This is a genomic window from Methylomonas sp. LWB, from assembly GCF_001856095.1.
Lineage (GTDB): Bacteria > Pseudomonadota > Gammaproteobacteria > Methylococcales > Methylomonadaceae > Methylomonas > Methylomonas koyamae_A.
The window spans coordinates 1-181,822 of sequence record NZ_MKMC01000002.1; the positions used below are offsets into that span (position 1 = coordinate 1).

The 181,822-nt window shown below is 56.6% G+C and carries 155 protein-coding genes and 1 pseudogene; 89 read left to right on the forward strand and 67 right to left on the reverse strand.

Annotated features, from left to right (window positions below; genetic code table 11):
- Positions 1-206 (forward strand): hypothetical protein (locus tag BJL95_RS24975; protein WP_217631648.1); only part of this gene is annotated, 206 nt, incomplete at its 5' end.
- Positions 207-256: 50 nt separating this feature from the next.
- On the opposite strand, the gene BJL95_RS00015 is transcribed toward BJL95_RS24975, so the two are convergent.
- Positions 257-1,486 (reverse strand): molybdenum ABC transporter ATP-binding protein, encoded by a 1,230-nt coding sequence (locus tag BJL95_RS00015; protein ID WP_082885667.1) that lies wholly within the window; start codon positions 1,484-1,486, stop codon positions 257-259.
- 648 nt (positions 1,487-2,134) lie between these two features.
- Between BJL95_RS00015 and BJL95_RS00020 the strand changes: the two genes are divergently transcribed.
- The 3 genes from BJL95_RS00020 to BJL95_RS00030 are packed head-to-tail and all read left to right on the forward strand — an operon-like array spanning position 2,135 to position 3,767.
- Positions 2,135-2,710, forward strand: coding sequence for a hypothetical protein (locus BJL95_RS00020; protein WP_064031077.1), 576 nt, complete (start codon positions 2,135-2,137; stop codon positions 2,708-2,710).
- Between the two features lie 33 nt (positions 2,711-2,743).
- A complete protein-coding gene (locus BJL95_RS00025; RefSeq protein ID WP_064031031.1) occupies positions 2,744-3,052 on the forward strand; it encodes a thiosulfate sulfurtransferase GlpE in 309 nt (102 codons plus the stop codon).
- Between the two features lie 10 nt (positions 3,053-3,062).
- On the forward strand, positions 3,063-3,767 hold the full coding sequence (locus BJL95_RS00030; RefSeq protein WP_064031032.1) for a dinitrogenase iron-molybdenum cofactor biosynthesis protein: 705 nt from the start codon (positions 3,063-3,065) through the stop codon (positions 3,765-3,767).
- A gap of 69 nt (positions 3,768-3,836) precedes the next feature.
- Here BJL95_RS00030 and BJL95_RS00035 read toward each other — a convergent pair whose 3' ends face one another.
- Positions 3,837-4,484, reverse strand: coding sequence for a DUF2959 domain-containing protein (locus tag BJL95_RS00035; RefSeq protein WP_064031033.1), 648 nt, complete (start codon positions 4,482-4,484; stop codon positions 3,837-3,839).
- Between the two features lie 280 nt (positions 4,485-4,764).
- Between BJL95_RS00035 and BJL95_RS24980 the strand changes: the two genes are divergently transcribed.
- Entirely contained in the window at positions 4,765-4,929 is a 165-nt protein-coding gene (locus tag BJL95_RS24980; protein WP_168031883.1) for a hypothetical protein, read from the forward strand.
- A 112-nt stretch (positions 4,930-5,041) separates the two neighbouring features.
- Here BJL95_RS24980 and BJL95_RS00040 read toward each other — a convergent pair whose 3' ends face one another.
- Positions 5,042-6,367, reverse strand: a complete 1,326-nt coding sequence (locus BJL95_RS00040; protein WP_071154888.1) for a replication-associated recombination protein A — start codon at positions 6,365-6,367, stop codon at positions 5,042-5,044.
- A 134-nt stretch (positions 6,368-6,501) separates the two neighbouring features.
- Here BJL95_RS00040 and accA point away from each other — a divergent pair, with 134 nt between their 5' ends.
- The 13 genes from accA to truD all read left to right on the forward strand — a co-directional run bounded on the left by accA (position 6,502) and on the right by truD (position 18,528).
- Entirely contained in the window at positions 6,502-7,476 is a 975-nt protein-coding gene (accA, locus tag BJL95_RS00045; RefSeq protein ID WP_064031034.1) for an acetyl-CoA carboxylase carboxyl transferase subunit alpha, read from the forward strand.
- 69 nt (positions 7,477-7,545) lie between these two features.
- Entirely contained in the window at positions 7,546-8,865 is a 1,320-nt protein-coding gene (gene tilS / locus BJL95_RS00050; protein WP_071154793.1) for a tRNA lysidine(34) synthetase TilS, read from the forward strand.
- Positions 8,866-8,899: 34 nt separating this feature from the next.
- Positions 8,900-9,088: a hypothetical protein gene (locus tag BJL95_RS00055; protein ID WP_064031036.1), complete on the forward strand. Its 189-nt coding sequence runs from the start codon at positions 8,900-8,902 to the stop codon at positions 9,086-9,088.
- Position 9,089: 1 nt separating this feature from the next.
- On the forward strand, positions 9,090-9,287 hold the full coding sequence (locus BJL95_RS00060) for a hypothetical protein (RefSeq protein ID WP_071154794.1): 198 nt from the start codon (positions 9,090-9,092) through the stop codon (positions 9,285-9,287).
- Positions 9,288-9,358: 71 nt separating this feature from the next.
- Complete coding sequence (locus BJL95_RS00065) at positions 9,359-10,348, forward strand: nodulation protein NodZ (protein WP_082885668.1); 990 nt, start codon at positions 9,359-9,361, stop codon at positions 10,346-10,348.
- Positions 10,349-10,357: 9 nt separating this feature from the next.
- Positions 10,358-11,551: a glycosyltransferase family 92 protein gene (locus BJL95_RS00070; RefSeq protein WP_071154795.1), complete on the forward strand. Its 1,194-nt coding sequence runs from the start codon at positions 10,358-10,360 to the stop codon at positions 11,549-11,551.
- Positions 11,552-12,100: 549 nt separating this feature from the next.
- Positions 12,101-13,750: a CTP synthase gene (locus BJL95_RS00075; RefSeq protein ID WP_071154796.1), complete on the forward strand. Its 1,650-nt coding sequence runs from the start codon at positions 12,101-12,103 to the stop codon at positions 13,748-13,750.
- Positions 13,751-13,752: 2 nt separating this feature from the next.
- Positions 13,753-14,601 carry a 3-deoxy-8-phosphooctulonate synthase gene (gene kdsA, locus BJL95_RS00080; RefSeq protein WP_064031041.1) on the forward strand — a complete coding sequence of 283 codons (849 nt, stop codon included), beginning with the start codon at positions 13,753-13,755 and terminating at the stop codon, positions 14,599-14,601.
- Between the two features lie 32 nt (positions 14,602-14,633).
- The gene (gene eno, locus BJL95_RS00085; RefSeq protein ID WP_139306071.1) at positions 14,634-15,917 is read left to right on the forward strand and encodes a phosphopyruvate hydratase; all 1,284 of its coding nucleotides are present in this window, start codon (positions 14,634-14,636) and stop codon (positions 15,915-15,917) included.
- Between the two features lie 126 nt (positions 15,918-16,043).
- On the forward strand, positions 16,044-16,313 hold the full coding sequence (locus tag BJL95_RS00090; protein WP_064031043.1) for a septum formation initiator family protein: 270 nt from the start codon (positions 16,044-16,046) through the stop codon (positions 16,311-16,313).
- A gap of 3 nt (positions 16,314-16,316) precedes the next feature.
- Complete coding sequence (gene ispD, locus BJL95_RS00095; protein WP_071154797.1) at positions 16,317-17,012, forward strand: 2-C-methyl-D-erythritol 4-phosphate cytidylyltransferase; 696 nt, start codon at positions 16,317-16,319, stop codon at positions 17,010-17,012.
- A complete protein-coding gene (ispF, locus tag BJL95_RS00100; protein WP_071154798.1) occupies positions 17,009-17,482 on the forward strand; it encodes a 2-C-methyl-D-erythritol 2,4-cyclodiphosphate synthase in 474 nt (157 codons plus the stop codon). Before ispD ends, ispF begins: the two co-directional genes overlap by 4 nt.
- Positions 17,479-18,528 (forward strand): tRNA pseudouridine(13) synthase TruD, encoded by a 1,050-nt coding sequence (gene truD / locus BJL95_RS00105; protein WP_071154799.1) that lies wholly within the window; start codon positions 17,479-17,481, stop codon positions 18,526-18,528. Before ispF ends, truD begins: the two co-directional genes overlap by 4 nt.
- Here truD and ccsA read toward each other — a convergent pair.
- Positions 18,525-19,328, reverse strand: coding sequence for an inner membrane protein YpjD (gene ccsA / locus BJL95_RS00110; RefSeq protein WP_071154800.1), 804 nt, complete (start codon positions 19,326-19,328; stop codon positions 18,525-18,527). The two genes, truD and ccsA, sit on opposite strands and share 4 nt — an antisense overlap.
- Positions 19,329-19,446: 118 nt before the next feature.
- Between ccsA and ffh the strand changes: the two genes are divergently transcribed.
- The 9 genes from ffh to BJL95_RS00155 all read left to right on the forward strand — a co-directional run bounded on the left by ffh (position 19,447) and on the right by BJL95_RS00155 (position 25,544).
- Positions 19,447-20,802 (forward strand): signal recognition particle protein, encoded by a 1,356-nt coding sequence (gene ffh / locus BJL95_RS00115; RefSeq protein WP_064031048.1) that lies wholly within the window; start codon positions 19,447-19,449, stop codon positions 20,800-20,802.
- An 86-nt stretch (positions 20,803-20,888) separates the two neighbouring features.
- Positions 20,889-21,140: a 30S ribosomal protein S16 gene (gene rpsP, locus BJL95_RS00120; protein WP_064031049.1), complete on the forward strand. Its 252-nt coding sequence runs from the start codon at positions 20,889-20,891 to the stop codon at positions 21,138-21,140.
- Between the two features lie 6 nt (positions 21,141-21,146).
- On the forward strand, positions 21,147-21,656 hold the full coding sequence (rimM, locus tag BJL95_RS00125) for a ribosome maturation factor RimM (RefSeq protein WP_064031050.1): 510 nt from the start codon (positions 21,147-21,149) through the stop codon (positions 21,654-21,656).
- A 13-nt stretch (positions 21,657-21,669) separates the two neighbouring features.
- On the forward strand, positions 21,670-22,413 hold the full coding sequence (gene trmD / locus BJL95_RS00130) for a tRNA (guanosine(37)-N1)-methyltransferase TrmD (protein ID WP_071154801.1): 744 nt from the start codon (positions 21,670-21,672) through the stop codon (positions 22,411-22,413).
- Between the two features lie 12 nt (positions 22,414-22,425).
- Positions 22,426-22,773, forward strand: coding sequence for a 50S ribosomal protein L19 (gene rplS, locus BJL95_RS00135; protein ID WP_064031052.1), 348 nt, complete (start codon positions 22,426-22,428; stop codon positions 22,771-22,773).
- A 90-nt stretch (positions 22,774-22,863) separates the two neighbouring features.
- Complete coding sequence (locus BJL95_RS00140; RefSeq protein WP_071154802.1) at positions 22,864-23,361, forward strand: methylated-DNA--[protein]-cysteine S-methyltransferase; 498 nt, start codon at positions 22,864-22,866, stop codon at positions 23,359-23,361.
- 8 nt (positions 23,362-23,369) lie between these two features.
- Positions 23,370-24,254 (forward strand): site-specific tyrosine recombinase XerD, encoded by an 885-nt coding sequence (gene xerD / locus BJL95_RS00145; RefSeq protein ID WP_071154803.1) that lies wholly within the window; start codon positions 23,370-23,372, stop codon positions 24,252-24,254.
- Positions 24,255-24,256: 2 nt separating this feature from the next.
- Positions 24,257-25,030, forward strand: coding sequence for an acyl-ACP--UDP-N-acetylglucosamine O-acyltransferase (gene lpxA, locus BJL95_RS00150; protein ID WP_064031055.1), 774 nt, complete (start codon positions 24,257-24,259; stop codon positions 25,028-25,030).
- A 94-nt stretch (positions 25,031-25,124) separates the two neighbouring features.
- The gene (locus tag BJL95_RS00155; protein ID WP_064031056.1) at positions 25,125-25,544 is read left to right on the forward strand and encodes a response regulator transcription factor; all 420 of its coding nucleotides are present in this window, start codon (positions 25,125-25,127) and stop codon (positions 25,542-25,544) included.
- Between the two features lie 48 nt (positions 25,545-25,592).
- On the opposite strand, the gene BJL95_RS00160 is transcribed toward BJL95_RS00155, so the two are convergent.
- The 5 genes from BJL95_RS00160 to msrB all read right to left on the reverse strand — a co-directional run bounded on the left by BJL95_RS00160 (position 25,593) and on the right by msrB (position 32,439).
- Entirely contained in the window at positions 25,593-27,767 is a 2,175-nt protein-coding gene (locus tag BJL95_RS00160) for a TonB-dependent siderophore receptor (protein WP_071154804.1), read from the reverse strand.
- Positions 27,764-30,124: an EAL domain-containing protein gene (locus BJL95_RS00165; RefSeq protein WP_064031058.1), complete on the reverse strand. Its 2,361-nt coding sequence runs from the start codon at positions 30,122-30,124 to the stop codon at positions 27,764-27,766. The genes BJL95_RS00160 and BJL95_RS00165 overlap by 4 nt, the downstream gene beginning before the upstream one ends.
- Positions 30,117-30,614, reverse strand: coding sequence for a YfiR family protein (locus BJL95_RS00170; RefSeq protein ID WP_254786647.1), 498 nt, complete (start codon positions 30,612-30,614; stop codon positions 30,117-30,119). Before BJL95_RS00170 ends, BJL95_RS00165 begins: the two co-directional genes overlap by 8 nt.
- A 131-nt stretch (positions 30,615-30,745) precedes the next feature.
- A complete protein-coding gene (locus tag BJL95_RS00175; protein ID WP_071154806.1) occupies positions 30,746-32,050 on the reverse strand; it encodes a M18 family aminopeptidase in 1,305 nt (434 codons plus the stop codon).
- Positions 32,047-32,439: a peptide-methionine (R)-S-oxide reductase MsrB gene (gene msrB, locus BJL95_RS00180; protein ID WP_064031061.1), complete on the reverse strand. Its 393-nt coding sequence runs from the start codon at positions 32,437-32,439 to the stop codon at positions 32,047-32,049. Before msrB ends, BJL95_RS00175 begins: the two co-directional genes overlap by 4 nt.
- 290 nt (positions 32,440-32,729) lie before the next feature.
- Between msrB and BJL95_RS00185 the strand changes: the two genes are divergently transcribed.
- The 3 genes from BJL95_RS00185 to BJL95_RS00195 all read left to right on the forward strand — a co-directional run bounded on the left by BJL95_RS00185 (position 32,730) and on the right by BJL95_RS00195 (position 34,856).
- Positions 32,730-34,007, forward strand: coding sequence for an NAD(P)/FAD-dependent oxidoreductase (locus tag BJL95_RS00185; protein ID WP_064031062.1), 1,278 nt, complete (start codon positions 32,730-32,732; stop codon positions 34,005-34,007).
- Positions 34,008-34,016: 9 nt separating this feature from the next.
- The gene (locus BJL95_RS00190) at positions 34,017-34,217 is read left to right on the forward strand and encodes a DUF2892 domain-containing protein (protein ID WP_064031063.1); all 201 of its coding nucleotides are present in this window, start codon (positions 34,017-34,019) and stop codon (positions 34,215-34,217) included.
- Positions 34,218-34,388: 171 nt separating this feature from the next.
- Positions 34,389-34,856, forward strand: coding sequence for an Hsp20 family protein (locus BJL95_RS00195; protein WP_071154807.1), 468 nt, complete (start codon positions 34,389-34,391; stop codon positions 34,854-34,856).
- Positions 34,857-34,945: 89 nt separating this feature from the next.
- Here BJL95_RS00195 and BJL95_RS00200 read toward each other — a convergent pair whose 3' ends face one another.
- From BJL95_RS00200 to BJL95_RS00210, 3 genes are read right to left on the reverse strand one after another with little or no spacing between them, the layout of a single operon-like run.
- Positions 34,946-35,569, reverse strand: coding sequence for an inorganic pyrophosphatase (locus BJL95_RS00200; RefSeq protein ID WP_064031065.1), 624 nt, complete (start codon positions 35,567-35,569; stop codon positions 34,946-34,948).
- Positions 35,566-36,537, reverse strand: a complete 972-nt coding sequence (locus BJL95_RS00205; protein ID WP_083385529.1) for a transglutaminase family protein — start codon at positions 36,535-36,537, stop codon at positions 35,566-35,568. Before BJL95_RS00205 ends, BJL95_RS00200 begins: the two co-directional genes overlap by 4 nt.
- Positions 36,538-36,550: 13 nt before the next feature.
- A complete protein-coding gene (locus BJL95_RS00210; RefSeq protein ID WP_064031066.1) occupies positions 36,551-39,091 on the reverse strand; it encodes a circularly permuted type 2 ATP-grasp protein in 2,541 nt (846 codons plus the stop codon).
- A gap of 441 nt (positions 39,092-39,532) precedes the next feature.
- Between BJL95_RS00210 and BJL95_RS00215 the strand changes: the two genes are divergently transcribed.
- Both BJL95_RS00215 and BJL95_RS00220 read left to right on the forward strand, forming a co-directional pair.
- Positions 39,533-40,990: a circularly permuted type 2 ATP-grasp protein gene (locus BJL95_RS00215; protein WP_071154808.1), complete on the forward strand. Its 1,458-nt coding sequence runs from the start codon at positions 39,533-39,535 to the stop codon at positions 40,988-40,990.
- Position 40,991: 1 nt separating this feature from the next.
- Complete coding sequence (locus BJL95_RS00220; protein ID WP_064031068.1) at positions 40,992-41,960, forward strand: alpha-E domain-containing protein; 969 nt, start codon at positions 40,992-40,994, stop codon at positions 41,958-41,960.
- A gap of 150 nt (positions 41,961-42,110) precedes the next feature.
- Here BJL95_RS00220 and BJL95_RS00225 read toward each other — a convergent pair whose 3' ends face one another.
- Entirely contained in the window at positions 42,111-42,863 is a 753-nt protein-coding gene (locus tag BJL95_RS00225; RefSeq protein ID WP_071154809.1) for a peptidase, read from the reverse strand.
- Between the two features lie 429 nt (positions 42,864-43,292).
- Here BJL95_RS00225 and BJL95_RS00235 point away from each other — a divergent pair, with 429 nt between their 5' ends.
- Positions 43,293-45,311 (forward strand): cache domain-containing protein, encoded by a 2,019-nt coding sequence (locus BJL95_RS00235; protein ID WP_071154889.1) that lies wholly within the window; start codon positions 43,293-43,295, stop codon positions 45,309-45,311.
- 323 nt (positions 45,312-45,634) lie between these two features.
- On the opposite strand, the gene eutC is transcribed toward BJL95_RS00235, so the two are convergent.
- The 8 genes from eutC to hslV form a co-directional block, all read right to left on the reverse strand.
- Positions 45,635-46,411: an ethanolamine ammonia-lyase subunit EutC gene (eutC, locus tag BJL95_RS00240; protein WP_071154811.1), complete on the reverse strand. Its 777-nt coding sequence runs from the start codon at positions 46,409-46,411 to the stop codon at positions 45,635-45,637.
- Positions 46,408-47,787 carry an ethanolamine ammonia-lyase subunit EutB gene (locus BJL95_RS00245; RefSeq protein ID WP_071154812.1) on the reverse strand — a complete coding sequence of 460 codons (1,380 nt, stop codon included), beginning with the start codon at positions 47,785-47,787 and terminating at the stop codon, positions 46,408-46,410. The genes eutC and BJL95_RS00245 overlap by 4 nt, the downstream gene beginning before the upstream one ends.
- A 393-nt stretch (positions 47,788-48,180) precedes the next feature.
- Positions 48,181-49,749 (reverse strand): ubiquinone biosynthesis regulatory protein kinase UbiB, encoded by a 1,569-nt coding sequence (ubiB, locus tag BJL95_RS00250; protein ID WP_071154813.1) that lies wholly within the window; start codon positions 49,747-49,749, stop codon positions 48,181-48,183.
- Between the two features lie 11 nt (positions 49,750-49,760).
- Positions 49,761-50,405: an SCP2 domain-containing protein gene (locus tag BJL95_RS00255; protein WP_071154814.1), complete on the reverse strand. Its 645-nt coding sequence runs from the start codon at positions 50,403-50,405 to the stop codon at positions 49,761-49,763.
- A gap of 79 nt (positions 50,406-50,484) precedes the next feature.
- Entirely contained in the window at positions 50,485-51,234 is a 750-nt protein-coding gene (gene ubiE, locus BJL95_RS00260; protein WP_064024253.1) for a bifunctional demethylmenaquinone methyltransferase/2-methoxy-6-polyprenyl-1,4-benzoquinol methylase UbiE, read from the reverse strand.
- 8 nt (positions 51,235-51,242) lie between these two features.
- Positions 51,243-51,632, reverse strand: a complete 390-nt coding sequence (locus BJL95_RS00265; RefSeq protein ID WP_071154815.1) for a gamma-butyrobetaine hydroxylase-like domain-containing protein — start codon at positions 51,630-51,632, stop codon at positions 51,243-51,245.
- 3 nt (positions 51,633-51,635) lie between these two features.
- Positions 51,636-52,955 (reverse strand): ATP-dependent protease ATPase subunit HslU, encoded by a 1,320-nt coding sequence (hslU, locus tag BJL95_RS00270; RefSeq protein WP_071154816.1) that lies wholly within the window; start codon positions 52,953-52,955, stop codon positions 51,636-51,638.
- A complete protein-coding gene (gene hslV, locus BJL95_RS00275) occupies positions 52,952-53,521 on the reverse strand; it encodes an ATP-dependent protease subunit HslV (RefSeq protein WP_071154817.1) in 570 nt (189 codons plus the stop codon). The genes hslU and hslV overlap by 4 nt, the downstream gene beginning before the upstream one ends.
- A 214-nt stretch (positions 53,522-53,735) precedes the next feature.
- Here hslV and BJL95_RS00280 point away from each other — a divergent pair, with 214 nt between their 5' ends.
- Complete coding sequence (locus BJL95_RS00280) at positions 53,736-54,182, forward strand: hypothetical protein (RefSeq protein ID WP_071154818.1); 447 nt, start codon at positions 53,736-53,738, stop codon at positions 54,180-54,182.
- Here BJL95_RS00280 and BJL95_RS00285 read toward each other — a convergent pair.
- The 4 genes from BJL95_RS00285 to BJL95_RS00300 are packed head-to-tail and all read right to left on the reverse strand — an operon-like array spanning position 54,176 to position 56,882.
- A complete protein-coding gene (locus BJL95_RS00285; protein ID WP_071154819.1) occupies positions 54,176-54,640 on the reverse strand; it encodes a nucleoside deaminase in 465 nt (154 codons plus the stop codon). The two genes, BJL95_RS00280 and BJL95_RS00285, sit on opposite strands and share 7 nt — an antisense overlap.
- Complete coding sequence (locus BJL95_RS00290; RefSeq protein ID WP_071154820.1) at positions 54,640-55,704, reverse strand: homoserine O-succinyltransferase; 1,065 nt, start codon at positions 55,702-55,704, stop codon at positions 54,640-54,642. The genes BJL95_RS00285 and BJL95_RS00290 overlap by 1 nt, the downstream gene beginning before the upstream one ends.
- A gap of 13 nt (positions 55,705-55,717) precedes the next feature.
- Positions 55,718-56,566 (reverse strand): hypothetical protein, encoded by an 849-nt coding sequence (locus BJL95_RS00295; protein ID WP_064024237.1) that lies wholly within the window; start codon positions 56,564-56,566, stop codon positions 55,718-55,720.
- A 13-nt stretch (positions 56,567-56,579) separates the two neighbouring features.
- Complete coding sequence (locus BJL95_RS00300; protein ID WP_064024235.1) at positions 56,580-56,882, reverse strand: DUF6763 family protein; 303 nt, start codon at positions 56,880-56,882, stop codon at positions 56,580-56,582.
- Positions 56,883-57,001: 119 nt separating this feature from the next.
- Between BJL95_RS00300 and BJL95_RS00305 the strand changes: the two genes are divergently transcribed.
- The gene (locus BJL95_RS00305) at positions 57,002-57,214 is read left to right on the forward strand and encodes a SlyX family protein (RefSeq protein WP_071154821.1); all 213 of its coding nucleotides are present in this window, start codon (positions 57,002-57,004) and stop codon (positions 57,212-57,214) included.
- A 38-nt stretch (positions 57,215-57,252) separates the two neighbouring features.
- Here the strand turns inward: BJL95_RS00305 and BJL95_RS00310 are convergent, their stop codons facing one another.
- A complete protein-coding gene (locus BJL95_RS00310; protein ID WP_254786654.1) occupies positions 57,253-58,563 on the reverse strand; it encodes a D-alanyl-D-alanine carboxypeptidase family protein in 1,311 nt (436 codons plus the stop codon).
- 274 nt (positions 58,564-58,837) lie between these two features.
- On the opposite strand from BJL95_RS00310, the gene BJL95_RS00315 reads away from it, so the two are divergent.
- Positions 58,838-59,623: a PEP-CTERM/exosortase system-associated acyltransferase gene (locus BJL95_RS00315; RefSeq protein ID WP_071154822.1), complete on the forward strand. Its 786-nt coding sequence runs from the start codon at positions 58,838-58,840 to the stop codon at positions 59,621-59,623.
- 251 nt (positions 59,624-59,874) lie between these two features.
- On the opposite strand, the gene BJL95_RS00325 is transcribed toward BJL95_RS00315, so the two are convergent.
- The 4 genes from BJL95_RS00325 to BJL95_RS00340 all read right to left on the reverse strand — a co-directional run bounded on the left by BJL95_RS00325 (position 59,875) and on the right by BJL95_RS00340 (position 64,852).
- Positions 59,875-61,116, reverse strand: a complete 1,242-nt coding sequence (locus BJL95_RS00325) for a glycerophosphodiester phosphodiesterase (RefSeq protein ID WP_254786648.1) — start codon at positions 61,114-61,116, stop codon at positions 59,875-59,877.
- A gap of 40 nt (positions 61,117-61,156) precedes the next feature.
- A complete protein-coding gene (locus BJL95_RS00330; protein WP_071154824.1) occupies positions 61,157-62,728 on the reverse strand; it encodes an alkaline phosphatase in 1,572 nt (523 codons plus the stop codon).
- A gap of 390 nt (positions 62,729-63,118) precedes the next feature.
- Complete coding sequence (locus tag BJL95_RS00335; RefSeq protein ID WP_071154825.1) at positions 63,119-63,982, reverse strand: pirin family protein; 864 nt, start codon at positions 63,980-63,982, stop codon at positions 63,119-63,121.
- A gap of 270 nt (positions 63,983-64,252) precedes the next feature.
- Complete coding sequence (locus BJL95_RS00340; protein ID WP_064024225.1) at positions 64,253-64,852, reverse strand: FMN-dependent NADH-azoreductase; 600 nt, start codon at positions 64,850-64,852, stop codon at positions 64,253-64,255.
- A 70-nt stretch (positions 64,853-64,922) separates the two neighbouring features.
- On the opposite strand from BJL95_RS00340, the gene BJL95_RS00345 reads away from it, so the two are divergent.
- Positions 64,923-65,858, forward strand: a complete 936-nt coding sequence (locus tag BJL95_RS00345; protein WP_071154826.1) for a LysR family transcriptional regulator — start codon at positions 64,923-64,925, stop codon at positions 65,856-65,858.
- Positions 65,859-66,307: 449 nt separating this feature from the next.
- On the opposite strand, the pseudogene BJL95_RS25575 reads toward BJL95_RS00345, so the two are convergent.
- Positions 66,308-66,430: pseudogene (locus tag BJL95_RS25575) on the reverse strand (IS3 family transposase); the annotation flags it as partial.
- Positions 66,431-66,638: 208 nt separating this feature from the next.
- On the opposite strand from BJL95_RS25575, the gene BJL95_RS00350 reads away from it, so the two are divergent.
- From BJL95_RS00350 to BJL95_RS00360, 3 genes are all read left to right on the forward strand, one after another.
- Positions 66,639-67,502 carry a PEP-CTERM sorting domain-containing protein gene (locus BJL95_RS00350; RefSeq protein ID WP_071154827.1) on the forward strand — a complete coding sequence of 288 codons (864 nt, stop codon included), beginning with the start codon at positions 66,639-66,641 and terminating at the stop codon, positions 67,500-67,502.
- Positions 67,503-67,580: 78 nt separating this feature from the next.
- Positions 67,581-68,402, forward strand: coding sequence for a hypothetical protein (locus tag BJL95_RS00355; protein WP_071154828.1), 822 nt, complete (start codon positions 67,581-67,583; stop codon positions 68,400-68,402).
- Positions 68,383-69,981 carry an FAD-binding oxidoreductase gene (locus BJL95_RS00360; RefSeq protein WP_071154829.1) on the forward strand — a complete coding sequence of 533 codons (1,599 nt, stop codon included), beginning with the start codon at positions 68,383-68,385 and terminating at the stop codon, positions 69,979-69,981. The genes BJL95_RS00355 and BJL95_RS00360 overlap by 20 nt, the downstream gene beginning before the upstream one ends.
- Positions 69,982-70,092: 111 nt before the next feature.
- Here the strand turns inward: BJL95_RS00360 and BJL95_RS00365 are convergent, their stop codons facing one another.
- The 7 genes from BJL95_RS00365 to BJL95_RS00395 form a co-directional block, all read right to left on the reverse strand.
- Positions 70,093-71,220: an SDR family oxidoreductase gene (locus BJL95_RS00365; RefSeq protein ID WP_071154830.1), complete on the reverse strand. Its 1,128-nt coding sequence runs from the start codon at positions 71,218-71,220 to the stop codon at positions 70,093-70,095.
- Positions 71,221-71,263: 43 nt separating this feature from the next.
- Positions 71,264-73,042, reverse strand: a complete 1,779-nt coding sequence (locus tag BJL95_RS00370) for a long-chain fatty acid--CoA ligase (RefSeq protein ID WP_083385530.1) — start codon at positions 73,040-73,042, stop codon at positions 71,264-71,266.
- Positions 73,020-74,129: a hypothetical protein gene (locus tag BJL95_RS00375; protein WP_071154832.1), complete on the reverse strand. Its 1,110-nt coding sequence runs from the start codon at positions 74,127-74,129 to the stop codon at positions 73,020-73,022. Before BJL95_RS00375 ends, BJL95_RS00370 begins: the two co-directional genes overlap by 23 nt.
- A 64-nt stretch (positions 74,130-74,193) precedes the next feature.
- Positions 74,194-75,582: a TIGR03013 family XrtA/PEP-CTERM system glycosyltransferase gene (locus BJL95_RS00380; protein ID WP_064024211.1), complete on the reverse strand. Its 1,389-nt coding sequence runs from the start codon at positions 75,580-75,582 to the stop codon at positions 74,194-74,196.
- Between the two features lie 29 nt (positions 75,583-75,611).
- Complete coding sequence (locus BJL95_RS00385; RefSeq protein WP_064024209.1) at positions 75,612-76,388, reverse strand: S1C family serine protease; 777 nt, start codon at positions 76,386-76,388, stop codon at positions 75,612-75,614.
- Between the two features lie 308 nt (positions 76,389-76,696).
- Positions 76,697-77,467: a UDP-2,3-diacylglucosamine diphosphatase gene (locus BJL95_RS00390; RefSeq protein WP_071154833.1), complete on the reverse strand. Its 771-nt coding sequence runs from the start codon at positions 77,465-77,467 to the stop codon at positions 76,697-76,699.
- Between the two features lie 4 nt (positions 77,468-77,471).
- The gene (locus BJL95_RS00395) at positions 77,472-77,984 is read right to left on the reverse strand and encodes a peptidylprolyl isomerase (protein ID WP_254786649.1); all 513 of its coding nucleotides are present in this window, start codon (positions 77,982-77,984) and stop codon (positions 77,472-77,474) included.
- Between the two features lie 181 nt (positions 77,985-78,165).
- Here BJL95_RS00395 and cysS point away from each other — a divergent pair, with 181 nt between their 5' ends.
- Both cysS and fchA read left to right on the forward strand, forming a co-directional pair.
- Positions 78,166-79,539 (forward strand): cysteine--tRNA ligase, encoded by a 1,374-nt coding sequence (gene cysS, locus BJL95_RS00400; protein ID WP_071154835.1) that lies wholly within the window; start codon positions 78,166-78,168, stop codon positions 79,537-79,539.
- 9 nt (positions 79,540-79,548) lie between these two features.
- Entirely contained in the window at positions 79,549-80,178 is a 630-nt protein-coding gene (gene fchA, locus BJL95_RS00405) for a methenyltetrahydrofolate cyclohydrolase (protein ID WP_071154836.1), read from the forward strand.
- Between the two features lie 240 nt (positions 80,179-80,418).
- On the opposite strand, the gene nifA is transcribed toward fchA, so the two are convergent.
- Both nifA and nifL read right to left on the reverse strand, forming a co-directional pair.
- Positions 80,419-81,945: a nif-specific transcriptional activator NifA gene (gene nifA / locus BJL95_RS00410; protein WP_064024199.1), complete on the reverse strand. Its 1,527-nt coding sequence runs from the start codon at positions 81,943-81,945 to the stop codon at positions 80,419-80,421.
- Positions 81,938-83,572 carry a nitrogen fixation negative regulator NifL gene (nifL, locus tag BJL95_RS00415; RefSeq protein ID WP_083385531.1) on the reverse strand — a complete coding sequence of 545 codons (1,635 nt, stop codon included), beginning with the start codon at positions 83,570-83,572 and terminating at the stop codon, positions 81,938-81,940. The genes nifA and nifL overlap by 8 nt, the downstream gene beginning before the upstream one ends.
- Before the next feature lie 344 nt (positions 83,573-83,916).
- Here nifL and rsxA point away from each other — a divergent pair, with 344 nt between their 5' ends.
- The 11 genes from rsxA to BJL95_RS00465 all read left to right on the forward strand — a co-directional run bounded on the left by rsxA (position 83,917) and on the right by BJL95_RS00465 (position 92,662).
- Entirely contained in the window at positions 83,917-84,498 is a 582-nt protein-coding gene (gene rsxA, locus BJL95_RS00420) for an electron transport complex subunit RsxA (protein ID WP_064024198.1), read from the forward strand.
- 11 nt (positions 84,499-84,509) lie between these two features.
- Complete coding sequence (rsxB, locus tag BJL95_RS00425; protein ID WP_064024196.1) at positions 84,510-85,043, forward strand: electron transport complex subunit RsxB; 534 nt, start codon at positions 84,510-84,512, stop codon at positions 85,041-85,043.
- Between the two features lie 11 nt (positions 85,044-85,054).
- Positions 85,055-86,569 carry an electron transport complex subunit RsxC gene (rsxC, locus tag BJL95_RS00430; protein ID WP_064024193.1) on the forward strand — a complete coding sequence of 505 codons (1,515 nt, stop codon included), beginning with the start codon at positions 85,055-85,057 and terminating at the stop codon, positions 86,567-86,569.
- Positions 86,566-87,627, forward strand: coding sequence for an RnfABCDGE type electron transport complex subunit D (locus BJL95_RS00435; RefSeq protein WP_064024191.1), 1,062 nt, complete (start codon positions 86,566-86,568; stop codon positions 87,625-87,627). Before rsxC ends, BJL95_RS00435 begins: the two co-directional genes overlap by 4 nt.
- 8 nt (positions 87,628-87,635) lie before the next feature.
- The gene (rsxG, locus tag BJL95_RS00440; protein WP_083385532.1) at positions 87,636-88,373 is read left to right on the forward strand and encodes an electron transport complex subunit RsxG; all 738 of its coding nucleotides are present in this window, start codon (positions 87,636-87,638) and stop codon (positions 88,371-88,373) included.
- Between the two features lie 41 nt (positions 88,374-88,414).
- Positions 88,415-89,119 carry an electron transport complex subunit E gene (locus tag BJL95_RS00445; RefSeq protein ID WP_064024189.1) on the forward strand — a complete coding sequence of 235 codons (705 nt, stop codon included), beginning with the start codon at positions 88,415-88,417 and terminating at the stop codon, positions 89,117-89,119.
- A 12-nt stretch (positions 89,120-89,131) separates the two neighbouring features.
- Positions 89,132-89,395, forward strand: coding sequence for an RnfH family protein (locus BJL95_RS00450; protein WP_064024187.1), 264 nt, complete (start codon positions 89,132-89,134; stop codon positions 89,393-89,395).
- Positions 89,396-89,397: 2 nt separating this feature from the next.
- Positions 89,398-89,601 carry a bacterioferritin-associated ferredoxin gene (locus tag BJL95_RS23500; RefSeq protein ID WP_082885286.1) on the forward strand — a complete coding sequence of 68 codons (204 nt, stop codon included), beginning with the start codon at positions 89,398-89,400 and terminating at the stop codon, positions 89,599-89,601.
- 23 nt (positions 89,602-89,624) lie between these two features.
- A complete protein-coding gene (gene bfr / locus BJL95_RS00455) occupies positions 89,625-90,089 on the forward strand; it encodes a bacterioferritin (RefSeq protein WP_064024262.1) in 465 nt (154 codons plus the stop codon).
- Between the two features lie 329 nt (positions 90,090-90,418).
- Positions 90,419-91,720 (forward strand): sigma-54-dependent Fis family transcriptional regulator, encoded by a 1,302-nt coding sequence (locus BJL95_RS00460; protein ID WP_071154837.1) that lies wholly within the window; start codon positions 90,419-90,421, stop codon positions 91,718-91,720.
- Positions 91,721-91,738: 18 nt separating this feature from the next.
- The gene (locus BJL95_RS00465; protein ID WP_071154838.1) at positions 91,739-92,662 is read left to right on the forward strand and encodes an HDOD domain-containing protein; all 924 of its coding nucleotides are present in this window, start codon (positions 91,739-91,741) and stop codon (positions 92,660-92,662) included.
- An 11-nt stretch (positions 92,663-92,673) separates the two neighbouring features.
- Here the strand turns inward: BJL95_RS00465 and BJL95_RS00470 are convergent, their stop codons facing one another.
- The 6 genes from BJL95_RS00470 to BJL95_RS00490 all read right to left on the reverse strand — a co-directional run bounded on the left by BJL95_RS00470 (position 92,674) and on the right by BJL95_RS00490 (position 97,345).
- The gene (locus tag BJL95_RS00470) at positions 92,674-93,462 is read right to left on the reverse strand and encodes an elongation factor-1 alpha (protein WP_071154839.1); all 789 of its coding nucleotides are present in this window, start codon (positions 93,460-93,462) and stop codon (positions 92,674-92,676) included.
- A gap of 76 nt (positions 93,463-93,538) precedes the next feature.
- A complete protein-coding gene (locus tag BJL95_RS00475) occupies positions 93,539-94,189 on the reverse strand; it encodes a cytochrome c (RefSeq protein WP_071154894.1) in 651 nt (216 codons plus the stop codon).
- 2 nt (positions 94,190-94,191) lie between these two features.
- Entirely contained in the window at positions 94,192-95,811 is a 1,620-nt protein-coding gene (locus BJL95_RS00480; RefSeq protein ID WP_071154840.1) for a cbb3-type cytochrome c oxidase subunit I, read from the reverse strand.
- Entirely contained in the window at positions 95,804-96,328 is a 525-nt protein-coding gene (locus tag BJL95_RS00485) for a cytochrome C oxidase subunit II (RefSeq protein WP_071154841.1), read from the reverse strand. Before BJL95_RS00485 ends, BJL95_RS00480 begins: the two co-directional genes overlap by 8 nt.
- 9 nt (positions 96,329-96,337) lie before the next feature.
- Positions 96,338-96,490 (reverse strand): hypothetical protein, encoded by a 153-nt coding sequence (locus tag BJL95_RS24985; RefSeq protein ID WP_168031802.1) that lies wholly within the window; start codon positions 96,488-96,490, stop codon positions 96,338-96,340.
- Between the two features lie 162 nt (positions 96,491-96,652).
- Positions 96,653-97,345, reverse strand: coding sequence for a thiopurine S-methyltransferase (locus tag BJL95_RS00490; RefSeq protein ID WP_071154842.1), 693 nt, complete (start codon positions 97,343-97,345; stop codon positions 96,653-96,655).
- A gap of 342 nt (positions 97,346-97,687) precedes the next feature.
- Here BJL95_RS00490 and BJL95_RS00495 point away from each other — a divergent pair, with 342 nt between their 5' ends.
- From BJL95_RS00495 to BJL95_RS00515, 5 genes are all read left to right on the forward strand, one after another.
- Positions 97,688-98,980, forward strand: a complete 1,293-nt coding sequence (locus tag BJL95_RS00495) for a glutamate-5-semialdehyde dehydrogenase (protein WP_217631649.1) — start codon at positions 97,688-97,690, stop codon at positions 98,978-98,980.
- Complete coding sequence (gene nadD, locus BJL95_RS00500) at positions 98,980-99,621, forward strand: nicotinate-nucleotide adenylyltransferase (RefSeq protein WP_064024171.1); 642 nt, start codon at positions 98,980-98,982, stop codon at positions 99,619-99,621. The genes BJL95_RS00495 and nadD overlap by 1 nt, the downstream gene beginning before the upstream one ends.
- Positions 99,622-99,957: a ribosome silencing factor gene (gene rsfS, locus BJL95_RS00505; RefSeq protein ID WP_064024169.1), complete on the forward strand. Its 336-nt coding sequence runs from the start codon at positions 99,622-99,624 to the stop codon at positions 99,955-99,957.
- Positions 99,958-100,047: 90 nt separating this feature from the next.
- A complete protein-coding gene (locus tag BJL95_RS00510) occupies positions 100,048-100,728 on the forward strand; it encodes a hypothetical protein (protein ID WP_071154844.1) in 681 nt (226 codons plus the stop codon).
- Positions 100,718-101,884 carry a flagella assembly protein FlgT middle domain-containing protein gene (locus BJL95_RS00515; protein WP_071154845.1) on the forward strand — a complete coding sequence of 389 codons (1,167 nt, stop codon included), beginning with the start codon at positions 100,718-100,720 and terminating at the stop codon, positions 101,882-101,884. Before BJL95_RS00510 ends, BJL95_RS00515 begins: the two co-directional genes overlap by 11 nt.
- Here BJL95_RS00515 and BJL95_RS00520 read toward each other — a convergent pair.
- From BJL95_RS00520 to BJL95_RS00530, 3 genes are all read right to left on the reverse strand, one after another.
- Positions 101,881-102,372 carry a glutathione peroxidase gene (locus BJL95_RS00520; protein ID WP_071154846.1) on the reverse strand — a complete coding sequence of 164 codons (492 nt, stop codon included), beginning with the start codon at positions 102,370-102,372 and terminating at the stop codon, positions 101,881-101,883. The genes BJL95_RS00515 and BJL95_RS00520 overlap by 4 nt on opposite strands.
- Before the next feature lie 63 nt (positions 102,373-102,435).
- A complete protein-coding gene (locus tag BJL95_RS00525) occupies positions 102,436-103,086 on the reverse strand; it encodes a hypothetical protein (protein ID WP_071154847.1) in 651 nt (216 codons plus the stop codon).
- A 261-nt stretch (positions 103,087-103,347) separates the two neighbouring features.
- Positions 103,348-105,372, reverse strand: coding sequence for a reprolysin-like metallopeptidase (locus tag BJL95_RS00530; RefSeq protein ID WP_175463622.1), 2,025 nt, complete (start codon positions 105,370-105,372; stop codon positions 103,348-103,350).
- A gap of 246 nt (positions 105,373-105,618) precedes the next feature.
- Here BJL95_RS00530 and BJL95_RS00535 point away from each other — a divergent pair, with 246 nt between their 5' ends.
- Positions 105,619-106,350 (forward strand): DUF5765 domain-containing protein, encoded by a 732-nt coding sequence (locus BJL95_RS00535; protein WP_064024157.1) that lies wholly within the window; start codon positions 105,619-105,621, stop codon positions 106,348-106,350.
- A 46-nt stretch (positions 106,351-106,396) separates the two neighbouring features.
- Here BJL95_RS00535 and BJL95_RS00540 read toward each other — a convergent pair whose 3' ends face one another.
- The 3 genes from BJL95_RS00540 to BJL95_RS00550 all read right to left on the reverse strand — a co-directional run bounded on the left by BJL95_RS00540 (position 106,397) and on the right by BJL95_RS00550 (position 110,679).
- Positions 106,397-106,966: a hypothetical protein gene (locus tag BJL95_RS00540; RefSeq protein WP_071154849.1), complete on the reverse strand. Its 570-nt coding sequence runs from the start codon at positions 106,964-106,966 to the stop codon at positions 106,397-106,399.
- Between the two features lie 65 nt (positions 106,967-107,031).
- Positions 107,032-109,557, reverse strand: a complete 2,526-nt coding sequence (locus BJL95_RS00545; RefSeq protein WP_071154850.1) for an ExeM/NucH family extracellular endonuclease — start codon at positions 109,555-109,557, stop codon at positions 107,032-107,034.
- A 246-nt stretch (positions 109,558-109,803) separates the two neighbouring features.
- A complete protein-coding gene (locus tag BJL95_RS00550) occupies positions 109,804-110,679 on the reverse strand; it encodes a carbohydrate kinase (protein ID WP_071154851.1) in 876 nt (291 codons plus the stop codon).
- 204 nt (positions 110,680-110,883) lie between these two features.
- On the opposite strand from BJL95_RS00550, the gene BJL95_RS00560 reads away from it, so the two are divergent.
- From BJL95_RS00560 to BJL95_RS00575, 4 genes are all read left to right on the forward strand, one after another.
- Positions 110,884-112,311: a circularly permuted type 2 ATP-grasp protein gene (locus BJL95_RS00560; RefSeq protein WP_071154853.1), complete on the forward strand. Its 1,428-nt coding sequence runs from the start codon at positions 110,884-110,886 to the stop codon at positions 112,309-112,311.
- Positions 112,305-113,246: an alpha-E domain-containing protein gene (locus BJL95_RS00565; protein ID WP_071154854.1), complete on the forward strand. Its 942-nt coding sequence runs from the start codon at positions 112,305-112,307 to the stop codon at positions 113,244-113,246. The genes BJL95_RS00560 and BJL95_RS00565 overlap by 7 nt, the downstream gene beginning before the upstream one ends.
- A gap of 62 nt (positions 113,247-113,308) precedes the next feature.
- Complete coding sequence (locus BJL95_RS00570) at positions 113,309-114,565, forward strand: hypothetical protein (protein WP_064024574.1); 1,257 nt, start codon at positions 113,309-113,311, stop codon at positions 114,563-114,565.
- Entirely contained in the window at positions 114,562-117,876 is a 3,315-nt protein-coding gene (locus BJL95_RS00575) for a DUF2126 domain-containing protein (protein ID WP_071154855.1), read from the forward strand. The genes BJL95_RS00570 and BJL95_RS00575 overlap by 4 nt, the downstream gene beginning before the upstream one ends.
- 165 nt (positions 117,877-118,041) lie before the next feature.
- Here BJL95_RS00575 and BJL95_RS00580 read toward each other — a convergent pair whose 3' ends face one another.
- The 9 genes from BJL95_RS00580 to BJL95_RS00620 all read right to left on the reverse strand — a co-directional run bounded on the left by BJL95_RS00580 (position 118,042) and on the right by BJL95_RS00620 (position 129,990).
- Positions 118,042-119,655, reverse strand: coding sequence for a methyl-accepting chemotaxis protein (locus BJL95_RS00580; protein WP_071154856.1), 1,614 nt, complete (start codon positions 119,653-119,655; stop codon positions 118,042-118,044).
- 136 nt (positions 119,656-119,791) lie between these two features.
- Positions 119,792-121,015, reverse strand: coding sequence for a PepSY domain-containing protein (locus BJL95_RS00585; protein WP_071154857.1), 1,224 nt, complete (start codon positions 121,013-121,015; stop codon positions 119,792-119,794).
- Between the two features lie 365 nt (positions 121,016-121,380).
- On the reverse strand, positions 121,381-123,843 hold the full coding sequence (locus BJL95_RS00590) for a TonB-dependent receptor (protein WP_071154858.1): 2,463 nt from the start codon (positions 123,841-123,843) through the stop codon (positions 121,381-121,383).
- Between the two features lie 113 nt (positions 123,844-123,956).
- A complete protein-coding gene (locus tag BJL95_RS00595) occupies positions 123,957-124,376 on the reverse strand; it encodes a type II toxin-antitoxin system VapC family toxin (protein WP_071154859.1) in 420 nt (139 codons plus the stop codon).
- Positions 124,364-124,648 carry a type II toxin-antitoxin system Phd/YefM family antitoxin gene (locus BJL95_RS00600; protein WP_071154895.1) on the reverse strand — a complete coding sequence of 95 codons (285 nt, stop codon included), beginning with the start codon at positions 124,646-124,648 and terminating at the stop codon, positions 124,364-124,366. Before BJL95_RS00600 ends, BJL95_RS00595 begins: the two co-directional genes overlap by 13 nt.
- An 89-nt stretch (positions 124,649-124,737) precedes the next feature.
- Positions 124,738-125,712, reverse strand: a complete 975-nt coding sequence (locus BJL95_RS00605) for a FecR family protein (RefSeq protein WP_071154860.1) — start codon at positions 125,710-125,712, stop codon at positions 124,738-124,740.
- Positions 125,713-125,773: 61 nt separating this feature from the next.
- A complete protein-coding gene (locus tag BJL95_RS00610) occupies positions 125,774-126,388 on the reverse strand; it encodes an RNA polymerase sigma factor (RefSeq protein ID WP_254786650.1) in 615 nt (204 codons plus the stop codon).
- 133 nt (positions 126,389-126,521) lie between these two features.
- Entirely contained in the window at positions 126,522-128,945 is a 2,424-nt protein-coding gene (locus BJL95_RS00615) for a Lon protease family protein (protein WP_071154861.1), read from the reverse strand.
- 58 nt (positions 128,946-129,003) lie between these two features.
- Positions 129,004-129,990 (reverse strand): helix-turn-helix domain-containing protein, encoded by a 987-nt coding sequence (locus tag BJL95_RS00620; protein ID WP_071154862.1) that lies wholly within the window; start codon positions 129,988-129,990, stop codon positions 129,004-129,006.
- A gap of 130 nt (positions 129,991-130,120) precedes the next feature.
- Between BJL95_RS00620 and BJL95_RS00625 the strand changes: the two genes are divergently transcribed.
- Entirely contained in the window at positions 130,121-130,558 is a 438-nt protein-coding gene (locus tag BJL95_RS00625) for a hypothetical protein (RefSeq protein WP_071154863.1), read from the forward strand.
- Here the strand turns inward: BJL95_RS00625 and BJL95_RS00630 are convergent.
- A complete protein-coding gene (locus tag BJL95_RS00630) occupies positions 130,546-131,754 on the reverse strand; it encodes a glycosyltransferase (protein ID WP_071154896.1) in 1,209 nt (402 codons plus the stop codon). The two genes, BJL95_RS00625 and BJL95_RS00630, sit on opposite strands and share 13 nt — an antisense overlap.
- A 201-nt stretch (positions 131,755-131,955) precedes the next feature.
- Between BJL95_RS00630 and BJL95_RS24380 the strand changes: the two genes are divergently transcribed.
- The 4 genes from BJL95_RS24380 to BJL95_RS00650 all read left to right on the forward strand — a co-directional run bounded on the left by BJL95_RS24380 (position 131,956) and on the right by BJL95_RS00650 (position 141,033).
- On the forward strand, positions 131,956-133,803 hold the full coding sequence (locus BJL95_RS24380; protein ID WP_071154864.1) for an autotransporter domain-containing protein: 1,848 nt from the start codon (positions 131,956-131,958) through the stop codon (positions 133,801-133,803).
- 173 nt (positions 133,804-133,976) lie between these two features.
- Positions 133,977-135,812, forward strand: a complete 1,836-nt coding sequence (locus BJL95_RS00640) for a methyl-accepting chemotaxis protein (RefSeq protein WP_071154865.1) — start codon at positions 133,977-133,979, stop codon at positions 135,810-135,812.
- Positions 135,813-135,849: 37 nt separating this feature from the next.
- Complete coding sequence (locus BJL95_RS00645; protein ID WP_071154866.1) at positions 135,850-139,905, forward strand: response regulator; 4,056 nt, start codon at positions 135,850-135,852, stop codon at positions 139,903-139,905.
- A gap of 9 nt (positions 139,906-139,914) precedes the next feature.
- Complete coding sequence (locus tag BJL95_RS00650; RefSeq protein ID WP_071154867.1) at positions 139,915-141,033, forward strand: HD domain-containing phosphohydrolase; 1,119 nt, start codon at positions 139,915-139,917, stop codon at positions 141,031-141,033.
- Between the two features lie 7 nt (positions 141,034-141,040).
- Here BJL95_RS00650 and BJL95_RS00655 read toward each other — a convergent pair whose 3' ends face one another.
- Entirely contained in the window at positions 141,041-141,940 is a 900-nt protein-coding gene (locus BJL95_RS00655; RefSeq protein ID WP_071154868.1) for a LysR substrate-binding domain-containing protein, read from the reverse strand.
- 143 nt (positions 141,941-142,083) lie between these two features.
- On the opposite strand from BJL95_RS00655, the gene ppc reads away from it, so the two are divergent.
- From ppc to BJL95_RS24990, 10 genes are all read left to right on the forward strand, one after another.
- Positions 142,084-144,870: a phosphoenolpyruvate carboxylase gene (ppc, locus tag BJL95_RS00660; protein WP_071154869.1), complete on the forward strand. Its 2,787-nt coding sequence runs from the start codon at positions 142,084-142,086 to the stop codon at positions 144,868-144,870.
- Positions 144,871-144,916: 46 nt separating this feature from the next.
- Complete coding sequence (locus BJL95_RS00665; RefSeq protein ID WP_064024547.1) at positions 144,917-145,363, forward strand: hypothetical protein; 447 nt, start codon at positions 144,917-144,919, stop codon at positions 145,361-145,363.
- Between the two features lie 152 nt (positions 145,364-145,515).
- Entirely contained in the window at positions 145,516-147,561 is a 2,046-nt protein-coding gene (locus tag BJL95_RS00670) for an ABC transporter ATP-binding protein (RefSeq protein ID WP_083385535.1), read from the forward strand.
- Positions 147,545-148,855 carry an HlyD family secretion protein gene (locus BJL95_RS00675; protein WP_071154870.1) on the forward strand — a complete coding sequence of 437 codons (1,311 nt, stop codon included), beginning with the start codon at positions 147,545-147,547 and terminating at the stop codon, positions 148,853-148,855. Before BJL95_RS00670 ends, BJL95_RS00675 begins: the two co-directional genes overlap by 17 nt.
- Complete coding sequence (locus tag BJL95_RS00680; protein ID WP_083385536.1) at positions 148,852-150,642, forward strand: TolC family protein; 1,791 nt, start codon at positions 148,852-148,854, stop codon at positions 150,640-150,642. Before BJL95_RS00675 ends, BJL95_RS00680 begins: the two co-directional genes overlap by 4 nt.
- Before the next feature lie 203 nt (positions 150,643-150,845).
- Positions 150,846-151,679 (forward strand): hypothetical protein, encoded by an 834-nt coding sequence (locus BJL95_RS00685; RefSeq protein ID WP_139306068.1) that lies wholly within the window; start codon positions 150,846-150,848, stop codon positions 151,677-151,679.
- Between the two features lie 81 nt (positions 151,680-151,760).
- Positions 151,761-152,438: a transaldolase family protein gene (locus tag BJL95_RS00690; protein WP_071154872.1), complete on the forward strand. Its 678-nt coding sequence runs from the start codon at positions 151,761-151,763 to the stop codon at positions 152,436-152,438.
- A 12-nt stretch (positions 152,439-152,450) separates the two neighbouring features.
- Complete coding sequence (locus tag BJL95_RS00695; RefSeq protein ID WP_071154873.1) at positions 152,451-154,013, forward strand: permease; 1,563 nt, start codon at positions 152,451-152,453, stop codon at positions 154,011-154,013.
- 566 nt (positions 154,014-154,579) lie between these two features.
- Positions 154,580-155,119 (forward strand): transposase, encoded by a 540-nt coding sequence (locus tag BJL95_RS00700; RefSeq protein ID WP_071154874.1) that lies wholly within the window; start codon positions 154,580-154,582, stop codon positions 155,117-155,119.
- Between the two features lie 316 nt (positions 155,120-155,435).
- Positions 155,436-155,609 carry a hypothetical protein gene (locus BJL95_RS24990; protein WP_168031754.1) on the forward strand — a complete coding sequence of 58 codons (174 nt, stop codon included), beginning with the start codon at positions 155,436-155,438 and terminating at the stop codon, positions 155,607-155,609.
- Here BJL95_RS24990 and BJL95_RS00705 read toward each other — a convergent pair.
- Positions 155,606-156,274: a Crp/Fnr family transcriptional regulator gene (locus BJL95_RS00705; RefSeq protein WP_071154875.1), complete on the reverse strand. Its 669-nt coding sequence runs from the start codon at positions 156,272-156,274 to the stop codon at positions 155,606-155,608. The genes BJL95_RS24990 and BJL95_RS00705 overlap by 4 nt on opposite strands.
- Before the next feature lie 210 nt (positions 156,275-156,484).
- Here BJL95_RS00705 and BJL95_RS00710 point away from each other — a divergent pair, with 210 nt between their 5' ends.
- Positions 156,485-157,285, forward strand: a complete 801-nt coding sequence (locus tag BJL95_RS00710) for a DUF6602 domain-containing protein (RefSeq protein ID WP_071154876.1) — start codon at positions 156,485-156,487, stop codon at positions 157,283-157,285.
- 707 nt (positions 157,286-157,992) lie between these two features.
- On the opposite strand, the gene BJL95_RS00720 is transcribed toward BJL95_RS00710, so the two are convergent.
- Complete coding sequence (locus BJL95_RS00720) at positions 157,993-158,217, reverse strand: hypothetical protein (protein ID WP_071154878.1); 225 nt, start codon at positions 158,215-158,217, stop codon at positions 157,993-157,995.
- A gap of 415 nt (positions 158,218-158,632) precedes the next feature.
- Here BJL95_RS00720 and BJL95_RS00725 point away from each other — a divergent pair, with 415 nt between their 5' ends.
- Positions 158,633-159,076: a helix-turn-helix transcriptional regulator gene (locus BJL95_RS00725; RefSeq protein WP_071154879.1), complete on the forward strand. Its 444-nt coding sequence runs from the start codon at positions 158,633-158,635 to the stop codon at positions 159,074-159,076.
- 81 nt (positions 159,077-159,157) lie between these two features.
- Here BJL95_RS00725 and BJL95_RS00730 read toward each other — a convergent pair whose 3' ends face one another.
- Entirely contained in the window at positions 159,158-160,570 is a 1,413-nt protein-coding gene (locus tag BJL95_RS00730) for a PLP-dependent aminotransferase family protein (RefSeq protein ID WP_071154880.1), read from the reverse strand.
- 161 nt (positions 160,571-160,731) lie between these two features.
- Here BJL95_RS00730 and ilvE point away from each other — a divergent pair, with 161 nt between their 5' ends.
- The 5 genes from ilvE (at position 160,732) to BJL95_RS00755 (ending at position 164,784) form a co-directional block, all read left to right on the forward strand.
- Positions 160,732-161,610 (forward strand): branched-chain-amino-acid transaminase, encoded by an 879-nt coding sequence (gene ilvE, locus BJL95_RS00735; RefSeq protein WP_071154881.1) that lies wholly within the window; start codon positions 160,732-160,734, stop codon positions 161,608-161,610.
- A 757-nt stretch (positions 161,611-162,367) separates the two neighbouring features.
- Positions 162,368-162,778: a MauE/DoxX family redox-associated membrane protein gene (locus BJL95_RS00740; RefSeq protein ID WP_071154882.1), complete on the forward strand. Its 411-nt coding sequence runs from the start codon at positions 162,368-162,370 to the stop codon at positions 162,776-162,778.
- 45 nt (positions 162,779-162,823) lie between these two features.
- Positions 162,824-163,612 (forward strand): transglycosylase domain-containing protein, encoded by a 789-nt coding sequence (locus BJL95_RS00745; RefSeq protein WP_083385538.1) that lies wholly within the window; start codon positions 162,824-162,826, stop codon positions 163,610-163,612.
- Positions 163,613-163,705: 93 nt separating this feature from the next.
- Entirely contained in the window at positions 163,706-164,050 is a 345-nt protein-coding gene (locus BJL95_RS00750; protein WP_071154884.1) for an SPFH domain-containing protein, read from the forward strand.
- A 35-nt stretch (positions 164,051-164,085) separates the two neighbouring features.
- A complete protein-coding gene (locus BJL95_RS00755; protein ID WP_254786651.1) occupies positions 164,086-164,784 on the forward strand; it encodes a sugar kinase in 699 nt (232 codons plus the stop codon).
- Positions 164,785-164,963: 179 nt separating this feature from the next.
- On the opposite strand, the gene BJL95_RS24995 is transcribed toward BJL95_RS00755, so the two are convergent.
- The gene (locus BJL95_RS24995) at positions 164,964-165,131 is read right to left on the reverse strand and encodes a hypothetical protein (protein WP_175463624.1); all 168 of its coding nucleotides are present in this window, start codon (positions 165,129-165,131) and stop codon (positions 164,964-164,966) included.
- 455 nt (positions 165,132-165,586) lie between these two features.
- On the opposite strand from BJL95_RS24995, the gene BJL95_RS00760 reads away from it, so the two are divergent.
- The 4 genes from BJL95_RS00760 to BJL95_RS00775 all read left to right on the forward strand — a co-directional run.
- Positions 165,587-170,890: a non-ribosomal peptide synthetase gene (locus BJL95_RS00760; protein ID WP_071154885.1), complete on the forward strand. Its 5,304-nt coding sequence runs from the start codon at positions 165,587-165,589 to the stop codon at positions 170,888-170,890.
- Between the two features lie 81 nt (positions 170,891-170,971).
- Entirely contained in the window at positions 170,972-172,579 is a 1,608-nt protein-coding gene (locus BJL95_RS00765) for an MBL fold metallo-hydrolase (protein WP_071154886.1), read from the forward strand.
- 38 nt (positions 172,580-172,617) lie between these two features.
- Entirely contained in the window at positions 172,618-180,561 is a 7,944-nt protein-coding gene (locus tag BJL95_RS00770) for a non-ribosomal peptide synthetase (RefSeq protein WP_083385539.1), read from the forward strand.
- Positions 180,561-181,822 (forward strand): condensation domain-containing protein (locus BJL95_RS00775; RefSeq protein WP_254786652.1); only part of this gene is annotated, 1,262 nt, incomplete at its 3' end. The genes BJL95_RS00770 and BJL95_RS00775, both read left to right, overlap by 1 nt.

A 181,822-nucleotide genomic window follows, 5' to 3' on the forward strand; every position in this document is an offset into this window, starting at 1 on the left:
CGTTGGAACCGTTGGTGCCGCCGGTCACGATAGACGATAGTTGGTTTGTCGCCGAGCCGACTGCCTCCGAGACACATCCGGCCGAACCGGATGTCGCGGCCGATGCGGAGCACGGCGCGACGCACGGCGATGCGGCCGCGGGAGAGAGCGAGGACGCTCATGGAGAGCCCGAGCCGCTGCCGGTGGCGCGCGCGGGCGATGAGTGAGCCCGTCGCTTAGTGGATAGACTACAAAGATGTATAGGATTTAGTTGTGCTTAGGCCTGAATGATTCGATCGGTTACTTGCTTGATTTCGACGGCGCTATTTGCGATAGCGTGGTGGAAACCGTGGGCTGTGGGCGCGGTTTCAAGCAAGTGATAGTGATCCGGACCTACGCTAATCACGCGTTGGTATGACTGAGTTTGAAGTTCGCGCAGATAAGCGATCGAATGGGTCTTGATCAAGCAATAAACTGTATCGCCTTCCTGTAGAGCCATATCGCGGGCCGCGCCGTGGGTAATTTCGGCCAGCAACGCGCCGCCGCAATCGATTTGCACAATTAAGCTCTCTCCGCTGGGAATAAGCGCGCAGATGCGGCCCTTGATCTGGTTCTGGATCGAAATGCCGCTTAAGTATCCGCGCGACAGCGCGATGTCGTTGGCGCGGATCGATACCTGGGTCCCGCTGCCCGGAGCCAATTGCGGCCTCAGCGGCAGCGCCAACGGCAAGCCGAAACTGTCTGCCTGGGTGTGGCCGGCGGAATGGTCGTGATGACGTATGGTGACCGGCAGCAAGTTGTCTATCTGACGCATGCCCAGATAGCGAAGCATGCCTTGTCCCTTGGCGATTTCCGGTAATGAGCCGCTACGCGTCACCTTCCCCTGATCCAGCACGATCAATTGGTCGGTCAAGTCGAGGATTTCCCCTAAGGATTGACTGGCGTAGAGTGCGGGCAGGTTGAGTTCGATTTGAGCGCGCTTGAGCAGCGCCAATAGCAGCGGCCGGTAGTCGTGGCCTATCGTCGCAAAGGTGTCGTCCAGCAGCAGCAAGCGCGGCGACTTCACCAGCGACCGGGCCAAGGCCACCCGTTGCCTTTCCCCGGCTGAAAGCAGCGGTAAGGGTTGGTCGAGCAGGCTGCCCAATTCGAGTAACTCGATCAAGAACGGTAGCTTGAAGTTTCTCCGATGCCTCAGCGTGCGCTCGCGGGTGGCGTTCAAGTTTTCGCGGACGGTTTCGGACGGATCGGCGCAATCCAGTTGTAGTACGGCGCCTACCGGACGTTGTTCGCGCGGCATGACGATACCCTTGCGACTGTCGAACAAGATCTTGCCGTCGACCAGAATGTAGCCGCTATGCGGCTGAATGGCGCCTGCGATCAAGCCCAGCAAGGTGCTTTTGCCGGCGCCGGATTTCCCGAGCAGGCCCATGCTGTTGTCATTGATCGCCAGCGATGTGGTCAGGTCGAAATGGCCTCTGCGCAATTTGACGTTCATTTCTAACAACATGGTGGCCTCGCTAGTTTGGTGGGTGATCGTTGCTCTCGAAGAGCCAGGGTTAACCGGCGAACGCTATCGTCAACGCCCCGACTTAAAGATCGCGCTTGTCGGCAGGTTTTCTTTGACAGCTTGGCCGGAACAGGTGTTTCAGTAACAAACGAAGCGGATATTCGGTATATCATATTATATATATCGAAAGACGTGATTGTTCGTGAAACGGTTCGGGACTAACGCTGATCGAGTGCGATAGTGGCGATTTGACTGAAAGTTGTCGCACTTTGCTTGATGGGCATAATCCACGTATTTACAAGCAGTTTTTGGGCCATAGCGCTGGCCGTGGACGAGCGCGGTAGGGCATTAGCGAATTGGGGTAGTGTGTTTGGCGAGGTATTTCGTTAATTATATTTGAGTATATCGATTCGGTAGGGGCGCTGCAAAATAGTGTTAAAGCCTACAACGGCGAACCGAAAAATCGCGTGGAATTTGTAGTGTTTGCGACATTGTTGGCGGTCGCTGTCGGCAAATCGGGGTTTTCCGATAAGCCGGAATGACCCCAATTCGTGAATAGCCCCAGTTGCGATAAGGGTATGCTTGGCTGGCAAGGCTCTTGCTTAATTAAATTGAACCGAATTTTTTATCTATTAGGAGATGTTTCCGATGTTACTCGACAGTTACAACAGCCAAGGCCTATTGACCATTTCTACGGTATTGGGCAAAACCAGCACTGCGGGTCTGACTGCTTGGCGCGGCGACTTAGTGCTGATCGAAGGTGCCATGCGCGAAGGCGCGACCAATCCCAACGACCGTAACCCGCCCAAATTATTGATCCAGCAAGCGGCGATGCTGGCCGATAGCGACAAGATCTTGTTTTTAAACGGTATGGTCTATCAGTTGGAGTCCCTTGCACTATTCGTCGAGAAATATAAAGCCGGTTTGACCGCCGATACCTTGGCTTTGATTTACGTCGAAAACATCGCCGCTCCAATGGTTGTCGAATTGGAAGGTTATACATTCAAATTGTTGCCGTACAGTGAGGGCATGGTCTGGAACGAAACGATGGAATTTCTGTACATCGAGAAAGCGGACCTGAAAGGCCAGTCCGCCGAAGACAAAGTCATCACCGTGTACGAAGCGGCAAAAGGCTTTAAATTTAAAGGCGAGACGTTGAGCTACGAAGCGGCGTTGACTAAAACCATCGAAGTTAAACGCGAAGCAAGCTACGGTCCGGTGTAACGGGTCGGCGAAGCGAAACGGGGGTGAGGACTTATGAAAAACTTTAAGACGCTTACGGTGGCCGAATCCGAAGCCTTGATCGCCGAACAGCAGCCGATGATCTTGGATTGCCGGGACCTTAAGGACTATAAGGCAGGACATATCGACAATGCGATGCACGTACACGAACAGTTGCGCGACACCTTGATCAGAAAAGCCGATAAGTCCAAGCCCATGCTGATTTATTGCTATTACGGCCATGCCAGCGAGCATATGGCGGAAATGTTCGGAGATTTCGGTTTTCAGCAGGTATACAGCATGGCCGGCGGTTACGCCGACTGGAAAGAACAGCACAAACTTTAGGGGTAACGCTATGGAATTATCAAGAGATATCGCGCTCCGCATTGCGTTGGCGTCAAGAGTGTTGCCCGGCGTGGATGTGGCGTCGCTGATTGGAATTCTGCACGAAAAAGTCGGTTCGCCGTTGACCGACGAACGCCTGAAAACCATTACCGTCACCAATTTGAAAACCGGGATTGGCAGCCACGATGGCGAGGAAGATGGCGAGGATATCGACATTGGATTGGCCAACATCAAATTGGCAGTGCGTTATCTATGGGGCGAGGAAGACGGTGACGAGGGCTTGCCGGAAATCCTCCCCTACAAGGAAGGCGACATGCCGGAATCGATCCGGGTCGCGATCGCATCCAACAGCGGGCAGTCGCTGAACGGGCATTTCGGCTCGTGCATCCGGTTTTTGGTGTATCAATTGTCCAAGGACGCCATGCGATTGGTGGATATCCGCTCTACGGTGGAAGCCGATACCGCCGACGATAAAAACCTGTTCCGGGCCGAGTTGATCAAGGACTGCCATGTGTTATTCGTGCAGTCTATCGGTGGACCGGCCGCCGCGAAAGTGATTCGAGCCGATATTTATCCGATCAAGATCCCGGACGTGATCGAAGCTGAAGCACAGTTGCGCGAGTTTCAGAAAGTGTTTGACGCGCCGCCGCCGTGGATGGCCAAGGCATTGGGTAAGAGTGCCGAGGAGCGCAAGCGCTTCGCTCACCAAGATTGAATGAGGGCCGGAGTACACAATTTCGGTGTGCTCCGGTTGTTCGGTCTAACCGGACTTAGTCCGGAGTCTTCAAGACTTTTCCATGGTCGCGATAAAGCTATCCGCTTCGTTGATCGATTTTTCCATTTCAAGGACTAGCGCGGAAACATCCGATTTCACGCTATCGAGCTGGCCTTTTAGCGAAGCGATGGCCTGAGCATTTAAATTGTGCTTTAGAAACAAGACTTGGTCCTTGAAGACTTTCAGTACCGGCTCCAGTTTGGACTCCGCTTTGCGCATTGCTGCCAGCAATTGCCGGTATTGGGTTTTTGTTACCGCCAGCTTTTTGCTACTGGTTTGTCTGAGCGAGGCGTTGGTGTATTCCCTAAGTTCGGCTTCCCATTCAGTAAATAAGGCTTCCGAAACGTCTTCGATATCGGCGATGCGTTTGTGAATTTCATCCGCCTTCCGCACGCTGGCATCATACTCGTCGTTTAGTTTCCCGTAGGTTGATTCCAGGTCGCCACCCTGAAAATTGGTCAATACGGTGAACTGTTCCAGTGCCGATTTGAATTGTTGCTTGGTTTCCTCCTGGGTCTCGCGGGCTTTTTCGACCCGATGTACCATGACTTCCCGCTTAGGAATGCCCAGTTTTTCCAGGCTACCGTAATAGGCTTTCGAGCAAGCGGTAGCGGTCAGTGCAATCAGTACAAGGGCGCAATGTAAGCGACTTTTCATTGGGTCACCAGGAGAGGTTAAGGGGAAAATTGCCGCAGTGTAAAGCCAGTTTCCGGCTAAGGCTAGCCCGGAAATCGGCTTCGACAATACTGGCGGATTGCCAACCAGTCGCGAATTTTTCGACAAAGAGTGCGATATTCCTCCAATAGTCGGTCACTGAGGTTGGCATTTGATCAAGAACTGGCTTTTACTTAGTCCCGACGCCGCCAAGTCGAATAGCGATGACTTTGGTGGGTGGATTTATTAAAGCTGTTTCTTATCAAATGTCGCGGAGGTTGTCATGAACGAATTTAAAAAAGATTTAATGATAGGGGTTATTTCATTTACCGGTATTGTCGGATTTATTTCCGGCGAGTTTATTCTTTCGACTTTAATGTTCGGTGTAGCGGCTTTAATGAGTAATATCGCGGCCGAACCCACTTATCCGGTTAAGCAGTCTGTCTGATTCTCCATTGGCGGAGATTCGCAAACGAAGCATCCATCGTTCGTTTGTTTCCACGGCCTCGCAATCCCCAGGGTTGCGAGGCTTTTTTTTACGCCTTCGAAATTTGATCTCATCAGGTTTTTTTGGCCGGTAAGCCGCGCAGAAAGTTTAGCTTTTCTTTAATTTTACTCTCCAATCCGCGTTCGACCGGAAAGTAATAACGGCGGTTTTGTAAGGCGTCGGGGAAATAATTTTCGCCAGCGGCGAATGCTTGATCTTCGTCGTGTGCGTAGCGATATTCGGCGCCATAGCCTAAATCCCGCATCAGACCGGTCGGTGCGTTTCGTAGATGCATTGGAACTTCCAGCGAGCCGCTTTTTTTGGCATCGATCATTGCCGCCTTGTAGGCCGTGTAGACGGCGTTGCTTTTCGGTGCGCACGCAAGATAGGTTACCGCTTGCGCCAAAGCTAGCTCGCCTTCAGGGCTGCCTAGTCTTTCGTAGGCCTCGGTGGCGTTTAGCGCGAGTTGTAAGCCGCGCGGATCTGCGTTGCCGATGTCTTCGGCGGCCATTCGAATCACGCGCCGGGCAATGTAAAGCGGGTCGCAACCACCGTCCAGCATCCGGGCAAACCAATACAATGCCGCATCAGGATCGGTGCCGCGCACTGATTTGTGCAAAGCGGAGATTTGATCGTAAAAAATATCGCCGCGCTTGTCGAAGCGGTTTGCGTGGCCTTGCAGGACTTCGTCGATCATTCCAGGTTTAACGACTTCTCGTCCATCCACGGTCTCGGCTAGGTCGGCGGCAATTTGCAGAATATTCAAACTTCGTCGGGCGTCACCATCGGCGGCCTTGGCGATCATCGTCAGAGTTTCGCGGTCTATCTCGATCGGCCGCAGGCCCAAGCCGCGCTGTTTATCTCTTAGCGCACACTCCAGCAGTTCGATCAGCGCGTCGGTATCGAGGCTGCGCATTACGTAGACTCGCAAGCGCGACAGCAGCGCGTTGTTCAGCTCGAACGACGGATTCTCGGTGGTGGCGCCGAACAGCACGATTGCGCCACTTTCGATGGGCGCCAGCAACGAGTCCTGCTGACTCTTCGAAAAACGGTGAATTTCGTCGATGAATACGATGGTATTCAAGCCCTGTCGAGCCTTGATTTCTTCAGCCTCGCCCACGGCGGCGCGAATCTCCTTGACACCGGCCATCACCGCCGACAACTCGATGATGTGGCTATGGGTCATGCCACCGATGATCTTGGCCAGCGTGGTTTTGCCGACTCCCGGCGGTCCCCAAAATACCAGCGAATGCAACGCGCCGTTGTCGATAGCTGCCCTTAGCGATTTGCCTTTTGCCAGCAGGTGTTGTTGGCCGATAAATTCATCAAGGCTGCTTGGTCGCATTTTGGCGGCTAGCGGCATATAGGCGTCGCGAGGACCGGAGTATTTGCTATTCATGAATGACATAAGCGTGACGGTGACCATAGGGGAGCGGTCGCACGCTAAGCGAAACCGCGGCCGAAATAGATAGGCAATATCGGCTTTTTTTAATAGAATTGCCGGCCATTTTAGAGATTCCGCTCCCGAAAGCCATGGATTTAAAATTTCTTGATTTTGAACAGCCGATTGCCGAACTGCAAGCCAAGATTGAAGAGCTGCGCAAAGTCGAGCTAGACAACAACTTCGATATTTCCGAGACGCTGAAGCAGTTGGAGCAGAAATGCGAGAGCCTGACCGAGAGTATTTTCAGCGACTTGTCCGACTGGCAGATTTCCCAATTGTCGCGCCATCCGGGACGACCCTACACGCTGGATTATATCTCGTTAATTTTCACCGAATTCCATGAGTTGCATGGCGATCGCGCATTCGCGGACGACCCGGCCATCGTTTGCGGCTTAGCGCGCTTGGAGGGTCGGCCGGTCGTCGTGATCGGTCATCAAAAAGGTCGAGACACTAAGGAAAAAATTTACAGAAACTTCGGAATGCCGCGGCCGGAAGGTTATCGGAAGGCCTTGCGCGTCATGAAAATGGCCGAGCGCTTTCAGTTGCCGGTCATTTGTCTGATCGATACTCCCGGCGCCTATCCTGGCATTGGCGCGGAAGAGCGCGGTCAGAGCGAAGCGATTGCCCGTAACTTGTTCGAAATGTCCAAATTGCGGACACCGATTATCTGTACCGTGATCGGTGAAGGCGGCTCCGGTGGCGCGTTGGCTATTGGGGTGGGCGACCGTTTGCTAATGTTGGAATACAGTACTTACGCGGTAATTTCGCCGGAAGGTTGTGCGTCTATTTTATGGAAAAGCGCCGACAAGGCCCAGTTGGCTGCCGAGGCCATGGGCATAACCTCCGACCGCGTGCGCGAACAAGGCTTTTTGGACGAAGTCATCCGCGAGCCGGTCGGTGGCGGTCACCGCAATTTCGCCAAGATCGCCGCCAATTTGCAGGAAGCCTTGCTCAGGCATTTGGGTGAATTGCAGGCGGAAGCTGGCGACATGGACAAACTGTTGGAGAAACGTTATCAACGTATCATGCGTTTCGGCTCGTTCATTGAAGAGCCGGCCAAATAATTCCTTTGTCCGGAACATCAGCGTAGAAAAGGCCGATTTCTCTCGGCCTTTTTTTTGGAGCGTTGCCTTATGCTGAGCTTTCAGGCAGTGAGTTCCGCGCTGCCGGAGCGGGTTGGGCGTTTGTATGTCGCATACAGTGGTGGCGTGGACTCGCACGTACTATTGCACCTGTGCGCACGGCAACCGGATTGGCAAGCCAAGCTGTGCGGGGTCTACGTCGACCACCGCTTGCAAGCGAAGTCGACGGCCTGGGGCACCCATTGTCGTCGGCAATGCGAAGCGTTGGGTGTCGAGTTCTTGCTGCTGACTGTCGACGCCTCGGCTGCGCCGGGTGAAAGTCCGGAGGCGGCTGCTCGTCGCGCTCGATACGCCGCGCTAGCCGATTTGCTGGACCGCGACGATGTGGTGCTGGCGGCTCAGCACCGCGAGGATCAACTGGAAACGGTGTTGCTGCAACTATTTCGCGGAGCTGGCGTGGCTGGATTGGCGGCGATGCCTCGGATATCGCCGCTGGGCCGAGGGTCTTTGGTCAGGCCGCTGTTGAAAGTGGGCAAGGCCGAGGTATTGGTCTACGCGCGCCAGCAAGGCTTGGTTTGGATAGAGGATCCGAGCAATGCCACGAATGATTTCGACCGGAATTTTCTGCGAAACCAAGTTCTACCGCTACTGAAACAACGCTGGCCTGGGCTGGATAAAACGGTGGCGCGGTCGGCCGAGCTGTGTGGAGAGGCTGCGGAATGCCTGGACGAGTGGGCCGAAGCACAATTGGCCGCCGTATCCGGTTTGGACAGGGGCGAGCTGGCGATCGACCAACTGCCGGTTGCGGCAAGTCGCCGTCGCTTGCTGATTCGGCAATGGTTAGCTCGCAACGGCCTCCGGCCGCCGAGCCGAGCCATAACTGAAGCGATTCTGGCGCAGGTCGTCGATGCGCGTGGCGATGCGAACCCGCAATTATGTTATCAGGGCGCGCTGATTCGAAGATACCGCAAGCGCTTAGTTTGCGTGCCGGCCCATCCGGCTGTTCGCACGCACGGCGAAGTGGTTTGGCCTGACAATGCCCAGCAGATCGAATTGGGCGGCGGTTGTCGCTTGAGCAAGGAAGTTTCCGTTGACGGCATCGCTCAAGCGCTTTGGGATCGGGCTAGTGTCACGGTGAGGTTCCGGCGCGGCGGCGAAAAGTTGAAGTTGCCGGGGAGGGGCGGCCGGCATAGTTTGAAAAAGCTCTATCAGGCAGCCGGCACCCCTCCGTGGGAACGGGAGTGGAGGCCGTTGATATATCTGGATGGCCGCTTGGCGGCGGTGGCTGGCCTTTGGGTGGACGAGTGGGTCGGCGGTTCGAAAAACGAACCTTGCTACCGAGTGTCTTGGCAGTTTCGACAAAGCGTGTGATGATGAATGGATAAACCCTAGTCGGAGAAATGAGATGTTTGCCGAAGTTTTGCAGTCGGCGATCGTCGGCATGATGATCGCCATTCCCACTATCGTAATCTATAAAAAAGTGGGCTTGAATCCGCTTTGGGCTGGACTGGTTTTTATTCCGGTGTTCGGTTTATTAATCGTATTCATCCAGTTGGCCTTCGCGGAATGGCCAAACGCGCGGCGGGGAGGTTGAGATGGCGTTGTTTTTCATTTTGTTGCCCGTCTATATCTTGTTTTGTTTGTGGTTGGGATTTCGAATACTGCGGAAAGCCGGCTTTGATGGACGTTGGGTCATCGCATTATTGGTGCCGGTCTTGAATATCATCATGATTTGGGTGTTCGCATTCAGTCGATGGCCTGGTTTGCGGGAGGATGTCGATCAGGGGTTTTAGGCGGTATTTTGCTCTGATTTTCTTTTTATTCCCGAGATATTGGGTTCTCTAAAATTAGGTTGTGAAATGTTATGAATCTGAGGCATATTTGGTGGAGAATTGCTGCAATTAAAACGCCCGGCCAAGCTTTCGATGCGGTAGCTTCAGAGCTGACGCCATATTTTTATCGGCATTTTCAACGGTTAAATCGAGGCGTTTTTGCAATTGAGATCGTGAATTCCAATTTAGGGTTTTTCGCGGTTCTGAATTGGGCGCTGTTTGTTTTGCATTTCTGTAAGAAGCAGGGTTTAGTACCCTATTTAGAATTTACTACGAAGAATTATTCGGATCCGGTTTTGGGGCGCGATTGGTTTAAGTATTATTTTTCTAATCGAGCAATGTCAGCGGCCGGTTTCGCAGCCGAGTATAGGCCTTGGTTGGTTACCAAGGTTCGACGTATCAGAGATTTACGGATGCCGGGTTGGTGTTTTCACGATTTGAGCTTGGAACAAGCCGGCGAGATTTTCCGTGAATATATTGAGTTCAATCCGGTGATTTCCGCCGAGGTGGAAGCGTTCGTTGCCGAGCATTTTGCAGGTAAGTATGTTTTGGGGGTTCATTTTCGAGGTACCGATAAAGTAGTCGAGGCGCCACAAGTCGCTTGGGCGTATTGTGAACAAACGATTCGAAATTTTTTAGCGGATCACCCCAGCGTCGATGTTCTATTTGTCGCTAGTGATGAAAGTCGTTTTATTCAATATATGCTGGAAAAATTTCCAGATATTGCTGTGGTGAGCCATCAGGACCATTTTCGCAGCGATGGCATTAAGGCAATTCATAGTCTCGATGGGGGCGGCGATAATTATTCGAAAGGATTCGATGCGTTAGTTAATTCTTTGTTGTTGTCGAAATGCGACGCACTAATCCGGTCGTCGTCATTTTTATCAGCTTGGGCGTCGATTTTTAATCCAAAAGTGCCGGTGGTTTTGTTGAACAAGCCTTTGGAAGATGCGTTATGGTTTCCTGAGGTAGAGATAATGAAGCGTTCCTTGGATCATTACTTGCCTGATTTCACTGAATAGGAAGCTTGTATGAGAGTCCTGCTAAGCCTATTGAAGAGGCTGGGAAAAAAAGTCAGTCTGGATGTTGCGTATAATTTCGTTCAGTTAAATTATCCAATTTGGGTTTTTTACTTTAAGAAACTGACGTTGCCGAATTTTGGCGGTCGCCACGAGATTAAAATTTCTGGTAAGCCCGCTATCTACGATGTATTCGTTTCCGGCGATAAAAATTACGTGGTAGCTATTGGTAGATATGACCGCGTTGCCGACTGGAGTAGATTAATATGCGTATTCGACTCAGGTTGCGAAGTTATTGGGCAGGTCGTTGAGGATTTTGCCGATGAAAAGGAGGCTTATCAGGTTTCAATCATTAAATATTTGATTCCCTCTGGTTTTCGGAGTAAGCCCGTGGTTTTGATTACGTTAAAGTTGGACGGTAGTCAAATCGTTAACTCTCTCCAGCTTTCGAATCATTCGGTCGAATTGCCGCGGCATAAGCTAAGTGTGACGACGTTGATGAAGGATGAAGATAGGTTCATCCCTGAGTGGATCGCATATTATCGTATGATAGGCGTAAGTCATTTCTATATATACGATAATCGTAGTTTAAAAAGAAGGCGGATACGTAACTTGTTGGCGCCTCTAATAGCCCAGGGAATTGTGACGTTGATAGATTGGGATTATCCTTACGTGTCCGGTGCTCCCGATAATAGCTGGCGTTTTTGTCAGCGAGGACAGATGCACCATTGTTTATACAAATACGGTAGTTTTTCCGATTGGATGTTGTTTATCGATGTTGATGAGTTTATCTATCCTGTTAATGCCGAGCAAGATTTTTTGAAGTTTTTAGAGAGTCGAGAGCATCCAAATATAGCCGCGTTGCAGTTCAAGATGATCTGGTTTGGAAATTCAGGATTTGAACAGGTTCCTAAGGGTTTAATTATTAATAATTATATTCGACGTTCTCCGGAGGTTTTGTCCTTAGGTCGAGAGAAATGTGCTGTCCGGCCTCAGTTAACGAAGCTAATGTTTATTCATGGGGTTAAGGCGTGTGAGGAAAATTCATGGATGGATGTGGTGTCTCCCGAAATGTTTCGGATTAATCATTATTATGCGACTAGTTCCAAGCGTCAATTTAAGGGGTATTCGGACCATAACGACGTGGAAGATACAGGAATGAGAAAATACGTTGACTCCGTGGAAGAGTATATTGGGAAAATATAGTTGTGCTAAAAATTGATATTTATCTTGTATAAGTACAGTTGGAAATGGTTTTGTTAGAGCCCTTTCGAAGATGTTATGCGTCTAGTAGTAAGCTATGTGCCCTCCAGCTGACAGAGGGATTCCATGTCATAACGTTGGGCGAAACGACGCAACGCTGACGAATCGAAAAATCTTTAGCGACTTTCCGGCGCCGCTTCCGATAGCGTTGGACTTCACGCCTTGTTGCTCGGCAATGGCGGCGATTGTTTGATCGTGGGTAACATTAATAATGGTGTGCGCGATCTTGTTTTTGCCAGTCGTTGCCCGTCTTTTTCTCGAGATCAGGCGCTTCGTGCGACATTTCGTCGCATTCTTGGCGTTTTAACGCTTGCTAACTTGATGTACGGCAGTTGTTGTCGTGAGCTTACTGTGAGGAATGTGCCTGAGCTTTTAGTGGTTGCTGTGGGGGCGCAAGGGCTAGATTTGCCCGGCAGGCATGGGACAAAGCTGTTAAAATTCCGGTTTAGTGTTGACCCCATTGCCAGACGCTAGACAAGGCGCAAATTTTTCATGACAAAATTCATCTTTATCACCGGCGGTGTGGTCTCCTCGCTGGGGAAAGGCATCGCTGCTTCTTCCTTGGCCGCAATTTTGGAAGACCGCGGCCTCAAGGTCACCATCACCAAACTCGATCCCTACATCAACGTCGATCCGGGCACCATGAGTCCGTTCCAGCATGGCGAAGTGTTCGTCACCGAGGACGGCGCGGAAACCGACCTGGACTTAGGCCATTACGAGCGGTTTTTGAAAACCACGATGGCCAAAAAAAACAACTTCACGACGGGGCAGGTATACGAACAAGTGCTTCGCAACGAGCGTAAGGGCGAATATCTCGGCGCGACGGTGCAAGTGATTCCGCATATCACCGATGAAATCAAGCGCCGGGTTTACGCCAGCGCGGAAGGCAAGGACGTGGCGCTGATCGAGGTCGGCGGTACGGTCGGCGACATAGAGTCGCTGCCGTTTCTGGAAACCATCCGCCAAATGGGCGTCGAATTGGGCCGCGACCGCGCGGTGTTCATCCATTTGACCCTAGTGCCCTATATCAAGTCAGCCGGCGAACTGAAAACCAAGCCGACCCAGCACTCGGTTAAGGAACTGCGCACCATCGGTATTCAACCCGATATTCTGATCTGCCGTTCCGAACAAACCATCCCGGCCAGCGAACGCCGCAAAATCGCGCTGTTCACCAACGTCAGCGAGAAGGCGGTCATCACCGCGATCGATGCCGATACCATCTACCGCATTCCGCTGCTGTTGCGCGAGCAGGGGCTGGACGACATCGTCGTCAACCAATTGCGTCTGGACGTGCCGCCAGCCGATTTGAGCGCGTGGGAAAAAGTCGTCGACGGCCTGACCCACCCAACCGACGAGGTGCAAATCGCCATCGTCGGCAAATACGTCGACCATACCGATGCCTACAAATCCTTGAACGAAGCCTTGTTGCACGCCGGCATTCATACCCGCCACAAGGTCGAGATCAAATACATCGATTCCGAAACCATCGAGCAGGAAGGCACCGCTCGGTTGAAGGATGTCGACGCCATTCTGGTGCCGGGCGGTTTCGGCGAGCGCGGCGTCGAAGGCAAGATTTCGACGGTGCGCTTCGCCCGCGAGAACAGAATCCCTTTTCTGGGTATTTGCCTGGGCATGCAATCGGCTGTGATCGAATTCGCCCGCAATGTGGTCGGCCTGGAAGGCGCCCACAGTACCGAATTTCTGCCGAAGAGCCCCCATCCCGTGATCGGCTTGATTACCGAATGGATGGACGAGGCTGGTGAACTGGTCACCCGCGACGAAGACTCCGACATCGGTGGCACCATGCGCCTCGGCGCGCAAAAATGTCGCTTGAAGGACGAATCGCTGGCTTTCGAGGTGTATCGAAAAGACGTGATCACCGAGCGTCACCGCCACCGTTACGAGTTCAACAACCAGTATCTGAAACAACTGGAAGCCGCCGGCATGCGTTTTTCCGGCAAATCCTTGGACGGCCGGCTGGTCGAAATCGTTGAGCTGCCGGAGCATCCCTGGTTCCTGGCTTGCCAGTTCCACCCCGAATTTACATCGACGCCACGCAATGGCCATCCCTTGTTTTCGGGTTTCGTCGAAGCCGCCGCCAAACACAAAAAGCACTTTAACGAGCATAAACAACAAGGTTAAGCATGCAACTCTGCCATTTCGAAGCTGGTCTGGATCAACCGTTTTTCTTGATCGCCGGCACCTGCGTGATCGAAAGCGAACAAATGACGTTGGATACCGCCGGTAAACTTAAGGAAATCACCAGCGAACTCGGCATCCCGTTCATTTACAAATCCTCTTTCGACAAGGCCAACCGCTCGTCGATGTCTAGTTTTCGCGGCTTGGGACTGGAAACCGGCCTGCAAATTCTGGAAAAGGTCAAGCAGCAATTGGACGTACCGGTTTTGACCGATGTCCACGAAGACACGCCGCTGGCGGAAGTCGCTTCCGTGGTGGACGTCATGCAGACACCGGCTTTTCTGTGTCGTCAGACCAATTTCATCCAAAGCGTCGCCGCTCAAGGCAAGCCGGTCAACATCAAGAAAGGCCAATTCATGGCGCCTTGGGACATGGGCAATGTGGTCGCCAAGGCCAAGGCCACCGGCAACCAGCAAATCATGGTCTGCGAGCGCGGTGTATCCTTCGGCTACAACAACCTGGTATCAGACATGCGCTCCTTGGCCGTGATGCGCGACACCCAATGTCCTGTGGTGTTCGACGCTACCCATTCGGTGCAATTGCCGGGCGGGCAGGGCAGTTGCTCGGGCGGCCAGCGCGAACACGTGCCGGTATTGGCGCGGGCGGCTATTGCGGTCGGTATTGCCGGATTATTCATGGAAACTCATCCTAAGCCAGAAGACGCTTTGAGTGACGGACCTAATTCCTGGCCGCTGCATCGAATGCAGGAACTGCTGGAAACTTTGATGACCCTCGATCGCGCGGTAAAAGCGGCGGCCTTGATCGAAAACACCTTGAACCAACAAAACAACTAAACCTATCCATCACTCCCACGGAGCAATTGAAGATCATGAGAATCGTTGATGTAAAAGCTAGAGAAATTCTGGACTCTCGCGGCAACCCCAGCGTCGAGGCCGAAGTTTATTTGGATTCAGGTGTCGTCGGCAGCGCCATGGTGCCTTCCGGGGCCTCCACCGGCGAACGCGAAGCTATCGAATTGCGCGACGGCGATAAATCTCGTTACTTGGGCAAGGGCGTGTTGACTGCGGTTAACAACGTTAACACCGTGCTGAAAGATGCCGTGGTTGGTATGCAAGCCGATAACCAAGCCGCGCTGGATCAAAAAATGATCGATCTCGACGGTACTAATGCAAAAAGCAAACTGGGCGCCAACGCCATTTTGGGCGTATCGATGGCCGCTGCCCGTGCCGCCGCGCAAGAAGCCGGTAAACCGCTGTATCAGTTCATGAACAAATCCGGCGAATTCATTCTGCCGGTACCGATGATGAATATCATCAACGGCGGTTCGCACGCCGACAATAGCGTCGATTTGCAAGAATTCATGATCCTGCCGGTTGGTGCACCAACCTTCCGCGAAGCGATCCGTTACGGTGCCGAAGTATTCCACAACCTGGCAAAAGTCTTGAAAGGCAAAGGCTTGGCGACCACCGTCGGCGACGAAGGCGGTTTCGCACCTAATCTGCGCTCTAACGAAGAAGCCATCGAAGTGATTCTGGAAGCGATCGAAAAAGCCGGTTACAAAGCCGGTCAAGACATCTACCTGGGTATGGACGCGGCAGCTTCCGAGTATTTCGACGACGGCAAGTACGTCTTGTCCGCCGAAAACCGCAGCTTCAACTCAGTGGAAATGGTCGACTTCCTGACGGCTTGGGTCGATAAATATCCGATTATCTCGATCGAAGACGGTCTGGACGAAAACGATTGGGACGGCTGGAAATACCAAACCGAAAAGTTGGGTAACCGCATACAATTGGTCGGCGACGACTTGTTCGTGACCAACCCGGCGATACTGAAAGAAGGTATCGAGAAAGGCATCGCGAACTCCATCCTGATCAAGGTTAACCAAATCGGCACCTTGACCGAAACCTTGGAAGCGATCACTATGGCTGGAGCGGCCGGTTACAGCGCGGTGGTTTCTCACCGCTCCGGCGAGACCGAAGATACCACGATTGCCGACTTGGTGGTTGCTACCGGCACAGGCCAAATCAAAACCGGGTCATTGAGCCGCTCCGACCGCGTCGCCAAATACAACCGTCTGATGAAAATCGAAGACGAGTTGGGCGCGAAAGCTCGCTATGCCGGCCGTGGCGCGTTCAAAATGCTGAAATAAAAAGCGTTGGTTGGGTTGATCCTTTGCGAAAGCGGAGGATTGCCGCAACTTTAAGAGTCGTCGTGTTGGGTTACGCTCCGCGTTGCTTCGCTAACCCAACCTACTCTTTTCTAAAGAGACACCGCCATCAAAACCCTGATCCTTGTCATCATCGCGTTGACGCTGCACTTCCAATACCGGTTGTGGTTCGGCGACGCCAGTTTGTCGCAGATTCGCGAGTACCGCGCGCGGCTGGAGGAATTGACCAAGGATGCCCAAGAGAAAAAAGAGCGTAACGACTCGCTGTACGCCGAAGTGCTGGACCTGCGCAAAGGTCTGGAAACCATCGAAGAACGCGCCCGCTACGAGCTGGGCATGATCAAGGAAAACGAAACCTTCTTTCAAGTGCTTGAGTAGCGCATGAATCAAATTCTCAAATGCTGGGCAGTAGTCCCGGCAGCTGGCGTCGGCAAACGCATGCAAGCCGACCGCCCCAAACAATATCTGCCGCTGGCCGGCAAGACCGTCATCGAACACACTTTGAGTCGCTTGCTGGAATCCGGAGCTTTCGTAAAAGTCGCCGTGGCGATTTCTGTCGAAGACCCGTATTGGCCCGAGCTGGAAATCTCCCAACATCCCGACGTCATCACCGCCCCCGGCGGTAAGGAACGCGCCGATTCGGTGCTATCGGCATTGAAAGCCTTGCAAGGCTTGGCCGCCGAAGACGATTGGGTGTTAGTGCATGATGCGGCACGTCCGTGCCTGACCGCCGGCGACATTCATTTGCAGATCGACAGTCTGAAGGATGACGCCGTCGGCGGTATTCTGGCGCTGAGTTCGCACGATACGCTAAAGTATGTCGATAGCGATACCATCACCGCGACCATCGACCGCAAACACGTCTGGCGGGCGCTGACCCCGCAGATGTTCAAATACGGCATGCTGCGCGACGCCTTGCAGCAAACCGAAGGCAATCCAGCGGTGACAGACGAAGCCAGCGCGCTGGAAATCCTTGGCTTCAAGCCCAGAATCGTCGAAGGCCGCCCAGACAACATCAAAATCACCCGGCCCGAAGATCTGGCGCTGGCGCAATTTTATATGGAGCAACAAACATGATTCGAGTCGGTCAAGGTTACGACGTCCACCGTTTCAACGACGGCGACCACATCATTTTGGGCGGTGTCACCATTCCTTACGAAAAAGGCCTGGAGGCCCATTCCGACGGCGACGTGGTGCTGCACGCCTTGGCCGACGCCATCTTGGGCGCGGCGGCGCTTGGCGACATCGGCAAGCACTTCCCGGATACCGATCCCAATTTCAAAGGTGCCGACAGTCGGGTATTGCTGCGCCACGTGTACAGCATCGTCCAGGAGAAAGGCTACAAACTGGTTAACGCCGACGTCACCATCATCGCCCAGGCGCCGAAAATGCTGCCGCACGTGCCGGCGATGCGCGCCAATATCGCCGCCGACCTGAAAGTGGATGTCGACTTCATCAACGTCAAAGCCACCACCACCGAGAAACTCGGCTTCGAAGGCCGTAAGGAAGGCATTGCGGTGCAGGCTGTGGTGCTGATCGAAAAGTGAGCGAATTTCCGTTACCGGACTGGCCTCGCGCTTTCGGCGGCCCATCCGGCACTGGTGACATTAGAACCATCCCCGAGGATTTCTTTGTCGAAGAAATCCTCGGCTTCCAACCGGAAGGCAGTGGCGAGCACGTGTTTCTATTCGTCGAAAAAATCGGCGAAAACACCGAATATGTCGCCCGGCTGCTGGCCCGCCACGCCAGCGTTAGGCAGCGCGACATCGGTTACGCCGGCCTGAAAGACCGACACGGACGCACCCGGCAATGGTTCAGCGTTTGGTTGCCCGGCAAGGTGGAGCCTGATTGGAGAATGTTGCAGGGAGACCATCTGAAAATACTGGAAGCAGTTCGCCACCCACGCAAGTTAAAGCGAGGTGTGCTACAGGGCAATCGATTCGAGATTTTGATCCGTAACTGGCAAGGCGACCGCGAACGTTTGGATGCCCAGCTCGAGCAAGTCAAGCGCTTGGGATTTCCCAATTATTTCGGCGAACAACGTTTTGGTTTCCAAGGCCGCAATGTCGCGCGAGCGGCTGAAATGTTCGGCGGTGTCAGGGTGAAACCGGAACAGCGCTCGATTTACCTGTCGGCGGCGCGGTCTTATTTATTTAATCTGATTCTGGCCGAACGGGTGGCGACCGGTAGCTGGAGTACCGGCCTGACTGGCGAGGCTTTTATGCTGGCCGGCAGTCACAGCTATTTTGCCGCGGATGAAATCGATTCGGCGCTGGCGGCGCGACTGGCGGCCGGCGACATTCAGTGCAGCGGTGCGTTGTGGGGCAAGGGCGTTAGTGGGGCTCGCGCCGATGCGCTGGAACTAGAGCAACGAATTGTCGCGGCGCAGCCGATACTGGCGCAAGGTTTGATTTCGGCTGGCCTGACGCAGGATAGGCGAGCGCTCGTGGTTAGGCCGACCGATTTGGTGTGGGGCTTCGAGAGTGAAGCGGTTTTGCGCTTAGGTTTCGGTTTGCCGGCCGGCGCTTACGCGACGGCGCTGTTGCGGGAAATTGTCGCGCTTGACGAGTCGTTAGGCGTGGTCGCGACCTAGATTTTCTTCAGGATTAACTCCAACACCAGTTTGCTGCCGAAATAAGCCAGCAACAGCGACGTAAAGCCGATCAATGTCCATTGCACGGCGCTTTGTCCGCGCCAGCCGTAGCGCAAGCGGCCGAATAGCAGTGCGGAAAATATCAGCCAGGCGAGAATCGACAACACGGTTTTGTGCGCCAGATGCTGTGCAAACAAGTCGTCGATAAACAGAAAGCCGGTCAACAACGAAATGGTTAAAAACCCCAGGCCGGTAGCGATCATTTGGAACAAAAGCGCTTCCATGGCCTGCAACGGCGGTAGCGCTAACATAAATTGCTTCGGGTGATGATGGCGCAGTTGCTGTTCTTGAATCGCCAGTAGAATGGCTTGTACCGCGGCGATATTCAAAAGGCCAAAGGCTAAAATCGACGTCAAAATGTGGACGGTCAACTGCCAGTCGTGATGGGCGAGAGGATGAGGTTTACTCGGATAGGCTAGATTAGCCGCCAGAAGTAATGCCGCCACTGGGAATACCAATACGCCGAGTTTTGCCACCGGCTTATCGAGGGCGGCAAACAGTAGTAACCAGACAACGACCAACGCGGTTAGCGACGCGGTGTTGAAAAAACCGAACGAAAAGCCGTTCTGCTCGTGGATGTTTAGGAAGGTATAAGCGCTGTGCAGGCCGGCCGCGGCCCAAGCCAATTTGAGTGGAAGCGAGGACTGTCTTTGCGCGGCAAGGATTTCTCTAGCGATTCCCGCCCCCGCGAGCGCGTAGGTCAGAATCGATAAAATGCCGATGGCTGTGCTGAGGTACATGGCCGGAAGAATCGAAAGGCGTTGCGAAGCGCTTATGTTAAACTAAGCGGCCTGATTGTCGTAATTCGATTGTTACGGCGGATCATCACCAGGACTTCAGAACTATAAAGACGTAGCTATGTTTGACAATTTATCCGATCGCCTGAGCGGTGCGCTCAAAAAAATCAAGGGTCAGGGCCGCTTGACCGAGGCCAATATCCAGGACACCATGCGGGAAGTGCGAATGGCGTTGCTGGAGGCCGATGTCGCTCTGCCGGTCGTCAACGATTTTATCGAGCAGGTGACGGAACGCGCGCTGGGTCAAGAAGTTCAGACCAGTTTGACGCCGGGGCAAGCTCTGATCAAAGTGGTGCAGGGCGAATTGGTGCGAGTGATGGGCTCGGCCAACGAAGAGCTGAATCTGCGGACCAATCCCCCCGCGCTGATTTTGATGGCGGGCTTGCAAGGTGCGGGCAAGACGACGACGGTCGCCAAGCTTGGCCGGCATTTAAAGGAAAAGAAAAAGAAGCGGGTCGGGGTGGTCAGCGTGGACGTCTATCGTCCGGCGGCAATCAAGCAGTTGCAAACCCTGGCCGACGATCTTGGTCTGAAGTTCTTCGACAGCGAATCCACCGAGCAGCCTGTCGATATTGTTAATCGGGCTATCGATGCCGCCAAGCGCCAGTTTTTGGATGTGTTGATCGTCGACACGGCGGGCCGTCTTCACGTCGACGACGAGATGATGGCTGAAATCAAGGCTCTGCATGCCGCGATCAAGCCGATAGAGACACTGTTCGTCGTCGATAGCATGACCGGTCAGGATGCGGCCAATACCGCCAAGGCTTTTCATGATGCGTTACCGTTGACCGGCGTGATTTTGACCAAGGCCGACGGCGATGCCAGAGGCGGGGCGGCGCTGTCGATTCGGCATATTACCGGTAAGCCGATCAAGTTTATCGGTGTCGGCGAAAAATCCGATGCGTTGGAGCCGTTCTATCCGGATCGGCTGGCCTCGCGTATCTTGGGTATGGGTGACGTGTTGTCGCTGATCGAGGACATCGAGCAGAACGTCGACAAGAAAAAAGCCGAGCAGCTCGCCAAGAAGTTGCAGAAGGGCAAAAGTTTTGATCTGGAAGATTTGCGCGAGCAGTTGACGCAAATGCAAAACATGGGCGGTATCGGCGCCATGATGGATAAGTTGCCCGGCATGGGCGCGGTGCCGAAAGAAGTTAAGGAAAAGGTCAACGACAAGGATTTGGTGCATCAAATCGCCGTGATCAATTCGATGACCAAGCAAGAGCGGCGCTTTCCCGATCTGATCAAGGGCAGTCGCAAGCAGCGCATCGCCGACGGTTGCGGTCTGGATTTGAATGCTGTCAATCGTGTGTTGAAGCAGCACAAGATGATGGAGAAAATGATGAAAAAGTTTAGTAAAGGCAACATTGTCAACATGATGCGGGGTCTGAAAAGCAATATGCGCGGCATGAAGATGTGATTTTTCAATTTTTTCTTTTCTTGCGTGGCAAATCGCGTAGAATAGGTAGATTAAATTTTTGACTCATTGTTATCTAGGGTGTGCAGATGGTAAGTATTCGTTTGTCCAGAGGCGGCGCTAAAAACCGTCCTTTCTATCATGTCGTCGTAACCGACAGCAGAAGTAGCCGCGACGGGCGCTACATCGAAAGGGTAGGTTTTTTTAATCCTCTGGCGAGAGGCGGCGAGCAGCGCTTGGTTTTGGATACCGAACGCGTTCAATATTGGACCGCTAACGGCGCTCAGCCTTCGGATCGAGTCGCCAAACTGATCAAGGACGCTAGCAAGGCTGTTGCCTAATCCCGCTTGTCTGCCGAAGAGTATTTGAGCGTCGGCCAAATTTCCGGCGTGTTTGGCATCAAAGGATGGGTAAAAGTTTTTTCTTATACCGATCCGCGAGAAAATATCTTGGCTTACTCGCCTTGGTGTCTTAGGAAGAACGATCAAATTCGCGAGTTTAAGGTCCTAGCCGGAAGACGCCAAGGCGCTGCCGTTGTGGCCGAACTCGAAGATTTGGATGATCGCGATGCGGCGATGGCGTTGATGGGGTCGGAGATCCTGATACGTAGACAACAGTTGCCCGAGCCGGCGGATGGCGAGTATTACTGGACCGACTTAATCGGTCTGAGGGTCGTTAATCAGGCCGCTATGGAGTTGGGGGTGGTCGATCATTTGTTGGAGACCGGCGCTAATGACGTTGTGGTGGTTTCGGATGGGCAACAAGAACGCTTGATCCCGTTTCTGATGGGGCAAACAATCCTCAAGGTCGATACCGAAAAAGGCTGCATTTTGGTCGATTGGGACGCCGATTTTTGACGGCTGTTGCGGTATGCGCTTCGATGTGATCAGCATTTTTCCGCGGATGGTCGCCGACGCTGCCGCATTTGGGGTTACCGGTCGGGCGATAGAACGCGGATTGGTTGATCTTGCTGTTTGGAATCCTCGAGATTTTACTCAAGACCGACATAAAACGGTCGACGACAGGCCTTACGGTGGCGGTCCGGGCATGGTAATGAAATACCAGCCTCTACGTGACGCGGTTGCCTCGGCAAAGCTAGCCGGTTGCGCCGGAGGTGGCACTAAAGTCGTGTATTTGAGCCCGCAGGGGCGAGTGATTTCGCAAAATTTGTTGCATGAGGCCAGTCGATTCGAACAGTTGATATTGGTGGCCGGACGCTATGAAGGTGTCGATGAGCGATTTGTCGTTCAAGAATGCGATGAAGAGTGGTCTATCGGCGACTATGTTATCAGTGGCGGAGAGCTTGCCGCGCTGATTGTTATTGATGCGGTGACCCGCTTGCTTCCCGGCGTATTGGGGGATGATGAGTCGGCAAAGCAAGATTCTCATGTGGATGGCTTGTTGGATTGCCCCCACTATACGAGGCCGGAGCATGGCGAGTTCGGTGATGTGCCGGATGTGTTGCTTGGCGGAAATCATGCGGCGATCAAGCGCTGGCGTTTGAAACAAGCGCTGGGCCGCACGTGGATGCGGCGTCCGGAGCTACTCCGGAGTTTGAACTTGACGGCAGAGCAGGAGGCTTTGTTGAGTGAATTTAGAAATGAAATTGTTTAATAGGGTGTGGTTATGAGTAAAATTATTGAAGAGTTGGAAGCGGCTCAGCTTAAACAAAACGTGCCAGAATTCGGCCCAGGCGACACTGTCGTGGTTCAGGTTCGGGTTGTGGACGGCGAGCGGGAAAGATTGCAGGCTTTCGAAGGTATAGTTATCGCCAAACGAAATCGCGGCATGAATTCAGCGTTCACCGTTAGAAAAATTTCCCACGGTGTCGGCGTCGAGCGAGTGTTCCAAACTCATAGCCCCGCCGTCAGCAGTATCGAAGTCAAACGCCGTGGCGATGTGCGTCGAGCCAAGCTGTATTATCTGCGCGACCTGACCGGTAAAGCCGCTCGTATTAAAGAACGACTGTCTTAATGGTGAGGCGGCGACTCGGCGTTAAGCAGAGTCATCAAAAAAGGCAGCCAATTCGCTGCCTTTTTTTTTGCCGGACATTGGGAGTCAACGATGACGTTACACATTCGTTGGGAGGCTGTCGCGGAGGGCGAAACCTGTGTCATCGCCGTGCCATTTTGCGAAGCTAATTTAATCGTCACGATGACTGGCGATGTCGTCGTCGATGCGTCTTGGCGGACTGAGTCGGTACGCGAGGCGGTTTCTTCGTTGGCAAAGCCTTTCGTAGCGTTTCTAACGGAGCCGGAGTTTGTCGAATTGAATGTGACCATGCTGGCGCGCGGTAGCGCACACCGTAACCGGGTTTGGCGAGCCTTGTTGGATATTCCGTCAGGCAAGACCAAAACGTACGCCGAACTTGCCGCGGAATTGGGTTCCGGGCCGAGAGCGGTTGCCGGCGCCTGCCGAGACAATCCGTATGCCGGTTTGATCCCCTGCCATCGTGTCGTTGCCAAATCCGGTTTGGGTGGATTCATGGGAGAGACTTCCGGTGATTATCTGGCGTTGAAAAGCCGCTTGCTAAACTACGAAGCATCCAGGATGCAGAAGTAACCGAGGCCATGAATTCCGCTCAAGTGGTCGAGGCGTTTTTGAACGCCCTGTGGTTGGAATTAGGTCTTAGCGACAATACGTTGGCGGCTTACGCTAGCGATCTAAAACAGTTTTCAAGGTGGCTCAAGGATAAACATTTGCTTGAGGTCGATCAGACCGACATTAAGGGGTTTTTGGCGGCGCGCCATGCACAAGGTACCGGCAATCGTTCGGCGGCCCGGTTTTTATCGTGTTTGCGGCGTTTTTATGGTTATTGGCTGCGCGAGCAACGGATCGAGCGCGATCCTACCCAACTGATCGATGCGCCGAAACTGGGGCGGCCATTGCCTGATACGCTGAGCGAGCGGGATGTCGAACGATTGATCGAGGCGCCGGAGATAGGCGAATTGTTGGGGTTTCGCGATCGGGCGATGTTGGAAGTTCTTTACGCGACCGGATTGCGCGTATCCGAGCTGGTCGAATTGACGTTCGCCCAGCTCAATTTGAGGCAGGGATGGGTGCGAGTGATGGGCAAGGGCGGCAAGGAACGGCTAGTGCCGGTCGGTGAAGACGCGCTGGACTGGCTAGAGCGCTATTTCGCTGGTCCGCGATTGGCCTTGTTGGCAGGTAGGCAAAGTGATTTTCTGTTCGTCACCAAGCGCGGCGATGGCATGACTCGTCAGGCATTTTGGTATTTGATCAAGCGTTACGCTGCGGTAGCCGGCATCGATAAACCCCTGTCGCCGCATACGTTACGCCATGCGTTTGCTACCCATCTTCTTAATCACGGCGCGGATTTGCGGGCGGTACAAATGCTGCTTGGACACTCCGACTTATCGACTACTCAGATATACACTCACGTCGCTCAGCAAAGGCTGAAAGAATTACACACTCAACACCATCCGCGAGGCTAACCATGACCGCTCTGATTCATCCCACGGCTTTTGTTTCACCCGATGCCAGCTTATCCAAGGACGTTCGGGTTGGGCCGTTCGCGGTGATCGAAGCGGGGGCGGAGATCGGTGCCGGTTGCGAAGTCGGTGCGCACGCCGTGGTGCATGGTTGGGTCAAAATGGGTGCCAGGAATATCGTGCATCCTCAAGCGGTGCTGGGTGGTTTGCCTCAGGATCTCGGGTTTGATCCGGCGACGGCATCGTGGCTGGAAATCGGCGACGACAATGCGTTTCGCGAGGGATTTACCGCGCACAGAGCCACCAAACCGGGCGGAAGCACCAAGATCGGCTCCGGCTGCTATTTCATGAACAACAGTCATGTCGCGCACGATTGTTCGGTAGGCGACAAAACCATTTTCGCCAATAACGTGGCGATCGGCGGGCATGTCGATATCGGCAAGAATGTATTCATGGGTGGCGCCGTCGTGGTGCATCAGTTCTGCCGGGTCGGTGCTTACGCGATTGTTCAAGGTACAACGGGCATTAATATGGACGTGCTGCCTTTTATGCTAATCGGTGGCCGGCCGGCCAAACACTATCGCTTGAATTTGGTAGGCTTGCGCCGGGCGGGCATCGTCGGCGATCGGCTGAAATTATTGTCCGCGGCTTTCCGCTTGCTTCGGCATAAAAAATGCCTTGATGAATTGCAATCCAGCGAAGAGCTGCAATACTTAAAAGACTGGCTGGCTGCGGACTCCAAGCGCGGATTGCATGGATTTGTCGAGTTGGCTGACTGAGTTTTTTCCGTGACGGACACGCAATTTCGTATGGTGGGGGGCCGGCTAGCGGTAATCGAGCGGGCGTGTTCGCAATTTTAAGCATCCTTAGGTTATGAAAATCCACGTAGTCGATAATACCGGACAGATCCCGCCATTGTTGCTGATGTCCGAGGAAGACGTTTCGTTTTATAACGACGAAATACAGGCTTTGAATGCCGCCGAGGCCCAGCAGCCCAGCTTGATTTTACTGAGCTTCTCGTTGCGGGGCGATGAAACTCCGGACTATATCGGCTTGTTGTTGAATGCGAGTCCGGCCAGCAAGATCGTGGTGATCGGCGACGAGATCGGCGAGGACCGCATCTTGAATTGTCTGCTTGCCGGCAGTCGAGGCTACCAAAACAGCGGTCCGTTGAGTGGCTATCTGGCGAAAATGATTCAGGTTGTTGCCGACGGCGAGGCCTGGGTGAGCCGAAGAATGGTCGGTCGTTTGCTGGACGTCATCAGTCAGAATAATCTGGTGCTTAGCGTTTAATTGGTCGAATATTGGCTAGTGGCTGCAATCGGCGTGGCGGCTAGCGGTTTAAAAATGCAGAGCGGCTTCGAAGTAGAAGGTTTGAGCCGAAATCGGTAAGTTGTAGGGATAACTAGCGATGGCCGGTTCCTTGCCCTGACTGTCGAACAGGTTGCGTACCGACGCGGTCAAATCGAGCGATCCCATCAGTTTTTTGGCGTTTAACGTCAAGTCCACGGTTTGGTAGTCTTTTAACACCCGGTTATCTCCGATATCGCTAAGCCGATGCCCGACCCAATTGACTTGGGTCTGAATTTGCCATTTGGGATGAAAGTTCCAGGACAATGCGGTGTAAACATGGTGTTCTGGGACGTTGCTGACTCGCCGTTGGGTGGCTCGGTCGACCGCGTATTGCCAAGCGTAGTTGCCACGCAAATTCCAGTCGTCGTAGAATTTCCAATCCCATTCGAATTCGCTGCCCAACCCATCTTGACCGGGATTGTTGACCTCGGACAGCGTGGCGCCCTGATTGGTTAATTTGCCGCCGATTAAGTCGTTGATTTCGTAGTAATAGACATTCAATGTGGTTCGCAGGCTCTTCCAGGGGCGGTAATCGAAAGCCAACTCGGTGGTTTCTATCGTCTCCGGACTCAACGAGGCATTGCCGACGAACAGCGGATTATTTTTCTGATATTGCTCGACGAAGCTAGGTGCGCGGTAGGCCTGACCGTACAACAATTTGCCGGTTAGATCGTCGTTAATATCCCAAACCAACGCGGCTCTTGGGTTCAAAGTACCGCCGAAATCCGAATATTCGTCGTAACGCAAGCCGGCCGTCAATTGCCAATTCTTGGAAATCTGCCATTCGTCCTGCAACGCGACCGACCAGATCGATCGATGGGTGTCGTTCATGAAGGCGTAGGGCGTGCCGGTGACGTCGGTCAGGTCGCCGTTGACGACTAATTGCTGGCCGTCGATGACGCCGATGCCGTAATTGCGCAGTTCGCTGACATTCAATTCCTCGTAACGGAAGCCGGTGATCAATCGGATCAGGTGGTTTTCGAACCCTTTGTAAATACTGGTCAGTTCGGTGCTCGGGACGGTATTTTTGATACCGGGGACGAAACGCATGCCATTTGGAAACGACACAAAGTTGACTAAGGTGGCGGGGTTGAGATTGCCGTTGGCATCCACGGCTAGGTTACCGTTCCCATCGATAGGTAAAACCGTGCCTGCTGGAAAGTTACGGCTATTTCCGTTCAAATCGGTGTGCAGAAAACTGGTGTGAAATTGCAGTTCCCAATTTTCCAGGTCGTTCTCGGTCGAGTAACGGACGTCACCTAAATAATGGGCGCCGTCCAGCGTGCCGCTATTATCCAACGCGCCGCTGGCGCCGGCCGGGAAGCCAACGGATTGGTTGTAAGCCCAAAAGTTCAAATCCCAGTGTTGGCGCTGTAAATTCAGATGAGCGTTCCAGCGCTCGCCGGCAGTCTGCATAGCGCCGGGTGCCTGAGACGCGTGCGTGTTCAGCGCGTTATCCAATGCGGTTTGAGCATCGGCCGCCACGATGCGATCCGGATTGATCCCGCTGTGGCTATATTGCAGGCTACCGGCAACATCCCATTCGCCGTAATGGCCGCCGTGCTGCGCCCAGGTGCTGGTGCGGTCGGCGTTACCGCCGCGCGCGCCTAGCGTGGTACCGTTGAGGTCGCCGGCTTTTTTCGTGACAATATTGATGACGCCGGCGAAGGCGTCGGCGCCGTACAAGGCCGAGCCCGGCCCGCGAATGACTTCGACACGCTGAATGTTTTCGACCGGTACGATCATCCCCGCCATGTGCGAGCCCTGATAAGGAATCGAAAACCGGGTGCCGTTCAACATCAGCAAGACTTCCGAGTTGGTTTGATTACGCATGCCGCGCATCGTATAGGTGTAATCGTTGGTGACCGGTTGAATACTGACGTGCATGCCGGGCACGGTTTCTAGCACTTCGTGTAGCTCGGTGGCGCCCATCGCGCTGATTTGGTCGGCGGTAATCACAGTCGTGACCGCGGCGGATTGCGATACCGATTTGGCGGTCCCCGAGGCGATGCTGACCGAAATATTGGCCAGCTCGGCCGGTGACAGTTCGAGCAAGTCGGTCATGCTCTGGTCTTGACCCTGGGCTGGTTGACCGAGGCCGCATAGCAACACGGCCGGCACTACGCACCGTTTGCCGAAGACGTTGGGTTTGGGCTGACTCATAGTTCTTCCAAGGGTACCGGTTTAGCAATGCCGTAACCCTGGGCGTAATTGACGCCTAAGGTTTTCAACAACTCGAAAATATCGCGGTTTTCGACGAATTCGGCGATGGTTTTCTTGCTCATCACATGAGCGACTTCATTGATCGATTTGACCATGGTCAAATCGACCCGGTCTTCCAAAATATCCTTGACGAATAGGCCGTCGATTTTCAAAAAGTCCACAGGAAGGTTTTTTAGATATGCAAATGAAGACAGGCCGCTGCCGAAGTCGTCCAGCGAAAACAGGCAACCCTTGGTACGCAAGGAATTAATGAACTGGCGGGCGTAGGACAAATTGCTGATGGCGGCGGTTTCAGTAATTTCAAAGCATATCTTATGCGTCGGAATATGCCATTTTTGAAACTGCTCGTCGATAAAGGTCAGCATCGTTTCGTCGGACATCGACAGGCCGGACAGGTTGACCGAGCACATTTCCAGGCGTTCCAGCAGGTTCGGCGTGGTTGCCAAATGCTCGAACAAACGGGAAATGACCCATCGGTCCAGCGGTGGAGCAATGTTGTAACGCTCGGCGGCCGGCAGGAACGCGCCGGGGGGAATGACTTTGCCCTGTTCGTCGATATAGCGGATCAGCGTTTCGAAATGCAGCCCTTCGTCGTTCGAGGCAATCGGCACGATTAACTGACCGTAAAGTTGGAAACGGTTTTGTTCTATCCCCATCCGGATTTTTTCGACCCATTGCATTTCGCCTTGTCGCAACGTCAATTCTTCGTCGTCGGGGCTGAAGACGTGGACGCGGTTCCGTCCTTTTTCCTTGGCGGCGTAGCAGGCGGCGTCGGCTTCCTTGAGTATGTCGACCGCATTGCCGCTGGTCAGATTGATCGGAGCGATACCGACGCTGACGCCGATATTAAAGCTACGGTTTTCCCAGGCAAACTGAAAGTCGCAAATGATGTTGCGCAGTTTCTCGCAGGTGGAGAAGGCTTGCTCGACCGAACAATGCGACATCAAAATGCCGAACTCGTCGCCGCCCAGTCGCGCCAAAATGTCGGTCTTACGGACCTGGTGGCGCAGGACCTCGCCCAATTGGCGCAGCAGTTCGTCGCCCGCCAAATGACCGCAGGTATCGTTGACGATCTTGAATTGGTCCAAATCCAGGTAGCAGAGTACGTGCTCGCTCTCGTCGATTTCGGCTTGAGACACCAAACTCTGGATGTGAATATCGAATTGGCGCCGGTTGACCAGACCGGTCAGTTCGTCGTGGCTGGCCTGATAGGCGATTTTTTCCGACAGCCGGCGGGTTTCGGTGATGTCCTCGCAGACCAGTAACAAGCGCTGGAAGTTGGACTCGTCGGTGACCAGACGCGCGGTTTCCCTGACCCAAATCACGTTGCCGTTGCGGCAAATTTTGCGGCTTTCCTGGCGATGAATCAGTTCCGGGTGGTGGCGGCAAGTCTCGAAAAACTGTTCGAAACCGGCGGCATCGTCCGGATGCGAGAAGTTGCTGATCGCGCAGCCTTGTAATTCTTCGACGCCCAAGCCCAATTGCTTCGCGCCGAAGCGGTTGACCGATACGATGCGGCCTTGCATGTCCAGATTGAAGACCATGGTCGGATTGTTGTCGTAGAGCGCCTGGTAGTTGTTTTTGACCGCGATTAAGGCTTTGTTTTGGGTTTCTACGGTGTCGAGCATATCGTTGAAGGCATCGACCAGAATGCCCATTTCGTCGCTGCTGTGCTTTTCGGCTCGTAGCGAATAATCGTGATCTTGGCTGACTCTCTGCGCGGTTTTGGCGAGCTGGGCGACCGGCAATGCGACTCGATTCAACAGTGGGACAGTCAGCAAAAAGGTGATGAACAACGCGACGAAGAGAACCGCAATAATCAAGCTGACGAATTTCAGTTCTCGCCAAATCGCCGCACTCAAGTCCGAGGCCAGATACACTGCCCCGATTTCTTCGCTGTCAACCACCATCGCCTGGTATACATACAGCATCAAATTGTCGTAATGGGTATGCAGACCGTAGGCAACGTCCGGGCAGGGTAGGGCCTGATTGTCCAGTGAGGTAAACAGATGACCTTTCTTGACGTAAACGCAAGCGCTACGCAAGTCTGGAAAACTGTTCAACGAAATCAGGTTTTCCTTGGCGACGCCGGCGTCGTCGAACATCACCGCGGCCACGCTGCGGTTGGCGATCAGACTGGCGACGGCCTGCAGATCGTCTTGAGCCTTGCGCTTGACGTCGGCGGCATTGATCGTGACGAGAATGACCAGTGCCAGCAACATCGAAAATAGGGCGGAGGTCACCGCGATTGTCAGCAGCTTCGTTTTAATGGAGAGGGCGGTAAACCATTTATTCACGGCCGCCTCCTTCCACCAATGTGGCGACTTCGATCAGTTTAGCGCTGATCGATAGTCCGCTTTGCTTCAAAGCCTTTAAGTTGATATGCAGGCGCACTTTTTCATCGTCGAGCACGAAACCTATCATGCCGCCGGATTCGGCGAAGAAGGGCTGGCTACTGACTGTCAGCGTTTTACCGAGGTTGCCGACCAGCAAGACGCCGGTCAGATTTACGTCGATGCGTTGTTCGGTCTTTTCGGCGTACAGAATCTGGCAATCCTGCGCCTGTTTTAGGGAATCGAGGTGGCGCAAACGGATAGGTTTGTCGGCGACCGTTTTGGTCTCCAGCGTGTCGAGCAGATTGCCGAACGGGTTGTCGCCAATCAAGCAAATGTTGAACGACGGCCCAGGGTTGTTTGGCCAAGTGATGAATTTGGTGAAATTGTAAAGGTAAGCGGCCTTGATTTTGTATTCCAGATTCGGTTCGTCGGCATGCGCTGTACTTAACACCCAGCCACAGACGAGCGCTGATTTGGCGTAAAACGCTGCACGCTGCAATGCAACATTGCAGTGGGACGAAAAGATCGGAAACAAAATTATTCTCTACCGGGCAAGAGTACACGGCAAGAATAGTAGAAATACTAAGGGTTGCTGAAAAAAACCTCCAGTGCGCCGACCATGTAAGCGTGGTCGGCGACGCCGGCACTTTCCCTGGCGCTGTGCATTGCCCACATCGGCGAGCCGACATCGACGCTACGAATACCCAGTTTGGCCGAGGTGATTGGGCCTATCGTGCTGCCGCAGGGCAGATCGCCGCGATGCGCGTACTTTTGAAAGGGCACGCCGGCCTGTTGGCAGAACTGGGCGAAAATCGCTTCGGATACGCATTCGCTGGCGTAGCGGTGATTGACGTTGATTTTAATCACCGGTCCGTGATTGACCAGGATTTTATGGCCCGGCTCGTAGGCGGCCGGAAAATTGGGCTGGTAGGCGTGCGCCATGTCGGCGCTGACCAGAAAACTTTGCGCCAGCGCGCGCGGATAATTGTCCGACCGATCGCCGCATGCCCCGGCAATTCGAGACAGAACGTCGGCCAGGAAGCTGCCGGCCGCGCCCTTGTTGCTTTCGCTGCCGACTTCTTCGTGGTCGAAAAAGGCGCATACCCGGGTAGCCGCCACGAGTTGTTCCCGGCAATTCAGCAAGGCGGTCAGGCCGGCGTGGCAGGACGCCAAATTGTCGAGTTGGCTGTCGGCGATGAATTGTCGATCCGCACCCCAGAACGCACCTTTTTGGCTGTCGTGGACGTTGAGCTCCCAGCTTAAAATTTGGTCCGCCGTCAAGCCGGAAGCCGATTCCAGTAGACCGTAAAACACGTCGTTTGCCGGGCTATCGCCCGGTATATTGGCCAGCAGCAGCGGCAGCTCCGTTTGTTTATTCAGTTTGAGGCCATCCTCGTTGACGGCGCGGTTCATATGGATGGCCAAGTTCGGCAGGCGCAGCAGCGGCTCGGCAAATCGGACCAGCGTCGTGGCCACGCTACCATCGCCGTCGCGGTAAGCGATGCGCCCGGCCAGACTTAAATCGCGGTCGGCGAAAGTGGCTAAGATCGGTCCGCCGTAAACTTCGACGGCAATGCGTACGAATCGATCGCTGTCGACGACCGGTCGTGGCTTTACCCGCAAACCCGGAGAATCGGTATGGGCGCCAAGGATCTTGAATCCGGCTTCGGCCGGCGCGGCGGCGCCGACGATGAACGCAACGATGGACGAAGCGTCTCGAATCACATAATATCGGCCGCCAAGGCTTAACGGCCAAACTGCGCTTTCCTCCAGTTTTTGGAAACCGTGCGACAGCAGGCGCTGTTCCATGGTGGCAGCCGCGTGCCAGGGGCTGGGACTGGCGTCGATGAAATCCAGTAAATCTTGAGCGAGTTGCGGCGAGGTCATGACTTTTCTAGATCCAACGCAACCGAGTTGATGCAATAACGCTGACCGGTCGGTTGCGGACCGTCCGGGAAAACATGGCCGAGGTGGGCACCGCATGAGCGACAGGTGACTTCGATGCGGCGCATGCCGTGACTGGTATCGAGCGACTGCTCCAGACTTTCGCCGGCGATGGGAGCCCAGAAGCTGGGCCAGCCGCAGCCGGAGTGGAATTTTTGATCGGACGAAAACAAGGGTTCGCCGCAACACACGCAACGATAGACGCCAGCTTCCTCGCAATCGGTATACTTGCCGGTGAACGGCGGTTCGGTACCTTTTTCTCGGCAGACGTGGTATTGCTCGGGGCTGAGTTTTTCGCGCCAGATTTGTTCGCTATCGTCTTGGTCGGCCATATCGTTATTCCGGAAATTTGCTGGGATGTCGCATTGTACCCAGACTTGATCCAAGGCCAAAGTGTGTCGCGCCCACGAATACCCACCGCGAGTGCGCGAATGTAACAATCTTCTATAGTTACGGACAGTTCGGGTGAGGTCCGGATTCGGGGAAGGGTAGATTTTGGTTGCGTATGTTAGAAAATTCTAATATTCTAGGTTTCGCACGGTCGGTGGCTTTTATAACACGATAAAGAATAACGATAGACTCGGCCGCGTATTCGTTTAGACATCAGCGAGAGGAGCATGTCATGGCAAGAATCGTAGTATTAGGCGCGGGCATCGGTGGCGTGCCGATGGCGTATGAAATGAAGGAAATCGTCGGCAAGGCTCACGAAGTGGTCGTGATATCCGACACCCCGACGTTCCACTTCGTCCCTTCGAACCCGTGGATACCGCCGAAATGGCGCAAGCCGGAAGATTTGAAAATCGAATTGGCGCCGGTGATGGCCAAGAAAGGCATCAACTTCGTACAGAAGTCCGCCAGCAAAGTCGATCCGGCCAATAATAAAGTCGATCTGGCGGACGGCACGTCGGTGGAATACGACTTTTTGGTGATCGCCACCGGACCTCGCTTGGCCTTCGACGAAGTGCCCGGTTTGGGCCCGCACGGCGGGCATACCTCGTCGGTTTGCCACGTCGATCACGCCGCATTGGCCTCCGATGATTGGGACCGCTTCATGGACGACCCCGGCCCGATTGTCATCGGCGCGGTCCAGGGCGCATCCTGTTTCGGTCCCGCCTACGAATACCTGATGATTATCGAAACCGAATTGCGCAAACGCAAGATTCGCGACAAAGTACCGATGACCTTCGTGACTTCCGAACCCTACATCGGCCATTTGGGCTTGGGTGGCGTCGGCGATACCAAAGGGTTATTGGAAAGCGCTTTGCGCGATAAGACCATCAAATGGATCACCAACGCCAAGGTCGACAAAATCGAACAGGGCATGATGTATGTCACCGAAGTTGACGACGACGGCAACGAAAAGAAAAAGCACGAGGTGCCGTTCAAGCATTCGATGATGCTGCCGGCTTTCACCGGTGTCGACGCGGTACGCCACTGCGGCGCCGAAGGCCTGACCAACCCTCGCGGCTTTGTCATCGTCGATGAGTATCAACGTAACCCGACCTATAAAAATGTTTACTCGGTCGGCGTTTGCGTGGCCCTGCCGCCGGTTGAAAAAACCCCGGTGCCGACCGGGACCCCGAAAACCGGTTACATGATCGAATCGATGGTCACCGCGACCGCGCACAATATCCGTGACGAATTGGCCGGCAAACAGCCGACCGACAAACCGAGTTTGAGCGCGTTGTGTCTGGCGGACCTAGGCGATAGCGGCGTTGCCTTCTTGGCCGTACCGCAGATTCCACCGCGTAACACCACTTGGTCGGCTCATGGCAAGTGGGTGCATCTGGCGAAGATTGCGTTCGAAAAATACTTTATGCGCAAGGTTAGAAAAGGCATTAGCGAACCCTTCTACGAACGAATGATGTTGAAATTCATGGGTGTGGTGCGTTTGAAATAGGAGGTCCTTATGTCCATCGATCGCTGGGTGATGGCGTTTGCCGGTTCGTTCATCTTGTCGAGCCTGGCCTTGGCGCATTGGCATTCGCCGAATTGGTTATGGTTTACCGCCTTTGTCGGTGCGAACCTGCTGCAAGCCGCATTCACCGGGTTTTGTCCTCTGGCGATTATTTTGAGAAAGCTCGGCGTCAAGCCTGGCCGCGCATTTTAGTCGTTCCCTCTCGGTCGGGCCGCGCCGTCAAGGCGGCCTGGCCTTTTTTTGCTTGGCTGATAGTCAATCGCCTATTTTAGGACTTGAAATTTTGCAAAGCGCTCCTAAATCCAAGTCGGACGAACCGTTAGCCGGTTCGGTAACCGTGATCTTGAAATTTAGGAGGATGGAATGATGCGAGTCGAATACACCCCAATATATCGTCCTAACCTGGCTTCCGGCCAATGGGCCGCCATGCTGGACGGGATTTTGCAAACCGATCGGGCCAACTACGATTACCCACCTTACGACATTGAACTCGTCGAGGATAAACAGTACGCGATCAGTTTAGCGGTAGCTGGTTTCTCCCCGGAACAACTCACTATCGAAACCGAAAACAAGGTGTTGACCGTTAAGGGCGAAAAACCACGGGCGGGCGATAAACGGCATTTTTTGCACCAAGGCATTGTCAGTCGCAATTTTGAGCGACGCTTCAATTTGGCCGAACACATCGAAGTGGCGGGCGCCCATTACCGCGACGGCATCCTGACCGTGCGCTTGACTAAGCGAGTGCCGGAAGCGATGAAGCCGCGCCGCATCGAAATCGATAGCGCCGGTCAAGTTTTAAGCCACGACGCGGCTGAAGTTAGCGTGGTTTGAGTTCCGCGGATCGAAGCGGTTTTTCCTGAATGAAGGTCGCCGGGTCTTACCGGCGGCCTTCGCACGGATAAAACGGCGAGCGGGTTGCACTAGCCGTCGTCTTGGCAGCCGAAATGGTATTGGTAGTCGGCCATCGACCGTTTAATCACTTCGTGCGCTTCCTGTCTACCGTAGACGTGAGTAATTTCGCAAACGCTTTTCTCGCTGGGTAGGTGTTTGTAAGTCAAAAAGTAGTGTTTCAGACGGTTGATGTAGGATTCCGGACAATCGGAAACGTCGCGCCATTGCCGGTAAAACTCGTCGCCCTTCATCACCGCGATGATCTTGTCGTCGGCCTCGCCACCGTCCAACAGTCGGAAACCGCCGATCGGTATCGCTTGCAGCAAGATGTCGCCGTGCGTCACGCTGCGTTCGCTGAGTACGCAAATATCCAACGGGTCGCCGTCGCCCTTGCTGACCGGCCGGCCGGATTGCGCGGCTGCATATTCGGCGATTTTTTCAGCGCAATAGGTGCGCGGGATAAAGCCGTACAGGGTCGGAATCATATTGGAAAATTTCTGAGGCCGGTCGATTTTCAGATAGCCGCTGTGTTTGTCGATCTCATATTTGACGGTATCGGACGGCACGATTTCGATAAATGCGGTGACGATGTCCGGAGCGCTATCGCCGGGAGCGATGCCGTGCCAGGGATGAGCTTTGTGTAGGATATTCATGGAATCGGAGGAGTTGGATTCAAAGGGGTTATTTTAGCCGGGTTATCGGCGGCGGCGCTTGTCGGGTTGCCGCGAATGCCGACTGCGTCAGGTTCGAGATTTTCTACGGAGACGGAGACTGTCAATTCGTGATTCTGGCCGCCGAAAATCACGCCTTTCAGCGGTGCGACGTCGCCGTAGTCGCGGCCCCAGGCCACGGTAATATGGCGGTCGCCGGGCAGTTGATTGTTGGTGGGGTCGAAATCCAGCCAGCCCAGTTCCGGCAGAAACACCGAAAACCACGCGTGCGAGGCGTCGGCGCCGATCAATTTTTCGACGCCCGGCGGCGGTAGGGTTTCGATATAGCCGCTGACATACCGGGCCGCCAAGCCTTGAGAGCGGATGCAACCAATCGCCAGGTGGGCGAAATCTTGACAGACTCCGCGCCGATGCTCCAGCACTTCGCTCAGTGGGGTCGCCAGATTGCTGAAATGCGGATCGAAAGTAAAGTCGCGGAAGATACGCTGCATCAAATCGTGAACCGCTTCGATTAACGGTCGGCCGGGCGTGAAAGACGCGCCGGCATACTCGGCTAGGTCCGCCGAGGGCGGGATATAGGGCGACGTCAGCGAGAATTGGCGGGCCTCCTGCATCGCTTCGCCGGTATCGGCGGACAGTGCCGCCTTGACGCTTTCCCAATCGGCCGATTCGCACCAGTCCAACTGGGCCGGCACCGGGGCGACGACAATATCGCTAATGGCGGTGACCGCGAATTCCCGATGGGGTTCTCGGATTGAAAACCAGGTGACCCTGTTGCCGAAAAAATCGCTGCGCAGTCGGTAATCGCTGGGCTTGGGGCTGATTTCCAGCGTCGAGGCCAGCAGTTGTTGGTGCGGGCACGCGCGAGGCTGCATCCTGACTTCGTTGTAAGACAGGGCTACCATGTCGCGATAACGGTAACGGGTGGTATGGGTAACGCGGTAGCGCATGCGGCCTCCTGCCTCAAGACAGCGATTGCGGCGTGTCGCCGTGACGGAAATAGCCGGCGGTCAGCGTATCCGATAACGCCGCCAGCAACGCATAAATCCGGCTGAGTTGTTGATCCAGGGTCTCCCGCACGCCGGATTTCTCGACGACCAGCCAAGTGTCGATGTCGGTCAGATTCAGTATGCAGTTGGCTTCCAGCATCAAGCGCTGCGCTGGGCCGAGCCGGCCGGTTTCGGTTTCCCTAGGCAACTTGTCGGCATGCTCCTGCAAGCGGGCGATTTGATACGCCAGCGAACGCGGATTGTTGGGGTCCAGCACCAGCAGCTCCAAAAACGACGCCAATTCCGGGTTGCTGCGGTAGTGTTGCCGATAACAGATCAAGTTGTCGCTACACTCCAGCAAGGTCTCGATCAGTCTGGTTTCCGCGCCTTCCGGCAGCGGCTCGGCAAATCCGGTCCGCAACACCGAAATCAATTGCAGACCCCGCTCCAGGCGACGGCCGATGTCCAAAAACAACCAACCGTTGCCTCGCGTCATGCTTTCCATCACCAAACCGCTGAATGCGGACAGCGAGGTGACCAGTTGATCCAGGTGCTCTTGCATCGTCCACAAACCGGTTTTACCGGCGCGTTTGGTGTCGGCGATTTGCTCGCCAATTTCGTCGATAACCCGCCAAGTATCGGACGACCATAAATCCCGCACCGCGTAGCCGGCTTGTTGCAAGCCCCGCACCGAATTGGGCAGGCTGCCGGGTCGGGTATCGTCCTGCATCAAGGCCAGCAGTTCCGGCTCAGGCGCGCGCAGGAGCTTGTCGTCCGCTTTCTTGCCGAAGAAGCCGGGATAACTACCGGTCAGACTGGTGACGCAATGCAGCAGGCGATGCAGGCTGGGCGGATAGTCGGGATGGTCGCTGTCCGGGTTAATCACCAACCGCTTCAACGTCGCCCGCAACAGACGCACGCAGCCTTCGGCGCGTTCCGCATTGCGGCCCACCCAAAAAATATTGTCGGCGGCTCGGCTCGGCAAGGCATTGCGCAATCCGGGAGGTCCGCCGGCGCTGGCCGGGCCGGCGCTGGCCGGCGGGGATTGCGGTTCGGTGGCTATGACCCAAGTATCCTTGCTGATGCTGCCGAGTTGATTGGTAATGTAAACGTCGCCATAGTTGGGCGCGCTACGGGTCAGGCCTCCGGGCATCAATGCATAGCCGCCGGCCCTGGCCACCGCGAAACAACGCAGCAAGGCCTGGCGCGGTTCGAAGCCGTCGCCGACCATCGACGGCACGGTCGAGAAACTTTCGTATTCCTGGGCGACGTAAAAGGCGGGGCGGGCTCGGATACGCTCGCGCCAGACCTCCAGCTGCGACTTGCTGAGCTGGTGGCCGAACACCGCGTGTTCGCCGGGTTGCCGGTAAATCGGTTTGATGACCAGACGTTTCAGATTGGCGAGGACATAGGACAATTCGCCGGCCTGACCGCACCACCAGGTGGCGATCGAATTCAGCTTTAACGGTTGGCCGAGAAAGTGTTGTGCGATACCGGGCAGGAAGGCCAACAGACCGGGGTTTTCCAGAATCCCGCTGCCGAGCGGATTGGCGATCGCGACATTGCCGCGTCTGGCCGCTTCCAAAAGGCCGGGCACGCCCAGGCGCGAATCTTCGCGCAGTTCCAGCGGGTCGCAATAATTGTCGTCTACCCGGCGCAGAATCACGTCGACCCGTTGCAAACCGGTCAGCGATTTTAGCCAGACATAGCCGTCGCGGACGGTCAGGTCGTCACCTTGCACCAGTGGGTAGCCCAGGTAGGACGCCAGGTAGGCGTGTTCGAAAAAAGTTTCGTTGAGCGGGCCGGGGGTCAGTACCACCACCATCGGCGTGTGGGCGGTTTGCGGAGCGATCGCGTTCAGACCGGCCCGTAGCGCCTGAAAGAATCGGGCCAGTCGGTGGACCTGGGCATCTCGAAACAGGCTCGGCAATACCCGCGACATCGCCAAACGGTTTTCCAATGCGTAACCGGCGCCCGACGGCGCTTGGGTGCGGTCGCCCAGTACCCACATCTTGTTGTCGGGGCCGCGCGCCAAATCGGCGGCATACAATACCAATTGTTGCTCGCCCGGCAAGCGCACTTGATCGCAAGCGCGCAGGAAGCCGCCGTGGTTGTATATCAGCTCCAGCGGGAGCAGGTTCTTTTTGATCAGCGTGCGCGGGCCGTACAAGTCGGCCAATACCAGATTCAGCAATTCGGCGCGTTGCAACAGGCCGGCTTCGATATCGAACCACTCGTTGCCGGAAACGACGAAGGGTACCGGGTCGAGCTGCCAAGGTCGGTTCAGGCCGTCTGGATCGCCGTAGACGTTATAGGTGACACCGTTTTCGCGCAATAGCCGTAGCGCTTCGCGATACCGGTGAGCCAGTTCCTCGGGTCCCAACTGTTGCAGAGCCTCCATCAAATGCCGCCAATGCGGCCGGACGCGACCGGATTTGTCGAGCATCTCATCGTAGACGCTGGGGTTCAGACGATAGCCGGGGGATAACGCTTCTTCTAGCAATAACTGGCTCATGGGCTTAGTTTGCCGGTTTAAGTCGTTTGGCGCAATTTGCGGTGGGAAGCCGAGCGATTTTTGCTGGGTCGGGGTGAGCGCGGAGTCAATGGCGGTCCTGAGTTAACGAACGATAAGCTAAGCGACAGCAAATTTCGCGCCTAAGTGTATATCGGGAGACCCGCGGGCGGGCGGGCAACGATGTGGCAGCGAGGGGCGGCATTTTCGTGTGTTTCCGACCGCCAGTATCCGTACCGGTGGTTCGATTGTCCGATTTTTGGGCAGCTGTTGGCAATATGCACAGCTTTGGTGAATACCGCGCTTTTTCCGGGCTTTTTGGCATCAGGCTTGCATTGACGAAATGAAACCCGCGCAAACGGCGCGGGGTGAGTCCGGAATCGGCTTTTGTGCGCCAACTTAGTGCGGTCCGGCACCATAATAGCGATAACCAGGGATGCCCGCATGAAGTCCGAGCAATCGATATGGGCGCAATACCGCGCCAACCAAGCCTACGACGAAATGATGGATGGTCGCGGCCAGCCGCGTCAAACGTGCGCCACTTTGAGTCAGTACTTGCAATCCTTGGGCATGGAAGCCATCAAGGGGCGCCTGTCGGCCGCCGAGGCGGCGATATTGGAGATGGGTATTACCTTCACCGTCTATAGCGACGAAGGCAACATCGACCGGGCTTGGCCGTTCGACATCATTCCGCGCTTAATCGATTTTCAGGAGTGGCGGGGCATTGACGCCGGCTTGCGGCAGCGTTTGCGGGCATTGAACCACTTCATCGACGATGTTTATAACGAGCGGCAGATCATTAAGGACGGCGTGGTGCCGACCGAATTGATTGCGAGTTCCAGCAATTTTCGGCCGGAATGTGTCGGGTTCAAGCCCAAGTTCGGGGTTTGGGCCAATATCTGCGGTAGCGATTTGGTACGCGACGGCGACGGCGTGGTTTACGTACTGGAAGACAATTTGCGGGTGCCGTCCGGCGTGTCTTACATGATCGAGAACCGGGTCATCACCAAGCGAGTGTTTCCCGAGTTACTCGAGAACTTGAACATACTGCCGGTGGACGACTACCCGACCCAGTTGTTCGAAATGCTGACGTCGATTGCGCCGAGACCGGAGGATCAGCCGCAAATCGCGGTATTGACGCCGGGAATTTATAACTCGGCATACTTCGAACATGCATTTTTGGCTCAACAAATGGGCGCCGAGTTGGTCGAAGGCGGCGACCTGGTGGTCAAGGACGACGATTGCGTGTACATGCGCACCGTCAAGGGTTTGGAAAAAGTCGACGTGATCTATCGGCGGATCGACGATATGTTCCTCGACCCGGAGGTGTTTCGGAAGGATTCGGTGCTGGGCGTCAAAGGCTTGCTGAGGGCTTGGAAGGCCGGCAACGTGGCGTTGGCGAACGCGCCCGGCGCCGGCGTCGCCGACGACAAGGTGGTGTATGCCTACGTGCCGGCGATGATCCGCTACTATCTTAACGAAGAGCCGCTGTTGCCCAACGTACCCACCTATCTTTGTAGCGATCCCGAGCAATGCGCCTACGTGCTGGAGCATCTGGCCGAATTGGTCGTCAAGCCGGCCAACGAGTCCGGCGGTTACGGCATGTTGGTCGGGCCGCATGCCACCCAGAAAGACATCAAGCAATTTCATAAACTGGTCCAGGCCAATCCGCGCAACTACATCGCGCAGCCCACGCTGGCGCTTTCGACCTGTCCGACCTTGTGCGGCGATCGGTTGGAGCCTCGCCACATCGATTTGCGGCCGTTCATCCTGCAAGGCGAGCGCGGTTTCGTGACCGCCGGCGGTCTGACCCGCGTCGCGTTAAAAGCCGGTTCGCTGGTCGTTAACTCGTCGCAGGGCGGCGGCAGCAAGGACACTTGGATCATCAACCGGGAGAAATGACATGCTATCTCGCTCCGCCGAACGTCTCTATTGGCTGGCCCGCTATCTGGAACGCACCGAGAACACCGCTCGCTTGATCAGCGCGACGATGCACTTGATCTACGATTTGCCCTACGGCGTTGAAATGGGCTGGCACAATCTGCTGAATATTTGCGGCGTGGAGGCCGGGTTTTACCAGCGCTTCAAAAACCCCAGCGAGCACAATACCACCCGTTTCCTGTTGGCCGATACCGGTAATCCCGGTTCGCTGTTATCGTCGTTGTCGGCGGCGCGGGAAAATATCCGCACCAGTCGCGAACTGATGCCGGACGAAGCTTGGGAATTGGTCAACGAAATGTATCTGTACGCCAACAACCATCTGGACAGTTTGTCGAATCGGCGTGGCCGGGCTCAGTATTTGCAGGAAATCATGGCCGGTTGCCAACGCTTCACCGGCTTTATTTACGGCGCGATGAGCCGAAACGACGCTTACCGTTTTTTATGCATCGGCCGCAATATCGAGCGCGCCGACATGACCAGCCGGATCATGGATTTCGGTTCGGTGCTGTTGGCGGAAAACCGTAGCCACAAGATGCGCGAGTACGAAACCATTCTATGGATCAACGTCTTGAAATCGCTGAGCGCGGTGTTGATGTATCGCAAGCAGGTGCGTCAGCGCATCAAGGGCGAGGACGTGTTGGACTACTTGCTGAAGAACCCGGATTTTCCGCGAGCGGTGCTGCATTGTCTGGACGAGATCGCCCATTGCATCAAGCGTTTGCCCAATGCCACGGCCTTATTCCCGCATTTGGAAGCGCTGGAGAATCGCATCCTGGCTGTCGATCTGCGCCAGACGCCGCCCGGCGAACTGCACGCATTGCTGGACGATCTGCAAACCCGTTTCGACGACTTGCACCGGCGCATCGCGGCCGCCTGGTTTTTCGACGCCGACAACGGCGAAGCGAGCATGGAGTTGGAAAAGGCGGCTTAGCTGCCGTTTTAGCGAAGGCATTGGCGGGCGCTAGAAGTGTTAGCGCCCCGTGGATTGGGTGTCAGGCGAAAGGGTCGGCGCTTGGGGGGGCGCTGAAGCATTGCCGATACGGCGCCGTTCAGCGTTAGGCCGCCGCGTGGGCGGCTCGGTTTAGAAGCAACCCGGCAGCGGTTTGGCGTCATCCTTGCTGAATTGCGGCAAGGTCGCGAAGGCCTCCTTTAGCTTTTCGTGCCACATCCGCCGCAATTGAATCAGGTATTCGTTGTCTTCCTGAAAGCAGTAATACTCGTCCAGCTTCATCGCATCCTTCGTGTAAATCAACAGTTCCACCGGCGCGCCGACGCTGGCGTTGCTGCGCATCGTAGAATCCATCGAAATCAGGCAACAGCGGCCGGCTTCGTGCAGGTCGGTATCGATTTTCAAAAATCGATCCAGCACCGGTTTGCCGTATTTGTTCTCGCCGATTTGCAAATAAGGCGTTTGCCGCGAAGTGGTGATGCAATTGCCCTCCGGGTAAACCAGATAGGCGCCGTGCGGCTCCTGGGCAATCTGGCCGGCCAGAATGAAGGTTGCCGACGGATTGAAGCTGCTTTGGCCGTCGTCGGTGTGGCGGCGCTGTTTTTCCACGCTGATTCGACCCAAATACTCGGCGGCTTCGGACAAGTAATGCACGGTGTTCAAATTGATTTCCGCGTGTTCCTTGACGTCGCGCTTGATTTGGTCGATGACCGACTGCGTGGTGGCCAGATTGCCGGCGCTGAGCATGACGATCTTGCGGTCGGGGTTGGTGTTGAACGCGTGCATCTTGCCGTAAATGCTGACATTGTCGATGCCGGCATTGGTTCTGGAATCCGAAGTTAACACCAGTCCGTCCTTCAACGAGACTGCAATACAGTAAGTCATGCGCGCTGCCTGAAATGAAGTAATCGGTTCAGTGTACTAAAGTCGGCGAGTCAGGCCAAGCCGACCGGCGCAATTGCCGACACGTCGGCGGCGGATAGGGAATTTATCAACAATATTAACCAGATAGCTTGCATGGAATCTGGCGGAGTTGGTGCGGCAGACCGCACCGTGCTGGTGCGACAGCTACCGTCGCCGCGCCGGTCGGCCGGCGCCGGCCGGCGAAATTCGTGGTTTCGATCGCTTGGTACGGTTTTTGTTTCCCGTTTGGCGGCCGCACGGAGATCGGCGGCGTGTAGTGCGGGAAGCGTCGATCCGCGTCGGCGCTTCCCGCAATGCATCGACGATGTCATGCAATCCTTACCGGAAGTCGGCGATTTCGCCGGCGCCGGTCGGGAACGCTGTTTCAACCTACCGCAAACAAGGAGTTTTATGCAGGCACTTTTGGAAAACAGTTCGGATAAATTGTTGTCGGCGATGCCCGACGTCAAGACGTTCGAACGGCAGCTGGCGTCGTTAAACGATTGGTGGGGCAAAATCGCGCTGATCGGCAAAATCAACAGCCACAATGTCGCCGCGACGATATTGGACGACATGAATCAAATCCAGGGCAAATTCGGCGAGCTGCAAAAAAAGCTCACCTACAATCTGCTGCTGGAGAACGTCCAGAAGCTGGTACTGGATAATGCTTCCAAGGCCCAGGTGGCGATCGATTTACTGGTGCGGAATTTGTTCGAACGGACCGCCGACGTCGGATTTCTGGCGACCGACGACGATATTCGCGCCTTTCTAAGTCTGGCCGCGCCAACCGCCGAACAAACCGCGTTCATTGAAGACCGGCTGCGCGAATACGTTAAAAAATACAGCGTTTACGACGAAATTCTGGTGTTGGATACCCAGGGTCGGGTCAAGGCGCATCTCGATAAGCACAATCCGGTGACGGTGTCGTCGGATCCGCTGATTTCGGAAACGTTGACCGGCGGCGCAGCCTATGTCGAAACCTTCCGATATTCGGATTTACAGCCGGATCGCCGCCACTCGTTGATCTATTCCTGTCAAATTACCGAAACCAACCAGCGCGATTCCAAACTGCTGGGGGTGTTGTGCCTGTGCTTTAAGTTCGACGACGAAATGCGCGGGATTTTCGCCGACCTGCTCGGCGCCGGCGACGACGGTATTCTAGCGGTGCTGGGCGACGACGGCCGCGTGATCGCCAGCAGCGACGAATTATTGTTGCCGGTCAATACCTGGTCCAGTGTCGAACGCTCGGTACGCATCGCCCGTTATCACGGCGCCGAGTACATCATCAACACCCGTGCCAGCAACGGTTATCAGGGCTTTCGCGGTTTGGGCTGGTGCGGACAAATGATGACGGCGCTGAATCAGGCGTTTAGCCGCGATCCAATGGCGGCGGCCAATCAGCCGGACATCATGGAGCAGGCCAGCAGTTTTCCGCCGGAACTGCGCGACATCCGCAAGGCGTCGGCCGCCATCAACGATGATCTCGGTTTACTGGTATTGAACGGCCAGATCGCCTCGGCCCGCAAAAACGCCGCCGAATTCATGCCGGTGTTGGAAGCGATCAAACAAATCGGCACCGATATCGCCAGCATTTTTACCGCCTCGGTCAACAGCTTGCAGCAAGCCACCGTGATGTCGTCGCATCTAAACAACGCGGGCTTTTTGGCTTCGTTGGCGGTCGACATCATGGACCGCAATCTGTACGAGCGCGCCAACGATTGCCGTTGGTGGGCATTGACCTCGGCATTTCGTCGTCACCTGGCCGCCGGCAGCCCCGATGCCGGCCAGCGGCGCGAAATCGCCGATATTCTGCAATACATCAACGCCTTGTACACGGTTTACACCAATCTCTATGTTTACGACGCCAACGGTGACATTGTCGCGATGTCCGATCCTAACCAACAGGCCTTGGTCGGCGGCCGGGTTGGCGACGATAGCGGAGCGGTCACGGCCCTGAAATGCCCTGACAGTCAAAGCTATCGGGTCTCGCCTTTTGCTCGTTCGGCGTTGTACGCCCAGAGACCTACCTATATCTACAACGCGGCGATCACCGATTTGGCCGATACGACGCGGGTCGTGGGCGGAATTGGCATTGTTTTCGATAGCGAGCCGCAATTCGCGGCGATGTTGAGCGACGTATTGCCGCGCGACGAGCAGGGTAGTCCGGTGGCGGGTTGTTTCGCGCTGTTCGCAGATCGGCAAAAGCGGGTCATCGCGACGGCTGGCGACTCGGATTTGGGCGCCGGCGAGTTGTTGGATTTGGACGGTGCCTGCTTTCGCTTGCCGGCCGGTCAGCGCGAATCCCGAGTGGTGCAATACCGAGAACGAAATTACCTGCTGGGTAGTGCCGTGTCCAAGGGTTACCGCGAATACAAAGTCGCCGACGGCTACGTCAACGACGTGATCGCCTTCATCTTTATTCCGTTCTGAATCTACCCGAGGCGGCCGATCGCCCATTCGCCGTTTAACTTTGGGTGTTCGGCTGACTAGGGCATGGAAACGCAGTCTTGAATTCTCGGGGGGATAAGGCTTTGTTTTCCGAGTAGCTTGCATTGCCAATTCCGGCCCTTGCTCCATCCAACTTTTGCACATAATGGCTGTTTGGAAGCATTACTAATCCAACAAAGTTTTGCTTACTACGGCGATATTTAAAAATTAGGTAGGTTCTAATTTGCAAGCTTAGAATGCAAATAGCCGGTATTTTTCTAGGTTGCATCGAATTCAAACCAAGCGGATCTGTCGGCTCCATACACTTAAAACCAGTCCAAGCTGTTGGCGTTCTTGCTGGCCGGCAACCAGTCGCTCGGCATGTCGTCTTTCAAGGCCACGCCGGAAAGTCCGCGCCGTAGCGCTTGCGCGCTCAGATAAGCCAGTTTGATCGCGGCGGCTTCGTAAGCCAGGCCCTGCGGCGGGCGGATGTTGGACAGACAGTTGCGGTCGGCGTCGGTATTGCCGAGGCGCGGCGCGTGGGTCAGGTAAATGCCCAAGCTATCGGCGGCGCTTAAACCGGGGCGTTCGCCGACGATGATGACGGCGAGTTTGGCTTGCAGCAGTTCGCCGATTTCGTCGGCGACGGCGACGCGGGCTTCCGGCACTAGACAAATCGGACCCAGGGTCAGGCCGCAAGCGCGGTAAGCGGCCGTCACCGCTTGCAATAAGCCGAAGCCGTGGCGTTCGACCGCAGTCGAAGACAGACCGTTGCTGACGATCAGCGCGATGTCGGAGACGGTCGGGTTCAGCGCCGTCAGTTGGGCGCGGCTATTCTCGGTCAAGCGCCGGCCCAAGTCCGGTCGGCGCAAATATTGAGCGCGATCGGCAATCGGCGTGTTCAGTACCAAAACCGGCCAGCCGGCATTGGCGACCGCATCGGCACAGGCGCGAACCGCCCACGGTCGATGCACCGCGTCCCGAGCCTCGGCGTGAGCGGCGTTGAATTCCAGTTGCGCCGAAGTTGGCAGCGCGCAGCCGGCCCGGCCCAGCGCGATGCGAGCTTGGGTGTAGCGGCGCAGTTCCTGCCAGGGATCGCTCATGCGGTCAGTTCGCCGCGAAATTGGCCGAGTAGCCGGGACGCGTCGCGGCGGTCGGTCAGGCGGTTGTTGTCGAAGATGCCCTGGTTTTTCAGCCAGGCTTCGAATTCCGGCGCGGGCCGCAGGCCCAGCGCTTCGCGCAGATACAGCGCGTCGTGGAACGAGGTGCTTTGGTAGGCTAGCATCACATCGTCGGCGCCGGGTACGCCCATCACGAAATGGCAGCCGGCGACGCCGAGCAAGGTCAGCAAGGTATCCATGTCGTCTTGGTCCGCCTCGGCATGATTGGTGTAGCAAATGTCGCATCCCATCGGCAGGCCGAGCAGTTTGCCGCAGAAATGGTCTTCCAGACCGGCGCGGATAATCTGCTTGCCGTCGTACAGGTATTCCGGGCCGATGAAGCCGACCACCGAATTGACCAGCAGCGGATCGAACTCGCGGGCGACCGCGTAGGCGCGGGCTTCGCAGGTTTGCGCATCGACACCGTGGTGGGCGCCGGCGGACAATGCGCTGCCCTGGCCGGTCTCGAAGTACATCACTTGATGGCCGACGCTGCCGCGCCGTTGCTCGTCGGCCATCGCCTTGGCTTCGCGCAACAGAGCTAAATCCACGCCGAAGCTGCGGTTGGCGGCCTCGGTGCCGGCGATCGATTGAAACACCAGATCGACCGGCGCGCCGCGCCGCATTAGCTCCATTGTGGTGGTGACGTGGGCCAACACGCAGGCCTGGGTCGGGATCGCGTAACGCTGGATGATGCCGTCGAGCATCTCGAGCAAGGCGCGGACATTGTCCAGGCTGTCGGTGGCCGGGTTGATGCCGATCACCGCGTCGCCGCTGCCGTACAGCAAGCCGTCGAGAATGCTGGCGGCGATGCCGCGCGTGTCGTCGGTGGGGTGGTTCGGCTGCAGCCGGGTGGATAGCCGCCCCGGCAGTCCCAAGGTATTACGAAATCGGCTGACCACCCGGCAGCGGCGGGCGACCGCAATCAGATCCTGATTGCGCATGATTTTGCTGACCGCGGCGACCATTTCCGGCGTCAATCCGGGCGCCAGCGCTGTCAAGTCGGTTTGACCGGTCAGCAGCCAATCGCGGAATTCGCCGACCGACAAACCGGCGACCGGCGCAAATGCGCGCTGGTCGTGGCGATCCAGGATCAGGCGTGATACTTCGTCGTATTCCGGGTCGATCAGAGGCTCTTCTAAGAAGCGTTGCAGCGGGACCTCGGCCAGACAACGCTGGGCGGCGGCCCGTTCGATCTCGGAATCGGCGGCCAATCCGGCCAGTTCGTCGGCTGCTCGGCGTGGCGATGCCTTTGCCATCAACACGCGCAGATTCGCAAATTGAAAGAAGCGGCCGTTAACGGCGGTCGAGTAGGGCATTGCGCGAGCGAAAATTGATTGAAGATTGGACCGCGAGCATAAGCCGGTTTTATGACCGATTCGTGACACTGGCGAGCGGATGCTTGCCGCAAACTGGGGTATCTCAAAAAGATCCGTTGTCACATGTTTTGGGCCGTCCATGTTTCGACTTTGCTCAACACGAATAGCCCAAAACACACTCACTTACTCGGTGAATAAAAAATCCAGCTTCCACTTCAGAGGGTGTCGTAAAAGTCGAAACAGAACCCTCTCCTCGCGGGAGAGGGCAGGGTGAGGGGGGATAAAATCAATGCCTTACCTTGATATTTCCCCTCACCCCAACCCCGCAAGGAGAGGGGCTTTTACGACACCCTTCTTCAGTGGGAGTTACGCGGTGTCGGGCGCGGATTGCGGTCAGTAGTTGAGACCGGGCAATTGGAGGATCAGCGCGGCGCTGATCATCGCGGCGGCGGTCAAAATGGCCCAGAGCGAACGGCGGTTGTTGGATTTGAGCTGTTTGCGCAGCAAGACCATTTCGCGCTGGTGGTGCTGGATTTGTTGCTGCATCTGGGCGGTGCTCTGCAATGCGTGCAACACCAGGGCCGGGATTTCCGGCAGTTGCTCGGTGATTTCCGGGAGTTTGCCCAGCAGTTCCTTGAGCTTGGCGGCGGGTCCCATCCGTTCCTTGAACCAATTCTCCAGGAAGGGTTTGGCGGTTTGCCACAGGTCCAGCTCGGGGTAGAGCTGCCGGCCCAGGCCTTCGATGTTCAGCAAGGTTTTTTGCAGCAGCACCAATTGCGGTTGAACCACCATATCGAAGCGGCGGGCGGTCTGGAACAGTCTGAGCAATAACAGGCCGAAGGAAATGTCTTTCAGCGGTTTTTCGAAGATGGGTTCGCAGACGGCGCGGATGGCTGCCTCGAATTCCTCGACCCGAGTCGTGCTCGGCACCCAGCCCGACTCGATGTGCATTTGCGCGACCCGCCGGTAATCGTGGTTGAAAAAGGCCAGGAAATTCTCGGCCAGATAACGCTGATCGGAATCCGACAGGCTGCCGACGATGCCGAAATCGACCGCCAGGTATTTGTCCGGCAGTTGCACGAAAATATTGCCGGGGTGCATGTCGGCGTGGAAGAAGTTGTCGCGGAATACTTGGGTAAAGAATATTTCCACGCCCCGTTCCGCCAGTTTCTTGAAATCGGCTTGGCCTTCGCGCAAGGCGTCGATGTCGCCGACCGGAATACCGTAGATGCGTTCCATCACCAGCACTTTGCGGCGGGTCAGCGGCCAGTGGATTTCCGGAATGTAGAGCAACTCGGAGTTTTTGAAATTGCTGCGGATCGCGCTGGCGTTGGCGGCTTCGCGGACCAGGTCCAGTTCGTCGAGTATGGTTTTCTCGAACTCGGCGACGATTTCGACGGCGCGCAGGCGGCGGGCATCCGGCCAGAAGCGCTCGGCCAGTTTGGCGAATTCGAATAGCAGCGCGACGTCCGAATGAATCTTGCCGGCGATGTCCGGGCGCAACACCTTGACGATGACTTGCTCGCCGCTGTGCAATTGCGCGGTATGCACTTGGGCGACCGAGGCCGAGGCCAGCGGCGTCGGATTGAATTCGGCGAAGGCTTCGCCCAGGGTTTGGCCGAGTTGCTGCTCGATGATTTTCCGGGCCGTTTCGGCCGGAAAGGGCGGCACCTTATCCTGGAGCTTGACCAGCTCCTCGGCGATGTCTTCCGGCAGCAAGTCTTTGCGGGTGGACAGGGTTTGGCCGAATTTGACGTAGATCGGCCCCAGGTCTTCCAGGGTTTTGCGGATGCGGACGCCGCGCGGCAGCGTGGTGCGGCCCAGCCAGTAGTTGGGCGAGCAATAGGCCAGAAAGCGAATCGCCCGGAACAAGCGGGTTTTCAACACGATTTCGTCCAGACCGTGGAACATCATCACCCAATTGATATGAATCAGGCGCATCAAGGTTTTGGGACGAATCACAAGCAGTCCTTTTAACGGGGTTCGGTGGGTGGAGTGAGGGCGGCGGCCAGCCGGTCGAGGCGAGCGGTCAGTCTATCGGCATCCTGCCGGAGTTCGTCTATCCGTTGAAAGACTTGCTCGGCTTCCGGTTTGGCGGGCAGTTCGCGGGTTTCTTCCTGGAGAAATTCCTCCAGATTGAGTTTAAACGTGGTCAGGCCATGCCGCGACCAGGCGCGGCCGCCGCGCACCCAGTCGGCCAGGCGGTGGGCCAGGTCGGCGCCGGCGTAGCGGGCCAACTTGGCTTCCCAGGCGATGTCCAGTTTTTCGAACAAGCGCTGCAGCTTGCGGGCCAGTTGGGTATCGCCGGCCAGTGTGACGTCGCCGCGAAACAGCGAGCGCATCGGCGTGGCGCTCAAGCCCATCAGGCCCAGAGCGGCCAGCGAGCCGCTCAAACTGGCATCGGGTTCGCCGGCGTAACTCTCCAGAATCTGGATGCGCCGGGTGCCGGGACACAGGAACAGTTCGGCGCCGAAGGGCTGAATGCGCAACGCGATGACCTTGCCGGCCATCGGCGCCAGATAGTCTTCGAGGTGGTCGTCCAGCACCAGATACTGGTTCAACGCGGTTTCCAGCGCGGCTACCAGTAGGGGTTTGACTTGCAGAAAATCGTTCGCCATTAGCCATTAGCCGTTCGTCGATCGGAGCTGTTGCGGACAATCGCGCGCTACCATCCGGGGGCGATGGAAGCCGCGGCGCTTAAAACTTGTAGCCCCGGTGCACCGCGACGATACCCTGGGTCATATTGAAATATTCGCAGCGCTCCAGACCGGCGTTTTCCATCATTTGTTTTAGTTCGTCCTGCTTCGGGTGCATCCGGATGGATTCGGCCAGATAGCGGTAGCTTTCCTCGTCCTTGGCGACGACCGCGCCGATTTTGGGCAGCAGATTGAACGAATAAAAGTCGTAAACCTTTTCGGTAATCGGATCGGTCGGATGGGAAAATTCCAGTACGATGACCCGGCCGCCAGGTTTCAAGACTCGGTACATCGAACGCAGCGCGGCGTCCTTGTCGGTGACGTTGCGCAAGCCGAAACCTATCGTCACGCAATCGAAGGTATTGTCGGCGAACGGCAGGCATTCGGCGTTGACCTGGGCGTAACGGATATTGCCGGCCAGACCTTTGTTGACCAGGCGTTCGCGACCGTTGCGCAGCATCTCGGCGTTGATGTCGGCCAATACCACTTGGCCCTTGGCGCCGACCCGTTTCTCGTACAGCATCGTCAAATCGCCGGTGCCGCCGGCCAGATCCAGTATTTTATCGCCTTCGCGCACATTGGCCAGTTGTACCGCGACCCGCTTCCAGATCCGGTGAATGCCGAACGACATCAGATCGTTCATCAGATCGTAGTTGTTGGCGACCGAATCGAACACGCCGCGCACCATCGCGACTTTTTCCGAGACCGGTACTTGTTTGAAGCCGAAATGGGTAGTGTTGTCGTTAGTCATGGTGGCGTTTAATGAGTAATGGGCGAGCGGCGGCTAATGCCGGCGGCTTGGAGTTCTTCTAGATATTGCGACCAGAGCAGCGGAAAGTCCGAACCCAGTTTGTACAACAAGTCCCAACTGTAAATGCCGGTATCGTGGCCGTCGCTGAATACCAGTTTGACCGCGTAATTGCCGACCGGCAGGATGTCGGTGATGGCAACGTCCTCCTTGCCTGTTTGCAGGGTTTCCTGGCCGGGGCCGTGACCGACCGCTTCGGCCGACTGGGTGTAGACGCGCAGGTATTCGGCCGGCATTTCGAAGATGCTGCCGTCGTCGAAATGGATTTCCAGTATACCCGACACCTGGTGCAGCTTGATTTCGGTCGGGACGTGGTGGCGGGGCGGAATTTCGATACGCATGGCTTATAAGATATAGCGGCTGAGGTCTTCGTCGTCGGCCAGTTCCAGCAAATGGGCGTTGACGTAGGCGGCGTCGATGGTCACGGTTTTCTCCAACAGGTCCGGGGCGTTGAAGGACACGTCCTCCAGCAACTTCTCCAAGATCGTGTGCAAGCGGCGGGCGCCGATGTTCTCGGTTTTTTCGTTGACCTGCCAGCCCAGTTCGGCGATGCGGCGGATGCCGTCGGCGGTAAATTGCACGTCCACGCCTTCGGTTTTGAGTAGCGCCTGATATTGCTCGGTCAGCGAGGCGTTGGGCTCGGTCAGGATGCGGACGAAGTCTTCGGCGCTAAGCGCGCTCAGTTCGACCCGGATCGGAAAACGGCCTTGCAACTCTGGAATCAGGTCTGACGGTTTGGTCAAATGAAAGGCTCCGGATGCGATGAACAGCACGTGGTCGGTCTTGATCATGCCGTATTTGGTGCTGACCGTGCTGCCTTCGACCAGCGGCAACAAGTCGCGCTGCACGCCTTCGCGAGAGACTTCGCCGCCGCCGATTTCGCCCCGTTTGCAAATCTTGTCGATCTCGTCCAGAAACACGATGCCGTTTTGCTCGACGGCTTGTAGCGCCGTTTGCTTGATGTCTTCCTCGTTGACCAGTTTGCCGGCTTCTTCTTCCTGTAGCAGTTTCAGCGCGTCCTTGATTTTCAATTTGCGGGTCTTGGTGCGGCCGCTGTTCAGGTTTTGAAACATGCCCTGTAACTGATTGGTCATTTCTTCCATGCCCGGCGGCGCCATGATCTCGACACCCACCGACGGCGCCGCGACATCGACTTGAATTTCCTTGTCGTCGAGATCGCCTTCGCGCAGTTTTTTACGCATTTTCTGGCGGGTGGATTCCTCGGTTTCCGACAGCATGCCGCCCTCGGCGCGCGGCAGCAGAATGTCCAGCACCTTGTCTTCGGCGGCGTCGGCGGCGCGGTTTTGCACTTTTTCCATTGCCGCGACGCGAGTCATTTTGACGGCGGTGTCCACCAGATCGCGGATGATGGATTCCACGTCGCGGCCGACGTAACCGACCTCGGTAAACTTGGTGGCTTCTATTTTAATGAAGGGGGCGTTGGCCAAGCGGGCTAGGCGGCGGGCGATTTCGGTCTTGCCGACGCCAGTGGGGCCTATCATCAGAATGTTCTTCGGAGTGATTTCCTCGCGCATGCCGGCATCTACCTGGCCGCGGCGCCAGCGGTTGCGTAGCGCGATAGCGACCGAGCGCTTGGCGTCGGCCTGGCCGACGATGTGCTTGTCCAGTTCGCTGACGATTTCTCTTGGGGTCATTTGACTCATGGTTGTTCTTGCTCCGCCGGTTTGGCTTCGGCGTCCAATTCTTCGATGCGTAAATTGTGGTTGGTGTAGATACAGATGTCGGCGGCGATGTGCAATGACTTCTCGACAATGTCGCGGGCGCCGAGTTCGGTGTTTTCGTACAAGGCGCGGGCCGCGCTTTGCGCGAACGCGCCGCCGGAGCCGATCGCGATGAAATCGTATTCCGGCTCGATCACGTCACCGGTGCCGGAAATGACCAGGGTGGTCTTGCTGTCGGCGATGATCAGCAGGGCTTCCAACTTGCGCAGCGCCCGATCGGTGCGCCAATCCTTAGCCATTTCGACGGCGGCGCGGGTCAGATTGCCGCGGTGTTTTTCCAGTTTGCCTTCGAAATGTTCGAACAGGGTAAAGGCGTCGGCGGTGGCACCGGCAAAACCGCCTATCACCTTGTCGTGGTAAAGCCGGCGCACCTTGCGGGCGTTGGCCTTCATCACGGTGTTGCCCAGCGTGACCTGGCCGTCGCCGCCGATCACGACTTTGTCGCCGCGCCGCACGGACAATATGGTGGTACCTTCGAAACTCGTCATGTTTTCAATCAACGGAACGGGGAAAGCCGAGGATTTTACATGTTCTGGATTGCGATGGGGAGAAGTTTGCTGGGGCTCGCCGGCCGGCCAAGCGTTGAACTATCGGGCGAAACTGATTAAAGTGAGGCGGCCGGATAGGTGGTGCCGATAACGCTGCCGTAGAGCGGCGGCCGGGACGGCTTTCGATCATTAGAATAACAACAAGGGGATCAACATGAGAGGTTCATCAGGCTGGAAACGCGCGGCCTTGCTGTGCGCGGTGTTCTTTTCGGGCGCGGTAGCGGCGGTAACGCCCGACGAAGAAGAAAAACAGCAATGTAAAAAACCCAAATTTCGGGACTTCGCGCCCGCGCACATGGCGGAAGTAGCGCCGGGCGTGCCGTTGTCGTTTCACGTTTCGCCCAACGCCGACCCGTTTACGATCACCGCCGAGGCGCGTGGCGAGAAAATGAAAGTGGATGTTGTCAATAAAAAGACCTTCTATCTGGTCAATACGACTTTACCGGTGCTGAGCGGCGGGTTTGCCAGGATACACGTCACCGCGAAAGCCGCCGAAAGCAAGACCATCGCTAGCGGTTGCCTGGGTCAGGATGGTTGGCTGCTGAAAATCAAGGGGGCCGAGGCGCCCGCGAAAACGGCGGTGGCGCCGGCCGCTCAATAGCGGATTTTGTCGGTTTTGGCCTGCCAACGGCGGAACGGCAGATCCGGTTCCGCCAGCGGCAGTCGGCGCATTGCGATTCGGCGGTGCTTGGCGGCCTTGCCGATTTCGTCGTAGATAAAGCCGTCGTCGAAACCGGCTTGGGCCGCGTCGTGGCGGTCGCAGGCGTAATACACCGCCTTTAGCCGCGCCCAATAAATCGCGCCCAAGCACATCGGGCAGGGTTCGCAACTGGTGTAGAGCGTGCAGTCGGGCAGCTGAAAGTCGCCGAGCGCCCGACAGGCCAGACGGATCGCCGCGACTTCGGCGTGAGCGCTCGGGTCCAGGTCGGCGGTCACCCGATTGCCGCTGGCGGCGATGACTCGGCCGTCCCGGACGATCAGCGCGCCGAACGGTCCGCCGCCTTGTTCGACATTGGCGGTGGCCAAATCCACCGCTTGCTGTAAAAAGCCGGCGTCCATTAGAGGCCCAACGGGTTGTCCGGGTCGATGCCGGTCATGAACGGCAAACGCCGGTCTTCGTTGGTGATTTGGTAAACCTTGCCCAGCCAATTGTTGAACACCGCCTTGGCGGAGTCGCGCCAAGTAATGTCCAAATGGCCGAGTATCTCCTCCTCGGGCAGGGCTTTTAGCGGTCTGGCGCCGTGCCGGGCGGCCTTGACCTCCGCTTCGTACTCGGACAGTAGGCGTTGCGTCGCCGGATCGAAGTAGTTTTCCGGGAACGGCGGGTAATCGTCGCGCTCGGCTCGGTAAAACCGCAGTACCTCGCGCTTGTATTCCTTCAGCAGGCTGATGTCGTCGTATTCCGGATGGCCTTGGAAGAATACGATACGGAAGCCGTCCGGACTGACCGCCAGATGTACGCCCGCCTGATCGCTGGCCACCAACACTTTCAATCCGTGTTTTGCCATGTCCGCTTGAAAGACTTCGTTGTAGCGCGAGTGCGGTACGTCGAAGCGGGTATTGATTTCGGCCACCAACGGATGGCGGCGGTCGACGACCTTATGCGAGAACACGCCCCAGCGTTTGGCCGGTAAGCGGGTGCGTTCCACGCCGTAGCAATGCTGAATCAGTGCGTGGGTCGCCTGACAAGAACACAATATTGACGTAACATTTTGGTTGGCCCACGCGAAAATTTCAGTCAACGGCCCCCAAAACACTTCGTCTTGCACACGGTCATGGGTGACAGTGGCGCCGCTGATGATCAATGCATCCAGGCCGTCGCGTTTGATTTGCTCGAAGGATTCGTAATAGCGCTCGATATGAGCCAGCGCTTCAGGGCCGCGTTCCAGGCCAGCGATCGTGAATGGATGAACGTGAAATTGGGCAATCTGATTACAAGCGCCGACCAGCCGGAAAAACTGGCGTTCGGTGGCTTCCAGCGCGGCATCGGGCATGATGTTGAGCAGGCCGATATGCAATTCGCGGATGGATTGGCCTAGCGCGCGCGCCGGACTGAGGATTTCTTCGCCTTCGTCGCGCAGACGGCCGAAGGTCGGCAAATCGGTATGGGCAACTAGCGGCATTGTGGTAGAGGCCTCATGCGCTCTGGCGGTCGATGGCCGCGGCGATCAATTCGATGAAATCTTGCTCGCTTTGAATCCGGGCCGTTTCGTCGGCGCTGACCGTGTAGCCGTATTGGGCGGCAATCGCTTCGTAGCGCGGCACGCGGGCCTTGAACAGCTCCGGAAATACCCAAGTGACGAAGTCATCCGGCGGAATTTGGTCGGTCGAGGCGTAACCGCGTTCGCTCATGAATCGCGCCAGCTTGGCATCGACGAATTCGGGGCGGTAGTAGAGCGGTTTCGGATCTTGCTTGGCCCGGTCGATGATGGTTTGCTCCAGCGCTGGCGGAATCTGGATGTAAACGATCAGCGTGTGCTCGGCCAGCGTTTCGAGAACCTCAGGGCAATCGAGTTCGCAGACGCTACCGCCTGCGTCGTTCAAAAAATGTTTGTAGCCGTAAATCGCTTCGGCCTTATGAATGAAATCCGGCACGTCGTTCATCGCCGCGATTTCGGCCTGATGGTGTAGTGCCTGCCGGCGCTTGAATTCGGCCAGCGTCAGGCCGCCCTTGGCCGGATCGCCGATTTTGCCCAGGAAACTCGATACCGGCGCCAGATTATCGACGGTAATATTGTTGCAGATGTAGATCGAGTCCGATTTAAGCAGCTCGCGCAAAAACGGCACGCCCATCGCCTGCTGTTTGATGTTGTCCAGGATGGGTTCTTCCAAGTACTTGGTGCCGATCCGGTAATCCCCGGAATAGTGGAACCATTTGTCCTTGGGCAGTTTGTTGGACAAGGTAGTCTTGCCCGCGCCGGACATGGCCAGCAGCGTGATGCTCTTGGATTCCCAGTCCAAGAATTGTTGGGCGGTCATTTTCATAAAAGGTGATTGCTTAATCCAAAAAATCGCTGATATCCAAATCTTCCGAGTCCGGGCGGGCGTGGCGATCGGGATCGGTATAGCCGAGATCGTCGGCTTCCAGATCGTCGAACGGCGCGCTCCAATCTTCGGGGTCTTCGATATAGTCTATCGTCGAGTTGTACCAACTTTCGTTGTCGTATTCGCCCAGATCGCCATTGGCGTATTGGACTTCGATGTTGTCGTCGTTGCCTTCGATGGCGACGACCTTGAAGGTGAGGTTGCTTTCCAAGTCTTTATACCAACGGCCGATCACCGGGTCTGCGATAGTAGTCATCGTTGCGTCCTCGCTAAGTGGTTGACCCGCCCAATGATAGCGAGTTTGCCGAGACTGTGCGAGCCGAGTCGCCGGCGAATTCGGTTAGAATGGCGATTTACTCTTGGTCGGTACAGGTCATGAACGTGGATAGAATCATCGAATTGGAGATCAAGCAGGCGTATCAGGAAGACCTGATACAGGCATTGAATCAGGTGGTGGCCGGTCAACAAATCCAGATCGGCAAACTGGAAGAAACTTGCAAGTTATTGCACGACAAGATCAAAAGCCTGGGACATGCCATTAACGATGGCGGCGGAGCGCAGGCGGACGAGCGTCCGCCGCATTATTGAACCGGCCGGCATCCGGCCGGGCTTGTGCTTCCCGCCGTTTAGCCGGCCTTGACGCGCCGACGCGGCGTTTCGGCGCTAGCGACCGATTTGGCGGATGGCGGCAATGCCGTGCAATCCAGATTTTTAGAATGCAGTCGCCGGCAGAAATCGCGGCTGTCGTCTTGCGCCAGCCCGGTCCAAACGGTTTTCCAAAACACGCCGCCCTTGAATTTTTGGCGGACGATACGAGCTTGGCCGGCTTTGGCTAGCGGGCCGAGCGCGCTTCTGGCGCGTTTCAGATTGACGTCGGCGTCGATCTTGCGCGCGAAATTGCCCATCGCGACCGACCAGGCGCGCTCGCTGGAATGGCTTTTGACGCTGGCCGCGCGGATTTCCTTAACGGCCTTGCTGCGTTCCGAATGGCCGGGATTGATCCGAATCGGCTCGTAACGGTTGCTGCCGGAGTCGGCGCCCATCTGCTCGGCGCTACCGGCGCAACGATTGGAAGACAACTGGAACGGCGGCGGCGCGCCGCTGCCGTCTTGCAATTGGCTGATGTGGCTGCCGTACAAGCCGCTGGCACTGTTGGTAAAGCCCAGGTCCAGCAGGTTTTCCATTTGTTGAAAGCGTTCGGCACTACTGTGCGCCCCCAACAACACGCCGATCAAGCGATGGCCGTTGCGTTTGGCCGAGGCGATCAGGTTGTACCCTGAGCCGCAAGTAAAACCGGTCTTCAGGCCGTCGGCATCCGGATAGCTTTTCAGAATGCGGTTGGTATTCGGCAGAACCCGGCCTTTGTAGCGAAATTCGGTCGCCGAGAAAAAACGGTAATACTGCGGAAAATCGCGGATCAATGCGGCGGACAACAAGGCTAAATCGCGAGCGCTGCTGATCTGGCCGTCGTCAGGCAGGCCGCTGGCGTTCTGAAACGAACTGTTATACATGCCCAGCCGATGCGCCGTTTGGGTCATCATCGCCGCGAAATTGCTTTCTGTACCGCCCAGATGCTCTGCCAGCACCACCGCCGCGTCGTTGGCCGAGCGGGTCGTTACCGCCATGACGGCCTGCTCGACGGTCAGGTTTTGGCCTTGGCGCAAGCCCAACTTGGAGCTGGGTTGCAGCGAAGCGTGTCGGGATACCGTGACCGTGTCGTTCAGGTGCAGGCGACCGGATTCTATCGCCGAGAACGTCATGTAAATCGTCATGACCTTGGTTAGCGAGGCAGGATACCAGCGATGCGTGGAGTCGGTTTCGTGAACGACTCTGCCCGTATCGGCATCGATGACAATGGCCGCGTAACGGGCGGCGGCCGGCGAACCGTGCAGCAGCAGGCAGGCGATTGAGGCGAGGGCTAGGTTTAGGCGCGGCACGGTACTCAAGTTCTTACTTTGCTCCAAGTAGGTGGTGTAAGGTTTTGACTGGATTATTTAATCAGAATAATCGCTTTCAAAAAAGGCTTATTTTCGAATCGGTGACCAAATATTCTGGAATTTTTTTTGGGCAAGCTTAGCCGGTTTTTTGCTTGAACAAAAGGGCAATTGCGGTTTGTAAATGCTTAAAATTGTTATATTATCTAAGCTCGGGGCTGCTATTTGACAAACAGTCTGGGCAGCAAGGGATCTATAGTCGTCGGGATGGTGTCGCTTGATTGAAGAAAAACGTTATTTTGACAATAGTTTTGATGTGTTTCTGGCTGATACGCCCGAGAGTCTGGAAATCCATTACAACCTCCGGTTTCGGGTGTATTGCGATGAAATGGGCTACGAAGACAAGGAGCGGTTTCCCGATAGATTGGAGAAGGATTATTGGGATGAAAACGCCGTCCATTTTTTGGTCCGCCATCGCGATAGCGGCTGTTGGCTGGGAGCCATGCGGTTGGTCAAGCCGAGAGGCTATCGGTTTCCGCTCGAGGATCGCTGCACCCCCTACCAGCCTCTGTCGGTGAATCAATACCGCAACTCGGTGGAAATTTCCAGGCTGTGCGTGCTGCGGGAAGCGCGGCGCTTAAACTTGCACAGGCGGCCGGCCAAGGTGTTGGCCAACGGCGAAGTCGATCGGCGTGTCAGTTTCCTGCAAGATTATAAAAACTTGAGCCGCAGCGTGATGTGGGGTTTATATCGGGCGGCCGTCGTGTATTGCTGGCAAACCGGAATCAGAGACTGGTACATCCTGGTCACGCCGTCGTTGGCGCATTCGGTCAAGCGCGAAGGCTTTGAAATGACTCAGATCGCCGAACCTTGCGGACTGAACGGCGTGCGTACCGCGTATCGATTGAGCGTGGCGCATATCCTGAAAAACCCGATATGGCAACACGATTACCAGCGCGATTTTCTGCGCTACTCCGAGCTGAACGATGAATTCGCCGCCTATGGCTATTTACGCAGGCCGCTACGCCAGATCGGTTCGGTTTCCTACAGTCAACCTCGCTAATAAGACCTATAACGACCGAAGTCGATAAACCGGCCACGCGTTGCCGGTTTATCGAGATGACTATGCCGCGGCTTCGTGAAATGGGGGCGGTGCTTGGTCCGTTAGGCTTTCGGGCGCGCCGATATGCTCGAACAAACGCCCATGCCAGTCCGCCGGACGCGCAAACCGGGTTTGCGCGTCCGGCGTTTCCGTAAGTATCTTTCCGTGAATATCAATCACCGCCGGCTTGGCGAAACCGTGGTCAAGCCGAATCAATCCTCGCGATGCCGGCCGCGGCGGCATTGACTAAAGGTCGAGTCGGCGTTCGCCGAGGCATCGCGAGCGGCCACGCCGGTGTCCGGGAAGTCGGTGAACAAGCCATCCAAGCCTAAATCGTAGTAGTAGCTCATTTCCTGTTGCGGGTCCGCGAAACCGTAACCGCCGGAGTCGTTGCGGAAGGTCCAGCTATGCACCTGCAAACCCTTGTCGTGCGCCATTTCCAGTACGCCGGTACTGCCGTCCACTCGGCGGTCGTGAAGGTCTATGCTACCGTCGCCGGTACGGTCCACGCCATCGGCCACCGTTTTCACCAGATAAGGTTTCCATGGGCCGATTGCGTCGGCATAGGACTTAACGAAATCCAGGCCGGTTTCGCTTAACAAATCCGCAAAAGTGCGCGGGTCGCCGGCTTTGACGAAATCGTAAGGCTGTTTGTAAGGCGGAACCAGCGACAGCGAACCATCGGCATTGACATCGTCGGCGTCGATCAACTGCACCAAGCGAATGTCGGTTTTCCTGCTCAGATATTGCAGATTGCCGACTTCGAAGGATTGGATGAACACCGGTGCGCAGGCGCTGTCGCCGTAGGCGGCGTGCAATTTGGCCAACAACTTGTTTTCGAAGAAATTCCGGCCGAACAGCGGCCGGCGGTTGGCGGCTTTCAAGTCGGCGTGATAGGTGGAATGCTTGATTTCCGGATAAATGCCGATGGTCCGGCCGGTTTCCCGGCTTTTTTGCTTGGCCAGCGCGATGACTTCTTCCAGTGTCGGAATTTCATACAGGCCGTCGTAGGAGGTGTTGGCCGGCCGCGTTTGCGGTAAACGTTCCCTGGCGCGCAGGGTTTTGATCTCGGCCAACGTAAAGTCGCTGGCAAACCAGTCTTCGTATTCGACACCATCCACCATCCGCTTGGTTTTGCGGCCGGCGAATTCCGGGTGATTGGCCACGTCGGTGGTGCCGCCTATCATCGGCTCGTGGCGGGCGATCATCTGGCCGTCCTTGGTCAACACCAAATCGGGCTCGATGAAATCGACGCCCATCTCGATTGCCAGCGTATAGCCCGCCAATGTGTGCTCCGGCCGGTAACCGGCGGCACCGCGATGGCCGATGACGAGGGGGCTGGTTTGCATGGTGCCGTGATCTCGGTGATAGGAATGGGCGGCGGCGGTGCCGGGCCCAGTCAATATAGCCAGGGAAACGGCCGCCGCCGGCAGGTTGTAAAGCATTTTAAACATGTTGGCTCCTTAATTAAGGAAAGGTGAGCTTCCTAGGAAATTAATCGCGGCGTTCGCCGTCGGCGGGCAGTACTTTGCTGAACACCGTCGCGCCGTTGATGTCTTTCAACGCCACCCGCAGGGCTCGGCTGCGTTGGTCGATATCGACTTGACCGAAGAACTGCAAGCCAGCGTACGGGGACAAGTTGACTTGGCCGGCCGGTGGCGCCTTGCTGAATACCACTTGCGGGCCGAAGGTGCCGTCGGTGCCGTTCGGGCCGAACGAACCGGCGTTCAGCGGGCCGGCGACGAATTCCCAGAACGGCGCGAAATCTTTGCTGGCGGCCTTGCTTGGGTCGTAATAGTGCGCGGCGGCGTAATGCACGTCGGCGGTCAGCCACACTACGTTTTTGACGTGCGCGTGTTTGATAAAGCTCAGCAAGCGGGCGATTTCCAGCTCGCGGCCGGCGGCCGGGCCATTGTTGCCGTTGGCGACCGCTTCCCAGCGCGGCGTGCCGTCCGGCAAGCTACCGTCGCCGATGTTCAAGCCGATCGGCATGTCGGCCGAAATGATTTTCCAGGTGGCGTCGGAGCTGGCCAAGGCTTCTTCCAGACGAGCCAGTTGTTCCTCGCCCAGGAATGCGGTTTCTTCGCTTTCGGAGGTTTGCAGATTGGCGGTGTTTGGACCACGGTAGCTGCGCATGTCTAAGACGAACACCTCCAGCAACTTGCCGTAAGACAATTTCCGGTAAACCCGGTCGGATTCCTCCGCGCCGTGAGGGCGTAGCGGCGCGTATTCGTGGAAGGCTTGGGTGGCGTGGGCGATCAGGGTCGGAATATCCTTGATGGTATAGCGCGCGTCGTTGCTCAGGTCCTTGGCATCCGACCAGTTGTTGACCACTTCGTGGTCGTCCCATTGCCAGATTTGCGGTACTTCGGCGTTAAAGCGGCGCAGATTGGCGTCCAGCAGATTGTATTTGTAACGGCCGCGAAACTCGTCCAGCGTTTCGGCCACTTTGGAGACTTCCGGCGTGACCAGATTGGTCCAGACTTGGCCGTTCTCGGCGATCACGCTGTCCTTGATCGGGCCGTCGGAATACACGCTGTCGCCGCTTTCGATGAAAAACTGCGGATGGACTTGGCGCATTGCTTCGTAGATTTTCATGCCGCCGAAGCTTTCGTTGATGCCCCAGCCCTGGCCGGCGATGTCGCCGCCCCAGACAAAACGGATGTTGTCGCGTTTGCCTATCGTGTGGAAATGCCCAGTCACCGCCGCGCTGGCATTGCGGGCGTTGGTCAAGTCTTCGAACCAGACCTTGACGTAAACGTCTTGGCCGGCCGGCAGATCGACCAAATCCTGGCGGGCGGTGAAATCGGATTCCGGCGTTGCGTAGGGGCCGCGAATCGTCACCGGATTGGTGAAGTCGGCATCGAACGCATATTGCACGAACATGCGCGCCGGACGGTCGGCACGGCTCCACACCACGGTTCTGCCCGGCACCGGATCGCCGAATTGGATGCCTTGCGGCATTTGCGGGGCGTCCACCGCGCAAGCCGGGTTTGTTAAAGCGGCAATGGCCGCAAGCAGCGCCGATTGGCCGGCGATACGGGTAAATCTGCTTAATTTACGCATGCTTAATTCCAGGGCTGGGTAGAGGAGGCCGGGATTATAGGCAGCGCAAAATGACAGGATGATTAAGCGGAGCCGCTTGATTTCTCGAGGGAATCGGCGTGATCGGGTGGTGGGAGGGATTTGGAATGTCGCTTTTATCAGTCGTTCGTCGCGCGGATTTGGGCCGTGGCGAAGTCGTGGCAGACGCATCGAATGCGCCGTTAAGCCCGCCCGGCTGTTGCTGCCGGGCGGAATGAGCTGGCGTGAGGCTTTGCGTTGCAGGACACAGGCGGAATGCACTCGCCGTGTCGTTTCTTTCGCGCGTGCGTTTGGCGCGAAGGTTTGGGCTTACGGCGCGGTCGGTTTACTGAAGACGTCGCGGCCGAGTTCCGGTGGGGACCGGTCCCCGGTTTACAAGCGGCCGTTTTGGTAGTCGTCTATCGCTTGCAGAATTTCGGCCTCGCTGTTCATCACGAACGGGCCGCGCTGAACGATCGGTTCGCGCAGCGGCCGGCCGGCGATCAGTATGGCTTGGCTGTCCTGTTCGGCGATCATCACCACGCCGTCGCTTTCCGACCGATTATTTAACACCGCCAATTGCCGAGCCGCGAGCTTGCGCCCGCCGACCGTCAGCTCGCCCCGGTAAACATAGATAAAGGCATTGCGGTCGGGCGGCAGCGCTTGGCTGAATGCGTCGCCGGCCGGCAAGTGCAGATCCAGAAACAACGGTTCGGTGACCGGCCGTTGTATCGCGCCCGCCACGCCATGACTGTCGCCGGCAATCACGCGGAGCAGGCCGCCGTTCGGTAGCTCGAGTTCCGGTATCGCCGGGCTTTGCACGTCGAGGTAGCTGGGGGGCTGCATTTTGTGCGCGGCCGGCAGATTGATCCACAGTTGAAAGCCTGCCAACAAACCGTCTTTCTGCTCCGGCATTTCCGAATGGATAATCCCGCGTCCGGCGGTCATCCACTGTATCCCGCCGGTTTCCAATAACCCGGCGTGACCGGCATTGTCGCTATGCCGCATGCGGCCGGCCAGCAAATAGGTCAGGGTCTCGAAGCCGCGATGCGGGTGGCTGGGGAAGCCGGCGACATAATCGCCGGGGTTGTTGCTGCCAAAGGCGTCCAGCAATAGAAACGGGTCCAGCCGTTTTTGTAAACTTGGCGGTATCAGCCGCGTCAGTTGGACGCCGGCGCCGTCGGTTGTGTTAAGCCCGGTGACTAATTGTTCGATAGTCCGGGAGTGATTTACGGTGGAAGCGGATGTTGGGCTCATCGGTTGATCTCATTTTAATTGGGCGTGTTTAAGGTCCCTTCGGCGTCGCGCGGGGACCGAGCGGCATCGGCACGGTTCCTGGTCCCAGCGGGGCGTTCCCTTGATCCAAGCGTGGCGTTTCCCTGAGCAGAGCGGGGCGTTCCCCGAGCGGAGCCTAAGCGTTCCCTGAGCGGAGTCGAAGGGAACATGCCGGTCGGTTCAATCATCGACAGGGCAAATCCTCGAGGGGGTGACGGATTTGGAACTCGCCGCAGGATGGGGGGTCGCCGGTCATATTTCCAGCGCGGCAATTTCCAGCTCGGCTTGCCGCAAGGCCAGTTCGGCGACATCGCCGCTTCTTGCCAGACCTTCGGCATGGATGAAAGTCAGATCGGTCATGCCCAAAAAGCCCAGCATCGTTTGCAGGTAGGGCGTCATCGTATCCAAGGGAGTGTCGCTGTGTTGTCCGCCATAAGTTAAGGTTAAATAAACCTTTTTGCCGCGCAACAAGCCTTCCGGGCCGGACTCGGTGTAACGAAACGTCAGGTCGGCGCGGGCAATGGCATCGAACCAGGCTTTGAGCTGGGCGGGAATCCCGAAGTTGTACATCGGAACGCCCAGCACGATACGGTCGGCTTGTTGGATTTCGTCTATCAAGGCGTCGAAACGTTCCGCCAAGGCCTGCTGTTCGGCGTCGCGCTGTTCGGCCGGCGTGAACAACACGCCGAGGGCCGCGCCGTCCAACAGCGGTGGAGCGGATTGCGCCAAGTCGCGTTTAATCAACTCGGAATCAGGGTAGGCGGCTTGTAGCTTTTCAGTCAATAGTGTCGCCAAATGGCTGGAGTGGCTTTGTTCGCCGCGAATGCTGGTGTTGATTTGCAGAAGGTTCATCGTTGGTCTCCCAAATGTCAGTGGATGGGGCTACTATAATTCGGGATAATCAAAACGATAAGACGTGAAAATGGATAACATTATTCCACTAGAGCAACAATATCCCGGCATCGAGCCGAACGATTTGTGGCTATTCGCCAAGGTGGCCGATTGCGGCAGCTTTTCCAGGGCCGCCGAAGCGGCGGGATTGCCCAAGTCGTCGTTGTCTAGGCGCATCGCGTTGCTGGAGCAGCGTCTGGGCGAGCGTTTGTTGCAACGCACGACGCGTAAGTTGACCCTGACCGAGCTAGGCGAACGTTTGCGGGAACATGGTCGGCAAATCGGTGAGGAAACCAACGCGGCGGCGGCCTGGGCGGCGCATCGGCAAGTGACGCCGTCCGGCCGGTTGCGTTTATCCGTTCCCGGCGATTTCGCCAGTTTGGCTTTGGCGCCGCTGTTGGCCGAATTCGGGGAACGCTATCCCGATGTGATGTTGGCCCTGGATCTATCGCCGCGACGGGTGGATTTGGTTGGGGAAGGCTACGACTTGGCGATTCGGGTTGGCGAATTGGCCGACGACGCGATGTTGGCGGCTAAGCGCCTGGACCGGTTCGAATTCGGTTTGTACGCGGCGCCACACTATTTGGCGAGCGCCGGCACGCCGGATCATCCCCGGCAATTGGCGGAGCATACCGCGTTGCATCTGGTAGCGGCCAATCAAGAAATCGCGCCCTGGCGGTTGCGGCGCGGTGAAGAACTTTGGACCGGCCTGCCGCCCGCGGCGGTCACCGCCAATTCGCCGGAGTTATTGGTTAAACTGGCTCGTCTGGGTCGCGGTATTGTCGCGGCGCCAAAAGTCTACGGTGAATTGAGTTTGCATACTGGTGAACTGGTGCGTTTGCTAGCGGACTGGCAGCTTCCCGGTGTCGATGTCTGGGCGGTATTCCCCGGCCGAAAGTTAATGCCGACCAAGACTCGAGTGTTCTTGGATTTTTTGGCGGAGCGCTTTGGTAAGCAGGCAAGCTAACGAACATGAAGTGATTTGTTATCCTGGATAATGAGAAAGATGGGCGTGGCGGTTTTGGTGGCGGTCGACCTCGTTTCAACACAGGTGTATCCGAATTTTGCCCAATGACTTTCATGGTGAAGTGGGCGGCTGTCCGTTTGGCTGGTTCGAGAAGTCAGCCAGGAATGAAAAGCGCCAGTCGCTTAGTCCACATAATGCCGATGGTGTAAGCGTTTTTGTGTAAACGGCTATTAGTAGGTAGGAAACTGCCATTCCCTAAAGGAGAAAAAATGACCGCATCAAAAACCCGGAGACTGCGTACAAAATCTCGTTGGCTGGGCGTCATTCGCGCACTCTCAGCTCCAACGCCTTGATCCGATCCGAATAGCTACTAGTGGCTTCATTTGCGCGTCATTCGTTTTTCGGGTTTGCCTCAGCCAGCGGCGTAACGTTTCAGCCGTACGGCGAAACTTCGCTGAAATCGACTGAATCGCCGCCCATTTCGACGGATATTCGCCTTGATGTACTCGCACCATGCGAATCGCTCGCTGTCGGATTTCTGACGAATAATGGTTTGACGTTTTCTCTTTCATTGCTCCATTCACGAAAAGGCGGGAACCTCCCAGAAATCCGGGGCGCTTCAGCTTTTTTGAGAATGTTGTCAGTTTTTTTTACAGGTCGAATGGGATGGTGTTGGCCTTCGAATAAAAATATCAATGGTTTCAGTGTGTTGAGATTTTGGCACGCTGAGTGCTTTAACAGATTCGAGTTTCTCTTTATATCTTAACTTTGGAGGTAAGCATGAACACTAAACTCACTTCAGCAATTTTTGTGGGTGCTTTGTCCGTATTTGGCGCTAGTGCGGCTAGTGCAGTCACGGTGCAGAATATTAATTGGGATCCGAATGCCGTCAACGGCAATCCTGGTCAGCCAGCTGATGATTTCGTTGGCAAAACCACCTACACTCAGTGGTTTCAAACCGCTTCGGCAGAAAACACGTTTTCGCCAAGGCTTACCATCGATCTGGTTAACCTCGGAGCTCTGGCCGGAAGCAGCTTGACGGGTACTGGCATATTCGCCGAGTTCAACGGTATTAACTCAGTTGTTGGCGATCCTAGCCCAGATACTAATCCAGCTGACTTCGCTACCAATGTTCAGTTAACCTATGGTTTTGGTGGCATTGTAGTGAATAGCGTTGATTTAACCAATCCTGCGGTTCCGGTTTTCAACCTTGATTTGAGCAGCGCTTGGGTTAACATCTATTCCGATGCCGCTTTGAATTACGGTAATACATTGCCAGAGACAGTAGATGCGGTTGATACTACTTATTCGGAACCGTTCCTTAAGCTGAAAATCGATACATTGACGCTGAATACTATCGTGGCAGGCAGCAATTTGTTTGGGTCAGTCGATGCTTACTTCTCTGTTATCGGTGGTGCGGCGGCAAGTTATTTCGACACTGACAATCAAACCAATACCAATGGTGGGGTTTCGGATTTGTTTTACACCTCCAGCTCTCAGTTTAAAAATGGGGACAACTTTACTACCGGTACAGCCGAGTTGACTGGTGACACTCGTACAGTTCCAGAGCCATCGTCCTTAGCGTTGTTGGGTTTGGGGATGATGGGTTTTAGCAAATTTTCTCGCCGCAAATTCGCAGCTTGATTTTCTAGATTTTACGTTCATTTGGACTAGAATGCCCTCCTTGCGAGGGCATTTTGCTTTTTATGGTTTTTCATAACGATGAAGCGTATCCATTTATTTGAAATAGAAGACCAAAGCTGGTGTCCGGGATCTATTCGGGACAGCGTTACCGACTTTCTTCAATACATTGTCCGAATATTCAATTTATATGATCCCATTGTATCGCTGTTGTGGGAAGCCATTACAAGAGAAGGTAGACCTAGTCGAGTGATTGATCTTTGCGCGGGTGGAGTAACATGGCTCGCTATTATTGATAAGATGAAGTTCGCGAATGGCGGGCTAGATATGAGCGTTACGTTAACGGACTTATACCCTAACGTGGAGGCCTTCAGAAGTGCAAAGGCTCGCTATCCGAACGATTTTGAGGTTTGTGCTGACTCGATAGACGCCGCTAACGTTTCTGTTGATCTACAAGGTTTTCGCACATTGTTTTCGAGCTTTCATCATTTTACGCCGGATTTGGCTCGTTCAATTCTGCAGAACGCTGTTGACCGTCGTGAGGGAATCGCTGTTTTTGAGAGTACTCAGAGACATATATTGTTGATTGTATATATGTTGTTCACCCCTCTTTTGGTTTGGGTATTGACACCTTGGATTAGGCCTTTTCGCTGGTCAAGACTGATTTTTACCTATCTGATTCCTGTTGTTCCCTTTGTGGTCTTGTTTGATGGAGTAGTCTCGTGCCTTAGGACCTACTCAGTTGCTGAACTTCAAGAAATTGTGGCTACTTTGAATGCGCCTGAATATCGTTGGAAGATCGGTTTGAAGCGTGTTGGATTTTTACCGGTTGGTGTGACCTACCTAATAGGCTATCCTTCTGATAACCACACAGGAGAAGCCGATGAAAAATTCGAACCTTGAAAATGCTATTGCGGACTGGAAACGTCATCCCGAGTTGGCCGAAGATTCTGTCATTTTTCCTCAGTCGCTGATAACTTCGACTTTGGCTATTGACCGTCGGATCTTTGGAACGCTTATTCCTAAGTCTAGGGCGGCAGTAGAGGCGGCTGTCCTCATCGCCAATAAACATCAAATTCCTCTATATCCTATAAGTACTGGTCATAATTGGGGTTACGGCTCCGCGAGCCCTGCTCAGGACGGATGCGTTCTTGTTGATTTGTCAAAGATGAAGTCGTTGGAGTTTGATTCGGAGACTGGTTTACTGACAGTTGAGCCAGGAGTCACTCAGCGCCAACTAGATATGTATCTCAAAGAAAAGAAATATATGTATTTGGTTCCCGTGCATGGAGCTGGCCCCGATTGCAGTTTGGTTGGCAACGCTTTGGAGCGCGGTTACGGTATAACGCCTTATGCTGATCATTTTGGCGCGGTGATGAGTTTGGAAGCTGTTCTGCCGAACGGTGAAATTTATCGTTCCATGATGGAGGGATTGGGAGGAGATGAGATAGATAAGGCTTTCAAGTATGGGATGGGGCCTTACTGTGACGGTTTGTTCTCTCAAGGCAATTTTGGAATTGTGACGAAAATGACGATAGCCTTGGCGCCTAAGCCAGAACGAGTCGAGGCTTTCTTCTTTGGCGTAAAAAAGTCTGACGATTTGGAGTTGGCCGTAGAAAAAGTGCGGCAGGTTCTTAGAGAAGTCGGTGCGGTGACGGGATCGATAAATTTGATGAACAAACATCGTATGTTATCGATGTCGGAGCCATATCCGAAAGATCGAGTCGGTGATGACGGAATGATTCCGGACGATATTTTGAAAAAGCTGATGAAGCGCAACCAGATCATGGAATGGACGGGAGTTGGTGCGATCTACGGTAACAAAAAAGTCGTGAAAGCGGTTAAGGGCGAAATCCGCAGAATATTACGGCCAGTAGCTAAGCGCCTTGTGTTCTTTACGCCGGAAAAGGTCAGATTGTTATATGGTGTAGCACGAGCGCTGCCAGTGATTCGTGAAATGCATCTTGTAAAGATTTTGGACTCTCTAAACAAGAGTATGCAGATATTCGCCGGAGAGCCCAGTGAAATAGCCTTGCCACTTGCGTATTGGCGATCAGGGACGATACCAACTGACGGTGCACCTATGAATCCGGATGCTGACGGTTGTGGGCTAATATGGTACTCCCCACTTCTTCCAATGAAGCCTAAATTGACCAGGGCTTTTATTGAAATGGTTACAAAAATTTGTATTAAATATCAGATGGAGCCATTAATTACGCTAACGAGTATTTCCGATCGCTGTTGGGATAGCACGATACCAATTTTGTTTGATAGGCAAAATTCAGAAGAGGTTGCTCGTGCTCATGCGTGTTATCACGAGTTGTTGGATACCGGTATAGCATCAGGATTTATACCTTATAGGCTGGGCATTCAGTCTATGTCTTTGCCAAGCGAAAAAAATGCAGTACCTTCTTTCTTGCAAGTTGTAAAGAAAGCAGTGGATCCGAGTAATATTATGGCTCCGGGTCGTTACGGATTGTGATTCTTGGCTCATTCAGCAATGTAGTCGTTAGCAAAATCAAAAGGTTTAATAAATCATAATCCTTCGAAAGACAGGTTGTATATACTTGAGCATTGCGCAAAAAACCACTTGTTATTTAAATCGCTGGCGAGTCCAATATCGTGTAATTACTGTTTGAAAATATGTGTGGGTTAAAGGTGGCTGGATCGGTAGAGTCTGCACTGATAATTGGTTGTCAAAGCTGGTCCGAGCCTCTAAATATGCTAAAAAAAAAGGAAATGACTTTGTTTTTCGGCGGGTGCTCTTCGGGATAAAATGTTTAGTAGCTTTGGTTAATATATTGAAAGCCCATAGTGGAATAGATATAACTTTCGGTATATCTGAAACATGCTCCTTTGATATGCATTGTAATATTTTTATTATATCGACTAATTTTAATGCTTGATCGGGTCCGGAGCAAAGATGAAATATTTTTCCAACGAAATCTAGTCTTTGCGAGCTGGTTTTTATACATTTTGCAACATAATCAACGGGTATTATATCCAGCTTTGCGTTGCCGAGGTGCGGTAATAGTCCAAATGTAAGGCGCCCTGACAGAAAGTCACAAATATAATAAAAAATTTGGAAGTGAATAATCTTACCTGTTTCGGAGTGTCCGACAACCATACTCGGACGGTGTACAGTTACAGGTAAATTGAGTTCGAGCATCTTTTCTCTTAAGTAATCTTCTGCTTCAGCCTTGGATTGCTCGTATGTGTTATGAAATGCTCTCGTTTCGGTAATCCATGTTTCCGGTATTAAGCCGGGCATCTTGCCTGCTACCCCAATAGTGCTGACATATTCTACCTTCTGCAATACTCCCGCCGCTTGGCAGGCGTGAGCCAGTTCGACAATGTTTTTGACGGCGCTCAATGCGTGTTTGCGAGCCGTGTCCAGCGGCAGATTCATCCGTACCACGCCGGCGCTATGGATAATGTGCGTGCATGAATTAACGATTTCTCCATAGGCTTGCTCGGATAGGGCAAAGCGCGGCTCATCGGTGTCCCCTTGTAGTAGGCTAATCCGTCGGCGCGCGTCGTCGGCTCGAGTGGTATCCAGTTCCCAGAATTCAATCAGTTCCTCTAGTCGTTGCCGGAGGTGCTCGGGTGATTTCGCGCGGATTAACAACCAAATTCGGTTTTGCGGTTCTTCCAGCAATAGCGGTACCAGCATGCTGCCGATAGCGCCGGTCGCGCCGGTGACGAAGTAATTGGATTTCATCGTTATTCCTTGGGTGCGATTGGACGATCTGCAAAAGGACTTGTCAGGCCGGTAACTTCAGCAGCACGATATTAGGTTCAATCAACAGGGGTTGCTGGTGAATAGTTGAATCGCCATTGTCTAATGCGTCGTAAAGCTGGTTTATCCACGCTCCGTAATCTTGTTGAATATTCCTCCGCAACAGCTTTAAATTACGCGTCAGTTCATTTCTTTCGACCGACAGTGACGAAAAGCTTAACACAGCACCGACCGGGCGCTTGTAATTGGGTAATTCCGTTGCGGTTTCGGCGAGCGTCTTCGCTAATTTTCTGGCGAAATCGAGCATTTCGCCGGCGTCTTCTGGTCGTTTGGCTCCCACTGTTACCAAGGTTGTCAAAAATTTGCGGTTTGCGCCGAATACAACCGCGTGCTCGATCTTACTATGGCTTTTTAACAAGTCTTCGATTTCGACGGGGGCGATTTTGCGGCCGGTGGAGGTCTTAAACACGTCGGATTTTCGCCCGGTCAGGCGAATGTAGCCGTGTTCGTCGATCTCGGCATAATCCCCGCTCGCCAAATAACCGTCCGTGGTTAATCTGCGGTCTTCTTGTTGTTCCGCTACATAGCCACCAAAAACTCCGCTGCCTTTAACGAGTAATTCACCGTCTTCCGCAAGTATTACCCTATTAGGGCTTAGTGGTTTCCCGACAGTGCCGAATCGGTAGTCGTTGCCGCGGTTTGCGGCAATCGGAACAACGTTTTCGCTGAGACCGTAGGACTCCAGAATCAACAGCCCTGTTGCGTAGAAGCGTTTTAGCAGCCAAATTGGTATCGGAGCGGAACCGCTAATCAAATATCGAATGTTGCATCCGAACAATGATGTAAACGACTTGAATAGGTGGCGATTGATAAAACGAAATAGGCATCCGACCGGCGAATCGTTTTCCCCCGCAGACAGACAATAGCAGAGGAGGTGATAGATAGGTTTTGGTTGTCTATTTAATTTGTTCTCGACTTCTTGATAGAGCTTTTCGTAAAAACGCGGGACAGCAATAAAGACATGCGGGTTGATTTGAGGTAGATATTCAATGATTTTTTGCGGCTGAGTTACGAAAAATATTTCCGAACCTCCAGCAAGCGCACATAGGTTTACAATGCGTTGAAAAAGATTCGATAACGGCAACCAACAGACCAAATGGCAGGGGGCTTGGCCAATTTCCGGGAAGGTGTCCAATATGGCTTGAATAGCGGTGACGATCTGTTCGTGTCTGTACGCTATTCCCTTGGGGGTACCGGTGGTGCCGGAGGTGAATATGATCGTTGCAATGTCGTTGGGGAATATCGCCGTTGATAAAACCGTGTGGTCGAGTTTTTCGTCGAGGTGGTCGTGAATGGTCACCGAGTGAAGCTTGCTCTTACCGGATTCGCTGGCATCTTCAAGTGAAATAACGGTGGATATTTGATTAAAGACGCTGTCGCCAAATTTTTCCAAACGTCCAACTCGATCGATAATCATGGCATCGATTTTGACCAGAGTGGAGATGGTTTCGAGATGTTCCGCGGTTTCTTCGGGATCTATCCCGACAATGACACCGCCGAGCATCAGAATAGCGTGATGTGCCAACTCCCATTGGCTTGAGCTTGCCGCCAAAACAACGACGGTCTGCCCTTTTTCGATACCGAGAGTTTTTAGCTGCCAAGCTAGATCGACTGCCTGTAAATAGAATTGGCTGATGTTGGTGGGTGACCATTGGCCGTGAATATCGAGCGACCAATGAGCGTTAGCGTTCGGAGTTTGTCTGGCTCTTGTGGCTAACAATTCAGGGAGCGTCGCTCTTTGCATTTTGCAATCTCCTTGTTGCTATCATGGGTGGATCGTAAGCACCCAGTGGGTGGTTTACGGTCAATTCCTTTTCCGATAGGTCAAGCCATTTCAGGCTTCTTGTCACCTCATGGCCTAAAAATACTTTCTTTTTGAGCATAAAGTCGATTATAGGCACGAGTATGCGCCATTGGTTTACATTGGCCTTGCCCTCGCGTATTAATGCGGAAAACTCCGGCAGATACGGGTTGTACCCAAAATGCTTTAAGTCTGAATACATTAATAGCCAATTGATTGGGTAATTGCTGAATATCGGGCTGGCGTGCTTTCCGGATTTTACCAAACCCAGTTGCACGACTTTTTGCATGATCTGTTCCTGGTTGTAAGGCCAGGCGTGATAGGGTGCTAAGTATCTGGGAAATACAGTTCCGGAAGGATAGTTCTGGGGATTGAAAAATCGGGAAAGCTCTAGTTCGTCAAATTCGGTGCTGGTTTTCAGTGCCGGTGGCGTCCAATCGACTTTGGCAATCAAATCCCTGGAGAACTCGTAAAGCATTCGTTCAGGTTCGGGTTGGCCGGGCGAATATCCGGCCAGTATCAGCGGAATATTTTTTTCGAGGGCCAACTTAATGGCATCGCCCTCGAATAGCGGGGCGTAGACGTACGACACGGTGTATACCGCGCCGCGCGGTTCCTGGTTTTTCAGCAAATGTCGGAAGAGCTTTTGGTAAAACTGCTCGGAAGGCCGGTAAACCACATGGTCGATGTCCAGCTTATTCAGCGTGCGGCGGATATTGTCCCAGGCTAACGGCGGAATATTGATGTCGGTGGTGAAGGCCAGAACCTTAAGGCCGTATTCGACTTTTAACTTATAAAGTAAATAAATGCTGTCCTTACCGCCGCTAAGCGGCACCAAGCAATCGTATTCCGCTTGATTCTTACACTCGCGCAGGGCTTTTTCCAGATCGGCTTCGCGTTCGGCACGCTGTCTATCTAAAATTTGGCTGTCTTCCGGTTTATAGTTTTCGCACAGATTGCAAATCCCATTTTTGCCGAGTATGACTCTGGGTACCGCATCGGATATTAAACATTTAACGCAGTTTGCCATAATAGTTCCAGGGACAGGTTCTTAATTTCGCGCTAACAGGCGAGGGGTGTTGCGCTCGGTAAAACTATCTGGCTCCCTTACCCCATAAGATGACCTCGACGGTGCTCATCATGATGGTCAAATCTAAAAACAGACTGTAGTTTTTTACATAATATAAGTCATATTGCAATTTCTGCAGGGTGTCGTACTCGCTGGCGCCGTACGGGTAGCATAGCTGCGCCCAGCCGGTGATACCGGGTTTTACCCGGTGCCTTTCCTTGTAATAGGGGATGCGTTCTTCGAAACCTTGCACAAATTCGGGGCGTTCGGGTCTTGGGCCAACGAAGCTCATGTCGCCTTTCAACACGTTCAGCAGCTGCGGAAGCTCGTCTATCCGATATTTGCGGATAAACTTGCCGACCTTGGTGACCCTGTCGTCTGTTTGCGCGGCCCATTGCGCGCCGTTTTTTTCGGCATCCACTCGCATGCTGCGGAATTTGATGACGTTAAATACCTCGCTACGATAGCCTACCCGCCGCTGCCTATAAAATACCGGCGCGCCAAAGCCGCTTTCGACGTAGATCGCCATCATGGTCAGCACCATGATCCACCAACTGACGGATAGCAATAACAAGCTGGCAATCACGTCGAACGTGCGTTTGACGATAGGGCGGGTGCCGTCGTTAACGAAACCGTCGGAGAACACCAGCCAACTCGGGCTTAACGTTTCCAGATATATCAAGCGCTGTTCGCGCTCGTAAAAGGTTTGCAAATCCATGATTTGAACGCCAGACATCTTGACGTCCAGCAGCTCGTCGACAGGGAGCTTTTTGCGCCTATCGTCCACCGCGATGACAATTTCGTCGACCTCGGCGGCTTCGACAATGTCGTTCAAGCGCAATTTCTCGTTGAGTGCGATGGCGTGCGGTACGTTGATGGGTTCGTCTTCGAGTGTTACATAACCGACAATTTCGAAGCCGCGATAAATGTAACTGGAATTGATGACGCTCAATTCCCCGGCTCGCTGGCCGCAACCGATGACCAGTACCCGGCGCTTGAGTTTTTCCAAGTTCACGAAACGATAAAACAGGTGGCGGGTCAGAAGTAGCCCGGCATAGGAGAGAATCAGCGCGGAAATCAAAACGCTACGTGCCAACATCAGGTCTGGAATCACGTAGTAGATAAATGCCAACATGAAAACCGCAATGGCGAACGCAAAACTAATACGCTGTAGGATATTGTATTCTTCCTTATCGAGCGTTTTCCGGTATAGCCCCAACGCCGAGCACGCGGCGGTAAATACCATTGAGTACATCAAGGCGGCGGCTCCCAGTTCGTTGGAGGTATACCAGGAGGCCGTATAGAGAAAACGGACTGTCGCGCCACAATACATCGCCAGAAAAAAGACCAGCCATTCCAGGATTAACAGCCATAAATAAGCCGTTGAAATATAGTGTCGAAAGATTCGAATCATATTGGGTGCGAATTACGGTCCGGGAAGAATTATTGGAGAGACGTTTGGCCGGCCAGTGCTCGGATGTATTCGGCCGGAATGGCATAAGTGATGCCACTGGGGTTGGTGATGGCGTTTTCCTTGCTGCCTTGCACGAACACCTTGTTGATGATGCCGACGACCTTGCCCGAGTCCGGATCGTAAAGCGGGCTGCCGCTGTTGCCCGGATAGGCGGTCGCGTCGAGTTGGAACACGTTGTACGGGGTCTGCAGTTTTCTCAGCATGTTCACATTCAATTGATTGGTGGCGATGGCTGGGATTGCATTGGGCGAAATCGCTGAAACCATGGTGTGATGGGTGACAGGGTATAAGCCCAATACCATGCCGATCGGATAGCCGGTAAAAGCGAATTGCTCGCCTTCTTTAACCTTTCGCGAATCGCCGATTTCCAGCGGCGGCAGTTTGCCGCCTTCGAGCGTCAGCATCGCCAAGTCATGCTCTCCGTCCACGCCGGCAATATTCGCGATCAACATGTGTTCTTTTTGGTCCTGCAGATAGAACACCGCGAAACGCTCCAACCGGGCGCCGTCCAACTTTTTCTCGAGCACATGGGCATTGGTGACGATCCGGTCGCCGTTACCGACCGCAAAGCCGGTCGCCAAAAACAGCGCCCTGGGATTACGGGTAGGCATGTAAGTTCCGACAGCAACCACGCCGGGTTTGATAAGGGCGATGGTATCCGGAAGTTTGTTGTCGTTGGCAAGCAAGTTGCCACTGGCGGCAAGCGTTAAAGCACTACCCAGAAAATATGCCGCTAAGTTAATCATGCAGAACTGTCGAGGGGGGTCATACGAAGCCATGCCTAAAGTTTAGCCTATCTTGTCGTCAATACTAACACCCTGCCGAGAGTAGCGGCGCAAATTCGTTGGTGGTTCGATCCAAGCAGAGTTTTGGCTTGGAAACGGTTCGGTCGGGATGGCTGGATGAATTTGGAGACGCGGAGTCGCTACGGTTGGTTTTTTCCCGAAACAGCGGAACTTGACCGGCATTGGCCGGTCTACTTGGGCGGAGATAGTGCAGCCGGTAGCGCCGCGATCGGGAAACAGTGAGATCCCGTTCCGCGTTACCGGTTTTTTTATGGGTATAGCCTTTCCTGCTGAAACGAGGAGCCGTTCCAGCACAGTGCGCTGGCGCCGTCCATCGTCCAGTCAGCCAGCACGAAACGCTTGGCATGGCGGCCTTCCAGCAGGAATTCGTGCAGGTTCGGGCGATGGGTGTGGCCGTGTATTAGAATGTCGCAGCCATGTTGGCGCATCGTTTCGGCGACGGTTTGTTGATTGACATCCATGATTTCATCGGTTTTGCCGCGCTTATGATAAAAGCTGCGTAGGCGGTACCAGCGCGCGGCCAACAGGCGAAGTATCAACGGTTTGCTCAGTACATTGTTGCGCCACCGAGGATTACGGGATTTTTTCCGAAACGCTTGGTAAGCCTCGTCGTCGGTGCAGAGCAAATCGCCGTGCGTCAATAAAACTCGGGTGCCGTTCAAGTCGATAACGCTGTAATCGTCCAGCAATGCGATGCCGGTTTCCCGACAAAACTGTTCGCCCAGCAAAAAATCCCGATTGCCTTGCAATAAAAAAATCCGGATTCCAGCTTCGGTCAGCGCTCTTAATGCTTTTTTGATACTTCGATTCGGCGGAGTTTTGTCGTCGTCGCCTATCCATGCGTCGAAGAGATCGCCGAGTATATAGACGGCTTGGGCGCGCGAGGCTCGGTACTGCAAGAAATCGAGAAAGCGCCGGGTTAGTCCCGGCTTTTCCCATGCCAGATGCAGGTCGGAGATGAACAGAATATCCTGGTGTAGAGACGCCTGCTTCGGCGTCTCTAGCGAGGATTGCGGCATGGCGTTATTCGACGACTTCGGCTTTCTCAATGACGATGTCGGTTTTGGGGACGTCTTGATGCATGCCGCGGTTGGCGGTGGGTTGCTTGGCCATCGCATCGACGACATCCATGCCTTCGACGACTTCGCCGAATACCGCATAGCCCCAGCCGCTAGGCGTTTGGTTGGTATGGTCTAAAAAGGCGTTGTCTTTATAATTGATAAAAAATTGCGCGGTGGCCGAATGAGGATCGTTGGTACGGGCCATCGCGATGGTGCCGCGCTTGTTTTTTAGGCCGTTGTTCGCTTCGTTTTGGATGGTGGCCTTGGTGGCTTTTTGATTGAACGACGTGTCGAAACCACCGCCTTGAGCCATGAACCCCGGAATGACACGATGGAAGATCGTGCCGTTATAAAAGCCGTCGTTCACGTAGGCAATGAAGTTGGCCGTCGATGCAGGCGCTTTGACGGCGTCGAGTTGGATGACGATGGCGCCTAGCGTGGTGGTCAATTTGACTTTGGATTGGGAGTCCGACATTTTGTTTTCCGTTGCAAATGAAAGGGTTGAAAATAAAAACAGCATCAGGTAAGCGAACCGGTTACGCATGAAATATCCTCGTTAGCGCTGTAAGCGGCGAATTCTATGTGTTTTTATCTTGAAAGAGAAGCCGGAATCTTGGTAGATTGCGGAGTCTTTGCGCCGTAATCGATCAACGCCGATGCTGAAAATTTACAACACCCTGACTCGCAGCAAGCAAGAATTCATTCCCCGGGAACCCGGCAAGGTCGGCATGTACGTTTGCGGCATGACTGTTTACGACTATTGCCATATAGGCCACGCTCGGGTGATGGTGGTTTTCGATACCGTGGCCCGCTATCTGCGGGACGCCGGTTACCAGCTGACGTATGTGCGGAACGTCACCGATATCGACGATAAAATCATTCAGCGCGCCAACGAAAACGGCGAAGCCTTTACCGAATTGACCGAGCGTTTTATCGCCGCAATGCACGAGGACGAAAGGGCGCTGGCGGTATTGCCGCCGGACATCGAGCCGCGCGCTACTCAATCGATTGCCGACATCATCCGGATGATAGAAACGCTGATCGACAAGGGCTACGCCTACGTCGGCGGCAATGGCGACGTGTTTTACGCGGTCAGCCGTTTCGACGGTTACGGCAAGCTGTCCGGCAAGAACATCGAAGATTTGAATGCCGGCGAACGGGTCGGCGTCGATACGGCCAAACGCGATCCGCTGGATTTCGTGTTGTGGAAAATGGCCAAACTCGGCGAACCGGCCTGGGAGTCGCCTTGGGGCATGGGGCGTCCCGGCTGGCATATCGAATGCTCGGCGATGTCCACCTGCTGCCTCGGCAATCACTTCGACATTCACGGCGGCGGCATGGATTTACAGTTTCCGCATCACGAAAACGAGATAGCCCAGTCCGAGGGCGCCACCGGTCAGCCCTTCGTCAATTATTGGATGCATAACGGTTTCGTTCGGATTAACGAAGAGAAAATGTCCAAATCATTGGGCAATTTTTTTACGGTGCGAGAGGTGCTGAAACAATATCGGCCGGAAGTGATTCGGTTTTTCATACTGTCCAGCCACTACCGCAGTCCGCTAAATTACGCCGACGAGCAGCTCGACGAAGCCGGTACCGCGTTGACCCGTTTATATACGGCGCTGCGCGGCGTCGAAATCGCCGACATCGACATCGACGTCGATTATCGGCTGCGTTTCGAGCAAGCGATGGACGATGACTTCAATACGCCGGTGGCCCTGGCGGTACTTTTCGATTTGGCTCGCGAATTGAACAAAACCGAACACAAAGCCCAACTGGCGGCGACGTTAAAGCGTTTGGCCGGAATTTTGGGATTGCTGCAAGACGATCCGGACGATTTTCTGAAAGGCGGTAGCGGCGCGGACGGTTTATCCGAGGCCGACATTGAAAGTTTGATTGCCGATCGTAAAGTCGCCAAAACCAATAAAGATTGGGCGCGAGCCGACGCGATCCGGGATCGCCTAAAAAGCTCGGGCGTCATTCTGGAAGATGTGGCTGGGGGAAATACCATTTGGCGCAGGGAAAACTGAGAGACAACAATGACCGAAATCAAAGACCAATCTATTCAGCGGTTTCTCGACGAACTGGCCAGCAAACAGGCGACACCGGGTGGAGGTAGCGCGGGGGCGTTGCTGGGAGCGCAAGGCGCTGCGTTGGTTTCGATGGTTTGCAATCTGACGATAGGCAAACCTAAATACGCCGAGGTCGATGCCGAGCTGAGAGTGTTGTTGGTCGGGGCGGAAGCGTTGCGGGAAACATTGACCGGGATGATTCAGGCCGACGTCGAGGTGTTCGATCGCTTGATGGCCTGTTATGGCCTACCCAAGGCCAGTGACGAGGAAAAAGCTTATCGAACCGAGCAAATTCAGGCGGTGTTGAAAGATGCGACCGATGTGCCCTTGGCTTGTGCTAGGGCTTGCGCGCAAGCAATCGAGCTAAGCCGGGTTGCGGCCGAAAAAGGCGGGCAGGCGGTCATCAGCGACGCCGGCGTCGCGGTGATGGCGGCCTATGCCGGTTTGAAGAGCGCGGCGCTGAACGTCCGGATTAATGCCGGAGCCTTGAAAGATAGGGCGTTCGCCGACAGCCGGCTGGCGGAGTTGCAAGCCTTGTTGACGACAGGCGAGCAGGAGGCCGATGCCATTTACCGAATCGTGCAAGACAAACTTTAACTCGCCAATCGCCCAAATCAGCCGCTCGGCTATCGGGGCGTTCGCTTCGAGCTGTCTAGGTTACAACAGGCCCAAAGCCGATAAGTTAAGTGCTTACAGTCTATCTAGGCCGGGCTGAGCGGAGCCGAACTAAGCTGCTGGCTGAGCGGAGCCGAAGCCAGCCGTTTGCTTCGGCTCTGCTTAGCGAACGGCTTAACCTAACGGCAACGGCATTTGCAGCAGGCTTAGGCGAGGATTGGCTCAAAGCTGTTTGACGTTAATATTCAAGGTTTGAATCCGATAGGCGATCTGCCTCGGCGTCATATCCAACAAGCGCGCCGCCTTGGCCTGCACCCAGCCGCTTTGTTCCAGCGCCGCGATTACTCTTTCTCGCTCGTCCATGTTTTCGTCGTGCAGATCGATTTGCTTGATCTGTTGCGGCGTCCGGCCGATGCCAATTTCGCTTTCCAGCCCGGTCGCGGCAATTACGTCGCGATCGATGACGCCGTCCTGGCTCATAATCGCGGCGCGTTCCAGGCGGTTTTCCAATTCGCGGACATTGCCGGGCCAGTCGTGTTTCATCAAAATGCGGATCGCGCTTTCCTTGACTTCCAGCGGCCGGCCGCCTTGTTGCTTGGAAATCCGGTTCAGTAAAAAGCTGGCCAGTTCCGGAATGTCTTCGATGCGCTCGCGCAGCGGCGGCATATTGATAGGCATCACGTTCAGCCGGTAATACAAGTCTTCGCGGAAGTTGCCGTCGGCCACCTCCTGCTCCAGATTGCGGTTGGTCGCGGCGATGATGCGGACGTTGACTTTCAGGGTGCGGACGCCGCCGACCCGCTCGAATTCGCCCTCTTGCAATACCCGCAATAGTTTGGCTTGGAACGAAGCCGAGATTTCGCCGATCTCGTCGAGAAATAAGGTGCCGCCGTCGGCCAGTTCGAAGCGGCCCTTGCGTTGACCGATCGCGCCGCTGAACGCGCCTTTTTCGTGACCAAACAACTCGGACTCGAGCAAGGTGTCCGGTAGTGCCGCACAGTTCAGTTTCAGAAACGGGCCGTTGGCGCAGGCCGAGTTGAAATGGATGGAACTGGCGACTACTTCCTTACCGGTGCCGGATTCGCCGCGAATTAAAACGGTGGTATGCCATTTTGCGACCTGACGAATGATGTCGAACACCTTCAGCATCGGTTCGGAATGGCCGATGATGTTTTCGAAGCGATAGTTTTTGACCAGAGTCTGTTTGAGGTAGTCGCGCTCGCTGGCCAGTTCGTTTTGTTTGCGTTCCATGACCCGCAGCATGTTGACGCTGTGGGCGATCAGGTTGGCAACCATTTCCATGAAGCGGGCTCGTTCGCCGAGGAAGCCGGCGTCGCATGGCTGAGCCGCCAGGATGCCGACTACTTCTCCTTGTTCGACGGCCAGCGGCGAGCCGATGAAGGGTAGGTCGGGGTTGTATACGCCGAGCCGGCTTAAAAAGCGCGGTTCGTCGGCGATGCGCTCCACGACGATGGTGCTGCCTTCGTCCAAAATCGCACCGACCAAGCCTTCGCCGGGTTGGTAGCGGACCGAACGGTCGATGTCTTCGCCGTAGATTTCGCAGATGCTCATGCTGTCGTCTTCAATGTCGCGTAGCGTGATCATCCCGAAATGCAGGCCGGTACGTTTGTGCAGTATCTCCAATATCCCCTTCAGTTTGGTTCTCAGATCGTGGGTGCTATTGAGAAGTTGGCTGACCAAATACAGGGTGTCCAGTTCCGATTCGACCAGTAGTAATCTTTCACTCATGGATGCTCACCATGGCTGAGTTTTTTTGACAGGGAAAACTGAGTTTGAAACTGCAGCCGTTTTGATAGTCCGGATCGATTTCGATCATGCCGTTGTGCTGGTTGACAATTTCCTTCGCCATTACCAGCCCCATGCCGGCCTGTACGCTGCCCATCGTCGGCGAAGTGGTGAAAAACGGTTCGAACACTTTGCTGCGTTGATTCGCCGGGATGCCGGGGCCGGTATCGTCGATAGCCACGTGTACCCAGGCGCGGTCGCTGGCGGTGCTGATCTTGATCAGCCGTTCGCGACTGCCGGCGCGGTTCATGGCATTGACCGCATTGTCGATCAGTTGTTTGAACAGCATGCGCAGTTTGTTCTCCGACCCGAGGATAGAAGGCAAAACCGGATTGGGCAACCAATCGACGACGATGCCGTTGGCCAGAAACTTGGTGCTGTAGAGCAGCATTACCTCGTGCAGCAGTTGATTCAGATTGACGGGTACGACCGCCGATTCCGGGATCTCGGGCACGCAGCGTTGCAAAGTCGCCAGGGTTTCCTCGCCCATGGCTTGTACCTGACTGAGTAGGTCGCGCAACGGCTGGTTGTGCGAATCGTTGCGCTGACTCATGATCTGGATCGCCGCGTGAATTTGATTGAGCGGCTGGCGGATTTGGTGCATCGCGCCCAACAGGGTTTCGCGGATGCTGCGTATGTGTTCTTCCTCGGTCAACAAATTGCGCAAAGTCTGAATCTGCAGTTTTTCCTGCTGGCGACGCTGTAGTGTGATGTCGTTGACGCTCAACAATAGATAGTCTTTAAATTGCTTGGCGAAGAAAGTGTCGGCGCAGACGTCGTTTTCGGTAAACCAGTTGCCGGAGCAGGAAAACCAGCGGGTGCCGCGGATGCCGGTGCCGTCGTAACGGATTTCCCGGTTGGTGAAGCCTTGGCGAGTCGTGGCGGCGTTCCACAGATCGCCCATGTCCTGCTCCAACGCGTCGAGGAAAAACAATGCCGGTTCCGGTTTATCCAGTTCGCTGATCAGCATCTTGTACATTTGGTTGTCCAGGACCACCCGCTTGTCGCTGTCCAATACCGCCATCGCCACCGGCGATGCGTTCAGCACCGATTCGATCAATTGCTTTTGGTTACTGACCTGTTGTTCGACGTGGTGAGCCTGGGTGACGTCCCGGTGCATGCCGATGTAATGACTGATGGCGCCGCGTTCGTCGAACATCGGCGCGATCGTCAGGTCCGCCAAATAGCGGTCTCCCAGTTTACGCCGGTTGACCAACTGGCCGTGCCAAACTTGCTTGCGGGAAATGGTGTGCCATAGGTCGTAATAAATTTGCCGGGGCGTGGACTTGTCGGAGAGCTTGGATTCGTTTTGGCCCAGAATTTCGGCGGCGTGGTAGCCGGTCACTTGGGTGAAGGCGTCGTTGATATACAGGATATTGGCTTTTTTATCGGTGATCGATATGGCGACCGGGGCTTGTTCGACCGCTTTCACGAACAGCGAGAAAGGTAGGGTTTGGTTTCGCTTGTCGCCGCGCTTGGCCGAGGTGGTATCGGCCTGGCCGGGCGCCAACAGATTGGCCGTGTCGATCTCGATTTCGCCCAGCATGAAGTCACGGGTGGATTTGGTCATGGCAAACTGCTCTCTAGGTATATTCCGGATGAATGATTGTTGCCCGCCGAGCAAACGACAGAACCGCGGGCGGCAAGGGCGACCGGCTCCGGGCCGGTATTTCCTTAAAAGCATATGCAATTTGGACGCCAAAGTTGGTAAGGCTAGTCTGCTGTTGCTTATTCCCGGCTAATTGTAAGGTTTACGACATTTATTTGCCCGCTTGTTTTGAATCTGTGTTTTTTGGCACAGAGCTTACAGGAAACCTGAGCCCTGATTTCGCGGGATTCGGCGGGTATTCGCCGAGATAGTCGCTTGGCACGGATGATGCTGAATAGTTAACACTACACAAGGTTCTTAAAACGATGAGCGAATACTTATTGCTGATATTGGGCACGGCGCTGGTAAACAACGTGGTGCTGGTCAAGTTCCTCGGATTATGCCCGTTCATGGGGGTTTCCAACAAACTTGATACCGCATTGGGCATGGGCTTGGCGACCACCTTCGTACTGACGCTGGCCTCGGCCGCGAGTTGGGTGTTGGAGCACCGCTTGCTGTTGCCGTTCGACATCGGCTTTTTAAGAGTGTTGGGTTTTATTTTAGTGATCGCCGCCGTCGTGCAGTTCACCGAGATGGTCATTCATAAGACTAGTCCGGTGATGTATCAGGTGTTGGGTATTTTCCTGCCGCTGATCACTACCAATTGCGCGGTCTTGGGCGTGGCCTTGCTGAACATCCAAGAACAATACAACTTCGTCCAAAGCCTGTTGTTCGGCTTTGGTTCGGCATTGGGTTTTACCCTGGTGATGGTGCTCTTTGCCGGTCTCCGTGAACGCTTGGCGTTGATGGCTGTACCGGCACTTTTTTCAGGCACCCCCATTGCGTTTATCACCGCCGGCATTATGTCGCTGGCATTCATGGGATTTGCGGGTCTATACAGCAAATAAGAGGCGCAGCCATGTACGTTTTATCCGCGATAGTGATTTTGACCGCTCTGGGCCTGTTTCTGGGCATCAGTCTGGGCATTGCCGCTAAATATCTGAAAGTGGAATCCGATCCGCTGGTCGAGCGAGTGGAAGAATTAATGCCGGGTTCGCAGTGCGGCCAATGCGGCTTTCCAGGATGTCGGCCGGCGGCCGAGGCCGTGGTATCCGGCGCCGCGCCGGTAACCTTATGTCCGCCGGGCGGCACGGCCTTGGTCGAGCAACTGGCCAAACTGCTGGGTGTCGATGTCGACTTGAGCCAGACTCAGGATCAAGAACCGATGGTCGCTAGGGTCAGCGAAGAGACGTGCACCGGTTGCACTCGCTGCTTTAAGGTCTGCCCCACCGATGCGATCGTCGGCGCACCAAAACAAATCCATGCGGTCGTTGCGGATGCCTGCATAGGCTGTAAAAAATGTGTGGAAGTTTGCCCGACCGAGTGCCTGCAAATGCATCCCGTCGAAGTCACCTTGCGGAACTGGCGCTGGCCCAAGCCTTTGGCGGCGTAAGGAAAAAGTTTATGTTTGGATGGTTTGAAAATCCTAGATTACGCGGCGGCGTGCATGCCGAAGAGCATAAGAGCGAAACGGCGGAGTTGAGTATCGCCAGTGGCTTTCCGATTCCGAAAAAGCTCTACATTCCGGTGCAGCAGCACGTCGGCAAGCCTGCCGAGCCGGTCGTCAAGGTTGGCGAAAGAATTCTAAAGGGTCAACTACTGGCCTATAGTCAAGGCACCATTTCGGCGCCGGTTCATGCACCAACATCGGGCGTTGTCGCCGACGTCAAAGATTTTCCGGCGCCGCATCCCTCCGCGTTGCCGATTCGAACCGTTGTCATCGAAAGCGACGGACAGGACGAATGGGCGCCGCTGGAAGTGCCCGACGATCCGTTTGAACTTGATGCGGAAACGATTTGCGCGATGGTCGGCTCCGCCGGTGTGGTTGGCTTGGGCGGTGCGGTGTTTCCGTCCGCCGTTAAACTCAGTCTGGGCCGAAAAAGCAAAATTCATACATTGTTGATCAATGCTGGCGAATGCGAGCCCTACCTGACCTGCGACGATAGGTTGATGCAGGAAAAAGCCGACGAAATTGTCGCCGGTATCCGCCTGATGCTGCGCGGCATGGGTGCGCCCAAAGCGATGGTCGGTATCGAGGACAATAAGCCGGCCGCGTATCAGGCCATGCGCGATGCTTGCCGGGATTATCCGAATATCGTGGTATCTCAAGTCCCGACCCGCTACCCGATGGGCTGGGACCGGCAGATGCTGCGTTATCTGACCGGTCAGGAAATTCCGGCCGATGGCCGAGCCGCCGATATTGGCGTCGTGGTTCACAACGTGGCGACCGCCCACGCCGTTTACAAAGCGATTTGTCTGGGTCAGCCGTTAATTTCCAGGGTGGTTACCGTGTCCGGTGCCGCCGTTGCCCAACCTCGCAACGTCGAAGTGCCGATCGGCACCTTGATGTCGGAAGTGCTGGCATTCTGCGATTGGGATAAAACCAAAATGGCCCGCTTGGTGATGGGCGGACCGATGATGGGCGATGCGCTGCCTATCGCCGACGTACCGGTCGTCAAGGCGTGCAATGGTATTTTGGCTCTAACGGCCGCCGAAATCGAAGAACCCGAAGTGCAACCGTGCATTCGCTGCTCGAGTTGCGTCACGGCTTGCCCGGTGGGTTTGCTGCCGTTGGAAATGGCTAGCCGGATCAAGGTTAACCAACTCGATGCCGCGGTCGATCTGGGCTTGAAGGATTGCATCAGTTGCGGCAGCTGTTCCTATGTTTGTCCTTCGAATATCCCGCTCGTGCATTACTTCAAATTCGCGTCCGGCGAACTGGTCAAGCGCCAGCAGGCTGATCACAAGTCGGAACAAACCAAACGTCTGATCGACGAACGCAATCAGCGAATGGAGCGCATCCGTCTGGAAGCCGAAGCCGAGGCGCAACGTGCTCAGGAAGCCCGCGCCGCCCGTTTGGCCGCTCAACAAGCGCAGCAGGCACAACAAGCCCAGGCGAAAGCGGAGGAAACCGTATGAGTGTAAAACCGGTTAGTGGTCCTCACGTACTGGCTACCCGCCGTTCCGATCAGATCATGCGTCTGGTGATTCTGGCGATGGCACCGTCCGTAGGTTTCGGCGTGTTGCTATTCGGTTGGCCGGCCTTGTATTTGCTGGTTGTCACGGTCTTCTCGGCGCTGGCCTTCGAAGCGTTCTGCCTGAAATTGAAAGGCGTTGCGGCCGGACCCTATTTGCGCGACGGCTCCGCGATCGTCTCTGGCCTGCTGGTGGCGATGACCCTGCCGCCGTGGGCGCCCTGGTGGATAGGCGTCGTCGGTGCCGGTATCGCCATTGTGTTGGGTAAGCATGTCTATGGCGGTCTGGGACAAAATTTATTTAATCCGGCGATGCTGGCCAGGGTGGCTTTGCTGATTTCATTTCCGATCGAAATGACGACGTGGGCGAACGTATCGCCGCTGTTCACCGGGCCTGGCGTGTTCGACAGCTTCGCAATCACATTTTCGGGCTTGAGCAACGCCGATGCGGTAACCGGTGCGACGACGCTGGGTCTGGTCAAGACCGAATTTTCACAAGGCCACGTATTACCCGGCATATTGAACGACTATTCCGGCTTCTTGGCGATGTTGGGTTGGGAGCGCGGCAGTCTCGGCGAAACTTCGACGCTGTTGATTCTCGGCGGCGGCCTGTGGCTGATGCGGCAGGGCGTGATCCAGTGGCATATCCCGGTTTCGTTGTTGGCGACGATTTTCCTGCTGTCCTCCGGCTTTCATTTGTGGGACGCCAAACATTACTTGAGTCCGTGGGTGCATTTGAATTCCGGTGCGGTCATGCTGGTGGCCTTCTTTATCGCTACCGATTACGTGACCTCACCGAATACGCCGCAAGGACAGGTGATCTTCGGTGCCGGCTGCGGCTTGTTGATATTCGTAATTCGTTCCTGGGGTGGTTATCCCGAGGGTACCGGTTTTGCCATTTTACTGATGAACGCCGTGACTCCATTGATCGATCATTACATTCGGCCGCGTATTTACGGACGTTACCGTAGCGGTAAACCGCTAGACATTTCCAATTCCTGAGATTGCCGATGAGTTCCGATCCCGTGCAAAAACAAGCGGCTGGCGGCGAAGCGCTGGCGGCGGCGATTTCCGCCGGCAAAACGCTGAAACGTAAGCTGGCGGTCTGGCTGGAGCCCGAGAATTTGCAGGCATTGCGGCCGCAATTGCAATTTCAGGCCGGCGTTTTGGCGGGGTTCGCGTTACTGGCGGCGCTGTTGCTGGGCTTGGCCGATCTGGCCACCCGAGGCGTGATCGCGCTGCGCTTGCAGGAAGACTTGCAGGCCAATTTGGCTCAGGTGGTGCCGGCCGATTTGCACGACAACAATTTATTGGAAGATAGCGTGATGCTGGATTCCGCCGATGCGAATCTGGGCTCGCCGCAAACGCAGGTGTATCTGGCCAAGAAAGCCGGCGCGGTCAACGCGGTGTGTTTCAAGCTGATCGCGCCGGACGGATATGCGGGACCGATCAGTCTGGTCATGGGTGTGGACCGAAACGGCGAAATTCTGGGCGTGCGGGTGATCGCCCACGTCGAAACGCCGGGTCTCGGCGACAAAATCGAAATTACCAAATCCAAGTGGGCCTTGTCTTTCGACGGCAAATCGCTGGATAACCTGACCGTCGAACAATGGGCGGTCAAGAAGGACGGCGGGGTGTTCGATCAATTCAGCGGCGCGACCATCACGCCGCGTAAAGTCGTGCAAGCCATTCGGCGCGGTCTGGAATTCTATCGCGTCCATCAAGCCGAACTGCTGGCCGCCGAATAGCCGCATCCTGGTAAACCACGTTTTCGTTTCGGAGTGTATCCATGAATCTTTCGATATTGTTTTCCGAGCCCTACCGCAAAATCGCCAAAGACGGTCTGTGGGACAACAACGTCGTGTTAACCCAGAATTTGGCCTTGTGTCCGCTGCTGGCGGTGACCGGTACCGCGACCAACGGGCTGGGCATGGGCTTGGCGACGATGGTGGTGATGCTGGCGTCCAATGCCGCCGTGTCGGCCAGCCGGCATTTGATTCCGGCCGAAATTCGGATTCCGATCTTCGTGTTGTTGATCGCGGCGCTGGTGACCTTGGTCGATTTGTTTCTGAACGCCTGGATGCACGAGTTGCATAAGGTGCTCGGTTTGTTTATTCCGCTGATCGTTACCAACTGCGTCATTTTGGGCCGGGCCGAAGCCTTCGCCTCCAAGCAGGAAGTGTTGCCGTCGATGTGGGACGGCTTGATGATGGGCGTTGGCTTCACCGCCGCGATGGTGGTGCTCGGCGCGATGCGGGAAATCAGTTCGGCGGGTACCTTGTTCGCGAATGCGTCGGTATTGCTGGGTGAAAGTTTTCAATTTCTGGAAACCGTGTTGATTCCGGAATACAAAGGTTTTCTGCTGATGGCGCTACCGCCGGGCGGATTCATCATGTTGGGATTCATGGTGGCCTTGAAGCGACTGTTCGATCGCAAGGCCGCCGAAAAACCGGTCCAACCGGCCGCGCCGATCGAAGCAGCCGTCGTCGAATAACCGAGGTCAACGATGAACGTAGGAGTTTGTTACGCTCAAGCGGATCGGCAAATCTGGATGCGTCTGGAAGTGCCGGAAGGTAGTACCATCGCCGAAGCGATAGAATTATCCGGTGTTTTGAGCCAGTACCCGGAAATCGATCTGGAAACGCAAAAGGTCGGGATCTTCGGCAAACTGGCCAAGCTCGATACCGTGGTCAAGGAAGGCGACCGGGTGGAAATCTATCGCAAAATTACCGCCGATCCCAATCAAGTTCAGCGGCGCCGGGTGGCTTAGCCATGTACGTCTGCGTTTGTAAGGCATTTACCGAACGCCAGCTTGATGCGGCAATCGCCAGTGGAGTATCCTCGCGTAAACAATTAACCAATTGTTTCGGGGTTGGCGGCGAATGCGGTAAGTGCAACCGGGAGCTTTCGCAACGATTGCTCGGCAAAGCATCTTCCGGCTGTTCATCCAGCATCCATGCCGCGACCAATCATTAAAACGAATCACCGGGAGAATCGACATGCAAGGCGATAAAAAAGTCATCGAGTTTTTAAACAAAGTGTTGGAAAACGAACTGACCGCGATCAACCAGTATTTTTTGCACGCGCGGATGTTCAAGAATTGGGGTTTGCACAAACTTAACGAAAAGGAATATCACGAATCCATCGACGAAATGAAACATGCCGATCGCTTGATAGAGCGGGTGTTGTTTCTGGAAGGATTGCCCAATCTGCAAAGCTTGGGGCGCTTGATGATAGGTGAGAATCCCAAGGAAATGCTGGAATGCGATCTTAAACTGGAACAACTGGCGTTGCCGTTGTTGAAGGAAGCGATTGCCTATTGCGAGTCGGTGGCCGACTACATTTCGCGCGAATTGTTGGAGCATATTCTGGAAAGCGAGGAAGAACATATCGATTGGCTGGAAACCCAGCTGGATTTGATCGAAAAACTCGGCATTCAAAATTACCTGCAATCGCAGATGTAATCCCTATTTCGCCTCTTCCATCCGACCGCCTCCGCGTGGCTGTTGTATGGAAGGGGCCAAGCTTCGTCTTCTCACGTTATCTTCTTTCGAACGTCCCGTTCGCGTAAAACCGGGTGCCCGTGGTGTTGGCGTTCGTCCGCCGTTTTTTCCGAAGACATTGCGGAGCGCCGATCGCGCCAACGGGATTTTTCCCAGCGCTCAGCAGAATCGTCGGTTTCTCGCTAAAATGACAGCTTGATTCTCTACCGGCCGGACCAACGAACGACACGCATGGCTTGTCCGACGTCCAAGGCCAACGATCGCCAGTTCGGTGCCCACTGAAAGGATTTATGCTGCAAAACGCCTTTACGCTCGAATCATTGCTGGAGACTCACGATCTGCCGTTCGTGATCATCAATGCCGATTTAAGGATCGTCGCGGTGAATCGCGCTTGGGAATTAAGTTTTGGCGTCGATAGGCAGCAGCAGGTTGGTCGGCCCTGTTGCGCCGATAGTGGTCGCTGCCGCCACCGGCAATTGTTTCAGTCCTTGGAAGGTTACGCGGGCGTTCATGGCGGTGTCGGTACCGTTCCGCCCGAGCTGTCGTTCAATGTACGGGGATTTCCGCTGCTGGATGCCGATGGCACGCTGTATTTGGGTGAAACCCTGGCTCCGATCAGCAAGCCGACCGGCGCTTACAGCGGGCCGACGATGATAGGCCAGTCGGCGGCGTTTACCCGCTTCAAATCCACGTTGTTGCAAGCCGCCGTCAGCCAGGCGCCGGTGATGCTGTTGGGTGAAACCGGTACCGGTAAGGAATTGGCGGCCGAATTCGTGCATCGCCAATCGCCGCGCGCCGACGCGGATTTCGTCATTGTCGACTGCACGATACTGGGCGAGGATTTATTCGAAAGCGAATTGTTCGGCCACGAGAAAGGCGCGTTTACCGGCGCCGCCGTCGCCAAAAAAGGCCTGTTCGAACTGGCCAACGGTGGAACCTTGTTTCTCGATGAAATCGGCGATCTGCCGCTGTCGCAGCAACCCAAATTGCTCCGAGCCTTGGAAAGTGGCCAGTTTCGCCGGGTCGGCGGAACGACCATGTTGAAGTCGGACGTGCGTATCGTTTGCGCCACGCACCGTAATTTGGCCGATATGGTTAAAGCGGGCCGGTTTCGCGAGGACTTGTTTTACCGGCTTTCGGTGTTTCCGGTGGACGTGCCGCGCCTGCGCGACCGCAAACAGGATCTGCCGGTGTTGATCGATTTTTTTCTGGAGCAGCTCGGCGGTCGCGACGGCCGTACTTATCGGCTGAACCAGCCGGCTTTAATCAAATTGCTGCAGTACGGATGGCCGGGTAATATCCGCGAATTGCGCAATTGCTTGCAGCTCGCCGCCGGCTTGTCGCAAAACGGCGTGGTCTCGGAGGCTTGCGTGCATTTCATGCAGCCGCTGAACCAAGCGGCTGCGGTCGAAGCGACGGTCGCGGCAACGCCGGAGCGCAGGCCCAGTTTGAACAGTTTGGCGGAATTGGAAGCCGATTTCATCAACAGCCTGATCGTCAAATATCAAGGCAACCGCAAGTTGATCGCCGCCGAAATGAACATCAGCGAGCGCACGCTTTATCGCAAACTAAACCGTTTGAATTTGAATTAGGTCGCGGAGCATATCGTTATGGAAGCCAATCTTATCAACTGGACCTTAACCAGCATCAGCCCGCAACGCAACGGATTCACGCCGCCGCGCGACATGCGGGAGACCGTGGCTCAAATCAAGGCCTTGCCGCCGTTGCCGGGTAGCGCGATGCGTATCTTGAAACTGACTTCGGACCCGCATGCCGACGCCGCCAAGTTGGCGGAAATCATCGAGCTTGATCCTTTGTTGACCGCTCAGATCATACGCTGGGCCAGTTCGGCCCTGTACGGTTACCGGGGCAAGATCACGTCGGTGCATGATGCGATAACCCGGGTGCTGGGTTTCGACTTTGTCATGGATCTGGCCTTGGGCTTAGCCGTATTGGCGCCGTTGAAAGCGCCCAAGGACGGGCCGATCGGCACCCGGATGTTTTGGACGCATGCGCTGGCCAGTACTCAGTTGATGGCCAAATTAGCAGCGGCGATGCCGGAACCGAGTCGGCCGTCGACGCAAGCCTTATTTTTGGCGGCGCTGATGCACAACATTGGTTTTCCTCTGCTGGGCCACCGTTTTCCGGACGAATTCGCCTATTTGAGCGGTTTGATCGCCGCCAATCCCAGCTTGGTGGTGTTTCATCTGGAAAACTTCGCGTTCGGCGTCAATCACGCCGAAATAGGCGCGTGGCTGATGAACGATTGGTCGATGCCTCGATTGGTGACCGACATCGTCTACCACCACCACAACCCTTGTTACCGAGGCGACAATTACATGCTGAATTTGTTGACCTTCGTAAACGACAGCCTGCTTGGCGAGCTCGGGATCGGCGACGCCGCCAATCAGAGCTGTTCGGAGCAGGCTCTCGAGCAATTGGGCTTGACACCGGACGCGTGCCGGGAAGTATTGGACAGGCTGAACGACGATCTCGCCAAGGTAGTCGCCACCGCCGAACAGCTGACCGAATAGCTCGTGCCAAACTAGTCGCGCATGACCGCATTGCGGCGGTCCTTGCGTTTCAACACGCCCCCCAATATCCACATTTGGTACATCGATACTGTCCACATGAACGCGAACGCCACGCCGAGGCCGGCGCCGGCGAGAATCACCAGTAGCGCGAAATGCGGATTAAGCTTGGTCAACCACCAGGATGCGATGTCGATCAGTAAAAACAAATACGGCATCACCACGGCCGGATATTTGTACTTACAAGGCACGCCGGTACTGAAGCTGAAAATAATACCGACGAACATGAAGATAAAACTGATCCCAAACAGGTGGATGTGCGAAATGCGTATCAGCGATTGAAACGTGGCACCTTCATTGGAAGCGGCCAGTTTCTTTAAATTGTCGAATCGGCCGAAGTCCGGCAACGAGCCGGCGGAGGCGTTGTGGCACATCAAGCAGCGGGTCTCGACAATCGGCTTGATGTCCCGATCGTAAGTCGCTTCCTCTGCGCCGTCCCGCACCCATTGGATGATTTTGAAGCGTTCCTGGTCGGGGGCGTTGTACTTCATCGAACCGTTCAGCTTCGATTCCAACACCGAACCGGACCGGTCGCCGTAATAGCTGTAGACAATGTCATCCAACGACAGGCCGAACTTGCCGTCGGCCATGCCGTGAGTGAATAGGATTTGGATCAGCGCCATCAGATAACCGGCGCCGACCGTGGTCAGATAACCGCTGAACAGCAGTTTGATCGAGGTGCCGAAGCTGATCAGATTGATGCCTTTACCGGCGCGGTCGAGAGTAGGTGGATCGCAGTTCATGGCGCAATTCCGAGACTAAACGAAAATACCGTCCGGCGCTTTAGCGCCGAACGGGCGAGGGCGATTTTCGCACTCGCTATTGTTGACTATTCTGGTAGTACAAGCCAAGTGCCTCGATTTCGTGGTCGCTTAAGGTCTCCGCCAGAATCCGCATCCTGGCGTAGATGTCGTTGTGGCGTTCGCCGGATTTAAAGGCGCGCAAACTGGCGGCCAGATAATCCCCGCTTTGGCCGGACAACGCCGGAACGTCCTGCGCTTGCCCCTTGCCGTCGGTGCCGTGGCAAACCTCGCACGGCGGCAATAAACGCTGCTTGTCGCCGTGCTTGACCAAGTTTTCGGCGGTCGGGTAGGCGTTCTTCGCGTTAGCCGACAAAATCGCCGCCGGTCGAGTCGAAAACCAGGCTGCCACATCGGCCGCGTCTTGCGGCGTTAGGCCTTTGGCGATGCCGGTCATCAGCGGATTTTGCCGACTGCCGTCGCGGTAGTCTTGCAGTTGCTTGAATAAATAAGTCGGCAACTGGCCGGCCAGCGACGGATAGGTCGGCACGGCGCTGATGCCTTGCTCGCCGTGGCAGGCGGCGCAGGCTTGCGCCAGTTCCCGGCCTTTTTGCGGATTGCCGGATTCAACCAAGCTCAATTGCTCGGCGGTCCACGCCAGTTTCGACGAGGGTTCGGCGCAAACCAGCGCGGGTGTCAGTACTGCGATCAAGCAGAATAGGTTTTTCATGATCAGACCCCCCATCTGCCGGAACCGAAGGTTTCCATCAGGAAGAATTGCAAAATCGGGTAACCGAATGCAATCAACATGAATACCGCGATGACCGCGTTCCACAATCCGAAACTGTTCAAATAGGCTGGTAAATCCCGGACCGGATGAATCGGTTCGGCGTATTCGACTTCGCCTCGATAGGCTTCCGTGCCGCACTGGGTTTTATACAGGTTGTAGAGCAACATGCCGGAGGACACCAGCAGGATCGTGCCGCCGAAGATCATCGTGACTTCGTAGGGCTCCCAGGACAAGGTCAGCAAGTTGTTGTAATTGACGCTGTCTATCCGCCGCGGCTGGCCTAGCAAACCCAGAATGTGCCAGGGCGTGGTCATGATGATCATGCCGACGAACCAAGTCCATAATTGGGTGATCGCCAACGACGGGCAATGCAACGGTTTACCGGTCAGAACCGGCCAGAAATAATAGGCGATACCGAAATACATGATGATGGTCGTGCCGCCGAAGATCAGATGGAAATGGCCGGATACCCAGGCGGTGTTATGTACCATCGCGTTCATTGCATAGCTGGCGTTGACCAGGCCGCCGAAGCCGCCGAAGATGAGCATCAGCAAGCCCAGAATTAGCGCCAACACCATTGGGTTGTTCCACGGCAGCGCGGCGATCCAGCCGAACAAGCCCTTGCCGCCGTTAAGGCGGCCGGCGATTTCCAGCGAGGCGATCACGGTAAAACCGGTGATGAAGGTCGGCAACGTGACGACGAAGGTGCCGATCGCGTGCAGGATTTTCCAGCCGTGGCCTTGCTCAGGATCCATGTACAAATGGTGGAAGCCTATCGGCAAACTGAAGACGACCAACAGAATGAACGCGGCCCGGGCCATTTCGTCGCTGAACAAATAACCGCCGGCCTGTTTGGGGACCAGGGTATAAAACGCGGTATAGGTCGGAATCAGCCAGAAATAGACGATGGGATGCAAGGTCCAGGCGAACAGCGTACGAGCCAAACCGGCGTCTATCGTATCTATCCAGCCCAAGGCCCACGGGATCAATTGAAATAGGACTTCCACCGCGACGCCGACGCTGGTCCACAGCCACAGAATCGCATTGGCCGTGGTGGCGAACATCGCCAACGGCACCGCTTGGCCGGGATGAGCCTTTTTCCATTGCATGTACATCACGATCATAGACACGCACCAGAACCACGAGCCGACTACCAGCAAGGTCGCGCCGATGTAAAACAACGGGTGGGCCATCAACGGCGGATAAAAGGTAAACAACACCGAGGCCTTGCCCAGCAGCAACGGCAGCGCGGCCAGCACCACGCCGGTCAGGGCAACGCCAAAACCGCTCCAAGCAAAACTTAGGTTCCAGATTGGCAGTTTCAGCGTGCTGGTGGCCACGTAGTAGCCGAAGCCCATGATGAAAAACGTCGTCAGTACAAAGCCCATCAGCACGCCATGGGTACTGACCGAGGCGTAATACACTTCCCGCGACTCCAAAAAGCCGAAGAAACCGCTACGTTCAATGACTTGGTACAGCCCCATCAACGCCGCCAAACCGAAGGCGGCGAACGCGACCCACAGATGGGTCAGCGCCAGTTTTTTCTCGCTTGCGTTATCCATGTTGTTTTCCCCCTTGCTTGGCCAGCGCGTCCCACTCGGCCTTGCCTACCACCTTGATGTTGCTCCACATGTGGGCGTGGCCCATGCCGCAATACTCGTTGCAGAGCAAGGGATAGTCGCCGGTGTGGTGCAGTTCGGTCTTGACCTGGGCGACATAGCCCGGCACGATCATCGTGCTCATATTGGTCATCGGCATGTGGACGCCGTGGATGACGTCCAGGCTGACCCAGCGGAAGGTGATCGGCGTTTCGGCCGGCACCGTGAGAGTTTTTGGGAAAAAGCCGTAGCGGCCGGCCACCATGCGCACCGTGACGCTGCCGTCCGGATTGCGGCTGGCGCCGAGTTTGTCCTCGGCGAATTCCTTGGACAAATGCAGTTTGGCCGAGTCTATGGTTTCGACATTGCTCGGCGCGTGTATGCCGTGCAGCAAGGCCGAGCCGAGAATGGCCGAGACGAACACGCCGGCGATACCCAGCGCGACACCGGCCCAATTTCGTTCCAGTTTATCGATATGCATGGTGCCCCCTCAACCGATATGGCCGCGCGGCAGGAACACCCCGTAATACATCAGCAGCCAGGCGATCAGCATGCCGCCGCTGACGATCAGCATCAGCGCCCAGGTGCCGACCGGCGAGCTTTCCAGGATTTTTTTTCGTTCTTCTTCGCTTAATCGAGTCATACCCATCCTTCCTGTTTAATTATTTTTAGGAATTGAGCAATAAGCGCCGACTCGCGGCCCGTCATTCTTGGCGATGACTATTCCCTGGTTATTGCAAGGGAGATCATACCCTGATCGCGCGCGGACGCAAAACGTCAAGGTGGCGCTCGCGATCCAACCGCTTTAATGCGGGTGGGCGTTGAGGCGATACAGCTTGTAATCGACGAACTCCCCAGCTTCGGTCAGCGTTTCGGCATGGGTGAGCTCGATGTCGAAATGTTCGGCGTAAAGGTGCCGTACTTCGGCGGCGATCTCGGGGGGCGTGGCAACCGTTTCCGTGGTTTCGGCTTCCTCGGCGGTCAACAGAAAAATCTTGTCGGTATCGGGCAGAATGCGCTCCAGATGTGCGACGTAAAGTTTGCGAACCTCTTCCGGCAAGGCAGTCAATGCCGCGCGGTCGTAAACCGCGGCGACGGTGCCGAGATCGGTAGCGGTCAGCGAAAAATAATCGCCACACAATATCGTCAGGCGATCATGCCGCCACGCCACGAATTTGCCGATTTTTCGACGGCTGGGTTTCAAGCTGTTCTCGCGGAAAAACGCCGCGACAGCAACCGGGCTGAGTTCGATGCCAATCACTTCGTGGCCTTGTTCCAACAACCAGATCAGATCCAGGCTCTTGCCGCACAACGGCACGAATACGCGACTGCCCTCGGCCAAGTCCTGTCCGTTCCAAAAGCGACGTAGTAAGGGATTAACCGCGGCTTGATGGAAGTCGTCGCGTTGGTCTCGCCAAAATTGCAACCAAAGCGGATTGTCGCGGGCGGTGGCGGCGGACGAGGAAGGCGTGGCAGGTTGCCGGGCTCGGTTGGACATGGCTGACTCGCTATGCGGTAGGGTTGTGCTTCGAAAAGGTTCTGATCGAACGGGCACAACGCTTCGCGAGAAGAGCGATGCAGGCCGAAAAGGCGCTTGCGGCGGCGGAGCGACTGTGTCAAAAGTGCCCGCTGGGGTCAAGGGTAACACGCGGGCCGGTTGTCGTGCCGGAATTTGTCCGGTTTGGCGCGTGCCCAAGCCGCGCTTCGATCTGAGCGCGGTCATAGTGGTCGAACCGAGGCCGGCGAAATCGGTTTGTGTCGGCCGTGCGACTGCTGGGTTGAGAGGGCTGGACCCGCGCCGGGGCGACCGTTGGCCGCCCCGGCGCGGGTCTGGGTTATAATGGCGGTTTTTTCAAAATCAACGAGTCGTAACATTGTGGACGTAACCCGCTACATGCAGCAATTGGGCAAGCAGGCCAGACAGGCCGGTCGCGAGATCAGCAAGGCCGATACCGGCCGCAAGAATCTGGCCCTGGTGAAAATCGCGGAAGCCTTGGCCGCCAACGCCGACACGTTGATCGCCGAAAACGCCAAGGATTTGCAAGCCGGCCAAGCCAACGGCCTGGATGCCGCTTCGTTGGACAGGCTGGATCTGACGCCGGCCCGTATCGAAAAAATGGTCGAGGGCTTGACCCAAATCGCCGCGTTGCCGGACCCGGTCGGCGAAATCACCAACCTCAGTTACCGGCCGACCGGCATTCAAGTCGGACAAATGCGGGTGCCGCTGGGCGTGATCGGTATCATTTACGAATCCAGACCGAATGTCACCGTCGATGCCGCCGCGCTGTGCCTGAAAGCCGGGAATGCCTGCATTTTGCGCGGCGGCTCCGAAGCCATTCATTCCAATCGGGCCATCGCCGCCTGTATCGCGCAAGGTTTGGCCGAGGCCGGACTGCCGCAACAGGCGGTGCAAGTCGTCGAAACCACCGACCGGGCGGCGGTCGGCGCGCTGGTGACGATGAAGGAATTCGTCGATGTGATCGTGCCGCGCGGCGGTAAAAGTCTGATCGAGCGGATTAGCTCCGAGGCGACCATCCCGGTCATCAAACATCTGGACGGCATTTGCCACGTTTACATCGATGTCAAGGCCGACCTCGACAAGGCGGTGGCGATCGCGTTGAACGCCAAGACCCATCGCTACGGCGTCTGCAACGCAATGGAGACGCTATTGGTTGCCGAAAGCGTTGCCGGTGCGGTATTGCCCATCCTGGCCGAGCAATACGCCGCCAAGGGCGTGGAGTTGCGCGGCTGCCTGAAAACTTGTTCATTGATTCCGGGCGCGGTCAGGGCCAGCGAAGCCGACTGGCAAACCGAATATTTGGCGCCGATTTTATCGATCAAGATCGTCTCCGGCATCGACGAGGCGATAGACCACATCAACACCTATAGCTCGGCGCATACCGAAGCCATCGTCACCGAGGATTTCACGCTGGCCCGGCGTTTCTTGCGCGAGGTCGATTCCAGCTCGGTGATGGTCAACGCCTCGACCCGTTTCGCCGACGGCTTCGAATACGGTCTGGGCGCCGAAATCGGCATCAGCACCGATAAATTGCACGCACGCGGACCGGTTGGTTTGCACGGCTTGACTTCGTTGAAATACATCGTGTTGGGCGACGGGCATATCCGCCAATAATGATCGGCGTTTACGGCGGCACCTTCAACCCGGTTCACTACGGGCATTTGCGGACCGCATTGGAAGTGCGCGAATGCTTCGAATTGGACGACTTGAAAATGATTCCGTGCCGGGTGCCGGCGCATCGCGGCGAGCCGGATGTTTCGGCGGAGCACCGTTTGCGCATGCTCGAATTGGCGGTCGCCGGCACGCCCGGTTTGAGCGTCGATAGACGCGAACTGGACCGGCCGGGACCGTCCTACATGGTGGATACCCTGCAATCGCTGGCGGCGGAGTTGCCGGGGTCAGGCTTGGTGCTGTTCGTCGGTGCCGACGCCTTCACTGGCCTGGAAGGCTGGCATCGTTGGCGGGACCTGTTCGATTACGCCCATATTGTGGTGATGGCCCGGCCAGGTTTTCAACCGTCGGTACTTGGCGATTTTATGCGAGCCCGCCTCGCGGCGCGGCGGGACGAGTTGCGCGACGCCAGGGCGGGCAAGTTGTTTTTTCAAGCGGTGACCTTGCTGGACATTGCCGCGACCCAAATCCGCCGGATCGTCGCCGACGGGACGAATCCTAGATTTTTATTGCCGGACGCCGTTCTGGCCTATATTCAACAACATCAACTTTATCGAGCAAGCTCGACCTCTACGGAAACCTGAATGCAAAGTACCGAATTAGCCCAATTGGTCCAAACCGAACTGGATCTGCGCAAGGCCCTGCATATCGCGACGTTGGACGTGCGCGACAAGACCAGCATCACCGATTTTATGATCGTCGCGACCGCGACCTCGGCGCGGCACGCCAAGTCGCTGTGCGATTACGTTGTCGTGAAAGTTAAGGAAAACGGCATCCAACCGATCGGTACCGAGGGCGAGCAAGGCTCGGATTGGGTTTTGCTGGATCTCGGCGACGTGATTGTGCACGTGATGACCGGCCAGGCGCGCGAGTTCTACCAGTTGGAAAAACTCTGGTCGGTGCCGGCTAAATCCGCCTGAGCCGGGAGCCGGCGCGGCCGATTTAAATTGGCCGTCCTCCTCAAGATTTCGGCCGGTCAGTCGATGACTAGGCTAGCCCGAGGAGGAACCATGAACACCCTGAGACTGCTTCAAATCATCCCGTTGTTATGGCTGGCGGGCTGCGCCGGGCCGGCCGGCAAATCCGCAGGCTTGTCCGAATCCAAAACTCTCAGCGCCAGCGGTATTAGTCGCTTCGACGACAGCGGCGCGCTGAACGTCAAGCAACGCTGGCAGCAAGCCCAGCAGAATGCCAAACTCGACGCCTACCGTGATTTGGCCGCTCAACTTTATCGCGAGCCGCTGCCTAACGGCTCGACGGTCGGCGCCCAGGTGATGCGCGACGAAGCCTATCGGATTTACGTCGATAGCTATTTGCGCGAAGCCCGTCCCGCCGATTACCGTACCGTTCGCGATCATTTGAAAGCCACGTTGGACCTGACCTTGACGCCGCGCTTTTATCGCTGCATGGCGGGCGATGCGGGGCAGGTCGGGCAATGTCAGCAACAGGACCAAAAGCTGGCTTTCAGCCGGTTGGGGTACAGGGAGGCTACCGTGGTTTCCGCGAATCTGGCTTGCGGCAATCGGGATTGTAGCGACCAATACCACGTCAAGGGCTTTTCCAAACAACCCAATGTCGTCGACGATGTCTTGCTTGATGCCGGCATGTACGACAGCGAATGGACAATCAACACCGGCGCGCGTACGCTGTTGAATTATTTCCTGACCAACGGGTTCCTCAATGCGCTGTAACGGCTTTAGCCACGTTTTACTGATTTTGCTGTTGGCCGGTTGCGGCGGCGCCGGTACGCGAGACGATAGTGCCGGCGATTTGGCGGCCTCGCGACAGGTTAGCGCCGAGGGTAGCGCCGCGATTGCCGGTGCGAATCGCGAGGCGGCTCGGCGGGCCGCTATCGACAACGCGGTCGACGCGGCTTCGGCTCGGCTGCGGCGCGGCAATCGCGGCGACCAGTTGATCAGCGATATCAAGGTGGTCGACGAATGGCAGGACGGCGCCGTCTACCACGTGCAAGTGCTGGCAATGTTGGCCGACAGCGAGCGTTGCGCGTCTCCCTATCGCAAGAAGATTGTCGCGACCGGCTTTCCGATTATGAACGCCGACCAGCTCAGCGGTTCCGAGAGCCAGGATTTGTACAGCGGCATTCCTCGCGAGATCAACAATCGACTCATGGAAACAGGCGACTTTATCGGCCGCAACCTGACCAATGCCGCGCTGTACGCCCGACCGGACATCGCGCCGGAGTTGGTGCCGGCCGAGGGCAGCGGCGAATCCATGGTGTTGAACGTGGCCCGCCAGCAAAACGCGCAGTTCGTGCTGTCCGGCGTGATACGCGACTTTCGGATCGAATCCACCGAGTACGTGCGCGGCACCGGCGTGTTGGCCGATCTGAAATCGCTGGTCCGCGATTTTGTCGGTCGGCGCAGCGTCGGCATCGACGTATTCGTTTACGACGGCTTTACCGGGGCGCTGTTGTTTCAGCAGCGCTACACCGACTCCATCGTCGGCGATGTCAGCCTGCCGACCGGCTACACGGTCGGTAGCGACCGCTTCAACGCGACGCCTGCCGGCCATAAGATCGATGAGATCATTACTCAGGCTTCGGAAGACATACACAAAATGTTCGGCTGTTACCCGTTCGCTACACGGGTGGCGCGGGTTGAATCCGGTCGTGTCGTGATTGCCGCCGGGGCGCAAGATAAGGTCAAGGCCGGCGACAAATTGATGGTGTATCCACTGGCCCAGAATCGGGCCGATACCGGCTTGGGTGATCCCAGCGGCATTTTGACCATCGTCGACGTTAGCGCCGCGACCGCCGTCGGTCAAATGGACGCCGGCGCCGCCATTGTCCGGCCCGGCGACTGGGTCAAGAGTTTTCAGTCGCGTTAAACGGTTTCCGCCAATAAGGCTTCGATGTCGCCGCGCAAGGTCTCAGGAGCGGTCAGTGGCGCGTAGCGTTGTTTGACGCAACCATCCCGGCCGATCAGAAATTTGGTGAAATTCCATTTGATCGCTTCCGAACCCAGCACGCCCGGCGCGCTAGCCTTCAGAAATGCGTACAACGGATGTGCGCCGTCGCCGTTGACTTCGATTTTTTCGAATATCGGGAAGTCGATTTGATAATTCATCGCGCAAAATTCGCCGATCGCCTGGCTGTCGCCGGGTTCCTGGGCGCCGAATTGATTACACGGAAAGCCCAACACCGCGAAGCCCCGGTCTCGATATTCGCGGTATAGCGCTTGCAAGCCTTGGTATTGCGGGGTGAAGCCGCAACGGCTCGCGGTATTGACGATCAACAGTACTTGGCCGCGGAAGGCGTCGAGTGCCAACGGCGCGCCGCTCAGGGTGACGGCTGAAAACCGGTAAATAGTGTCCATGGTAGCTTTGTCGATGAATGTGGCTGGCCCGGACCGGCGGGAGCCGGTCCGGGGCGTTGACCCTCAGGCCGGAAAACCGCCGGTTAGGCGTTTGTCCAGTTCGGTTTGCAACAGCGCCGCGTAATGCCGCTTCAACGCGGAGTCGGTCGGTTGCGGCGGCAATTGGGATTGTATATCGGACAGCAATTGCGTCAGTACGTGCCGTTTCAACACCGAGTCCTCGGGCAGCTGCGCTGATTTGGGTATGGGGCGGGCCGGCTGGTGGCCGGCTGCCGACGCCGGTCGCACTGCGGATGCCGTTTCGAGTGCCGCTTTTTGCATTGCGTCGTAGTGTCGGCGCAGCACGGAATCGGTGGGATAAGGTCTCGCCCGTTGCTCGCGCTCGGAGAGGCGCATCGCCAGATAATGGCGGCGCAGCACCGAGTCTTCCGGGATCGCCGTATCGCTTGCGGTATGCGGCAAGGGCACCGAGGAGACGGCGCCGAGGTTGACAGGCGCGGCGCTCGGTTTTGCAGGCTCGGCGCATGTCGGTTCCGCCGCGGGCGGCGCGTTCAGGTGTTGTGGGTTCGCGTCGGCTGGCATTGCCGAACCAGGCGTTGCAATTTGCGCGGTTTCCAGCTGCCGGCGAAGGGCGATCTTGCGTTTGATCGCCCAGACCAACAGACCCAGCAGCAATAGCGAAAAAATGGTTGAGACGACGATAATTTGGATCATGAGCTTTCCCCTGGTTATTGTTGTTATCGATCCGGAATGGACGTCGGGCCTGCAGTGGTTTCAGGCTGAGCTCGGCCCAGCGGCACGGTCCGGTTCAAAGCATCGTTGCGCTTCCGCGTTCCGTTCGTCCTGGTGCCGGCGTTACCTTGGCGGTAGCGCTTTCGGGGCGCGGCGATCGGTCGGCGGCTGGCCGGCCAATCGGGGTGATTTATATCATAAATCCTTGAAAAACTTATGAAGTCTATTTAAGTGGCGTCCGCGTCACTCTATCGACGGTACGCTCACTTGGGTCTGTCGGTATGCGCTGACAAAGGGCGCGGTATAGTTGGTCGTGGCGGTCTGGTCGGACGAATGTATCGACCCGGCCGGATAGCCGCAGGGGCCGCCGGCGCATTGCGTGCTCAGGGACGGCGACGAGAACAGCAGGATTTGCGGGCTGTAATAGCTCATGATCGTGCCGAACAGGTTGTCTATGCCCCAGGCGTAGGAATATTCGAACTTGCCTTGCAAGTTGCTAAACTCCCGGTCGTGGACGTTACCGAGCGTATGGCCGATTTCGTGGGCGAAACTGCCGGTGGTGCAATAGTAATTATCCGATTCCAAGGAATACCCGTCGCCGACCACCGCATAGGCCAAGAACGGATAGGCATCGCCGCCGTTGTAGAACCCCTGGTAGGCGATGCCGCACATCTGGCCCGACGCCAAATGGTAGAAGGGACGGAAAAATACCACCACATCGGCGCCGTAGCGGTTGCGCAGAGCCTCGACATTGGCAAACGCGCCGTTCCCCGCTCCCAAATCGTCCAATGCGGTGTTGTCGAGGTTGGTTTCGGTATAGGCGCTGGCTTCGGTATGCACCAGGCGCAGACTGGCGTGGATGCCCGAGTCCCGGTAAGCCTGGTTGCTGACATCGACCAGATATTGAATGCGCTGCTTGGCGTAATCGGCGCTTTGCCCAACCGTGGTGTAGAGCACCATCACGTCGACGACGTTGGTTTCGGTGGTATTGCCGCCGCCGTTTCCGTTATTACCGTTATTTTCGGTATTGCCTCCACCGGTCTCGTTCAGTCGGGCGGCGTAATCGGCTTCGGCTTTTTCGGCCTTGGTATTGGCCTTTTTATACGCGGCGATCTTTTTGTTGTAGGCGGACAGCGCCGATTTTTCGAATTTCTTGACCGCCTTGAGGTTGGTGTTGGCCTGTTTTTCAGCGGCTTTGGCGGCATTCAGCGCGGATTTGGCGCTGGCGACCGCCGCTTGCAAGGTTGCGTCCTTGGGTGCCGATTTCAGAGTCTGCTTTCGGCTTGCCAGCTCGGCTTTCGCGGTTGCGGTGTTTGCCTTGGCCGCGGTCAAGGCGGTTTGCGCATTGGCGACCAGTTGTTGGTTATCGGTGTAATTGCCGTACAGATTCGTGGCTTCCTGATTCAGCGCGGTGGCGTCGGCCCTTAGCGACTCGGCTTTGGTTCTCAGGCTTTCGGTCGATAGGCTGGCCTTGGCCATTTCGGTTGGCGCCGGCAAACCCGACGGTTCGATATGGTCGCCGTCGAAACCGCCTGCCGTGAGGCCGGAATGCTGCAGGTCGACCAGCACGGCGGCCCCCCCGGCACCTTCGATCAAATATTCACCGTCCGGCGTGTAGAGATTGCCCATCAGTCCGGCCGCGCCGACGGACAGATTCAGCCGGTACCCCAGACCTTCGTCGGCGAGATGGCCGGTCCAGGTCGATGAGCCGTCGGCATGGTCGGTGCGGCGGTCGTGTTCGACTTGGTATTGACCGATCGGCAGATCGAGAAGTGCGCGGTCGCCGGCTTTCAATTGCCGCAACTGGGCCATTGGCAGCTCGACTGGCATGGCCGAGCCGGGTTTCAGGCGGCGGTAACGTTCCGGCAGACCGTCGACCTTGCGGGGTTCGATAGCGATGCCAGCGGATGTCGGGTCTACAAGGCCGTTGTGACGGCGGCCGCTGATCAGAACCGAGCGAATCGCGCCGGGTTCGCCGACCAGCGTGTAGTTGTAATCCTCTAACAATTGTGCCAATGCCGCAGGCCAATCGGCGGCGGCCAGCTTGCGATTCAAACGGTCGGATTCCAGGCCGGCGGCGATCCGGAAGCCGAAGCCGCCGCGATTGGCGATCGATGCCGCCGCCTGGGCCAGGGTTTGATCGCGAACCACGTGATAAATCGGATGCGGTGGTTCGACCAAAGTCGCGCGCGCGCCGTCGGCCAGCGCACTGGTCGCGCCGAGCCAGACAGCCAGAGAGAGGTAGCGTAAGTTCTGGTTGATTTTCATCCGCTGATAACCTTGAATGTGACGGGCTTCGCAATTTCTGATCAAGAATACCACAGCTCGGACTTCCGGAAAACCGATTGACGAAAGATTTAGTCCGTTAGGAAATAATCCGGTTAAAACCATAAAAAGCTGCAATAAATGCCGGGGCCGTGTATCGTTCCCAGGCCGAAGCCCGAAATTACCGGCCGAGGCGAGAGGAGGCCACCGGCGTGGCTGTTTTGTCTGACTTTTTGATACGGATTCACTATGTGTTTTAGCGCCGATATGTCGTTGGGCTTGGGCGTCGCGGGTTTGGCCGCGGCGACCGTGACTGTGCTGGACAAGGACGAAGCGTTTTGGGTCAGGTTGGCCCGCGCTTACGCGATTTTTCATTTTTCGCTGATGGAATTCATTCAGTTTTTCGCCTATCCGGTCGCCGACCAATGCGGCTACGGTACCAATCTGCTGCTTAGCGAATTGTCCTCGGTACATATCAGCCTGCAGGCCTTTGCGATCATGCCGGCCTTGGCGACGTATTCGAGCGACCCGGCGGCCTTGAAGAAGGCCTTCATCGCCGGGGCGAGTTTAAGCGGCTTGTTTCTGGTGTTCGGCCGGCTGCCGAACGAGTGGCAATTGTTCGGTTTGGAGCCCAATTTCATCGGTCGGATGAACTCCTGCCTGTTCATGGGCATTTATCATATCGGTTATGCCATTTCCAGCGCCTTCGGTACCTTGGTGACCCACGGTTCCTTGTTCGCGCTGGCGCTCAGCGGTTTCGTCTGGAAGCACAACTGGCGGATCGCGTCTTACCATTTCGGGATGGCGATGATGACGCTGTTCATGCCGCAATGGTTGTTCGGCGTCAGTACCGGCGAGGCGGCGGCGATGTATTGCTTTTATTCGATTCCGATCACCGCCAGCTTCATGCCGCAATTCAAAAAGTTGTTCGCGGCGCGGCCGGACGACTGGTCCGGTCGGTTCGCCAAGCAGCAATCCTGAATCGAGCCGGGCCGGGCCCGGCTTTTTTCTGGCCGCCGCCCAATTTTCAGGCGCGGCGTCCGCTTCTAACGAGCATCGCCGCCATACCGGATGCAAACAGCAGCGCGCCGGTTGGTAACGGTACCGCGACGATGCTCAGGTTGAAATCGGCGGCAATCGCCACCGGCCCCCGGTTCAAAAAAATCAGGCCTTGATTCGGATCGGCCAAATCGCCGCGTATGCCGACGATGGCGCTACCCGCCGCCAGCGCCCGAAAGTACAGCGTGGCGAGTGTGATATGTGCCGGCGTGTCGTCGGCGCTCAGTCCGGGAAAGGTCGAGCCGGCGGCGGTTAGGCCCACGGCGGCAGAATCGTCGCTAAACACCGGATTCACGCTGACGCCGGTCCATTCCAGACGTTCGTCGTCCAGATCGCCGAGGTTTAGACCGAAGGCCAGCAGCAACTCGTCCGAGTCCGCGTCGCCGAATAGGTCGTGAGCGACCACGTCGGCCGCGAAGGTATCGCCGACAGTGACGGTCGAGCTCTGCGGAATCAGGCTAAGGCTCAAGGCGGCAGCGTCCGCGGTAGGCCACAAGCCGACAGCGGTCAGAATCAAAATACAACTCAGTGTTTTCATGGCATGTTCCGGTAAATGAAAGTAAAAAGCGGCCGGTCGGCGTCATGCCGACCGGCCGTGCCGGCTTAGAGGCCGGTCGCGGCGGTTTGATACCGCTGGTAGTGGCCGTACCAGGTCCGGTAATCCGCGTAGGAAACGCAGCCGTTATTGTCGTAATCCGCTTCGCGGTTGAACGTCTGCCGGCTCGCGCATTGGCCGATTTGCGCCTTGGCCGCGGCGGCATCGGTGCTGTCCACATCGCCGTCGCTGTCCAGGTCGCCGGCCACGAATAATTGCACCAACAAGGGGTCGTGGTCGGACGAGCGATAGGCGTCGGCGGCGTAAAAGTCGGCGATCTGTCCGGCCGATTTGAACTCCTCGTTGTAATCCAGCGCCCTCGGCTCGTCGGCGTTGATGTGCCACTCCGAGACGGCCTTGACTTGCGGCGCTAGAGCGGTATTTGCCAAGGCGTGATCCAGATAGCCGGAAGCGCCGTCGAACACGTAGCTGTAGGCGGCGTGATTGCCGACCAGATTCTCCAGCAGATTGCGATAGCCGGCCGATTTTAGGGCGCTGATCGGATCTTCCTCCGCGTAGCTGTTCAAGTCGCCGACGATCAACGCGTTGGCGGAGCCGGTATGGGTGGGGTCGGTGGCGAGCCACTGGGTCAGCACCTGGGCGGCGGCGGTGCGAGTCAGATTGCAATTGCCTTGGCCATCGCCGGTATCCGGGTCGTTGACATCGTCGCAAGCCGATCCCTTGGATTTCAGGTGGTTGACCGCGACGGTCAGCAACTTGTTGGAAGTTTTGTCGCGGAAAGTCTGGGCGATGGTCGGCCGGTTCTTGGTATCGATAAATGCCGGGTCGAAGGCTGAGCTCAGAATGGCCGCCGGACCGATCGGAGAGGCCTTGGCCGGTTTGTAAATCAGACCCACGGCGATTTCGTCGCTGCCCACCGGCGAGACGCCCGGGTTGATATAGGCATAGGTGCCGGGGCCGGCGGCTTGATTTAGCCCGGCCACCAGGTCGGCGATCGCGCTGTTGGCGGCGTAGCCGTCGTTCTCGATTTCCATCAGGCCGATCACATCGGCGTTTAGGCGAGTCAGGGCCGCGACGATTTTGGCGCGTTGCTTGGCGAATTCGGCCGGGCTGTCGGCGCCGCGCGCGGTTGGGAAGCCGCCGCCGTTGCCGTCGCCGTTGAAATAATTCAAGACATTGAAGCTGGCGACGGTCAAGGATGTGCGTCGGTCCGGCGTGGGCGCCTGGTCGCGCGGGTTGTCCGCATTCAGCGTCAATGTTTGAGTCGGTTGCAAACGGTAGGCGCCGAAGTCGTACGCCAAGATCCCGGTCGCGCCGCTTACGCTGTCGCCGACCCTTAAAGTATTGGCGCCACTCAGACCGGCCGGCTCGGGGTAAATCACGGGATCGGGATTTTGCAGATTGGCGCCGTCGTCAACCAGCAGTTGATTGGCCAGGTTTTGCGCGGCGATGGCCAGGGCCGGCGCGCCGGGCTCGGCGGCTTGGGTCGGCGTTAGCAGACGGCCGCCCGACGAGAGTAGGAATTCGCCGTAGCGAGCCAGATTGTAGTTTTCGGTGACGGTCAGGGTTTGCGGCAGGGTTACCAGCATGCCTTCTCGGCTTTCCTGCCGGTTGTCCGGGCCGAACGGCAACTCGACCGCGACGGCGGCCGGCAGCGCCTGTCCGCTGGCGCAGACTTGCGGCGGCGAGACGTTTTCCAGTCGAGTCATGCCGTAGGTTTCGGCGACGTTGCCGGAAATGCGTACCCGGTCACCGACATGGATCGATGCGGACGCCGCTATGAACAGGCCTTCCGAAGTGGTTGGATCGGCGTCGGTCTCGCCGTCGGCTTGCTGGACGAAGAAGCCGTTCAGTTTGGCGCCGCCGCTGAAATCGGCGGTGACGATGGCCTCTATCGTCTGGCGTGTGCCAACCAACGGACTGTCGATGTCGTTACCTTGGATCGCGCTAATCGCGGTGGCGGGATCGCCGCATTTGTCGGTCGAGTCCGGCGGCGCGGCGGCAAAGCTTTGACCGGCGTTGACGGCGCCGAAGTTGTCGTCGGATGCGCTAGCCCAAAGGAAGTCTTCGTAAACCTGACCGCTACCCTGCAATTGCAGCGAAAATCCCACCGGCGTGGCGCTGGACTCGGACACGCCGATGTCGGTGCCGGCTTGGCCGGCGGCCGGTCCGCCAACCGCGTTGAACGTGCCTTCGTAGCTTAAAAATTGTACGGCGACCTGATTGGCATCGACCAAAGCGATCCCATCCGGCGCGCCGTTTTGAATGCCATCGGTCGGAAAGCCGAAACTCAAGGTTCCGAAGCCGCTGCCCGATTGGTCGGCGATGACGCCGCTTAACGTCGCGGTTCGGTAATTGGCGCCGCCGTTGCCGTTGTAGAGCACCAACGACCAACCGCTAAGGTCGGTACCGGCCGGGCCGGCGATTTCAACGGCTTCGCCGCTGTCGGTGCCGGTGTTATCGTAATGGATTTCGTTGATGAATACCGGCGTGGCGGCTTGAGCGCCGCCGAATAAGCCCAGCGCGGCCAGCGTGGTCAGTGCCGGTTTGAAGAGGGGTCGTCTTCTGAACATGGTCGGAGTATCTCGGAAAAAAAATGTAGACGCGAACGGGCGCTTGGCCCGGCTAGGCCCGACCCGGTCTGAAGCCCGGCCGAGCCGAGCCGCGCGGGTGCTTGAGCCGGCGATCATTTTGGCGTTAAAACGCCGACACTGGGTTAAGGATGCGTGACGGTTTGCTGAAGATTACGTGAAATGTAATACAGGCTTGGGCCAATGTTTGGACCCTCGCCGCGATCGCGGTCTGCCCGCCCGGCGGGATTATTGCCAGCCGGCCAGGATGTGTTGATAGAAAGCGGGGTCCTCGACTGTCGCGCCGTGCCTGCCGACCAGCGCGGACGCGAAATCCTGCGCGCGGCGTAGCGTTAGCGGTAAGGGCCAAGTGGAGGCGATGCCGTGCAGCAGCACGGCGGCGAAGGCGTCGCCGGCGCCGACCGTGTCCGCGACTTCGAGCCGGGCGTTCGGGGTGACGCCGAGTAGTTCGCCGTCGGGCGTCAGAGCTAGCGCGCCTTCTTCGCCGCAGGTGACGAAAATGCCTTGCAAATCGAATTCTCGAACGATCAGGCGCATTTTGTCGGCGATATCCTGAGTGCCGGGGAAGAGTTGGGCCAGCTCGGCGTCGTTCAGTTTCAGCCAATCGGCGCCGGCGATCAAATCGAAAATGCGGCCGGGTTGCCACCACGGCGCGCGCAAATTCACGTCTAAAAACACCGGCCCGCGCCAGGCGCTCGCTAGATCGGTCCACGTATGGCCCGAAACCTCGCCGCGTAGCGCCAAACTGCCATGATAGAGCAGGCCGTCGCCGGTCCCCGGCTGGACAGGCTGGATAAAGTCGTAAGCTTGGCGGTCGAGAATTTGGTAATCGGGTTGGTCGTCGGTTATGCTGACCGCCACGGTGCCGGTCGGCCGAGTCGGGTCGATTTGCAGGTCGGACGGGTCCATATCCCAGCGGGTCATCGCGGCCAGGATGTCGTTGCCCGCCGCGTCGCCGCCGACCCGGCTGATAAAGCGGGGCCGGTCGCCGAAGGCTTGCAGATGCCAAGCGACGTTGAACGGCGCACCGCCCAGTACCCGGCTGCCGTCGGGGAAACAGTCGAACAACACTTCGCCGAATAACGTAATTTGGGCTTTATTCATTGGTTGAATCGCGGATGGTGGTACAAGTCACTTACGATAGTCAAAGCCGGCGAAATTGCCAACGTATTTGCGCCGAGTGGTCGTTTTGGGGCGAGGGCGCGCTGGGTTTGCGCCAATTTGGTGCGTTAGTCGGCCGCGTTGGGCCGTCCGGACCGGTTCGCCATCGTTTGACCGGGTTGGCATGTGGATTGCTGTAAGGAGCCTATGAAGCCACTGAATTATTTCGACGAAATGCGGACACCCGACGGCAGCGTGCGGGCGCTCTATCAACCCTTTGCGGACTGGTTGGACGGCATCGATCAGGCCCAGCTGATGCAAAAGTCCCGAGAGGCGGAGATGTTGTTCCGCCGGGTTGGCATCACCTTCAACGTCTATGGCGACGAGGCCGGCGCCGAGCGGCTGATTCCGTTCGATGTCGTGCCGAGGATTCTGGCGGCCAGCGAATGGCGGCAATTGGCCGACGGCGCGATTCAGCGGGTGAGGGCCTTAAACGCGTTTCTGAACGATCTCTACCACGATCGGGAAATCGTCAAGGCCGGCATCGTGCCCGCCGCCATGCTGGAAAACGAAATGTACCGCCCGGAGATGCAGGGCGTCGCGGCGCCGGGCGGTATCTACGCGCACATCGCCGGCATCGATATTGTGCGGACCGGCGAGAATCAATTCTACGTGCTCGAGGACAACTTGCGGACGCCGTCCGGCGTGTCCTACATGTTGGAGAACCGCAAAATGATGATGCGCTTGTTCCCGGAATTATTCCGCCGCTATGCGGTGGCGCCGGTCGAGCACTATCCGCAAGTGTTGTTGAACAATCTGCGAGCGGTGGCTCAGCCCGGCGTGCAAGATCCGACGGTGGTGTTGCTGACGCCGGGCGCCTACAACAGCGCCTATTTCGAACATGCGTTTCTGGCGCAGCAAATGGGTATCGAACTGGTCGAGGGCCAGGACTTGTTCGTCGAGGACGATCTGGTGTATATGCGCACCACCGACGGTCCCAAGCAGGTCGATGTGATTTACCGTCGTATCGACGACGACTTCATCGATCCTAAAGCCTTCCGGCCGGATTCGCTATTGGGCGTGCCGGGTATCGTCGAAGCCTATCGCAACGGCGGCGTGACGCTGGCCAACGCGATCGGTACCGGCGTTGCCGACGACAAGGCCACGTATACCTATGTGCCGGACATGGTTCGGTTCTATCTGGGCGAGGAACCGATCCTGTCCAACGTGCCGACCTACAAACTGGCGGAAGCAGACGACCGCAAATACGTGTTGGAGCACCTGGACGAACTGGTGGTCAAGGAAGTACAGGGTTCCGGCGGTTACGGCATGTTGGTCGGTCCGACCGCTTCCAAGCAGCAAATTCTGGAGTTTCGTGATCGCATTCTGGCCGATCCGGATAATTACATTGCCCAGCCGACCCTGGCGCTGTCGACCTGCCCGACCTTAGTCGAAGCCGGCGTGGCGCCGCGCCACGTGGATCTACGGCCCTTCGTGCTGTCCGGCAAGACCGTGACCTTGGTACCCGGCGGTTTGTGCCGGGTCGCGATGCGGGAAGGGTCGCTAGTCGTGAATTCCTCGCAGGGTGGTGGGACTAAGGACACTTGGGTGTTGAACGAGGACAAACCATGCTGAGCCGCACCGCCGACCATTTGTACTGGATGGCGCGCTACATCGAGCGCGCCGAGAACATGGCCAGGGTCCTGGATGTCACCTACCGGATGTCGCTGGTCGCCAACAGTCCTTACGACGAAGCCGCGCGCTGGAAACCGCCGGTGCTGATCGCCGACGATATCGAGGTATTCGAACGCGATTACGGGACCTATACCGCCGCCAACGTGATTCGCTACATGGCGCTGGACGAACGCAATCCGTCCAGCATCGTCAGCGCGCTGGGCGCGGCGCGCGAGAACGCCCGCGCCGTGCGGGTCGCGATGTCTTCGGAAATGTGGGAAACCGTCAATGCGTTGTGGATAGAGCTAAGGCAACGCATCCGCGGTGGCTTGCCCGAAGCCGAAATCGGCGAGTTCTGCGATTGGGTCAAGTCCCGTTCGCACTTGTTTCGCGGCGTTACCTTCGGCACGATGTTGCGTGACGACGGTTACAAATTCGTGAGGATCGGTAGTTTCGTCGAACGGGCCGACAACACCGCGCGGCTGCTGGACGCCAAATTTCAACTGTTGTTGCCCGACGCCGATCAAACCACCGAAGTCGATTATTACGAATGGAGCTCCTTGCTGCGGTCGGTATCGGCGTTCGAGGCTTACCAGAAAGTGTTTCGCGATACGCTGGAGCCCTGGAAAGTCGCTGAATTGCTGGTGTTGCGCGACGACATGCCGCGTTCGCTACACGCCTGCTACGACGAACTGGCGCCGATCCTGGAACAGTTGTGCGGCCGGCGCGGTCGAGAATGTCTGCGCTTGGCCGGCGAAAACCACGCACGCCTGCATTTCGGCCGGATGAGCGACATCGTTCGCACCGGTTTGCACGCGTTTCTACAAGATTTCATCGTCCGCAACAATGCGTTGGGCGTCGAGATACAGCGTACCTTTCTGAACGGTCCGTCCTGAAAAACGCCCCTAGAGGCAAGACCGGTTCGGTTAATGGATAGTTACACTCACGAGGAAATTGGATGATCAATTCACTGATCCACCCCAGGCACGGCGACAAAGCCAATTCCGCCTGGTTCGACGAATTTCTGGTCAAACTGTTGGAAAACCGCGACCGCACCGGCCTGACCGAGATGATCCGCGAGATCGACGCGATGATGATTACCGTCGAGCCGGGTTGTTCGGCCGCCTATGTCAGCGAACTGGCGCTGATGACGCCGTACCATTATTTGGTGACCTTGGAAACCGAATCGCATTGGACCCATATTTTGCGTATCGACATGAATTCGCCGGATCTGCTGGTCCGCGAAGTGCGCGATGCGGGGCGCGGCGATATTTTTCGGGCCTTGAACGAGGTCTACCCGATCGGCGCCCACAAACCCAATTCGCGCTACATGGGCGAAGTGTTTCGGGTCAGCAACCTGCACGAGGTGGTCGAACAGCAAAAGTCGCGGGAGATTCGCTTCTTTAACCAGGACCAGATCCGTAAGCTGGGTTTGCCCGGCAACATGGCCATCGTCAAGCCCTCGCCATACACCCACAATATCGTCGGCTACTGGGAACGGCCGCCCGAAGATCTGCGAGTCTACGCATTAGGTAACAGTATTATTCGCGACGACGTCAATCGCGGCTATCTGGAAGCCAAGGAAATGCAGGCCGAGCTGGGTCTGGAGCGGCTGATTCAGCCCATCGACCATCTGGCGACTCGGGTGTACAGCCAGAATCGCGAAGTGGCAATCCTGGAGTATCTGACCTTGTCTAGTTACTTCTATTGGGGTTCTTACGATATCGCCAACCAGAACTCGTCGACCAACGTCACCAAAAGCATTCACTACGCCGAGGAGAGTTTCAGTCCGGCCAAGGTGTTTACCGCCGCCAATCAACCCTATTTCGTCAATCATTTGGTCGGTCTGCCTTCGCCGACCGAAAATTTCGTCCGCAATTACGGGCCGCGCCTACATCACGTGGCGCTCGGCGTCGCCGACGGCGATACCGGCGGCCGGGCCAACATCGACTACGTGGTCGATGCGATTCGCGCCAAGGGCAAGGACTTTTTGCTCGACGTGATCGGCTCGCGCGAGGAAGGCTTGAAGCAGATTTTTTCCAGCGCCTCGGAACACTCGTCTCTGATTGTCGAATACGTGCAGCGCTTCGGCGATTTCGACGGCTTTTTCACCAAACAAAACGTCGCCGAGCTGACCCATGCCGCCGGCGTCGAGGAAAATCTGCGGCTGCTGCAAGCGGAAAGCGAAGCCGCCAACCCAGTGGTCACTCCATGAGCATCAAAGTCGCGATCAATCACAAGACCTGTTACCGCTACGACCAATCGATACAGCTCAGTCCGCACGTACTGCGGCTGCGGCCGGCCGCGCATTCGCGGACGCCGATCAGCGCCTATTCGCTGACCATCAAGCCGGACAAGCACTTCATTAACTGGCAACAAGACCCGTTCGGCAACTACCTGGCCAGACTGGTGTTCCCGGAAAAAACTCGCGAATTCTCGATCGAAGTCGATCTAATCGCCGAAATGACGGTGATCAATCCGTTCGACTTTTTCCTGGAGGAATACGCCGAAAAATACCCGTTCGGCTATCCCGAACAATTGGCCAAGGAATTGGCGCCGTATCTGGAAGTCAAGGACGACGGTCCGTTGTTGGGCAAATTTCTGAAAACCTTGGATCGGCGCGAACGCGGCGTCGTCGATTTTCTGGTCGATATCAATCAAGCCGTGCACAAGGCTGTGACGTATTCGATCCGGATGGAACCCGGCGTGCAGACCTGCGAGGAAACCCTGGAGCGTAAAGTAGGTTCTTGTCGGGATTCGGGCTGGCTGTTGGTGCAGGTGTTGCGGCATATGGGATTGGCGGCGCGCTTTGTGTCCGGTTATCTGGTGCAGTTGACCGCCGACGTCAAGGCGCTGGACGGACCGTCCGGCACCGAGGAAGACTTCACCGATCTACATGCCTGGACCGAGGTTTACATTCCCGGCGCCGGCTGGATCGGTCTGGATCCGACTTCCGGCCTATTCGCCGGCGAGGGCCATATTCCGCTGGCCTGTACCGCCGACTATGTCAGCGCGGCGCCGGTCAGCGGCGGCTTCATCGGCAAGGCGGAAACGTCGTTCGAGTTTTCCAACCGGGTCAGCCGTATCTACGAAGACCCGCGCGTGACCAAACCCTATACCGACCGGCAATGGGAGGAGATCGATCTGCTCGGTGAAAAGGTCGATGCCGAATTGAGTCTCGGCGACGTCCGCTTGACGATGGGCGGCGAACCGACCTTCGTGTCCATCGACAACATGGACGCGCCGGAATGGAACACCGCCGCCGACGGTCCCGAGAAGCGCAAGCTGGCCGGCAAACTGCTCCGGCGTTTGCGCGAGGTATTCGCACCGGGGGGCATGTTATATTTCGGGCAGGGCAAATGGTATCCGGGCGAACCGTTGCCGCGCTGGCAAATGGCCTGCTTCTGGCGTAAGGACGGTGTGCCGGTATGGAAAAATCCGGCACTGTTCGCCGATGAAACCAAGGACTACGGTTACGGCCGCGAGCAGGCCGACGCTTTTATCCGCGAATTGGCAAAACGCTTGGGGCTGCGCGGCGATTGCATCCTGCCGGGTTACGAAGATCCGTTGTACTACCTGCTGCACGAAGGATTGTTGCCGGAGAATATCGATTTCAGCCATGCCGATTTGAAGGACGATCTGGAACGCCAGCGCCTGGTCAAGGTGTTGAGCGCCGATCTCGGCGCGCCGGCCGGTTACGCGTTGCCGTTGTACTGGGATTACCGCGCCGGTGTATGGTGCAGCAGTCCCTGGCGGTTCAGACGCGGCGACATGTTTCTGGTGCCGGGCGATTCGGCGATGGGGCTGCGTTTGCCGTTGAATAGTCTGCCTTGGGTGGCGGCGGCCGATCGCGATCCGTTGATCGAACGCAGCTTGTACGACGCGGTGCCGCCGCTCGGCGACATCGATTCCGAAGTCAGCCGCCGCTATAGCAAGACGGTCAAACAAGATCCGCTGCACCCGAACGAAATGGCGTCGGCCGACGACCGCGCGCCGCACGCCGGCGGCTGGACGCCGCACACCGCATTAACGGTCGAAGCTCGCGAGGGCCGGCTCTATGTGTTCCTGCCGCCGACCCAGGAGCTCGAGCATTATCTGGATATCGTTGCCTCGGTCGAAGCCGCCGCCGCCGCGCTGAAAATGCCGGTCGTTATCGAGGGCTACCAACCGCCGCACGATTTGCGCTTGTTGCGCTTGCCGGTAACCCCCGATCCGGGTGTCATCGAGGTCAATATTCATCCGGCCGCCAATTGGAAGGAACTGGTGTTCAACACCACTTCGCTTTACGAACAAGCTCGGCTGACCCGGCTCGGCACTGAAAAATTCATGTTGGACGGCCGTCACACCGGCACCGGTGGCGGTAATCACGTCACGTTGGGCGGGATCACGCCGGTGGACAGCCCGATGTTGCGCCGGCCGGATTTGCTGCGCAGCTTGATTACCTATTGGCAACATCATCCAGCGCTGTCCTATTTGTTCTCCGGCTTGTTCCTCGGCCCGACCAGCCAGGCCCCGCGGGTTGACGAGGCCCGCAACGATAGTTTGTATGAGTTGGAGATCGCCTTCCAGCAAATGCCGGATGGCGAGGTGATGGCCCCGTGGCTGGTCGATCGCCTGCTGCGCAATTTGCTGGTCGATATGACCGGCAATACCCACCGCAGCGAGTTTTGCATCGATAAGCTCTACGCGCCGGGCGCCGACGCCGGCCGCTTGGGTCTGCTGGAGCTGCGCGCCTTCGAAATGCCGCCGCATGCCCGGATGAGCTTGATGCAGATGCTGCTGCTGAGAACGCTGGTGGCCTGGTTTTGGCGTCAGCCCTATAAAAAGCCGCTGGTGCGCTGGGGCACCCAATTGCACGACCGCTTTATGTTGCCGCATTTCGTGGCGGCCGACATTCAGGATGTGGTGCGCGATTTGCAGAGCGCCGGCTATGAGTTCAAGGCCGAATGGTTTGCGCCGTTTTTGGAGTTTCGTTTCCCGCGCATCGGCACGCTACGCGTCGGCGACTTGCATCTGGAATTGCATCAAGCCATCGAACCCTGGCACGTGCTGGGCGAGGAAATCACCAGTACCGGCACGGCCCGCTACGTCGATTCGTCGGTCGAGCGCTTGCAAGTCACGCTGAGCGGCACGATGGGCGATCGCTACGCATTGACTTGCAACGGTCGCTTGGTGCCGCTACGCGCCACCGGCAAGCAAAGCGAGATGGTGGCGGGTATCCGCTATCGCGCCTGGAATCCGCCGTCGGCGCTGCATCCGACGATAGGGGTGCAAGCGCCGCTGGTGTTCGACTTGATCGATACCTGGAACGGCCGGTCTATCGGCGGTTGCACCTATCACGTTAGCCATCCGGGTGGGCGCAGTTACGAGACCTTGCCGGTCAACGCCTACGAAGCCGAGGGGCGCCGGGTCAGCCGTTTCTGGCAACACGGCCATACGCCCAGCGTCGCGCCTTTCGACGTGCCGGCGGAGGATATCAACAAAGACTTTCCGTTTACGTTGGATTTGCGCTGGCAAGCCAGATAATCGGTTTTCTCATGCCCGCGCCGACTGGCCGCGGGTTAAGGAAATCCGGTGGCTGGATCGGCCGACCGGCGCGCTTCGGGGTCGTGACGCGATTGCCGTCTTGAATCGGGCGCGAAATGGCGCTGTTGAGTTTCGAGCTTCGCGCAATCCCAGCGCTCTGCCCGGCTAAATCTTGAAACGTTGCGCGGTCTGGCGCATCGCGGTAGCAATGCCGGCCAGATTACGCGACAGCTTGGCGGTTTGTTCGGCCACATCGCTGTTTTCGTCGCTCATTCGGGCGATCTGCTCGACATGCACCGCGATTTGCTGGCTGGCTTCGCCCTGCTCGCGGATCGCCCTGGAAATCGCATTGGCTTCGGCTTCGCTATCTTGGGTGCGTTCGGTGATCAATTTCACCGAATTTCCCGCGCCGTCGGCGACGGCGACGCCGGTTTCCACTAACGCGACCGCTTCGGTCATTCGGGCCCCGGCATCCTTGACGCCGGCTTGAATGGCAGTGATTTTGACGCCGATGTCGCGAGTTGCCACCGCGGTACGCTCGGCCAGCTTACGAACTTCGTCGGCCACCACCGCGAAACCGCGGCCTTGTTCGCCGGCTCGCGCCGCCTCGATCGCGGCATTCAACGCCAGCAAATTGGTTTGTTCGGCGACGTCGCGGATGACTCGAATAATTCCGGAAATTTCCTCGGAGGCGGCGCCCAGATGCTGGACCGACATCGAAGTCTGTTCGATGCGCGTGGCGATTTCCCGCATCTGCCGGATCGAATCGGCAATGACAGCGCCGCCGCTACGGGCGGCATCGCCGGACTGGTGGGCCAGGTCGAAAGCGCGAGCGGCGTTCTCCGCCACTTGATTGATGCTAACCGTCAACTCCTCGACCGTCGCGGCCATGCTGGCGGCGGCTTCCGACTGGCGTTCCGAGCTTTGCGAGGCCAGATCGGCTGTCGTCAGCAGCCGTTCGGCATTACTGGCGTTGTCGGCGATACCGTTCAGCAGATCGCGTAGCGCCGCTTGTATCGCGGCGGCGACCCGATTCACCGCGTCGGCGGTTTCGCCGATTTCGTCGTGCTTGTCGACGTTGGCTCGCAACGAAAAATCCAGGCGCTCGGCGATTGCCGTCGTCGTCGTATCGATATGTCTGAGCCGAGGCACGATGGCTTTGAACAACCAGGCGTTCAAGCCGATGGCGGTTAGCAACACGGCCAACGTGACGGCGACGGTCAGCGTTTGGCTGGACTCGGTCAGCGTATTGGCGTCTTGCTCGGCCTTGTCGGCATTGGCTAGACTGGCTTCGACCAAGACGTCTATCGTCGGCAGCAACTCGCGAAACGCGGAGCGGCCGGCGCCGCGAAAATAACTCAGCGCCGACTCGTATTCGCCTGCTTTGATCAAGGTTTCGAATTGCTGGTGGCTTTGCAGATAGGCTTGCAATTTATCCCGGTAGAGCCGGTGGCGGGCGATTTCGTCGGCGCCGGTCAGCAGCGGTAGCAAGGCTTGTTCGTGACTTTGCAAGTCGGCCGAATTTTTGTTCATCCGGTTTAGCGTTTCGGCAATCTCGTCGGCGGAGCGGGTCAGCAGCAGCTGGGTTTCCCGGTTGCGGTAGTCGATCAGCGCCGACTTCATCGCCTCGGTGTGGCGGATCTGCGGCAACAAAACATGGTGAGTATGTTCCAGCGTGTCGGCAATACGATTCAGCCCGACCATGCCGATACCGCCGACTACGGCGGTTAATAGGAATACCGCGACGAACGCGAAGATGAGTTTTTGCGAGATGCGCATGCCGTCTGTCCTTGGCTGAACGGAAAAAATGAGAGCTTGGCCCGTTTGGCTGGACCGGAGATCATAAGTTTAGCCAAGTTTGACGGCGGCGAAGCAATGAGGACGTCGAGGAGGGCGCTTACCGTTGTGTCGGGAATCAACTCGGGTGGCGTTTAGGCCGTCGCTTTTGCCGCCAGCGGATGAAGCCGGTGACAAACAGCGTTGGACACGCCAAGCCGGTGAGAAACACCAATATCCGCCCGGTCATCCCGAAGGCCTGACCGGAATGCAGCGGCCATTGCCAGTGGGTGAAGATTTCCCCGGCCGTAGCGGTCGGCAGGCTGGGGTCGTCCAGATCCAGAATCTTACCGCTGTAACGGTCAATCACCGTGCAGCGGCGTTCCAATAGGCTACCGGGCGCATCGACGCCGTCCTGGCAAACCGTGTAAGTCTGGTTTGGATTCGGCGCGCCGTAAATCCAGTGCGGCCGGCCTGTTGGGTATTGTTTCAATGCGATCGCCACCGCTTCGTCCATGCCGATGGCCGGCGCATCCGGCTTGGGCGCCGCGGATTGAAACCAATAGCGGTAGGTTACCGGCGAGAACAATTCCAGCACTGGCACTACATTGTGCGGCAGGACTAGGTACGCGCCGGAGAACAGCACCGGCACCATCACCAGCAAGGTGTAAAAGCCGCTGGTTTTGTGCAGGTCGTAATTGAAACGCACCCTGCCGGCTCCGGGTTTAAACGTCAGTGCTTGCCGCCAATGCCCGGTCAGTGGCCACCAGACGATCAGGCCGGTCAGCGTCGAGATGATCAGCAATGCCGCCGAGATACCGACAATCGCCGTACTGATGTCCTCGGACGGAATCAGCAGCGCGTAATGCAATTCGAACACGCAGTCAATGAAGGTGGCCGGCAGCCAATCGCCCGAACGGGTCAGCAACATTTTTCCGGTGACTTGCGCCGTATACGGGTTGACGCCGACAATCCAACGTTCGCTTTCGCTGTCCGAAGTTGGAAATTGGTAACGCAGTTTGAATGCCGCGTTTTCATTGCGAGGGTAGACCGAAAATACGTGTTTCGCGTTCGGAGGCATCACGGTTTTACCTGCAGAGAAGATGTTCGCCAGCGGCTGGTATTCGCCATCCTCGGGCCGTTCGACCGTCAGTAAATCGGGATGCAGCCATTCGTCGATCTCTGCATAGAACACGAGGAAACTGCCGGTGATGCCGTAAATCGACAGCAATAATCCCAAGGTCAAGCCCAGCCACAAATGCACGTCCAGCCAGCGTTTGCGGCGGGCTTTCAGGCGGGACAAGGGCCGGTTTTGCGGGCTCGTCGGAATGTTCGAGGGCGATTGCTGGGAGGTGGCGTTCATGGGGATAGCAAAACGGTCATGTAAATGGTGCGAAAAATATGCGAATTAAAACAGCCGCCTTATGAAAAATCTGATTGAGTCCATCTGCTTAGTCCCTCGCATATGGAAACCGGAAAAAATAATTGGCACCGATTCCCGAATATGACGTTTAGGCCCCGAAAATTCCCAGTCTATTTTTGCTGGGAGAGCGTAGGGGGCGACAGGAACCCCAACCCAACGACATCAAAATAATCCTCCAGCTATCGGCAACAGAACATCAGCGATGCCGGCAATTGAGAGTCCAAAAATGTTGGGGTTCGTGCCTCACCCCATCAACCTTCGGTTTAACGCCCAGCTCAACCTGCGTGACGGTTCGGCAGCGCCGCTTAATACTCCAACTTGATCGAGCCCATCACCGTCATTGGTTCAGCCGGCAAGTTGCTGCGCCGCGAGCGCATCGCGAAGTAATCGGCGTCGTTGACGTTGTTAATGTTGACCCGCGTGGTCAGAGTCGTGTCGCCCAGTTTGCGACGGTAGGCGGCCATCAGGTCCAGCCGAGCATAGGCGTGGTCGTAATAGCTGTTCGCGGCATCGCCGTAGCGGCGGCCGGCGGTGTACACACCGCCGCCTAGGCTGAAGCCGTTTAGCCAGCCCTCGCTGAAATCGTACTTCAACCACAGATTGCCTTGATGCACCGGTGCGAACGGCAAGCGATTGCCAACGTTGGCCGGCGTGGTGACGTCGCTGGTAATGGTGGCGTCGGTGTACGCATAGCTGCCTATCATGCTCAAACCAGCGTATATTTGGCCTTGCATGTCCACTTCCACGCCCTTGCTTTTACCTTTTACCGGTACCGATTTGAAGATATTGTCGCTGGTCGGGTCCTGAAAAAACTGTGTGCGTTCCAGGTCGAAATACGCCATGCTGGCGGTGAACTTGCCGTCGTAAAACTGGGTTTTCAGGCCGCCTTCGAATTGGGTGGCGGTGAAGGGTTGGTACAGCGTATTGCCGCCGTCGGCGTAATCGGCGGCTGGCCCGAATGATTCGGAAAAACTGCCGAACAGCGACAACCAGTCCACCGGCTGGTAGACGATGCCGACTCGCGGACTAGCGAGATCGTCGGTACGGGTTGCCTGCTTGTAAGGATCGTCGTTCCAACTCAGATATTGGTAGCGGTCGATCCAGTTGTAGCGGAATCCGCCGGTAACGTGCAGTTTGTTCCATAGCGTCAATTGATCTTGCAGGTAAAACGCCTTGGATGTGTATTCGGTCGCGATATTGTAGGCGTAGGGTGCGTTTTCAAATTGGCCGATCTGCGCCGCGGTGATCGTCGGCACATTGGGATCAAAGATGTTGATCGTACCGATGCGAATGTCGGTGACTTGGTAGTTCATCCGGTTGTTGTAATATTCGCCGCCCACCAATGTTTTGTGTTTGATGCCAAATGTCTCGAACTCAAAGGTGCCGTTGACCCAGGCCGTCAGTGATTCGGACTTTTCCGGTCCGAACCAAGCGTTGCGGCGGACGTTGCCAAAGGTGCTGCCTGGCGTCTCATCGACCCGGCTTAGATAGATGCTTCGCCAGTATTTGTCGTATTGCGAAGAAACCGCGCCGGCATTTAGCTTGACCCGGTCGCTGAAGCGATGGTCGAGACGAAAGTCGATCAAATTGTTGTGGGTGTTGTTTTTCATGCCGGGACTGCCGCCGTAGGTTCGCGAAATCGGCACTTGCGCTAGGCGGTTGCCGATCGCCGGAATGCCGAAATCGTAGGCGTTGTTGTCTTCCAGATGCTCGTAGGATAAGGACAGTTTGGTGTCCGGGGTGACATCCCAACTCAGGCTGGGTGCGAAAAAGATCCGGTCATTGCCCATGTTGTCGCGGAAAGAACCGGCATCCAGATACGAAAAATCCATCCGGTAATTCAAGCCGTGTTCCTTGCTGAGCGGCCCGGTTGCGCTGGCTTCGGTGCGGTAAAAATCGTAGGAACCGAAGCGCTGTTCCAGCGAATAATACGGCGTCGCGCTGGGTTGCTTGATCGTAGTGCTGATCATGCCGCCGGGATCGCTGAAGCCGTACAACATTGCCGACGCGCCTTTCAAGACTTCCACCCGTTCGACGTTGGCAAGATCGAATTTGGTGAATGGAATGCGGATGCCGTTGCGGTAATTGGCCATCGTTTGCAAGAAGCCGCGCATCACGTAGTTTTCGAAATCGCCGCCGAACGGATGGTAGGACTGTACGCCGCTGACGTTTTTCAACGCGTCCTGCAGCCGGTAGGCTTGCTGGTCTTGCATCACGGTACGGGTAATCACTTGAATCGATGCCGGCGTTTCCATGATCGGCGTGTCGGTTTTAGTGGCTGTCGTGCTGTTACCGACCGTGTAACTTTTATCGTAAGGATCGCTTGTATTGCCGGGCGCCAATCCCAGCACCGTTACCGCCGGCATTGTTGTTGCCGATTGTGGTTCCAGGGTAGTGGTTTTTTGCAATGTCACGGTATTGCCGTCGTTGAATCGATAAGAGATCCCCGACCCGGACAGCAAGTGTTTCAATGCGCCTTCCAGCGAATATTGCCCGCTAACGCCCAGCGATTGAATGCCCCTGACCAGCTCCGAGTTGTAAACAAACTGCACGCCGGACTGTTCCGCCAGGGCGCTGAGTGCGGAGTACAAAGGCTGTGCGGCGATGTTGTAGTTACGACTTTCGCTAGTGGCGCTGGGACTTTCGGCCTGAGCCGTCGGCAGCGTTGCAGCGCTTATCAAGCCCAGACAAAGCGGCAATGCGCCGATTGCGGAAGAGCCTTTCGCTTGGGTTTTTCCAGTCCGGCTTGGGTTTCGGGTTTTTCTCATGATGTGTCCTCAGTATAGATGGGTTCTAGCTGAGAACGATTGGCGGCTGGCTGAGCCGTACTAATGACTGTGTGACAAATTGTCGCAGCTCTATTAAGAGGATTTAGCTTGGACTAGAACCAATTCTGAACAGTCAGATTTTGAAAGCAGGCAAAATCCGAAGTATTGCGGGAAACCAAAATTAGATTATTCACTGCGGCAATCGCGGCAATCTCGCCATCCGCATAAGCACAGGTCTGCCCGGTATTTTTCAAGCGCGCTCTTTCCTGGGCAAACCATTCGGCGGCCGCTTGTTCAAAAGGCAGAATGATCAAGCCGCTGTTCAGCAGCATGGCTAAATAGGACAGCAGTAGCGTTTTGCGTTTGGATGCAGGAAGCAGATAACAGCCGTAGTTGAGCTCGTGCCAGACAATGGCGGCGGTCGCATATTCGCCGTCGTGTTTTGCCAGCTTGTCCATGAGGCCGGCATCCGGTTCTTGCCGTACCGGTTCCGAGAGAATGTTGCTATCCAGCAGGTAAATTATTCGTCCCATGAAAAATCTCGGCCACTGTCCTTGCCGCGTAAATCACCCAGTTCGGCATTGCTCAAGCCGATGTCTAGCTGCCCATCGAGTTGCTCGCGCCAGTCCATAATGGCCTGGTACAGTTTTTTTTCCGGCTGGATCAGTTGTCGATAGCCGGCTTGCGACAGGATAACGGCAACGGGCTTTCCGTAGCGGGTCAATTGAATCGGCTCATTGACCTCGAGTTGAGCGAGCAGTTGCGACAAATTATTTTTGGCATCGGCGATGGTACTGGTTTTCATAAGGCCGTCCGCAGTTATAGCTAAGATGTTGGCCATCATAGGCTTGTTGTTAGCAATTGACAACGACTCAGCCAGCTGAATTTCCCAGCTTAGGACTGCAAAAACACCAACGGCCCGGCGTCGATAACCTTGATAGGCAAGGTCTGTTGCAGCGCCTCCAGCCAGGCATCGGTCTGCTTGATATCGACGGCGATATTGACTTCCCGCTCTGCCAATTTGTCGTCCAGCAACCGGATTTGGCTACGCCGGTAGCGGTTGATTTCGGCGATAACCTGCTTCAACGGTACAAAGTTCATCAACAAGCGACCACGCCGCCAGGCGTCGGCGTTGCTTAATTCCGCTGTTTGCGGCGTACCCAGCCTATCGGCGGTAAAAGCCAATTGTTGACCCGCTTGCAGTGTAGCGCTATCGGTTTGCGCGCCGTGCGCGGAAGGCCGGCTGCTGCGCACCTTGCCTTGCAGCAGTGTCACCGCGCCGGCCTTACCGTCGTATCGAACGATAAACCGGGTGCCCAGGGCCTCGGTCGTCGTGGCGCCAGTAGCGACACGGAACGGCCGACCGGCATCGTGCGCGACATCAAATTCGGCTTCGCCGCGCAGCAATACGATGCGGCGTTCGATGCCGTTGATCGAGACATCGATCGCGGTGTCGGTATTCAAATGAACGATGCTGCCGTCGGCCAGTGCGATCGAGCTTTGCTCGCCAATGCGGGTGCGGTAATCGGCCAGCGGGTGTTGCAGATAATCTGGGAAAAAACCGGCCAGCGCCGCCAGCAACAGCGACGCGGCCGCGGCGAGGCTCCAGCCGGGCCGGAACAAGGCGCCGGCCCGTTTCCGGTTGGCCGAGGCCAGTCGCCGGCGACGATCGGCCAGCAGCGGCTCCGGCAGAATTCGCCACAGTTGGGCGATGTCTTGATAGGCTTGCTCGTGCGCCGCATCCGCCCGGCGCCAGGCGGCGAACGCGGCGGCGGTTTCCTCCGAGACCGCGCCGGACGTCAGACGCACGTGCCACTCGACGGCGGTGCGGCGCGCGCGGTCTTCGAGAGTTTCGGGCGTATCGGTCATCGGCGGCTGGGCAAACGGTTTAGGGAAATCACTATAACGAATCGGCGCGGGCTAAACCATATTAGGTGTCCAGGGCTTGGCGGCATTGCAGTAGGGCGCGGGCCAATTGCTTCTCCACCCAGCTCAGGGAAATGCCCAGACGCGCGGCGATTTCGGCGTGGCTCAGCCCTTCGATCCGGCTCAGATACAAGATGTCGGCGCATAAATCGGGCAATTCCGCCAGCGCGGATTCGATTTGCCGCCAGTCGTCCCGCGCTTGCGCGCTGCGCTCTGGCGACGCGGAAACATCGACTTCGGTGGCGCCGCCCAGGTAGTGGTCGAGCAAATCGTGATGGCGTTTCTCGGCGCGCAGATAATCGATCGACAGATTGGCCGCCACCGCGTAAAGCCACGCGCGCACTTCGCCTTCGCTATTCGGCGGCGGCTTCAGCAAGCGTAGTCGCAGGTAGATGTCTTGAATCAGGTCGGCGGCGGTGTCCGGGCAACGCAGGCGTTGTTGCAAAAAGCCAAGAATCCGCGGTCGGTGGTCGATAAAAATTCGATAAATGTCGTGTTCCGAGAATGCCATCCGCGACCAGCCGCCGATCCCAAGTTGCCAAACGTGGCAAATCCCAAAGCTGAATGCGTGCCAGGTTCGTTGGTTTGTACGGTGGACCAACGTTTTCGAGTGGTTCATGACGACGAATCAGCGGCTCGGTGGTTCGAGTCCGGGTAAAAACTGTGTGATATACCGCAGTGTTGGGGCATATGCCGCAACCCCGCCGACGGTCCGAAGGTGGCGAACACTATCGAACCCAGGGCGTTTGGACTCAATCGATACCGGTTCTAGGCTTGCCGCCGTCGCTTGCTTCGCGGCCCGAAAAGGCCTGGACCGAGCGGCTAAACGCTTGGAGTTGGGCGTCGATTCGGCCGTTGAAGCTATCCGCCGGATAGCGGCCTTGGTCGTCGGCGCGGCCGATGTCCGTTCCGGTCAGCAAGGCCAGTGCTTGCTCGACGCCGCCGACCGGGTATATATGAAACAGGCCGGCTTGGGCGGCATGCACCACGTCCCAACGCAGCATCAAATGCGGCACGTTGCCTGCCGGGATGATGACACCCTGCGTGCCGGTCAGGCCGCGGGCGTTGCAAATGTCGAAGAAGCCCTCGATTTTTTCGTTGACGCCACCGATGGGCTGCACCTGGCCCAACTGGTTGATCGAGCCGGTCATCGCCAAGTCCTGGCGTAACGGTACCTGCGCCAGCGACGACAAAATCGCGCACAGCTCGGCCAGCGACGCGCTATCGCCCTCGACATGGCCGTAAGACTGTTCGAACACCAGGCCGGCCGACAGCGAGAACGGCGTATCGCGGGCGTAACGGGCGGCGATGAAGTGCGACAAAATCAGCACGCCCTTGCTGTGTAGCGGGCCGCCGAGTTCGGTTTCGCGTTCGATGTCGACGATCTTGCCGTTGCCCATCCGGGTAGTCGCGGTGATGCGGGACGGCTGGCCGAACGCGAAATCGCCGACTTGCAACACCGACAAACCGTTGATTTGACCGATCACCTCGCCGTCGGTATCGATCATCAACGTGCCGCGTTGGATATTTTCGTAGAGCTTTTCGCGGATCTTGTCGAGCCGGCGGGTCTTGAGGTCGATAGCCTGTTGTACGTCGCTGTTGGCGATGGCGGTATGGCCGTTTTCGCCGGCCCAGTAATCGGCCTCGGTCAGCAAATCCTTGATCGTGCGCAGATGGGTCAGCAACTTGTCGGCGTCGCCGGCCAGCCGGGCGCTGTGTTCTATCACCCGCGCCACCGCTTGCCGGCTCAATGGCCGCAGCTGTTCGCGGCGGGCTATCGTCGCCAGCAAGCGAGCGTATTCCAGCGTGCCGCCGTGCCGGTCCATGCTGCCTTCGAAATCGGCGGCGACCTTGAAATAGTCCTGAAATTCGGGATCGTAATAACCCAGCAGGTAATACAACATCGGATCGCCGAGCAAAATGATCTTGACGTCCAGCGGAATCGGTTGCGGTTCCAGCGAGGTGGTGCTGATCAGGCTCAACGCCCGTTCCAGCGACTCGATGCGTATCTCGCCGGCCTGCAAGGTACGTTTCAGCGCTTCCCAAGCGTAGGGTTGTTGCAGCAGTTTGCGAGCGTCCAGAATCAGATAGCCGCCGTTGGCCTTGTGCAGCGCGCCGGGCTTGATCATTGTGAAATCGGTGATTAGCGAACCCATCTGCGCTTGATGGTCGATGCGGCCGATCAGATTGGCGTAGTTCGGCAAATCCTCGCAAATTACCGGTGCCGAGCGTTTGCGACTGAAATCGACGATCAGATTGACCTGATAGCGCTTGAACGGCTGCGGTTCCTGCGGTATTTCCAGGAAGGACAGGGTTTTTTCGCCGTGCGGCATGAAGTCGCGGACATGCTCTACGATGTCTATTTGCACCGCGGTCAGATAGTCCAGAATCGGCTGCCACTTGGCGTATTTTTCCTTCAGCTCGTCGATCGAGTGATTGACCGCCAGCTCGGCCATCTCCCGATTCAAGGCTTGCAGCTTGCGCTTGGTTTCCTTGCGCCATTGCGGAAACAGTTTGATCGCATCCTGTACCCGTTCCTGCAAGCCCATCACCGTGTCGTGGTAGTGGCGTTGTTTGTCCTTGTCGAGTTTGCCGAATTGTTCCGGCGTCAGCGGCTCGTTGTTGTCGTCGGCCGGCAGAAAGGCGTAACCGGTCGGCGTTTCGGTGAAGATGATGTGCGCCTGATCGGCGTCGTCGCGGATTCGGTTCAACACGTTGAGTTCGCGCTGGCGCGATTCGTTGTCCAGTTCGCCGGCCCGCGAGCGGTATTCGTCGCCGTCGAACGCCGCCGGAATCGCCACGCTCAGTTCGTCGATCAGTTCGGCCATGTCCGACTGAAAGGCTCGACCCTGACCGGGCTCCAGGCCGATCGCCTTGGGTTTGGACGGCTGCGCGAAATTGTGCACGTAACACCAGTCCAGCGGGACCGGCTGGCGATGCGCCTCATGTTCAGCCAGTTCGCGGACGATGGTCAGCTTGCCGGTGCCGTCGGGTGCCAACGCGAAGATGTTGTAGCCGGGCTTGCGTAGCCGGACGCCGAACTTGATCGCTTCCAGGGCTCGCGACTGGCCGACGACGATGTCCAACTCCTCCAGTTCCTCGGTGGTCGCGAACGGCAACTCCTCCAGGCTGCAGGCTTTATAAAGCAGGGTCGGCGCGAGTGCTGGGATGGTCATCGGGTAAAGTCCTTGTCGAAAGATCGCGGGTTAATGGCGTGTGGCGCGCCGGTGAACGTCAGAACGTATCGTCGGCGCCGGCTGGGTAGTCGCGCGGCGGGCAGGCGTAGCGTTGCTTGAAGACCCGGCTGAAGTGAGCCATGTCGTTAAAGCCCCAACGTAGCGCGAGGGCGGTCAGATTGCGGCAGGCGGGCGGACCTGCGCGTAACTCGGCCGCGCAACGCGCCAACCGGCGTTCGCGGACGTAACGCATCAGTGAGGTATTTTCGGCGCCGAAAAGATCGTTCAAATAGCGGGCGGACAGCCCCAGTTCGCGGGCCAAGCGGGCCGCGTTCAGCTCGGGATCGGCCAAGCGCGATTCGATGTGACGTTTGGCGCGGTCCAGCGCGGCGGCGCGGCTGGCCGACAATTCGAAGCGGGCCGGCCGCAGTTCCGCGAAAGCCTTGACCAACAAATCCTGGAGCTGCTCGGCGATCAGCGCGGTTTCGTCGGCCTTCAACGTGGCGGCTTGCGCCAGCGCGGTCCGCGCCAGGGCGCCTGCGACGGCGGCCAGCCCTCGTTCGCCCGGCAGGCGTAGCGCGGTGCAATGTTCGACGCCCGGCAGGCGGGCACGCAACAAGGGGCGCGGAATGGCCACCAGCAGCTTGGCGAAACGGTCCGGGCAGTCGATGCGGTGGGCTTGGGTGGCGTCGTATAAGGTCCAATCGCCGACTTGCGGAAAGGCCTCGCGGCCGTGCTGGCGCAAGCGGTAACGGCCGTCCAGCAGCAGTACCGCGAAATAGGCGTCTTGGCTGGCCGAATCCGGTTCGCCTGGCAAGCTGCGCAAGCCCAACGGGTTGGAGCGGATCGCCGACAGACGCAGATTGGACCAGTGATGTATCGTCATTTCGTTGAACAAGGGCTGGTCGGTGGGCGGCTCGATGTCGACTCTGGCGTATTCGCGGCCGATGACTTCGCGCAACCAGGCCTGCCGGTGGGACGGCGCGATGGTCTCGGTCGAGTAAAAGTCCGCGTGTATGGGCTGGTCGTCAGTGCGTTTGGTCATGGCTGATCTGGGTTGGCGAGCGCAACATACTATTGGCGTAAGTGCCGTTTTGGTCAAGCGTCGGGGCCGATTCGGACAAGCGGGCGAGCGCCGAGCACGTTAGCATACGGTTTTTTCCTAGAGGTCCGCGATGAATTCCTTATCGAATCCGAATCCCCTATTGCTGAAAGGCGCCGGTTGCTGGCTGTTGGTCGCGCTGGTCATGGCCTGGTGTCTGGTCGGTCTGCACTTCGAGTTGGCGCCGCTCCAGGCTATGTTCCCCGGCAAGCCGGCCCGCTTGCTACAGGCTCATCTGGATTTTTTATTGATGAGCGCGTTGCTGCTGGGCTTTTACGGCGCTCGCTTTCCGCTGCCGGCTATTGCCTGTTGGGCCATGGTGATCGGGGCGTTCACCAACTCCAGCCTGTTTTTACTGATGGCGATGTTTCCTGTGCTCGACGACCCGGCCGCGACCGGCGCGGCGGTCGCGGTCTTCAAGTTGTATACCTTTGCCAGCATCGTCACGACCAGCTTCGGTTTCGGCCGGGCGGCTTGGGCGGCGGTCAGACACGCCGCTCAGTCGGCTTGAGGTCGGGTCTCGATCAGGCTCAGACAGCGTTCGGCGATGGCTTGTGCCTGGGCGTCCGGCTCGAATCCGGTATATTTCGCCGCGAAAGCTGAGGCCGCGGCGGCGTGGTTCGGCCGCGCGCTCAGGTCCTTGAGCAGTGCGCGGAAATTGGGCTTGAGGGTTTCGGCCGGTAGCTGGATGCCGGCACCGACTTCGACGATGCGGCGGGCGTTGATGGCTTGCTCGATCTGCATCGGCAGCACCAATTGCGGTTTGCCGGCCAATAGACAGGCCGCGCCGGTAGCGGCGCCGCCGTGGTGGACGGCTAGATCGCAAGTCCCGAGCGCCGCTTCCAGGCGTAGCGGCTGAGCGCAAATATGTAGATTGGCGCCGGCGTGTTGGTCGGCAAAGGCCGCGGACGCGCCGGGAATGTGCAGCAGGCACGACCAGCCGCTGGCGGCTAGCGCTTGCAGTAGAGGGCCCAGGGCAGGGTACTCCGGGCGCAGGTAGCCGAACAGCTTGAGTGCCGAGCCGGTCGGCCAGCGTGGCTCCGAGCCGGCGGTCGCATGCAGCGCCGGGCCCCAATAACGGGCGGAGACGCGTTGCGGATAGGCGTCCAGTTCCGGCCAAGTACACAAAAACGTTTCGGCGGTCTCGAACAAATCCGCCAAGGTCCGCAACGTCGGTGCTTCCAGCCGAGCCGCGACGGCGTTGGCTCCGGCCAGCACGCGCGCTTCGGTGTCGGCCAACTCGCGTGGCGCGGTCGGTAACCAGGGACGTAACGCGGGCAGGGGGTGGCTGGCCGGCGGAATTTGAAAGCCGCCGCCGAACAGCGCCCCGGTCAGCGGCAGACCGCGCGCGGCCAATTGTGCGGTCGGCGCGTGGTCGAACACCAGCAGGTCGGGTTTCAGGTGCCGATACAGGGCGCGCCAAGCGTTTGCTCGGCTGTAGAGCGCGGTCGGGTCGGTGTAGCCGGTGTTTGCCAGTATCCCGGCGTAATTCAGCGCCGCCGGTAGCGGCCGGCCGTCCGGCCAATAGACCGGCGCTTGCAAATAGTCGAAAGCCTTGTCGCCGAGTAGCACGTCGGCGAATTGCAGATTTTTCAGCACAAAAATCACGTCGTGCCCAGCCTGTCGCAACCGTCTCGCCACCGGCAAGAACGCGGCGATATGGCCGTAACCGGCGCCCAATTCCCAACAATACAGAATACGGCTCATCGCCGGCATGCCGTTGGGCTGGAAACACTAGGGGAGGCCGGAGATTGCGCATTCCGCGATTCGTTTCGGGCCGTTCGTCCCGGCGGTTCCGCACGGGACGCGGTTTCCGCCCGCCGCTCCGGATTTCCCGCCGCGCCATTCACAGAACGCTGCCCAGCGGCTATCTTTAACGCTGTCATTTTTTTACCGTGTCATCTCGTGATGTTATTACCCTTGGCAAACCCGGATAGCGGCGCTATCCCAGCCGCCGGTCCGGCGTATCGTAAACCAGCGTACCCGTTCAGTGTTCTCGAGCCGCGCAACGTCGCGTCCAAGCCGCTCATTTTAGCGGCCTTTGCCGCGTTGGTTTCGGCGCCGCCGGCGGTCGAAGCTTACACGCTCGACTTTTCTCCAAGCAGTTACAGCGTCGACGAGGCCGGCGGTGCCGTTGAGGTCACCGTCAATTTGGCATTGGGGCGGAGCGATTACGGTAGTTGTTTCGTCTCCGGCGTGGTTTCCGCCAGCGGTGGTACTGCCACCGCCGGCAGCGACTTCAGCATCTCCGGAGGCGATTTCAGCTTGGATGCGGTCCAGAACGGCTCGGCGACCGTCGTGGTCAACATTAACGACGACAGCGAGGTTGAGAGTAGCGAGACGATCAATCTGACCTTACAGTATCAGCCTGACTGCGACGGTTCGATCAATGTCGGCTCCGGCGCCACGATTTCGATCGCCGATAACGATGTCGCGCCAACGCCAACCCCGGATCCGACCCCAACGCCCGATCCAACTCCGACCCCTGATCCAACGCCGACGCCTGATCCAACCCCAAATCCGACGCCCAATCTGACCAACGACCCGGACTTCTCGCCAAACCAACAAGCCATCTACGACGGCCTGACCTCCGCTTGCGAAAATGCCAGCGGCGCTTTGGCGGCACGTTGCGAGACCATCACCAATAACGATTTGAACCAGGTGATTCCGGATGAAGTGGCGGCTCAAGGCGCCGCCGCGATCGATTTCGGGTTCAAGCAGTTTTCGATTATTCACGGCCGTATCGTCAATTTACGAAATTCGGGGTCGCAAGGTTCGACCTTGCTCGGGTATTCGACGATCAACATCAACGGCGAGACCCTGCCGGTCGGCAAGGCTTTGCTGGCGGCCTTGAGTCCGGCGCGCGGCGGAGCGGCCGGCGACGATCCCGCCGAAGATCCGTTTCGGGACAGTCCGCTGGGCTTTTTCATCAAGGGCCAATTCAACGTCGGTCAGCGTAACGCCAGCTATAAGGAACAGGGTTACAAGGTCGACCGCAAGGCCGTCACGCTAGGCGTCGATTACCGGTTTACCGACGATTTCGTATGGGGCGCCTCGTTCGGCTACGGCGGGGCCAACACCGATTACCAACGCAACAACGGCAAAATGGCCAACGATGCTTACGAGTTTTCATCCTACGGCAGCTACTTTCTCCCCGCCGACTTTTATGTCGATTGGATCATGAGCTATGCATTGCACGCGTTCGAAATGGACAGGCGCTTGAATTTAAGCGACATCGATACCGTCGCGCGCAGTTCGGTCAACGGCGATCAGTACGGCATCAGCCTGGGTCTGGGCAAGGATGTCGCCATCGATAGTTTCGTGCTCAATCCCTACCTACGTTGGGAGTACATCAACACGCAAGTCGATGCCTATCGGGAAGCCGGCGGCGGAGGTCTGGGTTTGACCTACGACCGTCAGGCCATGGAGTCGGTCACCTCGACGATAGGCGCGCAAGCCAGCAAATCGGTCAGTACCCCCTGGGGGGTGTTGACGCCGGGCGCTCGTTTCGAATGGGTGCATCAGTATATGAACGACAGCCGCGCGATTCGAGCCCGCTTCAGTCAGGCGGCGGCCGGTACCGGTTCGTTCAGCGTCGCCACCGAGAACCCGGACCGGGACTATTTCAATTTGGGCGGTTCGCTGGCGATGACCTTGCCGGAAGGGCGAGCCGGCTTCTTACGTTACGAATACCGCGCCGGCCAAGCCTATATTTCCGATCATACCGTCGAGCTCGGGGCCAGGATTCCGTTTTAAGCACCGGATTTTGCAGGTGCTTGGTCGCTTGCTTGGGTAATAGCGTTGACCGGACGCTATATAGCCATGCGAACCCGCCGCCGACCAAATCCGGAACTAGGGTCGATTCGGGTCTATGCTTTCTTCACGAGGCCGTTTTTTGCGTATCGGCCGCTAGCCTTCTGGGAGGGGAAATGGAAAGTTTTGCGAACTTGTCGATTCGGGTGAAAACCGCGATTCCGATTGCGTTGATGTCCTTGGTGTTGGTCGTGGTGGCCGGGCTCGGCTACAACTACCTATCGAAACTGGGCGACCACACCCGGCGCCTGGGCGAGGTCGAATTGCCGGCGCTGGCGGTATTGCTGGAAAGCGACCGCGACATGTATCAGGCGATGCTGGCGGAACGTACCCTACAATCGCCCGGTTTGGACAGCGCGGCGGCCGACAAACTCAAGGCGTTTCACGCCGAGAACCTGCAACAGGCCCGTACTCGCTTCAGCAAGTTTCTGGCCTTGTCCGACCTGCCGAATGCCGGCCAGTACGAAGCCCGCTTCGATTCTTCCTTTCAGGCTTGGGTCAAGCAAAGTCAGGCCAATATCGCCTCGGCTTTAGCCGGTAAGCCGGCCCCCTATCAAAAAGGCGAGGCCGATTTCGAGAAAGCCCGGGCGGTCATCAACGAATTGACCGAGTTGGTCAACGCTCAAGCCGACAGCTTGCGCGCGGCCGCCGGCGCGGACGTGGCGTTCAGCGTGCGGGTGTCGTTGGCGGCGCTGTCGGTGGGATTGGCGCTGGCGTTGGCCTTTGTGTGGGTATTTCCGCGGCATATTGCCGAGTCGCTGCGACCCGCGCTGGACGCGGCGCGGCGCATGGCCGACGGCGATTTGAATTTCGAGCTGAAGACCGAACGTACCGAGGAGACCGGTCAGTTGCTAAAGGCGATGGAAAGCGTCCGGCTCAGCCTGCGGGCCATGGTGGCCGATACCGAACTACTGGTGGGCGCGGTGTCCGACGGGCGACTGGAAGTCAGGGCCGACGCGGACCAGCATCGCGGCGCCTATCGCAATATCGTCGCCGGAATCAATCGGACCCTGGAAGCGATCGTCGAGCCGGTCAGCGCCGCGATCGCGGTCCTGGAAGAGGTCGAACGCGGCAAATTGACCCGAACCCTGGACGGTGACTATCGCGGCCAATTCCTGAACTTTAAAAATACCGTCAACAACACGATCAACCGTCTGGCCGAAACCATCGGTCAGGTGATGCTGGCGGCCGATGCGTTGCGTAACGCCGCCGAGCAGATCGACGCCACTTCGCAAGCCTTGGCCAGCGCCGCCAGTCAGCAGGCCAGCGGGGCCGAACAGACCAGCGCCAGTATCGAGCAAATGGCGGCCAGCATCGAACAGAACGCCGATAATGCCCGGATTACCGACGGCATGGCCGGCGAGGCCGCGCAAGAGGCGGCGACCGGCGGCGCGGCAGTCCGGCAAACCGTGACGGCGATGCAGCAGATCGCCGCCAAGATCGGCATCATCGACGATATTGCCTACCAAACCAACATGCTGGCCTTGAACGCGGCGATCGAGGCGGCCCGGGCCGGCGACCACGGCAAAGGCTTCGCGGTGGTCGCCGCCGAAGTACGCAAGTTGGCGGAGCGCAGTCAGGTCGCGGCTCGGGAAATCGGCAAACTGGCCGAAACCAGTGTCGAAACCGCCGAAAGCGCCGGTAACTTGCTGGACCATATCGTGCCGAGCATCGCCAAAACCTCGGAGTTGATTCGGGAAATCGCCGCCGCCTCGCACGAGCAGTCGATTGGCGTCAGCCAGATCAACGCGGCGATGTCGCAAATGAACCAAGCCACCCAGCAAAACGCGTCGGCCAGCGAGCAGTTGGCCGCCACTGCCGGCGGCATGACTGGACAAACCGACCAATTGTTGGAATTGATGCGGTTTTTCGACATCGGCGAAGCAGCGGGGCCCGCCGCCGAAAAATCCGTGCGTCCGGACGCGCCGCGCGGACGATTCAAACGTTTTTGAATGAGGGTCGCGGCTTTTTGAACGGTTGGGGACGCTGATGACGTCACGATTTTTCAATCGCTTCTCTCTGGGCACGGCGAGTTTGGCCGGATTGGTCGGGGTCGTCGGCTTTGCGGTATTGATGGGATTTAGCCTGTGGCAGGAACGGCTACAGCGCATTGCCCACGCCCGGGTCGAAACCGAAAACATCGCTATGGTCCTGGAAGGGCACGCGCTGGCGACCGTGCAAAAAATCGATTTGATCTTGAACGACGTACTGGGCCATTTGCGGGCCGACGATATGAAGGCGCGCTTGGGCGACCAGACCGAACGCGCGTTGGAACTGCATCGTTTGCTGATGGACAAGGCCGCCAGACTCAACGACGCGGCTATCATCGAAACCGGCGCGATTCAGGTGTTCGATGCCCGAGGTGATTGTCTTTACAGTTCGCTGGACAGCCAGCCGCCGATCAGTATCGCGGATCGTGAATATTTCCAACGCCACCGCGCCGACCCCAGCGTCGGTTTGTCGATCTCGCCGCCGCAGATTTCCAAGACCCTGGGTCTGCGAAAAATCTCGCTGACCCGGCGCATAGACGGTCCGGACGGCCGCTTTGCCGGTGTCGTCAACGTTGTGACGCTGTTGAGTTCCTTCGAAAAGTTTTACGCGACACTGGATTTGGGCGAACACGGCGCGGTCGTGCTGCGCGACGACGCGATGCGCTTGCTGGCGCGTCATCCGATGCTGACCGAGGACGCCGCCCAACCTTTTCCCGACCACCCGGTGCTCGGTTTTGTCGCGCGCGGTAGCGATCGCGGTCATTACGTCGAAATCAGTCCGGCCGACGGGGTCAAACGCCTTTACAGCTTCCGCCGGGTGGGCCATTACCCCTTATTTGTACTGGCGGCCATCGCCGAGCAGGACTATCTGGCCGAATGGTACGAGCACCTGCGCTGGTACGGGGCCGCCGGTCTGCTGATCGCGCTGTTGTCGCTGAAATTAATGCTGACGGCCCGTTACGGTCTGCTGAAGTGGCAGAGCAACGAAAAAAAATACCGCTATATCGTCGAAAACGCGCCGATCGGCGTCTTCCAATGCGACAACCAGGGCAAACACCTGTTCGCCAACCTGACGATGGCTCGGCAGTTCGATTGCGAGTCGGTCGAAGAATTCATGGCTACTTATGGTGGCGCCGACTTTCGCTTCGCCGACTCCACTCAATTATGCAAGGCTTTGGAATCCGACCGGGAAGTCCGCGAATTCGAAACCCGCGCCGTGTTGGCCGGCGGCCATACCAAATGGTTCTCGCTGTCGGCCAGGGCCGACGCCAACGGCGTCGTCAACGGATTCACGCTGGACGTCACCGACCGCAAGCAAACCGAGGAAAAATTGCGGATGTCCGAAGAGCGCTTGCGGCTGACGCTGGAAGCCGCGCAAATCGGCATTTTCGACTGGGATGTGGTCAGCGATCGTTTCGTGGTTTCGCCGATTTACTACAGCATGTTGGGTTACTCGCCCAAGGATGGTCAAGGCGACCGCGAAGAATGGCTGGAGCGGGTGCATCCGGACGACCGGGCGATGGTGGCCGGCAAAATCAACAGCGTGTTGGCCAAGCAAGCCGACGCCTACACCTACGAGGCGCGGATCCGCCACGCCGACGGCGAATACCGTTGGTTGAGCGCCAAGGCTTTCAACGTGGAACGCGGCGCGGACGGCGCGGTCGGACGCGTGCTCGGCATTCGGATGGATGTCACCGACCGGAAACGCAACGAAGAGGAATTGGCGCATTATCGAGATCATCTGGAGCGCTTGGTCGACGAACGCACCGCCGAACTGCTGGAAGCCCGGAAGCTGGCCGATGACGCCAACCGCGCCAAGTCGGATTTTCTGGCGAATATGAGCCACGAAATCCGCACCCCGATGAACGCCATCATCGGTTTGACCCGCTTAGCGTTGGATACCGAGCTTAGTCAACAACAACGCGATTATCTGGGCAAGGTATTGAATGCGTCGCAGGCTCTGCTGGGCATACTCAACGATATTTTGGATTATTCGAAAATCGAAGCGGGCCGGATAGACATCGAGGCGGTCGATTTTTGTTTAGAAGATATTTTGCGCGCCACCGCCGATTTGTTTTCGTTTCGGGCCGAGGAGAAAGGGATCGAATTGTTTATCGACATGGCCCCGGACGTGCCGGAGTGGCTGGTCGGCGATCCGTTGCGGCTGAGCCAGATTGTCGACAATCTGGTCGGTAACGCCATCAAATTTACCGAGCGCGGCGAAGTGCATTTGAAGGTCGAGCAAAAAGAGATCACGGCGGACGCGGTGTGCTTGCGCTTCGCGGTGCGCGATACCGGGATCGGCTTGACGGCGGATCAGGCCAACCGATTGTTCCGGCCGTTCGTGCAGGCCGAGGCCGGCATCACCCGCCGTTTTGGCGGTACCGGCCTGGGCCTGACGATTTGCAAACGCCTGGTCGAGATGATGCGCGGCCGCATCGCATTGTCCAGCGAACCGGGGCGCGGCAGTACGTTCGTGTTTACCGTGTGGCTGGGTTTGCCGGATCCGCAAAAACCGCGAGCCAAGCCCGGCCGCGGCTTGCACGACTTGCGGGCGATGCGGACGCTGGTGGTCGACGATCAGGAAACCTCTTTGCTGATTCTGCGGACCATGCTGCAAAGCTGGGGCTTTCAAGTGACGACCGCCGACTCCGGCGCCGCCGGTTTGCGGTTTTTCGAAGAGGCCGAACGCGACGGTCAACCCTACGATTTGTTGATCCTGGATTGGAAAATGCCGGCGATGAACGGGCTGGAGTTCGCTCGGGCCTTGGCCGAACTGAAGCCGGAGAATCGGCCGCCGATTACGGTAATGGTGACCGGTTTCGGCCGAGAAGAACTGGCCGCCGCCACCGACGGCGCCTTGATCGACGCGATTGTCGGCAAGCCGGTGACGCCGTCTGAAATGTTTGACGTTTTGATGGCGCTGCAACGTCAGGAACACGTTAGGTCGAAACCGACCGCCGACGTGTTCGAAACCAGCCGGGTGTTGTTGGATGGTATACGCGGCGCCCGGATTCTACTGGTCGAGGATAACGAACTCAATCAGCAAGTGGCTAGAGAGTTTTTGACGAAAAGCGGATTGTCGGTGGAGCTGGCTAACAATGGGCAGGAGGCCGTTGATCTGGTGCAGCGCCAGCGTTTCGATGCGGTGTTGATGGATTTGCACATGCCCGTCATGGATGGCCTGGAAGCGACCCGGCGAATTCGGGCCCTGGCGGAGGGCCGGCATTTACCGATCATCGCGATGACGGCGGCGGCGATGGCGCAAGATCGCGAGGCTTGCGCGTTGGCGGGCATGAACGGCCACGTCGCCAAGCCGGTTGAGCCGCGAGAACTCGCCGAAGTGCTGGCGCGCTGGGTCAAGCAGGGCGGAGAGCGGCCGGTGACGATACTTGAGTCGGCCGGGACCGTCGATGCGGCGCCGGCCGCGGTCGATAGCGAAGCCGAAATCGCCGGATTGGCGCGGGCCTTGCCGGGCGTTTCGGTCGGGGTGGCGTTGCGACGCATGGGCGGTGATCCGCTGTTCTATCGGCGCTTGTTGGCACGCTTTGCCGAGCGTCATGGCGATGCCGGCGCGCAAATTCGGCGCTTGGCGGGCGACGGCGATAATGAAGCGCTCTATCAGCTGGCCCACAATCTGAAAGGCGAGGCCGGCAATTTGGGCCTGGACAGCATTGCCGGTCCGGCCGATCGATTAGGGCGCTTGCTGAAATCCGCCGGCGCCCAAAACTGGGCCGAGTTGGCGGCAACCCTGGCGAGCGAATGCGAGGCGATGACGGCGCGCTTGGCCGCGCTGACACTCGATGCCGCCGCTGTCCCAGCGGCGCCGAGCGGCGGTGGGGCGGGGGAGTTTTGGCCGCGCCTGGCCTTGCTCGAGCAGCAGTTGCGGAGTAAAAGTTTGGAGGCCCGCCATCTGGTCGACGAACTAGAAGGAACGCTGGACGATCCCAATTTGGCGGAGCAATTCGCCAAAGTCGTCCAAGCGGTCAAACAATTGCGTTACGACGCCGCGTTGGTCGAATTGGCCACACTCGGCGAAGACCGTAGACCTTAGGAGTAGAACATGAGCGCGCAAAACAAGGCTCAACGGGTTTTGATTGTCGACGATTCGCTGAGCAATATTGAGTTACTGGACCACATCCTGGGGAGGCATTACGCCACCAGCTTCGCGACTAACGGTGCCGAGGCGCTGGAACTGGTCGACCGGTGTCCGCCGCATTTGGTGTTGCTGGACGTGGTGATGCCGGGCATCGACGGCTACGAAGTCTGCCGGCGCTTGCAAGCCGATAACGCCACCCGCGCCATTCCGGTGATTTTCTTAACTAGTCTGGACAGTCCGGTTGACGAGGAATACGGTTTGTCGTTGGGCGCCGCCGATTTCATTCACAAGCCCGTGTCGCCGCCGGTGGTGTTGGCCAGGGTGCGCAATCATCTGGCCCTGGCCGATACCACGCGAGAGCTGCGCCGGCACAACGAAAATCTGGAGCAGTTGGTGGCCGAGCGCACCGAGGAGTTATTGCAGCGCAACCGGCAATTGATCGCGGCCCAAGGCTCGGTGATCTCGGCGTTTTGCGCGCTTGCCGAGGTCCGCGATAACGAAACCGGCAATCACATCCGTCGCACCCAAAATTATGTGCGCGAACTGGGTGAAGCCCTGCGCGGCCACCCGCGGTTCCGAAATTGCTTGAACGACGAAACCATCGAGTTGATGTACAAAACCGCGCCGCTGCACGACATCGGCAAGGTGGCGATTCCCGACGCGGTGTTGCTGAAGCCCGGTAAATTGACCGATGCCGAGTGGGTGATCATGAAACGGCATTGCGAGGCCGGTCGCGACGCGATCGTGTCGGCGGCTCGCGAATTCGGCGACGGCGAGGGGGCATTCCTGGAGTGCGCGGCCGATATTGCCTATTGCCATCACGAGCGTTGGGACGGCAACGGCTATCCGCGCGGTTTGCGCGGGGATAGCATTCCGATTAGCGCCCGGTTGATGTCGGTCGCCGACGTCTACGACGCACTGACTACCAAGCGGGTTTACAAGCCGGCCTTCAGCCATGCCGAATCGGTGAAATTGATCTGGGAGGGGCGCGGCAGTCAGTTCGATCCCGACGTCACCGATGCGATGACGGCGCTGGCAGGCCGCTTCGAGGCGATAGCTGAGCAATACCGCGACGGCGAATAAGACGCCGTCACAACCAGCCGTCCCTGGCGTGGTCGAGGATCGCGGTGACGGCCGGATGTTGCTGTTTGCGGCGTAGCGTAATCGCGTAAAAACGTTCCAGCACCGTTTCGATCCGGCCCAACACCTCGACGCCGTATTGCCGGCAAATCTCGCCGGCCACCGCGCTCGGCGCGACGAACAGGCCGGCGCCGCCGGCGCCGAAAGTCTTCAGCAGCGCGCTGTCTTCGATTTCGGCCTGAATGTTGGGACTGATCCCGTTGGCGTCGAACCATGAGTCCAACGAGCGCCGCAGCGCGGTATTGCCGGTCGGCAGCAAGAACGGCGCGCCGGTCAGCGAGCGCGGAAAGCGATCCCGATAAGTCGCCGCCAAGCCGGGACTGCCGAACACGCTGACATCGCATTCGCCCAGAAAGTGGTTGAAGGCCTTGGCGCCGCTGGCCGGGGTCAGCGGCGTATCCGACAGTACCAAATCGACGCCTTGCACGGCAATCTCGGCCAACAGCCGGTCGGCCTTGTCTTCGTAGCAATGAATCTGGACCGGTTCCGGCGAGCGGAAAACCGGTTCGATCAGCCGGTACACCGCCAACTTGGGCAATGCGTCGGATACGCCGACCGTCAAGCGCCAAGCTCGCCCGGTCGGCAGGCCTTTCAAGGTATTGGTCAGTTCCCGGCCCAGCGTGAATATCTCTTCCGCGTAATGAAACACCACCCGCCCGGTATCGGTTAGCAGCAACTTGCGGCCGCTTTTGAAGAACAACTTGTCGCCGATAGCTTGTTCGAATACCGCCAGTTGGCCGCTGACGGTCGGCTGAGCCAGATGCAGTTTTTCGCAGGCCCGAGTGATGCTGGCTTCGCGGGCCACATGCCAAAAATAAAACAAATGCTGGTAATTGATGCGTTCCTGCATGGCCTTTGCATAGAAATTTTCGATGTATTTATTCTAATCTTTCTATTTAACAATGCCAAAGACTAGCGTTACGCTATCGACAAAGTGGCCGGCCCGCTTTTTGCTGCTCGATGCGGTAACCGCTGACCATGATGGAGACTTAAGTGACTAAACATACCGACGATAAACAACTGCGCCGCTCGATTCGTTTGCTGAGTTCGATGTTGACCAGAGTGTTGAAACACCAAGGCCAACGCGATGTGGAGGAATCCGTCGCGCAATTGCAGCGACGCTTCGCCGCGCTGATGCGCGACAACACGCCGGCCCGGCGCAAGCCCCTGCAGGATGTCGTCGAGCGCTTGGACGCCGACGAAATCGGCCAGGTGGTCAGAGTGTTCAACCAATATTTCAGCCTGTTGAGCATCGCCGAGGAGTCGCATTCGCTAGGCCAGCGCCGCCAGCGCCAGACCGGGCATTTCTGGCCGGGCTCGTTCCACGACACCTTATGTACCTTCAAGGAATCCGGCATCGGTGCCGAGCAAGTCCAAACCTTGTTGGCTGATCTGCTGTACTTGCCGGTGATGACGGCCCATCCGACCGAGGCCAAGCGCCGCACCGTCAAGGGCGCGTTGCGCAATTTGTTTTTGACCCACGAACAGATCGACGGCAGCCGGCAGGGTCCGGGCCGTAAGGCGGCATTGGAGCGCTTGCAGGCGCAGATTCAGTTGCTGTTGCGCACCGATGAAGTGCGCGGCCGCAAGCCCGGCGTCGTCGACGAAATCGATACCGGCCTGTTTTATTTTCCGCTGTCGCTGTTCGAGGCGACCAGCAAGGTTTACCGGAATTTCGAGGAATCGATGGTCGATGTCTACGGCGAGGAAGCGGCCGCCGGCGCGCGGATTCCCAGTTTCTTGAAGTTCGGATCGTGGATAGGCGGCGATCGCGACGGCAATCCCAACGTGACCCCGGAAACCACGGTGTTAGCGCTACGGCTGCAAGCGCAAGCGATTCTGATGGAGTATGCGCGGCGTCTCGATGCGTTGCGCGGCCAGTTGTCGCATTCCTACGGCTTATGCGAATTGACGAGCGAATTCAGCGCGAGTTTGGAGGCCGACCGCACCGCATTGGGGCCGGCGGTCGCCGAATTGGCGCGGCCTTATCTGCAAGAGCCCTACCGACATAAATTGACCATCGTCAAATACCGGATAGAGCAGGGTCTGGAACGCATCGCCCGGCGTTTGCGCGGCGACGTGGAATCGGCCGATTGCCACGCCTATCCCAGCGTCGGCGAATTTCTGCGCGATCTGCGCGTGATCGACCGGTCGCTGCGCAACCACGGTGACGCCAATATCGCCGAACTGGAGTTGCATGACTTGATCCGACTCGCCGATACCTTCGGTTTTCATTTGATGCATCTGGATGTGCGCCAGGAATCGACCCGGCATAGCGAGGCGGTTGCCGATATTGTCGGCGCGGCCTTGGGCGTCGATTACCGGGCGATGAACGAGTCGGAACGTCTGGAACTGCTCGGCGAGGCGATTGCCGCGCCGGGCGGCTTGATGTTCGATCCGGGCGCGTTGCCGTTGGCGACCCGTGAAACCCTGGCCTTGTTCGAGGTGATGGCCAGCAGCCGGCGCGAAATTGGCCCGGACTGCTTTGGCGAATACGTGATTTCGATGACGCACCACGCCAGCCACGTCTTGGAAGTGATGTTGCTGGCCGCCCAGTGCGGTTTGGTTGGTCGGATCCGAGGTCATTGGTATTGCAACATCGGCGTCAGCCCGCTGTTCGAAACCATAGACGACTTGAACCGGATCGAGGAAGTATTGAACGATTTGTTCGATTCGCCGACTTATCTGACCTTGTTGAAGGCCTCCGGCCGCCGTCAGGAAATCATGCTGGGCTATTCCGATTCGTGCAAGGACGGCGGCATCCTGGCTTCGGCGTGGGGCTTGTACCGGGCGCAACGCCGCATCGTCGATATTTGCGATCGGCGCGGCATCCGCTGCCGCTTGTTTCACGGCCGCGGCGGCACGGTTGGCCGCGGCGGCGGTCCGACCCACGAAGCGATTCTGGCGCAACCCGCCGACAGCGTGCGCGGTCAGATCAAGTTTACCGAGCAGGGCGAGGTGTTGTTCTATCGCTATAACAACATGGAAACCGCGATTTACGAACTGACGATGGGTGTGACCGGTTTGTTGAAGGCCAGCGCCAGTCTGGTGCAACCGGTCCCCCCCGATAACCCGGAAAATTTGGCGGTGATGGACGAGTTGGCGAGGATAGGCGAGCAAAGTTATCGCGAATTGACCGAGCGCACACCGGGCTTTTTGGACTATTTTTACGAATCGACGCCGGTCGGCGAAATCGGCCGCTTGAACATCGGCTCGCGGCCGTCGCACCGCAAGAAACAGGACCGCTCCAAAGAGTCGGTGCGGGCCATTGGCTGGGTATTTGCCTGGGCCCAGTCGCGGCAAACCTTCCCGGCTTGGTACGGCGTCGGCCTCAGCGTATCGACCTGGTGCGCCGGTCGAAGCGAGCGGCTGGAGCAATTGCGAACGATGTACCGCGACTGGCCGTTTTTTCGCAATTTGCTCAGCAACGCTCAGATGGCCTTGAGCAAGTCGGACATGGAACTGGCGCGGGAATACGCAGGTTTGTGCGTGGACCCGGAAACCGGCAAACGCGTGTACGGTTTGATCGCCGGCGAGTATCAACGCTGCGTGGAGTGGGTGTTGGATGTGGCGCAAATCGATAGGCTGTTGGCCGACAACCCTAGCTTGGCCGACTCATTGCGCCGCCGTGACGCTTATCTGGGGCCATTGAATTTCTTGCAGGTCTGCCTGCTGCGCAAGGTGCGAGAAGACGATGCCGGCGCCGGCGACAGTCCTTGGCTGAATCCGCTGTTGCGCACGATCAACGCGATCGCCGCCGGCATGCGCAACACCGGCTAATTTCGCGGCGGCTGGCCGGCGCCGCGACAGTCGTTAGGGAGGCAGCATGATTAACGAAATCGTTAGAGGGTCGACCGGCGTCTTGGCGAATGCCTACGCGGCCGCGAAGCGCCGTTATGGCGGCCGGCGTTTGGCCTACTTCGTCGCCGCGCTGGTGATGTTGAGCTTCGGCGATACGCTGTTGCCGCTGATCGGCCACGGCGTGCACGTGGCGATAGAAATCGTCGAGTGGCTGTTGGAGCATTGGTTGGAGGCCGCCTTCGGCTTATCGCCGCGCCAAGCGGAAATCACGGTGTTTTGGCTGGGCATCGTCGCGATCGGTTACGGATCGTGGCGGGTCGCACGGGCCGCGTATCTGGCCGCACTGGCCTGGCGGCGCGATTTGGCGGTGCGTTGGCGGGCAAACTCGGCGGGGCGGGCGTATTGGCCGGCCTTGGCGCGCTCGGCCTTGGTGTTCGGCGCACTCGGCTCAACGCTGTTGATGTTCACTTGACAGTAACGGCGGTGATGTCGCGCCGGCCATCATGAAACGTGGCTGCGGGAGTTGCCCGGCTGGATACGGTCTTGGGATCGGCGCGCGCGTTCGAACGACTTTAATGGGGCCGGCACCTGCCGATTCGTCAATCCATCAGGACTCGTGAAACGATGCGGACCTTACAAGCATTTTTGAGCCGACTGTTGGCGCTGCCGGAAACCGGACCGGTTCCGGACCCGCCGGCGAATTTGACCGAACTCGCCGACCGTTTGGGTCTGCGTCTCGAGCCGGCGGTACTCACGCCGAACGCCGCCGCCGAAACCTCGGCGCCGCAAACCCCGTTGCTGGCCGAACTGGCCGAGCGGGAGGGGTGGTTGGTGTTGTCGGGCTTTCGGGCCGGTTCGGTGCGGGTCGCGCTGATTCACGGCGACGCCGTCGAAGAGCGTTTGATCAAGCCGGCCGAGGTCGCCGGCTTGCTAGGCTTGAGCGGCGACCGTTCGACCGGGTGGTGGCTGATACAAGCCAGGGCGCCCTTGGCCAACGCGGTGAGTCCCGACGGCCACGGCCATCTGCCGCCTTGGCGGCGTTTGGTCGAGTTGCTGCGCGCCGATTTACCCGATCTTTGGCTGGTGCTGGGGCTGGCCTTGGGCTCCGGCTTGCTGGCCCTGGCGTCGCCGGTCGCGGTGCAGGCACTGGTCAACACCGTGGCGATGGGCGGCATGGGCCAACCTCTACTGGTGTTGGCGGTCATCCTGTTTTTCTTTCTGACCTTCGCCGGCGCGGTTCATGTGCTCGAGGCCTATCTGGTCGAAATCGTTCAGCGCCGGGTGTTCGTGCGCCTGGCCAGCGATCTGGCCCACCGCTTGCCGCGAGTGCGGCGCGAAACCGGCGACGCTCACCACGGCGCCGAATTGGTGAACCGTTTTTTCGACGTGCTGACCTTGCAAAAGGCCGGTTCGGCCTTGTTGCTGGACGGCTTGAGCACGCTGGTGCAAACCGGCGTGGGTTTGCTGATGCTGGCGTTTTATCATCCGTTCCTGCTGGCCTTCGATGTGGTATTGCTGCTCCTGATCGGCTTGATCGTGTTTGTATTGGGGCGGGGCGGCGTGAAAACCGCAGTTCAGGAATCCATTACCAAGTACGCGTTGGTGGCTTGGCTGGAAACCGTGGCCGCCAATCAGCAGATTTTCAAATTTTCCGGCGGGCCGCGCTGGGCGGTCCAACGGACCGATGCGTTGTCGTTGAGCTATCTGGACGCCAAGCGCGGTCACTTTCGGGTGTTGCTGCGCCAAATCGTCGGTTCGTTGGCCTTGTACGCCGTCGCCAGCACCGGCTTGTTGGCGCTGGGCGGTTATCTGGTCATCGACGGGCATTTGACCTTGGGGCAATTGGTGGCCGCCGAATTGATCGTGTCTTCGGCATTGATTTCGTTGATCAAGTTCGGCAAGCATTTGGAAGGGTTTTACGATCTGATGGCGGGGACCGATAAAATCGGTCATTTACTGGATTTGCCGTTGGAGCGCGGCGATGGCGAGGCCTTGCCGGCGGCCGGCGCGTTGGCGGTGAACGTGACCCGGCTCGGCTTTGCCTACGGCCAGCGCCGGCCGGTTTTCAACGACTTGAGCTTCGCGATCGGTGCCGGCGAAAAAGTCGCGCTGCTGGCCGGACATGCCGCCGGCAAGACCACCTTGGTCGAACTGCTGTGCGGCTTAAGGCCGGCGGCTAGCGGCCGGATTGAAATCGGCGGCGTCGAATTGGGACGCTTGCGCTTGGAAAATTTGCGCGACCGGGTCGCGCTGGTGGGTCGGTCGGAGTGGGTGGCCGACAGCTTGTTCGAGAACGTGCGGCTGGGCCGGTCGGACATCGACGCCGAGGCGGTCAGGCAGGTCTTGGAGCGCTTGGGTTGGACTCGCTTCGGCTACGACGCGGCGCTCGACGCGCTGGCCACCGAGTTGACGGTGGGCGGCGCGCCACTGTCGGCCGCGCAAGGCCATTTGGTGCTGCTGGCCAGGGCGATGGCGGGCCGGCCCGGCATTTTGATCGTGGACGGCTTGCTCGACGACATGAGCCAGGATTGGCGCGACGCGGTGTTGGCGACCTTGTGCGCCGCCGACGCGCCGTGGACTTTGATCGTGACGACCGGCGTGCCGGCGGTGGCAAGCGGTCTGGCGCGCGTCATCGAGTGGGGAGGAGAGGGCGATGGACGAATGGCATAACCGCTTGTCGGCCCTGGCGGCCGCGCATACGCCGAGGACGGTCGGGCGTTGGGCGCGGGCATGCGTCTGGGTGTTCGTGCTGACGCCGCCGGCCTTGTTGGTGACGCCCTGGCAGCAAAACATCCACGCCAGCGGGCGGGTGTCGGCGTTCGCGCCGCTGGAGCGTCAGCAAACCGTCGAGGCGCCGGTCGGCGGCCGTATCGTGGCCTGGCATGTCAAGGAAGGGGACAAGGTGAAGTCCGGCGAAGTGTTGCTGGATATCGCCGATGTCGATCCGCGATTGTTGGAGCGCCTGGCTGGCCAGCGCGACGCGGCCGCCGCCAAACTGGCCGCCAAGCAAGACGAGTTGAACGCCTACCGGCTGCAGCTCGACAATCTGCAAGCCACCCGGGATTTGCAGGTGGCGACCGCGCAATACCGGCTCGACGTCGCCAAGCAACGCGCCCGCGCCGCCGCCGAGGCGATCGCTTCGGCCCGGGCCACGCTGGACGCCGCCAGTTTGCAGCGCGAGCGTCTGCAACGCTTGCTCGGCGACGGCTTGGTGTCGCAACGCGAGTTCGAACTGGCCGAGCGCGACGGCGTCGTGGCCGGGCGCGGTCTGAACAGCGCCCAAGCCAGTCTGGAAGGCGCGCTGGCCGAGCAGCGTGCCGCCGAAGCCGAGATCGGCCGGATTCGCGCCGACGCCCAGGCCCGCATCGATTCGGCCAGCGCGGCGGCCAACAAGACTCAGAGCGAACTCGAGGACGGCCGCGCCAGCCTGTTAAAGGCCGAAGTCGATGTGTCCCGCCAACAATCGCAATCGATTACCGCGCCGCGCGACGGCAGTGTGTTGCGCCTGCTGGCCAATCCGCACAGCGACTTGGTGCGTCAGGGCGATCCGCTGTTGGTGCTGGTGCCGGACCGCGACGTCAAGGCCGTCGAATTGTGGGTGGACGGCAACGACGCGGCGTTGATCACGCCCGGCCGCCACGCCCGTTTGCAATTCGAAGGCTGGCCGGCCTTGCAATTCGCCGGCTGGCCGGAAGTGGCGGTCGGTACCTTCGGCGGCAGCGTCGCCTTCGTCGACGCCAGCGACGACGGCAAGGGCAAATTCCGAGTTCTGGTGATACCGGACCCGGCCGACCGCGAATGGCCCAGCGAGCGTTTTTTGCGCCAAGGCGTGCGGGTCAAGGGTTGGATATTGTTGAATCGGGTGACGATGGCCTACGAATTGTGGCGCCAGCTCAATGCGTTTCCGCCGCAATTGACCGTCGAGGCGCCGATCAACGATCTGGTCAGGCAGAAGCTGAAATGAGCAAGCGGCGCACTCACCACCTCGGCTTGCCAAACGCCTGCCCGGCGCTAGGCGGCTTAGTCTTGCTGCTCGCGCTGGGCGGCTGCGCCGGCTATTTCGATACCGCCCCGGACCGCCAATTGGCCAAACGCGTCGAGGAGCGGCTGCAAATGGATCAAGGATTGAACTTGCCGGCGCTGTCCGCCGCGCCGCCGCAAACCGTCGAACAGGCTTTGCCGCGCTTCAAGGAACGCTTGATGACCAACTTGCCCAAAGCGCCGCCCAAATCCGTGCAACTCCGACCCGAGCGGCCGGCCGCCGAGCCGGAAGCCAGCCGGCGCCTGTCGATCGCGGCGGTGCGCGGCTTGGCGCTGGAAAACAATCTGGATTTGAAAATTGCTCAAATCGACCCCAAGCTGGCGCAATTGGCTGTCAGCGAGGAACAAGCCAAATTCGACGATTTGATCTTTGCCAAAGCCAAGTACGGCCAGAAGAACACCCCGGCCGAGAATTTGGATGTCGTGACCTTTACGCCCAGCGACGCCGATTCGCCGCTGAAAAACGAAACCGATAAATTGACCGCGATTGCCCAACGCACCGACGGCCTGGAACTGGAGGCCGGCGTGGTGATACCGCTGCGGACCGGCGCCAAGGTCACCATTAGCGCGCCGTTCGACGCCAAGAAGCAATATCGCGGCGTGGCTTCCGACCAATACCGCAATGCGCTGCGCTTTTCGATCAGCCAGCCGTTGCTGCGCGACGCCGGCATCGCCAACAATGTGGCCGGCATCCGCATCGCCCGCTACGAACAACAGGCGGTCGATGTCAAAACCCGCTTGCAGGCGATTCGGGTGCTGGCGGCGGTCGAGCGGGCGTATTGGAGTCTCTACGTCGCCTGGGGCGAGTTGGACGTACGCCGCCAGCAATACGAAAATGCCGCCGGCAATCTGGCGATGGTCAAAAAACGGGTCGGCGAAGGTCTGACCGCCGCGGTCGAAATCAATCGCGCCGAGATCGGCGTCGCCGAGCGGCTGGAAACCTTGATCGTCGCCGAAACCACGCTGAAAACCCGGCAACGCCAGCTTAAGCTGCTGTTGAACGACGCCAATCTCGATTTGGATTCGCCGACGGTCTTGATCCCGGAAACCGAGCCGACCTTGTTGGAATTCGGCTTCGATCGGGAACAGTTGGCGGCGCGGGCCTTGGAGGGGCGGCTGGAGTTGCTGGAACTGGAATTGAAGCTGGCCGCCGACGCCACCAAAATCGATTACCTGGAAAATCAGACCTTGCCGATGTTCATGCTGGATTATCAATATGCCGGCTTGGGGCGCGATACCGGTTCGATCAACGGCGCCTTCGATCAAACCCTGAGCGGACGCTATTCCGACTGGTCGGTCGGCTTGCGGATGGAAATTCCGTTGACCAATGAATTGCGCCGCGCCCGGCTGGACAAGGCGGTGCAGGAGCGTCTGCAACGCTTGACCACCAAGCAATTGCGCGAACTCAGCGTGCGCCGGGAGATTTACGATGCGCTGGACGTGTTGGGCCAGAACTGGCGGCGCATATTGGCCGCGCGGCAAAACGTGCTGTTGGCCGGCCTGAATTACGACGCCGAACTCAAGCAATTTCGGGAAGGCTTGCGGACGATGACCGAAGTGCTGGAAACCTTGACCCGGCTGGGTGAGGCGCAATTGCGCGAGGTCAGGGCGGTCGGCGATTATCAGGTGGCGCTGGTCGATCTGGCTTTCGCGACCGGCACCGTGCTCGGCCATAGCCGGGTCGATTTCGAGCAGGCGGCGGCGCGCTAACGCCGATTGCCGGATCGCCAATCGGGCAAGAAAAGGAAAAAACCGGGTTTACAGCGATCCGCTATCGGTCTATCGTGGCAAGGCGTCTTTTGCCGCTTAGTTTGCAAACTACCTTTCGTTGATTAAGGGTATCGCGGTGCTTGCCGCCGTCGGCCGGGCATTCCGTCGCGGTCGCGATGATCTTTTTTTGGGGAGGAATGACGATGCAACGCAAATCTTTCAAATGGCTGGGATTGGCGGCGATGGCCGGATTCGGCCTGACCAATACGGCTCTGGCCAGTCAAACCGTCTGGGACGTCGGGACCGCCGAACTGCGCTTCGACACCGACGAATTTTTGTTTTCGATCGCCGACGACGGCGCCAACGCCAGCGGGAACGTGCAAGTCACGCCGATCCCCGCCGCCGAACTGGCAATCATGCCGATCGCCAACGGTTTTAAAGTGGATTTCGGCGACCGTATGCAGGTCTACGACGATACCCACGGTTTGACCGACAACGGCGTGGCCGGACTCGGTTCGATCGATCTGAAATTCAATTTCGCGCCGAAGGCCGGCTACCGGATTAGCGGCTACAACGTGGCGTTCACCGGCCGGTATTCGTTTCAGGGCAACGCTTATTCGTCGGCTTATCTCAATCTGTCCGGCGACGTGCGATCGGTCGACGACCTATTCGGGAACCACGGTTTCGGCGTCGGGGGCGCGCCGGCCAGTCAGTTCACCGCGTCGATACTGGCCGTGACCCAGGTCGAGGCTTACGAGCAAATCGTCGGCTACACCACCGAATGGGTGTCGGTATACATTGGCACCGAATACAGCGATCCGAATTGCCAGGAAGACGGTTGCCCGCTTCAAGACGTTTACGAACGGATGCAAGTCGAAACCCCGGTTTACGACTGGTACGACATTCCGGGCTACGCCACGATCGCCATCGACAGTTTGAGCCTGTCCGCCAATCTGGAACCGGTGCCGTTGCCGGCCGCGGCCGGGTTGTTCGCCGCCGGCCTGCCGTTCTTGCTGGTCCGCCGCCGAGGGGTTTGACAGCCGGATCGCGGCCGATTTGCTTTCCCGGCCGGCATTCTCAATAATCGCAAGCTGTTTTGACTGTCACGGATTGCGATTATGTTCGAACTTTACTTAGACAGCGCCGATCTGGGCGCGATTCAAGCGCTTGCCGTCAGCTTGCCGCTGGCTGGTGTCACGACCAATCCGACCATTTTGGCCAGTAGCGGTCAAGGCTTGCAGCAATGGCTGCCGGCCCTGGCCGATATTTTCCGCGGACAGCTTCGGGTACACGTACAAGTCGTGGCGGTGACGACCGAAGCCATGGTCGCGGAAGCGCTCGAACTGGCGGCATTGCCCTACGACATCGTCGTCAAGATACCGGCGCATGCGCCCGGTCTGGCCGCGATCAAGCAAATCAAGCGGCAGCACGACATTCCGGTATTGGCGACCGCGATTTACCACGTGCAGCAAGGCTGGTTGGCGGCGCTGAACGGTGCGGACTATCTGGCGCCGTATTTGAACCGGATCGACAACCTGGGCCAGGACGGCCTCGGCGTGGTGGGCGACTTGCAAGCGCTGATCGACCGTTACCAATTGCCGAGCAAATTGTTGGTGGCCAGCTTCAAAAACGTCCAGCAGGTCTTGCAGGTCTCGAAGCTCGGCGTCGCGTCGGTCACGCTGCCGCCGGACATCGCCCGGGCCATGCTGGCCGCGCCGGCCACCGACCGGGCCGTCGAGAGCTTCTCGCTGGATTGGCGCGGCGTACACGGCGAACGGCTGTCGTTTCAAAGTTAAGCCGGAACTACGATGCCAAGCGATGCGCACACGTCGTTCCGCTGGTGGCGGGCCGGCGATTTGGATGGCTTTTTCGGCCTGTTTGTCGATAACCTGATTCAACTGATCCTGATCGTCGTGCTGTGCGGCAATGTGTTGCAAATGCCGGGCGATCTGGTGTTTGGGCGAATTTTGCCCGGCGTCGCGGTGAGTCTGCTGGTCGGCAATGGCTTTTACGCCTGGCAGGCGCGCCGGCTAGCGCTGGCGACCGGCCAAGCGCAAGTGACCGCGCTGCCCTACGGCGTCAACACCGTGTCCTTGTTCGCTCACGTGTTGTTCGTGATGAAGCCGGTGTTGGAGCAAAGCCACGACGCCGAATTGGCCTGGCGGGTTGGTTTGGCGGCCTGCCTGGGTTCCGGCGTCATCGAGCTGGCCGGCGCCTTTCTGGCCAGCTGGGTTAAGCGCATCACGCCGCGCGCGGCCCTGCTGGCGACGCTGGCCGGCATCGCAATCACCTTCATTGCCATGGATTTTTGCTTTCGGATATTCGCTCAGCCCTTGGTCGGCTTGCTGCCGCTGGCGGTGATTCTGCTGCAGTACATCGGCCGATTGCGCCTACCTTTCGACGTGCCGGCCGGTCTGGTCGCGGTGGTGTTGGGCACCGGGTTGGCTTGGGGCTTGGGGCGGATGGATGCCACCGCGTTGAACGCCGCGTTCGCGCTGAATCCGCAATGGCCGGCGTTGTACCTCGGCGATTTGCTGGAAGCGACCTTTTCGAACTATTTACTGCAATTCCTGCCGGTCATCGTGCCGATGGGCTTGTTCAACCTGATTGGCTCGCTGCAAAATCTGGAAAGCGCCGAGGCGGCCGGCGACCGCTTCGGCGTGCGTAGCTCGCTGGCGATGAACGGCGTCGGCACGATCGCGGCGGCCTGCTGCGGCAGCGTATTTCCGACCACGATCTACATCGGCCATCCCGGCTGGAAAAAGATGGGCGCCGGCGCCGGCTATTCGGTGGCCAACGGCGTCGCCATCACCATGCTGTGTCTGTTGGGCTTGGTCGGCTGGGTGGCGGCGTTGGTGCCGGTCGAGGCCGGCGCGGCGATTTTGCTGTGGATAGGCATTACCATCGCCGCCCAAGCCTTTCAGGCCACGCCGGCCGACCATGCCCCGGCCGTCGTGGTCGGTTTCTTCCCGGCCCTGGCGGGCTGGGGTCTGTTGATGCTGGAAAGCGGCTTGCGTGCCGCCGGCGCCAACGTCGAAACGGTCGGCTTGACCGCGTTGACGCAACAGTTGCCGATCGGCGGCTTGATTGCGCTGGAACGCGGTTTTATTTTCACGTCGATGATTTGGTCGGCGCTGACGGTCTGTTTAATCGAAGCCCGCTACCGCGCCGCCGCTTATTGGGCGCTGGCCGCCGCCGCGATCAGCGCCACCGGCCTGATGCACGGCTACGCGATCGCCGGCGGCGCCATCGTCAACGCCTACGGCCCGGCCACGACCTGGCCCTTCGTCGCAGGCTACGCGGCGATGGCGGCGGCGTTTTGGATGGGCGGCTGGCGGGCGCCCTGCAAAAAATCGGGAGTACAAATCTAGATTTGTACTCCATGACACGACGCTTGCTCTGGTGGACAAAGCCGACTGACCGGGAACTCGCTAGCAGAAAAATACCGGATTTTCCGGCGAGAGCGGCGTTTCCGAGTGCAACTCCAGATGGGGTCGTCGGCTGATAGGTTGCAAAGCTTCTGGGGTTATCGCGCCTGAGATAAGTTTTCGCCATCCGCTTAGTCCATTCTCTTAAGATGCTGGCTCGGGGTCTGGTTGTCCGTTAGCCGGAGTACAAATCTAGATTTGTACTCCAAGCACGACGCTTGCTTTGGCCGATAAAACCGACTGAACTGGGAACTCGCTAGCAGAAAAATAGCGGACTTTTCGGCGAGAGCGGCGTTTCGGAGCGCAAGTCCAGTAGGGTTCGCCGGCTGATAGGTTGCGAAGCTTGGCGTTTATCGCGCCTGCGATAAGTTTTCGCCATCCGCCTAGTCCACACTCTAAATATGCTGGTTCTTGGTCCGGTTGTCCGTCTCCCGTAGTACAAATCTAGATTTGTACTACCGATAAATTTCGTTAGACTCGGAAGAGGACTTTCCGGGGAGTTGAAGCCGATGTTTAAGAAAGGTCGACACGCGCCGGCGCATTTACAACTCGATCGCGCGCAATATTTCGTCACTGGTGCGATTTATCGAAGGCGGCCGCTACTGCGAGACCACGACGTTAAGCAATATTTGTTGGAAACCATGCGGGATTGTCTGGCCGAAAAAGCTTGGCAACTTGAACACTGGGTGATACTCGACAACCACTACCATCTGATGGCGACCAGCGCTCTTGGGAGCGACTTGCCGAAAATCTTCCGCAAACTCCACGTGTTGTCGGCCCGCTATATCCTGGACCGCCAACATTCCGAATTACCGATTTGGTGGAACTATTGGGACTACTGCCCGCGCGACGAACGCGACTACTACGTGCGCTTGAATTATCTGCTGAACAATCCGGTTAAGCACGGTTACGCGAGCCGCTTGGAGGACTACCCGTATTCCAGTTTTGGTCAAACCTTGGCGAGTTTGGGGCGCGAGCGTTTGGCCAGGCAATTTACCGAGCACGCCGGTTATCGTAGCCTGAATTTGCCGGAAGACCGGGACGATTAGCGGGAATACAAATCCTGAGTTGCACATCCAAGCTTTGATGCCCGCTAAAAATGGATGCGGTTTGGCGGTATTAAGTCCTAATCAAGGCTGGAATTCACGACCGTTGGGTTGGCGGCAACGCATTGTCGAAAGAAGACAACAAACTCAAAGCCGGCAACCGGCGCCAGCGACTCATTGGAGTACAAATCTGGATTTGTACGCCGCCTCGGTGACTTAGTCACTGATCGCCATTAACCCCAGCGTTACATTGGCACCGTCCGCCGCCGTCAGCCGGTATCGCGGGCGTTCCGATAACTAAAAACGGTAGGTAATGGCTATGAGAGACTTGATCTTCGGTTTTGCCGAGAGCATTTTGCATATGAATCTGCGCGATCCCCACGACATCCCGTTCGCATTGCCGCTGATGTTGGCGGCGGGCTTGGGTTTTATACTGGGTTTTATCTTCATCCAATTGCTGGGCAACGAACAGCGCCAACAGCGCGACGATTAGTCGCCGCCGGTCAGCAATCCCCGCAACGCGGCGGCGTCGAGGATTTCGATGCTGCCGCGCTGCAAAGTCAACCAACCCAGGCTTTCGAAACGCTTCAAGTGCCGGGATACCACTTCCCGCACCGAGCCCAATTCCAGCGCCAGTTCCTGATGGGTTTTGTGGATCGTGGGGCCGTCGGCCGCCAACAGGGTTTGCGCCAAGCGCTGGTCGATGCTGGCAAAACTCAGCGCCGCCATCCGCTTGATCACGTCGGCCAGCCGCGCCGAGAAATTGCGAAACACGAATTCGCGGAAGAATGCCGACTGCTGCAAGCAGCGGTGAAACACGTGGGCCGGAATCGCGAAGGCGCTAACGTCGGTTTCACTGTAACCCTCGGCCGGGTATTCGTTGTCGCCGAGCAGGCAGGAGGTGGTCAGCACGCAGGAGTCGCCCGGCAACACCCGGTACAGCAACACCTCGCGGCCGTCGGCCGACAAAATCTGCGCCTTGACGCTGCCGGACAGCAGCAACAAATAATGCTCGCAAGTCTTGCCCGGATAAAACACCTGCTGGCCCGCCGGTACCGTCACCAGCGTCGCCGCCGCCATCAATTGTTCCACCACCGCGTCCCGGCAACCGGCGAATTCCGGGAAGTGGTCTTTCCAGGCGTTGGCATGTTTGAGCATGGCGGTCTCCGGCGGGGTTTTTGTGGCTGGATTATAAGGGGATTGGGGAGGATGAGGTGGCGTTTGCGGTAGTCGATGGAGTTTGGCAGTTTGGCTTGATTGAATCGGGGATGGAGATGTTTGTTAGAATAGGCCGGGCGGTGGATCAGCTTGGAATGGGTGATATACAGGACTTTTTAATTACTAGTTGGGCGTCATTAGGAGAGAGCTTTGGTCCTACCCGAATATCTGGCAGACATCGCTCGCGAGATGCGAGTCAAATCCACTTCAATACGACGGGACTTTGCGACCCATCACCTCTCTGCCGGAGAGAACCGAGAAGACCTCGTTAGAGCGTTCCTTACAGAGCACCTTCCCAAGCGTTTTGGGGTTGAGTCGGGCATGGTCATTTCGCACGAAGGGCGATTCTCAAACCAGGCAGACTTGGTTGTCGTCGATGCTCTCAATAATTCACCGCTCTACGGAACATCGCGCAATCAGCTTTGGCCCGTCGAGGCCGTCTATTCGCTTCTAGAGATAAAGACAACCCTGAGCCCAACGGAACTTAAGGATTCGATCGCTAAGGGAAGAAGGTTCAAGACATTGCAGCGTCGCTTCTTTGAGGCAGGCCAGGGCCAGCGGGTCTTTGACTCACTCTTCGTAATTTGGGGGTTTGACTGCCCAACGCCAGAAACCCTCAAGTCGAACGTGGTGGCCGAACTGACCGGCGTCCCGCTGAGCGAGCAACCGGATTTCATTGTTGTCCCTGATCACGTTCTAATTTCCTGCGGTTCCTATCTAGAGCTATCAATGCTCGGGCAGCTAGGAAGTACCTACCGCGCACAGCTCCACCAACAGCGTGGCGGCGATCTGTCAGCTCTGCTACCGCCAGCGCTGGTTATGGATCTTGGGGAGAACGCTTTGCTTGCTTGGTACGTTTGGTTTGACTCTTGGCTTCGTCAAGCCGGTAGTCGCTTAACAACCCCCTCGGCGTATCTCCCTGTCGATCAAACCTTCGGTGTGGCGGTATGACGCCCAACCCTTCCATCGAGCGGACAGGACCATAGCTGTGCCGAACAACGTGAAGCGCATCGATAGAGTAGATAGACGCCCGCTCGTATTAAACGCTTTTTGTTTTAATGGTTTCGCTGCCGCGAAGGCTGGTTTAAATGTCGGGTCTCGGCCCGACAGCCGAGATACTTTTCTTTGCTTGTCCAAAGAAAAGTATCCAAAAGAAACGACACCCCATGCCGCTTATATCCTGCGCTCCTGCGGGTTTGAGCGGGGTTTTTGGAAGGGCTATCCATAGCCCTCCAAAAACGCGCGGCATCCCTGCCGCGCCCCTGTCGGGCGAATCCGCTCGAACCCTCCGATGCTCGGCGCGGCATCAGGGGACAACCCCGTCGCGATTGTAACGTTGCTCAATCAGTCGCGTAGGGTGGGCACGGTGTTTGTGCCCACGCGGATTGAAAGCAAATCTATCTTGTGTTTCGCTAACGCGAAGCTGATTTTAATGTCGGGTTTCGGCCCGACAGCTGTGGAGCTTGGCGTCATGGGATAGTCGCATTGGAGTACAAATCTAGATTTGTACTCCGGCCGCGTGGCTTGGGTGGCTCCGGTTGGGAAGAGCGGGGTTGAATCGCGGCTGGTCGGCCGAGCAAAAAACACTCGGCGTCGAGTATCGTTAGGTCGGCGTCGGGCAAAAAAGACTCGGCGTCGCATGTCGCCGGCGGTCGGCTCTAGATTCCCGATACCGGCGAATGTTTGCGATTTTGGGCCGGCGAATAGGTTAGGAATGTGATGCCGCTGAACAACAGCCAGGCCGAAGGCGGTAACGGAACGCTGGTTGAAAGGGTATTCAGCATCGTCGAATCGCTGGCTGTAAATTGCGCGGTCATGCTATGCGCCGCGTCCGCCGTGCCGGCGATATCGCTGCCGTCCGCCCAAAACGCACTGGCGGTCATATAGCTGGTGATGAAGAAGTCTTGACCGGGCGCCAGCCCGCGTAGGTACGATTAGCGGTAGCGTAATCGTACGCATGTTGTTGAATTTGCCGCGACTGATTTTAATGTCGGGTCTCGGCCCGACAGCCGAGTTTCTTTCGCTACGAAAATCATTCCTGGTTTTCGCCCCGCGGGCCAGCCTATCGGCTGTTCAAATTCGTTCCAGACGAATTTGTGCTTGGCCTCGGCAATTGCTCCTGCATTGCTCTACCTCCTGCATCCATGTAGTCGAAAGAAAAGTATCCAAAAGACAAATCCGCCGGGAGCGGATTTGGACGCCATTCTTCTCCGTTCCACTAGCAATGTTGCCTGTCTCGTTTTTTGTGTACGGCCATCGGTTTGGTGCAGCTAAGGTGGCCGCGGACTTCTTGAAATCGTGGTCTGCCCGCTTGCCGCAACTCATCAGCCGGCACTGGACAGCTTGTGCGAGACTTTGTTGGACTTGTTGGCGTTAGCCGAGATTCTGCCTAACGCTATCCAGTCGTCGCGGTCCCAAGCCGTTACCCTGCTGGAAATCAGACGCCATGTCGAACGGCGACTGGCCGATCCGGCGCTGAATGCAAGCAGCATTGCCCAAGCCGTCGGACCCTCGGCGCACTATATCAATGCCCTGTTCGAACAAGAACAGCAATCTCTGATGCGCTATGTTCTGCAGCGACGCTTGGAGCGTTGCCATCAAGCGATCGCGCAACGGCAAACGGCGGGATTGACGATTTCGCGGATTGCCTTTCGTGGGAGCTTTAACGAGTTGGCGCATTTCAGCCGGGTATTTAAAAAGCAATATGGCGTGTCGCCCAGCGCATTGAAATTAGCGGAGTAGACTTAGAACCAGATTGTTCTGGTGCAAACGTCTGTTCGATGAGGCCTCTTTGAATTGCAGGGGAGGGCAGTAAAACCCAGGTCATTGCCCGCCGACCATCTGTGCCAATCTGACCAAGGCCTGATTGACCCGTTCGTCCCAATCCACCGCGCAATTCAGGCGGATGAAATTGCGGTATTTTTGCGTCGCCGAGAACATTGGACCGGGCGCGATACTGATGCCTCGCTCCAATGCTCGCCGGCTCAGCGCCGTCGCATCGACCGTTTCCGGCAACTCCACCCAGATCACGAAGCCGCCCTCCGGCTGGGTCACGCGGGTGCCGAGCGGAAAATAAGCGCCGATGGCCGCCGTCATTCTGTCCACCGCTTGCCGGTATTGGTTGCGCGCTTGACGCAGATGCCGTTCGTAACCGCCCTTGGCCAGCATTTCCGCGACCGTCAATTGCGCGTGAGTCGGCGTCGCCAGATTGCCGACGTATTTCAGGTACTCGGTTTGCTCCAGGTACGGTCCCGCCACCAGCCAACCCACCCGTAAACCGGGGCACAGCGATTTGGAAAACGACGAGCAATACAACACCCGGCCTTCGCTGTCCCAGCTTTTCGCCATAGCCGGCCGTTGCGGGCCGAAACCCAAGTCGCCGTATATATCGTCTTCGATCAGCGCGATTTTATGGCGGTTGACCAACTCTACCAGCGCGCGTTTGCGTTCGTCGCTCATGCAATAGCCCAAGGGGTTGCTGTAATTGGGCACCGCGATACAAGCCTTGATCGGCCATTGCTCGCAGGCCAGTTGCAGTGCGTCCAGTGCGATGCCGTCGCGGGGATGGGTCGGAATTTCGATCGCGCGTAGCGACAACGATTCGATGACTTGCAACAGTCCGTAAAAGGTCGGCGACTCGACGGCGACGATGTCTCCCGGCTTGGTAACCGCCCGCAAGGCTAGTGTCAGCGCTTCCTGGCAGCCGTTGGTGATCAGGATGTCGTCGGGATCGACCGGGCAGCCCTGTTCCGACATGCGCCTGGCAATTTGCCGGCGTAATTCCGGTTCACCCGGTGGGAACTCGTAATTGGCAATGCGCTGACTGTAACGGCGGGCGACACTGGCCGACATCTGGGCCATTTTTTGTGTCGGTAAAAATGCCGCCGCCGGCACCGCCGCGCCCAATTGCACGATCTTCGGATCGTTGGTGGCCTTGACCAGACGCAATACCCATTCCTGACCCGTCACCAGCGTTGGTTCGCGCGGCGGTGCCGACATCGTTGGTTCATGCAGCGAACTGCGTGGGCGCGGTTTGACGTAATAGCCAGAACGCTGCCTGGCTTCGAGATGGCCCTGATCCTCCAGCAAACGCAAGGCGCTGACCGCCGTCGCGGTGCTGACTTGGTGCTGCCGGCTAAGCTGGCGTACGCTGGGCAGGCGTTCCCCTGGCCGGTACAGATTCTGGACGATGGCGTTATATAAATGTTCGGCGAGGTTTTCGTAACGAAGATTCATGGCGCGAGCAATACAGTTTCGGCGCTTGGCAACCGATACAATTCAATTATGGCTAAAATTGTATCGATATAATTAACAGAGTTTGCATCTGTATCGATTGCCGGATCATAGCCTAAAGTAGCGCCTCCAACCAACTCATTAGAACAGCTCAGGAGGATACGATGGTCAAGCAATCGGTAACTTGGTTGAACGGCCAACTGCTACCCACAGAACAGGCGACCGTTCCGGTCAACGACCACGGTTTGTTATACGGCGACGGCGTGTTCGAAGGCATACGCTTTTACAAGCGCCGTGCCTTCCGTCTGCAACGGCACTTGCAGCGGCTACAGCTGTCGGCGCGGGCGATTGCGCTGGCAATACCACTCTCCACCGAAGAATTGAATGCCGTGATCGAACGACTGATCGAAGCGTTTGCCGACGATGACGGCTATATCCGCCTGATGGTGACGCGCGGCGCCGGACCGCTGGGCTTGAATCCCAATAGCTGTTCACAGCCCAATGTCATCGCCATCGCCGACCAGTTGACGATGATTGCAATCGCTGAACAACAGGCCGGGGCGCGGCTAATCGTGTCCTCGGTACGCCGCTTGCCGGCCGACGGCCTCGATCCGCGCATCAAAAGCCTGAATTATTTGAACCACATTCTGGCCAAAATCGAAGCCAACCATGCCGGTGCCGACGAAGCGATATTACTGAATGCCCAAGGGCGGGTCGCGGAGGGCACCGCCGACAACATCTTCCTCGTCCGCGACGGCCGCTTGCTGACGCCGCCGTGCAGCGAAGGCGCGCTGGAAGGCATCACCCGAGAATTGGTGTTAAAGTTGGCGCAAGACAATGGTATCGAAACCAGGGAGCAGCCATTGGGCGTGTACGACCTCTACGCCGCCGACGAATGTTTCTTGACCGGCACCGGGGCGGAACTGATTCCGGTCGCCAGTATCGATTGCCGATCATTGCCTGGTTGCCCCGGCCCGGTATTCCAACGCTTGCAACAGGCTTTTCGGCGGACCATAGACCAAGAGTGCGGAGTGGTCTTATGAATTTATTGGAAAATTTGCAGTTGCAGGCGCGATACAGCCAGTGGGTCAATCAGCGTCTGTACAGCGCATGCGCATCCTTGCCGGACGCCGAACGCAAATAGGATAGGGGCGTATTTTTTCGTTCCATCCACGGCACCTGGAACCATTTGCTGCTGGGCGATTGCGTCTGGCTGGCCCGTTTGCAAGGCCAACCGGTACCTTACTAACGCTTGGATTTGCAGCTTTACGCCGATTTCGCCGAATTGCGGGTGGCGCAAACCGATTGCGACCAAGCCTTGCTGGATTGATGCTAGGCTTGCAAGCCGACGACTTGCAACGGCGCATCGCCTTGTCTAGCGGGCTGGACAAAGTGCTAAGCGTAGCGATTGTGTTGACCACTTTGTTCAAACACAAAACTTGCCCAAGGCCAGTTGCCGTTTCCCAGAGCCGTTCAAGCCAGTGTCCGCGAAATTGTCCTGTTGGAAGAAGGGGAAGGCTGGACGTTATACGGCAAGACCGGCTGGCAAAATGCGCCGGGTCCGGGAGTCGGTTGGTGGGTCGGATGGAGAAGCAAGACCGCGTTTACACCTTTGCATTGAATATGGATATGCGCAATGCGGCCGACGCCGGCAAGCGTTTAGAACTGGGTAAAAGCGCGCTTAAAGCGTTGGGGGTATTGTGAGAACGACGATGCCTAACCGGACAACGACTGGGATGCCGGTAAATTTGCCGCGACGATTGTCGATGCGCCGTATCTTTTAGCACCTGGAGACTTACCATGATTGAACAATCAACTCTAAAAGACGCCGAACGCGTCGTTCGCGTGCTGATGGCGATCATTCTGCTCACTGCCGGCACCAGCAAGTTTTTCAGCCACGGCGGTTTTTTCGAATACTACGCGGGGTTGTTTCAAGGCGACCTTCGTATTCGGCTTCCCACATGGCTGGTCAAGGCTTACTTGTACGCGATACCGTTCATCGAAATCGGACTCGGCTGCGTACTTCTCTGCAATCGCCATAAAGTGCTTGCCGTTTACGGCTGGTTTGCCTTCATGCTTAGCCTGCTCATCGGTCACTACATCTTGCAAGAATGGTCTTCCGTCAATCAGATGCTCGACTATTTCTTTCTAGGATTGCTTTGCCTGGTATTGCCCAACCATCAATCGTGGCTTAGACGGGACATTGCATGACTGACCGGCGGATCCGGACGCTAGGGTTTGCTCTAGGTGTGCAGTGTGAATTTTAGACGACTGACGCGTGTTGTCGCGGTCCTGCTTTTGCTTTCCGGCACTGTGTTGACTGGCTACTATGCCAACGAAATCCGTGTTGCGCGTAGCGAGACGCCCAAAATTCTAGCCCTAGCCTGGCAAACCCACGGCAAACGGATCAGCTTACGGGATCTGCCGCTCCAACGTTTGCAATGGCTCCTGGCGATAGAGGATCCGGCCTTTTACGAACACCAAGGGGTGGACCTCTACACACCGGGTGCGGGCATGACGACGATCAGCCAGGGTTTGGTCAAGCTGTTATATTTTCCAGACGGATTTCAGAAGGGTATCGCCAAGATTCGCCAAACCTTGATAGCCCGGTACGCATTCGATACGCTGGTGTCGAAAGAAGAACAACTGGCGTTGCTGCTGAATACCGCATACCTGGGGCAAGTGAACGGTGTCGCGATTTATGGTTTTTCCGCCGCCGCCGAAACCTATTTTCACCGGAATTTTGCCGCCCTTTCGGATGGAGAATTCAAGTCGCTGGTAGCCATGCTTGCCGCTCCGGACCGGTTCGTTCCCGGTTCTTCCGCGCTGCTTGAGCGCACCGCACGAATCAACGCATACCTGTCGGGCGCGTACCAACCGGCGAGCGTTCTGGATACAGAGTACGACGGTAAGACTAAAGGCTCGCTCGGAGAAGAGAGCTTTATGGCTATGCTACGGCTCATCACAGGCGCAAAACCGCAGATTCAAGCCAATTCAGCGGTCAGGCACAGCCAACCCGTAATTCCGTCAGGCCCGTCACATTAAGTCAGGCTCGGTGAGTCACATTTGAAATGGTCTAATAATCCCGGACGCTTCTAAAGGCAGAATTCATACTACTTCAAAAGGTGGCCATAAGTAATGACAAAAACGCCGGATTCAGGATCAACGTTTGTCATTAAAACCGTCAATGGCAAGGTTCGAAAAAAAGGTAAAGGCTTGAGCTTTTTATACAATGTCGCCACGGCTTCGATCGCCGCCGTACCGGTCAGTGCTCAGGAAGCTCCCTTCATTTTCAAGCTGTTGACTGCAGACTTTCAATCTGTGACTGTGCAAGGCCAGATGACGTATCGTGTGGCCGAGCCGGAAAGCATGGCCGAGATGCTGAATTACAGCCTGAAAAACGACGGTCTGACTTATGTTTCGGAAGACCCATTGAAACTGTCGGATATCAGTGGCGTCTGCAAGAGGCCGAACGGACGCTGAAAGCATTGGGCCGGTTTCAACTGCTGGAACGGCGTTTGCTGCCCAATTACCAGTTTGGACCAACTGATATCGTGGTCACCATCGGCCAGGATGGACTGGTAGCCAATACCCTGAAATATCTCGAAGGCCAGCCGGTCATTGCCATCAATCCCGATCCTGATCGATGGGATGGGAAACTGCTGCCCTTCGAAATAGGGGAGTTACAATCAGTGGTGACGCGTACCCTTGCCGGCAAGTCGGCTTGCAAAACCATTACCTTTGCCGAGGCTAGGACCAATGATGGTCAACGCATTCTGGCAGTCAATGACCTGTTTGTCGGACCGAAAAGCCACACTTCGGCCCGATACCTGCTGTCGTGGAATGGCCGAGAGGAAACTCAATCATCGTCGGGCATCATTATCTCGACAGGCTTTGGCTCGACTGGCTGGTTTCAGTCGATCTTGGCAGGGGCCTTAGGCGTTTCCGGCAGCGAGTCCCATCCGCTTAAGAAGGGTTTTGCCTGGCATGAACAACGCTTGCAATTTACCGTTCGTGAACCGTTTCCGAGCCTGACTACCGGTACCAGCTTGGTATTCGGCGCCATCACACTCGCCACGCCGCTCAAACTGGAATCGCAGATGCCTGAAAATGGCGTGATCTTCTCGGACGGTATTGAAACCGACTACTTGGCATTCAATTCCGGTACCGTGGTGACGATCAGTTTGGCAGCGACTCAAGGGCAATTGATCGTTTGAATTTGGAATTTGACACATATTTAGGTATTTCAACGCCCCGCCGGTTTCAAATTGAAACCAATCTGACGCCACCAACAAAAGACCAGCTTTGGCAATGATGGATTTTTGAAGTATCAAATGCTCGGAATCGGCCATAGGACTAAGAGAAATAGTCAAATCTGGTGTATGGCTGAATTGAATCAGGCGGCCATCTGCTGGGTTTCTTCAGTTTTCCACGTTTCCATGATGACAGCGATGCCGTCCTGAAAACGGATGCCCTCAATCACCTCTGGCAGGCGTTTAAATCTGCGTATCTTGCGCCAACTTTTTTCGGCGACCAGCGCCAGTCGGAACACCAAACCCAACAAGGTATTGCGGGACAGGCAATTCTTAGTGCAGGTCGTTCGATGGCAAATAAAATCAACAACTTGTTAATGCAAGTTTGGCTTTGAAGGAGGGTGAATGTTTTCTTCTGGGTTTTTGGACATCTTCTAATGGACTGTTCAATTTCTCGGCGCAAGCCCTCCCAACTGCATCATCCGGGCAAAAACGGACAGATTGCAAGGGTGCTTTTGACCTGTTGCTACGCCAACACTATGGTGGGGAAATTATTTCCGTTAGTCGTCTCCATTTCAAATAACCGGTTTCAAGGAACGTTAGGTTTCTATTGTCAACCGACTAAAGCGCTCAAGCGCTACCGGTTTTACGCCACTTAGTAACAAGACAAAAGCAATACGCGATTATGAATTGCATTTGAAATTAGGGGCGGAAATTCAAAGACGAAATTTCATTCAACATTGGGTTGGATAGAACCGGAGGCAAGATGTTAAACGAGCGACATTATTTTGATGGTTCCGCCAATGATGTTTTAAGGGTAGAAGGAGCCACTTCTCTGACGGATGTGTTGCAGCGACGCACAGAATGTCATCCTCACCGGATTGCGTATACATTTTTGGATTATGGCGCATCAGGCCAGCATTCGCTGACCTATGGCGAACTGAACGCAAAATCCAGGCAATTAGCCGCATTGTTGCAGCAGATGGGTTTGCAAGGTGAGCGAGCCTTATTACTCTATCCGCCCGGCCTGGATTACATCGTAGCCTTTTTTGCTTGCCTTTGTGCAGGGGCGATTGCTGTTCCGGCCTATCCGCCGAGTAATAATCGGCATATGCCCAGACTACAGGCCATTCTCGATGACAGCAAAGCCAAAATAATTCTTACCACCCAGCAAGTTGCCAAGAACATTCGTCATTTCCCCGGCGCCACGGGTAATTTGTTAGATAAACATTGGTTGCAAACTGATGTCGTCGAACACAATGTCGATGCAAGCTCATGGCAGGCTCCTATCTTACAAGCGAAGGATTTGGCCTTTCTACAATACACCTCGGGCTCTACCGGCGACGCAAAGGGGGTGATGATTAGCCACGGTAACCTGATGGCTAATCAACAGTTAATCAAACGCCGATTTGGCCACGACGAACGGTCGACTGTGGTCGGTTGGCTCCCGCTTTATCACGACATGGGCCTGATCGGTAATGTCATGCAACCCCTGTATTGTGGCGCCAGTGCAATTTTGATGGCGCCGATGGCGTTTTTGGAAAAACCGCTACGCTGGTTGCAAGCCATTAGCGATTACCGTGCGCATACCAGTGGCGGTCCTAACTTTGCTTACGATTTGTGCGTCCAAAAAATCAATCGCGATGAATTGATGGGGATTAATCTCAGCAGTTGGCAATTGGCATTCAATGGCGCCGAGCCTATCAATCCGCTGACCTTGCAACGATTCAGCGACGCATTTAAGGCATGTGGATTCCAACGGCGTTCATTTTATCCCTGTTATGGCCTGGCCGAAGCAACATTACTGGCGACTGGCGGCGCTAAACAATCCCTTCCAAAGATTCGCGCATTCGATAAAGCCGCCTTAGAGCAAGGCATAGTCCATTCGATTGGTGATCATCAATTGAATGCCAGAAGCCTTGTAGGATGCGGAACCATCGATATTCATGATGGACAAGACTTGCGTATTGTCGATCTTGATAACGCCACTTGTTGCCCGAATGGTCGAATCGGAGAAATTTGGCTGAGCGGTCCCTGTATCGCCCGGGGCTATTGGCAGAATCCTGACGTTAGCGGAAAAACATTTGTTTACGATGCCCATGGCCAACCCTGGTTACGCACGGGTGACTTGGGATTTATCGACGGTGGAGAATTGTTCGTTTCCGGGCGCCTGAAAGATCTGATCATTATTCGTGGCCGTAATTATTATCCGCACGATCTTGAGTACGCTGTCGAAGCTGCAACCGATGCTTTGAATCCTGCATCGACAGCGGCATTTTCGGTTGATGAAGGCGATGGCGAAAGGCTGATTGTGTTAGCCGAATTAAAACGAAATCGAGTCAGACAAGGTGATTATCGAAGCGAGTTCTCGGCTATCCGTGCCCGGTTGACCGAAGAATGCGGTATCCAAGCCGACCAGATTTTGTTTCTAAAACCCGGCGCTATTTTAAAAACCAGTAGCGGAAAACTTCGGCGAAACGCTTGCCGTGAGCTTTTTATCCAGCATGGGTTTGAATTTATCGCCATCGACAACTTACAAGTGACGAGTGAAATATCACAGTCTTTAGTGAGTGTTGATTCGGGGGCAAGCGAACGCCGCTTATTGCGCCAAGCTTTACTCACGATGGATAGCGGCAATGCCGCCGATTTATTGGCAGAACATCTTGCACTGAAAGCCGCAGCGTTATCCGGATTGGCCGCAGGTGCTGTCGAATCAAACCATACGCTATCGCAACTGGGTTTGGATTCGTTGAAAGCCGTGGAAATGAAATATTTCATCGACGACTTGCTGGGCATCGATCTACCCATCACTGACTTACTCGGTAGCTCAACCTTATCTGCTTGTGCTGTAACCGCGCTGAGTCTGGCCAAACTTGCCGCCAACGCGCCTGTTTCTATTGCCAACGCCGACATAGATGGGGCTTTGAACTCCGCGATGTCTTACAACCAGCAGGCATTGTGGACCCAAGCGCAATTAGTATCGGGCAAAGCCTTGCACCACATGCTCATTGCATTGCAAATCAGGGGCGAATTAAACCGCGAAGCGCTGGGTCGCGCACTGATTGAATTACATCAGCGACATTTGCAATTACGTGTTGGGTTTAAGCTGGGCACCGATCAACATCCGGTTTGTCTACTTCTTGATCAACTAGAGCCATGGCTGGAACAGGTTGACTGCCGTGATCACTCGCAGCAAATGAAGAATCTGCAAATTTTCTTCAACAAGCCGTTTGACCTAGAGCATGGACCGCTACTGAGATGCGGGGTATTCAGTTGTGATGATGACTATCCTGTTCTGGCATTTTGTGCGCATCATTTAATCGTCGATTTTCGTTCTCTGCAAGTATTGCTGACGGAGTTACAAACACTCTATTTAGCTCAAAGCGCCGGTCAGACATCTCTATTGCCATCCTCTAAGTCGGTTTACTCGGATTATGTCGCATGGCAACGGAATTATCTGGACAGCGCTGCCGCCGAACAAGACTTGAACTATTGGCGGCGGCAGCTGGCTGGTGAGTTACCCAGGGTGGAGCTGCCAGGTGAACGATTATCTGCCGGTGCTGATTCAACCCAAAGTGCCGCGGAAACGCTACATATTTCGACTGAAACGTTGAATAAACTTAAGTGCTTGGCCGCAATTCATCACACCACGCTGTATACGCTGTTATTGAGTGTCTTTAAGACCCTGCTGTACCGCTATAGTGGTCAAACCGATCTAATCGTCGGCAGCCCAACCTTAGGACGACCCAAGCGCGAATTTGCAGATTTAGTGGGTTATTTTGTCAATCCAGTCGCATTGCGTAGCCGACCTCATGGCGAACAGCCATTCTGCGATTACTTGGCTCATGTCAGTACCACCGTGCTGGAAGCACTCGATCATCAACATTATCCCTATGCGTTGTTGGTGGAAAAAGTATTGCATCGCACCGCCAACGATATAGCACCATTTCGGACCTGGTTCGTATTGCAGTCCGCGGATGACCCATTGGCGGCGGCGCTGGCCTTGGGGCAATCCGGTATTGCCGGCCAGTGGGGCGATGTTGCGGTTGCAACGGTTGCCTTGCCGGAAAGATCGGAAGAGTTCGATTTGGCCTTGCTATGCGCGGAAATTGATCAGGGTTTGAAGGTCGTGTTTAGCTATCGTTGTGACGTCATGAGCCGATTGACAGTGCTGCGTATGCTGGGACATTTTCAATGTCTGCTGAACGGCATATTGGCGGAACCCACCACCCGGTTGAGTCAATTAGCGTTTTTGACTGTGCCGGAAAAACAGCAGCTGGCTGCCTGGAATAGCACAACAACTTGTTACCCAGAGCACCGGAGTATCGTTGATCTATTTGAAGCGGTTGTAGATCGTCAACCCCAGGCAACGGCTTTGATATTTGGCGAGCAGCGAATTTCCTATGCCGAGTTAAATCAGCGAGCCAACCGGTTGGCGCATTATCTGATCGCACAAGGTGCCGGTCCGGAGCGTCGCATCGCGTTAAGCATGCCCCGTGGTTCTGCCCTATTGATCGGCATGTTGGCCATCTTGAAAGCAGGTGCGGTCTATGTACCTGTTGATCCAAGCTATCCCCAAGAACGGCAGACTTATTTGTTTCAGGATGCTGGGGCTGATTGGTTATTAACTGTGATGTCCTTGGCATCGGCTTTGGATTCCGGCCACTTAGTGAAAATCTGCGTCGACGAACCGCATCAGTTCGGCGCATACAGTGCGACTAACCCATCTGTTAAGCGATTTCCGACATCCGCTGCCTACCTGATTTACACCTCCGGTTCGACCGGTCAACCCAAAGGTGTGGTGGTCAGCCATGCCAATCTGTTGCATTCAACATTGGCGAGAAGCACTCACTATCGTGAACCGCTTGATTGTTACCTGCTATTACCGTCGTTTGCATTCGATAGCTCGGTGGCTGGCATTTTCTGGAGTTTAAGCCAGGGAGCTGCCCTTTGTTTACCTAACGACAACTTACTGAAAGAACCGCTTGGATTGGGTGCCTTGATTGAGCAAAACCAGGTCACTCACCTTTTAACCTTGCCTTCGTTATATCAAGTGTTACTGGAGCACGTTCCCAGCGTTGCTTTGCAAAGCCTGCATGCCGCCATTGTCGCAGGCGAAGCTTGCCCAGGCGTCTTGGCTGAACTCCATCACACGCGTTTACCGAACGTCGAGTTATTCAACGAATACGGTCCGACCGAAGCCACAGTATGGTGCAGTGTTTATCGCGTTCAACCGACCGATTGCGATGCGACACTACCGATAGGCACCCCCATTGCCAATATGCGCATCCACATCGTCGATGCCGCTATGCAAGCCGTCGCTGTCGGTGTCGCGGGTGAATTACTGGTTGGCGGCGAGGGTATTAGTCGTGGGTATATCGGCCAACCCGGTTTGACCGCAGAACGCTTTGTACCGGATCCGTTCGCGCACGATGGCGGGCGCTTATACCGAACTGGCGATCGGGTGAGGTATCGCGCGGACGGAAATATTGAATTTTTAGGGCGTTTCGATCAGCAAGTCAAAATCAGAGGCTATCGCATTGAACTCGGTGAAATCGAAGCCTGCTTATTGCGTCATCCAGGCGTGAATGCCGCCGCCGTCATCGTTCGAGAAGACGCACCGGGTATGAAGCGTCTGGTCGCCTATTGGAGCGGTGATGCTTCGGTTCAGGATGGGTTGAAGTCTCTGCTTAAGGATGGACTGCCCGACTACATGCAGCCATCGGCTTGGGTATGGCTTGAGTCCATGCCGTTGAATGCCAATGGCAAGCTGGATCGCAAAGCGCTGCCAATGCCGGAAATTCGGACCGACGATCAAGACACCTTTGTGGCGCCGCGCGACGAGGCAGAGGAAGCGGTAGCGTCTATCTGGCGTGAAGTCCTGGGTATTGATCGTTTGAGCATTCACGATGACTTTTTCGAGCTGGGAGGACACTCATTGGCGGGCGTGCAAGTGATGGCAAAAATACAGGAAATGTTCGCAATCGATCTACCCGTCAACGTGTTGTTCGAGGCAACGACGCTAGCCAAATTCGTTGATCGCATGGCTGAGTGTCAGAGTGAAGAATGATGAAGCATAGCCTGGATTTTGGAGCGAATTGGTTCATTTCCAATGGCTTGATAACGAATTAATGAACAAGAAACGGAAACCATGAACGACAAAACGCTATACCGACTTGCAGATTCCACCGCAGTAGAAGCGCTGGTTGATCACTGGGTTGCCTGGCCGCACACTTTTTCGCCGGTCCCCTACAGCCTGCATATGCTGAATTATCAGAAGAAGAACCTGACCTCGTACCTGCAAAATCCGGAAATTCATCTTAAATCCAGCGCTAATCCAAAACTGCTGGGTGGTCCTTTTGTGAACGTACCGCTCGACAGAGTGGCCGACATTGCGCAAATGTTGGAACGTATGGGCGGTGAGCATGCGGAAAGTCTACAAATGGCCGAAGACCTCATCGCTTTTCAGAATCTGCTGGATCGAGAGGCTATCGGGCAAAGTCTGGAAGTGTATTACCCTCAGCTACCCCAGTCGTTACGCGGTTTCGTCGAACTGCTCTATGACTATAACAACCGCCCGATTGTTCGCTGTATCGAGAGCCTTTTTTATAAAAGCCGGCATTACAAAAAACATTTGCAGTCGTTACGGCTTTTTACCCAAACCCACGACAGAGTCCGTGCGTATTATATGAGTACGCCACGCCTGCCCGATGACGATAGCGTATCTTGGCAGATTCCGTTTGCCGAGTCGGCCGTCGACGAATTATTCAAACTGGATAGTCAGCCTCAATCCCTGGGCTATATCCGGGAGGTTCTGGGCTTGGATGCTGGCGACGAAGATAAACTGATCCGTTTATTAACCGCGCAATCGGCTCGCACTGCCGAACCCTGGCAGGGTCCAGGTGCGCGCGTCCGATACCTTGGTCACGCCGGCGTATTAATCGAAGCCGCTGGTATTGCCGTGCTGATTGATCCCTTCATTGCTGTAAAACCCAGTCAGGGTGGAATAGATCGTTATAGTTTTCAAGATTTGCCGGCGCATATCGATTACGTGCTAATTACTCATGTTCATCATGACCATTATGTCTTCGAAACCCTATTACGGTTACGGCACAAAATTGGTTGCCTAGTTGTACCTAAAAGTTCGGGCATTTTTTATGCCGATATCTCGATGAAACTGTTGGCCAGAGAATTGGGTTTTCAGCAGGTCGTTGAAGTTGATCCGTTAGACAGTATCTCGTTTACCGGTGGTGAGATCGTCGCGGTACCTTTCCTGGGCGAACACAATGATTTGCCTTTTGCGAAAAGCGCGTATTTAGTTCGTGTCGGGAATCGGAAATTATTATTCGCTGCCGATTCGAACTGCCTGGATAAGCACATGTACCAGAATCTATGTGCTGAATATGGATCTATCGACACGGTGTTTTTAGGCATGGAATGCATTGGCGCACCGCTCTCCTGGGTTTACGGCGCTTTATTACCCAAGCTGCCGGATCACAAGCATTGCCAGGCCAGACGCTCCAACGGTAGTAATGCCGAAGGTGCATTGCAATTACTGGATGCCGTCGGCGCCAGTCGCGTCTACATCTACGCCATTGGTCGTGAGCCGTGGCTGCAATATTTCATGGCGCTGGAGCCGGAAGACGACGATGCCTACATTCGCGAAATCAACAAAATGTTAGCGGTTTGTCATGAGCGTGGCTTTAGCGATGCCCGGCGTCTATATGGACGCGACGAAATTTTTCTAGGCCAGGATTAAGTCGGCTCTCTTTTATCAACTTAAGGATTCGACAAGACATGACTATCTCAACCGCTAACCCTGTTTCCGTAACAACTGATCGATCGCGTTTGATTGCCCGCCTCGGGCAGAATACCACGGCTGACTCGATAGCGAAGCGCGCAGCTGGTGAAACGGCGCCTTTATCCTATTCGCAAGAGCGGCTATGGATTATGTCGCAATTGGAGCCGGACAATCCGATTTATAACGTTGCCGGAGCCGTGCGGCTTGATGGCGCTTTACGCGGCGAGCTGTTGGCGCAAGCCTTGAGCGAAGTGGTCCGGCGCCACGAAATTTTGCGCAGTCGTTTTTTGGCGTTGGAAGGGGGGCCGTGCCAGCAAGTCGAAACCGAAGCGCAATTGCCGCTGGAAGATTGGGATTTGTCGGCGTTGGCGGAAAACGAAAAAATGCCGGCTTTCGAGACGCGGGCGCAAGACTTCATTCGCCGCCCGTTCCGGCTAGACCTGCAGCCGCCGCTTCGGGGAGCATGGGTTGACTTGGGCGGTGAGCGGCATATTCTGTTGCTGGTCTTACACCATATGGTGTCCGATCGTTGGTCGGTCGCGGTGTTGATGCAAGAAGTCGCGACCCTTTACCAAGCCTCCGCCGAAGGCCGGCCGTCGCCTTTACCGGAACTGGCGATTCAATACGCCGATTATTGCGTTTGGCAACGCGGCCGCGACGCGCAACGGCAAAGCCAATTGGAATATTGGACGGCCAAGTTGGCCGGCGCGCCGCCGCTGCTGGAATTGCCCTTGGACCGTCCGCGGCCGCCGCAGCCTAGTTACAGCGGCGAAGTTTATCGCTTCGAATTAAGCGAGGATTTGAGCCGGCAAGTCAAGCAATTGGCCGGGCAACACAAGGCCACATTGTTCATGGTCATGGCGGCGGCGTTTTCGGCGCTGTTGCACCGCTATTCCGGCAGCCGGGATTTTTGCATCGGCTATCCGGCGGCCGGCCGCAATCGTAGCCAGGTTGCCAGTTTGATCGGTTTTTTCGTCAATACCTTGGTCTTGCGTTGCCGGGTCGACGACGAAATCTCTTTCGCCGACTGCTTGGCTCAGCTTCGCGAGCAAGCCTTACAGGACCAAAATCACCAAGAATTAGCTTTTGGACAATTATTGGATGCCCTGAATCCGCCCCGCAACCCCAGCCATGCGCCCTTGTTTCAAGTGATGTTGGCGGTGCAGAACGTGCCGGCGGCGGATTTTCGGATGGGGAATTTGAATGTTTCGCCTTTGACGTTAAACAACGGCGCCGCCCAGTTCGATTTGACCTTGTTCGTCGACGAAGGGGAGGGGCGTTTAGCATGCAGTTTCGAGTATGCCAAAGACTTATTCGCCGCCGAAACGATAGAGCGGATGGCCGGGCATTTGCAAACTTTGCTGGCCGGCGCATGCCGGCATCCAGATTCCGTCGTGTCTCGTTTGCCATTGTTGAGCGCCGACGAATACCGGCAATGGACTGGGGATTGGAGCGGCAAGGATGAGGTTTATCCGCAACAACCGCTAATCCACCAATGGTTTGCCGAACAGGCAGCCCGTTATTCAAATCGTCCGGCATTAGTGTTTGCCGATCGAACCCTGAGTTACCGACAGCTCGACGATCAGGCGGAAGCTTGGGCATTAACCTTAAACCGGCAAGGTCTGGGCCGGGGCAACCGAGTCGGTGTCAGTTTGCAGCGATCCGTCGAATTGATCGTGGTTTTACTCGGCGTGCTGAAAAGCGGCGCTGCCTATGTGCCGCTCGATCCGGATTACCCCGACGACAGGTTGGCGTTCATGTTGGCCGATGCAAGCGTCGATCTTTTGGTGACGCACGGCGAACTGGCCGGAAAATTCGCTCGCGATGGTTTGGCGCTGTTGTTGGTGGATCAAGCGCCGAACGATATGGCGAAGCTTGCCGTTGGCGGCGAGAAGCCCGAGCGACACGAACCTGGCCCTCACGACATCGCTTATGTCATTTATACCTCGGGTTCCACGGGTTCACCCAAGGGCGTTGCCGTCAGTCACGGCAATTTGTTGCACTCGACGCTGGTCAGAACCCGCTATTACCAAGAGCCGTTCAGCGGCTTTTTACTGCTATCGTCGTTTGCCTTCGACAGCTCAGTGGCCGGGATCTTCTGGACCTTGACCCAAGGCGCGAGCCTTTGCTTGCCACAAAAAGAAGCATTAACCGATCCCCGTGCGCTGGCAGGATTGATCGAATGCCACGGCATAAGCCACCTGTTGGCTTTGCCGTCGTTTTATGCGGCCATCGCCGATGCCGTCGAACCGGCTAGGCTGCCGAGCCTGAAAGCTGTAATCGTCGCTGGCGAAGCTTGCTCAGGCGAAGTTGCCGCCAAGCATCGCCGATTATTTCCGGATGCCTCGTTTTACAACGAGTACGGGCCGACCGAAAACAGCGTCTGGAGCAGCGTTTACCGGTTGGATGGCGAGCCGTCGGCGATGTTGCCGATAGGCAGGCCTATCGACAATGTGCGGATATACATTCTCGATCGCTGCCTGCAGCCGGTGCCGGCCGGCGTCTCCGGCGAACTTTTCGTTGGCGGCCTGGGAGTAGCACAAGGCTATCTGAACCGTCCCGAGCTGACGGCCGAACGCTTCGTCCCTGATTTCTTCCAAGCCGGCGGCGGACGTTTGTACAAAACCGGCGATTTGGCTCGTTACCGGGCCGACGGCATGATCGAGTTCCTGGGCCGCATCGACCATCAAGTCAAGATTCGAGGTTTCAGAATAGAGCTCGGCGAAATCGAAGCCCGGTTGCTGACCCTGCCCGGAGTCAAAGAGGCCGTGGTGCTGGCTAGGGAAGATCATCCCGGCGATAAACGCTTGGTGGCTTACATCGTCGAAGCGAAAGCAGACTGTTTGCAAGTCGGGGTCCTAAAACACGAACTGAAGCAAGTTTTGCCGGACTACATGATGCCCAGTGCCTTCGTGGTGTTGGACGAGATGCCGCTGTCCGCCAACGGCAAGCTCGACCGCAAACAGCTGCCGGCGCCGGACTGGAACGGGCAAGGGGCGGGCCAATACGAAGCGCCGCAGAGTTCCGTCGAAGTCGCCTTTGCGCAAATCTGGCAAGGTTTGTTGGGCGTCGAGCGTGTTGGCCGCCACGATAATTTCTTCGCCTTGGGCGGAGATTCCATTCTCAGCATCCAGATGGTCAGCCGCGCCCGGCAGGCCGGCATCGTCGTGACGCCCAAACAGCTATTCGAACGGCCGACGATCGCGGAACTGGCAACGGTCGCCGAAACCGCCAGTACAGCGGTCGCCGAGCAAGGCATGGTGACGGGTAACGTGGCCCTGACGCCGATCCAGCACTGGTTTTTCGGACAAGGTTTCGTCGATCCTCATCACTGGAATCAGGCCTTGATACTGAGCGTCAAGCCCGAGCTAACGCCGGCGGTGTTCGAGGCCGCGCTACGCACATTGTTGGTCCAGCACGACGCCCTGCGGATGCGATTCATGGAAGAAGCTGGCCGGTGGCGGCAAACCAATTTGGGCGAAGAGGCTCACAAAATCTTCGAATGCGTCGATTTGTCCACCGTCTTGGACGAACAACGCGGTGATCTGTTACGGGCGAAAGCGGGCGCTTGCCAAGCATCGCTGAATTTAAGCCAAGGGCCGTTGCTGCGCGCGGTTTGGTTCGAGCTAGGCAATGGCGAGCGGCGCGTGGTGATCGTCATTCACCACTTGGTGGTCGACGGCGTATCCTGGCGCATTTTGTTGGAAGACTTGGAAAGCGCCTGTCGTCAAGGATTGGCCGGCCAAAACATACGCCTGCCGGCCAAAACGACGTCTTTTCAATATTGGGCCGAACGACTGAAGCAAGTGACGCACACTGGCGACTTCGAGCTCAATCTCGACTACTGGCTAGACCCGTGCCGTCGGCAAGCGCAAACTTTGCCGGTCGATTACCCTGCTGGTATCAATTTGATCGGGTCGGAAGATGCCGTCACAATTAAGCTAAGTATCGAACAGACCCGAGTTTTACTGCAAGAAGTGCCAAAGGCCTATCGTACCCAGGTCGATGATCTGTTGTTGACTGCTCTGGTACTGGCCTTGTGCGACTGGAGCAACAGTCAGTCGCAAATGGATACTATGGGCAAAGTGATTGGGGCTGATTCCTTGATTAGCTATTGGCTTATCGAGTGTGAAAGTCATGGTCGAGAACACTTGAGGGACGATCTTGATGTGTCGCGTACCGTGGGCTGGTTTACCACCGTCTACCCGGTCTTGTTGAGCGTTAACTCTAGCGACGGCTTAGCGCAGCATCTGAAAAGCATCAAGGAACAACTGCGCAGCATTCCGGGGAACGGCATCGGTTACAGTCTGTTGCGTTACCTATCGGACGACGCCGAAATTAGACAAAACTTAGCCAGCCAGCCACAACCCCAGATTATCTTCAACTATTTGGGACAGCTCGACACTGCGTTGGAAGATGACGGCTTGTTTGCGCTTGGTTCGGACCCAGTCGGTGTCAGCTACGATCTAGCCAGCGAACGCGCTCACGAACTCGATGTTGTGGCCAGTATCCAAGCTGGCCAACTGCAACTGAGTTGGCGTTACAGTCGCGCCCGCTACCGACGTGCTACTTTAAAAACCCTGGCTGGTCACTACCAATTTCATCTTGAAGCTCTGATAGATCATTGCCGGCAAGCCGAAAGTGGTGGTTATACCCCCTCAGACTTCCCATTAGCGGCCCTAACGCAAACTCAATTAGACGCTCTAGATCTAACACCGAGGATGATTGAGGATGTTTATCCTCTATCACCACTACAACACGGCTTGATGTTCCATAGTCTTTATCAACCTGATACCAACGTTTATCGCATCCAGCTGTCTTGCAGATTGACCGGTCCACTCGAAATAAGCGCGTTCAAGCTCGCTTGGCAACAACTCTTACAGCACCACGCAATCCTGCGTACCCGATTTTGGGTGCAAGGATTGGCGCAACCACTGCAAATCGTTGAACACCAAGCGAAGTTATCAATTGTCGTACATGATTGGCGAGAGATGTCCGAATCAGAACAACAACAACGCTGGCAAACTATGCAAGTTGACGATCGCCAGCAAGGCTATGATTTTCATGAAGCTCCGCTGATGCGGCTGAATTTGGCTCGAATCGGTGAGAAGCAACATTATTTGCTATGGAGTTATCACCACATCCTGATTGATGGTTGGAGTATGCCGATGTTGATCCGAGAAGTCTTCACTATTTACCATGAGTTACGGCGAGGTGAAGAATTAAAACTTGTCCCTACCCAAGCCTATCGTAATTACATTGCTTGGCTGCAAAACCAGGACATGGCTGCGGCAGAGCACTACTGGCGGGACCAGCTGGCAGGCTTCGAATCTGTAACGGTTCTCGGTGTAGACATGGGGCGAGGCAGTAAAAGTTTGCTAGGGGAAAACCGTAAACATCAACTAGTACTGACCGCCGACGAAACCCAATGTCTGCAACGTTGCGTCAGACATCAGAAATTGAGCCTCAATACCTTAATGCAAGCCGCCTGGGCTCTGTTGCTGAGTCACTACAGTGGTACTAGCGACGTAGTGTTCGGCATTACCGTTGCCGGGAGACCAGCGGAACTCATTGGCATAGAACAACAAGTCGGATTGTTCATTAACACATTGCCAGTGCGGGTACGTATCGCTCCGCAAACAAGTCTATGCGACTGGTTGCAAGCGATGTTCGAACATAACCAGACGTTACGCCGCTATGAATACGCCCCGTTGGCACAAATCCAAATCTGGTCCGAGCTTGGGCGTGGCCAATCCTTGTTTGATAGCCTGCTGGTCTTTGAAAACTACCCCATCGATCAAACCTTGATGAATATTGAGGGGGAGTTGGTTATCGACGAAGTATCGAGCTTTGACCTGACCAACTACCCGTTGAACCTAACTGTGTCCCCCGGTGAATGTCTGCGTCTGGAGATTAGTTACGACAGCGGTCGTTTTTCGGACAGTATTGTGACCGAAATGCTCGAACACCTGCGACAACTGCTCAAGGTCTGCGTTGATCGACCGCAAGCCAAATTGGGCACTTTGCCGATGTTGAGCGAAGCTAAACAACGACAAATTCTGAAAGACTGTAACGCGACCGAAGTTGAATATCCCAAAGAACTCTGTATTCACCAGTTGTTCGAAGTTCAGGTTGAGAAGATGCCTGACGCCATCGCGTTAACAATAGACGGACTCAGTCTGAGTTATACCGAGTTGAATGCTAGAGCCAATCAGTTGTCGCGCTATCTGGTCGAGCTGGGTGTTGGCCCGGATGTTGTAGTGGCAATTGGGGTTCAACGCTCACTGGATATGTTTATTGCTGTTCTAGCAATTCTTAAGGCAGGGGGGGCATATCTTCCTCTTGATTTGAATTATCCATCAAAACGGTTGGAGTTCATGTTAAAGGATAGCGAGGTGGCAGTAATATTAACCCGGTCGAATCTACTAGAATTTCTAAAACCCGGGGAATTCCATCGTGTCAATTTAGACTTATTGCAAGATAAAATTGACAAACTATCGGAAGAAAATCTGAACGTAACCATATTTGCAAAAGGACTGGTATACGTCCTTTATACATCAGGTACCACAGATAGGCCAAAGGCTGTTATGGTTCAAAACGAGAACTTAGTTAATGCCTATTACTCCTGGCGTGATGCTTATCGATTAGGGGATAAGACACGAAGTCATTTACAAATGGCCAGTTTATCGTTCGATGTTTGTGCCGGAGATTTTGTACGCGCTTTACTATCCGGAGATAGACTGGTTATTTGCCCACGCGATATATTATTGGATGCCCCAAAACTATACAGATTGTTGCGCAATGAACATATTAAAGTAGCTGAATTCGTTCCGGCAGTATTAAGAAACTTAATCAGTTATATGGAACATGAGCGGTTGAATATTAGTTTTATGGACTTATTAATATGTGGATCTGATAGCTGGGGTTCTGAAGAATATAATTATTTTCTTGGTTTTCTCGGTGATCATGCCCGGCTAGTCAATAGTTATGGTCTGACCGAAGTGACTATCGATAGTATTTATTTCGAAGATAAGAAGGCTAATGGCGAGGAGTTATTGGCTATTGGAAGGCCTTTTAATAATACCAAGGCTTTTATTCTAAATAACGCTCAGCAGCCTTTGCCTATCGGGGTTGCGGGTGAGTTATTTCTTGCGGGTAATGGCATTACCCGGGGCTATCTTAAACAGCCGGGGCTAACTGCCGAAAAGTTTATCCCAAATCCGTATGGTCCGGACGGTAGTCGAATGTACAAGACCGGAGATCTGGCGCGCTATCGACCGGACGGCAACATTGAATATCTTGGTCGTATCGACCATCAAGTCAAAATCAGAGGCTTCAGGATAGAACTAGGCGAGATTGAATCGCAACTGGTGGCACATCCTGAAATCAAAGAAGCCGTAGTATTGGCGAAAGAAGACCAAGCCGGAGGTAAGCGTTTAGTGGCATATTTGGTTGAAGAACAACCTGGTACGTTACAACTAGATAACGTGAAAACTAAACTCAAACAAGTCTTGCCGGACTATATGCTACCGAGCGCTTTCGTAGTCCTCGGGCAAATGCCGCTTAGTCCCAACGGTAAGTTGGATAGAAAGAAGCTACCAGATCCCGATTTCGAAGATCACCGTTCTGAACAGTACATCGCCCCTCGCAATGAGATTGAAACCCGTCTGACTGAAATCTGGCAGGAAGTGTTAGGTGTGGAAAGAGTCGGCATCGAAGATGATTTTTTCGAATTGGGTGGGCATTCACTGCTGGCTACCCAGTTGGCGTCGCGGGTGGCTAAGTGTTTTGCGATCGACATGCCCTTGCGTAGCGTGTTCGAGGCCGGCAACGTCGCTACGTTGGCGGAAAAAATCGACGTGTTGCTCTGGGCTACCCGACCGGAAGCCGTAGAAGCTGGCTCTTTTAACGAAACCGATTTCGAGGAGATCGAATTTTGATGGTGTATCAATTACTTGCTTCGCTACGTGACTTAAATATCAAACTATTCGTCGAAGATGGAAATTTAAAGTGTAAGGCGCCGCCGGGCGCCTTGACCAATGAGCTTGCTCAACAAATCAAGGCGCAAAAGGTCGGACTGATTGATGTGCTTAGTGCCGTTAACAAGTCGGCCGTATCTTTCGCTGCACCGGGCGAGCGCAAAACGCCCATCCCCTTATCATTTGCCCAGCAACGCTTATGGTTTTTGGATCAGTTCGAACCGAATAGTCCATTTTATAACATCCCGGTGGCCTTACACCTGAAGGGCCGCGTGGACATCGCCGCTTTGACACAAAGCTTTCAGGAAATTGTTCGGCGTCACGAGGTTTTGCGGACTATATTCGTGATGGGCGAAGGCGGCGAGCCGGTACAGAAGATATTACCGGATCTTAAGCTTGATGTTGATCGTATCGATTTGAGCGCCGAACAAATTGATCAGGCTTCAGTTTGGCAGGCGATGTGTCGCGAAGAAGCAGCCAAACCCTTTGATTTGCAGCGGGGGCCGTTGATTAGGGCTAGCTTATTGATCTTAGTCGACAGCGGTAGCGAGCAAGAAGCCATCCTTATGCTGACGATGCATCACATCGTTTCGGACGGTTGGTCGTCGGCGGTTTTAATTAACGAGTTTGCTGCGTTGTATCGGGCTTTTTCACAAGGCCGGCCGTCACCTCTAGCTGAGTTACCGATTCAATACGCCGACTTCGCCTGTTGGCAACGCCGCTGGCTGAGTGGAGGGGAACTGGATCGGCAACTCAGCTACTGGCGCCAGCGGTTGGCTGATGCAACCGGCGTATTGGAATTGCCGACCGACCGACCCAGGCCAGCGGTGATGACTTATCGAGGGAGCAATATCAGTTTCGAGATTCCATTAGAGTTGGCTAGACAAGCTAGGGCTTTAAGCAAGCAATATAACGTTACTTTATTCATGCTGCTGCTGGCTGTGTTTAAACTGTTGTTGAGCCGATACAGTGGTCAGACCGATCTTTGTGTCGGCATCCCGGTTGCTAACCGCAATCGTCGGGAAATCGAAGACCTGATCGGTTTCTTCGTCAACACTCTGGTGTTGCGTAGCGACTTGTCGGCCAATCCGACCTTTGCCGAGCTGTTGGAACAAATCAGGGCGACGGTATTGGATGCGCAAAACCACCAGGACCTGCCATTTGAAAAATTGGTCGAAGCTTTGCAACCAGTACGGGATCCAAGTCGAAGTCCTTTGTTCCA

Coding starts and splice junctions, on each gene's coding strand:
- trmD (WP_071154801.1), top strand. CDS start 21,670: ATGCGCTTCGATGTGATCAGCATTTTTCCGCGGATGGTCGCCGACGCT.
- BJL95_RS00595 (WP_071154859.1), bottom strand. CDS start 124,376: ATGGGACGAATAATTTACCTGCTGGATAGCAACATTCTCTCGGAACCG.
- ispF (WP_071154798.1), top strand. CDS start 17,009: ATGATTCGAGTCGGTCAAGGTTACGACGTCCACCGTTTCAACGACGGC.
- BJL95_RS00035 (WP_064031033.1), bottom strand. CDS start 4,484: ATGAAAAGTCGCTTACATTGCGCCCTTGTACTGATTGCACTGACCGCT.
- BJL95_RS00615 (WP_071154861.1), bottom strand. CDS start 128,945: ATGACCATCCCAGCACTCGCGCCGACCCTGCTTTATAAAGCCTGCAGC.
- BJL95_RS00175 (WP_071154806.1), bottom strand. CDS start 32,050: ATGACCTCGCCGCAACTCGCTCAAGATTTACTGGATTTCATCGACGCC.
- BJL95_RS00365 (WP_071154830.1), bottom strand. CDS start 71,220: ATGAAATCCAATTACTTCGTCACCGGCGCGACCGGCGCTATCGGCAGC.
- BJL95_RS00245 (WP_071154812.1), bottom strand. CDS start 47,787: ATGCCCTACTCGACCGCCGTTAACGGCCGCTTCTTTCAATTTGCGAAT.
- rsfS (WP_064024169.1), top strand. CDS start 99,622: ATGCAAAGTACCGAATTAGCCCAATTGGTCCAAACCGAACTGGATCTG.
- nifA (WP_064024199.1), bottom strand. CDS start 81,945: ATGAGTGAAAGATTACTACTGGTCGAATCGGAACTGGACACCCTGTAT.
- rsxC (WP_064024193.1), top strand. CDS start 85,055: ATGTTTGGATGGTTTGAAAATCCTAGATTACGCGGCGGCGTGCATGCC.
- BJL95_RS00680 (WP_083385536.1), top strand. CDS start 148,852: ATGAGCAAGCGGCGCACTCACCACCTCGGCTTGCCAAACGCCTGCCCG.
- BJL95_RS00685 (WP_139306068.1), top strand. CDS start 150,846: ATGCAACGCAAATCTTTCAAATGGCTGGGATTGGCGGCGATGGCCGGA.
- BJL95_RS00350 (WP_071154827.1), top strand. CDS start 66,639: ATGAACACTAAACTCACTTCAGCAATTTTTGTGGGTGCTTTGTCCGTA.
- BJL95_RS00300 (WP_064024235.1), bottom strand. CDS start 56,882: ATGACTACTATCGCAGACCCGGTGATCGGCCGTTGGTATAAAGACTTG.
- BJL95_RS00720 (WP_071154878.1), bottom strand. CDS start 158,217: ATGACCGCCAGTGCGTTTTGGGCGGACGGCAGCGATATCGCCGGCACG.
- BJL95_RS00620 (WP_071154862.1), bottom strand. CDS start 129,990: ATGACCAAACGCACTGACGACCAGCCCATACACGCGGACTTTTACTCG.
- BJL95_RS00705 (WP_071154875.1), bottom strand. CDS start 156,274: ATGCTCAAACATGCCAACGCCTGGAAAGACCACTTCCCGGAATTCGCC.
- BJL95_RS00375 (WP_071154832.1), bottom strand. CDS start 74,129: ATGGCAAACTGCGTTAAATGTTTAATATCCGATGCGGTACCCAGAGTC.
- BJL95_RS00700 (WP_071154874.1), top strand. CDS start 154,580: ATGTTTAAGAAAGGTCGACACGCGCCGGCGCATTTACAACTCGATCGC.
- BJL95_RS00370 (WP_083385530.1), bottom strand. CDS start 73,042: ATGCAAAGAGCGACGCTCCCTGAATTGTTAGCCACAAGAGCCAGACAA.
- BJL95_RS00640 (WP_071154865.1), top strand. CDS start 133,977: ATGGAAAGTTTTGCGAACTTGTCGATTCGGGTGAAAACCGCGATTCCG.
- BJL95_RS00030 (WP_064031032.1), top strand. CDS start 3,063: ATGGAATTATCAAGAGATATCGCGCTCCGCATTGCGTTGGCGTCAAGA.
- BJL95_RS00600 (WP_071154895.1), bottom strand. CDS start 124,648: ATGAAAACCAGTACCATCGCCGATGCCAAAAATAATTTGTCGCAACTG.
- BJL95_RS00475 (WP_071154894.1), bottom strand. CDS start 94,189: ATGAAAAACCTATTCTGCTTGATCGCAGTACTGACACCCGCGCTGGTT.
- msrB (WP_064031061.1), bottom strand. CDS start 32,439: ATGGCCGACCAAGACGATAGCGAACAAATCTGGCGCGAAAAACTCAGC.
- ubiE (WP_064024253.1), bottom strand. CDS start 51,234: ATGACTAACGACAACACTACCCATTTCGGCTTCAAACAAGTACCGGTC.
- ffh (WP_064031048.1), top strand. CDS start 19,447: ATGTTTGACAATTTATCCGATCGCCTGAGCGGTGCGCTCAAAAAAATC.
- rpsP (WP_064031049.1), top strand. CDS start 20,889: ATGGTAAGTATTCGTTTGTCCAGAGGCGGCGCTAAAAACCGTCCTTTC.
- BJL95_RS24980 (WP_168031883.1), top strand. CDS start 4,765: ATGAACGAATTTAAAAAAGATTTAATGATAGGGGTTATTTCATTTACC.
- BJL95_RS00360 (WP_071154829.1), top strand. CDS start 68,383: ATGAAAAATTCGAACCTTGAAAATGCTATTGCGGACTGGAAACGTCAT.
- BJL95_RS24380 (WP_071154864.1), top strand. CDS start 131,956: ATGTTATTACCCTTGGCAAACCCGGATAGCGGCGCTATCCCAGCCGCC.
- BJL95_RS00545 (WP_071154850.1), bottom strand. CDS start 109,557: ATGTTCAGAAGACGACCCCTCTTCAAACCGGCACTGACCACGCTGGCC.
- BJL95_RS00490 (WP_071154842.1), bottom strand. CDS start 97,345: ATGTCCAACCGAGCCCGGCAACCTGCCACGCCTTCCTCGTCCGCCGCC.
- BJL95_RS23500 (WP_082885286.1), top strand. CDS start 89,398: ATGTACGTCTGCGTTTGTAAGGCATTTACCGAACGCCAGCTTGATGCG.
- BJL95_RS00155 (WP_064031056.1), top strand. CDS start 25,125: ATGAAAATCCACGTAGTCGATAATACCGGACAGATCCCGCCATTGTTG.
- BJL95_RS00695 (WP_071154873.1), top strand. CDS start 152,451: ATGCCAAGCGATGCGCACACGTCGTTCCGCTGGTGGCGGGCCGGCGAT.
- BJL95_RS00605 (WP_071154860.1), bottom strand. CDS start 125,712: ATGACCGATACGCCCGAAACTCTCGAAGACCGCGCGCGCCGCACCGCC.
- rsxA (WP_064024198.1), top strand. CDS start 83,917: ATGAGCGAATACTTATTGCTGATATTGGGCACGGCGCTGGTAAACAAC.
- BJL95_RS00280 (WP_071154818.1), top strand. CDS start 53,736: ATGAGAGGTTCATCAGGCTGGAAACGCGCGGCCTTGCTGTGCGCGGTG.
- hslU (WP_071154816.1), bottom strand. CDS start 52,955: ATGAGTCAAATGACCCCAAGAGAAATCGTCAGCGAACTGGACAAGCAC.
- nadD (WP_064024171.1), top strand. CDS start 98,980: ATGATCGGCGTTTACGGCGGCACCTTCAACCCGGTTCACTACGGGCAT.
- BJL95_RS00380 (WP_064024211.1), bottom strand. CDS start 75,582: ATGATTCGAATCTTTCGACACTATATTTCAACGGCTTATTTATGGCTG.
- BJL95_RS00355 (WP_071154828.1), top strand. CDS start 67,581: ATGAAGCGTATCCATTTATTTGAAATAGAAGACCAAAGCTGGTGTCCG.
- BJL95_RS00645 (WP_071154866.1), top strand. CDS start 135,850: ATGACGTCACGATTTTTCAATCGCTTCTCTCTGGGCACGGCGAGTTTG.
- BJL95_RS00670 (WP_083385535.1), top strand. CDS start 145,516: ATGCGGACCTTACAAGCATTTTTGAGCCGACTGTTGGCGCTGCCGGAA.
- BJL95_RS00445 (WP_064024189.1), top strand. CDS start 88,415: ATGAATCTTTCGATATTGTTTTCCGAGCCCTACCGCAAAATCGCCAAA.
- BJL95_RS00520 (WP_071154846.1), bottom strand. CDS start 102,372: ATGGACACTATTTACCGGTTTTCAGCCGTCACCCTGAGCGGCGCGCCG.
- BJL95_RS00510 (WP_071154844.1), top strand. CDS start 100,048: ATGAACACCCTGAGACTGCTTCAAATCATCCCGTTGTTATGGCTGGCG.
- BJL95_RS00195 (WP_071154807.1), top strand. CDS start 34,389: ATGATGCGAGTCGAATACACCCCAATATATCGTCCTAACCTGGCTTCC.
- BJL95_RS00075 (WP_071154796.1), top strand. CDS start 12,101: ATGACAAAATTCATCTTTATCACCGGCGGTGTGGTCTCCTCGCTGGGG.
- BJL95_RS00665 (WP_064024547.1), top strand. CDS start 144,917: ATGATTAACGAAATCGTTAGAGGGTCGACCGGCGTCTTGGCGAATGCC.
- BJL95_RS00465 (WP_071154838.1), top strand. CDS start 91,739: ATGGAAGCCAATCTTATCAACTGGACCTTAACCAGCATCAGCCCGCAA.
- BJL95_RS00015 (WP_082885667.1), bottom strand. CDS start 1,486: ATGTTGTTAGAAATGAACGTCAAATTGCGCAGAGGCCATTTCGACCTG.
- BJL95_RS00040 (WP_071154888.1), bottom strand. CDS start 6,367: ATGAATAGCAAATACTCCGGTCCTCGCGACGCCTATATGCCGCTAGCC.
- BJL95_RS00345 (WP_071154826.1), top strand. CDS start 64,923: ATGGATAACATTATTCCACTAGAGCAACAATATCCCGGCATCGAGCCG.
- tilS (WP_071154793.1), top strand. CDS start 7,546: ATGCTGAGCTTTCAGGCAGTGAGTTCCGCGCTGCCGGAGCGGGTTGGG.
- BJL95_RS24985 (WP_168031802.1), bottom strand. CDS start 96,490: ATGACTCGATTAAGCGAAGAAGAACGAAAAAAAATCCTGGAAAGCTCG.
- hslV (WP_071154817.1), bottom strand. CDS start 53,521: ATGACGAGTTTCGAAGGTACCACCATATTGTCCGTGCGGCGCGGCGAC.
- BJL95_RS00530 (WP_175463622.1), bottom strand. CDS start 105,372: ATGAAAATCAACCAGAACTTACGCTACCTCTCTCTGGCTGTCTGGCTC.
- cysS (WP_071154835.1), top strand. CDS start 78,166: ATGCTGAAAATTTACAACACCCTGACTCGCAGCAAGCAAGAATTCATT.
- ilvE (WP_071154881.1), top strand. CDS start 160,732: ATGGTCAAGCAATCGGTAACTTGGTTGAACGGCCAACTGCTACCCACA.
- BJL95_RS00610 (WP_254786650.1), bottom strand. CDS start 126,388: ATGAACCACTCGAAAACGTTGGTCCACCGTACAAACCAACGAACCTGG.
- xerD (WP_071154803.1), top strand. CDS start 23,370: ATGAATTCCGCTCAAGTGGTCGAGGCGTTTTTGAACGCCCTGTGGTTG.
- BJL95_RS00290 (WP_071154820.1), bottom strand. CDS start 55,704: ATGCCGCTAGTTGCCCATACCGATTTGCCGACCTTCGGCCGTCTGCGC.
- BJL95_RS00265 (WP_071154815.1), bottom strand. CDS start 51,632: ATGCGTATCGAAATTCCGCCCCGCCACCACGTCCCGACCGAAATCAAG.
- BJL95_RS00020 (WP_064031077.1), top strand. CDS start 2,135: ATGTTACTCGACAGTTACAACAGCCAAGGCCTATTGACCATTTCTACG.
- BJL95_RS00220 (WP_064031068.1), top strand. CDS start 40,992: ATGCTATCTCGCTCCGCCGAACGTCTCTATTGGCTGGCCCGCTATCTG.
- eutC (WP_071154811.1), bottom strand. CDS start 46,411: ATGAGCGATCCCTGGCAGGAACTGCGCCGCTACACCCAAGCTCGCATC.
- BJL95_RS00065 (WP_082885668.1), top strand. CDS start 9,359: ATGAATCTGAGGCATATTTGGTGGAGAATTGCTGCAATTAAAACGCCC.
- fchA (WP_071154836.1), top strand. CDS start 79,549: ATGACCGAAATCAAAGACCAATCTATTCAGCGGTTTCTCGACGAACTG.
- BJL95_RS00740 (WP_071154882.1), top strand. CDS start 162,368: ATGATTGAACAATCAACTCTAAAAGACGCCGAACGCGTCGTTCGCGTG.
- BJL95_RS00590 (WP_071154858.1), bottom strand. CDS start 123,843: ATGAGAAAAACCCGAAACCCAAGCCGGACTGGAAAAACCCAAGCGAAA.
- BJL95_RS00340 (WP_064024225.1), bottom strand. CDS start 64,852: ATGAACCTTCTGCAAATCAACACCAGCATTCGCGGCGAACAAAGCCAC.
- BJL95_RS00770 (WP_083385539.1), top strand. CDS start 172,618: ATGACTATCTCAACCGCTAACCCTGTTTCCGTAACAACTGATCGATCG.
- BJL95_RS00485 (WP_071154841.1), bottom strand. CDS start 96,328: ATGCATATCGATAAACTGGAACGAAATTGGGCCGGTGTCGCGCTGGGT.
- BJL95_RS00385 (WP_064024209.1), bottom strand. CDS start 76,388: ATGATTAACTTAGCGGCATATTTTCTGGGTAGTGCTTTAACGCTTGCC.
- kdsA (WP_064031041.1), top strand. CDS start 13,753: ATGCAACTCTGCCATTTCGAAGCTGGTCTGGATCAACCGTTTTTCTTG.
- BJL95_RS00535 (WP_064024157.1), top strand. CDS start 105,619: ATGTGTTTTAGCGCCGATATGTCGTTGGGCTTGGGCGTCGCGGGTTTG.
- BJL95_RS00495 (WP_217631649.1), top strand. CDS start 97,688: ATGGCGGTTTTTTCAAAATCAACGAGTCGTAACATTGTGGACGTAACC.
- rsxG (WP_083385532.1), top strand. CDS start 87,636: ATGAGTTCCGATCCCGTGCAAAAACAAGCGGCTGGCGGCGAAGCGCTG.
- BJL95_RS00200 (WP_064031065.1), bottom strand. CDS start 35,569: ATGAATATCCTACACAAAGCTCATCCCTGGCACGGCATCGCTCCCGGC.
- BJL95_RS00730 (WP_071154880.1), bottom strand. CDS start 160,570: ATGAATCTTCGTTACGAAAACCTCGCCGAACATTTATATAACGCCATC.
- lpxA (WP_064031055.1), top strand. CDS start 24,257: ATGACCGCTCTGATTCATCCCACGGCTTTTGTTTCACCCGATGCCAGC.
- nifL (WP_083385531.1), bottom strand. CDS start 83,572: ATGACCAAATCCACCCGTGACTTCATGCTGGGCGAAATCGAGATCGAC.
- BJL95_RS00255 (WP_071154814.1), bottom strand. CDS start 50,405: ATGGCGAACGATTTTCTGCAAGTCAAACCCCTACTGGTAGCCGCGCTG.
- BJL95_RS00450 (WP_064024187.1), top strand. CDS start 89,132: ATGAACGTAGGAGTTTGTTACGCTCAAGCGGATCGGCAAATCTGGATG.
- ispD (WP_071154797.1), top strand. CDS start 16,317: ATGAATCAAATTCTCAAATGCTGGGCAGTAGTCCCGGCAGCTGGCGTC.
- BJL95_RS00330 (WP_071154824.1), bottom strand. CDS start 62,728: ATGCGTAAATTAAGCAGATTTACCCGTATCGCCGGCCAATCGGCGCTG.
- BJL95_RS00515 (WP_071154845.1), top strand. CDS start 100,718: ATGCGCTGTAACGGCTTTAGCCACGTTTTACTGATTTTGCTGTTGGCC.
- BJL95_RS24990 (WP_168031754.1), top strand. CDS start 155,436: ATGAGAGACTTGATCTTCGGTTTTGCCGAGAGCATTTTGCATATGAAT.
- BJL95_RS00055 (WP_064031036.1), top strand. CDS start 8,900: ATGTTTGCCGAAGTTTTGCAGTCGGCGATCGTCGGCATGATGATCGCC.
- BJL95_RS00550 (WP_071154851.1), bottom strand. CDS start 110,679: ATGAATAAAGCCCAAATTACGTTATTCGGCGAAGTGTTGTTCGACTGT.
- BJL95_RS00585 (WP_071154857.1), bottom strand. CDS start 121,015: ATGAACGCCACCTCCCAGCAATCGCCCTCGAACATTCCGACGAGCCCG.
- BJL95_RS00575 (WP_071154855.1), top strand. CDS start 114,562: ATGAGCATCAAAGTCGCGATCAATCACAAGACCTGTTACCGCTACGAC.
- BJL95_RS00185 (WP_064031062.1), top strand. CDS start 32,730: ATGGCAAGAATCGTAGTATTAGGCGCGGGCATCGGTGGCGTGCCGATG.
- BJL95_RS00650 (WP_071154867.1), top strand. CDS start 139,915: ATGAGCGCGCAAAACAAGGCTCAACGGGTTTTGATTGTCGACGATTCG.
- BJL95_RS00025 (WP_064031031.1), top strand. CDS start 2,744: ATGAAAAACTTTAAGACGCTTACGGTGGCCGAATCCGAAGCCTTGATC.
- BJL95_RS00160 (WP_071154804.1), bottom strand. CDS start 27,767: ATGAGTCAGCCCAAACCCAACGTCTTCGGCAAACGGTGCGTAGTGCCG.
- BJL95_RS00235 (WP_071154889.1), top strand. CDS start 43,293: ATGCAGGCACTTTTGGAAAACAGTTCGGATAAATTGTTGTCGGCGATG.
- BJL95_RS00540 (WP_071154849.1), bottom strand. CDS start 106,966: ATGAAAACACTGAGTTGTATTTTGATTCTGACCGCTGTCGGCTTGTGG.
- BJL95_RS00630 (WP_071154896.1), bottom strand. CDS start 131,754: ATGAGCCGTATTCTGTATTGTTGGGAATTGGGCGCCGGTTACGGCCAT.
- BJL95_RS00765 (WP_071154886.1), top strand. CDS start 170,972: ATGAACGACAAAACGCTATACCGACTTGCAGATTCCACCGCAGTAGAA.
- BJL95_RS00325 (WP_254786648.1), bottom strand. CDS start 61,116: ATGTTTAAAATGCTTTACAACCTGCCGGCGGCGGCCGTTTCCCTGGCT.
- BJL95_RS00390 (WP_071154833.1), bottom strand. CDS start 77,467: ATGCCGCAATCCTCGCTAGAGACGCCGAAGCAGGCGTCTCTACACCAG.
- BJL95_RS00395 (WP_254786649.1), bottom strand. CDS start 77,984: ATGTCGGACTCCCAATCCAAAGTCAAATTGACCACCACGCTAGGCGCC.
- BJL95_RS00760 (WP_071154885.1), top strand. CDS start 165,587: ATGTTAAACGAGCGACATTATTTTGATGGTTCCGCCAATGATGTTTTA.
- BJL95_RS00480 (WP_071154840.1), bottom strand. CDS start 95,811: ATGGATAACGCAAGCGAGAAAAAACTGGCGCTGACCCATCTGTGGGTC.
- BJL95_RS00070 (WP_071154795.1), top strand. CDS start 10,358: ATGAGAGTCCTGCTAAGCCTATTGAAGAGGCTGGGAAAAAAAGTCAGT.
- ccsA (WP_071154800.1), bottom strand. CDS start 19,328: ATGTACCTCAGCACAGCCATCGGCATTTTATCGATTCTGACCTACGCG.
- BJL95_RS00750 (WP_071154884.1), top strand. CDS start 163,706: ATGACAAAAACGCCGGATTCAGGATCAACGTTTGTCATTAAAACCGTC.
- BJL95_RS00560 (WP_071154853.1), top strand. CDS start 110,884: ATGAAGCCACTGAATTATTTCGACGAAATGCGGACACCCGACGGCAGC.
- BJL95_RS00215 (WP_071154808.1), top strand. CDS start 39,533: ATGAAGTCCGAGCAATCGATATGGGCGCAATACCGCGCCAACCAAGCC.
- BJL95_RS00435 (WP_064024191.1), top strand. CDS start 86,566: ATGAGTGTAAAACCGGTTAGTGGTCCTCACGTACTGGCTACCCGCCGT.
- BJL95_RS00295 (WP_064024237.1), bottom strand. CDS start 56,566: ATGAAAATGACCGCCCAACAATTCTTGGACTGGGAATCCAAGAGCATC.
- BJL95_RS00625 (WP_071154863.1), top strand. CDS start 130,121: ATGAATTCCTTATCGAATCCGAATCCCCTATTGCTGAAAGGCGCCGGT.
- BJL95_RS00305 (WP_071154821.1), top strand. CDS start 57,002: ATGAACGTGGATAGAATCATCGAATTGGAGATCAAGCAGGCGTATCAG.
- BJL95_RS00675 (WP_071154870.1), top strand. CDS start 147,545: ATGGACGAATGGCATAACCGCTTGTCGGCCCTGGCGGCCGCGCATACG.
- BJL95_RS00060 (WP_071154794.1), top strand. CDS start 9,090: ATGGCGTTGTTTTTCATTTTGTTGCCCGTCTATATCTTGTTTTGTTTG.
- BJL95_RS00285 (WP_071154819.1), bottom strand. CDS start 54,640: ATGGACGCCGGCTTTTTACAGCAAGCGGTGGATTTGGCCACCGCCAAT.
- BJL95_RS00690 (WP_071154872.1), top strand. CDS start 151,761: ATGTTCGAACTTTACTTAGACAGCGCCGATCTGGGCGCGATTCAAGCG.
- rsxB (WP_064024196.1), top strand. CDS start 84,510: ATGTACGTTTTATCCGCGATAGTGATTTTGACCGCTCTGGGCCTGTTT.
- bfr (WP_064024262.1), top strand. CDS start 89,625: ATGCAAGGCGATAAAAAAGTCATCGAGTTTTTAAACAAAGTGTTGGAA.
- BJL95_RS00470 (WP_071154839.1), bottom strand. CDS start 93,462: ATGAACTGCGATCCACCTACTCTCGACCGCGCCGGTAAAGGCATCAAT.
- BJL95_RS00565 (WP_071154854.1), top strand. CDS start 112,305: ATGCTGAGCCGCACCGCCGACCATTTGTACTGGATGGCGCGCTACATC.
- BJL95_RS00525 (WP_071154847.1), bottom strand. CDS start 103,086: ATGATCCAAATTATCGTCGTCTCAACCATTTTTTCGCTATTGCTGCTG.
- accA (WP_064031034.1), top strand. CDS start 6,502: ATGGATTTAAAATTTCTTGATTTTGAACAGCCGATTGCCGAACTGCAA.
- BJL95_RS00210 (WP_064031066.1), bottom strand. CDS start 39,091: ATGAGCCAGTTATTGCTAGAAGAAGCGTTATCCCCCGGCTATCGTCTG.
- BJL95_RS00580 (WP_071154856.1), bottom strand. CDS start 119,655: ATGCGCATCTCGCAAAAACTCATCTTCGCGTTCGTCGCGGTATTCCTA.
- BJL95_RS00655 (WP_071154868.1), bottom strand. CDS start 141,940: ATGCAGGAACGCATCAATTACCAGCATTTGTTTTATTTTTGGCATGTG.
- BJL95_RS00335 (WP_071154825.1), bottom strand. CDS start 63,982: ATGAGCCCAACATCCGCTTCCACCGTAAATCACTCCCGGACTATCGAA.
- BJL95_RS00205 (WP_083385529.1), bottom strand. CDS start 36,537: ATGCGCTACCGCGTTACCCATACCACCCGTTACCGTTATCGCGACATG.
- BJL95_RS00570 (WP_064024574.1), top strand. CDS start 113,309: ATGATCAATTCACTGATCCACCCCAGGCACGGCGACAAAGCCAATTCC.
- BJL95_RS00140 (WP_071154802.1), top strand. CDS start 22,864: ATGACGTTACACATTCGTTGGGAGGCTGTCGCGGAGGGCGAAACCTGT.
- BJL95_RS00460 (WP_071154837.1), top strand. CDS start 90,419: ATGCTGCAAAACGCCTTTACGCTCGAATCATTGCTGGAGACTCACGAT.
- BJL95_RS00190 (WP_064031063.1), top strand. CDS start 34,017: ATGTCCATCGATCGCTGGGTGATGGCGTTTGCCGGTTCGTTCATCTTG.
- BJL95_RS00225 (WP_071154809.1), bottom strand. CDS start 42,863: ATGACTTACTGTATTGCAGTCTCGTTGAAGGACGGACTGGTGTTAACT.
- rplS (WP_064031052.1), top strand. CDS start 22,426: ATGAGTAAAATTATTGAAGAGTTGGAAGCGGCTCAGCTTAAACAAAAC.